Origin of the sequence: Enterobacillus tribolii (assembly GCF_003363015.1) — a bacterium.
Lineage (GTDB): Bacteria > Pseudomonadota > Gammaproteobacteria > Enterobacterales > Enterobacteriaceae > Enterobacillus > Enterobacillus tribolii.
Genome location: NZ_QRAP01000004.1, coordinates 216,505 through 428,000, shown reverse-complemented (window position 1 = coordinate 428,000; position 211,496 = coordinate 216,505). Strand labels below are relative to the sequence as shown.

The following is a 211,496-nucleotide window of genomic DNA, read 5'->3' as shown; positions in this document are numbered from 1 at the left end:
GTCGGGTGTGTAAGCGCAGCGATGCGTTGAGCTAACCGATACTAATGAACCGAGAGGCTTAACCTTACAACACCGAAGGTGTTTTGGTGAGAGACACAAGAGAGAGAATATTTTTAGCTTGTTTTGGGATTGGTTCTGGTGGCTGCCTGATGGTTAGCGGCTGGAATAACAGAATATGCCTGGCGGCGATAGCGCGGTGGTCCCACCTGACCCCATGCCGAACTCAGAAGTGAAACGCCGTAGCGCCGATGGTAGTGTGGGGCTTCCCCATGTGAGAGTAGGGAACTGCCAGGCTTTTATCAGTGGAAACCCCGGTCGGAAGGCCGGGGTTTTTGCATTTGTGCAATTTAGACACCTTTTCCAGAGGGACGTGAAACGCCTTTCCCACCAAGTCTCTCCCTCAATATCACTTCTTCAATGCATCAGCCTGAATCGCAGGCACAAAAAAGCCCCCGTTACGGAGGCTTGAGATAACTCAGAGAATACGGCTGATAAGCCGGTCGATACGAATGCGCCGTAACCGCCGGATTAGTTTCCTGACCTTCAGCGGGTACTGCTGAATGCTCTCCAGCTCCATATAGCTTTGTACAACGTGCGTATGCTTACGGATGCACTCAAGCTCATGCTGGCGCTGCTCGCGCAGTTCTCCTTTGGGATCGTGGATCAAAATGGCGTTCTCCAAATCCAGGCGCCAGGCGCGTGGATTCAGGTTATTGCCGGTGATCAACTGCCACTCATCATCAACCCACATGCCTTTCAGGTGGTAGGTGTTATCCTCATCCTTCCACAAACGCACCTCAAGCTGCCCATTATCAACAAAACGCTGCAACCTGTTAAGGAAGCGGCGCAGGTTGATTTCATACAGATAAGGCAGTGCGCCGATAATCTTGAATGGCTCGCTTTCCGGAATGAAGAAGTCGTTCGCCGTTTTGTCGCCGACGATAATCTCAACATGTTTACCCTGGCGCAGCAATGACATGATATTACGTACCAGCAGCGCCGGCAGGTTGAAATAGGGCGTGCACAGCGTCAGCTTTTCATTGGTGCTGCACATCAGGTGATGAATGGTTTTGTTCAGGATGCTTTGTTTACCCAGCCCGGCGAGTGGTGCGACCGAGAGCTCGTCCTCACTGGCAGAACCCTGAACATCGTAGGCGCAGCCGCGTAATAAATGACGGAACTGGCGGGTTTCATTCCTGATTTCCGGGCTTTTTGGCCGTTCACAGCTATCCAGGCGCTGTACGGCCGGATCGGTCAGCAACTTATTGCGGATATAGTCGACCATGATATCCGCAAGCTGTGGGTTGCGGATGAACTGATAGCGATCGTAACGGTATTTTTCATGCCGGTGCAGGTAAACATCATTCAGGCTGGCGCCGCTGTAGATCACCGTATCATCAACGATAAATCCTTTCAGGTGCAATACGCCAAGCGCTTCGCGCGTGTTAACCGGAACGCCATAAACAGGAACGGAAACGTCAGGATGCTGCTGGGCAACGCTGCAATACCAGTCAGCGTTGGTATTGCCCTCGGCGGCGCCGATACGTCCGCGCTGAGCGCGGTGCCAGTCAACCAGAATGCAGACTTCCAGTTCCGGATGCCGTTGTCTGGCCTGATAGATCGCGGAAAGTACGTCCTTGCCACCGTCATCTTTTTCCAGATATAACGCCGCGATAAAGATACGGTGAGTTGCATTGGCAATGGCATCAATCAATGCCAGACGGAATGCTTCTGGTGAGTACAGGGTCTGCACATCCCCGGCAATCTGGGGGAGTTTGGGCAGTTGAGCAAGGTGTTGTTGATGTTTGGTACGTTTAAATTTTGACAACATCACAGTGCGCTTCTTCTCTCATCATTGCATGGCTATCACGCTGCCATGTCTGGTAAATCAGTCCCATAGATCGAGCGATAATAACACTACTTTGCATCTATGTACGTATGTTTTGCCGTTAATTGTCGGCGTGACCTCAACGTTTTCCCCTGGGTTATCCTATAACCGGAAGCGGCAATTCAAGGTTTACAATGCCATCTTCCAACTGGACGTCAACGGCGAAATTCAGTCGCTTCGCCAACCCGATCATCCCCTGGTTATTCGGCATGGTGATGCCGGTAAGCTTTTGCAGGCCATGGTGGGAGGCATAGCGGATCATCTTCTCCAGCAGCAGCCGGCCAAGCCCCAGCCCTTTCAAGTCGGAACGTACTAACACGGCGAATTCCGCTTCCACGCCGTCCGGGTCGGTCATGGCGCGCGTAACGCCGATAATCTCTGTGATGCCGCCAGACTCACGCACCGCGACGAAGGCCATCTCTCTGTCATAGTCAATCTGGGTCATCTTTGCCAAGTCTTCATGACTGAACTCGTTAATCTCGCTGAAATAGCGATAGTAGAGATCTTCTTTGGTTACCTTGGCGATGAATTGCTGCAACAGAGGCTCGTCTTCCGGCAGAATAGGGCGGAACAAACACGTTTGATCGTTTTTGAGCGTAACCGTTTCTTCCAGGTAAGAAGGGTACGGCCGGATTGCCAGGCGTGACTGAGATTCCGCATCGAAGGGCGCGAGCTGTAGTGAAACATCCAGCAGCGTGAACTCATCACCCGATGCCAATACCGGATGAATATCCAGGCGCGTAATCTCCGGGCAGTCAACGATCAGGTTAGATACCTGTACCAGCAGCTGGCTCAGCCCGGCGACGTTAAGCGGCTGCAGCGGACTGCGGCTGCGGATTTTCCCGCTCTTAATCGCCTGCATCACCAGATAGCGCGCCAGCGTCATATTCAGCGGCGGCAATGCCACTGCGGCATCCCGATCCGGCTGCCACTCTCCGCCGCCTTCGCCCAGGCAGATCAGCGGGCCGAACACCGGGTCCGGCTCTACGGAAACCCGCAGTTCCTGAGCGCCGGCGCGGTTAGCCATGCTTTGCACCAGCAGTCCGTGAATCCGGGCCTGCGGGTAGGTTTGCCTGACCCGGTCTAAAATAGCGTTGGCGGCCTGTTGCACTTCGGCGGCGGTACGCAGGTAGAGCATGACGCCCTGCACTTCGGATTTATGCGGAATATCCGGCGAACGCAGCTTCAGCGCGACGGGATAGCCGATCTGCTCCGCAATATGCACCGCCTCGATGCTGTCGTTGGCGATCCAGGTCGGCAATGTTTCCAGGCCATAGGCGGCAAGAATGGCGCGTACTTCATGAGTATCAAGCCGTTTGGCGCCTTCATCCAAAAACGTCTGGATAAGCTGGTGCGCGTCGCTGGCGTTTGCCGCCAGGCCCGTAGGCAACGACGGCGTTTCCATCAGTTGGCGCTGGTTACGGCGATACTCCACCATATGCATAAAGGCCGTGACCGCGCCTTCCGGCGTACGATAGGTGGGGATGCCCGCTTCGCTGAACTGATGCCTGGCCTCGACGGATGAATATTCGCCGCTCCAGTTGGTCAGTATCGGAACGAATTTCCCCCGGCCATGCTGCCGCAAAGTTTGAATCAGGATTTCCGCCGTTTTCCCCGCCGGAGCCGCAGCGCTGGGCGCATGGATCAGAAGTATGGCGTCGTAACAGTGGCTGTCCAGCAGCGCTTCCAGCGCTTTCTGATAACGGGCGGGCGTGGCGTCGTCACGCAGGTTCAGCGGATTTTCTACGATGATGTCCGGCGTAAGTTGCTTTTGCAGCACTTCGCGTATGTCATCATCCAGTTTGGCCAATTTACCGTTGCGGCGCAGCAGCTCATCCAGCGCCATCGCGGCCGGTGCCGCGCCGTTACTGACGATCAGTAATTTTTCCCCGTACAAAGGGCGCATATGGCTGAGGGTTTCTACCGCGGAAAACAGCTCATGCGTATCCTGCACCCGCAGCAGGCCCGCGCGCTGGATAGCAGCGTCATACGCGGAATCCAGTCCCTGCACGCTGTTCAGCAAACGCTGCGCCTGAGGGCTGCGTCCGCTTTTGATGACCAGTATCGGCTTGTTACGCGATGCGCTGCGTGCGGCGGAGAGAAAGCGCCGCGCGCTGTTCAGATGCTCAAGGTAAAGCAGGATGGCGCTGGTTTTGCCGTCACGCGCCAGATAATCGAGCAGGTCGTCCATATCGATATCCATGCTGTCGCCTAAAGCGATAAAGCAGGAGAAACCGATTTTGCGCTGCTGCGCCCAGTCGAGAATGGTATTGGCGACGGCGGCAGACTGGGAAACGAACGCCAGCTTACCCGGCAGGATAGGAACGGGCGAGAAACTGGCGTTGAGCTTCTGCCACGGAGCCAGTAGCCCGAGGCTGTTCGGCCCCAGCAGGCGTACGTTATGCCGCAGCGCGCACTGGCGCAGCTCTTCCGTCTGGTTAAGCGGCGAAGAAAGAACGATAGCCGCCTTGCATCCTTTTGCCGCCAGCTCGGCGATCAGTGCGGGATTGCGTCTGGCATTGGTACACAGGATGGCTAAATCGGGAACCCGCGGCAAGGAGGCGATATCCGGATAGGCCATCACGCCGCAGACGGCCTGATAAGACGGATTTACCGGCATCACCGGGCCAAGAAATCCGCCGTCGAGCAGATTGCGCATGATGAGATGACCGTTGCGTCCGACTTTGTTCGACGCACCGATCACCGCGATCGATTTAGGACGCAGCAGGGCTTCCAGACTTCGTTGACTCATAACAGGCTCCTTGCGCAGACAAGTTCCCTGAGTTTATGCGCTCCCGGCGCTTTCTGCTGTGACGTCGCCGCGATGATGCGGTTTTCCTAATAAGTATTGCCGGCGGAAGCGGGTAAAGTGCTGATGCAGCGCCTGCGACGCAGCCTGATCGCCGGCCAGCATCAGCAGGGTGGCCGCAACTTCAGCCGTGCAATGTTGTTCCGGGCGCTGTGCTTCACGTAACAGATAGGATTGCGCGACGATATCATCGTCAAGGGAAAAAACCGGGAAACGATCCAGATAGGGACTCTTTCTGAACATTTTGCGTGCTTCGGGCCAGGTGCCGTCGAGCAGGATGAATAACGGGGTTTTCGGTTCTTCCTCCACCGGCAGACGGCTCGTAACCCGCTCCGGCGCGGCGTAAGCAGCGGGAAAAACGACGTAAGGCTGATAAGCCGGATCGGCAAGTAGCCGCTGCAGTTCCTCATCCTCTTCGGTGCGTGACCACTGAAATGCGGCAGTATCCGGCAGAATGTCGGCAATCAGGCGCCCGGTGTTGCTGGGCTTCATCGGCTCGGTGTCGTACATCATCAGGCAGAAACGGCTGCGCGCCGCCTGTGGCGAGATGGTTTCACACAAACACTGTGGCTGGGGCAGAAGGCAACGCTGACAGCGTCGCACCCGGCATCCGCGGGCGAGAAAAGGGCGCGTCGCGCGGGAAAGACGTTCTTCGCGCAGGCGCAGTACGGCATTGGGCAGCATCAAACTTCCGGGAATTAACGGGAATAAAGGCGCTATTCTAAACAAGGCGGGGCAGGGCGGTAAAGCCGGTCCTGCATCAGCAAGACCGGCGAAACGGCATCAGGCTTTGGCGGTCAGAACTTCGTCCAGCCAGTTGTCGAACGGCGCTTTCGGTACTGCGCCATTCAGCATGTCCACCAGTTTGCCATTGTGGTAGAGCATGATGGTCGGAATACTGCGGATACGGAAACGGGCGCTCAGTTCCGGCTCGGCTTCAGTGTTGACTTTGACGCAGCGGATTTTGCCCGCGCGTTCCTGGGCCACGTCTTCAAAAATCGGAGCAAAGCTGCGGCAGGGGCCGCACCACGGCGCCCAGAAGTCGATCAATACCGGTGCGTCGTCCTGTAATATTTTATCCAATGTTTGTGCTGTGGCATTGATAACTTCACCGTCAAACAGTTCATGTCCGCAGCGTCCGCATTTAGCCTGCTCTGTGATACGCTCTTCCGGCAGGCGATTGGTGGTTTGGCAGGATGGACAGACGGTATTCATAATTAACCTCAATTGGTTGTGTTGCTGTTCGTCAGTATCGGACATCTCGTTAACCGTGAGATGTTGGATAATTGTTAATCATTATCATTCTTGGTGATGCTAACTACAACGTGATTTTTTCGATGATTACAATAGATATTGTCTTTTGTATTATGCCTGTGGCGTAGTTGGGTGACATCAGGTAATCTTCGCGCCCTGCGCATTGGTGGAGAGGGTGTCATGAGCGATTCGTTAAACGGCAAAAACGGTAAAGTAAAAGTAATGTACGTCCGTGGCGAGGACGAGAAAAAAAGCGATAAAAAGGGCGGCAAGCCGCGACAGGGGCGTGATAACCGCTCCGGAGACCGCAAAGGCGGCGGCCGCGATCGCGGGAATGACCGTCCGCGCAAAGAATATGATTCTCCCTGGAAAACCGTTTCCCGGGGGCCTTCTGAAGAAGAGAAGCCCGATCACGGCGGTATCTCCGGTAAAAGTTTTATCGATCCGGAGCAGTTACGCCGTCAGCGTAACGAAGAAACCCGCGTCTATGGCGAAAACGCCTGTCAGGCATTGTTTGCCAGCCGACCTGACTCCATCGTGCGCGCCTGGTTCGTTCAGTCGGTAACACCCCGTTTTCGTGAAGCGCTGCGCTGGATGGCGGCGAACCGTAAAGCTTACCACGTGGTGGATGACGCTGAGCTGGCAAAAGCTTCAGGCACCGAGCACCATGGCGGGGTGTGCTTCCTGATTAAAAAGCGTAACGGACTGGACGTTTCAGCATACTTGCAGAACGCCGGCGACACGGATTGCGTTCTGGCGCTGGAAGACGTCGGCAACCCGCATAACCTGGGCGGCATCATGCGTACCTGCGCGCACTTCGGCGTGCGCGGCGTCATCGTTCAGGATGCGGCGCTGCTGGAGTCCGGCGCTGCGGTACGTACCGCGGAAGGCGGGGCCGAGCATATTCAGGCGATCAATGCGGACGGCTTCGATTCCGTGCTGGAGTCTTTCCGTAATGCCGGTTATCGCATCGTTACTACCTCAAGCCACAAGGGTACGCCGCTGGCAAAAGCCGAGCTGCCGCGCAAGATGGTGCTGGTGTTAGGTCAGGAAGGCGACGGGTTGTCCGACAGCCTGTGGCGTCAGGGCGATCTTAACCTGTCAATTGACGGCACCGGGAAAGTGGAAAGCCTGAACGTTTCCGTTGCGACCGGTATTTTGCTGTCGGAGTGGTGGCGGCAGAACGCGTAGCGTTTATTCAGGCGTGCAAAAAAGGCGGACATGGTTCCGCCTTTTTTATGCGTCAAATTTTATCGGCGTGGTGCAGCAGGACGAATTTATCCCACAAGGCTTCATTACTTTCCGGGTGAGCGGGATCGCGAATGATGGTGTTGTCGATCGGGCAGACCTTCATGCAGGTAGGTTCGTCGTAATGACCGATACATTCGGTGCAACGCGCCGGGTCGATTTCATAAATGCTGTCGCCCATGGTGATGGCCTGGTTCGGGCACTCAGGTTCGCACATATCGCAATTGATACATTTCTTGGTAATCAGTAAGGACATATCAGCAGGCTAAATTTATTCTCAGTATAAAACGCCGGCGTAAGATAGCATAAATCAGCCGTGAACCCAATATGGGGTGTCGTGCGGTAAGGTTAATGGAGAGTAAATGGTGTGAATGAGAAATACACGGCGAAGAACGAATATGAAAACAGCAAGCTGTTATTCATATTATTATCCGCATTCCCTCCCCGGAAATTCCGGGAAGGGAATAATATGGCAACTATTTTTTATAAACGTCGATGCTAATATTTTTATGATTACTTTCATGCCCGTTAATATCGATAATACGGTATACGGTAGAAGCATTGGTCCTGAGGAATGCCTCCGGCCTCCTGACACTTTAATCAGGTATCTGACAGAGGGGAAAACTGAGAATCCGTATCAAAGTGTAGTGTGCGGATATCATACGAGCCAGCGCTGGCAGGAAGCTGCACATATTACTGTTTGTTTTTCTGTCGAAAATAAAATGTCTTGTTTAGTCTGTAACGCCGCTTATTCATTTACTGCCCATTAACAATAATCCCGGCAATGTCCGTGAGCTTCATATTTTCATCATGATCTGGCGTTCACCGGCGGTATATTTTAAATTACGGAATATTCAGGCAATTCATAGCGATTGGCGCATAAGGGGAAAACGTTGACGGAACCACAGCCAAAAAGAGTGATTTTCTTTGATTTAGACGGCACGTTGCATCAGCAGGATCTGTTCGGCAGTTTTCTGCGCTATCTGCTGCGACGTATGCCGCAAAATGGGGTGCTGGTGGTGCCGTTATTGCCGGTTATCGGCCTGGGGCTGCTGTTCAGGGGGCGGGCCGCGCGCTGGCCGATGAGCCTGCTGCTGTGGGCGATAACGTTCGGTCACCGGGAAGCGAGCCTGAGGGCGCTGGAGTTACAGTTCGTCAAAGCATTCCGCCGGCAGCGGACGCCGTTTCCCGTGGTGCAGGCCCGTTTGCGTGAATATCTTGCCAGCAATACCGCCGAAGTCTGGTTGATCACCGGTTCGCCGCAGCATTTAGTGGAGCAGGTTTATGACGATACACCCTTTATCCATCAGGTACGCCTGATTGGCAGCCGCGTTGCGCGGCGTAACGGCGGCTGGGTATTACCGTTGCGTTGTCTGGGGAAGGAAAAAGTGGTGCAGTTGGAGCAACGCCTGGGCAAACCACTGCGTTTGTTCAGCGGCTACAGCGACAGCAAGCAGGATAACCCGCTGCTGGCCTACTGCGAGCACCGTTTCCGCGTCAGTAAAAGCGGCGGATTACAGCAACTGGAGTAAAAAGAGCGGGTAACGTCCCGCCCTTCCGATACCCTGGTCGTTATTGCCTGACCAGCGTCTGGGTTTTCTCGACGTCTTTCAGGCCGCCTTCATTTACGGCGTGCTGATATCCCATCTGCTGTAATAACTTCTCTGCCTTGCCGGACTGATTACCGCTGTTGCAGTACAGGTGCAGCGTATCGTCTTTATTTTGGGTGACTTCACCAATACGTTGTTCCAACTGTTTCAGCGGAATGTTGACGGCGCCCTGTACATGGGCTTCCTGATACTGCTCCGGTACGCGCACGTCAATCCAGTGTTCAGCGGCCAATACCGAAAGAGAGGAAAACAGCAGCGAAGCGGCGAGTAAGGCTTTTCTTACCATGGGATAAATTCTCCTGTTGATGTCATACACGATGAACGGCGAACAGCATAAGGGTAAATCATCCGCGGAAATATGATCTGGCTCAGAAGCCGGAGACACGCCCGGCAACCCATGTATAATGCCGGGCGATAAAAATGCAGAGGTGAACAGGCGTGAGTGAATTTGATGATGCTTACTGGATGAAACAGGCGCTGACGCTGGCGCACAAAGCCCGTGAGCAGGGAGAAGTGCCGGTCGGCGCGCTGCTGGTGTTAGATAATCAGATTATCGGCCAGGGCTGGAACCGTCCTATCGGCCGCCATGATCCGACCGCGCATGCGGAAATTATGGCTCTCCAGCAGGGCGGGCAGGTGCTGCAAAACTACCGTCTGATCAACGCCACCCTGTACGTGACGCTGGAACCTTGCGTGATGTGCGCCGGGGCGATGGTTCACAGCCGGATCAAACGCCTGGTGTATGGCGCGAACGATCTGAAAACCGGCGCGGCGGGGTCGCTGGTGGACATTCTGCGCCATCCCGGTATGAATCATCAGATTGAAATCACCAGCGGCGTGCTGGCGGAAGAGTGTGCTCAGGTGCTGAGTGATTTTTTCCGCTGGCGGCGCGAACAGAAGAGGGAACAACGGCGGATCATGAAACTGGCGGGAGAAGAAGGGAACGACTGAGGCGTCAGTTGCGCAACACGTTGTCAACGGCGACGACCGGATAGCCTCTCCCCAGGGCTTCCTGATGGGCAATCTCCGCCGCTGCCTGTTTCTCTTTCTCCAGCAGGTAGCCTTCCAGGCTGAGCATATAGCGGCGGATATTCTCAACGTACTTGTAAGCTTCATGCCCGCGGGCATAGCCGTACGTCGTTTGCGTGTAATAGCGTTTCTGGCTGAGCATGGGCAGGCGCTGTTTAACATCGACCCAACTGTCCGGATCGCCGCCCTGTTTCTGCGTAAGCTGACGAACGTCCAGCATATGACCATAGCCCATGTTGTATGCCGCCAGCGCGAACCATATTTTTTCATCTTCCGGCACGCTGTCCGGCACTTTCTCCATCAGGCGCTCCAGGTACAGCGAGCCGCCGGCCACGCTTTGCTCCGGATCAAGGCGATCCCTGACGCCGACGCCTTCGGCGGTGGCTTTGGTCAGCATCATCAGGCCGCGTACCCCGGTGGGGGAGGTGGCCTGCGGGTTCCAGTGTGATTCCTGATAGGAAATGGCCGCCAGCAGGCGCCAGTCAATTTTGTCGGCGTATTTATCAAAGATGCCCTTCAGCGACGGCAGCACGTTATCAATGGCGTTAAGGAAGGTGCGCGTGTCAACGTAGTCGAAGCTGCCGACGTGGCCCAGGTACTTCTCTTCCAGACGCGCCAGCGTGCCGTCCTCCACGATATTGCTGAAAAAGTCGAGCATCGCGGCGTACAGGCTGTCGTCAACGGAACGGCTGAGGTACCACATCACCGGTTCTTCATCGCTGACGTCAAAGGCGACGGCAAGTTGCGGATGAATGCGCTGGAAAATGGCGATCGACACGGAATCGGCGATGGTGTAATTCAGTTTCCCCGACACCACCTCGCTCATCAGCTCGTTGGCTGACAGATCGCTGGATGAGTTCCACGTTAAGTCCGGGTATTTAAGCTGCTTAAGTTGGTTAAGCGTGGTGATGTGCGCGGAGCCGGACTGTACCACCAAATCGCCTTTCAGGTCCTTCAGGTTGCGCGGGCGTACGCTGCCCTGACGGTAAACCAACTGCTGAGAGACGGAATAATAAGCCGGCCCGGTGCGGAAACGGCTGAGGCGGGCGGTGTTGTACAGCAGACCGGCAGCGACCATGTCTGTTTTGCCGCTGTCCAGGTCGTCAAACAGCTCCGGCAGCGTCGGGCGCACGGTGACGTGCAGCTTCACGTTGAGGTAGTCGGCGAAGCGGCGGGCCAGTTCATAATCCAGCCCCGCCGGATTTTTGTCATTTCCGTTGTAGGTGATGGCCGATGTGATCGTACTTATGCGTAACTCTCCGCGGCTGCGGATTTGCTGAAGCTGGCTTTCGCCGCTGCCGTGCCAGGAGATGTTAGGCCAGAGGGCCAACGCCAGCAGCGCAGAGACAATACCGATAAGATAATAATTTAATTTTATGCGTTTCAAATAGTTATCTCTCAGCGACGCATCGTGAGGCGGTAGGCATTCCGTGGGTAATATATGGTTAAATCATCAGGCAAGCGGCATTTTGCTTAACAAAACGTCAGTGTGCAACTCAAATAACACAGAAAGTTAATCGGGTAATGAAATCAAGCGATCGAAAGAAAGACTACGCAAACGGTTTCGTCGGACGGACAGATTCTCTATAATGACGCGCGTTTTCCCCTGTTGCGCCCACTGAAGCGCTGTTGTCAGCGCTTCGAAGACAAGAGAACCTCAAAGATGATGGAAATACTGCGTGGCTCGCCGGCGTTATCCGCCTTCCGTATCACCAAACTGCTGTCCGCCTGTCAGGACGCTTCCCTTCCGGTTAATGACATCTATGCGGAATTCGTCCATTTCGCCGATGTCAGCACGCCGCTGTCCGGGGAAGAAACCGCCACGCTGCAGCGCTTGCTGCAATACGGCCCTTCGCTGGCGGAGCATGAGTCCAAAGGCCGCCTGTTGCTGGTCACGCCGCGCCCCGGCACCATTTCTCCCTGGTCTTCCAAGGCTACGGACATCGCCCACAACTGCGGCTTACAGAGCGTGCTGCGTCTGGAGCGCGGGCTGGCGTATTACGTCGACGCTGCGGAAATGAGTGCGGCGCAATGGCAGACGCTGGAAGGGCTGCTACACGATCGCATGATGGAGCGCGTGTTCCGCGAGCTTCAGCAGGCGGAAAGCCTGTTCGCCCATCACTCTCCGGCGCCGTTACAGAGCGTGGACGTGCTGGGAACGGGGCGCAGCGCGCTGGAAAGCGCCAACGTGCGTCTGGGCCTGGCGCTGGCTGAAGATGAGATCGACTACCTGCTGGCGGCGTTTAAGGAACTGGGGCGCAACCCCAACGACATTGAGCTTTACATGTTTGCACAGGCAAACTCGGAGCACTGTCGCCACAAGATTTTCAATGCGGACTGGGTGATTGACGGCCAGACGCAGCCGAAGTCGCTGTTCAAAATGATCAAAAATACGTTTGAGCAGACGCCGGACTACGTTTTGTCCGCCTATAAAGACAACGCCGCCGTGATGGAAGGCTCACAGGTCGGGCGCTTCTTCGCCGATCCTGACAGCGGCGTATACGATTATCATCAGGAAGAGGCGCACATCCTGATGAAAGTGGAAACCCATAACCACCCGACGGCGATCTCGCCGTGGCCGGGCGCAGCAACCGGGTCAGGCGGTGAAATCCGCGATGAAGGCGCTACGGGGCGCGGCGCCAAGCCGAAGGCAGGGCTGGTCGGCTTTTCCGTTTCCAACCTGCGTATTCCGGGCTTTGAACAGCCGTGGGAGCAGGATTTCGGCAAGCCGGAACGTATCGTTTCCGCACTCGATATCATGACCGAAGGACCGCTGGGCGGCGCTGCGTTCAACAACGAATTCGGCCGTCCGGCGTTGCTGGGCTATTTCCGCACCTATGAAGAGCAGGTCAGCAGCCATAACGGCACCGAGCTGCGCGGCTACCATAAGCCCATCATGCTGGCGGGCGGCATCGGCAACATCCGCGCCGAACACGTGCAGAAAGGTGAAATCAGCGTCGGCGCCAAGCTGATCGTGCTGGGCGGGCCGGCGATGAATATCGGCCTGGGCGGCGGTGCGGCCTCGTCGATGGCCTCCGGCCAGTCAGACGCCGATCTCGACTTCGCCTCCGTGCAGCGCGATAACCCGGAAATGGAGCGCCGCTGCCAGGAGGTTATCGACCGTTGCTGGCAGCTGGGCGACAAAAACCCCATTCTGTTTATCCACGACGTCGGTGCCGGCGGGTTGTCGAACGCGATGCCTGAGCTGGTGAGCGACGGCGGTCGCGGCGGCCGTTTCGAACTGCGCGATATTCTCAACGATGAACCCGGCATGAGCCCGCTGGAAGTGTGGTGTAACGAATCCCAGGAGCGTTACGTGATGGCCGTGGCGCCGGAACAACTGGCGCTGTTTGATGAAATCTGCCGCCGCGAGCGCGCGCCTTATGCGGTTATCGGCGAGGCGACCGAAGAACGTCACCTGACGCTGAATGACCGCCATTTCGGCAACAAACCCATCGACATGCCGCTGGACGTGCTGCTGGGCAAAACGCCGAAGATGACGCGTGACGTGAAGACGCAACAGGCGCACGGCGCGGCGCTGCAACGGGAAAATATCTCCCTGGCGGATGCGGTGCATCGTGTCCTGCATCTGCCCGCGGTGGCGGAGAAAACGTTCCTGATCACCATCGGCGACCGTACCGTCACCGGCATGGTGTCGCGCGACCAGATGGTCGGCCCCTGGCAGATTCCGGTAGCGGACTGCGCGGTGACCACCGCCAGTCTCGACAGCTATTACGGCGAAGCCATGTCTATCGGCGAGCGTGCGCCGGTTGCGCTGCTGGACTTCGCCGCCTCCGCCCGCATGGCGGTCGGCGAAGCGCTGACCAATATTGCCGCCGCCGATATCGGCGAACTGAAGCGCGTGAAGCTTTCCGCTAACTGGATGGCCGCAGCCGGGCATCCCGGTGAAGATGCCGGCCTGTATGCCGCAGTAAAAGCGGTGGGTGAGGAGTTGTGCCCGGCGCTGGGGCTGACGATTCCGGTCGGTAAAGATTCGATGTCGATGAAAACCCGCTGGCAGGAGGGGAAAGAATCCCGTGAGATGACGTCGCCGCTGTCGCTGGTGATTACCGCCTTCGCCCGTGTGGAAGATGTGCGCCGTACCGTAACGCCGCAGTTGCGCCTCGATCGCGGCGACAACCGTCTACTGCTGATCGATCTCGGCGCCGGTCATCAGACGTTGGGGGCGACGGCGCTGGCGCAGGTTTACCGCCAGCTCGGCGACCAGCCGGCCGACGTGCGTAGCGTTGATCAACTGGCCGGCTTCTTTGCCGCTATGCAGACGCTGGTGCACAAAGACAAACTGCTGGCCTACCACGACCGTTCCGACGGCGGCCTGCTGGTTACGCTGGCGGAAATGGCGTTTGCCGGCCATTGCGGCATCAATGCGGACATCAGCGCGCTGGGCGACGACCATCTGGCAAGCTTGTTTAACGAAGAACTCGGGGCGGTGATTCAGATTCGCGCGCAGGACGGCGATGACGTCACGCGTATTTTTGCCGAACATGGCCTCAGCGATTGTGTATACCTGCTCGGCGAAGCGACAGCGGGAGATGATTTCCTGTTACGCGCCGGAGAACAGGAAATTTACCGCGAAAGCCGCGCCCGCCTGCGTCTGTGGTGGGCGGAAACGACCTGGCAAATGCAGCGCATGCGCGATAACCCGGCGTGTGCCGATCAGGAACATCAGGCCAAACAGGTGGAGAGCGATCCCGGCCTGAACGTGGTGCTGGGCTTTGATCCGCGTGAAGATATCGCCGCGCCTTATATTGCCCGTGGGCACCGTCCCAAGCTGGCGGTGCTGCGTGAACAGGGCGTTAACTCACACGTTGAAATGGCGGCGGCGTTCCATCGCGCCGGTTTTGATGCGGTTGACGTGCATATGAGCGACATCCTTTCCGGACGTACAGGGCTGGATGATTTCCACGCACTGGTGGCGTGCGGCGGTTTCTCCTACGGTGACGTGTTGGGCGCCGGGGAAGGCTGGGCCAAGTCGATTCTGTTCAACCCACGTGCGCGTGATCGGTTTGAAGCGTTCTTCCACCGCCCGCAGACGCTGGCGCTGGGGGTATGTAACGGCTGCCAGATGATGTCGAACCTGCGTGAACTGATTCCGGGCGCGGAACACTGGCCGCGTTTCGTACGCAACCTGTCGGAGCGTTTTGAGGCGCGTTTCAGCCTGGTCGAAGTGGCAGACAGCCCGTCGCTGTTGTTGGCAGGCATGGCCGGTTCACGTATTCCGATTGCGGTTTCCCACGGTGAAGGGCGTGTTGAGGTGCGTGATGAGGCGCATCTGGCGGCGCTGGAACAGCATAATCTGGTCGCCATGCGCTTTGTGGACAACAGCGGCAAGGTAACGGAAGCGTATCCGGCCAACCCAAACGGTTCGCCTAATGGTATTACCGCTGTAACCAGCGCCAGCGGCCGGGCAACGGTGATGATGCCGCACCCGGAGCGGGTTTTCCGCACCGTCAGCAACTCCTGGCACCCGGACGGCTGGGGAGAGGACGGCCCCTGGATGCGGATGTTCCGTAACGCCCGCAAGCAGTTGGGATAAACAGAGGCGTTGTAACAAGGGCAGCCTGAGGCTGCCCTTTTTCTTTGAAAAAAAAGGGAAAATAACGATTGTCGTAATTTGGCTACAAAGCGGGGATCGTGATGTCTCTAATTGGAGACATCTAAGTGATTGATTTATTTGAGCCAAAAAAGGAGGTCTGGCGAGTGTCGGGGATCAGCGACAAAAAAACGCCACCGGCGCGGATAACCGGCGCACCCGGCGTTGTTACATAGATACGCAAAAATTATTTAATCATTTAAATCAATTAATTGAATCTTTATTTATAAACCTGGCACGGCTTGTGCAATATTCATGTCAGTTGCTCATTCACCTCCTTATGTCAGCCAATTGCGCTACATAAAACATCGAATGACGCCAGAAGTAAGGTGCCTATCGTCCAGCTTAACCGATAACAGTCGCGCAAGCGCTTTATCAAACATCGGGCGACACGTTGAGTGAGGCACCGCCTTTGTGTCTTGTTGTGATGATTGGTTCATCAGGTGTAGACACTTCCGGATGCTATTCGTCCAGAATACAGATGACGGCTTGCCTCATCGCCACAGGACGAGAATCGCAGGGCATCCGCCTCTTTCAGCAAACGGGGACACTTAGTGTCCCCGTTTTGCGTTCTGCCGCCGCTGTTCCCGACCGCAGAAATCTGACGAATATCTGCCCGTTATCCGGATTTTCAGACTGCGATGACGGCTGCAACCCGGGCGACTTTGGGTATAATGCGTGGACGTTTTGCCTGAGGTAACGAGATGATCTCCCTGAAAAGATGGCGCTTATTTCCCCGCTCGCTGCGGCAACTGGTTTTGCTGGCTTTCCTGCTGGTACTGTTGCCGTTGCTGGTGCTGGCCTATCAGGCGTATCAGAGTCTGGACAATCTCAGTTCTCAGGCTGCCGATATAAATCGCACCACGTTGTCCGACGCGCGCCGCAGCGAAGCGATGGCCGGCGTGGCGCTGGAAATGGAGCGCAGCTACCGCCAATACTGCGTGTTGGACGATCCCACCCTGGCGAAGCTTTACCAAAACCAGCGCAAGCAGTACGCGCAGATGCTCGACAGCCATGCCGCGGTTTTGCCCGATGCCCGTTATTACCAGGATTTACGCGGGCTGCTGACTCAACTGACGGCGCTGCAATGTGAAAAAAGCTCCCCCGATCCGCAGGCTTCCACGCTGCTGACGCAATTTTCCGCCGCCAATACCCGTATGGTTCAGGCCACGCGCGAGGTGCTTTTTACCCGCGGCCAGCAGCTGCAACAGGCCATCGCCGAGCGCGGGCACTTTTTCGGCTGGCAGTCGCTGGTGCTGTTTTTGGTCAGCGTTTTGCTGGTGTTCCTGTTTACCCGCATGATTATCGGGCCGGTGAAGGGCGTTGAGCGTATGATTAACCGGCTGGGAGAGGGGCGGGCGATCGGCAACATCGACGCATTTCGCGGGCCGCGTGAAATCCGCTCTCTGGCGCAGCGCATCGTTTGGCTGAGCGAGCGCCTGGCCTGGCTGGAGTCGCAGCGTCACGAATTCTTGCGCCATATTTCCCATGAGCTGAAAACCCCGTTGGCCAGTATGCGCGAAGGGACCGAGCTGCTGGCCGATCAGGTTGCCGGGCCGCTGACCGCCGATCAAAAAGAAGTCGTCTCTATTCTGGACAGCAGCAGCCGTCATTTACAGCAACTCATTGAACAGCTTTTGGATTACAATCGTAAGTTGGCCGACGGCCCGCTGGAAAAAGAGTCCGTGGCGCTTCCTGAGCTGGTGGATATGGTGGTGGCTTCTCACAGCCTGCCGGCGCGGGCGAAATCTATCCGTACGGAGTGTCACCTGGATGAAGAGCACTGCTGGGCGGAGCCGACGTTGTTGATGCGCGTGATTGATAATCTCTACTCCAATGCGGTGCACTACGGCGCGGAATCCGGTACCATCTGGATAACCAGCCGCCGGGCCGGGCAGAAAGTTCAGATTGACGTCGCCAATACCGGAACGCCGATTCCGGACTCCGAAAAAACCATGATTTTCGAGCCGTTTTTCCAGGGCAGTCATCAGCGCAAAGGCGCAGTGAAAGGAAGCGGTCTGGGGCTGAGCATCGCCCGTGACTGTATCCGCCGGATGCGGGGAGAGTTATGCCTGGTGAGCGTGGATGACGCCGACGTGTGTTTCCGCATTGAATTACCCTTAACCGCCGAGACAGTTTAACGAATGAAAATGTGGCCAGCACAACGGCTTTTGACTACAGCATATACAGCATTGCGCACGTTACGTACCGGCGTGGTTCCCGGTATGGCGGCCGCTTTCGGCCTGATTCTGCTTAGCGGCTGCCATGAACGGATGACGACGGAAAATGCGTCTGCCTCGGTACAGCCGGTCGTTCCCGATACCAAGGTGCTGGATTACCGCACTGCGTCCTGCGATACCATTTGGCTCAATGACGCCGGAGAAGCGCTGTCCAACGCGCTGTACTGGCTGCGGGCGATGGACTGCGCCGATCGTCTTACCGGCACGCAGGCCCGGGTTCAGGCCCGCGATCTGAGCGCCGACGGCTGGGCGAACGTATTTAAGCAAAGCCTGCTGATTGGCAGCGCCGAACCTTCGGCCGGTGAGCGGCGCCAGATGCTGGCGCGGCTGGATGGCTACCGCGGCGTATGGCCCAGCGCCCTGCGCCCGCTGCTGCAGCTGTGGCGCGAAAAGCAAATGCTGACGATTTCCCTGCTGGAAGAGAAAGGGCGCTATCAGCGTTTGCAGGAATCTACCGATACACAGCTGGACGCCATGCGTGAAAACCAGAGCCGGCTGCAATACCGGCTGGATGACACCACGCGCAAGCTGGAAAACCTGACGGATATTGAACGTCAGCTCTCTTCCCGCAAGCAGGAAATGCAGGACAACGGCCAGGGGCAGAAAAGCGATGAGCCCGCTGCCGTAAAACCCGAAACGGGCAAAGACGACGCGCCCGCCGCGGCAGAACCTCCTGCACCAGAAACCGCACCGAACGAAAGCAAGGAGCACTAAGCGTATGACACAGCGCAAGCCGGCCAACCTGCTGTTGGTTGATGACGATCCCAGCCTGCTGAAACTGCTGGGGATGCGATTGACCAGCGAAGGCTTCAGCGTCACCACGGCGGAAAGCGGTCAGGAAGCGCTGCGCGTGCTGGGGCGCGATCGCATCGATCTGGTGATCAGCGACTTGCGTATGGACGAGATGGACGGGCTGGCGTTATTTGCCGAAATCCAGAAACGCCAGCCGGGGCTGCCGGTGATTATTCTGACGGCGCACGGCTCCATTCCCGATGCGGTCGCGGCGACCCAACAGGGCGTTTTTGGTTTTCTGACCAAGCCGGTGGACCGTGATGCGTTATACAAAGCCATTGATGAGGCGCTGGCCCAGTCCGCGCCTGCCGCCGATGAAAGCTGGCGTGAGAGCATCGTGACCCGCAGCCCGCTGATGATGCGTTTGCTGGAGCAGGCCAAAATGGTCGCGCAGTCTGACGTCAGCGTGCTGATTAACGGGCAGAGCGGTACCGGGAAAGAGGTGCTGGCCCGGGCGATCCACGCCGCCAGCCCGCGCGGCAACAAAGCGTTCATCGCCATTAACTGTGGGGCGCTGCCGGAGCAGTTGCTGGAGTCCGAGCTGTTTGGTCACGCCAAGGGCGCATTTACCGGAGCGGTCAGCAGCCGGGAAGGACTGTTTCAGGCCGCGACCGGCGGCACCCTGTTCCTGGATGAAATCGGCGACATGCCGCTGGCGTTGCAGGTAAAACTGCTGCGTGTGTTACAGGAGCGTAAGGTGCGCCCGCTGGGCAGCAACCGCGACATCGACGTTAACGTGCGCATTATCTCCGCGACCCACCGTGATTTACCCAAAGCGATGGAAAAAAACGAATTCCGTGAGGATCTCTACTATCGTCTTAATGTGGTGAACCTGAAAATTCCGGCGCTGAACGAGCGTGCCGAAGATATTCCGCTGTTGGCGAATCATCTGTTGCGCGAAGCGGCGGAGCGCCACAAGCCGTTCGTGCGCAGTTTTTCTACCGACGCCATGCACCGCCTGGTGGCGGCGAGCTGGCCGGGCAACGTTCGTCAGTTGGTCAACGTGATTGAGCAGTGTGTGGCGCTGACGACGGCGCCGGTGATCAGCGAGGCGCTGGTTGAGCAGGCGCTGGAAGGCGAGAACACCGCGCTGCCGACCTTCGTGGAGGCCAGGAACCACTTCGAACTGCACTATCTGCGCAAGCTGTTGCAGATGACGAAGGGGAACGTGACGCATGCAGCGCGCATGGCGGGCCGTAACCGCACCGAGTTTTACAAGCTGCTTTCCCGGCATGAGCTTGATCCCAACGATTTTAAAGAATAACGGCCGCTTGGGCGTGTTCAACGACGCCCGGCGAATCATTGACACCGGCCGCTGGCGTTTCGCTGCTTTGGCGAAACGATACGGCCGGGTGATACGACAGACAGTGAATAACCTATGAGCAGATCTCTTTCCATCGCGTTGGCGCAGCTTAACTGGCTGGTCGGCGACATTGAAGGCAACACGGAACGCATGTTGCAGACCCTGCATGAACAGCAGGAGGCGGGCGCCGATCTGGTCATGTTCTCCGAACTGGCGCTGTCCGGCTACCCGCCGGAGGATCTGCTTTATCGTGACGATTTCTACCAGCGCTGCAACGCGCAGCTGGAACGCCTGTGCCGGGCTTCCGGCGATGTGGCGGTGATGGTGGGCCATCCCTGGCGCGATAACGGCCAACTGTATAACGCACTGTCTCTGTTCGATCAGGGCAAACTGGTGGTGCGTTATTACAAACAACAACTGCCCAACTACGGCGTGTTCGACGAAAAACGCTATTTCTCCGCCGGCGGGCAGAGTTGCGTGGTTGATCTGAAAGGCTATCGCCTCGGATTGCTGATTTGCGAAGATCTGTGGTTTAACGAGCCGGTCGACGCCCTGAAGGCCGCCGGCGCTGAAGTCCTGCTTTCCATCAACGCTTCGCCGTATAACCGTGAAAAGCCCTACGTGCGTAATGCGCTGCTGGCTGAACACTGCCGCCGCACCGGGTTGCCGCTGGCTTACCTGAATCAGGTCGGCGGGCAGGATGAGCTGATTTTCGACGGTTGCTCAAAGGTGTTTGATGCTGCGGGCAATATGACCCACCGTCTGGCGGCGTTTGCCGAGCAAACCGCGCTGTTCCGGCTGAACGATCTGCAGGTTGAACCGATGATCGCCCCGGCGGCGGAGCTGCCTCCGCTGGCGCAGGTGTATGAGGCGCTGGTTATGGCGGTGCGCGACTACATCAACAAGAATGGTTTTGCCGGCGCAGTGCTGGGGCTGTCCGGCGGTATCGACTCCGCGCTGACGCTGGCGATTGCGGTCGATGCGCTGGGCAAAGACCGGGTGCAGGCGGTGATGATGCCGTTTCGCTATACCGCCGATATCAGCATTGCCGACGCGAAGGAAGAAGCGGAAATTCTCGGCGTTGAATTTGACGTGCTCTCCATTGAACCGATGTTCGATGCGTTTATGGCGCAGCTCTCCCCGATGTTCGCCGGTACGGCGCGCGATACGACTGAAGAGAACCTTCAGGCGCGCTGCCGCGGCGTGGTGTTGATGGCCCTGTCCAATAAACGCCGCCGCCTGGTGCTGACGACTGGCAACAAAAGTGAAATGGCGGTGGGTTATGCCACACTGTATGGTGACATGGCCGGTGGTTTCGATGTGCTGAAAGACGTGCCGAAAACCCTGGTGTTCAAGCTCTCCGAATATCGCAACACGGTATCTTACGTGATTCCGCAGCGGGTGATCGATCGCCCGCCGTCAGCGGAGCTGGCGCCGGATCAGCTCGATCAGGACAGCCTGCCGCCGTACGATATTCTGGATGCCATTCTGGAAGGGTATGTTGAACATGATAAATCCGTGGCCGATCTGGTGGCGGAAGGATTTGACGAGGCGGTGGTACGCAAAGTGATCCGCCTGGTGGATATCAATGAATATAAGCGGCGTCAGGCCGCCGTGGGGCCGCGCATTACGGCGCGTAACTTCGGCAAAGACCGCCGTTACCCGATTACGTCCGGCTTTGGCCGCAAAAACTGGTGATCACTAAGGAAACGTAATGAAGAAGATTGACGCGATTATTAAGCCGTTCAAGCTGGACGACGTGCGTGAAGCACTGGCTGAAGTCGGCATTACCGGGATGACCGTGACGGAAGTAAAAGGCTTTGGCCGTCAAAAGGGGCATACCGAGCTGTATCGCGGCGCGGAGTACATGGTAGATTTTCTGCCGAAGGTGAAAATCGAAATCGTGGTGCCGGATGACATTGTGGATACCTGCGTGGAAACCATCATGCAGACGGCGCAGACCGGGAAGATCGGCGACGGAAAAATTTTCGTCTTTGACGTGGCGCGCGTGGTGCGTATCCGTACCGGCGAGCAGGACGAAGAAGCGATCTGACGTTTGCCTTTTCCGTGACGTGAAAACGCCTTTCCGCATAACAGGGGAAAGGCGTTTTTATTTGGATTTCGTTGGTAAAAGAAAAGGGCGGTGCATCACCGCCCTTTCAGTTTTATGCGACGATTTAAGCCGCTTCCGTGTGTGGCCCGGCGCGCCGGGGTTCAGGCTTTCCCGCCGCCAGTGCCTCCGGTTCAAACTCGTCTACGTTAATCGAACGCAGCCGGCTCTCTTCGGCTTTGACCAACACGGCCAGTTCTTCCTGGCTGATCAGCCCGTTATCCAGCGCTTGCCTTCCCAGTTTGTCCAGACGGGTGAAAGGCAGGTTTTTGTTGAGCGCTTTGCAGATCTTGCGGTGGATCGGATCGGCGGCGATGGCGTCGGTCAGAGCGACTTCCATCAGGCCAAACGGGTTATATTTGCTCGGCGTCAGGTACTGGCCGCGACCGATACGGCTGCGGGTTGCCGAAGGTTCCTGCAAAATTTTCGCCAGTTGATGATCCAGATAATCCGACGGCGCTTTCTGGCTGCGGCCCAGCGGGAAGATCACCAGGTTCAGCATGGCGGCGATAGCCCGGTTGGGGAAGTTGCGCAGCAGATCGTCGATCGCCTGTTCCGCCTGATACAGAGCATCCTGAACGCCCCAGTGCACCAGCGGCAGATCGCTCTCGTTACGGCCTTCGTCTTCATAGCGCTTCAGCGTGGCGCTCGCCAGATAAAGCTGGCTGAGCACGTCGCCCAGGCGCGCCGAGATGCGTTCGCGACGTTTGAGCGAACCGCCCAGTACGGCCATGGAAACGTCGGACAGGTAGGCCAGGTTGGCGCTCAGCCGGTTCATTTGCTGGTAATAACGACGGGTGGCGTCTTTGGTCGGCGTGGCGCTGGTGCGTCCGCCGGTCAGGCCCAGCCACAGGCTGCGCATTTTGTTGCTGCCGACGTGGCCGATATGGCGGAACAGCAGCTTGTCGAAGCGGGTCGCGTTATTGTCCTGTGCGGCCGCCATTTCATCCAGTACGTAGGGATGGCAGCGGATGGCGCCCTGACCGAAGATCATCATGCTGCGGGTCAGGATATTGGCGCCTTCAACGGTAATGGCGATAGGCGCACCCTGATAGGCACGGGCCAGGAAGTTCGACTCACCCAGCATGATTCCCTTGCCGCCGGTGATGTCCATCGCATCGCTGACGGCGCGTTGCCCGCGGTGCGTACAGTGGTATTTGATGATGGCCGACAGCACCGCCGGTTTTTCCCCCTGCATGATGCCATAGGTGACCAGGGTAGCCGCGGCATCCATTACGTAAGCGTTACCGGCAATACGCGCCAGCGGCTCTTCGATGCCTTCCATCTTGCCGATAGGAATCTTGAACTGGCGGCGGATATGCGCATAGGCGCCGGTGGCGAGGGCAATGCTTTTCAGGCTGCCGGTGGAGTTGGAGGGCAGGGTAATGCCGCGCCCCACGGAGAGGCATTCAACCAGCATACGCCAGCCCTGACCGGCCATTTGCTGCCCGCCGATGATGTAGTCGATCGGAACGAAAACGTCTTTGCCCCGCGTCGGGCCGTTCTGGAACGGGACGTTGAGCGGGAAGTGGCGGGTGCCGATTTCCACGCCCGGGGTGTTGGTGGGAATCAATGCGCAGGTAATGCCCAGTTCGGCTTCACCGCCCAGCAACCGATCCGGATCGGAAAGTTTAAACGCCAGCCCCAGCACGGTGGCGATCGGCGCCAGCGTAATGTAGCGCTTGTTCCAGGTCAGGCGCATCCCTAACGTTTGTTTACCCTGCCATTCGCCCATGCAAACGACGCCGGTATCAGGAATGGCGCCGGCATCGGAGCCGGCTTCCGGGCTGGTCAGGGCAAAGCAGGGGATCTCCTGACCACGCGCCAGGCGCGGCAGGTAATGATTCTTCTGATCTTCGGTGCCGTAGTGTTGCAAGAGTTCGCCCGGCCCGAGTGAGTTAGGCACGCCGACGGTAATAGCCAAAATGCCTGAGATACCGGCCAGCTTTTGCAGCACGCGTGACTGCGCATACGCCGAGAACTCCAGACCGCCGTACTCTTTCTTAATGATCATGGCGAAGAAGCGGTGCTCTTTCAGATACGCCCACAGCTCCGGCGGCAGGTCCGCCAGCTCATGGGTGATTTCGAAGTCATTCGCCATGCGGCAGGCTTCTTCTACCGGGCCGTCGAGGAACGCCTGTTCTTCTTCCGTCAGCACCGGCTTCGGGTAGTTATGCAGCTTCTGCCAGTCAGGATTGCCCTGAAACAGCTCGCCTTCCCACCAGGTAGTGCCTGCTTCAATCGCCTCTTTTTCCGTACGCGACATCGGCGGCATCACTTTGCGGAAGGCGCTCAGCGCCGGCGCGGAGATCAACGAACGGCGCAGCGGAGAAAACAGCAATGGCAGCAAAATAATCGCCAGCGGCAGCAGCGCCCAGTAAGACCAAAGGCCGATAGCCCCCATCGCTGCGGTGTAAAGCAGCAGTATGGCGCCGCCGGTATAGAGGCTGAGGCGGTGGTAAAACAGCGCGCCCAGCACCGCGATAAACAGAATAATACTGACAACCATCATAATAGGCTCCCGAGCATCCCGAATGCTAAGTTGTAAGAGGTCTGACCTGTTTGTATGTACTTAGGTTGTAGTTGATGAATTTGGATTTATCAATAATTTTACAATTGAATTACAATTTAGATCACAAATCAGAACCAAATTTGTAAAAAACAGCCGGTGCGGCAAGGTTTCGGTACACAGTCGGTTCCTGGGGGAAAGAAGACATTCTGTTAGCAAAATTGCGCTTAGCTACGGGAATACTTCTCGCTCCGTAGCCAATCCGTTACACTGCCGGAGATTGATTTATCAAACCTAAGAGGCAGCCATGTACCACGATCTGATTCGTAGCGAACTGAATGAAGCGGCGGATACGCTGCAAAACTTTCTGAGCGACGATGCCAATATCGACGCCATCCAGCGTGCCGCCGTGCTGTTGGCGGATGCGTTTAAGGCCGGCGGGAAGGTGCTTTCCTGCGGCAACGGCGGCTCCCACTGCGACGCCATGCACTTTGCCGAAGAGCTGACCGGGCGTTATCGCGAAAACCGTCCGGGTTATCCGGCCATCGCTATTTCCGATCCGAGCCACCTTTCCTGCGTCAGTAATGACTTCGGTTACGACTACGTGTTCTCCCGCTACGTCGAGGCGGTAGGGCGTGAAGGCGACGTATTGCTGGGCATTTCTACGTCGGGCAACTCCGGCAACATCATTAAGGCCATCGAAGCAGCCCGCGCCAAAGGGATGAAGGTTATTACCCTGACCGGTAAAGACGGCGGTAAGATGGCGGGCAGCGCCGATGTGGAAATCCGCGTGCCGCACTTCGGCTATGCCGACCGGATTCAGGAGATCCACATCAAAGCCATCCATATCCTGATTCAGTTGATTGAAAAGGAAATGGTCAAAGGCTGATCGTGATGGCGAACAGGGACGTTCCGTTAATTTCCCTTTGTGCGATCCTCCGCGATTGCCGTTGTTAAGGAGAGCGGTCATGTGTGAGTTGTTGGGAATGAGCGCCAATGTTCCCACGGATATTTGCTTCAGTTTCACCGGTCTGGTGCAACGCGGCGGGCGCACCGGGCCGCACAAGGATGGCTGGGGAATTACGTTCTATGAGGGCAACGGTTGCCGGACCTTTAAGGACCCCCTGCCGAGCTTCAATTCGCCCATTGCCAGGCTGGTGCAGGAGTATCCGATAAAATCCTGCGCGGTCATTTCCCATATCCGCCAGGCCAACCGTGGTGTGGTGGCGCTGGAGAATACTCATCCTTTTACCCGCGAGCTGTGGGGGCGCAACTGGACGTTTGCCCATAACGGGCAACTGAAGGGCTACAAACGGCTGGATACCGGGAATTTCCGTCCGGTGGGGCAGACCGACAGCGAATACGCCTTTTGCTGGCTGCTGAATCAGCTGGTAAAACGCTACCCCAGAACGCCGGGTAACTGGCCGGCGGTGTTCCGTTTCATTTCTCGCTGCGCGGATCAACTGCGGGCAATGGGCGTGTTCAATATGCTGTTATCAGACGGGCGTTTCGTGATGGCGTACTGCTCGACCAATCTGTGCTGGATAACCCGCAGAGCGCCGTTCGGTAAGGCGACCCTGCTGGATGAAGACGTGGAAATCGATTTTCAGCGCCAGACGACGCCGGATGACGTGGTGACCGTGATCGCCACCCGGCCGCTGACCGGGGACGAACACTGGAACACGATAATGCCGGGTGATTATGCGTTATTCCTGTTTGGCGAACGCCAGCTGTGAGGGACTCTGTCCGCTGAGCATCGGCGGACGGTTAACCACATATTGCCCGTTAAATACGTCTACCTGCGGCGCCTGCCGGTATTCATTAAAATAGGCGTAAGCCGGCTGTAACTGTTTCCAGAATGAATAATAGGAAGAGTTACGATGGCGTTGCATATTTTTTTCCGTCATGCGGAAAGGATAAATGCTGATATTTACTGCCGGTTGTCCGTTGATTAATGCGCTGTTAACGTAACGATAAATTTCGGCAATATAAGCATCGGTCATTGCGTAACAGCCGACGGAAACACAATCGCCGTGAATCATCAAATATTTCCCGGAATAACCGTGGGCCCGATCGAACTCATTAGGGAAGCCAATGTTTATAGCCTGATAATATCGGCTGTCCGGCTTCAACTGGCTCATCGTGGCCTGATAAAAACCTTCCGGGCTTTTTAAATCGCCTTCGGTGCGCTTGGGGCCAAGTCCGCCGGAGAACTTGCAGATGCGGTAACTGTCAACCAGCTGATATTTCCCTTGTAGCTTCGCGTACAATTCCAGCGTACGTTCTTCTTTAAAGACCTGAATATATACCGGCTGCCCCAGCGCCTGCTGTTTAACCACGGGCACCGGGTTCGCCGCCACGGACTGCTCGCTGGCCGAAGAAGAGCACGAAATTAACGGCAGCGCCAATACCGCCACCAGAAAGGCTGAAAGTTTGCCCATTTATGTTCCTGCAAATAACGAAAATCTAACGGCGTCTTCAGACTTCGCCTGTTGACATTACCCCAAACTGCGCCAGTGTAAAGCAGGAACGGGCCAAAGGGGGAGCACTTTTTCATAAAAAATAGATGTAATGTGAATAAATAATAGAAATAGGAATTACCCCCGCAAAAAACCTCGCTATTTCTGCGTTTAAGTTCACTTTCCTGCGGCATTATTACTGGTGCCGGAGCGACAAAATGATAGAATTTACCAATGAATGGCTAATCATAAAGTTTGCTGGTGAATGGCTGATGCCATGCACAACCGCCATCATATTGAACCAAACCGGGTTGAATTCCCTGCCGGAATGCGTGTTTTCCGTGTAGCCCGGGCAATTTCATGCTCCGTCCAGGCAAGCAAATGCTTACTTCCTGTCTCTCTGAACGGGGCGCATCACGCATCATGACGACAACGACAGACAACACCATGATTAAAATAAGAAAAGGACTTAACCTCCCTATTGCGGGCGCACCTTCTCCCGTGATTGAAGAGGGGGGCGTTATCCGGTATGTAGCCGTGTTGGGCGGAGACTATATCGGTATGCGTCCTGCTATGGCGATAAAAGAGGGTGACCGGGTTCTCAAAGGGCAATTGCTGTTTGAAGACAAGAAAACGCCGGGAGTACGTTTTACCGCCCCCGCCAGCGGCGTGATTGCCGCGGTTAACCGCGGGGAAAAACGGGTGCTGGAATCGGTGGTGATTGATACCGCCGGCGCCGACGACGCGGAATCGTTGCGTTTTGACCAGTATGCGCCGGATGAGCTGGCGACGCTGGATCGCGGGCTGGTGGAGCGTAATTTGCTGGCCTCCGGCCTCTGGACCGCACTGCGCACCCGCCCGTTCAGTAAAACGCCTGCGCCGGGCAGCATTCCCGCCGCGATTTTCGTCAGCGTGATGGATACGCAGCCGCTGGCCGGCGATCCCCAGATCGTCATCGCGGCGGAAAAAGAAGCGTTCTTCCAGGGCCTGACCGTGCTGAGCCGCCTGACGGCGGGCAAGCTGTACGTGTGCCAACAGGCCGGCGCCGGGCTGCAGGGGCGTTGCGCGGATAACGTGACGTTCAATGAGTTCAGCGGCCCGCATCCCGCGGGATTAGTCGGTACTCACATTCACTTCCTGGAACCGGTCAGCGAGAAAAAGACGGTATGGCACATTGGCTATCAGGACGTGATCGCCGTAGGTAAGCTGTTTACCACCGGTGAGCTGTACACCGATCGGGTCATCGCCCTTGGCGGCCCGCAGGTGAATCATCCCGTACTGCTGCGTACCCGCCTGGGAGCAAGCACTGACGAACTGACAGCCGGTCGCCTGAAAGAAGGCGAAAACCGCATCATTTCCGGTTCGGTGCTGAGCGGCGTGCGTGCCGTGGGCAGCCTGGCGTTTCTCGGTCGTTTTCACCATCAGGTTTCGGTGGTGAAAGAAGGGCGGGAAAAAGAGCTGTTTGGCTGGATGATGCCGGGAAGCGACAAGTTTTCCGTTACGCGCACCACGCTCGGACACTTTCTGCGTCATAAACTGTTCTCATTCACTACAGATACCAACGGCGGCGCGCGTGCGATGGTGCCGATTGGCAACTATGAACGGGTAATGCCCCTCGATATTCTTCCTACCATGTTATTGCGCGACCTGCTGTCCGGCGATGCCGACGGCGCGCAAACGCTGGGCTGCCTGGAGCTGGATGAAGAAGATCTGGCGCTGTGCACCTTCGTCTGCCCCGGAAAGTATGAATATGGCCCGGTGTTGCGCGACATTCTGACCACCATCGAGCAGGAAGGATAATCCATGGGACTGAAACGTTTTATTGAAAACATGGGGCATCACTTCGAAGATGGCGGCAAGCTGCAGCGCTACTATCCGCTGTATGAGGCGGTGGCCACCATCATGTATACCCCCGGTCATGTTACGCGCGGGGCTTCCCACGTCCGCGACGCCATTGACCTCAAACGCATGATGATTTTGGTTTGGCTGGCGGTATTCCCGGCCATGTTCTGGGGCATGTATAACGTCGGGCACCAGACCATTGCCGCGCTGAATCATCTGTATCAGGGCGAGGCGCTGATGCAGGTTATCGCCGGCGACTGGCATTACCGGCTGGCGGAAATGCTGGGCGCCGGTCTGCACCCTGATGCCGGATGGCTCAGTATGATGACGCTGGGCGCCATCTACTTCCTGCCGATTTACGCTGTAGCGTTCGTGGTGGGCGGATTCTGGGAAGTCTTGTTTGCGATTATCCGCAAGCACGAAATTAACGAAGGCTTTTTCGTTACCTCGATCCTTTTCGCCCTGATCGTCCCGCCGACGCTGCCGCTGTGGCAGGCTGCGCTGGGGATCTCGTTCGGCGTGGTGATCGCGAAAGAAATTTTTGGCGGAACGGGACGTAACTTCCTGAACCCGGCGCTGGCAGGCAGGGCTTTCCTGTTTTTTGCTTACCCGGCGCAGATTTCCGGCGATCTGGTGTGGACCGCCGCCGATGGCTTTTCCGGCGCGACGCCGCTGGCGCAGTGGAGTGCGGCGGGGCAGAGCGGCATGGTCAATACCCTGACCGGTCAGTCCATCAGTTGGATGGATGCGTTCCTCGGCAATATTCCCGGCTCCATCGGTGAAACCTCAACCCTGATGCTGTTGATCGGCGGCCTGATTATCATCTTCGGCCGCGTAGCGTCATGGCGCATTGTGGCCGGCGTGATGATTGGCATGGTGCTCAGCGCCACGCTGTTTAACGTTGCGGGTTCCGATTCCAACCCGATGTTCGCCATGCCCTGGTATTGGCATCTGGTACTGGGCGGTTTCGCCTTCGGTATGTTTTTTATGGCGACCGACCCGGTGTCCGCCGCGTTTACCAACAAAGGAAAGTGGTGGTACGGCATTCTGATCGGCGTGATGTGCGTGCTGGTGCGGGTGATGAACCCGGCCTATCCGGAGGGCATGATGCTGGCCATCCTGTTCGCCAACCTGTTTGCGCCTCTGTTCGACTACCTGGTGGTGCGGGCCAACATCAAGCGGAGGAAAGCGCGTGGCTAAGGAAATCGTGAAGCAAAACGACAGCATCGGCAGGACGCTGGCCGTGGTGGTGATCCTGTGCCTGGTGTGCTCGGTGATCGTGGCCGGCGCCGCCGTCGGGCTGAAACCGCGCCAGGAAGTGCAAAAGCTGCTGGATAAGCAGCGCAATATTTTGGTGGTGGCGGATTTGGCGCAGGGCAAGCTCGATCAGGAACAGGTACAGAGCCTGTTTGAATCACGTATCGAACCACGCCTGCTTGATTTGCACAGCGGCGAGTTCGTTGCCGGCGACGTCGCGGCGTTCGACGCCGCACACGCCGCCAAAGATCCGGAAACCAGCATTGCGCTGACGCCGGAGCAGGACGTCGCCAACATCCGCCGGCGCAGTAATCTGGCGGAAGTTTATCTGGTCAAAAATGAGCAGGGCGGGATCAGTCAGATCGTGCTGCCGGTTTACGGCAACGGCTTGTGGTCGGTGATGTACGCGTTTGTCGCAGTCGGCGTCGACGGCGATACCATCAAGGGCCTGACGTTCTATGAGCACGGCGAAACGCCGGGGCTGGGCGGTGAGATTGAAAACCCGCTGTGGCGCGCCAAGTGGGTGGGCAAGCAGTTGTTTAACGAGCAGGGCAAACCCGCTATGCGCGTGGTGAAAGGCAGCGCGAACCCGAACGATCCCCATGCGGTTGACGGGCTGTCGGGGGCGACCCTGACGGCGAATGGCGTGCAGCACATCTTTGATTTCTGGATGGGGGAGAACGGTTACGGTCCTTTCCTGCAACGTGTGCGCGAAGGAGCTTTAAACAATGGCTGATAGCAAAGAGATAAAAAAAGTCCTGCTGGGGCCGCTGCTGGATAATAACCCGATTGCATTACAGGTATTGGGCGTGTGTTCCGCGCTGGCGGTGACGACCAAGCTGGAAACCGCGCTGGTGATGACCATTGCGGTAACGCTGGTGACGGCGTTCTCCAACTTCTTCATTTCGTTGATTCGTCACCATATTCCCAACAGCGTACGTATCATTGTGCAGATGACGATTATCGCGTCGCTGGTGATCGTGGTGGATCAGATTCTGCGCGCCTATGCCTATGAGATCTCCAAGCAGCTTTCGGTATTCGTTGGCCTGATTATCACCAACTGTATCGTGATGGGGCGCGCTGAGGCGTACGCGATGAAAGCGCCGCCGCTGGAGAGTTTTATGGACGGTATCGGCAACGGCCTGGGCTACGGCGTGATCCTGATTCTGGTCGGCTTCCTGCGTGAACTGTTCGGCTCCGGCAAGCTGTTTGGCGTCACCGTGCTGGAGAGCGTGCAGAACGGCGGCTGGTATCAGCCTAATGGCCTGTTCCTGCTGGCGCCCAGCGCTTTCTTTATCATCGGCATGCTGATTTGGGTTTTGCGGACCCTGAAGCCTGACCAGGTCGAGAAGGAGTAAGCGATGGAACATTATATCAGCTTGTTCGTGCGCGCCGTGTTCGTGGAAAACATGGCGCTGGCCTTCTTCCTCGGCATGTGTACCTTCCTGGCCGTGTCCAAGAAAGTCTCCACCTCGTTCGGCCTGGGTATTGCGGTAACGGTGGTGCTGGGCATTTCAGTACCGGCCAATAACCTGGTCTACCACTACGTGCTGCGTGAAGGCGCTATCGCGGAAGGTGTGGATCTGAGCTTCCTCAGCTTTATTACCTTTATCGGGGTTATTGCGGCGCTGGTACAGATTCTGGAGATGATCCTCGACCGTTTCTTCCCGGCGCTTTACAACGCGTTAGGCATCTTTTTGCCGCTAATCACCGTTAACTGCGCCATTTTCGGCGGCGTTTCGTTTATGGTTCAGCGTGATTATAGCTTTCCGGAATCCATCGTTTACGGCGTGGGCTCCGGCGTTGGCTGGACGCTGGCGATTGTGGCGATGGCGGGGATCCGCGAGCGGATGAAGTACGCCGAGGTGCCGGCCGGGTTGCGCGGGCTGGGCATTACATTTGTTACTACGGGGTTGATGGCGCTGGGCTTTATGTCCTTCTCTGGCGTACACCTATAGACAGGACGGAAGGAACCTATGCAAGCAATTATTCTTGGCGTGGTGATGTTCACCCTGATCGTGCTGGCGCTGGCCATCATGATTTTGTTCGCCAAATCAAAGCTGGTTAATACCGGCGATATTCATGTTGATGTTAATGGCGACCCGGAAAAAGGGTTTGATACGCCGGCAGGAGACAAACTGCTTAACGTGCTGTCGTCCCAGGGGATTTTCGTTTCCTCCGCCTGTGGCGGCGGCGGTTCCTGCGGCCAGTGCCGGGTAACGGTGAAAGAGGGCGGCGGCGACATTCTGCCGACCGAGCTGGCGCATATCAATAAGCGTGAGGCGAAAGAAGGTTGTCGCCTGGCCTGCCAGGTCAACGTGAAGCAGGATATGAAAATCGAACTGCCGGAAGAGATTTTCGGGGTGAAGAAGTGGGAGTGCGAGGTCATCTCCAATGACAACGTCGCCACCTTCATCAAGGAACTGCGTCTGCGCGTGCCGGAAGGGGAAGAAGTGCCTTTCCGCGCCGGCGGCTATATTCAGATTGAGTGCGAACCTCACCGGGTGTGTTACAGCGATTTCGACGTGCCGCAGGAATATCGCGGCGACTGGGAGAAGTTTAACCTTTTCCGCTTTGAGTCTGTGGTCAGCGAGCCGACGGTGCGCGCTTATTCCATGGCGAACTATCCGGAAGAAAAAGGGTTAATCATGCTCAACGTGCGTATCGCTACGCCGCCTCCCGGCGTGCCGGATGCACCGCCGGGCATTATGTCTTCGTACATCTGGTCGCTGAAGCCGGGTGATAAAGTGACCATTTCCGGACCGTTCGGTGAATTTTTCGCCAAAGACACCGAGGCTGAGATGGTATTCATCGGTGGCGGCGCGGGCATGGCGCCGATGCGTTCTCATATTTTCGACCAACTGCGCCGCCTGAACAGCAAGCGTAAGATCAGCTTCTGGTACGGTGCGCGCTCGGTGCGCGAAATGTTCTATGTGGACGATTTCAACCAGCTTCAGGCGGAGAACCCGAACTTCACCTGGAACGTGGCGCTTTCCGATCCGATGCCTGAGGATAACTGGGACGGTTATACCGGGTTCATTCATAATGTATTGTTCGAACACTATCTGCGCGACCACCCGGCGCCGGAGGACTGCGAGTTTTACATGTGCGGTCCGCCGGTGATGAATGCTGCGGTAATTAAGATGCTGCGCGAGCTGGGGGTTGAAGAGGAAAACATTATGCTGGATGATTTCGGCGGCTAAACCATCTTATTACTACTGAGTCTGAATACGAACATGCTGAATTATGCCGGGCGGCTCGCCGCCTTCTCCCGTAGCGCGCGTTTACTGGCGTGGTGTTTACCCCTGCTGCTGCTGGCCGGTTGCGACGGGCCGGAACAGGTGAATATCGACGGAAAAACGATGGGAACGTATTACTCCGTGAAATACGTTCCGGGGGAAGGCGCGCCGTCTCCGCAGGTATTGCAGGCCGAGATCGACAAACGTCTGGAGCAGGTGAATAACCAGATGTCGACCTATCGCTCGAATTCGGAGATTAGCCGCTTCAACCAGAGCGATGCGGTAAATACGCCTTTCGCCGTCTCGCCTGAAACGGCGAAGGTGGTGCGCGAGGCGATCCGTATTCATGGCGTCACCGACGGCGCGCTGGATATTACCGTCGGACCGCTGGTGAACCTGTGGGGTTTTGGGCCGGAAGGCCGGCTGGAACGGGTTCCGACCGATGCGGAAATTGCGCAGCGTCGCGCCTGGGTGGGCATCGAAAACCTGTCCGTAGAAGGCGATACGCTGATTAAGCGTATTCCCCAGCTTTATCTGGATCTGTCATCGATCGCCAAAGGGTATGGCGTGGATGTGATCGCCGATTATCTGGCCTCGCAGAAGATCGTTAACTACATGGTGGATATCGGGGGCGAAATCCGTACCCGCGGCGTGAACGGTAACGATACAGCCTGGCGTATCGCCATCGAAAAACCGCAGGCGGGCATGAACCAGAGCGTGCAGGAGATTATTCAGCCCGGCGAGATGGCGGTGGCGACGTCGGGGGACTACCGCAATTATTTCGAGGTGGACGGAACGCGCTTCTCCCACGAAATTGACCCGAAAACCGGCCGTCCGGTGACGCATCATCTGGTGTCCATTACGGTGATCAGCCCGAGCTGCATGACGGCGGACGGTTTGTCCACCGGGCTGGACGTTATGGGACCGGAGCGCGGTATGGCGCTGGCTAACCTGCTGGGTATCCCGGTATTTATGATCGTAAAAACGGATAAGGGTTTTGAGGAGCGCTATTCCGATGCGTTTAAACCCTATCTGGCGAAAAAATCCTGAGGCGACGAGATGAAAGTTTTCATAATTACGTTTGCCGTGTTTTTGCTGATGATTTTCCTGATGTCGATTGGATATATCGTGAAACGCAGGAGCATACACGGCAGCTGCGGCGGTATCGCCGGGCTGGGGCTGGATAAAGTGTGTGACTGCCCCGAACCGTGCGAAGCGCGTAAAAAGCGTATGGCGCGCGAAAAGAACCGTATCCTGTAACTCCTTCACTCGACCCGGCCGTAACACGCGGCCGGGCCTGCATTGCTCAAACCCTCTTCACCAACGGCAAAATGCGTGTATACTTATACAGTGTTTTCTATCGTCATTTTGACCTATGCGCAAAATCATTCACGTTGATATGGACTGCTTCTATGCCGCCGTTGAAATGCGCGACTTTCCCGAGTTGCGTGATATTCCGTTGGCTATCGGCGGCAGCCGTGACCGGCGCGGAGTGATTAGCACCGCCAATTATCCGGCCCGGAAGTTCGGCGTTCGCAGCGCTATGCCGACGGCGCAGGCATTCAAACTTTGCCCGCATCTCACGCTGATCCCCGGCAGAATGGCGCTGTACAAAGACGTTTCCCTGCAAATCCGCGAAATCTTTGCGCGTTACACGCCGCTGATTGAGCCGCTCTCCCTGGATGAAGCCTATCTCGACGTAACGGACTGCACGCTGCTGCACGGTTCCGCCACGCTTATCGCCCGCCAAATCAGGCAGGACATTGAGCGGGAACTGAATCTGACCGCTTCCGCCGGCGTGGCGCCGGTGAAATTTCTGGCTAAGATTGCCTCCGACATCAATAAGCCCAACGGGATGTTCGTGATTACGCCGGAACAGATGCCGGAGTTTATCCGCCAGTTGCCGCTGTCTAAAATTCCCGGCGTGGGGAAAGTGACCGCCGCAAAGCTAAGCGAGCTGGGGCTGAATACCTGTGAAGACCTCCAGCGCTATCCGCTGGCGGATTTGCTGCACCGCTTCGGCAAGTTCGGGCGGGTGCTGTGGGAGCGTTGCCAGGGTCGGGATGAGCGCGAGGTTTCCCCGGACCGGCTGCGTAAATCGGTCGGCGTTGAGCATACGCTGGCCGAGGACATTCATGACTGGGAAAGCTGCGAGGTGTTGCTGGAGCGGCTTTATTCCGAGCTGGAGGGGCGTCTGCGCCGGGTTCAGCCCGATTTGCACATTGCCCGTCAGGGGGTGAAGCTGAAGTTTCATGACTTCCAGCAAACCACGCAGGAACACATATGGCCGGTGCTGGATAAGCGGGATTTGTTTGCGGTGGCGCGTCAGGCCTGGGACAGCCGCCGGTTGGGGCGCGGCGTGCGGCTGGTGGGATTACATGTTTCCCTGCTGGACCCGCAGGTGGAGAAGCAACTGAGCCTGGATATCGACGGTTAAGCGCCTGAATCAGGCGTTCCGCACCTGAAGCGCGGAACGCCTGGGCAGATTAGTCTTTCTCCGGGATCGCTTTCAGCAAGGCGGTCAGCAGCTGCCAGTACTGGCCTACGCTGCCGATGTGCACCTGCTCATCCGGGGAGTGAGGTCCGGTGATGGTCGGCCCGATAGAAACCATGTCCATGTCCGGATAGGGTTTCTTAAACAGCCCGCACTCCAGGCCGGCATGGATAACCATGATGTTCGGCGTTGCGTCGAACAGCTTCTGGTAGGTTTCGCGCACCAGATGCATCACCGGGGAGCTGGCGTCCGGCTTCCAGCCCGGATAGCTGCCCTTGGCTTCGACTTTGGCGCCGGCTAACTGGCCGAGCGCGTTCAGGGTGCTGACTACGCTGTCTTTACCGCTGTCGATCAGAGAGCGAATCAGGCAGATAATCTGCGCTTCCTGATCGTTGGTGGTGACTACGCCGACGTTCAGCGACGTTTCCACTACGCCCTTAACTTCGTCGCTCATGCGGATCACGCCGTTCGGCGTACCGTTCAGCAGGGCGATAAAGCGTTTCTGGCTGTCGGCGCTCAGGGCTTTGGCATCGCTGTGGCCCGGCTCTGTCAGGATGGTCAGGTTTTTCTCGACGGCGGCCAGCTCGCTTTTCAGGATCGCCTGATATTCTTGCGCCAGAGACTGCAATTTGCCGACGTTAGCCGCCGGAACCGCCAGCGTGGCGAACGCTTCGCGCGGAATGGCGTTGCGCAGGGTGCCGCCGTTCAGGTCCAGCACGCGCAGGCCAAGCTCTTGCGCATGGCCGAACAGGAAACGGGCCAGCAGCTTGTTGGCGTTGCCCAGTCCCAGATGAATATCACCGCCGGAGTGGCCGCCTTTCAGGCCTTTCAGGGTCAGCCTGATGATCTCATGACCCGCCGGTACGGCTTCGCGGCTGAGCGGCAGGGTGGTGATGAAGTCGATCCCGCCGGCGCAGCCCATATAGATTTCGCCTTCTTCTTCGGAATCGGTGTTGATCAGGATATCTCCCTGCAACCAGCCGGGTTGCAGGCCGAAAGCGCCTTCCATACCGGCTTCTTCCGTCATGGTCAGCAGCACTTCCAGCGGGCCGTGGGTTACGCTGTCGTCGGCCAGCACCGCCAGCGCGGAAGCCATCCCGATGCCGTTATCAGCGCCCAGCGTGGTGCCGCGCGCTTTTACCCAATCGCCGTCTACGTAGGCCTGAATCGGGTCTTTGGTGAAGTCATGATCGGTGTCGTTATTTTTTTGCGGCACCATGTCCAGGTGCGCCTGCAACACCACCGGCTTACGGTTTTCGAAGCCGCGGCTGGCTTTTTTACGTATCAGTACGTTGCCGACGGCGTCGCGTTCAACGTGAAGGCCTTTTTCTTTGGCCCAGGCCACAAGGTGATTCGCCAGCGCTTCTTCATGATATGAGGGGTGGGGAATCGCGCAGATGTCGGCAAAAATTTGCCACAACGGCTGCGGCGAAAGTTGAGACAGTTCAGACACGTTAAGTCTCCTGATATTGGTTGATCAGCATAAGAAAAAGTTGCTGAGCGTTAGGGTAAGCGGAATTCTTCTCACTATTGCAGAGAATACCACCATATCCCGCTCCTTGGGCAGACTATGGTGCTAAATCGTTGTCATAGTTTTTGCTTATTGGTGACAAGTGCTGGTTTTTGTGGCGTTGGCTCTCTATAATCTCGCGCAACCTTTTTTCCCCTGTCTAAATTTTGTAAGCCGTTTTCGCATCGGCTGGGATACTTTGTATGAGTGAAAAATACGTTGTTACTTGGGACATGTTGCAAATGCAAGCGCGCAAGCTGGCTCACCGCCTGTTGCCGGCAGACCAGTGGAAAGGCATCATTGCAGTAAGCCGCGGCGGTCTGGTTCCCTCCGCCCTGCTGGCTCGTGAACTGGGTATCCGTCACGTGGACACCGTCTGTATCTCCAGCTATGACCACAACAATCAGCGCGAACTGAAGGTGCTTAAACGCGCCGAAGGCGACGGCGAAGGTTTTATCGTCGTTGACGATCTGGTGGATACTGGCGGCACCGCGAAGGCGATCCGCGATATGTATCCCAAAGCGCACTTCGTGACGATTTTCGCCAAGCCGGCCGGGCGTCCGCTGGTGGATGACTACGTGGTTGATATCCCGCAGGATACCTGGATTGAACAGCCCTGGGATATGGCCGTTACCTTCGTTGAGCCTATCGGCGGCCGGTAAGTCAAAGCGAGACATTATCTAAATGTGCGCCCGGCTTGTGCCGGGCGTTTGTTTTTGGGCCGCACTCTCTTATACACTAATCCCCCCGGCGTCTTTGTGTATTACCGGGCGTAATTATTGTGTAACGGAGGCAATACCCATCCATGTCCCAGGCCAATCTTTCTGAAACCCTGTTTAAACCTTCTGTTAAGGATCGTGAAACGTCGACGCTGGTCAATCTCAGCGGCCATACGGAGCCGTTGCACGTGGCTGACTCCGCGCTGGAAGGGGTAAAACAGGCGAATTGGTATCGTACAATCAACGTTCTGATGTGGACATGGCGCGGTATCGATCCGATTGAAATTGAACATGTGTTGTCGCGTATCGCGGCATCCGACGCCCGGCGCAGCGACGATCGGTTGCTGGACACCGTAATCGGCTATCGCAGCGGCAACTGGGCGTATGAGTGGTCCCATCAGGCGATGGAGTGGCAGCGCAAGGCCGGCACGGAAGCGGATGCCCAGCGTGCCGGTGAGCACTGGCTGAAAGCCGCCACGTTATACAGCATCGCCGGCTATCCGCATCTGAAAGGCGATGATTTGGCCGAGCAGGCCGGCGCGCTCTCTAACCGGGCCTATGAAGAAGCGGCCAAACGCCTTTCCTACGAGCTGAAAGAGCTCTCTTTCCCCGTTGAGGGCGGGCGCAGCATCACCGGTTTTTTGCACATGCCCTCTGCCGAAGGCGGGCCTTTCCCCACGGTGATCATCTGCAACAGCCTGGACATGCTGCAAAGCGATAATCACCGTTTGTTCCGCGACTACCTGGCGCCAAGGGGGATCGCGATGCTGACCGTCGATATGCCGTCCGTCGGGTTCTCCTCCGCGTTTAAGCTCACCCAGGATTCCAGCCGCCTGCATCAGGCCGTGCTCAATGCGCTGCCGGACGTTCCCTGGATAGACCATACGCAGGTTTCCGCTTTCGGCCTGCGCTTCGGCGCCAACGTGGCGATGCGTCTGGCTTATCTGGAGTCCAGACGCCTGCGCAGCGTGGCCTGCCTGGGACCGATCGTACACAGCCTGCTGTGCGACCAGCGTTGTCAGGACAGCGTTCCGGGAATGTACATTGACGTGCTGGCCAGCCGGATGGGGATGGACAGCGCAACGGCGACGGCGCTGCGTACCGAGCTGAACTGCTATTCCCTGAAAACACAGGGATTGCTGGGGCGGCGCTGTGCGACGCCGGTGCTGGCCGGCTTCTGGAAAAAGGATCCGTTCAGCCCGGAAGACGAGGCGAAGCGGATCGTTAGCTCGTCCGCAGACGGCAAGCTTCTGGCAATTCCGTCAACGCCGGTGTACGAAAGTTTTGATCGCGCTTTACACCAGATATGTGACTGGATACAAAATAAAATGCGTTAAGCGGATTGCTAATTTTTGATTATTTGTTAAAAAAGAGTAACCATTAATGGAGGATGCTGTATGACATTACCCAGTGGTTACCCTAAAGGCCGCTTAGTGAAGAAATTCACTGCATTAGGTCCTTATCTGCGCGAAACGCAGTGTCAGGAAAACCGTTTCTTTTTCGATTGCCTTGCCGTATGCGTTAATGTGAAACCCAGCCCGGAGAAGCGGGAATTCTGGGGCTGGTGGATGGAGCTTGATGCCGATGAGACAGGATTCTCCTACAGCTATACATTGGGGCTGTATGACAAACTGGGTATTTGGCGTGAGCAGGACATCAAAGACGCTGATGTTTTGCAACGGGTGGAGCAAACGCTGCGCGATTTTCATGCCAACCTGCACACGTTGATCGCTTCGCTGCCGCTGGAATTTCGTCCTGCTGCTGATTTTTCCGGTGATTTGCTGCGTTTACGCGCCTGAATGACCTCTCCGCGCTAAGGCGCTAAAATTTATCCCCGTATTTCGCGTCGTGCTGGTTGGCATGACGCAGCTCTCCTGATACAAAGACAGTTTGCGCTTTCAACATCACCGACGTCCCGGATGGGGCGTTTCAACGTAACGGCAGAAAGATTATGAGTGGCAGCCAAACATTGGTTGTGAAGCTGGGCACCAGCGTGTTAACCGGGGGATCCCGTCGTTTGAACCGTGCCCATATCGTAGAGTTGGTCCGTCAGTGTGCGCAGCAGCACGCCGCCGGTCATCGTATCGTTATTGTCACTTCCGGGGCGATTGCCGCGGGCAGGGAGCATTTGGGGTATCCGGAACTGCCGGCGACCATTGCCTCTAAGCAACTGCTGGCGGCAGTTGGGCAAAGCCGCCTGATTCAGCTTTGGGAGCAACTGTTTTCCATTTATGGCATTCACATCGGTCAGATGCTGCTGACCAGGGCCGATCTGGAAGATCGCGAGCGCTTCCTGAACGCGCGCGATACTCTGCACGCCCTGATGGACAACCGCATCGTGCCGGTGATCAATGAGAATGACGCCGTCGCCACGGCGGAAATCAAGGTCGGCGACAATGACAACTTATCGGCGTTGGCGGCGATTCTGGGCGGCGCAGACAAGCTGTTGCTGTTAACCGATCAGGCTGGTCTGTATACCGCCGATCCGCGTAATAATCCGCAGGCGGAGCTGATCCGCGAAGTCACCAGCATCGACGACGCGCTGCGCGGCATTGCCGGCGACAGCGTTTCCGGGTTAGGCACCGGCGGAATGGCGACCAAGCTGCAGGCCGCCGACATTGCCTGTCGCGCGGGGATCGACGTGATTATTGCCGCAGGCAGTAAGCCGGGCGTTATCGCCGACGTGATCAACGATGTTTCCACCGGCACGCGTTTCCATGCATTGGAAACGCCGCTGGAAAACCGTAAGCGCTGGATCTTCGGCGCGCCGCCGGCCGGGGAGATTACCGTGGATGATGGTGCGGTTTCCGCCATTCTGGAACGCGGCAGTTCGTTGCTGCCCAAAGGGATTCGCAACGTCAGCGGCAACTTTTCGCGCGGTGAGGTGGTGCGTATCCGCAACCTCGCCGGACGCGATCTGGCGCACGGCGTCAGCCGCTATAACAGCGATGCGTTGCGCCTGATTGCGGGGCGTCATTCGCAGGAAATCAGCGGCATACTGGGCTATGAATATGGTCCGGTATCCGTTCACCGCGACGATATGATCGTTATCTGAGGAGAGCGGAATGTTAGAGGAAATGGGGAAAGCCGCCAAACGGGCATCTTACCGGCTTGCCGTATTGAGCACGGCGCAGAAAGATCGGGCGTTGGCAATGATCGCTGATTTTCTGGAGCAGGAGTGCGAATCTATTTTGATGGCTAACCGCCTGGACGTGGACAATGCACGCCAGGGCGGGATGAGCGAAGCATTGCTCGATCGCCTGGCGTTGAATGAAACGCGCCTGGCGGCGATTGCCAGCGATGTGCGTCAGGTGTGCCGCCTGAGCGATCCGGTTGGCCGGGTGATTGACGGCAGCGTATTGGATAACGGGCTGACGCTGGAGCGGCGCCGGGTGCCGCTCGGCGTGGTCGGCGTGATTTACGAAGCGCGGCCGAACGTGACCATCGACGTGGCGACGCTGTGCCTTAAAACCGGCAACGCGGTGATTTTGCGCGGCGGCAAAGAAACGCATCACACCAATCAAGCGATGGTGAAGGTGGTGCAGCGTGCGCTGGAGCAGGCCGGGCTGCCGGGCGATGCGATACAGGCGATTGAAAATCCTGACCGGGCGCTGGTGGCGGAGATGCTGAAGCTGGATCGCTATATCGACATGCTGATCCCGCGCGGCGGGGCCGGTTTACACAAGCTGTGCCGTGAAAATTCTACGATCCCGGTGATTACCGGCGGCATCGGGGTTTGCCATATTTATGTCGATGCCGATATTCATTTCGACAGCGCCCTGAACGTGATTGAGAATGCCAAAACGCAGCGCCCCAGTACCTGTAATACGGTGGAGACGTTGCTGGTTAGTCAGGCCGTTGCCGCTTCGTTTCTGCCTGCGCTCAGCGTAAAAATGCAGGAGGCCGGAGTCACGTTGCATGCCTGCCCTCGCTGCCTGCCGTTGTTGCAGTCTGGCCCGGCGGCGGTGTTGCCTTTGCAGGGCGCGGAATTGGATGACGAATGGCTGTCGCTCGATCTGAACGTGGTAATGGTGGGGGATCTCGACGGCGCGATAGAGCATATCCGTGAGCACGGCACCGGGCACTCCGACGCGATTCTGACGCAGACCATGGCGCATGCCGATCGCTTTGTGCGTGAGGTGGATTCCGCTGCGGTTTACGTGAACGCGAGTACGCGTTTCACCGACGGTGGTCAGTTTGGGTTGGGGGCGGAGGTTGCCGTCAGTACCCAGAAACTTCACGCCCGCGGCCCGATGGGGCTGGAGGCGCTGACTACCTATAAATGGATTGGCCGCGGCGATAATTTAGTGCGGCGCTGAGGATTGCGGGCCTGCGGGAAAACGGCAGGCCCTTCATTTTTACTCCGCTACTTTTACGATAAGCTTCCCGAAGTTTTTCCCTTCCAGCAGTCCGCAAAAGGCGTCCAGCGCATTTTCCAGGCCTTCTACCACGTCTTCGCGGAAGGTGATTTTCCCCTGTTGCAGCCAGCCGCTCATCGCCTGGTAAAATTCAGGATAGCGTGGGCCATAGTCCATTCCGATAATAAACCCCTGCACGCGCATGCGTTTCTTTAAGATGGTGCCCATCAGCAGCGGCAGGCGATCCTGCATCTGGGTGTCGCGTGCGCCGTTATACTGGCTAATCATGCCGCATACCGGAATACGGGCACTGGTGTTCAGCAGCGGAAAAACGGCGTCAAAGACCGCGCCGCCGACGTTTTCGTAATAGACGTCGATACCCTGCGGACAGGCCGCCTGTAACAGGACGGGAAAGTTTGCCGCGCGGTGGTCGATAGCGGCATCAAACCCCAGCTCCTCCTTGATATAGCGGCATTTTTCCTCTCCGCCGGCAATGCCGACCACCCGACATCCCTGCAATTTTGCTACCTGACCAACCACGGAACCCACTGCACCGCTTGCGGCGGCCACGACGACGGTTTCACCGGCCTTGGGCTGGCCGATGTCCATCAGCCCCATGTAGCCGGTGAAACCCGGCATCCCGAGTACGCCGAGCGCCATCGAAGGGCGCGGCATGGCGGGGTCCAGCTTTTGCAGACCGCTGCCGTCGGACAGGGCATAGTCCTGCCAACCGCCGTAGGCGAGCACGAGGTCGCCTTCCCGGAATTTATCATGGTGGGATTTCTCGACCCGGCAAACGGTGCCGCCGACAATCACGTCGCCCAGCGCCAGCGGCGGGGAGTAAGACGGCGTGTCGTCCATACGACCGCGCATGTAAGGGTCGAGGGATAAATACAGGGTGCGCAGCAGAACCTGGCCCTGAGAGGGGGAGGGGACGGCGCTTTGTACCAGTTTAACGTCCTCATGCGTTGGCATGCCCTGCGGGCGCCTGGCGAGGATAAACTGACGGTTAACGGTGTTTAGCTGAGGCATGGAAACTCCTTAACGCAACGCGGTGCCGGATACACCGCAGAATAGGAAGAGACTAGCGCAAAGCGATGCAAAGAGGTGATGTTTACGTGCGCCTGGTGCTGATAAAATCGCCATATAAACGGCATCCTCTTGACGCTGCCAGCGATTTTCACTATGTTAGGCACCGCACTTCTCAGTAAGTCCTGAACGCCCCCAGTGCCGGTATAGCTCAGTTGGTAGAGCAGCGCATTCGTAATGCGAAGGTCGTAGGTTCGACTCCTATTACCGGCACCACTTCATGAAGTTTCATAAAAAAACAACACGTTATAAAGATTACAACGTCGTTTTTGTCTGCTCTTTTGTAGGTAATTCTGTCTACCAAACTGTCTCCGTGAGTTGATGGTTATCATGTATGTTAACACATAAACTTTTTCCTTAGATGTTTCTCTATAGACTGCTTGAAGCATCACCACTATGATTAGGTTTGCTTATCATACAAGGAGGTGGAACTTGGATACGGTTGAGGAGTTGAAAGGGACTTATTTCTACGGCGGATTAACAAATTTATCCGCTGGAGAGTTGTTCTTCTGGGTGATGGTGGATAGTACGGCTGAACACTTTACAGGCTCAACTGTAGCAAAGGATGTTGCGGCGGCGGCGGCTATTTACCTTGGTCAAAACAACATACGTGTATCCGGTAAACTGGCTGGAGCAACACCGGGAACATCCAGAGCCTCCCAAATAGCAAGACAACAGCTTAAAGGTATCTATATGCCGATGCGCTTGCCTACGATTGTTGGAGGGCCTTCGAATATGAAGATCATAATGACCAAAAAACTATCCACATTTGTTGGTCGTGCGGTTCCTGTCATTGGCTGGTTTGTCATTGCTGCCGATGTTGCTCAAATAGCGTGGAATACAACCTCTGCATATAATCGTATTGCTCGTGCTGGGGATAAGTTATGGTAATGGATGACGAGATAGAAAAAGCAGTGTTTGCTTTAGTTGAAGAATATAATGGGGTAAGCCTGTTTACCTTTAAAAGGTACAAGCTAACGAAGGATACTGATTTAAACAAAGATTTTAAGATGGCTCCTGAGGATGCCTATGAACTTCTGACGCGATATACGGAGCTGTTTTCTATAGACCCTCAGGCTGTTTTTTTTGATAAATACTTTCCTGAAAAAAAACGATATGGTTTACCGCTTACTATAGGGATGCTAATAGAGTCAGCCAAAGCGGGACAGTGGTTATATTAAGAATAACTTAAAAATGGCAGTAATCTTGTCTGGTACGGAAACAGAGGTGAGCAGCATAGATAAGGCAGTTGGGATTACTAAACAGCCCTTTGGTGAGAGCGATGAACTTGATAAAGCGATACTTACAGTTTCAAATGAGCCAGGGGGCTTTCTGCCTGTTTATCTCAGGGAGAATATGAGTAGCTATTGCCGTAGTTGTTAATAGTGATAATGAATAGAATTTGCCGGTCAAAGGAAAGTACGCTTTTTAGGTGTCAGTGATAAAAATACTTTTGCGTTGTATGAATATACGCTTTCTGATTTTTTAAAACAGCGGGGCTGATAAGGATGAAAAAGATTTTGTCTGTTAGTATATTGGCTTTTTCACTTTCTGGTTGTGGAATACACTATAATAATCCCGATCCGCCACAGTTCAGAGCCTCAGTTACTGCAGTTGATAATAAAGTTTGTTTTATAGTTAAACCTGAAAAAAATGAACGTATAAACGCTATTACTATTGGCGAGGCAGGCAATGATGAAAATGTTCTATATAAGAGCAACTTAAATATGCCTGTTTCTGAGGGGCAATGTGTTGATGATTTTGGCTATAAATTTGAAGTTGGCAAATCCTATCATTTCACAGCACGATTAGATTCTCCTCCAAAACAAGGAATTTCGCCAGATATTCGTATCTTCAATGCTGACTTTATTTTGAAAGATAATAACGGAAAGATTGAGGTGACAAGATTTAACTCTTATTAATCAATATATTGAGTTTTCATAAAAACCGGGCTAGTCCCGGTTTTTATGAAAACGTTCTGCTATTTCCGCCAGAGCCTGAACCACTGGTTCACACACCGTCTTTCCAACTGCAATATGAAGCCTCATATATTCGCGCGTCGCGGCGGTAATGACGCTGTAGAACGTTTAACATGATCCAGAATTCTGAACACTCTCCGTTTTCCTGATAAAAAACAGGATGTCATCCTGCAGGGCTACAATCTGCAGCCTTCAAAAGAGAAATAATACCCTCATATTTGCTGTAACGTTTATTGCCACAACAATACAAATGAAACGCTGTCTATGTTGTGAACTTCCCAATCCACGGACTGTTTACGTCCTGAGACCAAAGCTGCAAGAGCATCTCTCTGAACTTTTCGGCCGCCGGGCTCAGGGCTGTTTCCCTGCGCTGAACAAGTCCCAACGTTCGACGAATGACAGGTTCAACTAACGGGCGACTTACAAGGATGTGATGCTCATCGGTCGGCATCGCCAGACTGGGTACTACCGCAACGCCAAGGCCGGCCTCCACCATGCCGAGCGATGTTGACAGATGCCTGACTTCGTAAAACCAATTGGGCTTCCACTCCATACCTTCAAGCGCCCGGTCTATCAACGACCGGTTACCGCTTGAACGTCTTACGCCGATGAGTCTTAAACCGGCCAGATCTTTCCACATAACCAACTGTTTTTGCGCTAACTCGTGGTCGCGCCGACAGGCCAAAACGAAGGGTTCATTCACGAGCGGTGTGAAATCGATATTAGGATGTGTGATGTTTATCATGTTTATACCGAAATCCGCATCGCCATTTAATACTGCTTCAAGGCAGTCGCTTGCGCTGTGCTCCAGGATTCGAATACGGATATTGGGATAGTGATTGTTATAATCTCTGATAACCGAAGGAAGGAAATAGAACGCAGCAGTGGGCAGGCAGGATAGCGTAATAACACCGATCTGGTGCGTAGCCATTTCCTTAATGCTCAGGATCGAGCTTTCATAGAAATCGATTAAATTCTTTGCCTTAGGTAAAAATTCCCTCCCTACCGCCGTGAGCTTAACATTCCTGGTCGACCGTTCAAATAACGTCGCTCCCAGACTATCCTCAAGCTTTTTAAGTCTGCGTGTTAATGCAGGCTGTGAAATATGAAGGAAATGTGATGCTCTTGTGAAGCATCCAATTTCTGCAATCTTAACAAAAGCTTGTATGCCTTGTAGCTCATGCTGCATGTGATTTCACTCCCTATACTCACCGTATGGCAACCACACTAACCTAACGTCTATTTATGCGCAAAGCGTATTAATGGTTTGTTTTTTGACATTAGAGTTCTTTATTTGATTATGGAATCCTGACGTTGCTCTTACCAATATGTGAAATGAGAAGACAAAAATGTTGAAGATTCCTTGCGTGCTGATGCGTGGTGGTACTTCCAAAGGTCCGGTTATCCTGGCCAGCGATTTACCGACAAAAATTGAGGAAAGGGATGCTGTGCTGCTTGGTTTGATGGGTGCCGGTCATGAACTCGAAATTGATGGTATTGGTGGGGGAAGCCCCCAAACCAGCAAGGTTGCTATCGTTAGTCCGTCGGACAGTCCTGATGCGGATGTCGACTATTTGTTCGTACAGGTTATGGTTAACGAACGCCGCGTCGATACGACGCCCAACTGCGGTAACATGCTGTGTGCCGTTGGTCCTTTTGCGATTGAAAAAGGCCTTGTTAAAGCAAAAAATCCCGTCACGACAGTGCGTATCCGTAATCTCAATACCGGAACGCTGGTTGATGCAGAAGTACAGACGCCGGACTTTTATGTCAATTACGAAGGCGATACGCACATTGACGGCGTACCTGGCACTGCGGCACCTGTTGGTCTGACATTTCTGAACTCAGCGGGTTGTAAGACGGGTAAGCTACTGCCAACCGGTAATGTGATTGATGTGATCGATGGTGTGGAAGTGACCTGTATCGATATGGCCATGCCGATGGTGTTGATTAATGCCGAACTGATGGGAAAAACGGGTGGCGAAACCCCGGCGGAACTTGATAACGATCGTGTGTTCATGGCGCGGCTTGAAAAAATTCGCCGTCAGGCCGGCATAGCAATGGGATTTGGCGATGTCTCTGATAAAGTCATTCCCAAGCCTGTGCTTTTGAGTAAACCGAGCGCGGGGGGGACAATCAAAGTGCGTTACTTTATGCCCCACACATGCCATAAATCTCTGGCTATTACAGGGTCAATCGGTATTTCAACGGCAACCATTATTGAAAATTCCGTCGCTCATAAAATTGTTTCAGGTCATCCCAAGGTACCTTATACCAATATCATTAATATCGAACATCCCAGTGGAAAGATTTGCGTCTCGTTACTCAAAGAGGGAAGTGAGATAGAGAAAACTCGCGCGGCAGTTATTCGTACTTCCCGCAAGCTTTTCGAAGGTACCGTTTGCGTTCCGGAATATGTTGTATCAGAAGCTAGCTAATATTTTTAATCATTGAAACAAACAATGCCTCTTAGCTCCCGGGAGCTACAGTACCCTGCACCAAAAATATAATATTGAGGATGTTATGTCTGTAATGAATGCTAAAAATAGCCTGAATGTTCCCGATTCGGCTAAAGTGAGTACCTATATACGTGTCATATTGGCGCTGGCTTTATCCGGGTTGGCTGAATTAGCCTCTCTTTTCTTTATTCAGCCGCTATTACCGATTCTGGCCATTGAATATGATGTGCCGGTCAGTCAGGTGAGTATTATTCTCTCCGCGGAAACGGCGCTTCTGGCAATCGGCCTCTTATTTACCGGAACATTATCCGATCACTATGGCAGAAAAAAGCTGATCATTGTTTCCCTGTTGTTAGGTGGTTTTCTGACGCTGCTGTGCCCGTTGGTTGAGTCATGGGCGATGCTGGTTGCCCTGCGTGCCGTTATTGGGCTGGCGCTCAGTGGTATTGCTGCCGCTGCAACGGCCTATATCAGTGAAGAAGTCGCTCCCGTTGTTGCAGGGATTGTCACAGGCTACTTCGTCTTTGGTAATTCAATGGGAGGGATGTCCGGACGTATTATTGCCAGCCAACTGATTGAACATATTTCGATAAATACGATCTTCTATGGTTTTGCTGTCAGCTTGATTGTGGTGGCGGTTCTGGTCAACTTCCTGCTGCCGGCCTCTAAAAACTTTACACCAACGCAAAATCTGAACGTTTTGCGTGTCGTGAAAGGCGGTGCTGCGCATTTTAAAAATAAAAAACTGGCTCTGGCGTTTGTTATCAGCTTCATCATATTTGGTGTGTTTACTTCTCTTTATAACTATCTGGCTTTCTTCCTTAAAGGCGAACCGTTCCATATTTCGCCGGCAAATGCAGGTCTGCTTTCATTTAGCTTCGCATTAAGTTTCTTCACCGCACCTCAGGCGGGTCGTTTTGCCGCAAAATATGGCAGCATGAACGTTCTGCGCGTGCTGTTTATGATTATGGCTCTGGGAATGCTGCTGACGCTGACGTCTAATGTTGTCACATTTATTATTGGCTCAGTAATTTTCACTGGCTGTTTCTTTGGCTGTCACTCCATTGGTCTGAGCTGGGTCAGTAAGAATGCAACGCAGGCGCGTGGTCAGGCCGTTGCCCTGTATCTGTTCTTTTACTATATGGGAGGATCGGTTATCGGTTTTGTGAACGGTTTCGTCTTCCACTCCATGGGTTGGCAAGGTATGACGGCTTTCATTATTGCATTACTCGGTGTGGGGGCCGTTGTCGCGACATATTTATCCTCCAGCGAAAGAAAAGCCCTGGTACCGGCAGAGTCTTTAAAATAACGCATTAACCATTCACGCCACATTTGCGTGGCGTGAACAAAGACAGTATTTGGAATAGATAAACAGGTTTCATTATGAAATTAGCAAGCTATCGCCATCATGACCGTAAAAGCTATGGGATTGTTACTGACAATGGCATTATTGATCTTGGTGATAAAATTGGTCATCAGTACAGTACACTGAAAGACTTACTTCAGTGGAATGCCATTGATGTCGCAAGGCAATATGTCGATTACCCAGCAAATATAATGGCTGATGACATTACTTTCCTGCCTGTTATTGAAGCACCAGGAAAAATATTCTGTGTTGGCATGAATTATGCCGACAAGCGTAAAGAGTTTGCTGAAACCAACGACGCACCAACCCTTTTTGTCCGCTTCCCTGATTCACAGACGGGTCATGCGACCCCCGTTATCAAGCCGGCATTATCAAACGAGTTTGATTATGAAGGCGAGCTGGCCGTCATTATTGGCAAGCCGGGAACGCATATCGACATGTGCGACGCGCTGAACCACGTAGCCGGCTACAGTTGCTATATGGATGGGTCTGTCCGTGACTGGCAGCATGCCTGGTTTACTGCGGGTAAGAACTGGCCGCAGACAGGGGCATTCGGCCCTTATATGACCACAGTTGATGAAATCCCCGACCCGAATGCCTTATTTATCCAGACCTATCTGAATGGCATGTTGGTTCAGAATGATTCGACGGCCAGTATGATCCATAAAGTGGCTGACCTGATTCGTTATATCAGTACATTCACCTCACTCAGCGCAGGTGATGTCATTATTACCGGCTCCCCTGGCGGCGTAGGGAAGAAGCGTGTTCCTCCCCTCTTTATGCGTGAAGGCGACCGTGTAGAAGTGGTTATTGAAAATATCGGACGTTTAATGAATACGATTGTGGAATCTCAGCCTCAGCATGACTTACTGGCATCGTAATACCCGGCAGGCCGAACACAATATTCAACAACCAAAAAGATATTTTCAGGAGAAATAAGATGCATACCGACCAGGCGCTGGAGTTCGAAACAGTTGAAGCTAGCAACGGTACTCACAGAGAGGAAATTGTCTTCTTTCTGAAGAGCAATGGATTGGGCATCGATGAAGATATTGAACAGTTCGTTATTGCGCGTTGTAACCGGCATGTGGTCGCCTGCGCGGGTCTCGCGGGTAGTACATTAAAGTGTATTGCAGTCGGGAGGGAGTGGCGTGGAACATCCCTGTGTCTGAAGATTGTTTATGAAGCGGAACTGCAGGCGATCCAGAACGGTGAGCATCAGCTTTTTCTCCTGACCAGCCCGGATAATGTTAAGTCGTTTCAGGGATGCGGGTTTTATCCTCTGGTTACCCTTGAGAACCGGGCAACCCTTATGGAGAATACGCCCGTCGGCATCCACCGTTACTGCCGGCAGCTGCGTAGCCGCCATCTGGTGACAACCGCGAATGTTGGCGGGATTGTCATGAATGCCAATCCATTCACGTTAGGGCACCAGTATCTGATTGAGCAGGCCGCTAAAGCCTGCGATTGGCTTCATGTTTTTGTCGTTGAAGAAGATCTGTCTGCGTTTTCCTTTCGGGAACGCTTTGCCATGGTTCAGGACGGTTCACGACACATCTCGAATATTACGGTTCACCCCGGCTCAAAATATATCATTTCCCGTGGGACATTCCCGGGCTATTTTCTAAAAGATAAGCAGATTGTTAATGAAGTGTATGCTGCCATTGATCTAATGATATTCCGTCGCTACATTGCGCCGGCGTTGAATATTAATCAGCGCTTTGTTGGTACAGAACCATTCTGTAAGGTAACTGCGCACTATAATTGCGCGATGCATTACTGGCTGGAGGGCGAATTTGCAATTCCGACCGCCAGCATCAAAGTTAACGAGATCAAGAGAATGACCGATGATAATAATTTTCCAATATCTGCTTCCGCAGTCAGGAAATTATTAAACAAAGGAGATATTCAGACTGTTAACAGCATGGTGCCGGCAAGCACGATGCCTTATCTGTACAAATGGCTATCAGCAACTAAATCTGATCAGCTGGATTTAGACTTGGCAGACGCTTAATGAACAATCATTCAGGATATGAATATGAAAATATTAAATGCGGCAATTTCCGGAACGCTTGAATCAAGCGATCTGGTTGTCAAAGTAAGCCCATATGAAGATGGTCTGGATGTCACGATTAACAGTGAAGTCTACAAGCAATTTGGCGAGCAGATTACTGCGGTGGTCTATGAAACGCTTTCCGCATTTAACATCACCCAGGGCCAAATTATTGTTGAGGATAAAGGTGCGCTGGATTGTGTTATCCGCGCCAGAATGCAGGCTGCGATCCTCCGCAGTACGGATAGCAAAGACATTGAGTGGGAAAAACTATAATGAAAAAATTACGCCGCAGTATGCTTTTTTTGCCAGGTTCAAGCGCCGCCATGCTCTCAACTGCCTTTATTTATAAACCAGACTCAATCATGTTTGATCTGGAGGATGCGGTATCGTTGAAAGAGAAAGACAGCGCACGGCTGTTGGTTTTTCATGCATTGCAGCATCCCATGTATAAAGATATTGAAACGGTTGTCAGGATTAATCCCCTGAATACGCCCTTCGGTTTAAAGGATCTTGAAGCGGCGGTGCGGGCTGGCGCCGATGTTATCCGTTTACCTAAAACGGATACGCCGGAAGATATTTATCAGCTTGAGCGTGAAATTGTCCGCATTGAAGAAAGCTGCGGTCGTCCGGTAGGGTCTACACAATTAATGGCGGCGATTGAATCTGCGGTAGGGGTAATTAATGCCGTCGCTATCGCCAGATCCTCTCAACGCTTAATGGGGATTGCGCTGGCGGCTTTTGATTACGTAATGGATATGCAAACGGAACGCGGAGACGGCACCGAGTTGTTTTATGCACGCTGCGCGGTATTACACGCAGCCCGTGGCGCCGGTATTGATGCATTTGATGTTGTTTATGCCGACATAAATGATGAAGCCGGTTTCTTAAAAGAAGTGGATCTGATTAAGCGAATGGGCTTTAACGGTAAATCCCTGATTAATCCACGGCAGATAGAAATTCTGCACAATGCGTATGCGCCGACTCAGGAAGAAGTTGATTATGCAGAGCGTGTTATAGCGGCGGCCGAGGAAGGTGAACGTAATGGATTTGGCGTGATTTCACTGAACGGAAAAATGATAGATGCGCCGATCATCAACCACGCCCGTGTGGTTATTGAACGTAAAAATGCATCTGGTATTCGCCAGTAATCTCCATTCAGCCTATAGCAACAGGATTTAAGATGAATAATTTAACGGAAGAACTTCAGAAAATACCTGGCACTCCTCATAAATATGAGGCTTTTTCCGGCGCCAACACGCATACGCCTTATCTTGCGGATACCTGTCAAAAATATCAGCGGAAACTTTTCGACACGTTAGACGAGGTTTTAGCCCGCTGCGATTTACATGATGGTATGACCGTTTCATTTCATCACGCCTTTCGCGAGGGCGATAAAGTTATTAATTACGTGATGTCTAAGTTGGCGGAAAAAGGCTTACAAGGATTGACGCTGGCATCAAGTTCTCTGATGACCTGCAACACGCCGCTGATTGAGCATATTAAAAAAGGCGTTATTTCCAGGATTTATACTTCAGGGATGCGTGGTGAATTAGCCGATGCTATTTCACATGGGCTGATGGAGGAGCCTGTGCAGATCCACTCGCATGGCGGCAGGGTGAATCTGATTGAAAAGGGTGAAATTAATATTGATGTCGCCTTTTTAGCGGTGTCCTGTTGCGATGAGTATGGCAATGCCAGCGGCAGCGGCGGCAAATCCCGATGTGGTTCGCTTGGCTATGCCATGGTTGATGCAAAATACGCCAAAAAGGTGGTTTTGCTGACAGAAAGCATTGAGCCGTTTCCGTATATGCCAGCCAGCATTATTCAGGACCAGGTTGATTATATTGTCAAAATCGACAGCGTTGGCGACCCGGCAAAAATCAGCGTGGGTGCCGCCCGCGTGACCAGCAATCCGCGAGAGTTAATGATTGCACGCTCTGCCGCGGACGTGATTGAGCATTCCGGTTATTTCCGTGATGGTTTTTCGCTGCAAACGGGATCGGGCGCCGCGTCTACGGCCTGCACCCGGTTTTTGGAATCGCGCATGAGGAAGCACAATATTGTCGCAAGATTTGCCTTGGGCGGCATTACCGGCAGCATTGTGGATCTGCATGAAAAAGGACTTATTACCAAACTGCTGGATACACAAAGCTTTGATGGTGTCGCCGGGGATTCACTGGCGAAAAATCCGAACCATATTGAAATCTCAACCAGTGTTTATGCTAATCCTGCCGCTAAAGCCGCCTGCTGCGATCGCGTAGATATTGTCATCTTAAGCGCGCTGGAAATTGACACGGATTTCAATGTGAACGTTCTGACCGGTTCTGATGGCGTGATGCGCGGCGCATCCGGTGGTCACTGCGATGTTGCCGCCGCCGCGAATTTAACCATCGTGGTCGCCCCTTTGATCCGCAGCCGCATTCCCACCGTTGTCAGGCACGTTACGACTCGCGTTACCCCGGGCGAAAGCATTGACGTGCTGGTTACAGACCATGGCATTTCCGTTAATCCCGCCCGTCCGGAGGTTAAAGAGAGACTGATTGCCGCCGGCTTACCCGTTGTTGATATTGAGGCGCTTTATCAGAAATCGCTGGTGATTTCCGGCAACCCGAAACCGATTGAATTTACTTCCCGCATTGTGGGTGTTGTGCGCTACCGCGATGGCAGCGTCATTGATGTTGTAAGGCAGGTAAAAGAATGATCAGCGAAACGACAGAAGCTTCATGCGTGGCCATCACCCTTGAGGATGTCCTTAAAGCCAGAGACGCGCGTGCAAAGTTGCAGCAAGAGTGGCTGTTCCGGTTTGAGCAGCCGATGATTTCAACCACGCTCGTCTGGCCCGGTGCGGTGAAAGATACCCTCCTTGCCCGGCAGGTTATGGCGGAGGCGAAGGAAGCCCTTGGCCAGTTGCTGCGTAAACACCGCTGGGAAATATCCAGGCAGGAAATGCGTTTCCAGCCTACAGGACCGGAGGCGTTCTGGTCCGTATCGGTGCCTGCCTGGATGATCAAACATGTCACGGTGCATCTTGAAGATAGTCATCCTCTCGGACGTTTGTGGGACATCGATGTATTTTGCCCAAAATCCGGATTAATCAAGCGTAGCAAGATACGTCAGCCCATGCGCCAGTGCTTCATTTGTGATGAACCTGCTCACGTCTGCTCCCGTATGCGCCGCCATTCTCAGAGCGAACTTGCGCAAGTTATTGAGGATTTAACCTATGACTATTTTAGCCGTCGACGTTAACCGGGTTGAGTCTGTACGAAACATCGCCTGGCTGTCCACTGAAGCGATGTATCGGGAGGTGACATTAACGCCCAAACCGGGGCTGGTTGATGGCGAAAATAACGGGGCGCATCGTGATATGAATATCACGCTGTTTATGGACAGTATTACCGCCGTCTCTCCCTGGTTTATACGCTTTTTTGAGCAAGGGAAAGCCACGGCGGATTCCCCCGCCTCTCAGACACTATTGGCGATAAGGCCCATTGGTCTGGCATGCGAACAGGCGATGTTCAACGCTACGGGTGGCGTAAATACGCATAAAGGCGGCGTTTTTTCACTTGGTCTTTTGTGTGCTGCTGCGGGGCGCCTTGTTAAAGGTAATAAGTTACTCAGCCAGCGTAACCTGTGCCGGGAAATCAGCGCGATGTGCGCAGGCCTGGTTGACAATGAACTTAACAGGATCGGACAAGCAAAAACAAAAGGTGAGCATATTTTTCAGTCCTTTGGTTTTACCGGTGCGCGGGGTGAGGCTGAGAATGGCTTTGTTACCGTCAGACGCTACGGACTGCCGCAGTGGGAAAAGTCGTTACGGGAGGGATTGTCTGAGCAGGATGCGCTACTGAAGATGCTCCTTGCTTTAATGGCAGCCAATCCCGATACCAACGTGCTTTCCCGGGGGGGGCTAAAAGGCCTGAAATATGTGCAGCGCTACGCCAAAAGAGTTCTGAGCATAAAAAATCTGTCAGGAGAAAAACTCAGAAAAGCGTTGATAAAAATGGATAACGCATTGATTGAGAAAAATATTAGCCCTGGCGGCAGTGCGGATCTCCTTGCCGTTGGCTGGGTGCTTTCCCATTATCCGGCCTGATAAGTGGTTTTGAACATGGAGAGGAGGGCGCTATGACTACGCAACGTCTGGAACAGTTGAGTGAGAAGTTCACGATTATTCTGGTACCGGGCCTGAGAGACAGTGATGAGCATCACTGGCAAAGTTGCTGGAGTCGTCGCTTTCCTTTTTGGAAACGGATAAGTCAACGAAACTGGCTGGATCCTGATATTGACGCCTGGTTATCCGCTATCCGCCGGGAGTTGGTCACCTGTCAGCTCCCGGCCATTCTGGTCGGGCATAGTTTTGGGGCGCTTGCGTCATGTCGTCTGGTTCAGACGCAAAAAATGAATATTGCGGGCATCGTCATGGTCGCTCCGGCGGAGCCATCATTCTTCGAACTGGAGGACGCGGTCCTTCCCGAGCAATTGCAAACATCCAGCCTCATGTTTGTGAGTCGAAACGACCCATTAATGCCTTTTAAACGCGCGCAGTTTTGGGCGGAATGCTGGGGCGCTCGTGTAATCGATATTGGCGAAGCCGGACATATCAATACCGAGTCAGGATTCGGGGAATGGAATTATGGATTGGAGCAGCTGGCAGAATTTGGTGAAAGCCTTCAGCGCTATTTTTAAAAAATAGGTTTTACAAAAAATACTCTATTACATGACTAACATTCAGGTAACTAATATCTGATCCGGAGAGCATATGTTAGAAGCTTATAATCAGCACGTACAAGAACGGGCTTTGAAAAACCTTCCGCCTAAACCATTAACTGCAGAACAAACGGAAGAATTAATTACGTCTCTGGTTAGCGGGGGGCGTGATGATAAAAACACGCTTATTCAACTGCTGACTCATTGCGTATTGCCAGGTGTAGATCCCGCGGCAAAGCTCAAAGCAGAATTCCTTTATCGCCTGATTAAAGATGAGAACCCGGCGAGTGTCATTACACCTCAGCAGGCAATTAAACTGCTGGGAACTATGCAGGGTGGTTATAATATTCAGCCGCTTATTGATTTATTGGATAAACCTGAATGGGCCGGGAGTGCGGCGGAACAATTAAGTACAACAATTCTTATTTTTGAAAAATTTAAGAATATTGAAGAAAAGGCTGAACAAGGAAATGTTTGGGCACAAAAAGTAATTCAATCATGGGCAAATGCCGAATGGTTTATTCGCCGTCCGGAGTTGCCTGAAAAAATTACGCTTAACGTCTTTAAAGTCACAGGGGAAACGAACACGGATGATTTATCACCTGCGCCGGAAGCATGGTCACGTCCGGATATTCCTCTGCATGCGCTGTCCATGTTGAGTAATCTGCGTGATGGTGTGCAACCCGATGAGCCCGGATGCCGGGGCCCGATACAGCAGTTGGCGCAGTTGAAGAAAGAGGGTTACCCGCTGGTGTATGTCGGTGATGTTGTGGGGACTGGCTCTTCACGAAAATCAGCAACTAACTCCATTTTATGGCATATCGGCAATGATATTCCCTGGGTGCCGAATAAGCGAAGCGGTGGATTTGTTTTTGGGAGAAACATTGCCCCTATCTTTTTCAACACGCTTGAAGATTCCGGCGCGTTTCCGGTCGAAATGGATGTTTCCGGGCTGGAAACAGGGATGCTTATCGATCTCTATCCTTATCAGGGGGAGGTTCGCGAATCCGCCAGCCAACGGTTAATCACCTCATTTACATTGAAAACGGATGTGTTGCTTGATGAAGTCCGCGCCGGAGGGCGTATTCCGTTAATCATTGGCAGAAGCCTGACGGCAAAAGCACGTGAATCCCTGAAGCTTGCGCCTTCCAATGTTTTCCGGCAGCCAAAAGCGCCGGCACCTTCTGCAGCCGGCTTTACCTTGGCGCAGAAAATCGTGGGGAGAGCATGCGGCGTTGAGGGGATTCGCCCGGGGCAATACTGCGAACCTAAAGTGTCAACGGTTGGCTCTCAGGACACCACCGGGGGAATGACGCGCGATGAGCTAACGGATCTGGCCTGCCTGAGCTTTTCGGCCGATTTGGTTATGCAGTCTTTTTGCCATACATCGGCTTACCCTAAACCGGTAGATGTGAAGCTGCATGAAACGCTGCCTGATTTTATCAGCCGCCGGAATGGTATTGCGCTGAAACCGGGCGATGGCATCATCCATTCTTGGCTTAACCGTATGCTTATCCCTGATACGGTAGGCACCGGGGCTGATTCTCATACGCGTTTCCCATTGGGGATCTCTTTCCCGGGGGGCTCCGGACTGGTGGCTTTTGCTGCCGCAACGGGCATTATGCCACTGGATATGCCGGAGTCGGTATTGGTCCGCTTTTCCGGGGAGATGCAAAAAGGGATTACCTTGCGCGATCTGGTCCATGCCATTCCATTTTATGCCATCAGGCAAGGTTTACTGACGGTTGAGAAAAAAAATAAGATCAATGTTTTCTCCGGTCGTATCCTGGAAATTGAGGGGCTTGGCATGCTGAAAGCGGAACAGGCTTTCGAGCTGGCCGATGCTTCCGCCGAACGTTCAGCTGCTGCATGTGTACTGCGCCTTGAAGAAGAAAACGTAGCAGAATATTTGCGCTCCAATGCCGCTCTGCTGCGTTGGATGATTCGCCAGGGTTACGAAAATTCAGCGACGCTGGAGCGGCGTATTGCTGAAATAGAAGCCTGGCTGGCTAATCCGTCGCTTATGGTTGCCGACAAAAATGCGGAGTATGCCGCAGTAATTGACATCGACTTAGCAGAGATTACTGAACCCATCGTGTGCGCGCCTAATGATCCGGATGATGCCCGTCTGTTGTCTGAGGTAGCGAATTCGCCGGTAGATGAAGTGTTTATTGGTTCCTGCATGACGAATATCGGTCATTTCCGCGCCGCCGGCAAAATAATTGCAGATGCCAGTGAAATACCCACAAGGCTTTGGCTGGCTCCGCCGACAAAAATGGATGCGCAGCAGCTTTCCAAAGAAGGATATTTTAATCAGTTTATTAAATCCGGTGCCCGAATCGAACCTGCCGGGTGTTCGCTGTGTATGGGAAACCAGGCGCGGGTACGGCAGGGAAGCCATGTTGTTTCCACATCCACCCGTAATTTCCCAAATCGTCTGGGGACCAATGCTAACGTATTTCTGGCATCGGCTGAACTTAGCGCCGTGGCGGCTATTTTAGGGAAGATGCCGACTGTCGAACAATATTTCTGGTATATGGATAAAATCAACAGCACTCGTGATGATACCTATCGCTATTTAAATTTTGATCGGCTTCCAGAATATCAGTCAACGCTTAATGAAGCGGGTGTTATTAAAAGATTCCCTGATCAGGTCTTTTAATATGTCACATTGAGAAATCAATAGTATATAGCACCATTGTACAGCAGAAGCTTCTTTTTCTCTGAAGTTTCTGCTGCCAACGGAATGGCCTGTGATAGGGGTGACGTATGTTTAAATCGAAAAACGCAAAACTAGCTCTTCTTATATTGATAATATTATTATCGATAGTAATTCCTCCGCCAGAAGGATTAACAAAAGAAGCATGGGTACTGGCGGGCATTTATCTCGCATCCATTGTCGGACTGGTGAGTAAGCCTTATCCTGAACCTGTTATCATGCTTTCAGCGGTGGGGTTGTCATGCCTGGCGATAGCAAATTTTGCCGATTCGCCCGTAAAGTCGATAGATATTCTGAGCGGTTATGCGTCAGGGACGACATGGCTTGTTTTTAGTGCATTTACATTAAGTGCCGCTTTTGTGACCACCGGATTGGGGAAACGGCTGGCGTACTGGTTTATTTTAAAGTTCGGCGGTACGACCCTGCGGCTGGGATATATTACGGCGCTGTTAGATTTAATTCTGTCGCCGGCTACCCCCTCTAATACGGCCCGTGCGGGTGGAGTGGTGTTCCCAATTATCAACAGCATTGCCCTGGTGTTAGGTTCAACGCCGAATGAGAGCCCGTGTAAGGCTGGTCGTTACCTTATGGTAAATGTGTATATGGTGACGAAAACCACCAGTTATATGTTTTTAACTGCCTTTGCGGGTAATGCCCTGGCGCTACAGTTGATTTCTGATATTTTTCATACCCAGATAAGCTGGGTTGGTTGGGCGTTGGCGGCTGTGCCAGTAGGGCTTTTAATGTTGGCTGTTATTCCCTACATTGGTTATAAAGTAACGCGTCCAGAATTAAAAGCGATAGACAATATCAAAATCGGTACAGACGGCCTGAATGCGCTCGGGCCGATGAGCGGAAAAGAGAAAGGCCTGATTGTTGTCTTTATCTCCGCTTTATTGGGATGGATTTTCTCCCGCTACCTGGGGCTTAATGAATCCTCTATTGCAGTGATCGCGATGGTCGGTGCCCTTGTCTTTGGGATCATTTGCTGGAATGATGTCCTGCAAAACAAAGGCGGCTGGAATACCTTAATCTGGTATGGCGGAATTATCGGACTCAGTGCGACCTTAAGCAAGGTAGGATTTTTTAAATGGCTGGCGGCCTTTATGTCCGAGCACCTGGATTTTCTGGGACCGGGTAACAGTACCGTCATGATGATCGTCTTTTTAAGTATCGTTGTGCGCTACCTGTTCGCTTCAGGCGGAGCTTATGTAGCAGCCATGGTTCCTGTATTTGCAACGGTGGGCCTGGTGACCGGTACCGCCCCTGTACTCCTTGCGTTGGCTATTCTGTTTTCTAACTCTTACGGTGGCTGTATTACGCACTATGGCGGCGCGGCCGGGCCAATTATCTTTGCTGCAGGTTATAACGATATTAAATCATGGTGGATAGTTGGAACCATAGTTGCTTTGTTGACTTTTATTGTGCACATGGCGATTGGTATCCCATGGTGGAACTTCTTAATGCAAAATAACTTGCTCTGAAGAAATTGCTTTCAGATTACAGTATATATTGAGCCCGACATTTTTCCGCTGTCAGGAACCCTATGTTATGTTCAGTCCATGCGGGTTCATCCAGAGATGACGGGCTGTAATGTCAGCCCGTTTGTCATGAATAAACGACCTCATCATAACGCGTTGTACTGACATGAAGCAGCGTTGCCTCAGGGACGAGGCCAGTTCACAGATAACGTTATTCTGATACCTGGCGCCACTTCAGGCTTTGAGAATAGGCCATGAGGATATAGACGAGAAACCAGGTAGCACACTGAATAAAAATGAGTCTGTTTAAAAGGGCGTGAATATATATATGTTTTAATATATATCCTGGGAATTAAATACAGATTGAATTATTAGTGATGGAAATATTGATTGTTGGTTTTTATTTGGTTTGGATGCGTGAGGTGAATTACATTTTTGCATTGGTATTCGTACCACTATCCTGAGATTCATGTTTTTTAACATCCTTCCTATTATTGCTGAAAAGTTTTTCCAAAAATTGTATCCTTTTCATAACACATCTTTGTTAAGTGAATTTTCGGTGATTGGTTTCATTCTTTAATTGGGTGGGTTCTTAGGCGAGGTTTTTGTTGTTTATTGCCTTTTTGCTTCATTTAACTGATTGAATTTAATATTCTTTTACGATGCCATAAAGTTTGTTTTTGTGTTTTCATCTATCTCTTCCTAGGAATAGTCTATAGGATGATCTTGCCCTCACAATAAAAACCTAAATCATTAAAGGGATCGTCTATGGCTAAAAGAAAATACCTTCTTGAAAGCGAGGTTAAGGCAATAATAGATGCCATTCCTTTGGGGACAAACTATTATCGTGATCGTTGTCTCATTATGGTGTGTTATTTTCATGGGTTAAGAGTGAGTGAGCTTCGCCAGCTTAAAATTGATGATATCCATGATGAACATATCTTTATTACTCGTTTGAAGAAAGGGTTATCAACAACGCATCCATTGCAAAAATGTGAAAAAGAAGCAATCCGCTTATGGCTGGAAGAGCGTAAGACATGGCTCAATAGCGATACGCCCTGGCTGTTCCTTTCCCAGCATGGAAAGCCGCTCTCCCGCCAGCAGATTTATGAGTTAATGAAGAAGTATGGTGCAGTGGCGAAACTCGATGTCAAGGTTCACCCGCATATGTTGCGTCATGCATGTGGATTTGCTTTGGCAAATAAAGGTAAAGATACAAGACTGATTCAGGATTACCTTGGACATCGAAATATTCAACATACGGTAATTTATACCGCGACCAACTCGGCCAGGTTTAAGACCATCAATTTTGATGTGGGTGCGAATAGTAGTGACTCAAGCGGTATGTTAGAAGATTACACAGACCGCTAACGCAATTGAGTGACAACTAATCGCTGTTGTGATGATAGTGTTAAGTTATATTTAACTATATTAGTAATTACGAGGCATGCTTGCTTGGCGGTATATAGTGGCCCAGTCCAGATAAATATTCAATTATTTTCATGATTATCGGATTATTCTTGTTTGAATGGTGTGTGTGCGCAAATAGCTGGGTAGAGTGAACAATAGGAAAATCAGGGGTTAATACTTTAAGGTCAAACCGTTGGCATGCCCACTTAGAAATCGCAGCAGGCAGTAAAGTGATAAGATCTGTTTGTGATACATGAATAAATATAGAAGCACTTGTTGAGCAGCGATAGTTTCTATAAAGCAATGCATCATCGACGAACTGGAATTTGTGTATTTTTTTACCTATTTGTTCATAGGAAGGGATTAATCCCAAAACCTTTTCTTGCTTGTACTGTTCCAGGGTGATTGTTTTATCGAGGCGGGAGTGATTTTTTCGACACAGTATGTCGAGTCCGCTATGAAAAATGGGGGAGTAAATTAACGTTCTGTTGTTAGGGAGTTCCTGGCCGATATCCAGATCAACAAGAAAATTCCTCAGGCGATCGGTACGCAGCGTATGATCACCAGGGTTCAAAAAAATGTCCCAATGCATGTCCTGATGATCTTTTGTTAAATCAAGAAGCACGTCAGTTAACATTAATTCTAGTGATGGTGCCGCTGCGATACGCAATCGTATCGGTACGTTACGTTGTGCTGCAATGCTTTCCAGTTTGGCGGCTTTATCAAAGAGGTTAAGCGCAGGGCGGTATAGTTGGTAAAGTTCTATCGCCAGGGCCGTTGGTACCATGCCGTTTCCCTGTCGGAAAAATAACGGGTTGTGATAATACTTACGTAATTTATTCAAGTTGGTACTAACCGAGGAAATGCTTACCTGCAACCGGGTTGCCGTCGCGGAAACTGATCCTGTTTCAATGATTTCGCAGAGAACAGTGGCAAGATTAAGATCGAGCTTATTTTTCAAATTATCTACCTTTGGAATAATTGCAATTTAAATAAATACATATAACCGAGCTGTTCGCTATATACACATTACGGTAAAAACACAGCATGAATCATGAAGTTAAAACCGTGGAGGGTAAGATCTCTGAAGCATGATGAAGAGTAACGTGTATTACTAAATGGCCACTATTCCGTGTCGCAATTCAGAGTTTAGTTTAGCTGATTATTTTTTTAAATACTTTTACGCTTTTGGGGGATAGAAATTGTCGCATTTATCCATTACCTGGCGTTGGAGGCGTGATGGAATTGATGGTAATAATTCTTCTTTGGGCGGGATATTCCCTGATACTGGAGTAGGAAAATATTTATAAAAATCCTAATTAAGGGATCGACATATTCACGGGTAATTGGGATACGGTTGCTTGCATCACCGATGACGGCAGGCTCTAGAGCATCGGCCACGGGCAACGTATTCCGGCAGAGTGATAATGAACTTTACCTATCCTTAGGAGGTGATGTATGGCACGGGGTGTTTCTGTGCCCGACCTTGTGCAGTTCGGTTACTGTTCGCGCCGTATTTTGGTGCAGGAGTCGGCTGATATCACCTGGCTGGGTTTGTACAGCCTGGTGGAGCAGTCGGGGATGAGGGGGCTTTCGCTGATGCGGGTGCCGGAGCTTGATAAACTGACAGAAATGGTGAACTCCCATTCCCCTGACGTGCTGCTGCTGAGCTCCGTCGGGCGCAAGGTGGAGATTTTACCGTTGCTGCATCAACTGTCCGATATCATGACGTACCATCCGTTGTTACACATCGTGGTATTGCTGAAGCAAGAGATGCCGCATTTGTCGTCATTATTGTATGGTTTCGGCGTGGCGACGATTTTCAGCCAACCCCCTTCAATGAAAGCGCTGACCGATCAACTGGGCGCTTCACCGTCACGTTTAGTTCGGAAGAAAGCGAGGCCGCTAACGCCGCAGGAGCGTAATGTGGCTAAGTCACTGCTCATGGGTTACAGCGTTAGTCGCCTGGCCAGGGTATCGGGCAAGAACGTGCGTACCGTCAGCACTCAGAAACAATCGGTGATTCAAAAACTGAACATGAATAATCCCGGTGAACTTCAGGTGCTGGGTGGCCGGCTTATGGCAACGGAATAAGGAGGCGCTCATGAACATACTCTCTGCATACACGGGGAAGGTCGTGGTCATGCATCCTTGCCCACTGACGCTGGCGGGGATGCAGCGTTTTCTCGGCGAGTTGCTGCCGCAGGCAAATGTCCGTTATACCCGCTCGCTGGAGGCTCTGCGTAACGATCCGCTGGTGCCGCAGGCGGACTTCATCATCAGCGAACTGTACGATGTAAAAGAGGGGGCTAAAAGCGCGATTATCTGGTTCGCCGGATTACAGTTGATGCGTAACGGCCGTCCGCTGCTGGTGTTGACCGATGATGAGGAAATCCCTGAGCTTACGCTGTTGCTGGAAAGCCCCGGAGCCTCATTAGCCTCGTTACGTGAACAACAAGACGCTCTGGGCAAGCTTATCGGTGATGTGCTGGCCGGTTCCCGCGTCGTTAACCAACGGATCCGGCGGCCCCTGCGCCGGGAGCCGCGGGAAGCTCTGACGGCGGCGGAGCTGCAGGTATATGCGTTGTTGCAAAAAGGCTACGGAGTATCCCAGATTGCCGCCCGGCTATGCCGTAGCGTAAAGACGGTAAGTACCCATAAACGGCGTGTTATGGCTAAACTGAATGTGCGTTCGGAGGTGGAACTGTTTTCATATCGCTGATGGAAACAAGGCTGTGTGTTAATCAACAAGAGTCACTTCCTTCCTGGTGAAAAGGGAGAAGGTTTTTTATGGTTATTTCTTCTCCCCTTTTTTGAGTATTCTTTTTAAATAAGCAATGTCCAATAAATTTACTGTCTCAAATTTTCCCTGATAAAAAACACCATAGTTATTGAAAACACAGGGCAGCGCTTTTGCTTTTTGCAGCGTATCTATTTGGATTAAAGAGGCGGGGATGTTGTTTTCCTCGCAGTATTTTTTAATTATATCAATGCTTTGAATGACATAAGGACACTGCATATCATAATAAACAGTGAGTTCTTTGCTCCCGATTTTTTCTTGTTTAGCATTTTGCGCAAACACGGGTGTTGTCCCATCAAAGGAAAGCGCCAGTAACTCATATCCATTATCTGTCGTATCAACGACCTCGAAACCAACGCTTTTTGCAAACAACTGATCTGAAAGCCAGGCCTTCTGTTTTTTTGAACCGAGCATGCAAATGCCTGATTTTCCATTTTCTTTGGCATCATTCAGGCAGTATTCCATCAGTTGCTTTCCATAGCCTTTCCCTTTGTGGGCGCCGGAAACCCATAAGCAATAGATGTAGTAATAGTTGTCGCCATTTATGGGAACCCAGGCTTTTTCAAGGGGAGCATACTCGATGAAAACCGTCGCTTTTTCATTAAGTTTTCTAAAGACGTGGCCTTCATTCAGCCGCGCGGAAAGCCATTGCCGCTTGGCGTCAATGCCTTGATGAGGCTTGTGACTGCGGATAATGCAACATATGTGTTCACTCGCGAGGTTCTCTGTTGTCAGGTTGATGAACTCACTCTTCATGTAAGCCTCTTATGAGCGCTGGGATATGCTCTCTATATTGCGCTGTTTTAATGACATATTACACCTGTTTAAGGAAAGCGCTAAAATAGTGTCATTACATAAAATTTGAGAAATTGATTTGGAGTACGCCCCTTGTGCATGACTGCCCGGGCCGTTGTACCGTACATCGGTAGCTGCGTTAAGTATTGGAGTTGCTAACCGGCTTAGTAGTGTAAAAGGTTCAAAATCTGATTGGTGTTAAAATGGATCTTATTACAGAGGAGACCTATACTGAAAGTCAGTATAAACAATGCGTGGTTCATCAAAGGGCAATAATGCCAGAGTATTTCAGGGGTTATTAACTTGCAGATTAAAGTTTGTCGGCATACCCGGCGACCATTTAGGCAGTCCCAAAAGGGTAGCCGACAACCCTAAGAATATGATGGGTGTTTAAGGGGACAACGCTATTTGTGCTTTGCTTCCCTCTATTTTTGAGAAAAATAACGACAGAGATAGTAAAGGAAAAATGATGTTATCCTTTTCAACTCCCTCGATTATCGTTAAAGGCTACAATGAATAACTAAAGCATAATGTTTCTATATGGACTTTTATGCATTCAAAGATGATAGCTAAATAAGGGGATTCAGAATCACCCGTTGATAAACTTGCCTGTTCTGCTGTTTTTTTATGCAGCCAGTCCCGGTATACCTGCATTATCAGGGAACACACCGAAAACTAATAATGTCACAAGCGAATGGACAAAGAAAAAGTATTAACGTTTATCTATTATTGATTAACGGACATACTGCCATACTTCAGCCGGGATCTTGTCGTAAAGCTTATTCATCGTCAACTCAGCCAGGCGGTGGTCTGCGGCTGAATAAAAAATCTCTAACTCATCGTCAGAGAGTTCATACTTGTTCTTCTCGATGACGCGCTCCAGGGTATCCAGCGTAGTACATTTACGCAGACGCATAAGGTAATCAACTTTTGTCATTGATATGTCTCCGGATATTCAAATTCAACTCAATTCGGAAGCAGACTGCTGCTCCCCGGCCAGATAACGCAGGATCCTGCCCTTGGCCTTAAACCATTTCTTTAATGCTTGTTCATTAATACTATAATTACTGAACAAATCATAAGTTTCGTCAAGATATGCATCAAGTAATTCGGTTAATTCCGAATCATGAGGATGTTTCAGGCGAAATGTCAAGCCGAATGTAGATATATGCTCAAGCAGTTCATTTAACTGAAGGCTAACAGCCGAGGTGGGATCGTTTACCCAGCCGTGGTTGCTGTCATCCAGGGCGGCCATCCCCTGATTAAACAATATACTGCAGAGATATTTTAACTCGGCTAAATCATGACGATGTAACGTATATTCATCCATATTATGCCTCCGTCAAGCTAACATCCTGTGAGCAAAGAAAACTCGATGATTAATCTGAATAATGACAATCAGGACAATACGAGACGAAAAACAACATAATGGCTGACAAAGCACTATGCACCTAAACATACCACAATTACGGCACGATCATAACAAATATTAACTCAAACGCCTAAGCGTTTTGTGTCAGCGGAGATGATATCAGACGATTCATGGTTTTTCCGCGCCGGTGACTTTTATATCATCGTCACAGCCTTCCTGAGGTTATAGCTTAGCGTATGCAAAACAACAACCTATTATATAGGAAAAGGCGTGATTCTGTTTAAACAATTCATCTACGTATTTAATTATTACACATCCTCTTCATTTTTCCCGTCCCCCGTGTTTAGGAATAATTAAATCATCAGATTTCAACATTTTCATAAGGTTACGTTAATGTAAATCCAATGGTTTTATTATGGTAATGGTTTTTGTTCTTTTTGTTACATTTTATTGTATTCAGACGGCTTGTGGATTACGGCAAAATGCACTTCAATAATTGTTATGTTATAACATATTGGATTTCGCTGTGCTCAATCAATATTCAGTTCTCTGTCGCAGCCTGTTTGCAACCTCCGTGCTCGTGAGAGGCCTGCTGGCCGGCGTTTTGCTGGTGCTTCTGTGGAGCGGCATCCTATGGGCGATATCGCTGCCATGATTGCTCTGGATGCGTTGGTCACCGGGTACGGCAAACACCCCGGTAAAACAGGACGCCTTAGCGGCGTATTTCATTCAGGAACAATGACGGCCGTTATCGGCGCCAATGGGGCCGGCAAGTCGACGTTGTTAAAAACCCTTGCCGGCTTATTACCGCCGCTATCCGGACAAATTGTATTTGATGCCGGAGGCCGGATGAACCCGGGATATTTACCCCAGATATCGGAGTTTGATCGTCACTTCCCGTTATGCGCAGAGGACCTGGTACTTATGGGATTTATGCGCAGCTGCGGCATGCTGCGCGAAATCTCCCGCCAACAGCGATATCAGGCGCAAGCCATTATGGAAAGCGTCGGCATGTTGCCTTTCCGTCGTACCGTAATTGGGGCGTTATCCGGCGGTCAGTTGCAGCGCCTGCTTTTTGCCCGTCTGCTGCTTGAGCAATCTTCCGTGGTTTTGCTGGATGAGCCATTCACCGGCGTTGATGCGCCAACGGTCAGCGTGTTGCTGAACATCATGACGGAGCTACAACGCAATGGCGTGACGCTGATTTGTGTTCTGCATGATTTAGCGTGCGTGCAAAGCCGCTTCAGCGATGTGCTGTGGCTGCGGGAAGGCGGCTTTTTGTGGGGAAAGGCGGAAAGCGTGCTGTCTTGCCTTCAGATGGAAGGCGTCCGCGGCGGGAGCGTGCAGTGATGTTGTATGAGCTATTGATGCCTTTTGCCGATTTCGGTTTTATGCGCCGCGCGTTGATGGGATGCATCGCTATTTCCCTGAGTGCGGCGCCGTTGGGTGTTTTTATGTTGCTCCGGCGCATGACGTTAGTGGGTGATGCGCTGTCTCATGCCATTCTCCCCGGCGTTGCGGTGGGTTACCTGCTGTCGGGCATGTCGCTGGTAGCCATGGGCGCAGGGGGATTTATTGCCGGCCTGGCCGTTGCTCTGCTCTCCGGCCTTGTCAGCCAGCGTACGGCGCTAAAAGAAGATGCCAGCTTTGCCGGATTTTATCTGGGCTCGCTGGCGCTGGGCGTCACGCTGGTTTCCGTACGCGGTTCTAACGCCGATCTGCTGCATGTGTTATTTGGCTCTGTTTTGGCGATCGACGGCGCTTCCCTGCTGCAAATTGGCGCGATCTGCTCATTCTCCCTGTTGGCTCTGGCGGTAATTTTTCGTGCCCTGGTCATTGCTTCTTTCGACATAACGTTTTTGCGCGTCGGCGCCGGGCGCTGGCAACTGCCGGTGCATGTTTTGTTTCTTGGCTTGGTGGTTCTGAACCTCGTTGCCGGATTTCAGGTGCTGGGAACCCTGATGTCCGTCGGGCTGCTGGTGTTACCGGCGACCTGCGCGCGTTTTTGGAGCAACAGCCTGTCCGGCTTGATCGCCATCGCGGTGATAACCGGCATCCTGTCCAGCCTTATCGGCCTGGAATGGTCGTTTTATGCCCACCTTCCAGCCGGGCCAGCCATCGTACTTACCGCGGCGCTGGCATTCTGTTTTTCCGTTTGTTTCGGCCGTTGCGGCGGCATTTTCAGAGCGTAATAACCTAAAACACACAGAGGAAATACTATGCATTTATTAAAAACGGGGCTGCTGGTGGGAGGCATGCTATTTAGCACCGCACTGCTGGCGCGCCCGATTAACGTTGTCGCCAGCTTTTCCGTGTTAGGGGACATGGTGCATCAGATTGGCGGCGAAGAGGTCAGGGTGACGGAGCTGGTCGGCCCCGGCGGCGATCCGCATGAATTTGAACCTGCGCCGAAAGACAGCGTACTCCTGGCTCACGCGGATATTGTTTTCATCAACGGCCTCGGGCTGGAAGGATGGATGGAACGCCTGATTATGGCTTCCGGCTATCGGGGAGAGGTGGTGGTGACTTCAACCGGCGTGAAAGCCAGGCAAATGCAGGAGGAGGGGAAAATGCTGACCGATCCGCATGCCTGGAACAGCCTCAGTAACGGCGTTATCTATGCGCAAAACATTACCCGTGCGCTGGCGGAAAAAGAGCCGGGGAAAGCCGCCTATTTTCAACAACGGGAGAAGGCGTATATCCGGCAGCTTGAACAACTGGATCACGAAACCCTGGCGCAATTTGCCCACGTTCCGCCGGCTCAGCGCAAGGTGTTGACCAGCCACGATGCCTTCGGCTACTTCGGGCAGGCGTACGGCGTGACGTTTCTTTCTCCCCTCGGCTACTCCACCGACACGCAGGCCAGTGCCGGTAAAGTGGCTGATTTAATCAGGCAGATTAAACAGGAGCATGTTTCCCGTTATTTCATTGAAAGCCAGACCGATCCGCGCTTGGTGAAACAGATCGCCGGCGCGACGGGCGCGCAGCCGGGAGGCGAACTTTATCCGGAGGCATTAACCGCAGACGAAGAACCGGCGGGCACCTACCTGAAAGCGTTCAAACATAACGTCAGGACGCTGATTAACAGCATGCTGGGTAAAGAGTAAAAAAAGCCCCGCGTGTGCGGGGCTAATTAAAACAACGAGAGGCAGGAATTAACGTTTTTTCTTCCTTCCCTGAACCGCTTTAAACCGCGGGTTTGACTTGCATATCACGTAAATACGCCCATGTCGTTTGACGACTTTACAATCAGGATGGCGCTGTTTCGCGGCGCGCAATGAGCTTAATACCTGCATGAATAACCCCGGTGTAGCTTATTTGTTGATAAAACGCCCGAAGCGCTGTTGGAAGCGGGCTGCACTGCCTTCTTTGGCATATTCCTTCTGCTTACCCGTGTAATACGGGTGAGACGCGGCAGAGACGTCCAGCGTGACGTAGGGATAGGTTTTCCCTTCCAGTTCAATGGTGCGATCGGTCTGGATCGTCGAACCGATTTTGTAGAATTCGTCGGCCGTTGTGTCATGGAAAACAACAGTGCGGTAGTCAGGATGAATACGTGGTTTCATAACGCCCTCATTGATTGTTATGTTATAACATATCTATATTATGAGTGCTGAAACCGGGAAATGCAAGGGGAGGGGAGAGTGTGGTGGAAGAGAATAAAACAAAGGCCACCCGAAGGTGGCCTTGATCGTAAGACGTTATCGACGATTACTTATGATGTTCAACGGGATGTGAGTGCTCAATATCTTCGCCGCGCTTACTGAAGCGACGACGAACCACCACGAAGAATACCGGTACGAAGAAAATCGCCAGTACGGTCGCGGAAATCATCCCGCCCATAACGCCGGTACCTACGGCGTTCTGCGCGCCGGAACCTGCGCCGGAGCTGATTGCCAGCGGCAATACCCCCAGGATAAAGGCCAGTGAGGTCATCAGGATCGGACGCAGACGCATACGCACCGCTTCCAACGTCGCCTCGATGAGCCCTTTGCCTTCTTTATCCATCAGGTCTTTGGCGAATTCGACAATCAATATCGCGTTCTTGGCCGAAAGCCCGATGGTGGTTAGCAAGCCCACCTGGAAGTACACGTCGTTCTCCATACCGCGCAGCGTTGCCGCTACCAGGGCGCCGAGTACGCCGAGCGGAACGACCAGCATAACGGAGAACGGTATTGACCAGCTTTCGTACAGCGCCGCCAGACACAGGAACACCACGATTAACGAAATGGCGTACAGTGCAGGCGCCTGGTTACCGGACAAACGTTCCTGATAAGACATGCCGGTCCAGTCGAAGCCGATACCTAACGGCAGCTTGGAAGCCAGCTCCTCCATCATGTTCATCGCTTCACCGGTACTCTTGCCCGGTGCGGCTTCACCCAGGATTTCCATTGAAGGCAAACCGTTGTAACGCTCCAGTCGCGGTGAACCGTATTCCCAGCGTGAGCTGGAGAACGCGGAGAAAGGCACCATCTGACCGCCGCTGCCGCGCACGTACCAGTTGTTGATATCGGTCGGCAACATACGGTACTTCGCTTCCGCCTGTACGTACACCTTCTTCACACGACCACGATCGATAAAGTCGTTGACGTAGGTGCCGCCGAGGGCGGTCGACAGTGTCTGGTTGATGTCGGAAATCGACACGCCCAGCGCCTGCGCTTTTTCCTGATCGATTTCGATCTTGAACTGCGGCGTATCTTCCAGGCCGTTAGGACGCACGCCCACCAGGACATCCGGATGCTGAGCCACCATACCCAACAGTTGGTTACGGGCCTCAGTTAACTTCTCATGACCAAGGTTCGCCTGGTCAATCAGCTCGAAGTCAAAGCCGGTAGCGGTACCCAGTTCCACGATGGCCGGGACGTTAAAGGCGAAGACCATACCGTCCTTAATCTTGGAGAACGCCTGAGTTGCGCGCCCGGCGATGGCCGAGACCTTGTTTTCTTTCCCCGGACGCTCATCCCAGGGCTTCATGCTGACGAACACCAGGCCGTTGTTCTGGCCCTGACCGCTGAAGCCGAAGCCGCTTACGGTAAAGACCGAGGCAATGTTGTCCTTCTCATTCTTCTGGTAGTAGTCGTTGACCGTCTCCAGCACCTTGTTGGTACGCTCCTGCGTCGCACCGGCAGGCAGCTGCACCATGGTCAGCAACACGCCCTGGTCTTCTTCCGGCAGGAAGGAGCTGGGCAGTCGCAGGAACAGCAGACCCATGCCGACGACGATCAACAGGTAGATCACCAAGTAACGACCGGTTCCGCGCAGAATGTTGCCCACGCTGTCGGTATAGTGGTGCGTGCTTTGGTCGAACTTCTCGTTAAACCAGGCAAAGAAGCCGGACTTCTTCTCGTGGTGATCTTTGTCGAGCGGTTTGAGCATGGTGGCGCACAGCGCCGGCGTCAGGATCATGGCGACCAGTACCGACAACACCATGGCGGAAACGATGGTGATGGAGAACTGACGGTAGATTGCACCGGTTGAACCGCCGAAGAACGCCATCGGGATAAATACCGCCGACAGCACCATCGCGATACCGACCAGCGCGCCCTGAATCTGCCCCATGGACTTACGCGTGGCTTCTTTGGGCGGCAGGCCGTCCTCCACCATCACACGCTCGACGTTTTCCACCACCACGATGGCGTCATCCACCAACAAGCCTATCGCCAGCACCATACCAAACATGGTCAGGGTGTTAATCGAGAAGCCGAAGGCCGCGAGTATGGCGAATGTTCCCAACAGCACCACCGGCACCGCGATGGTCGGAATCAGCGTAGCGCGCAGATTCTGCAGGAACAGATACATAACGATGAACACCAGCACGATCGCTTCCAACAGGGTTTTCACCACTTCGTTGATAGAGATCTGTACGAACGGCGTGGTGTCGTACGGGTAAACCACTTTCAGGCCATGCGGGAAAAACGGCTCCAGCTTGGTCAGTTCGGCTTTCACCGACGAGGCGGTATCCAGCGCGTTGGCGCCGGTTGCCAGCTTAATCCCCAAACCGCCGGAAGGCTGCCCGTTATAACGGGCGACGACGTTATAGCTTTCACCGCCCAGCTCTATGTGCGACACATCTTTGAGCAGAACGCGTGAACCGTCAGGCATCACCTTCATCAGAATCTGACCGAACTGCTCCGGGGTATTCAGACGGGTTTGCGCAATGATAGAGGCGTTCAACTGCTGGCCGGGTACCGGCGGGGTTCCCCCCAACTGACCGGCGGCGATCTGCGCGTTCTGCACCTTGATTTGGCTCAGTACGTCCAGCGGCGTCAGCTGGTAGTTGTTCAGCTTGTTCGGGTCGAGCCAGACACGCATGGCGTACTGCGCGCCGAACAACTGAACGTCACCCACCCCTTCGGTACGGCTGATCGGGTCTTTGATGTTGGAAGCGACGTAGTCCGCGATATCGTCCTGCGTCATGCTGCCGTCTTCAGACACGAAGCCCGCTACCATCAGGAAGCTGCTGCTGGACTTCTTAACGCTGATGCCCTGCTGCTGCACTTCCTGCGGCAGCAACGGCATTGCCAGTTGCAGTTTGTTCTGCACCTGTACCTGTGCAATGTCCGGATCGGTACCAGAGGTAAAGGTCAGCGTAATGGTCACGCTGCCGGATGAGTCGCTGGTGGAGGACATGTACATCAGGTTATCGATACCGTTCATATTCTGTTCGATAACCTGCGTGACGGTATCCTGCACCGTTTGCGCATCCGCGCCCGGATAGTTAGCAGAAACCGCAACCGCCGGCGGGGCGATCGTCGGATACTGCGCTACCGGGAGCTTCAGGATTGCCAGACCGCCTGCCAACATCAAAATGATGGCCAGAACCCAGGCAAAAATCGGGCGATCTATAAAGAATTTAGCCATGAAATACTGGCTCCTTAGTTCTTAATTTTGTGTTCCGCATTAATGCCGCGAAAGATTACTTCTTCTCGCCATCGGCCGCCGCGTTAGCCGGCGCATTGGTATCCACTTCCTCGGCTTTTACCTGAACGCCGGGACGGATCCGCTGCAAACCGGTGATAATAACCTTATCGCCTGCCTGCAAGCCTTTGGTGACCAACCACTTATCGCCGATAGCCTGTGCCGCCTCGATGGTCCGCGTTTCCACTTTGTTGTCGGCGCCGACCACCATGGCCGTAGCATCGCCGCGTGGGTTACGCGTCACACCCTGTTGCGGAACCAGCAGGGCATCGTTGTTTACGCCTTCGTCCAGACGGGCGCGCACGAACATGCCGGGCAGCAGGTTATCCTGCGGGTTAGGGAAGACCGCGCGGATCGTGATGGAGCCGGTGCTTTCATCAACGGTGACGTCAGAGAACTCAAGCGTTCCCTTATGGGCGTAAACCTGCCCGTTGTCCATCACCAGTTCGACGCTGGCTTTACCGTCTTTCTGCTGAAGCTTGCCGGAGGCCAGCTCCTGCTTCAGGCGCAGGTAGTCAGTGCTGGACTGGGTAACGTCAACGTAAATCGGGTCAAGCTGCTGCACGGTGGTCATCGCGTTGGCCTGGTTAGCATTCACCAGGGCGCCTTCGGTGACCGTCGACAGACCGACGCGGCCGGTGATCGGCGACGTGACCTTAGTGTAGGCCAGGTTGATGCGCGCGGTTTCCACCGCCGCTTTGGCTGCTACGACGCTGGCGTCCGCCTGACGCTGGGTGGCGACCGCGTTGTCATAATCCTGCTGACTTATGTATTTGGTGCCAAGCAACGGGGTATAGCGTTTAACCGTCAGCCGGGCGAGGTGCGCCGACGCTTCGGCTTTGGCGAGATCGCCGCGCGCGCTGTCGTAAGTCGCCTGGTAGGTAGCCGGGTCGATTTGATACAGGGAAGAACCTGCCTGCACGTCGCTGCCTTCCGTAAAGTTACGCTTCAGGATGATACCGCTGACCTGGGGGCGAATCTCCGCCACACGATAGGGTGACGTACGGCCCGGGAGTTCGGTGATAACGTTCAGCGGCGCTGTCTTCAGTGTAACGACGCCAACTTCCGGTGCGGCCCGCTGAGGTTGCTGGGCTTTTTCGTCATTACATCCTGTAAGGAGCAATACACTGCCAGAAAACATTAGCACGGCCGCCAGAGGCGTTAACCCTCTGCTTTTTTTCATAGGAAAACCTCAAGAGTCCGAACACATACATGGGCAATACATCTAAAAGCGTGAAACCCATTACTGCGCTAATTAAAACTGCGTGATATGTTACATACATGCAAGAATGTATGTAAATCACGACTCCCCAAAAAACACAGCGCCATGGCACGAAAAACCAAACAGCAAGCCCAGGAAACACGGGGTAAAATCCTTGAAACTGCGATAAGCGTATTTTCCGCACAGGGCGTGTCAGCCACCTCCCTGGCGGATATTGCAAATGCCGCAGGGGTGACGCGCGGTGCCATCTACTGGCACTTTAAAAACAAGGCTGATTTACTGAATGAAATCTGGGCCTCCACAGAACCTGAAATCACCACACTGGAAACAGAGTATCAATCAATCTTTCCCGATAATCCACTTCAGATTCTCCGGGAGATATTGATTTACATTTTGGTTACGACAGTGGACGACCCCCGACGCAAGGCATTGATGGAAATTATATTTCATAAATGTGAATTTGTAGGGGAGATGTTGTTACTGCGTGATATTCACCAAAGTATTTGTATTGAAGGTTACGACAAGATTGAAATCGTCCTGCACGAATGTATCGAAAAGCAACAATTACCGCGTGGGTTGAATATTCACCGGGCGGCGGTGGCGTTGCGTTCGTTTATGACGGGTATCATGGAAAACTGGCTGTTTACGCCGGAACATTTTGATTTAAAAGCGGAGGCAGCGTTGCTGATCGATGGTTTTCTCGACATGCTGCGCCTTAGCCCGGCAATGTGCGCCGCGCCTGTTCACGGCGGGAAGCCGGATGCCGTGACGCGGCCGTGACGCAATAGTAATCGGTTTGAGATGAGGAGAGGCAGAACGTGCAAAAAATTGTATTAATCGCCAACGGCGCCGGCTACGGCAACGAGTCGCTGTTCAACGCCCTGCGTCTGGCGCTGGCGATGCAGGAACAGCAGGGCGGGAACATGTCGCTGCGGCTGTTTCTGATGTCAGACGCGGTTACTGCCGGCCTGAAGGGGCAGAAGCCGGGCGAAGGCTATAATCTGCAACAAATGATTGAAATTCTGACCGCGCAGTCGGTTCCCGTAAAACTGTGTAAAACCTGCGCAGATGCCCGCGGCATCAGCCAGTTACCGCTGATCGGGGGAGTCGAAATCGGTACGCTGGTCGAATTGGCGGAATGGACGCTGGATGCGGATAAAGTGTTAACGTTTTGATCATTATCGGGTTACGGCGTTTTACCGCCAAAGCGCCGTAATCCGTCCTGTTTTATTGTACGTTTCATTACCGATTGCCCCTTCATCGCCGCGCCCGCTTCATGGTACGCTGGCTTCCCTTTTTGACCATGCGATCCTTGTTTATGTCCGACGGTCTCTTTTTCAGACGCGCCCGTACCGTGCTATGTCTGTTCTTCTCTGCCGCCTTATTTTTCACGCTGGCGACGGAAACGGCCACCGCGGCCCCGCAACTGAATTCTGACGTACCTTCCCGCGCCGACGTTCAGTCGCAGCTCGATCTGCTTAACAAGCAAAAGGTGCTGACGCCGCAGGAAAAGTTATCTCAACGTGACTTACTGCGCGTGCTTGAATTCCTGGACGCGACGGAGCGCGTGAAGCAAGAGAGCAAGCAGCTGGAACAGCAGATCCGCCAGGCGCCGGTGAAGCAGCAGCAGGCCATCGACGGCCTGGAGGCGCTGCGCAACGGCGAGACGGACGAACAGATCCTGGCGTCGCTGCAAAAGCTGTCGCTGAGGCAGCTTGAACAGCGTATCAGCGACGCCATGGACGCGGTACAGGACGATCAGCTCAACCTCTCTGCCTTCAACAGCCAGCTTATCGCGCTACAGACGCAGCCGGAGCGGGTGCAGGGCACGATGCTGAACGCCGCGCAGCAGATCCAGCAAATCCGTAATCAACTGTCGGACCCTTCCACCCTGCGCCTGACCGAGCAGAGTATGCTGAATACTCAACTGGCGCTGCTGAACCAGACGCTGGATTTTCAGCGCCACAGCCTCGAGGCCAACACGGCGTTGCAGGACTCCCTGCAAAAACAGCGGGACTACACCACGGCGCATCTCGCGCAGCTAGAACACATGTTGCAGCTTGCCCGGCGGCTGGCCAGCGATAAACGTCTGACGATCTCTGAAAATACGGCGAAAGAGGTCCAGGAGACGGGGACCGATGTTGTGGATATCCAGCAGGACCCCCTGGTCAAACGGGAGCTGGAAACCAACCGGGAACTCAGCAAGCGCCTGATTGAGGCGACAGAAGGGCTGAATGAACTGTCGCAGGAAAACTTCCGGGTCAAGAACTGGCTGGATCGTTCACTTCAGTCCGAGCGAAACCTTAAAGAGCAAATCTCGGTGCTGAAGGGCAGTTTGCTGCTGTCACGCATTCTTTACCAGCAACAGCAAAGCTTGCCGACGGAAAAACTGACGCTGGACGTTGCTTCGCGCATCGCCGATTTACGTCTGGAACAGTTTGCCGTGAATGAACAGCGCGACGCGCTGTTTAAAAGCAACGATGAATATATCGCCGGGCTGCTTGCCGAAAGCAAAGAGAAGTCCACGGAGGACATTACGGACGCGCTGGGGCAAATCATCGACGCGCGCCGCGACCTGCTGGACCAACTGAACCGGCAACTGGGGAACCAGCTGGCGGCCGCGATCAGCCTGCAAATCAACCAAAAACAGCTGACGAACGTAAACGACTATCTGCAAAAAACCCTGACGCAGCAAATTTTCTGGGTCAGCAGTAACCGGCCGATTAACCTGACGTGGTTTAAGGAACTGCCGGGTGCGCTGAAAGCGCAGTTCAGCGACATGCACTTCAGCGTTAAAACGCAGGATCTGGTTCAGGGCGCGCTGAAGGTGCTGATTGTACTGCTTCCGTTGCTGCTGGTTCTCGGGGTGCTGCGCTGGCGTTACCGCAAGATCGACGAGTCACTGCAAACGCTGGCGGATGAAGTCGGGCAGTTAAAGCGCGATACGCAGTTGCATACGCCGAAGGCCATTGCGCTGACGCTGCTGAAGGTACTTCCCGGCGCGTCGGTGATTCTGACGCTCGGTTTCTGGATGTACCGCTCCGATTTCAGCATCAGCGCCTTTTTGTGGGAACTGTCGTGGCAGTTCGCTCTGTTCTGGGTCGTTATCGGGCTGACATACAACATGCTGGCGCCGGGCAGCGTGTTTGAACGGCACTTCAATATTTCCGCCGCCATGTGCGCCCACTACCGGCGGCAAACCCGCCGCCTGGGGCTGGCTTTGCTGCCGCTGATCTTTTGGTCGGTACTGGGCGAAAAAGCGCCGCTGCGGCTGAGTACGGACGTGTTCGGCCAGATCGTTATCTTCTTTACGCTTGCGACGCTGAGCGTGCTGGTTTTCCCCATGTGCCGCGACGCCTGGCGGGAGAAGGGAGCGCATACCGTCCGGCTGGTGCTGGTGACGGCATTGGCGCTGGCCCCGGTGGTGCTGATCGTCCTGACCGCCTGCGGCTACTTCTACACGGCGCTGCGCCTGGCCGGGCGCTGGATTGACAGCATGTATCTGCTGATCGTCTGGAATATCATTTACTACACGGCGCTGCGCGGATTAAGCGTTGCCGCACGGCGGTTGGCTTACCGGCGGGCGCTGGCGCGGCGGCAGAGTAACGCCGTGGTGCGTGAAGGGGCTGAAGGGAATGACGTGGTGGAAGAACCGCCCCTGGCGATGGATCAAATCAATGAGCAGTCCCTGCGGTTAACCACCATGGTCCTGTTTCTGGCCTTTGCCAGCATACTGTACTGGATCTGGGCGGATCTGGTGACCGTGATCGCCTATCTCGACAGCGTCAGCCTGTGGAACTACAGCAGCACGAGCGGGGGAAGCGCCGTGGTGCAGGCGGTAACGCTGGGCAACGTTCTCTTTGCCCTGATCACCGCGGTGGTGGTGTATATCCTGATGCGCAACCTGCCGGGCTTGCTGGAGGTCGTGATTCTGTCGCGCCTGAACATGCGGCAGGGCTCATCGTATGCCATTACCACGGTGCTGACCTACGTCATCATGGTGATTGGCGTGGTGATCTTCTTCGGTTCGCTGGGAATATCGTGGGACAAACTGCAATGGCTGGCGGCGGCGCTGTCGGTCGGGCTGGGGTTCGGATTGCAGGAGATTTTCGGTAACTTCATCTCCGGCCTGATTATTTTGTTTGAGCGCCCGGTACGCATTGGCGACACCATAACCATCGGCAACTTTTCCGGTTCGGTCAGCAGAATCCGTATCCGCGCCACCACCATCACCGACTTCGATCGCAAAGAGGTCATCATTCCCAATAAGGCATTCGTGACGGAACGGCTGATCAACTGGTCGCTCAGCGACACCGTGACCCGCGTGCTGATCAAGGTCGGCGTGGCGTACGGCTCCGATCTGGAGAAGGTGAAGCAGGTATTGTTGCAGGCGGCGAAAGAAAACCCGCGGGTGATGACCGATCCCGAGCCGATGGTGTTTTTCCTGGCGTTCGGGGCCAGCACGCTGGATCACGAACTGCGTCTGTACGTGCGGGAACTGCGTGATCGCAGCTATGTGGTGGATGAGCTGAACCGCCGGATTGATCAGCTGTGCCGTGAAAACGGGATCAACATTGCGTTTAACCAACTGGAGGTTTACCTGCATGACCAGCAGGGGAACGAAGTCAAAGAAGTCAGCCTGACGAAGAAGGACGCCGACGCCGGAGATTGCGCGCCTTAAGGCCATAAAAAATGCCAGTCGGCAACGCGCTGACTGGCATGATATATGTTCGTTATGTTAAGCCGTTATCTCAGGAAGCAACGTCGCGCTGCCGCAGTTTGGCTTCATAGTCTTTCCTGATGAGATCCAACGCGGCCAGAACAACCTCAGGCTCGACCTCATTGCTTTCCAGCAGATAAATCAAATCCACGGCAAGCTGAACTTCAGCGGGAGCTTGTTCCAGAGACATGGCTGACTATCAGCTTTTGATCTTACGGTAGATAAACAGCACCAGCATGGAGCCGAGAATCGCGATAATCAGGCTTTTGAAATTAAACCCGGTGACGGTGCCAAGACCGAAGAATGAACTGATATAGCCGCCGACCAGTGCGCCCACAACCCCAAGAATCACCGTCATAATGAAGCCACCGCCGTCTTTGCCGGGCATAAACCACTTGGCCAGAATACCGACGATCAAACCCAGGATGATCCATGAAATCAGACCCATATGTACATCTCCCACAAATGAAGCAATTATCAATCCCCCGTACGTGCTTTAAACGGAGTCAGGATAATTATAGTTGAAAAAAATCCCTTTATTAATGCGGAAGAAAGCCTAACACTTAAATGGCGCGATAACGTACTGAAATAAGTTTCAAACCCATAACCTAAACGTGGTTATTGTCGTCAAAATCCCCGTTCATAGCGCTCTATTTGTTTTTCTATCTTGCCCAGCGCCTGGCGACATCTTGCCAAACGTCCTTCCTGCGCCACGATTTCCCGCTGTAAATTCTGCTGTTGCGCCAGCGTGGTGCACTGGGACAGGCGGCTTTCGCGGTCGGCGATCATATCTTTCAGGCGGCGTTCATAGTCCTGATGCTGCGCCAGCTTTTGATAAAGATCTCCGCTGTCGCGGGCGGGCGTAACCGGCTCCGCCCGGCGCAGCGCCTGCGTTGCTTCTTCCCGCCGCAATGCGGCGATTTGCGCGACGATGCGTTCTGCCAGGAAACGCGTCTGCGCCATATGTTTCCCCTCCACGGCGCGCGCCAGCTGTTCCAGATTGGCGCGGGTTTCCGCCAGATAATCGCGCAGGCGCGTGCCGTGCGCGCTGAACAGCGCGCGGTCAAAGCGTGCTTTCGCCGCAGGCTGGTCGGCAATGCTTTCCAGGGCGTGAGCCAGTTGGGCGAACTGTTGCTCCAGCGTTTGAATCAGCGGATGGCTCGACACAAAGGCTCCTTAGCGGTTATAAACGTGGCAGAGAATGGGGCGGAGACAAGGTTAACACAGATGCGGCGCATAGGACTGATAATCGCAGGATGGCTGGCCTTTGCTCTGGCTTGTCTGGGCGCTCTTTTGCCGGTGCTGCCTACCACGCCGTTTTTACTGCTGGCCGCCTGGTGTTTTGCCCGTTCGTCGCCCCGTTTTCACCACTGGTTGCTGTATCGGTCATGGTTCGGCCCCTGGCTGCGTCACTGGCAGAAACACCGGGCGTTGCCACGGGGTGCTAAAACCAAGGCCGTCATTGTGATTATTATCACCTTTTCCGTCTCCCTGTGGCTGATTAAGCTTTGGTGGGTACGGCTGCTGCTGCTGGCCATTTTGCTGATTTTACTCAGCGTGATGTGGCGTCTGCCGGTTCTTGATGCAGAGCAAGAAAAAATGCGCTGAGCTGTTGTCTTTAGTTGCATTTGCGTGTCAGTTTGAATAGATTTGAGCGTTTTCGTGCGCGGCTTGCCTCCTTTTTCATCATCCCTGTATCACCCGAGGGTGAAGGGATTCCGGCGGTTCGCGTTTAGTCCGCACCCGGTGTTTTTCAGGCAACAATCTATGACCGTTACATCCCAACAACGTGAATTTTTGAAAGAAAGCATTAAGACCATTCCCGACTATCCTAAGCCGGGAATTCTGTTCCGCGACGTTACCAGTCTGCTGGAGGCGCCGGAGGCTTATGCGCTGAGCATCCAGCTGCTGACCGATCGCTACCGAGACAGCGGCGTAACCAAGGTGGTCGGCACCGAAGCCCGTGGTTTCCTGTTCGGCGCGCCGGTCGCCCTGGCCCTGAACGTCGGATTCGTGCCGGTACGTAAGCCGGGCAAACTGCCGCGCGCTACCCTGAGCGAGTCTTATGAGCTGGAGTACGGTACGGACAAACTGGAGATCCACGCGGACGCGATTCATCCCGGCGATAAAGTGCTGGTGATCGACGATCTGCTGGCAACCGGCGGGACCATCGAGGCCACGGTGAAACTGGTGCGCCGTCTGGGTGGTGAAGTGACCGACGCCGCGTTCGTCATTGATTTGCCGGCGCTGGGCGGCGAAGCGCGCCTGGAAGCGCAGGGTGTACATTGCTTCAGTCTGGTTTCTTTCGACGGTCATTAATGACGGCGCAATAAAATGCCGGCGTTATACCGCTTCCGGAGCGAGAGATTATTTCCGCTCCGGATGATTTATTAATACGGTGTTTCTTTTCAGCGATATTTTCCTCTGTCCTGGATATTTATTTCAGACAATCGCCCGAACTGATTGGATGATGCTGAGTTATTCGCAGTAAGGCGATAATGGATAATTCCGTTTACCGAACTCCCTGATTGATCTATGCGATATGTTTCCTTATTCTATTGGCGTATTCATTTCCCCCTATTTTAGCTAAGGAATCGCTTACCAATGAAAGGACTCGCGCTTCTGGGTGCCGCTACCGGCCTCCTTCTGTGCAGCAGCTCTCCGGCTCTGGCCTCAGCGTATGAACCGGGCCATCACACCCTGACGTTCGGTTATGCGCAAAGTAAAGTTCAGGATTTTAAAAATATTTATGGCGCTAACGTCAAATATCGTTATGAATGGGAAAATAGCCCGTTTGGCGTTCTGGGTTCGTTAACTTATATGGCGGGAAGCGACGGCAGAAATGAATCCGGCGCGGACTACTATTTTAAAGAACACACCAAGCTTAAGTATCATTCGCTTGCTGTCGGGCCGACATATCGCATTAATGATTTATTCAGTTTATACGGCATGGTCGGCGTAAACCTGAATAAGGTCGATTACTCTTCTTCGCGTACTAATTATCAAAACGGCGGCTACGTCGGTTCGTCAAATTCTAGTAACAACAAGACGAAGGCTTCCTTTATGTATGGCGCCGGTATCCAGATCAACCCGTGGGAAAACCTGGCGATTGATATCGGTTATGAAGGCTCACGCGTAGACATTAACGGTAAGGAACGTTCCATCAACGGATTTAACATCGGCATCCTGGCTATCGTTTTCTGATCCGCCTCCGTGCTTTACCCCGTTATCCTGCGCCGGTGCATTTCGCACCGGCGTTTTTTTGCGCTTCACGTCCGTGTCTCCTAAAGTGAGGACGGAACACGCGCATGCTGGTACACTAATAAACCTGAGTTCCCGTGGGTACGCGCGGGCCGGCATTCGGGCATGAAAGATGAACAAAAACAAACTATTGCCCTGGTTTGACGGCGCAGCGGATATACCCGGCTTTCCCATATTTTTACCAGTGACAAAACATTCATGAGCTATCAGGTACTTGCCCGTAAATGGCGTCCACAAACCTTCGCTGACGTTGTGGGTCAGGAACACGTTCTGACCGCGCTGGCGAACGGTCTTTCCCTCGGCCGAATCCATCACGCTTACCTGTTCTCCGGCACCCGGGGCGTGGGGAAAACCACCATTGCGCGCCTGCTGGCCAAGGGGCTGAATTGTGAAAGCGGAATTACGGCGACGCCCTGCGGCAAATGCGATAACTGCCGCGAAATTGAAGAAGGGCGTTTCGTCGATCTGCTGGAAATTGACGCGGCCTCGCGCACCAAGGTCGAGGATACCCGCGATCTGCTGGACAACGTGCAGTACGCGCCGGCGCGCGGACGTTTCAAAGTCTACCTGATTGACGAAGTCCACATGTTGTCGCGCCACAGCTTCAACGCGCTGCTGAAAACGCTGGAGGAGCCGCCCCCGCACGTGAAGTTCCTGCTGGCGACCACCGATCCGCAGAAGCTGCCGGTAACGATTCTTTCGCGCTGCCTGCAGTTTCATCTCAAAGCGCTGGACGTCGAACAAATCCGCGCGCAGCTGGAGAAAGTAACCCAGGCCGAAGGGCTGGCTTCAGAACCCCGTGCGCTGCAACTGATTGCCCGCGCGGCGGAGGGCAGCATGCGCGACGCCCTCAGCCTGACCGACCAGGCTATCGCCATGGGGCAGGGCGCGGTATCGACCGAAGCCGTCAGCCAAATGTTGGGAACGCTGGACGATGAACAACCGCTCGCCATTATCGAAGCGCTGGTTAACGCCGATGGCGCGCAGGTGATGGCGCGGGTGCAGCAGGCGGCGGAGCGCGGCGTGGACTGGGAAAACCTGCTGGTGGAGATCCTGACGCTGCTGCACCGCATTGCCATGCTGCAACTGCTGCCGACGGCGCTGGACAACCATTACATGGCGGTGGAACAGCGCCTGCGCGAGCTGGCGCGTACGATTCCGCCGGCGGATTTACAGTTGTTTTATCAGGTGTTGCTGACGGGGCGCAAAGAGCTGGCGTACGCGCCGGATCGGCGTATGGGCGCCGAGATGACGCTGCTGCGCGCGCTGGCGTTCCACCCGAAAGCGGTGATTGCGGAGTCGGCGCCGGTTCCGCAGCTGGCGCAGGCGCCACAGCAACCGCAAACAGCGGCGCCCGTTGCCGCTGCGCCGTCGCCGCGCCCGGTGCCGGCGGTCGCACAGAACGTTCCGCCGCCGCCCGCGCCGTCCGACTATGACATGACGCACTATGCGCCGCATGATGAGGCGCCGCGGGAAGCCGCTCCCGCGCCCCAGCCTGAGGCCGCACCGCCGCCGGGCGTTTCGGGGGCCACGGCCCAGCTATTGCAGGCGCGCAGCCGCCTGCGTCGCCAGGGCGGTACGGAACCAAAAAAGAATGAGCCGGCCGCGCCTTCAGCCGCGCGTCCGGCGAACTCTGCGCTTGAACGTCTGGCTTCGGTAACGGAACGCGGTAAACAACGCCAGGAGGCCGGAAAAGAGAGCCAAACGCCGGCCAAAAAAGAGGCTTATCGCTGGAAAGCGCAGGGGAAACCGACCGAACAAACGCCGAAAGAAGTCACTACGCCCAAGGCGTTGCGTGCGGCGCTGGAGTACGAGAAAACCCCGGAGCTGGCGGCACGCCTGGCGGAAGAAGCCACGCAGCGCGACCCCTGGGCGGAGGAAATTAACCGTCTGCCGCTGCCCAAACTGGTGCAGCAGCTGGCGCTGAACGCCTGGCGCACGGAGGAGGCCGACGGAAACGTATGTTTGCATTTACGCCCGGCGCAACGTCATTTAAACTCCGCCTCTGCGCAGCAAACGCTGGCTGCCGCGTTGAGCGAGCACCACGGGCGCCCCGTCGGGGTAACCGTCGTGGAGGATGAGGACGCCTCGCACCTGACGCCGCTGGAGTGGCGGCAGGCGATCTACGAAGAGAAACTGGCGCAGGCGCGTCAGTCGATAGTCGCGGACAGCAATATTCAGTCCCTGCGGCGTCTGTTCGACGCCGAGCTGGACGAAGAGAGCATTCGCCCCGTTTAACCCGTCGCGCGACGTCGATCGTGCGGCCCACGTCAAAGAGAGAGCACTATGTTTGGTAAAGGCGGATTGGGCAACCTGATGAAGCAGGCCCAGCAAATGCAGGACAAAATGCAGAAAATGCAGGAAGAGATCGCTCAACTGGAAGTGACCGGCGAATCCGGCGCGGGCCTGGTGAAGGTCACCATCAACGGCGCGCATAACTGCCGCCGCGTTGAGATCGACCCAAGCCTGCTGGAAGACGACAAAGACATGCTGGAAGATTTGGTCGCTGCGGCGTTCAACGACGCGGCCCGCCGCATCGAAGAGACGCAGAAAGAGAAAATGGCGTCGGTTTCCAGCGGTATGCAACTGCCGCCCGGCTTCAAGATGCCGTTCTGATGCAGACCAGCCCGCTTCTTGAGTCACTGATGGAGGCGTTGCGCTGCTTGCCCGGCGTCGGCCCGAAATCCGCACAGCGCATGGCGTTCCATCTGCTGCAACGCGATCGCAGCGGCGGGATGCGCCTGGCGCAGGCGCTGACCCGCGCAATGTCGGAAATCGGCCACTGCCGCGACTGCCGCACGTTCACCGAGCAGGATGTCTGTACGATCTGTACCAACACGCGCCGGGCGCAGAACGGTCAGATCTGCGTGGTGGAAAGCCCGGCGGACATTCACGCCATCGAGCAGACCGGGCAGTTTGCCGGACGTTACTTCGTCCTGATGGGGCATCTCTCCCCGCTGGACGGCATCGGCCCGCAGGATATCGGCTTGGATCGGCTGGAAGAGCGGCTGGCAGTCGAATCGATCAGCGAAGTCATTCTGGCGACCAACCCGACGGTAGAGGGCGACGCGACCGCCAACTACATCGCGGAAATGTGTGCCGCGCATGGCGTTATGGCCAGCCGCATCGCCCACGGCGTGCCGGTTGGCGGCGAGCTGGAGATGGTGGACGGTACGACGCTTTCTCATTCGCTGGCCGGGCGTCATCCGGTAAAATTCTGAACGTCGGCGCCGGAAATCAGGCGCCGCAGTAAACTTTTCCTCTTTTTCCTCTTGAAATACAACGCAGCACCCCCATTCTTCTACCGTTAACCCATTTTGTTTTGAGCGCAAACCTGCAAGAGGTAGACGATACGCTATGAAAGGCCAAGAAACCCGTGGTTTTCAGTCCGAAGTCAAACAGCTTCTGCATCTGATGATCCACTCACTCTATTCAAATAAAGAAATCTTCCTGCGTGAATTGATCTCCAACGCCTCCGATGCCGCAGACAAACTGCGTTTCCGCGCCCTGTCCGAGCCCTCTCTGTATGAGGGAGACGGCGAGCTGCGCGTGCGCATCTCCGTCGATCGTGAAAATCGTACCCTGACGCTGAGCGACAACGGCATCGGTATGACCCGCGACGAAGTAATCGACAACCTGGGTACCATCGCCAAATCCGGTACCAAGGCATTTCTGGAGTCGATCGGCTCCGATCAGGCGAAAGACAGCCAGCTTATCGGTCAGTTCGGCGTCGGTTTCTATTCCGCGTTTATCGTGGCGGACAAAGTCACCGTCCGTACCCGCGCCGCCGGCGCGCAGGCCGACCAGGGCGTGTTCTGGGAATCTGCCGGCGAAGGGGAATACACCGTTGCCGACGTCGAGAAAATTGAGCGTGGCACCGAAATTACCCTGCACCTGCGCGAAGGGGAAGATGAGTTTCTGGATGACTGGCGCCTGCGCAATATCATCGGTAAATACTCCGACCATATTGCATTGCCGGTAGAAATCCTGACGAATGAAGGCGAAGAAGAAGGCCAGAAGTGGGAAAAAATCAACAAGGCGCAAGCCCTGTGGACCCGTTCCAAAGCCGACGTCAGTGACGAAGAATACAAAGAGTTTTATAAGCACATCGCGCATGATTTCAGCGATCCGTTGATCTGGAGCCACAATCGGGTGGAAGGCAAGCAGGAATACACCAGCCTGCTGTACATTCCTTCGCAGGCGCCGTGGGATCTGTTCAACCGCGACCATAAACACGGCCTGAAGCTGTACGTTCAGCGCGTCTTCATCATGGACGACGCCGAGCAGTTCATGCCGAACTACCTGCGCTTCGTGCGCGGCCTGGTCGATTCTAACGATCTGCCGCTGAACGTCTCCCGTGAGATCCTGCAAGACAGCCGCGTAACCCAGAACCTGCGTTCCGCGCTGAGCAAACGTGCGTTGCAGATGCTGGAAAAACTGGCGAAAGATGAGCCGGAGCAGTATCAAAAATTCTGGCAGCAGTTCGGCCTGGTGCTGAAAGAAGGCCCGGCGGAAGACGGCGCCAACCGCGAAGCCATCGCCAAATTGCTGCGTTTCGCCTCCACCCACGGTGACAGCGACGCTCAGAACGTGTCGCTGGAGGACTACATCAGCCGCATGGTGGAAGGGCAGGAGAAGATCTACTACATCACCGCCGACAGCTACGCCGCGGCGAAGAGCAGCCCGCACCTGGAACTGCTGCGCAAGAAAGGCATTGAAGTGCTGCTGATGTCCGATCGCATCGACGAGTGGATGATGAGCTACCTGACGGAGTTCGACGGCAAGCCGTTCCAGTCGGTGAGCAAGAAAGATGAGTCGCTGGACAAGCTGGCCGATGAGGAAAGCGCAGAGCAGAAAGACGCTGAAAAAGCGCTGGAGCCGTTCGTTGAGCGGGTGAAAACCCTGCTGGGCGAGCGCGTGAAGGACGTGCGTCTGACGCACCGCCTGACCGACACGCCGGCGGTGGTAACCACGGATGCCGACGAGATGACCACCCAGATGGCGAAGCTGTTCGCCGCTGCGGGGCAGAGCGCGCCGGAGGTCAAATATATTTTTGAACTGAACCCGGACCATCCGCTGGTGAAACGCACCGCTGACACAACCGACGACGCCCGCTTCGGCGAGTGGGTTGAAGTGCTGCTGGATCAGGCGCTGCTGGCCGAGCGCGGCAGCCTGGAAGATCCCAACCTGTTTATCCGTCGCATGAACCAACTGCTGACGGCATAACCCGAAATCAGCCCGGCCCTGTCGCCGGGCTGATTTTTTTCCTTCCGTTACACGCCGTTAGTTTCGTAAACGTACGACCGCCAGGGGCAGTTTTCTCCGGTTTCACGTTTCAGCAAAGTCCCCTTCCTTGAGCCGGGACGGCATCTGATGGTAATGTTTACCGTTTGGTAGTTTATAAAAATGACATTTAAGGGGATTTACGCGATGCGTATCATTCTGCTTGGCGCTCCAGGCGCGGGTAAAGGCACTCAGGCTCAATTCATCATGGAGAAATACGGCATTCCGCAAATCTCCACGGGTGACATGCTGCGTGCTGCGGTAAAAGCAGGGACTGAACTGGGCAAGAAAGCAAAAGAAATCATGGATGCGGGCAAGCTGGTGACTGACGAGCTGGTTATTGCCCTGGTTAAAGAGCGCATCGCGCAGGACGACTGCCGCAACGGCTTCCTGCTGGACGGCTTCCCGCGCACCATCCCGCAGGCGGACGCCATGAAAGAAGCTGGCATCAACGTAGACTTCGTGCTGGAGTTCGATGTGCCGGACGAGCTGATCGTTGAACGCATCATTGGCCGCCGCCAGCACCCGGCCTCCGGCCGCGTATACCACATCAAATTCAACCCGCCGAAGGTCGAAGGTAAAGACGACGCCACCGGTGAAGACCTGGTGATCCGTAAAGACGACCAGGAAGACGTCGTGCGCAAGCGTCTGGTGGAATACCATGACCTGACCGAACCGTTGATCGGCTACTACAGTAAAGAAGCCGCTCAGGGCAACACCCGTTATGTCAAGCTGGACGGCACCCGCAGCGTAGCGGAAGTGCGCGGCGAGCTTGAAAAAATTCTGGGCTAATTCCCGCTGATACAGCGTTTGCCGGCGTTACGGCCCGCTGACGGATTCGTCAGGCGGGAAGGACGCCGGCAGCCTCCGTGCTGCGCGGAGGCGTTGGCGCTTATGCCGGCATGTCGGGCGTACGGCATTTATGATAAGCCTGAACACCTGCCGTCCTTATCGCGGCCATTTCCTGAATAATAATAAAAACACGCTATAAGCCTATTAAAAAAGTAAGAAACTTTTTAGACACCCGAGGCAACCGCAGTGCAAATAAAAACCGGCGTTTTACTGGTCAATCTGGGCACCCCCGAAGCTCCTACGTCCGCGGCGGTTAAACGTTATCTGGCCGAATTTCTCAGCGACCCGCGCGTGGTAGACGTTTCCCGCGCGCTCTGGCTTCCGTTGCTGCATGGCGTGATTCTGCCCCTGCGTTCTCCGCGCGTGGCAAAACTCTATCAGGCTATCTGGACGGACGAAGGCTCGCCGCTGATGGTGTACAGCCGCCGGCAACAGGCCGGCCTGCAGGCGCGTCTTCCGCACCTGCCGGTAGAACTGGCGATGAGCTACGGCAAACCCGCGCTGGCGCAGGCCGTTCAGCGTCTTTACGACGCCGGTATCGGTAATATTCTGGTGCTGCCGCTGTATCCTCAGTATTCCTGCTCCACGTCCGCCGCGGTGTTTGACGCCGTCGCCGCTTTTTTTGCCAACCGGCGCGATGTGCCGTCGCTGAGCTTTCGCCGCGATTACGCCGGTCACCCGGCCTACATCAGCGCTCTGTGCCAAAGCATCCGCCGCAGCTTTACGCAGCACGGAGAACCGGATCGGCTGCTGTTCTCCTTCCACGGCATTCCCCAGCGTTATGCCGACGAAGGGGACGATTACCCCCAGCGCTGCCGCCTGACCACCCAGGCCGTGGCAATTGCGCTTGGTTTAAGCAACGATCGCTACCTGATGACCTACCAGTCGCGTTTCGGCCGCGAGCCGTGGCTGACGCCGTACACCGACAAAACCATTGCATCGCTGCCTGCGCAGGGCGTCAAACACCTGCAGGTTGTTTGTCCGGGCTTTGCGTCGGATTGCCTGGAGACGCTGGAAGAGATTCAGGTGCAAAACCGGGATATCTTTCTGGAGGCGGGCGGCGAGCGCTTTGAATATATCCCGGCGCTGAATGATGATGAGGCGCATATCGAAATGCTGGCTCAACTGGTGCTGGAAATGTTGCCGCCGGCGTAAGGCGGGATGGTAACGCAGCGAAAAGGAGTGTGCTAAAATTGCCCGCTCCTTTTTCGTATTCTGATGGTCGCCATGAAATTCCCCGGTCAGCGCAAATCCAAACACTACTTTCCCGTTAACGCCCGCGATCCCCTGCTGCAAATGGCGCAGCCGGGCGACATTGATACCGCCTACATTGTCGGTATCGACCAGACGCTGGTGGACATCGAGGCCAGCGTTGATGCCTCCTTTATCGACCGCTACGGCCTCAGCCTGGGCCACTCGCTGGTGATTGAGGACGACGTTGCCGAAGCGCTGTACCGTGAGCTGACGGACAAAAAGCTGATCACCCACGAGTTTGCCGGCGGCACTATCGGCAATACCCTGCATAACTACTCGGTGCTGGCAGACGACCGTTCCGTGCTGCTGGGCGTGATGTGTCGCGACGTCAGGATCGGCAGCTATGCCTACCGCTATTTGTGCAATACTTCCAGCCGTACCGATCTCAACTATTTGCAGGGCGTGGACGGGCCGATTGGTCGCTGTTTCACCCTGATCAGCGATAACGGCGAGCGCACTTTCGCCATCAGCCCCGGCATGATGAATCAACTGCGTCCGGAAAGTATTCCTGAAGATGTGATCGCCGGCGCTTCCGCTCTGGTGCTGACCGCCTATCTGGTGCGTTGTAAGCCGGGCGAACCCATGCGCGAGGCGACGATGCAGGCTATCGAATACGCCAAAAAGCACAATGTGCCGGTAGTGCTGACGCTGGGCACCCGCTATGTGATTGCCGACGATCCGCAATGGTGGCGTGACTTCCTGCGCGACCACATCAGCATCGTGGCGATGAATGAAGAAGAAGGGCAGGCGCTGACCGGTTTTGCCGATCCGCTGGCGGCGGCGGATAAAGCGCTGGAATGGGTAGACCTGGTATTGTGCACCGCCGGGCCGGTAGGGCTGTACATGGCAAGCTATACCGAAGAGAACGGGAAGCGCAAAACCCAGCATCCGCTGCTGCCGGGCGTTATTCCGGAATTCAACCTGTACGAATTCAGCCGCGCCATGCGCCGCGCGGACTGCCAGACGCCGGTGAAGATCTACTCCCACATCGCGCCTTATATGGGCGGCCCGGAGCGCATCATGAACACCAACGGCGCCGGTGACGGCGCGCTGTCAGCCCTGTTGCATGATATCGCCGCCAACGGCTACCACCGCACCAACGTGCCGAACTCCAGCAAGCATCAGCGTATTTACCTGACCTATTCTTCGCTGGCGCAGGTCTGCAAATATGCCAACCGCGTCAGTTATCAGGTGCTGAACCAACACTCGCCGCGTTTAACCCGCGGTCTGCCGGAACGGGAAGACAGTCTGGAAGAGTCGTACTGGGAACGGTAGGAAAGAGCGGGACGGCTTACCGTCCCGCTTAAATATCAGATAGGGCACTCGCGCGGTTCTTCTTCCAGAACGCGCTCGACGTGCAGCAAGTTCAGCATGCTGTTGGCGATTTCCCGCTCGCCCATTATCACCTGGTTAGCGCCGCGCTCAGAAATATAAGCGACTTCGTCGTCGTAGTGCGCGCGGGCGATGATTTCGATGTCGGTGCGTTTTTCACGCGCCGAGGCGACGATCTCACCGGCTTCATAGCCGTTGGGAATGGTCAGCAGCAGCCAGCGTGCGCAATCCAGGCGCGCCAGGTCCATCACCTCATGATTCGCCGCGTTGCCCAGCACCGCGTGGATACCTTGCTCCCTCAGCGCCTCTACCCGCGTACGCGAATTCTCAATCACCACCAGCGGAATACCCACATCGTTCAGCTTGGCGCCGAGCAGGCTGCCGACGCGGCCATAACCGACCAGCAGCGCGTGGTTGCACAAATCGACGGGGATTTGCTTCTCTTCCTCTTCCACCTCTTCCATGATCTGCTCTTCCATGGTTTCGCTGCTTTCCAGATAACGCTCCAGCAAGGCGAACACCAGCGGGTTAAGCATGATGGACAGAATGGCGCCAGCCAGCACCAGGTTACGGCCGTGTTCGGACATCATGCCCAGCGTGATGCCCAGCCCGGCGAGAATAAAGGCGAATTCGCCGATTTGCGCCAGGCTGGCGGAAATGGTCAGCGCGGTGCGCTTGGAGTGGCCGAACATGCGCACCAGCACGAAGGCGGCGACGGATTTGCCCAGCACGATGATAGCCAGCGTGGCGACCACCGCCAGCGGCTCGCGTATCAGGATCGTCGGGTCGAACAGCATGCCGACGGAAACGAAGAACAGTACCGCGAACGCGTCGCGCAGCGGCAGGGTATCGTGAGCGGCGCGGTGGCTCAGCTCCGACTCATTGAGCACCATGCCGGCGAAGAATGCGCCCAGGGCGAAGGAGACGCCGAAGATGGCGACGGCGCCGTAGGCGATGCCCAGCGCCAGCGCCAGCACGGCAAGGGTAAACAGTTCACGGGAACCGGTGCTGGCGCTTCTTGCCAGAATCCAGGGCACCACGCGCCGGCCGCCGACGATCATCAGGGCGATGAAGGCCACCACTTTGCCCAGCGTCAGGGAAAGCTCAATCAGCAGGTCGCCGATCCGGGCGTTTCCGTCGCCCATGATCCCGCCTACCGCCGGCAGCAGAACCAGCGTCAGCACCATCGCCAGGTCTTCCACGATCAGCCAGCCGATGGCGATCTGCCCGCGCTGGCTGTCGATAAGCTGGCGCTCTTCCAGTGCGCGCAGCAGCACCACGGTACTGGCAGTGGAGAGACACAGGCCGAATACCAGGCCGGTCACCAGCGTCCAGCCCATAAACCAGGAAAGCCCCATGCCGAGCAGCGTCGCCACCGCAATCTGGGCGATAGCGCCGGGGATGGCGATATTCTTTACCGCCATTAAATCTTTCAGGGAGAAATGCAGACCTACGCCGAACATCAGAAGGATAACGCCGATTTCCGCCAGTTCAGGCGCCAGGGACGTATCCGCGACGAAACCGGGAGTAAACGGGCCGGCCAGAACGCCTGCGAGCAAATAACCAACCAACGGGGAGATGCGCAGGCGGTTAGCCAGCGTTCCCAGAAGGAAGGCGAGAACCAGGCCTCCGACAATCGTAGTGATGAGCGGGGTAGAGTGGGGCATCCGTATTTCTTCTCCTTAAAAAAACGAACCAACGAAAAATATAATCCATGGCAATGGAGTAAGTTTATTGCATTTATGGCATTTCTGCTTGGGTAATTTGAGCAAATTGTGAAAAAAGTGAATGAGAGCGCTATAAATGAGAATTTGTTCTATTTTTAGCGGCATCCTGCGGGAATACAACGAGAAATTCCCCTGCCGTAACGCGTCTTACAGCAGGGAAAACCGCGCTTAATGCGCGGGTTTATGTTCGATATTCGGGAGTAATGCGGTAAGGATGCCGAGTAACGGCAGAAACGCGCAGATTTGATAAACCAGCTCGATGCTGGTCTGATCGGCGACATAGCCCAGAACGGCAGCGCCCAGCCCTCCCATACCGAAGGAGAAACCGAAGAATAACCCAGACACCATGCCGACTTTGCCGGGGATAAGCTCCTGGGCGTATACCAGGATCGCCGAAAACGCCGAGGCCAGGATGATGCCGATGATCACCGTCAGTATCCCCGTCCAATAGAGGGAAGCGTAGGGTAATGCCAGGGTAAAGGGCGCAACCCCCAGAATTGAGCCCCAAATCACATATTTCCTGCCGATCTTATCCCCGAGAGGCCCGCCGATTATGGTTCCGGCGGCTACGGCGAACAGGAAGGCAAACAAGTGAAGTTGGGCGTTTTGAACCGAAACACCGAACTTATGGATCAAATAGAAGGTGTAATAGCTGCTGATGCTCGCCAAATAGAAGTATTTGGAGAAAATCAGGATGAGCAGGATGGAAATCGAGAACACCACCTTATTGCGCGGCAGCGGGCGCACCACGCTGGCAACGGATTTCCCCTTGCTCTGACGGTTTTGCTGCCCGTACCACTTGCTGACCTGAAGCAGCACCACGATAGCCAGCAGCGCGGCGAGCGAGAACCAGGCGATGTTTCCCTGCCCGTACGGCGCGATAACCGCCGCGGCCAGCAACGGCCCCAGGGAGCTGCCGAAGTTGCCTCCGACCTGAAACAGCGACTGCGCCAGCCCGTGACGTCCGCCCGAGGCCATACGCGCCACCCGCGACGATTCCGGATGGAAGACCGAGGAACCGGTGCCGACCAGCGCCGCGGCCAGCAGAACCATGCCGAAGCTGCCGGCGACGGAGAGCAGCAGCAGGCCCGACAGGGTGAACCCCATTCCTATGGGCAGAGAGTACGGTTTGGGATGCTTGTCGGTGTACAGGCCGATTAACGGCTGAAGCATGGAAGCCGTCATCTGATAGGTCAGCGTGATCAGGCCAATCTGGGCGAAACTGAGGTTGAACTCGCCGCGCAGAATTGGGTAAATGGCCAGGATCAGCGACTGGATCATGTCGTTGAGCAAATGGGAGACGCTGATGGCGCCCAGGATAGAAAAGGCAGTTTTGGGCACGGCTTTTGGCACCGGTGCCGGATCGATTCTGTCGGTCATAGTGGTTTTTATCGTGTTAGTGGTGTAGCGCCGCCAGGCAGGTACAGACGGCGGGGTCGTTATCAACCTAACAATGACAAAGTTTACCGTTGCAGGTCAATGGGGGAATCAAGAATGTTTCGGGGAATCCGGTTATTTTCGGCCGGCGCCCTGGCGCGCCGGCTGCGGGTCAAATATAGGGCTTGGCGGCCAGCATGGCGCGCCGGGCGAACGAAACGATATGGTCAGCGTCGTTATGGCGGGTATACGTCAGATAATGCCTCTCAAACGTTTTGCGTATCGCGACAATGGCTTTGTTCTCGCCCGGCGTCGGATTGGCCGGCAGCTCAAGCGGCAAAAGCACGTTGCCCGGACGCAGAATTTTTTCTTCCGCGGCGCGGGTGATCTTGGTTACCCACTTGTCACAGTGTTCAATCATCCGCGCCGGCGTTTTACGCAGGAACGTCAGCGGTTTGATTACGCACAGAATTTCATGGTCGATACGGGCGACGAAGGGAACGCTAAAGCGGGTCAGCTCTTTGCCGAGCGTATCCGGGTGGAAAACGCCGCTCAGATCGTCATGCTCCTGAAACGTCTCGCGTAACGCCCGGTTCAGCTCCTCCTCCCGGCGCACCTTGGCGACGGTGGGGCGGCTGACGCAGCGGGTAAACAGGGTTTTCAGCGCCTCCTGCGGATCGTCGCTCATCACCACGCCGACCGGGCTGTAGGACAGCACCGACTCACGCAGTGCGGTCAGCGAGCGGAAAAAGTCACCGATGGCTTCCGGCCCGGCCAGCGTGCGGATATGTCGCTGCGCCTGCTTCAGCGTGTTTTCCGTCACGGCTTTGACGGCGGGAAAGAGCGGGTCATTGCTGAAAAAGGTATTAATGCGCGAATCGTTTTTCTTGGCGAGCATAAACAGGAACAGGCGCTGCTGGGGGGCGCATATCACCACGCCCGCGTTGACGAACTCCCCGGTATCCGTATTCGGGGCGTAGCGCAGGATGCTGTACAGGCAGGGAGTTTTCATGAAAGCGAGCTCCAGAATTCATTATCATCGGCGCGCATCAGCACGCGCCGGACTTGCCCGATAAACGCCTCGTGGCCGGTTGACCAGGCGGCGGGAATGCCGGCGAGGATCTCATCTAGCGCGTTGATGACCATGGCGACGCGCTGCTCGCCTTCGTTGCGGTCCACCAGATCGAAATCCCAGGTTCTTTCGCCGGGCGCATAGACGTGCGGGCCATGCTCAGCCTGTTCTCCGGGCAGCGAAAATGCCCGATCGTGGCCGACCAGGTAGTACCTGCCGCTGCTGAAATCATAAATCATGTTAGCGCTGCGGCCGGCGAAGGTACGGTCGGTATGGTTGATCCAGCGATCGAAAAGGTAGATCAGCTTCTGGCTTTGCGTATTCACGGCCTCATGCGCCTGCGGCTGGCTGAGGGGCGCGCTGTTTTCAATGTACAGCGACGCGAACGCCTCGTCCTGTTGCAGGCTGTAACGCCACTGCGGCATGAAGGCCGTCAGCGCATCGGGAACGGCGACGATGTGAAACGGAGGAACGGACAGGCCGAAGCGTTTCGCCAGGTTGGCGGCCACCCACTCCGCGATGAGTTCCTCACAGGACGTTCCGGCATAACCTTTCACGACATAGCGGCGGCCATCGCTGCATTTGCAGAGTAAAGGCTCGGTGGTGTCGCCGGGAATATTGCGGATGATTTCAACTACGCTGAGGGTTTCATTGGTGCCAGGCATCAGAAATTCCCGCTTCCTTTTGGTAAGTTGATAGGCGTGCCATCACGATAACATTTGTCAGGCGCAAGATTAATCCTGATGGATGACCCGTATTCTACGTTTATCCGCCGATTATCTGAAGAAGATAAGCGGATAAACCCATTACGGTGAGGAATATCAAACTCTCCGTTTCTATTTTCACGGTTTTTTCGCATCTTGCGCCATTGCGGTGAAAAAGAGGGTGTTATGATTGCCCGTCGATAATGCGAAGTATACCTAATCAATGATGAACTCAGAGGAATCCCGATGACATTACGCGTGAAATACACGGCCTGCGCCGTGGCGTTGTCTCTGGCGCTGCTGTCCGGCGGGGCGGCGGCGTGGGAAAAAGACAAGACCTATAACCTCACCATTCTGCATACCAATGACCACCACGGTCATTTCTGGCGGAACGACTACGGCGAGTACGGGCTGGCCGCGCAGAAAACGCTGGTGGACGACATCCGCCGGGAAGTGGCGGCGCAGGGCGGCAGTGTACTGCTGTTGTCCGGCGGGGATATCAACACCGGCGTACCGGAGTCCGACCTGCAGGACGCCGAGCCTGATTTTCGCGGCATGAATCTGGTGGGGTACGACGCGATGGCTATCGGCAACCATGAGTTCGACAATCCGCTCTCCGTGCTGCGCCAGCAGGAAAAGTGGGCGACCTTTCCGCTGCTCTCCGCCAACATCTACCAGCAGGGCACGCAGCAGCGCCTGTTCAAGCCTTACGCCATGTTCGACCGGCAGGGCGTGCGCATTGCGGTGATTGGCCTGACGACCGATGACACGGCGAAAATCGGCAACCCGGAGTACCTGAACGGCATTGAGTTCCGCAACCCGGCGGCAGAGGCCAAAACGCTGGTGGAGCAACTGCGTAAGGACGAGAAGCCGGATGTGATTATCGCTGCTACCCACATGGGGCACTACGAAAACGGCGACCACGGCTCCAACGCGCCCGGCGACGTCGAGATGGCGCGCAGCCTGCCCGCAGGGTATCTGGATATGATCGTTGGCGGGCACTCGCAAAACCCGGTGTGTATGGCGGCGGAGAACAAACGTCAGCAAAACTATGTGCCCGGCACGCCCTGCGCCCCGGACCGCCAGAACGGCACCTGGATCGTGCAGGCCCATGAGTGGGGCAAGTACGTTGGCCGCGCTGATTTTACCTTCCGCAACGGGGAACTGACCCTGCGTCACTACCAGCTGATTCCGGTGAACCTGAAGAAGAAGGTCACGAAGGAAGACGGCACCTCCGAGCGCGTCAACTACACGCGTGAAATCGCCGAAGATCCTGCGATGCTCAAGCTGCTGACGCCGTTCGAAAATCAGGGCAAGGCGCGGCTGGACGTGAAGATCGGCAGCGTTGACGCGCGTCTGGAGGGCGACCGTAATAAAGTCCGCTTCGGGCAAACCAATCTGGCGCGAATGATTCTGACGGCACAAATGGAACGTACCAAGGCCGACTTCGCCGTGATGAGCGGCGGCGGGGTACGTGATTCCATCGAACCGGGGGATATCAGCTACAAGGACGTCCTAAAGGTACAACCGTTCGGCAATATTGTGGTGTATGCGGACATGCGTGGCGAACAGGTCGCTGATTACCTGCGCGTGGTTGCCAACAAGAAAACCGACTCCGGCGCTTATGCTCAGTTTGCCAATGTCAGCCTGACGGCGGACGGCAACGGGGTCAGCGATATCCGGATCAAAGGCGAACCGTTGCGCAAGGACAAGATGTATCGCATGGCGACGCTCAGCTTTAACGCCAGCGGCGGCGATGACTACCCTGTCATCACCGGCTTACCGGGCTATGTAAATACCGGCTTTATTGACGCCGAGGTATTGAAGCAATTTATTGAAACGCACTCTCCGGTGAAAGCGGCAGACTACGCGCCGCAGGGCGAGATCGTCTACCGCTGAGTCAGCGCCCGGCGGCGCGTTCAGTCGCGTTTGGCGATTTCGGCAAACGCGGCGTTGAGCAAGTGGCTCAGGTCGCCGGGCGCCAGTTCGAGATCCAGCCCGCGCTTGCCGCCGGAAATATAAATAGTGGGAAAAGATTGCGCCCCGGCGTCGATAACCGTCGGCAGGCGTTTTTTCTGCCCCAGCGGGCTGATGCCGCCGACCAGATAGCCAGTTACTTTTTGTGCTATCTGGGGATCGGCCATCTCGGCTTTTTTGGCCGAAAATGCTTTTGCCACTTTCTTTAAATCCAGCTGAAAAGAGACCGGCGTCACGGCGACTCCCAGGTTCTTTCCGTCGCCGTTCAGGGAAACCAGCAGTGTTTTGTATACCCGATCGGCGTCCAGCCCCAATTTCCGAACGGCTTCGTCACCGAAATTAGTTTCGTTGCTATCATGTTGATAAGCATGAAGATTGAACGTAATTTTTTGCTTTTCCAGTAGTTTTACCGCCGGTGTCATATCAGATAGTCTCGCTGTTTTCCGTCCTCTGCCCCATTTATTCCGCTAAAGGGGCGAAAGTTGATATGTATTATGAATAGGGTAGCGGCAGTCAGGTAAAATGTTAACAGTGATGAAAGTAATACCTGTTGCCCCCTGACGGTGCGGTTGTTACCCTATACATCAGCTACTGCGATTTATCGTACTGTAGCAATAACGATAATCAATGAATTCCTCTTTGACTGACCAATAGCGATATTGGTCATTTTTTTGCGCGGCGTTCAGCGCTGACGGGCGGCATGATTATCCGGCCCCCTGATTCAACAACAGTTCAGGCAGGTTATCGGTGCCGAAGAGGTGCAGCGCGCCGACCGCGACCACGTAATTCCCCTGCGGCAGGGCGCATAAAATATCGCGCCATTGCTGATTTCTGTGCTCCATCAATATCTGATACAGACCGGCGCTGAACGTCGCCGGCAGCGCGATTTTTTCCTGTTCCGCGCCGGGCGAAAGCCACCAGCCCAGCATGGTCTGTAGCAGCCGGGCGTTGGTATGCCAGTGGGTCAGCGTATCGCGCAACAGCGCGATCCCGCCTTCCGGCAGATTTTCCAGCAGCGCCATTTGGGTTGCCGCGCCTTCCAGCTCAATAATCTTTAGCCCTTGCTGATGTGCCTGACGCAGCATCTGATAATCAATGCCATAGTCCGGACGCAGCCCCAACTGATGGGCCTGCTGGGCCTGTAACATCAGCGCCGCGCGCCAGGGGGCGAAGCCGTCGATATTTTCGGGCGCAATCCCGGTTTCGGCGCCGCGCTGGCAGAGCTGCTCCCATTCATCATCGTTCAGAACTTCACGCAGGGAAACGGCATCCTGGGTCATCTCGAAGGGGGAAGCGGCGCAGGTAATGTCGGCTTCGACGATCAACGCATCTGCCCGGCTCAGACGTTCGGTCAGTGCGGCGGGCAGGGGAGCCATCTCCGGCGAGCCCATGTGAATGCTGCCGACCAAATGCAGGCGCGGCCCGCGCGGCAGGGCCAAATCGATGGCGGGATAAGCAGGCGCTTTAGCCGGAATAAATCCCAGTAATGCGCCCAGTCGGCGGAGATGTTTTAGCATGTACAGGTCCGGGAACGTTTTTAATCATGCTACGCGGCGGTGGCGGGGATAGCAAAGGTAAAAATGTAAGAAACGGAGAAGATTCAAGGCGTTCACCACCCGAAAATAAAACAGGGAACGGCATGGGCCGCTCCCTGTTTTGCCGCGTATAACGGCGTTAGCTTTTCGGTTTAAACCGCAATAACCGGTTGGCGTTGCTGACCACGGTAATTGACGAAAGCGCCATTGCCGCGCCGGCGATCACCGGGCTGAGCAGTGTGCCGGTCAACGGATACAGCACGCCCGCCGCCACCGGGATACCCAGCGAGTTGTAGATAAAGGCGCCCAGCAGGTTCTGTTTCATGTTGCGCAGGGTGGCGACTGAAAGCTCCACCGCGTCAGCCACGCCGTGCAGGCTGTGGCGCATCAGGGTAATCGCGGCGGTTTCGATGGCGATGTCGCTGCCGCCGCCCATCGCGATACCAACATCCGCCTGCGCCAGCGCCGGCGCATCGTTGATGCCGTCGCCGACCATGGCGACCTTATGGCCCTGAGACTGCAACCGGCGAATAGCGTCCGCTTTACCTTCCGGCAAGACGCCGGCAATTACCCGGTCGATACCGGCTTCTTTGGCGATGGCGTTGGCGGTCACCGGGTTGTCGCCGGTCAGCATCACCAGCCGGTACCCCAGGTTATGCATACGTTTCAGCGCGGACACGCTGTCTTCACGCAGCGGATCGCGGATGGATAGCAGCGCCGCCGCTTTGCCGTCCACCGCCAGCAGAACCGGCGTCACGCCGGACTGCGCCTGCTGCTGCAACAGATCGCCGGCTTCGCTCAGATCGATGTTCTGCTGTTTCAGAAAGGTGTCATTACCCAACAGCAGGGTATGTCCCTCGCACTCGCCGCTGACGCCCAGCCCTTTAAGCGTACGGAATCCGCTGACCGCCGGGGCGATGATGTTCTGCGCCTTTTCCAGCACCGCGCGCGCCAGCGGGTGGTTGGAACCTGTCTCCAGCGCGGCGGCCCAGCGCAGCGCATCGCTTTCGCTGACGCCGCCGAAGGTGTGGATCGCCACAACTTTCGGCTGCCCCTCGGTCAGTGTCCCGGTTTTGTCGAACACCAGCGTGTCCAGTTCGCTGGCCCGTTGCAGGGCATCGGCGTCGCGCACCAGCACGCCCAGCTCGGCGGCGCGGCCGACCCCGGAAATGATCGACATCGGCGTCGCCAGCCCCAGCGCACAGGGGCAGGCGATGATCAACACCGTGGTCGCCACCACCAGCGTATACACCAACTGAGGCTGCGGCCCGAAGAAATACCAGATTAAGCCGCTGATGACGGCAATCGCCACCACCGCCGGTACGAACACGGCGGAAATACGGTCGGCCAGCTGGCCGATCTCCGGCTTACTGCTCTGCGCCTGGCGCACCAGCTTGATGATGCGCGCCAGCGTGGTCTGCGTGCCGATGGCGTCGGCGCGGAACAGCACGCTGCCATCCTGCGCCACCGTACCGGCGTGAATGCGCTCGCCGGCGGATTTTTGCTGCGGAATCGGCTCGCCGGTGAGCATGGCCTCATCCATCCAGACTTCACCGGAGACGATTTCGCCGTCTACCGGCACCCGATCGCCGGTGGTCAGGCGCAGCGTCATACCCAGTTGGACTTCCGCCAGCGGGATCTCTTTCTCCCCGCCGGGCGTGACGACGCGGGCGGTGGGCGGCGTGAGATCCAGCAGGCGTTCCAGCGCTTTCGACGAACGCTGGCGGGCGCGGGCCTCCATCGCATGCCCCAGGTTGATCAAACCGATGATCATGGCGCTGGCTTCATAATAAAGGTGGCGCGCCTGTTCGGGGAATACGTCGGGCCAGAGCGTAACGCTGATGGAATACAACCAGGCGGCGCCGGTGCCCAGGGCAACCAGCGTGTCCATGGTGGCGCTGCGGTTCATCAGGCTGCGCCAGGCGCTGCGGTAAAAATGCCCGCCCGCCAGCACCATAACCGCCAGCGTGACGATGCCCACCGCCAGCCAGGGCATCCGGGTTTCCGGCGTCAGCATCATGGAACCGCCCAGCAGCCCCCACAACATCAGCGGGATCCCCAGCGCCAGGCCAAGGATGGCCTGCCAGCGGAATCTGCGTACCGATTTCTCAGCGCTTTCGTGCTGGCGGGCGCGGCGTTTTGCTTCATCCTGAATGATTTCCGCGCCGTACCCCGCCTTTTCGACCGCCTGAATCAGCGCCTGCGGATCGCCGCGGCCGGTGACCAGCGCGCTGCGCTCCGCCAGGTTGACTCTGGCCTGCGTCACGCCGGGCACCCCTTGCAGCGCCTTCTGCACTTTTAACACGCAGCTGGCGCAGCTCATGCCTTCCAGCAAAAGCTGCGTACTGTCATCATCATCGGCGGCGGCAGTTGCTGCCGTTTCGGTTGCCGGAGAATTCGCCGCTGCCAGGGATTCCGGCAGTGCAGGTGACACAGGTGCTGTCAGCGGCTCAGTTTTTGGGTGCGCGGTTTCTCCCGCCAGCGCGGCGTGATACCCGGCTGCTTCGACGGCGGCGATCAGCGCCGTTGCCGCCGCATTACCGACGATGGTGGCATGATCCTGTGTGACGTCGGCTTTTTCGACGCCCTCAACCTGCTGCAGCGCCTTGCTGACGCTAGCGACGCAGTGTCCGCAGCTCAGCCCTTCAAGCGCCAGCTCAACGTTGCCGGCGGCGGGGAGGCTGGCCTGATACCCGGCCTGAACCACGGCGTCGATCAGCGCCTGCGCATCGGCGTTACCATAAACGTTGGCCTGGGTTTGGCTGACGTCGGCGATTTCCACACCGGGAACCGCCGCAAGCGCTTTGGTGACGCTGGCGACGCAATGGCCGCAGCTCAGCCCCTCCAGGGCCAGCACGGTATCCGCCGCACCGGCGGGCGTGGCCTGATAACCGGCGTCCTGCACGCTTTGGATCAGTTGCTCAGCGTCTGCGGCGCCGGTGACTTTGGCGTAGTGAACGCTTACCTGTGCGTCTTGCACATCGTCACGCGCTTCCAGCGCGGTTTTGACCTTTTTCGCACAGTTCATGCAGGACAAACCTTGCAGTGCGAGCAGGGTGGTATGTGACATGATGATTCCCTCTTCGTTCAGGAGACGCAGCCCGGTAATGCCGGGATTGCGCCGTATCTGTTATCGATTGAAGGGAAGCTTAAACTTTCCAGCAAGGGGAAGGTCAAGCAATTATTTTTGGCTTCGCCAGGTCTATACCTGAAGTAGCATAATCAGCTGATAATAATAAATACTTACTTTGATATTTATGTTGGCCGGACTCTCTCAGGCTGACAACGAACGAAAGGAGGCCATACATGATGTAAGCCTGGGTTAAAATTCCGGAAATTATGGGGAAATGTTAAAATCGTCTTCCTAACGGTTTGTGTACTCAAGCAATGTGACAGTCAGTTTTGTTTTGTCGTTATAGGCCGTTACGGTGAGATCGTTCACTTCTGTGTCCAGTTTTTCTCTTTGATTTATGACGTAATTATTCAGAGTATCGATTGCTTGCTGATAGTCTTCCACATGTTCAAAATAAATAGCATATCTTTCATAGCCATAGTTATCATCTGGCGTGTAGGAGAAAAAATAACTATGAGTTACTCTTGGAACATTAGCGATAACGGAAGGCGTTATCAGATGGTATTTTAGCCGGTTATCCTCTTTATACTCTCCCTCTTGTAACAAAAAAATATAGGAGCAGAATAACGCGATGGTAACCGCGCTTAAAATGCTCAATACTAATCTTTTAATGGTCATTTTAATAAAATATCTCCCTAACAAATCGTTTGTCTGATATAGGTTTAATGCGGCTTAGAAAGTCAGGTAACGGTATTTTATATGGCTCGTGAGGTACCGTATCATCTTCGGGGTCGGGAAATAACATCGGCTTTAATTCATTGTTTTTATAACCACCTACAGGGCCATAGAAATCCCATATTTTAAACGCATAGCTTGATTCTTTTATTTTTAATTTTTCTAAGTAATTTGTACTATGCACAGCAGAATGAAATCCAATAATATTAGAGATCAAATCCTCAACACTAAATCCGCTATCAGTAATCATGTTAAACGGAAAACGATTTTGCAGTGATTCAAAATCATATGACGTGTTTAGAAATATTGCATAGGCAATCCCCATCAATTGATCAATATGTAACCCTCTTTTTACATAATACTCTTTAGATACTGAAGTTGTTAGTTTGGTAAGACCGAACCCTCGAATCAGTTTTCTGGACATAGATTGCCTGTATGCCACACGAAAGAAATCTCCTTCCGTATAGTGAGGGTTAATCATTTGTCTCCACAATGACAATGCACCCTCGGGATTTGCATGCCCTAAGTCTATCCATCCTAAGTTATCTGTATACACAAGACCATATTTAATGAATTCATTTATATCTATTACCTGATCTGGCCCTGTAATATCTCTTCGCGAAGACATGGTTAATATACTCTTTCATTATCAATACTATAGGCTGACGTACCGGCCTTATTATGAGTCCATGTTATACTTTTATAATTAATTGACACTATTTCTTCTGGTTGACGATCCTCATGTGTTAAAGAGTGGGGATAATTAATGTTTATACCACATAATGTTGCCCCGGAAAGATTTATTGTATAATACTTCTCTTGGCCTCCTGATGGGGCTGTTTGGTAAAGTTCTAACTGAATATCTAATTCTTCATTGTCAGAAATTGCGGCACCGAGAAGAGGTGATGATTTATCAATAGGTTTAACTACTGTAAAGGGATGATGATTAGCATTTTGCTCTCTGGTTATGTTGTGGTTCGCAGAGTATATTAATATGTAATCAGAGTGTGCTTTCTGATATCGATTTCCTATAGAGTCGAAGGTTCCACAACCAGCAGAAATTAAGCCCTGCTTCTTTCCTTCGATTTTCATATAAATAAGATTGGCCATTTTTATCCTCCTTCTCCTGATGAAGGCGTCATTATAGTTTTCCATAAGATAAGCTTAAGTGACGATTCTCACAATAAAATAGACTAAGGGCGATCTGAACCGTTGCCAGATACCAATATTACATGACGTCTGAAGCAGAAAAAATCACGCAACGCGTGACAGAAACCATACCTGCAAGCTGACTGCCATACTGATACTGTACCGGGGGGAGTGTGTCAGCACTGTTGCCCGTTTTGCCACCGGTCGATGTTTGTATAGCAGCGCAAAAGGCCTGATACCCTGCGCCAGCAAAAGATGAAAAAAGAGCATGGCGCAGCGGCGCTGACAAAGTCGGTTGCAGGGCGGGACTGACAGGCTTGTTCAAATGTTCAAAGCGGAGTAGCCGCAGGGATACTTGTTTAGTCTATAAATGCTTTATTAATAAAAACCATTGGATGCCTGCGCTAACTTTATTGGCCGAATATATCGTAATTTTTACAAAACCAAGCACAAATATTTTTTAATTTTGTATAAGACTATGCTGAATGAGAGCCGGCTAATTATTTGTTACCCTTCGCGTTTAATAAAAATGTACGCTCTATTCTGTTCTTATTCTGAGAAGTTCTTCCGAAGACGTTATTGTACAAAGTTATTCTGAAAACGGACCAGGCAGGGTATATGGCATGATGCTGGAGTTATCTCATGGGAAAAAAAATTGTTCTGGCCGTTAACGGCGCGGCGGGAAAAGTTCAGCTTTTAACGGCGGATGCCGACAAAGCGGTGCGGGTTAAGCTCGTTCAGGGGAACAAATATTTACTGAAAGGCGTTGATGATAACTTCGCGCCGGAAAACGTTGTGCTGAAGCGGGCGGGTTCGGAGCTGCATGTGATTCAGCAGGGAGACGCCCGGCCCAGCATCATTATTGAAGATTACTTTAACGGCTCTGCCGTTCCGCCGTCCCTGACGGGCATGGGAGCGGACGGGCAGATCTATGCTTACGCTCCGCTGACCGGCAGCGCGGCTTACGAAACCGGCTATCTGGGAGCCGACGGCGACAGCACGGCCGTGTTCCTGGGCGGAACCCCGCTGGGTTCCGGCAGTGATGCCACCCTCTCTTCCGGCAGCGAGGCATCCACCTCTTCCAGCGGCGTCGGCTATACGATGTTCGGCATTCTGGGCGGACTGGGGGCGATAGCCGGTATCGCGATTGCCGCCTCTGACAGCGACGATGACGACAGCAGTATCAGCCACAATGAGGGTAACAGCGACGCCGGTGGTAACGGAAACAGCAGCGAGGCCGTAAGCAGCACGCCGCCGGAGCAGCCTGCCATCGGCGACGTTCAGGACAATACGGGCGCGCAGACGGGAACGCTCGCGAACGGCGACGTCACGGATGAGGCGCGCCCGGTATTCAGCGGGCAAAGCGAAGCGGGTAATACCCTGACGATCTACGACAACGGCAATGCGCTTGGCTCCGTTGTGGCGGATCAGGACGGAAACTGGACGTTTACGCCTGATAACGCCCTCAGCGACGGCGAGCACGCGTTCACCGTTATCGCCCGGGACGCCTCCGGTAACGCCAGCGATCCTTCGGATCCGATCACTATCACGATCGACACCGCCGCCGCGGAGCCGCAACCGGACGACGTCGGTGCGCCAGGGGCGCTGAGCGAGTTGCTGGTGGCGGGTGACGATACGCTGGCCGCGTTCTTCCCGGAGGATGACGGAAATACGCCGGATTACGCCGTCGAGGGCAATACCACCGGGCAGGAATACGGCGCTCAGGAAGCGCAATACGGCCTCGCGCCGGCTGCGACGCTGGCGGATATGCACGCCGGACTGGCCGATCTGTTGCAAAGCGATCCGACCGTGATGTAAAGCCCGCTCTCCGGCACGGCAGAAATAAGGTTTTCCCCTGGCGGGAAGGCCTTATTTTTTATCTGCATGACGGGAGAGCGCCTTATTCCGCCCCGGCGGTATCCGTCCTACAGGGCTATCCGTATAAGACAAATCTTCGTAAGATACAGACCGGCCTCAGCCATTGCTAAACGAGGAACGCCATGAATATCAGCGAAATCGCCAAAAAGACCGGATTAACCAGCAAAGCTATTCGTTTCTATGAAGAAAAGGGGCTGGTGACGGCGCCGGGGCGCAGCGATAACGGCTACCGCTTCTACGGCGACAAGCACGTTGAAGAGTTAACGCTGCTGCGTCAGGCGCGCCAGGTAGGGTTTACGCTCGACGAATGCCGTGAACTGCTGGCGCTGTTTCACGATCCGTCACGTCACAGCGCCGACGTGAAGCAGCGTACGCTGCAAAAGGTAGCGGATATCGAGCGGCATATTCAGGAATTGCAGGCGATGCGCCAACGCCTGTTGGCGCTGGCGGAGGAATGTCCCGGCGATGACAGCGCCGATTGCCCCATCATCAATACGCTGGCGGGGTGCTGCCATCACCGTTAACGGCGTTAAACCGCTTTGACGATCAGCGTAATGCCCTGAACGTCGGTGATCTCCACATGCGTGCCGGCGGGCAAATCCTGATCGCACTGCACGCGCCAACTGCCGTCGCCCAGTTCGATGCGCCCGCTGCCGTTTTCTATCGGCGCGTTGAGCGTCGCTCTCCTGCCGATAAGCTGGCGGCTGCGCTGGTTCAGATGCTCGTCGCCGCGGCTGTCCGGCTGTTGCTGACGGCGGCGCAGCCAGTACCACCATATCACGGCGGTAACGATGGTCAGCACGGCGAACAGCATGCAGCGCCACTCCCATGACATCGGGAATATCCAGCTCAGCAGCCCTACCAGCAGGGCGGAAATGCCGCTCCACAGCAGGTATCCGCCCGCGCCCAGCAGCTCGGCGACCAACAGCACGCCGCCGAGGGAAAGCCAGAAGCTGTGCGGATTTTCCGTAATCAGGGCAATGATCATCAGGATTGGCCTTTTGCGTTACCCGTTTCTTTCAGCAGCTCGGCAACGCCGCCGATGGCGCCGATCAGGTTGCTGGCATCCAGCGGCATCATAATCACCTTGCTGTTGTTCGCGGAACCTATGTTTTGCAGGGCGTCGGTGTATTTCTGCGCCACGAAGTAGTTGATGGCCTGAATGTTACCGCCCGCGATGGCGTCGGAAACCATTTGGGTGGCCCGCGCTTCCGCTTCCGCGGCACGTTCGCGCGCTTCAGCTTCCAGAAACGCCGACTGACGCTCACCTTCCGCCTTCAGGATTTGCGACTGCTTTTCCCCTTCTGCGCGCAGGATGGCGGCCTGACGCACGCCTTCCGCTTCCAGAATGTCGGCACGCTTGGTACGTTCGGCCTTCATCTGTGCGTTCATCGCGGAGATCAGCTCCTGCGGCGGGCGCACGTCGCGGATTTCGATACGGGTGACCTTAATGCCCCACGGATTGGTGGCCTCATCGACGATGCGCAACAGGCGGCCGTTGATGTGATCGCGCTGGGACAGCATTTCGTCCAGCTCCATCGCGCCCAGTACGGTACGGATGTTGGTCATGGTCAGATTCAGGATCGCGACCTCCAGGTTGCTGACCTCATAGGCCGCGCGCGCGGCATCGACCACCTGAATAAAGCACACGGCGTCGATGGTGACGTTGGCGTTATCTTTAGAGATGACTTCCTGGGAGGGAACGTCCAGCACCTGTTCCATCATGTTGATCTTGCGGCCGACGCGATCCATGAACGGAATCACAATGTTCAGGCCGGGCATCAGGGTGCGGGTATAGCGTCCGAAACGTTCAACGGTCCATTGAAAACCCTGGGGAACAATCTTGATCCCGGCATAAACGATGATCAGTGCGACAACCACCATGACGGGGATAACGGTATACATCGGGTAACCTCCTGTTAATCGGGCGGTGAATACCGCACCAGTTTCCATTAAGTCTAACTAATTTCCTGACGGAACCACGAGCGAATTTATGAAAAAATGGGCGCATCAGAACAATAACCGTTTTCTGCGCCGTGGTCACTGAAAGGCGGTCAGTTCGAATACGCCCACATGCCCCCCGCCGAGCAGCGTTACGCTGTGGGTTTGCGGGTTCGGGGTGACCAGCACCGCGCTGTCGCCGGCGTGCAGCGTCAGGGCTTCCTGTGAACCGAGCGGAATCAACGTGACTTCGCCCAGAGCGCAAAACAGAATGATGGTGCTGGCGTGGCAGCGGACCGGCGGCGCGTCCGGACGGATGGTGCTCCATTGCAGGCGGGCGCCGTAATGGCGCGGATCGTAACACAGGCTCAGACCGCGCACGGGGCCGTCAGCGGGATGGCAGGCGACCCGGCTGTCGCCGGAAAAGCGGCCGATTTCCCAGGGCGCCAGCGGCGCGGCTTCCCGCTCGTCGATGGTCAGCGCGATCCGGCCTTCCAGCGCCGACAAAATATGCTGGCAGCCGCCGCGCGTCGGAAAAACGAATGGCATGGCGATATCCACCCGCGCCAGCCGCCAGCGCAGATTACGGCTGGTGGGCGACTCCGTACGCAGGATTTCATAGACATTCTCCACGCCCGGAACGCCGGGTTCAACGGAGTAGGTGTCCTGTCGTTTGATCTGCCATTGACTCATCGTTTGAATATCCTTTCAGACGGGCGCGGCCCGAAAATCAATCTGTGGCGGAGAAGCCTCCGCCGTGGCGAAATTAGTGTTCCCGTCTTCTGGGTTTAGACCATATTGCCGTGCCGTTCAAACAGACACCATCCGGCCGGCGTATTATACTTACCCTCCTTTATCTCATCCTTATATGTTTTACACGAGAACTTCATGCAGTATCCGATTAATGAACTGTTTCAGACCCTGCAAGGGGAAGGCTATTTCACCGGCGTACCGGCCATTTTCATTCGTTTGCAGGGGTGCCCGGTCGGGTGTAGCTGGTGTGATACCAAACATACCTGGGAACGGCTGGCAGAGAAGGAAACCGGCATGGAGGCGATTCTGACGAAAAGCGCGGAGAGCGACGCCTGGGGCGCCGCGTCGCCGGCGGAGCTGGCAGACATCATCCGGCGTCAGGGCTACATGGCGCGGCATGTGGTGATCACCGGCGGGGAGCCGGCGCTGTATGATCTGCTTGCGCTGACGTTACAGCTGGAAAGCCAGGGCTTTCGCTGCCAGATAGAAACCAGCGGCACCCATGAGATCCGCTGTTCCGACGGCACCTGGGTTACGGTGTCGCCGAAAGTGAACATGCGCGGCGGGCTGAAGGTGCTGGCGCAGGCGCTGGAACGCGCCGACGAAATCAAGCATCCGGTGGCGCGCCAGCGTGACATCGACGATCTGGACGCGTTGTTGGCGACGCTGAATGACGACAAGGGGCGCGTGATTGCCCTGCAACCCGTCAGCCAGAAGGAGAGCGCGACCCGCCTGTGTATTGAAACCTGTATTGCGCGTAACTGGCGCCTGTCGATGCAGACGCACAAATACCTGAACATTGCCTGAGAAAAGGAGAGGGCGGATGCGGACGAAGGGAAGCGTTAAGCGGCAACGCGGCATATTGTTGCTGGTGGCGGTGATGCTGCTGACCGGATGCGCCCGCTCCGACGCCCTGTGGGGCGTGGTAGACAAGCTGTGCGTGGTGAATTACCAGCAAAAACGCGACCCCGCGCCCTGCCGTCAGGTTTATATGGCGCAGGGTAAAGAACGGGGATTCAGCGTGATCCAGAATCCCCGTTATCCGTACCACTTCATCCTGGTTCCCACCGCGCCGCTTGCCGGCATAGAAAGCGCGCAACTGCTGGCGCCCGGACAGACCGACTACTTCGGCTATGCCTGGACCATGCGTAACTTCCTGAAAAGCCAGTTCACCGCGCCGGTGCCTGACGACATGCTCGGCATGGCGTTGAATTCAGCCTACGGCCGCAGTCAGAATCAATTACATATCCATCTGACCTGTCTGCGTGAAGACGTGCGCCGTCAACTGCTGGCGGAACGGCCTTATATTTCAGCGCAGTGGCGTCCGTTACCGGATAAATTATTAAAACATACGTATTATGCCCGCCGTGTTATTCAGCCGACAGCCATGGGTATTTATCCGATTCCGTTGATTGCGCAGCAATTTCATCTTACGCCATCAGACCTTTCTTATTATGGTGTAGCCTTGATCCCCACAACCTTTGACGGTCAGGCGGGTTTCATTATTCTGACGACGCGTAAAGATCTGGACCCCGGCAACCGGGCATCGGTCGAATCATTACTGGATAAGCGCTGTGAACTGCTGACCGGTCAGGCGACATCCGGGGTGTCGGCATCGTCCTGACTGAGGGTGAAGCCCATGTTCTCGGCCTGAAGATCGAACTCAATCATAAACAATTCATGGGTAATTTCGGCCTTTATTATGTCGATAAGAATATCTTTAACTGGTGTGTTTTTCATAGTCTGGTGTTATTAAAAAAAGAGAATTATCTGAGAGGGTATCGTTACGTGTTTTAATTCACCTTCCTATCCTTAACGAATAAAAATCAGATCATCCTCCCATAAATAGTGTACGTGCTTCCTATTATATTTACCGTTACTGAACAAACCGGAAACAACTATTCCTGATGTGTGTGTCATTATTTCACAGGGAATTATATAGCGAGTTATTGTGACGCTTGTCACAACTGTGCGTTTTGCTGATGAAGTAAAAAACTTTTTTATGTGAACCAGATTCAAGTTAGTGATTGTTTGCCTGCGCTGCCTCTGTCAAAGTAACGCCTCTACATAAAGGGGGTATCATGTTGCCGTCTGCGGGCTGGTTGGGCCTGAGCTATTTCACCTACTTCTTTTCTTTCGGTATTTTTCTGCCGTTCTGGAGCCTGTGGCTGCAAGGGGAAGGGATTTCACCGGAATCTATCGGCGTATTGCTGGGCGCAGGTATGGTGGCCCGTTTTCTCGGCAGCCTGTTCATTGCGCCGTCGGTCAGTAAAACCTCTTCGCTGATTAACGCGCTGCGTCTGTTGGCGCTGCTGGCGTTAATCGGCGCCGCAGCGTTTACCCTGGGTAATGCCTGGGCCTGGCTACTGGCAGTCATCTTTATCTTCTGCCTGTTTTACGGGCCGCTGATCCCGCTTTCAGACGCGCTGGCGGCCACCTGGCAACGGCAGATCGGCCTTGACTACGGCAAAGTGCGCCTGTGGGGATCGCTGGCCTTCGTGATTGGTTCCGCCGTCACCGGCGAACTGGTGAACGCCTTCGGCCACCGGGCGATTCTGTATACTTTCTGCATTTCCCTGGCCGCCATGCTGGCCGGTATGATGCTGCGCCCGCGGGATATGCCGCGCGATGAACAGCGTCCGGGCAAAGCGGATCAGACCACGCCGTGGATGACGTTGCTGCGCGAGCCGGCCGTATGGCGCTTCATGCTGTGCGCGGCGTTGTTGCAGGGCGCGCACGCGGGGTACTACGGCTTCAGCGCCATTTACTGGAAGGCGTCCGGCTATTCCGCTTCCGCCGTTGGTTACCTGTGGTCGCTTGGCGTGGTGGCGGAGGTCGTGGTGTTCGCCCTCAGCAACCGCGTTTTCCGCCGCTGGTCGGTGCGTAACCTGCTGCTGCTGTCCGCCGTTTGCAGCCTGGTGCGCTGGGGGTTGATGGGCTGGAGCACGGAACTGAGCTGGCTGCTGCTGATTCAGATCCTGCACGCCGGTTCCTTTACCGTTTGCCACCTGGCGGCGATGCGGTTTATTTCTGCGCGGCAGGGCGGCGACGTGATCCGTTTGCAGGCGGTCTATTCCGCGCTGGGCATGGGCGGAAGTGTAGCGCTGATGACGGTATTGGCAGGCTTTCTGTTTGAAAACTACGGCAGCGCCATGTTTTTCGCCATGGCTGTGGTGGTGGTGCCGGTGTTGTTCTTCCGCCCCCGTCCGGCATAAAGGAGAAATGCGCGCCCGTTTTGCCGGGCGCGCCGCAGGGCGTTATTACGCTTTGGGCTTGATCAGCCCGTCGTGGCGGAACATGGCCTTAATGCCGCGCACGGCTTGGCGAATGCGGTCCTGATTTTCGATCAGGGCGAAACGCACATGGTCGTCGCCGTAATCGCCGAACCCGATACCGGGGGAGACGGACACCTTCGCGTCGGCCAACAGCTTTTTGGCAAACTCCAGCGATCCCAGATGCGCGTAAGGTTCGGGGATTTTGGCCCAGACGTACATCGACGCCTTCGGCATTTCTACCATCCAGCCCGCCTCATGCAGCCCCTTCACCAGCACGTTGCGCCGCTGGCGGTACTGTTCCGCGATGTCACGCACCGGTTGCTGATCGCCCTCCAGCGCGGCGATGGCGGCCACCTGCAACGGCGTAAATGTGCCGTAATCGTGATAGCTTTTGATACGCGCCAGCGCAGCCACCAGCCCGGCGTTGCCGACCATAAAGCCGATGCGCCAGCCCGCCATGTTGTAGCTCTTGGACAGCGTGAAAAACTCTACCGCGATATCCTTGGCGCCGGGCACCTGCATGATGGAAGGCGCTTTCCAGCCGTCGTACACGATGTCCGCATAGGCCAGATCGTGCACCACCAACATATCATACTGCTTCGCCAGGGCGATAACCCGCTCGAAGAAATCCAGCTCGACGCACTGGGCCGTCGGGTTGGACGGAAAGCCGAGAATCATCATTTTCGGCTTGGGAATGCTTTCCCGGATGGCGCGCTCCAGCTCCGCGAAAAAATCGCAGCCCTGAATCAGCGGCACCGAGCGCACCTGCGCTCCGGCGATGACCGCGCCGTAAATATGAATCGGGTAGCTGGGGTTGGGCACCAGCACGGTGTCGCCGTGGTCGAGGGTCGCCAGCATCAGGTGCGCCAGCCCCTCTTTGGAGCCGATGGTGACGATGGCTTCGCTGTCGGGATCGATCTCCACCTGATAGCGGTCGGCGTACCAGCGGGAGATTGCGCGCCGCAGGCGCGGAATGCCACGTGAAGTGGAGTAACCGTGGGTATCTTCACGCTGCGCCACGGTACATAATTTTTCCACGATGTGCGGCGGGGTCGGGCCGTCCGGGTTGCCCATGCTGAGATCGATGATGTCCTCGCCACGCCGGCGCGCCGCCATTTTCAGCTCGGAAGTGATGTTGAATACGTAAGGGGGAAGGCGATCAATGCGCGTGAAACGACGCGGATTACGGGAATCGGTCATGGTGTCCTCTGTAAACGTTAGCGCCCGGAACCGTCCGAGCGACGCTGGCCCATGCGGGGCCTTTACAGAAAATAGGGGAACGCCGCCGTTCTGTCGAGCAGAATTTTTCACCGCGTTACGGGCAGTTACCTTCTTTGCGCCGGATACGCCTTTTGCCGGGTTACTCTCCCCGGTAGGTGCATCCCGCCGTACAGGTTTCCTTCACCATTATCGCGCTGAGCAACGGCAGGGCGGGTTTCAGCATCTGCCAGATCCACTGCGCCAGCACTTCGCTGGTCGGGTTTTCCAGCCCCGGGATGTCATTCAGGTAGTAATGATCGAGACGGTCAAGAATGGGCTTGAATGCCGCTTTAATCTCGGCGAAATCGATCACCCATCCGGTATGCGGATCGACCTCCCCGGTCACTTCGACCCTGACCAGAAAGGAGTGCCCGTGCAGCCTGCCGCATTTGTGCCCTGAGGGAACGTGAGGAAGGTGATGGGCGGCTTCGAATTGAAAATCTTTGAACAGGGTGGTGGTCATAACGGCAATCTCGGTAAGGAAAAAAGCTCACGCATACTACCGGAAAGCCGTAATGGGCGGAAGTCGGGCAGAGGCAGTAATTGAAAACGACGGCTTGCCGGTTAATTTCTTAATGCCATTCGACGCTCCGGTATTATTAAGAATTTTAGCCGGAATTTTATCGTTAATTAAAGTTTATTTTTTTATTAATGAATTATATAACTAGAAAAATCCTACCTAAAAATAGTAATTTTTATTGAGCGTAAATTTGAACTTTATTAACAAAGGGCGCAGAATACGTCCGCTGATGTAACCAAAGTTGTCATATTATTCTTTCATGTAAATAGTAAGGGACTGGCGCACGTTAAAATCAAAGAGAAAAGTCCTAATGAGATTTTTCTCTTTATTATCAATCATAAGTTTGTTTCTGACTATGCCGGGAAATTCTGGTTAGCGTGCTTTCTAATTAACCGGGAAGAGCGGCGTAATTATTATTATCAACATCAAAGCCTGTCAGGCTTAATGTCTTTAGCGCGGCGGTATTCATAAATTCGCCGGGAACAGATATTGCCTGAAAACGGGTATGACGTTGTTAATCAATATGCACGAAATTATCGTGCTAATGAACTGCATAAGATAAGTGGAGTAAACAATGCATAAAGTATTTGTTCCTGTTGTTGCGGCTATTTTGTCTGCAACCAGCTACCAGGTCATGGCCGCCAACGGCACGGTGACTTTCAATGGCGAAATTATTCAATCTACCTGCCAGGTGAGCAGCGGCGACCAGGATAAAACCGTTGAGCTGGGCAAATACCCGGTCACTGCGTTCCCGAAAGCGGAATCTACCAGCGGCTCCAAAGCCTTCACCATTTCACTGGAAAAATGCGAAGCCGGTGATTACACCCTGCGCTTTGACGGCAATACCGTAGCCGGCCGTCCGGATCTGTTGTCCGTCACCGGCGGCGCTACCGGCGTAGGTATCGAAATTCTGGATAACAACGGCAGCCACTTCCCGATTGCCAACGATCCGTCTGACACTGCCTACGTTACCGTTGCCGCCGACGGCGACAACCCGGGTAAAGCCACCTTTAACCTGCAGGCCCGCTACCGTTCCTTCCAGGACACCGTAACGCCGGGTCAGGCTAACGCCACCAGTCAGTTCACCATTCAGTACAAATAATCGCCTTACGGATATCAACCGGCCACGGACGGCCCGCGGCGTTATTGAGAGATGACAATGAAAAAGATTTTTTTCGCCTTAACCATGCTGTTTTCGTGCAGCGGCATTGCGGGCATTCAGGTTGACGCCACCCGCGTTATTTACAATTCAACGGAAAAATCCTCCTCATTGTCCATCCACAATGACGGAACGGACGCCTACATGGTGCAAACCTGGCTGGACACCGGCGACAAAAGCCAGATGCCGAAGGGGCTGCCGGTGGTCGTCGTGCCGCCGATTTTGAAACTGGACGGCGGGAAAAACGCCATCTTACGGTTCATCTACTCCGGCAACGGCCTGCCACGGGATCGGGAATCCATTTTCTGGATCAACGTGCAGGAAATTCCGCCGGCCCCGAAGAAAGAAAACGTACTGCAAATCGCGGTCCGTACCCGCATCAAACTTTTTTACCGCCCGTCAGAAATGAAAACCACCCTGGATGAACAGGCGAAGGCGCTGACCTGGCAACGTCAGGGCAACGACCTGGTGGCGGCCAATAACGGGCCGATGTTCGTCACGCTGGGCACGGTGTACTTCAGGAACAGCCAGGGCAAAAGGCTGAACGTTACGTCAGATATGGTCGCCCCCGGCGAACGCATACGCGTTGCCATTCCTGCCGGCGCGGTGGTCGGCGGCACGATTTCCTTCAGCTATATCAACGACTACGGCGGTCACACGGATGTTAACGATGCGCCAATAAAATAACGGACGGGAATATCATGGCATATCGTTGCGCACGCAGACCAAGAAAAACCCAACTCAGCCGCATCATTCAGGCGGCCATTCTCTCCTCCTGCGCCTCTTCACTGTATTGCGGGGCGGCACGGGCGGATGACTTCAACATGTCGTTCATTCACGGCAGTGACAACATGAACGCGGCACAGGCGGTGGCGCAGGGCGACGCCGTCCAGCCCGGCACTTACCCGTTCGACATCTATCTGAACGGCACGCTGACAGAGCACCGTGACGTCACGTTCCGCCGGCAGAGCGCGGACAAGCCGGTCATTCCCTGCTTCAGCCGGGAATCGCTGGCGGGTTACGGCATCCGCCTGCCCGCGCCGCTGGCGGCCAACGAACAGTGCCTGGCGCTGGATAAGGCCATCAGCGGGGCGACAATCAGCTATGATGTCAGCGTGCAGCGCGTGGATATCTCGGTGCCGCAGGCGTTTATGGACGTCAGTGCGCAGGGGGCGATCTCTCCCCGGTTGTATGACAACGGCATCAACGCGCTCTACGCCAACTATAACTTCAGCTACAACCGCAACGACTATAAATCCGGCGATTACAACGACTCCGAATTCTCCTTTCTGTCGCTGAACAGCGGCCTGAACCTGGGGCGCTGGCGGTTGCGTAACAACGCGACCATGAGCAAGCAGAGCGGCTACGGCGCCCGCTGGAAAAACATCTCCTCGTGGGCTGAAACGGATCTGGTTTCCCTGCGCAGCCGCTTGCAGGCCGGGCAGGTAAGCACGGATAACCGGGTGTTCGACAGCTTTCAGTTCCGCGGGGTGCAGCTCTCCAGCGTGGACCAGATGCTGCCGGAAAGCCTGCGCGGCTATGCGCCGGTGATCCGCGGCGTGGCGCTGACTAACGCGCGGGTGGAAGTGCGCCAGAACGGCTATGTGATTTACAGTACCAACGTCGCGCCCGGCGCATTCAGCATTCATGATATCTATCCCAGCACCAACAGCGGCGATCTGAGCGTCACCGTCAACGAAGCCGATGGCACGAAAAAATCGTTCACCGTGCCGTTCTCCTCCGTGGCGAACATGCTGCGCGAAGGGATCTGGAACTACCAACTGACCGCCGGGAAATACCACGACGGCACCAGCCAGTACCAGCCGACGTTTCTGCAGGCGACGGTGGCGCGCGGGGTGGGGCACGACTTCACGCCTTACGGCGGGGTGATCATGGCGGAACACTACCGTTCCGCCGTGGCCGGGGTGGGGAAAAGCCTGGGCGGCTGGGGCGCGGTGTCGGTTGACGCTTCGGTGTCCGACACCGAGCTGGCCAGCGGCGGCAACAAACGCGGCCAGAGCTACCGTTTCCTTTATTCCAAATCGCTTAACAGCATGGGCACCGATTTCCGCCTGGCCGGTTACCGCTACGCGACGTCGGGCTATTACGACTTCTCCGACGCCGTGGCGGAACGCGACCGCTGGCGCAACGGCTACTACAGCAACGAATACCAGAATCCGAACGACGGCCAGCAGGGCATTCCCGACTGGGCGGACTCACGCAAGCATTACTACTACTCCAACCGTTACAACAACAAACGGGAACGCGTTGAACTGGCGATTACCCAGAACCTGTGGCCGGGCGCGCGGCTGTACGCCAACGTCAGCCGCCAGACCTACTGGGGCTACGGCGGAAACGACCGCACCGTGCAGCTCGGCTTCAGCGACACGGTGAAGCGCATCAGCTACGGCCTGTACGTTCAGGACACGCGCAGCCAGTACGGCTACTCGGATCGCAGCGTTAACTTCACGCTCTCCGTGCCGTTTAACTTCGGCGATCACGACCAGGAGCAGATCACCGTCAACACCAGCGCGATGCATTCACGCCAGAGCGGCGACAGCTACAACACCGGCCTCAGCGGCTCGCTGCTGGACGACCGGCGCCTGAGCTATTCGCTGTACACCGGCCATACCCATTCCGCCGGGCAGACCAGCGGCCTGAACGCCGACTATCGCGGCAGCATGGGCAACGTCAGCGGCGGCTACAGCTACAGCAACCGCTATCAACAGGAAAACATCGGACTGGCCGGCGGCGTACTGGTGCACAGCGGCGGCGTCACGCTTTCCCAGCCGCTGCAAAACACCTTCATGCTGGTGGAGGCCAAAAACGCGCGCGGCGTGCGGCTGGAAAATCAGCCCGGCGTGGCGATTGACCGCTTCGGCTACGCGGTGCTGCCGTCGGCGACGCCGTACCGCTACAACCGCGTGGCGCTGCGCACGCAGGACATCGGCGCAGGGCTGGATGTCCCCATCGCCAGCCAGGATGTGGTGCCGACGGAAAAAGCCATCGTGCGGGTGGCATTCGACACCTACACCGGCCACAGCCTGTTGATTCACACCCGCATGGCGAACGGCGACACGCTGCCGATTGGCGCGGTGGTGTTTAACGAAGCGGGGCGCAACAGCGGCACCGTCGGGCTGAACGGCGACGTTTATGTTTCCGGCATCAAACCCGGTGAAAAACTGAAGGTGGTCTGGGGCGAACATCACTGCCGCCTGACCATGCCGGGCGACCTCGGCGATGACGCCGCCACGACCGGCTACCGCGAAATTTCATTAACCTGCAACCGATAGGAACCGTGATGCGCTTTTTACCGTCTTTCCGCAATCTGCCGCGGATTCTGGCAGCCTTCGCCGTCTGCCTCAGCGCGCATGCGCTGGCGCTTTCCTGTAGCTCAGATACCTGGGGTACCGTTCAGACCATCCAGCTGGATCAGCCGATCAACGTTTCCACCGGGAACCTGCAGACCGGCACGGTGCTGTGGCGCTCGCCGGTTTTCACCTCCCAGTTTACCTGCAGAGATACCGACGGATACCCTCAGGGGGAGGACGCCTACTTCTACTGGGACCCCAAAAAAGACATGCAGAAAATCGACCCGTCTTTGTCGATCGGCATTACGTATCAGGGTGTCGATTACGATCCGAAGTCATCGCCCAAGCTGAAAATCGGGCCGGGGACGATCCGGGACCCGGGCTGTCCGAACGGGAAAAGATGTACGGCAAAACCTCAGACCCTGACGGTATCCTACTCGGTGTTTATCAAAGCGACCGGCGTGAAGCCGCCCGCCAGCGGGCAGATTGATTCGACCGGTTCTTACTCGATGTTTCAGGTTGACGGCGTCGGCGGTCTGAATACCAGCACGCCCAACGCCAACTTTAACGCCTACATTTCCGGGCTGGGATTGATCCGCTTTATCGCCTGCAACCCGACCATCAGCGTTGAAGCGAACCAGGGCAATATCGTGGACTTCGGCCGCATTCCCGCCTCAAACGCCAACCCCGGCGCGCTGGAGAAAAGCGTCCCCTTCAGCGTGGTCGCCAACCTGAGCGGCGAGGGCGTCGGCGGCGACTGTCAGGGCCAGACCCTGCAGGCCAGCTTCAGCACCACCTATTCGCTGGACGGCGCCACCACGATTCTGCCGTCGCCGGACGCCGGCTTCGGTATCTACCTCTCACAGCCGGAAAGCACCGCCAGGCCGATCGAGATGAAAACGGCGGTAGATATCGGCCTGATCACCGGCGACGCCACGCGCCTGGAGAAAGGGTTTATGGCGAACCTGAAGTGGCTGAGCGACAAGCCGAAAATCGGTCCGTTCACCGCCACGGCCAACGTAGACGTGACCTTCAAGTAATTTCCCTTCCATTGCGGGCCACCCGGCCCGCATCGCTTAACCACTTTTTCCGTTAACGATTAACGCTAAACCTGCTTAGTGCATTTCGCTATTTGTTATTTCCATCACTTATTTAATTGTTACTATGCCTGCCGATACTCTGTCATAAAAATTCGCCCTTTCCATACCGATAACGCATAAAGGAACCACGACCGCCATGACGACCCAGGCACCTCCCGGTTTTCCGCTTCCCCTGACGCCGGAGCAACTGACGCGGCTGCAAAGCGCGACGGCAGACTTCTCGCCCACGCAGCTGGCGTGGCTTTCCGGCTATTTTTGGGGGCTTGTCAATCAACAGCCGGGAACGTCGTCACCGGCGGCACCGCCTGCGCCCGCTGCGGCGATCACCGTGATTTCCGCTTCGCAGACCGGCAATGCCCGGCGGGTGGCGGAGCAACTGCGGGACGATCTGAGCGGCGCAGGGCTGAGCGTTACGCTGTTCAGCGCCGGCGACTACAAATTCAAACAGATCGACAAAGAAAGCCTGCTGCTGATTGTCGCTTCCACCCAGGGGGAAGGGGAGCCGCCGGAAGAAGCCGTGGCGCTGCATAAATTCCTGTTCTCCAAAAAGGCGCCGCGCCTTGATGGTACGGCGTTTGCCGTGCTGGGGCTGGGGGATACCTCGTATGAAAACTTCTGCCAGACCGGGAAAGACTTCGACAACCGCTTGGCGGAACTGGGCGCGGAGCGTTTGCTGGATCGCGCCGACGCTGATGTGGACTATCAGGAAACCGCCGCCGGCTGGCGTCAAAGCGTGGTGGCGTTGCTGAAACAGCGGGTGCCGCAGGCCACGCCGTCCCAGCTTTCCGGCAGCCTCAGCGGCAGCGTTGACGTGCTCGACAGCTCGCCTTACAGCAAAGAAGCGCCGTTCGTCGCGACGCTGGCGGCGCGGCAGAAAATTACCGGCCGCGCCTCGGACAAAGACGTGCGCCATCTGGAGATCGACCTCGGCGATTCCGGCCTGCGCTACCAGCCGGGCGACGCGCTGGGCGTGTGGTATCGCAACGACGGGGAACTGGTGGCCGAGCTGCTGGGATTGCTGTGGCGCAAGGGCGACGAGCCGGTGACGGTGAAGGGCCAGAGCATGACGCTGGCGCAGGCGCTGACCGACCACTTCGAGCTGACGCAAAACACCGCCGCCATCGTCGAGAAATATGCCGGTCTGTCGCGCGACGCCGCGCTGATCGAGCTGCTGGCGGATAAACATCAGCTGCAGCAATATGCGCAAACCACGCCGCTGGTGGACATGGTGCGCCAGGCCCCGGCGGAGCTGGACGCAGAACAAATTACCGGCCTGTTGCGCCCGCTGACGCCGCGCCTGTACTCCATCGCCTCATCGCAGGAAGAAGCGGGCAGCGAAGTGCATATTACCGTCGGCGTCGTGCGCTACGAGATTGACGGACGTGCGCGCAGCGGCGGCGCGTCGGGCTTTCTGGCCGACCGGCTGGAAGAAGACGGCGAAGTGCGGGTGTTCATTGAACATAACGACAACTTCCGCCTGCCGGCCAACCCGGAAACGCCGGTCATCATGATCGGGCCGGGCACCGGCATCGCGCCGTTCCGCGCCTTTATGCAGCATCGTGAAGCGCAGGGCGCGACGGGGAAAAACTGGCTGTTTTTCGGCAATCCGCACTTTACCGAAGACTTCCTCTACCAGGTCGAGTGGCAGCGCTACGTGAAAGAGGGGCTGCTGTCGCGTATCGATCTGGCCTGGTCGCGCGATCAGGATCATAAAATCTACGTCCAGGACAAGATCCGGGCGCAGGGCGCCGACGTCTGGCGCTGGTTGCAGGACGGCGCGCACATTTATGTTTGCGGCGACGCCAACCGCATGGCGAAGGACGTTGAACAGGCATTACTGGACGTGGTGGCCCAGCACGGCGCAATGGACGCCGGGCAGGCCGATGAATATTTAAGTGAGCTGCGCGTTGAGCGCCGTTATCAGCGGGATGTGTATTGATGAACGATAAAACTGCAACCCCCCGTTACGCCGGTCCGCTGGTGGTCGAGGGCGCGCTGGCTGACGCCGAGCGCATGAAGCGGGAAAGTAACTACCTGCGCGGCACCATTGCCGAAGATTTGAATGACGGCCTGACCGGCGGATTCAACGGCGACAACTTTTTGCTGATCCGCTTTCACGGCATGTATCAGCAGGACGATCGCGACATCCGCGCCGAGCGTACCGAACAGAAGCTGGAGCCGCGTCACGCCATGATGCTGCGCTGCCGCCTGCCGGGCGGCGTCATGACGCCGGCGCAGTGGCTGGGGATCGACAAATTCGCGGCGGAGAAAACGCTGTACGGCAGCATCCGCCTGACCAACCGCCAGACGTTTCAGTTTCACGGCATTCTGAAGCCGAACGTCAAGCCCGTGCACCAGATGCTGCATGAGCTAGGGCTGGACGCACTGGCGACGGCCAACGACGTTAACCGTAACGTCCTGTGCACCTCCAACCCGGTTGAATCGGCGCTGCACGTACAGGCGTGGGAGTGGGCGAAGAAGATTTCGGAGCATCTGCTGCCGCGCACCCGCGCCTATGCGGAGATCTGGCTGGATCAGGAAAAGGTGGCGACGACCGATGAAGAACCGATCCTCGGCCCGACGTATCTGCCGCGTAAATTTAAGACCACGGTGGTGATCCCACCGCAAAACGACGTCGATCTGCACGCCAACGATCTGAACTTTGTCGCTATCGCCGAAAAAGGCAACCTGATCGGTTTTAACGTGCTGGTGGGCGGCGGGCTGTCTATCGCCCATGGCGATAAGTCCACCTACGCCCGCACCGCCAGCGAATTGGGTTTTATTCCGTTGCAGAGCACGCTGGCGGTTGCCGAAGCGGTGGTGACCACCCAGCGTGACTGGGGCAACCGCACCAACCGTAAAAACGCCAAGACCAAATATACGCTGGAGCGGGTGGGCGTTGACCGCTTCCGCGCCGAGGTGGAAAAACGGGCCGGCATCACCTTCGAAGAGATTCGGCCCTATGAATTTACCGGCCGCGGCGATCGCATCGGCTGGGTGAAGGGCGTGGATAATAAATGGCATCTGACGTTGTTTATCGAAAACGGCCGCATTCTCGATTATCCGGGCAAGCCGCTCAAGAGCGGTCTGGCAGCGATAGCGAGCATTCACAAGGGCGATTTTCGCCTGACGGCGAACCAGAACCTGATCGTGGCGGGCGTGGCGCAGGCCGACAAGGCTGAAATCGAACGCCTGGCGCGCGAGCACGGCCTGATTGACGATAGCGTCAGTGAACAGCGCAAAAATTCCATGGCCTGCGTCTCGTTCCCGACCTGCCCGCTGGCGATGGCGGAAGCCGAGCGTTTCCTGCCGGAGTTCGTCACCAACGTGGAAGAGATCATGCAGCGTCACGGCGTTGCAGAAGAGCATATTGTGCTGCGCGTTACCGGCTGCCCGAACGGGTGCGGACGGGCGTTGCTGGCGGAGGTTGGGTTGGTCGGCAAAGCGATGGGCCGCTATAACCTCCACCTGGGCGGAAACCGGATCGGCACGCGCATCCCTCGTATGTACCGGGAAAACATCACCGAAGCGGAGATTCTGACGCTGCTGGACGACCTGATCGGCCGCTGGAGCCAGGAGCGCCAGGACGGCGAAGGCTTCGGCGATTTCACCATCCGCGCCGGGATCATCCGGCCGGTGATGGACCCGGCGGTGGACTTCTACGATTGACCGCGCAGCGCGGGTTCCGGCCATACCGTTGGCCGGAACCCGGCGAAACCCACGAAAACCGTAACCGGAGCTACCCATGTCAACGCTGAATCTCACTGAGCTGGCGGCTCTCCCCAAGCCGGAGCAGACGGCAGCGCTTTCCGGCGTGAATGCCGAACTGGAAAAACTTTCCGCCGAGTCCCGTATCGCCTGGGCGCTGGAGAACCTGCCCGGCAACTTTGCCGTCTCCTCCAGCTTCGGCATTCAGGCCGCGCTGACCCTGCATATGGTTAGCCGCCAGTCCGCCGGCATCCCGGTGATCCTCACCGATACCGGCTATTTGTTTGCGGAAACCTACCGTTTCATCGACGAACTGACCGAACGCCTGAACCTGAACCTGAAAATCTACCGCGCCGTGATCTCCCCGGCCTGGCAGGAAGCCCGCTACGGCAAGCTGTGGGAGCAGGGCGTGGAAGGGATCGAACGTTACAACGACATCAACAAAGTCGAGCCGATGAACCGCGCCCTGCGTGAGCTGGAGGTGCAAACCTGGTTTGCCGGCCTGCGCCGTGAACAGTCCGGCAGCCGGGCCGCGCTGCCGGTGCTGGCGATACAGCGCGGCGTCTTTAAGTTTCTCCCGGTTATCGACTGGGACAATCGCCAGGTTTATCGTTACCTGCAACAGCATGGCCTGAGTTACCATCCGCTGTGGGAGCAGGGGTATCTTTCCGTCGGCGACACGCATACCACCCGTAAATGGGAGCCGGGGATGGCGGAAGAGGAAACCCGCTTCTTCGGCCTGAAGCGAGAATGCGGTCTGCACGAATAAGTTTTTTAAGGGCCATTGCGGCCCTTATCCTTCCTTTCTTCCCCGTTAGTTAGTCTGCGCATTTATTTCACTAATGTGAGTTGTTTTTCTGAATTGTTTAATTGATTAAATTTAAGTAAATGCATTGATATCCAATTGTATGTGGCGGACAGGTATTAATATTGTCTGATGCTTTGGTGCAGGGGCTTATTACACTTTTATGCCTTAGTTATTTTGTCTTTTCCCTCTTTTTCGCATTACATTTTCTAATTCGAAATAAATAAAATGTCGACTGTGTAGCAAATTGATAATTAACCCCGAAGAGTTAAAAACGATCGCGTGTTTTTTGACGGGCTGGTCACATTATTAGCAGAACATCTTCCCTACCATGCCGCCAACTGAAAGACAGATATCCTGTGTTAGCTGACTGTTACAAAGGATTTGCGATGAAAACCTACGATAACCTACCACTAACTATCCATGACGTTACTGATGCAAGGAAGAGGCTGAACGGACGCGTATATAAAACCGGACAACCGCGCTCAAACTATTTAAGTGAGCGTTGTAAAGGCGAGATTTATCTTAAGTTTGAGAATATGCAACGCACCGGCTCTTTTAAAATACGCGGTGCCTTCAACAAATTAAGTTCATTAAGCGAAGAAGAGAAAAGACAAGGGGTTGTCGCATGCTCTGCGGGTAATCACGCACAAGGAGTATCACTCTCCTGCGCGATGCTGGGAATTAATGGTAAGGTCGTGATGCCGAGCGGTGCGCCAAAGTCTAAAGTCGCGGCAACCACCGATTATTCGGCCCAGGTTATCCTGCATGGAAATAACTTTAACGATACCATTTCCAAGGTCAGCGAAATAGTTGAAACAGAAGGAAGAATCTTTATCCCGCCCTATGACGACGAAAAGGTTATTGCCGGTCAGGGAACAATTGGCCTTGAAATCATTGAAGATTTATACGATGTCGATAACGTCATCGTGCCAATCGGCGGCGGCGGCCTGATCGCCGGTGTGGCGGTGGCAATTAAATCCATAAATCCGACGATTAATATTATCGGGGTGCAATCTGAAAACGTTCATGGTATGGCGGCATCTTATTATGCTGGAAAAATAACCAATCATCGTCATTGCGGTACATTAGCCGACGGATGTGACGTTGCCAGACCGGGAAATTTAACCTTTGAAATTGTCAGGGAATTAGTGACCGACATTGTTTTGGTCAGCGAAGACGAAATCAGGAACAGCATGGTTGATCTTATTCAGCGCAATAAGATCATCACGGAAGGCGCAGGCGCTCTAGCATCTGCTGCTTTATTAAGCGGAAAACTTAAAAAGTATATTGAAGGTAAGAAAACCGTAAGTATCATTTCCGGAGGAAATATTGACCTCTCGCGCGTATCACAAATTACCGGCCCGGACAATATTCACTAAAATATTTTTTTAAGGAATCATACAAATGAGTTTGGATAATGCGATTGCTTCCAGTCAGAGCAAAGGATTAGCCTGGCGCAAGTCGGATACGACGTGGACTCTGGGGTTATTCGGCACCGCTATCGGCGCCGGGGTGCTCTTTTTCCCGATACGCGCAGGTTTTGGCGGGCTGATCCCTATCTTAATCATGTTGGTCCTGGCTTATCCGATAGCCTTCCTGTGCCACCGCGCGCTGGCCCGTCTGTGCTTATCCGGCAGTAATCCGTCCGGTAACATTACGGAAACGGTGGAGGAGCACTTCGGCAAAACCGGCGGCGTGGTCATCACGTTCCTGTATTTCTTCGCGATTTTACCGCTACTGTGGATTTATGGCGTCACTATCACCAACACCTTCATGGCTTTCTGGGAAAACCAGCTGCAACTGCCGGCGCTGAACCGCGGCTTCGTCTCGCTGTTCCTGCTGCTGCTGATGGCGTTCGTCATTTTCTTCGGTAAGAACCTGATGGTGAAGGTGATGAGTTACCTGGTATGGCCGTTTATCGCCAGCCTGGTGCTGATCTCGCTGTCGCTGATCCCTTACTGGAACGCCTCCGCCATTAACCAGGTTGACCTGAGTGCGATCACCCTGGGCGGCAGCGACGGTATCCTGGTCACCGTATGGCTGGGTATCTCCATCATGGTGTTCTCCTTCAACTTCTCGCCGATCGTCTCTTCTTTCGTGGTGTCTAAGCGCGAAGAGTACGAAGGGGATTACGGCCGGGAATTCACCGAGAAGAAATGTTCTCAGATTATCTCCCGCGCCAGCATGCTGATGGTGGCGGTGGTGATGTTCTTCGCCTTTAGCTGCCTGTTTACCCTTTCTCCGGCGAACATGGCCGAAGCCAAAGCGCAGAACATTCCGGTGCTTTCTTATCTGGCTAACCACTTCTCCTCCATGGCCGGCTCGAAGTCTACCTTCGCCACCACGCTGGAGTATGCGGCTTCCCTGATTGCGCTGGTCGCCATCTTCAAATCTTTCTTCGGCCACTATCTGGGCACGCTGGAAGGTCTGAACGGCCTGATCCTGAAGTTCAAATACCACGGGGACAAAACCAAAGTTTCCGAAGGCAAACTGAACTCGGTCAGCATGCTCTTCATCATGGGCTCCACCTGGCTGGTCGCCTACGTTAACCCGAACATCCTGGACCTGATTGAAGCCATGGGCGCGCCGATCATCGCCTCCCTGCTGTGCCTGCTGCCGATGTATGCGATTCACAAGGTCCCGGCGCTGAAGCCCTTCAAAGGTAAAGCGGAGAACATCTTCGTTACCGCCATCGGTCTGCTGACTATCCTGAACATCGTTTACAAACTGTTCTAATCCGGGCCGCGTAATACACCGGGCCGCGCCATCACAGCGCAGCCCGGAACCATTCATCCATCCTGACATTCATTCCTCTACCCTGACGCCGTGCGGCGCCGGGGGGGAGCGGAGCAATTCGATGAAAGAGAATCCTGTTGTATTGGTGATTAACTGCGGCTCTTCTTCCGTTAAGTTTTCCGTGCTGGACGCCATGAACGGCGACGATTTGCTGTCCGGCACCGCCGACAGCATCGGCAGCGACAATGCCTTTCTGGAGGTGAATAAAAACACCCGGCTGGCGCTGTGCGAAGGCACTTATGACGCCGCGTTGCAGGCCATCGCCGCCGAGTTGGAAAAACGTCACCTGATGGAATCCGTTGCATTAATCGGCCACCGGATCGCCCACGGCGGCAGCCTGTTCAGCGAAGCAGTGCTGCTGGACGATGAGGTGGTGGAGAAAATCCGCGAAATTTCCCCGCTCGCGCCGCTGCACAACTACGCCAACCTGAACGGCGTGGAGGCGGCGCGGCATCTGTTCCCCAGTCTGCCGCAGGTGGCGGTGTTCGACACCGCCTTTCATCAGACGCTGACGCCGGAAGCATACGTTTATGCGCTGCCGAAGCGCTATCTGGATGAACTGGGTGTGCGCCGCTACGGTTTCCACGGTACGTCCCACCGTTACGTGTCACAGCAGGCGCTGTCCATGCCGGGAATGCCCCACGGCGATGTGGGGCTGATCGTGGCCCACCTCGGCAACGGCGCGTCCATTTGCGCGGTGCAAAACGGCAAAAGCGTGGACACCTCAATGGGCATGACGCCGCTGGAAGGGCTGATCATGGGCACCCGCAGCGGCGACGTCGATTTCGGCGCACTGGCCTACATTGCCGGCAAAACCGGCCAGTCGATGACGGACATCGAACGCATGCTGAATAAAGAATCCGGGCTGCTGGGCCTGTCCGGGCTGTCGGCGGATCTGCGTGAACTGGAAAAGGCCTATCACGCCGGGCATGAAGGCGCCCGCCTGGCGATCCACGCTTTTGTGCACCGCATTGCCCGTCATATCGGCGGCCACGCCGCGTCGCTGAAGCAGCTGAACGCCATCGTGTTTACCGGCGGCATCGGTGAAAACTCCGTGTTGATCCGCCGCCTGGTGCTGGAACATCTGCGGGTGTTCGGCGTGAGGGTCGATGAGACGAAAAACGCGCTGCCGAACAGCCACGGCGAGCGGATTATCAGCCAGGCGTCATCGCCGGTGATGGCCGCCGTGATCCCGACCAACGAAGAAAAAATGATTGCGCTGGACGCCATTCGCGTCAGCAACGCGGTTCCGCACGTGGAATTCGCCTGAACCCGATACTGAAGTAAAAACTGAAGTAAAAGATAAAAACCTTACCGAGGGAGTTTTTGCAATGAAGCTCGATCTGGATATTACCGACACGAATTACGCTGAAGCCTGGGAAGGATTTAAAGGCGCTGACTGGAAGCAAAGCATCAACGTCAGAGACTTTATCCAGCACAACTACACGCCGTATGAAGGCGATGAAAGCTTCCTGGCCGACGCGACGCCGGCGACCGCGCAGCTGTGGGAAAAGGTGATGGAAGGCATTCGTATCGAAAACGCCACCCATGCGCCGGTGGATTTCGACACCAACGTCGCCACCACCATCACCGCCCATGCGCCGGGTTATATCGAGAAAGCGCTGGAAAAGATCGTCGGGCTGCAAACCGACAAGCCGCTCAAACGCGCGCTGCACCCCTTCGGCGGTGTGAATATGATCCGCAGTTCGTTCGAGGCGTATGGCCGCGAAATGGACCCGGAGTTTGAGTATTTCTTTACCGATCTGCGCAAAACCCACAACCAGGGCGTGTTCGACGTCTACTCACCGGAAATGCTGCGCTGCCGCAAATCCGGCGTACTGACCGGCTTACCGGACGGTTACGGCCGCGGACGCATCATCGGCGACTACCGCCGCGTGGCGCTGTACGGTATCAGCTACCTGATCCGCGAAAGAGAGCTTCAGTTCGCCGATCTGCAACCGAAGTTGGAAAGGGGCGAAGATCTGGAGAACGTGATCCGCCTGCGCGAAGAACTGGCGGAGCACCGCCGCGCGCTGCAGCAGATCCAGCGCATGGCGGCCAGCTATGGCTGCGACATTTCCCGCCCGGCGAAAACCGCGCAGGAAGCGGTACAGTGGACCTACTTCGCGTATCTGGCGGCGGTGAAATCGCAGAACGGCGGCGCCATGTCGCTGGGCCGCACCGCGACGTTCCTGGATATTTACGTTGAACGCGATCTGAAGGCCGGGCGGATCGACGAAGTGCAGGCGCAGGAGCTGATCGATCACTTCATCATGAAGATCCGCATGGTGCGCTTCCTGCGTACCCCGGAGTTCGACTCCCTGTTCTCCGGCGATCCGATCTGGGCAACCGAAGTGATTGGCGGTATGGGGCTGGACGGCCGCACGCTGATCACCAAAAACTGCTTCCGCTATCTGCATACGCTGCAAACCATGGGGCCGGCGCCGGAGCCGAACCTGACGATTCTGTGGTCCGAAGCGCTGCCGCGCGCGTTCAAAGCCTATGCGGCCAAGGTGTCTATCGCCACGTCTTCCCTGCAATATGAAAACGATGACCTGATGCGCCCGGACTTCAACAGCGACGATTATGCTATCGCCTGCTGCGTCAGCCCGATGGTGATCGGCAAACAGATGCAGTTCTTCGGCGCGCGCGCCAACCTGGCGAAAACGCTGCTTTACTGCATCAACGGCGGGGTGGATGAGAAACTGAAGATTCAGGTCGGCCCGAAAACCGCACCGATGCTGGACGACGTGCTGGATTACGACAAGGTGATGGCCAGCCTGGACGGCTTTATGGACTGGCTGGCTGTGCAGTACGTCAGCGCCCTGAACCTGATCCACTACATGCACGACAAGTACAGTTACGAAGCGTCGCTGATGGCGCTGCACGATCGCGATGTGTACCGCACCATGGCCTGCGGCATCGCCGGGCTGTCGGTGGCGGCGGACTCGCTGTCGGCGATTAAGTACGCCGAAGTGAAGCCGGTGCGCGACGCCGACGGGCTGGCGGTGGATTTCGTGATCAGCGGCGACTACCCGCAGTACGGCAACAACGACGATCGCGTGGACAGCATCGCCTGCGATCTGGTCGAACGTTTTATGAAGAAGATTCAGGCGCTGCCGACCTACCGTAACGCGGTGCCGACCCAGTCGATCCTGACGATCACCTCCAACGTAGTGTACGGGCAGAAAACCGGAAATACCCCGGACGGCCGCCGCGGCGGCACGCCGTTCGCACCGGGCGCCAACCCGATGCACGGCCGCGACCGCAAGGGCGCGGTGGCGTCGCTCTCTTCGGTGGCGAAACTGCCCTTCAAATATGCGAAAGACGGGATCTCCTATACCTTCTCCATCGTGCCCGCCGCGCTGGGCAAAGAAGAGCAGGCGCGGAAGAATAACCTGGTCGGATTGCTAGACGGTTATTTCCACCATGAAGAAGAGCGGGTAGAGGGCGGCCAGCACCTGAACGTCAACGTGATGAACCGGGAAATGCTGATGGATGCGGTAGCGCATCCGGAGAAATACCCGAACCTGACGATCAGGGTTTCGGGGTATGCGGTGCGCTTTAACGCGCTGACGCGGGAGCAGCAGCAGGACGTGATTGCCAGAACGTTTACCAGCGCGCTCTGAGTTCGCCCGTCGCGCAAGCCGGAGGGGGCGTGATGCAGCTTTCTCCGGTATGCCGTTTACCCTATGACGGCGGCAGCCTTACCTCAGGCTGACGCCGTTTTCTTTGGCCCATGCCCGCAGCCTTGCGCAGGCATTGGCATAAGGGGCCACGGTGTTGAATGAAATCATCCTTCCCAGGGGCCACTTGCCGTACCAGGACATGCCATAGAGTTCTTCGTCGCTGCGTTCCTCAATCAGGCTGACGATTGTTTTTTTGGCCGCCCCGAGGTTACTGATGAGGATGCCGAATTCCATATCCTCATAGTCCGCGTAAAATTTTTGCGCGAGCAGCCCGAGCTGGCTCCAGGTATAGCCGGTTTCCGGAAAATCGACGGGCTCCATCTCTTCGTCCAGATATATCCACTTGGCGAGCAACGTATTCCAGCCCAGCAGGTAAGCAACCAGATTGTGCACGCTCATCGTGGTGCCCCTGACATGCCCTGCCATTGATTTGGCGCTGGTAAGTCCGGGAGGAACAGCATTGAGATAGCCAGACAGTTTGTTGAAGTTCTTGTCGATGGCAAGGAGTAACTCTGATTTGGTTTGCGGCACGCCCATTATCGATCCCTCTCTGTAAAGTGAGCCATCCGGACGGTGTTATGCGTCGGCTACAGTGATGCTCCGCTAAAAAATAACCGATAAACGCCCGTCGCCACAACAAATACCGCGATGATTTTCGATTCATCACTCGCCTTTATGGTAGCTGGTAGAATAATAAGCTATAAAATAACATTTCCTTCCATGGCGAAAGTCTTTTATCTATGTAATTACGCTTTGTTAAGAAGAGATTCTTAATAAGAAAGTAGCATTGGTTATATTAATGTCTTTATGTCTGGATGCGAATCAGAATATTGCCCGGTGTTAATCTTTTTCCTTAAAAAGGTAGGGGTAATCTGTATTTGTTGTTAGCGACTCACAATGAATAATCCTATTTTTTTTATATTTCCAGAGGCAAGATGCGTTGTTCGCAGAGTATTTCAGAAAGAATGATATGTCCTGCCTGTTTCAGATGGTTGCTGACTTTCGCCCACTATTCCGGGGTTTTAATTCTTCAGGATTGTATGAGCTCTGCCGTGAAGTCAGTGGCTAATATAGCGGCAACAGTGTATCGGGAATAACCCTTAACCATTTTTCATAATGAAAGGGGATAAACACCCTATGATTAAAGATTATTCTTATTTTCGGGGGCCAAATTTAATATTTATAGGAGTTTATCAATCTGTTGGCAGTCTTGACCGTAGGTTGTTTGCGGTGATATTTTCTAAAATAAAAATTAGTAATGCCTTTAATACACAGCATTGACAGTGTCGATTGTTTATACGGTGACTATTATAGACGGTATTTTTTGTTCGTATTTATAACGACCTGAATAAAAAGATTTATTATAAAAAGGAATAAGAATAAAAATGTGGGCAGTAGAAATGCAGGATGTCTGCAAAACATATTTGTTAGGGCAGGTCAGGGTAGACGCGCTCAAGGATATAAATATTAACGTCACCCCACAGCGTTTTACCGTGTTATCCGGGCAATCCGGCAGCGGAAAGACCACGTTGCTCAACCTTATCGGCGGTATCGACAGCCCTGACAGCGGGCGGCTGGTGATTGCCGATCAGGAAATGAGCCGCCTTAATGACGACCAGCGCAGCGCTTTCCGCGCCCGCCACCTTGGTTTTATCTTCCAGAACTTCAATTTAATCCCGGTGCTGACTGCGCGTGAGAATATTGAAATCCCCCTGATCCTGCAACGCAGCAGCATCGCCCAGCGTAAACGCGCCGTAATGGAAATGCTGGAAAGCGTCGGGCTGGAGGATAAAGCGGATGCGTTGCCGGGGCAGCTCTCCGGCGGTCAGCGGCAGCGGGTCGCCATCGCGCGGGCGCTGGTTCACCGCCCTGCGCTGGTGCTGGCCGACGAGCCAACCGCCAACCTCGACAGCAAAACCGGCCGCGCGATTCTGCAACTGCTGCGCCGCTTACAGCGTGAACAGGCGGTGACGGTGGTCTTTTCTTCTCACGATCCGCAGGTTATCGCGGAGGCCGACGACCTTTATCAGGTACACGACGGCAGCGTCAGCCGTCCGGATGCGGGGTAAGAAAAGTGATGCAAACATTCAAACTTGCTCTGCGCAACCTGCTGCGTAATCGCCGCCGTACGCTTTCCACGCTGTGCGCCATCGTGGTCGGCGCGGTCGGGATTCTGCTGTTCGGCGGCTATAACCGCTCCATTGAGTACAGCCTGCAAACCACCTTTATTCGCGATACCGGGCACCTGCAAATCCAGCACCGCGACTACTTGTTACATGGTACGGGCAACCCGGCGGAGTACAGCATCCGCAATTACCAAAAAATCATGGATACCCTTGCCGATGATCCGGTACTGAAGCCGATGCTGGTGGTTACTACGCCGGTGCTGCTGCTGACCGGCATCGCCGGGCATTACGCCGTCGGCACTTCCAGGCCCGCCCTGATTTACGGCAGCGAGGCCATCGGACAGGCGCAACTGAACGACTGGGATGAGTATCACTTTGGCGCAAACCTGCATGCCCGGCAGACGCTCAGCGCCGGAATGCCGGATGCGGCGATGATTGGCGGCGGGCTGGCGCGCTTGCTGCAACTGTGCGAGTTCGTGCATGACCAGCCCTGCGGCGCGCCGCCTGCCGCGGGCGATAAGCCGGCGGAGGCATTGCCCGACGACCTGCTGCAACTGGCGCAGGACACACACGGCGCGCGGGAGTCTGGTACGGGGTCGCACATCGAACTGCTGGCTGCGTCAACCGGCGGAGCGCCGAACATCATCCGGGTGCAGGTCACGAAAACGCAGCCCCAGGCCGCGCGCGAACTGGATGACAGCTTCGTCGGCATTCATCTGCAGCAGGCCCAGCAACTGCTGTTCGGCCCGGAGCGTCCGGGCGTGACGGCCATTATTCTGCAACTGCACAGCACGACCCAGCTGGACGCGGCGCGGGCGCGCCTGCACCAGCTTTTCGGCACCACGCTGGCGGCCGAACCGCTGACGGTGTACGACTTCGCCGAGCTGCAGCCGTTGTATAACCAAATTCTTGAAATGTTCGGCAAAATCTTCAACTTTCTGCTGGCGCTGATCCTGTGTATCGCGTTGTTCACCGTCGGCAATACCATGGGGATGGCCGTACTGGAACGAACGGTAGAGATCGGCACGCTGCGCGCGGTGGGGCTGAAACGGCGCGACATTCAGCGCCTGTTCCTCAGCGAAGGCATGCTGCTGGGCGCCATCGGTTCGTTGATCGGTGTGAGTACCGCGTTGGTGCTGGCCTACATCATCAACCGCTCCGGGCTGACCTGGCAGCCGCCGGGCGTGATTGCCCCCATTCCCATCCGCGTCAGTGTCTGGGGGGAGTGGACGATGGTGATGAGCGTGATGGGGATTTTACTGGTAGCGACCGTCTTTTCGTCATGGTGGCCGGCGCGGCGCGCGGCGAACGTGTATATCGTGCAGGCGCTGCGCCATACCTGATCCCGCACGGCAGGCAATGAAATGCCAGCCCTTACTTACAAGGAAGATAAAAGTATGCGATTTCGTTTCAGACACCTGGCTCCGTTTGGGCTTATGTGCGCGCTGTTGGGCGCGGCACCGGCGTGGGCCAGCCCCGATGCGCAGGAGATCCTGCAAAAAAGCGATGCGGTACGTAATCCGGACCGCTCGTTCAGCCTGATTACCACGCTCATCAGCTATAAAAACGGCAAACAGCATGAAACCAGCCAACTGGTGCTCTATTCCCGCGCGGCGCCGGACGGCGGCCAGTTCCGCAGCCTGCTGCGTTTTATCAGCCCGCAGCGTGACGCCGGAAAGCTGACGCTGAAAAGCGGGCGCGACCTGTGGCTTTACGATCCGGCCAGCCGCGCCAGCGTGCCGATTTCCCCGCAGCAGCGCCTGCTGGGGCAGGCGTCTAACGGCGACGTGGTGACGGCCAACTGGGCGGCGGACTACCGGGCGGCGCTGGTGGGAGAAGAACAGATCCAGGACGGAGACCGGCAAACGCGCGACTGTTATCGTCTGCACCTGACGGCGAGCAACCCGGACGCGGCTTACCCGTCGATGGAGCTGTGGGTGGACAAAGCGGATTTCAAAAGCCGCAAGGCCGAGTTTTACGCGGTTAACGGCAATTTGCTGAAAACGACCTATTACCGCCGCTACGAACAGGCGTTGAACGGCATTCGTCCGACCGAGGCGGTGATCATCGACGGAGTGAACGCCAAACTGGTCACGGTGATCCGCCATCAGGATTTCGCCTGGCGCGACGTGCCGGAAGCCTGGTTGCAGCGCGACTTCCTGCCGCACTTTAAGGACAACTGACGCATGGCGGCGCAGCGATTTGCTTTTCGTCTTACCCGGCTGGCCTGCCTGACGGCGGTTGCCGTGCTGTATGCCGCGCCCGCGCTGAGCGGGACGGATGCGTCCCTCGACGCCCTTGATCTGGCGGACAACACCGAATTCAGCGACGTAAAGGATAAGACGCTGAACGTGATGGCCGAAGCGGCTTCGGCCATCAATGAGAACAGCGGCAACGTGCAGCGCGTCTCGCTGGATATGCGCTGGGACACCCCGCTGATGGGGCGGCTCTCCCAGGACTGGCGGCTGGTGCTATCCAACCGGATCGACAGCCGTTTTTACCGCGGGCTGAGCCGCAACCGCAACGTTAATTCGCTGCGCGAAGCCTACCTGACTTACCGCCTGACGCCGCGCACCCTGATCGATGCCGGGCGCGTCAACACCCGCTACGGCGTGGCGCTGGGCTACAACCCCACCGATTTCCTCGGACGCGGCACCGTGCGCTCGGTGATTTCCGCCGATCCGGAAACCCTGCGCACCAATCGTCTGGGTAACGCGATGGTGCGCCTGCAACAGTTTTGGGACAAGGCGGCGCTAACGGCCATCGTGTCGCCGAAGCTCGCCGGGCAGCCCAGCGACGACAGCGCCAGCCTCGACTGGGGAGCCAGCAACCCGCGCGATCGTCTGCTGCTGGTGGGCAGTTACCGTTTCGCCGAAAACCTGAATCCGCAGTTGCTGTATTTCCAGGAGTCGCACCGCTCGCCGCAGATCGGCCTGAACCTGGCGCGGGTGCTGTCGCGTTCTACGCTGGCTTACCTCGAATGGGCGGGAGGGCGGCAGCCGTTTGCCTGGCAAACCTCACTGCCCGAAAGCCAGTGGGACGTCGCCTGGCGTAACCGCGCTTCCGCCGGTATCACCTGGACCGGCGAAAACCGGCTGACCCTGCGTTTGGAAGGGCACTACGACGGCAGCGCCGACAACGAACGCGCGATGTCGGCGTTTTCCACCGCCTCGCGCTATGGCCTGGTGCAGGGCGGCGCGTCTTACGGCAATTCCGCCCGGCAGGCGCTGGATCTGATGTCGCCGCGCCGCTCCGCGCTGGTGCAGGCCTACTGGAAGGACGTGGTGGATCAGTACGATCTCAACATCATTGTGCAGCGGGATTTACAGCGCCAGAAGAATTTGGGCTTTGCCGAGCTGAGGCGCCATATCGGGCCGGTGGACGTGGCGTTGCAGTGGCAGAAAATCTACCGGATGGACGCGGAAACGACATACCAAATCCGCCCCGACCGGCGCTGGCAGATCTCGGTCAGTTACTATTTTTGATCGGTTATTCTTTTGGCAATGACGTGTTCTGAAATGACTTGCCGCGGCGAACATCCGCTTCGCCGCGGCAAGGGTTAATGGCTATCCGCTGACGCAGTCGGCGAAATAAACCCCCAACTGACGTGCGAACGCGGCGACGTCCTGCGGCCGGTTCGTCACGCTCACCGCCAGCGCATGGTCAATGGCCCGCAAAAAACCGTCTGAATAGCCTTCCACGTGCTGCGTCGCCAGCGGGCGGTAATTATCCTCAATACAGCGCGTCAGGCTGACCGGCGGCAGACGTCCGGTAATCAGGGTGTAGATCAGCGCGCCGACCGAATAAATATCCGACCACGGCCCGTGCGCCTCGCCGCCTTTGCTGCAATACAGCTCCGCCGGGGAGAAGCCGGGTTTCAGCACGATATCGGTGCGGCTGCGGCAGTCGCCGTTGTCGAAGCAGGCGGAGCCGAAGTCCAGCAGCACGGGGCGCTCGTCGTCCAGGATCTGGACGTTATCCCACGAAATATCCCGGTGCAGGCAGCCCTGCCGGTGTACTGCGCCGAGCGTGTTCAGCAATGGAACGAGCAGCGTTTTGAGCCACGTTTCGTTGACCATCGCCGGATTTTCCGCATAGCGTTTCTTCAGGTTCTGCCCGTTAAATAACGGCGTGCTGATATAGGCGGTGCCGTTTCCGCGCCAGTAGCCGAGCAGGCGCGGGATGCGTGGATGAGACAGCGACCCGAGAATCTGCGCCTCCTGATGAAAATAGCACTGCCCGGCATCAAAGGTGGGCTGTAAAAACGCGTTGCGCGGCATCACCCACCCTTTGCCATCCCTGGCTGCTATGGCGGTCGGAAAATATTCTTTGACGGCGACGGTATGTTTGCGCCGGTGGTCGAATGCCTGGTAGACGATGCTGAATCCGCCTTCGCCGATCACCCGCTGAATCTCCACCTGCGCAAAACGATAACCCGGCGGCAACGCGTGCATGTCGCAGCCGAACGATTCCGTGACTTCTTGTTTTCGTTGCGTCAGCACAGTCTGTCCTCCATGTCGTTACAGATAAACGTTATGGCCGAAAATCATAGGTAAATGCTTTATCGGCATAGCCGATATGCAGATGCCGGTAATGCTCCCCCTGCGTGCCGGCGGTCAGCAAACGGTGGCTGATCTGAGGCAGCAGGGTGTTGGTGAGAATGGTGTCCACCATGCGCCCGCCGGACTCCACCTCCGTGCAGCGGCTGACGATCTGCCCGATCACCTCGTCGTCGAACGAACAGGTCATCTGATGGCTTTCCTGCAACCGGTTACGGATGCGCGACAGTTGCAGCCTGACGATATCCCCCAGCACTGCGTCGCTGAGCGGATAATAGGGAATCACGATCAGGCGGCCGAGCAGGGCGGCAGGAAACGCGCGCAGCAGAGGTTCGCGCAGCGCGGCGGTAAACTGTTCCGGCTCCGGCAGCAGCGCGGGATCGGCACACAGCGTGCTCACCACGTCGCTGCCGACGTTGGAGGTGAGGATGATGATGGTATTGCGGAAATCGATGCGCAGCCCTTCACCGTCCTCCATCCAGCCTTTGTCGAACACCTGGTAGAAAATCTCGTGTACGTCGGTGTGCGCTTTCTCTACTTCGTCGAGCAGGATCACGCTGTAAGGCCGGCGGCGTACCGCTTCGGTCAGCACGCCGCCCTCGCCGTAACCGACATAGCCCGGCGGTGCGCCTTTCAGCGTCGATACCGTGTGGGACTCCTGGAATTCGCTCATGTTGATGGTGATGACGTTGCGTTCGCCGCCGTAGAAGCTTTCCGCCAGCGCGTGGGCGGTTTCGGTTTTCCCCACGCCGGACGGGCCGCACAGCATAAACACCCCGATGGGTTTATTGGGATCGTCGAGGCTGGCGCGCGACGTAATCAGGCGGCGCGCGATCAGCTCCAGCCCGTGCTTCTGGCCGATGACCCGCTTGTTCAGGGTATCCGCCAGCGCCAGCACCGCCTCCACCTCGTTTTTCATCATGCGGCCCAGCGGAATGCCGGTCCAGTCGGAGACCACCGAGGCGATGGTGTTGGCGTCCACGGAAGGAAAGATCAGCGGATCTTCCCCCTGCAACACGGCAAGCTGCTGCAACCGCTCATCCAGCTGTGCGCGTACCGCTGCCTCGTCGGGCGCTTTGCCGCCTTCCTCCGTGGCGTCAGGGGTGTAAAGCCGGGCGCGCAGTTCAATAATCTGGCTGACCAGCCCCACTTCGTCGTGCCAGCGGGCGTTGAGCGTTTCCAGCAGGCGGCGTTCCTGTTCCAGTTCAGCCTCAATTGCGGCGGGGCGCGCCGCGTCGCCGGCGCCGATGCGGGCATCGCGCGTGGCGACGTCCAGCTCGGTTTCCAGCGCTTCGATGCGGCGGCGGCAGTGCTCCACCTTGCCCGGCTCCGCATGCTGACTGACCGCGACCCGCGCGCAGGCGGTATCGAGCAGGCTGATGGCTTTATCCGGCAACTGGCGGTCGGGAATGTAACGGTGCGAGAGGCGCACCGCGGCCTCCACCGCCTCGTCCAGCAGAATGATCTGGTGATGTTGCTCCAGCGTGTGGCGCAGATGGCGCAGCATCAGCACCGCCCGTTTCTCGTCCGGCTCAAGTACCTGCACAACCTGGAAACGGCGGGTCAGCGCCGGATCCTTCTCGATGTATTTTTTATATTCCGACCAGGTCGTCGCGCCGATAGTGCGCAGCTGGCCGCGCGCCAGCGCCGGCTTCATCAGGTTGGCGGCGTCGCCGGTGCCCTGGGTGCCGCCGGCGCCGATCAGGGTGTGCACTTCGTCAACGAACAGAATGATCGGCGACGGGCTGGACTGCACTTCGTCAATCACCGCGCGCAGACGTTGCTCGAATTCGCCGCGCACGCCGGAACCGGCCTGCAACATGCCCATGTCGAGCTGGTACAGCGTCACGTCGCGCAGTTTGGGCGGCACGTCGCCGGCGGCGATACGCGCGGCCAGGCCTTCCACCACGGCGGTTTTGCCCACGCCCGCCTCGCCGGTGAGCAGCGGGTTGTTCTGGCGGCGGCGCATCAGGATATCGACGATTTGCCGGATTTCATCATCGCGCCCGGTCACCGGATCAAGCTCGCCGCGCCGCGCTTTTTCCGTCAGGTTGCTGCCGTACTGCTCCAGCATGCTGCCGCCTTCGGGCGCGGCGACGCCTTCCGCAGCGGCGCCGGCCTCTTTCTCGCTGGAGCGGGCGAGGATCGGCTCAAACTGTTGTTGCAGGGTGGCGGCGTTGATCTGCGCGAAGCCGGGCGAAATGGCGCGCAGCTGGTTGTTCAGGTTGTTGGTGTTCAGCATGGCCAGCATCAGATGGCCGCCGCGGATCTTCTGCGCGCCGAAGGTCAGCGAGCTGAAGCCCCAGGCGCGTTCGACGGCGCTGTCGATATGTTCCGACAGATCCGATACCGAACTGGCGCCGCGCGGCAGGCGATCGATGGCCGCCACCACGTCCTCGCCGAGCTTACCGGCGTCGATGCTGAAATGGCGCAGGATATGCTGCCAGTCGCCTTCGGGATGCTGCAACAGCTGGTGGATCCAGTGCGCCAGCTCCACGTAGGGGTTGCCCCGCAGCTTGCAGAAGGCCGTGGCGTTTTCCAGGCTGCCGATCAGCAGGCCGTTTAACTTACCGAACAGAACCGCACGACTGATTTCGCTCATGTTTATCCCTTAACGTGATGTTTTATGTGTTGTTCCTGAAAGATCTGACCTTCCAGCGGCTCGGGCGAAAAAATCAGATCGCCGGCGTGCTCGTCTGCATCCGGGTTACGCATCCAACTGCTCAGGCCGAGCCGCTGGCCGCCGCCCGGCGTCGTGCGCCGGACTTCGTCTTTGCGCAGGATCAGGCGCACGTCCCAGATGTATTCGATGCCCGTGTAATGGCGCACCCAGTCACGCAGGGCGATGGCCTGTGGTTCGCCCGGCAGGAAGCGCTGATACTCCTCAAACGTCATCGGCCCCAGTTCGATGCGGAACTTGTGCTGAACGTCGCGCACCGCCCGGCCGAGAAAGATATCTTTGCCCAACTGCTGCGCCAGCCCGACCTTCAGACGCACCTGCTGGTGCGGCGCAATCGACAGCCAGACCGGGATGTTTTCGATGATGCGCACCGGCACCTGAAAGTAGTAACGCAGGATCTTCGCCAGCCCTTCGGCGTCGCGCCCCTGGCGCACCAGATGGCCCGCCATGAAATATTTGCAGTGGGTGGGCAGGCTGTCGCGCGCGCGCAGCGAGTCAACGCCCATCCCCACCAGGGCGGAAAGGTAGCGGGTAAAGGCCTGATCGTCGTCGCGGTCGAGCGACACGGTCGGCTGGCTGTTAGCCCAGGCGCGGTAAAACAGCAGGATCAACCGGTGATGAAACAGGTTGAGGAAGTCGAGCAGCGTCCGGTCCTGGTTATGCAGAAAACGTTCGCGCACGTATTCGGTAAAGTGCAGCGGCAGCGGGCCGTTGGGGCCGAACAAGCCGAAGCTGTAGATCATCAGGCGCTGAAACGGCGTATCGGCGAGCGGGCCGGCAGCGGCCAGCGTGGAGGGCGCGAACGACAGCGACGGCTGCTGGCCCAGCCGCAGCGGCTCCTGGCGCGGATGCGGCGCGCGCCCCAGTTGCCATTCCAGCCCGGCCTGCGCGTCAATGCGCCGCAGCACCTGAAACAGATCGTGGGCGTAAGGATGTTCCTCCAGCGCCAGCCAGAAATCATCGGGCAGGGGCTGGCGGTGGCGGGGCGTGGCGTCCTGGTTCATATCAGGGTTCTCCTGCCGATGCGCGCGCCCCACTGGGCGATTTTGCCCCGCTGCGGGGTGCTCAGCGAGGTGGTGACGAAGGTGTTCATCGTGACCAGGCGGCTGAACAGGCGCTCCAGTACGCAGCCCAGCAGATAGGGCGTGGAGCCGGCGAACGCCTGCTCGTCGATGGTCAGATCGATGGCGATGCCGCGGGAAAACACCATCGGGCCGGGGGCCGGCGCGCGGTGATAGCAGGGCGTCAGGCGGCAGTGCTGCACGCCTTTAATCTCCTTGGTGATCTGCGGCTCATCGAGCTTGGCGTACAGCGTGAGCAACTCCCGCAGTGCGCTGGCGCCCTGTTCGTCGTCGCCTTCCATCAGGCTGAGGTAATCCAGCTGCAGCTGGCTGATCAGCCCCCAGGAGATGCGCCCCTCCGCCAGCGCTTCACGGGGCGGGGTGGGCGGTTTCTTCAGCGTGATCTGACGCAGCGGGATCGAGTCGGAGACCGAAAAGGTAAAGTGCTCCTGCTGGCGCAGCATCAGCGGCAGGTCGCGGTTGGTCACCAGGGTTTCCGCCGTGATGTAGTCCAGGTCGTTGTGCCAGGGCGCGTTGTGGACGTCAACCAGCGACAAAAACACCTCCGAGCCCAGATAACCGCTGCGGGTGCCGTAGCGGCGGCTGTGGCCGGAAGGCGGGCGCGGCGAGCGGCGCAGGGAGAAGTAGGCGCCGTAGTTCTGGCCGTCGCGCCCGTGGGTGCAGTAAAACGGCCGGAACTCCTGTTCCTCCTGGTTATCGTCGGAGGTGCCCCACAGGCGCTGAACGGAAAACACTTCGTAGTCCAGCGGCTGAACGTTATCGACCACCAGATGGTATTCGTTGGTTTTATCCAGCAGCGTGATGCGTTCCGCCACCTTGGGAAACAGGTTGATCACCGGGGTGCAGTGCAGCGAAAGGTGGCTGGCGTCGATGCGCTTTGCCAGTAACGGCGCTTCCCGGTTGAGCAGAATGATCAGCTCGAACTCCCGGATACCGGCATTCTGCCCTTTGTTCTGACGAAACAGCGGCGTCAGCCCGGCGATGCTGAAAAAGCGGAAACGGGCGGGGAAGGCAAAGTATTCCTGCAACAGGCGATAACCGTCGAAGTTACGCAGATCGTCGGGCAACAGCGCCTGATCGGCGGTGAACCCTTCGTGCACCAGACGTTCGCGCGGCAGGTAGTGGCGCCGGCGCGGCTGGCCCGCGGGCTGGCAGATAACGCCCTCGGTGTGCTGCATCAGCAGTTCCAGTAACTGCATGGCCTCCAGATCCGGGCCGCTGAGGTAGAAGGTCAGCTTGTCGAGGTTCAGGCTGTCGAAGGTGATGTTATCGTCCAGCCGCAGGGTGACGTACAGCGCGTCGCGGCAGGCATGGCGGTTGATGCCGGTATGCCCGGCGATATCGGGCGGCGACGCGCCGAGCGCCACCTGGCTGATGCTGAGCGGGTACAGCATTACGTCGTGGGCGGTGCGGTACTTGCAGGTGACGCCGCTTTTGCGCAACGCCTCGCAGGTCATCAGGGTGCCGCGCGGCACTCTGAAGCCGGTGTTGATGTTGCCCTTACGGCCGTCGGGATGCAGTTCGGCAATCGCCATCGACGGCGTGGGCGACAGGTAGTTGGGGTAAATCACCTCCAGCATGCGCTGGGAAAAGCGCGGGAATTCCGCGTCCATCTTCAGCTGAATACGCGAGGTCAGAAAGGCGAACCCCTCCATCAGCCGCTCGACGTAAGGATCGCTGACGTCGATGCCCTGCATACCGAGGCGACCGGCGACTTTCGGGTAACGATCGGCGAATTCGCTCCCCATCTCCCGCAGGTAGTTCAGCTCCCGGTTGTAATACTCCAGCAGTTTACGATCCATGTGTTTACCCTATGTCTCTGAGATTGAAATAGCCGTTTTCCAGATCGATGTCGGAACGGAAACAAAACTCCAGCGGGTGAGGGTTGCACCACAGCAGCCCGCGGATTTCTATCGACAGCACGTTATGCGAGTCCAGATCGTCGCTTTCGGAGACGCAGCGCAGTTTCAGCTCTTCCGGAATGATGCGCGGCTCGAAGGTCAGAATGGCCATACGCAGGTTTTTCTGAATATCCGACCATTCAATGTCCGACATCCGCTTCCCGGCCAGCGGGGTGATGCCGTAATTCACGGTGGAGCGCCTCACGGCGGGAAAAGCCTGTACGTCGATCAGCGACTCGTTGTTGTTGCAGTTGAACAACCACTGAAGGTCGCGCAGGATAATTTTGCGCAACTCGTTGTGCGAAATGGTTTTACTGCGCTCCGATTCCCGTTTGTTCTGCGGCTCGTAGTCGGTCAGCCGATCGAACAGCGCGGGCATCAGTTTGTCGCGGGCGGAAACCCGATCGCCGTTTTTGCCGCGCGGGCGCCCTTTGTCGTTATCGTTGCCATAGCGCGCCATAACGTTATTCACCCACAGCCGTGAACGTGACGCGGCGCAGGGTCAGCAGGGCATGCTCGTCTTCGTCCGTGATCCAGGTTTTCTGACCCTGCCCGGTGTAATGGCCGTTGTCGTTCAGGGGAAGCCAGTCGGTTTTACGGCCGAGGCGGTGGGCATCGTCGGTGCCTTCCGTCACCGGGTAGCGCGCGGGGATCTGGCAGACTTTTTGTTTGCCGTTGCGCCACGTCACCATCGCCTGCGCCCAGATCAGATGCACGACGTTCTGCGGCGGCTGAAATGCCACGGAGGCGAGTTCCTGAAACGGCACCCAGCAGTAACGGTTGTCGAGAAACAGTTCGCACACCGGCCCGAGGCGGCTGTCGGCATCGGCCAGCCAGCTGAAGGCGGCGCTCTTTTCTTCTCCGCCGTCGCCTTTCAGCGTCAGCGTGCCGGCGCTTTCCGGCGCCTGAGTGAACGCCCGGTCGCGCAGCGTGTTGGCGCGCTGGGGCGCGGCGCGCAGCGACTCCGCCAAATCGGTAAGCCAGTCCGGCGGCGGCGTCACGTAGGCCGGCTCGCTTTCGCCGCGCAGCACCAGGTCGCGCTGAATCTCCGCTTCAAGCGCTTCGGCAAGCTGGGTCGTGGTGGGGGTGGAAAGCGGAGCCAGCGCCTGCCAGGCCTGAAGCTGCGCGTCGGCGCCCAGCCAGTCGCCGTATAACAGCAGCAGTTGTACCCATTCGGCCCGTTTGTCTGCGTCGGAAGGGGCGTTGCGGACCGCGGACTCGGCCTGAGCGAGCGCGACAGATAGCGGATTTCCTTTCAGTACAGAAAGCAGCGATTTCACGGTTTATCTCCTTATCTCCGGGGAAGCGACGGTTTCGTCCTGGAAAATGTCGTCCAGGGGAAGCATTTGCAGCAGCGTGGTTTCCTGCGGCGAGCCGATCCAGACCGCGGTAGCGCTGTAGTTATCCTGCTGCGGTTGCGGCGGCGACAGATCTTCAATCAGCGTCAGCCACTCCGCGGGGGTATGGGCCAGGCGCAGGGTGTATTCCAGCAGCGCCTGGTTGTAGCGCTGCCAGAAGCCGTCGCTGCACAGCAGAAAAGCGTCGCCGTCGTACAGGGCGAGCGACGGGCTGTAGCTGGCGGCGTGGTTTTCACCGGCGCCGAGGGCGGTATAGAGCAGGTTGTCGGGCACGCCGCCGGTCTGGTAGCCGGCGTCCTTCATTTTTTGCGTCAGGCTGTGATCGCGGGTGGAACAGTACAGGTAGCCATTGCGGAACAGGTAGAGCCGGCTGTCGCCGGCGTGCACCCAGTGCGCGCGCAGGTCGTCGCGATCGATGAACAGGGAAACCAGGGTGGTGCGCATGCGGCTGCGGGTGCTGTCTTCCTGCTGCGCCTGTGTGATAACGCGCTGTAACTGGCCGATCAGCGGCGGCAGCGCGTCGGGCGGGCAGGGGATGTCCTGCTGCGCGTGCTCCAGCAGAAACTGACAGGCCAGCGCGGCAGCCTGTTCGCCGCCCGCGTCGCCCGCCACGCCGTCGCACAGCACGAAGCAGGCCGAGCGTTCGCCGAGGTACTGCGCGGTCTTGTCCTGGTTCTGGCGGCGTCCGCCGCGGTTAGAGCACGAAACGGCTTCGATTTTCATCATGCCCCCTTCGGTCCCTGAGAGGCCTTGTACTGGCGGATTTCAAGATCGTAGGCATGCAGGAATGCTTCGCCGAACAGGGTGTGGAAATCGTCCTCCACCTCGTTGGCGACCCGCTGATAGTGAATCTTCAGCATGTCCCACAGCATGGCTTTGCGGTTGCCGGAAAACAGCCCCTTGTTGGGTAAGTCGCCCCGTTCCGCCGCCATTTTTTCCAGCTCGTCGGGGTGGAAGGTTTGCAGCATGGCGGCGATGATGGCGCGCACCCCGGCGATCATGCCGAGCTGGTGGGCCTGAAGATCGATCAACGCATTGCGCACCGCGCTTTCCGGCGGAATAAAGCCCGGCATCGGGGTGCTGAAAATCTGCATCAGGACGGTTTTTCCCGACGGCAGCATCTTGAACGGGTTGTTTTCTTCTTCGAGGATCACGGTCATTTCCGCTTTCAGCCCGCGTTTGAGAATACTGCGCGACGACAGCAGCGCCACCGTGCCCTGAGAAAACAGGCTGAGCAGTTTGCCCGCCAGAAACAGCTGTTCCGGGGAGAACACCGGCTGTACCGGGGCGTCGTCCAGCCCCAGGCCGGCGACGAAGGCGTTGAATAATTCCCCGTTGAGATGTTCACCGGAAGCCGATTCGGGCGGCTTATACGGCTGATGCTTCACCGGATCGATCCCCAGGCGCATGGCCGCCGCCGCGGACGTTTCTTCCTGCGGGGCGACGGGAGCGCCGAACGGCATGTCCTCAAACGATGTCAGCGGGTCGAGGGGCGAGGGTTCCGCGCGGGGCGGTTCCGTCCAGGCGATATCGACCGGCGACGTTTCAGGGAGCGGCGGCGGCGGGGGAGGCGGCGGAGGCACTACCGCCGCCGGAGGGCGTTTCGCTGCGGGCGACGGCGCTGCGGCCGGCGGCGGTATCTCCGGCTCCGGCGGAAGGAAGGCGACATCATCCATCGACGACGCCAGCGGCACCGCGTTGTCTAAAAACAGGCCGAGGGGATCGTCGTCGTCGTCATCGCCGCCTATTTTCAGCTCCGGTTCCTGCACCGTGCTTAACACCTCCGCCGGGTTGAACTGCTGACCATGATTTTCCGCGCCGTGCGGGATGAGGCCGGGGCTCATTTCCTCTTCCTCCGCTTCCGCCTCCGGTGCGGCGTCGGGCCGGGTAAACAGCACGGTCGGGGTGGTGTCTTTCATGATCGTCTGCCGGGCGAAAGGATCTTCCTGACTGAACAGGTGCTCCGGATCGGTACTGCTGTTGTTCAGGGAATCCAGGTCAGCCTCCTGCTCCATCGCCAGGGGGTCGTTCCTCTGCCGGTTGTCCTGCAAGGCGGAAAACAGCGGATGCTCCGGATCGTGCAGCGATGGCCGGTGGCGCGGGGAGACGCGGGGCGGAAACTCCGCTTCCAGGTCGGCCCAGACCGCGTCGTCGATCCCGGCGCCGTCGGTTTTTATCTCCGCCACGGGCATGGCGGCGGCCAGATCGGGCGAAATGTTCATGTCTACTTTGAAGCGGTAGCCCGCGATGTCGAGAATGTCGCCCTCCGCGAGCGGCTGCTGCACGTCATGCGCCAGCTCCTTGCCGTTGAGGATCAGCGGCGTGGTGCTGCCCCGGTGGGTGATGAAGGCTTCTCCGCCCTGCGAAAGATGGATGATGGCCTGCAACCGGGAAATGGCCCGCGTTTGGTCAGGAAGAATCAGCGTATTGTCGGTGCCGCGCCCGATGGTGCCGCCCGGCGCCGTAAAGTCGCAGTAACTCTGGGGTATCCGCTCATTGTCCCTGTTCCTGATCATCGTTAACCGCATAGAACACCTGCCCCGTTATATCGTCCATTAATCATCGCTCCGTGCGCTCCCGGTTCACCGGCATGAACCGGGAGCGCACGGTAATGCGGGTAACAATTTCCCCGGAACCCGGGGAAATTGTTTTTATTGCTGACTACTTATGCTTCACAGTTTTGTTTGATATCCCAGCCGGCGCTGCTTTCGGCGCCTTTGCCTCCTTGCTCGGTTTGCTCCCAGTACTGCTGCTGGACTTTCGCTGCCTGGAAAGAGTACACGATGCCCACGGTGTCTTCGTCGCCGGCGCCGGTGTACTGGATGTTGGTGACCAGCACTTCATCCAGCGTGATTTTGCAGTATTCCACCTGGCTGCCGCCGGCCTTACAGACCGAAACCTCAACCTTGCCCAGGTGTTTACCGCTGGCGCAGTGCTTCAGCAGGGCCGGGGTGGATTTATCGATCAGGGCTTTAATGTGCAGATCGTTAAAGCACACCTTCCCCGAACCGCCGCCGCCGCCTACACCCATATTCCCCGGCTGGGATGCGCCCCAGGTGAAGGAAATGATGTCGGTCCAGCCTTTGTGGTTGGCGTCCTGTGATTCACCATTGGCGCCTTCAACCTTCATGAACATATCAATTGCCATAACTAAAGCCTCTTGGGTTTGTCAGTTGAAACAAAATCCGTTTTTATAAAGCAACGGTGGTTTACAACAGCGGGAACCGTCCCTGCGCCGCGGCGCAAAGTCCGGCCTCCGTGCTGTTCTTTGCCCCTTTCACCATCAGCCCTGCTTCAGTGAAGGGAGTTTGGAAACCAACCGTAACGACACGGTCAGTCCCTCAAGCTGGTAATGCGGACGCAGGAAAAACTTGGCGCTGTAATAACCGGGGTTATCCTCGATTTCCGCCACCTGTACCTCGGCGGCGGCCAGCGGTTTACGTGCCTTGGTGTCCTGCGACGAGTTCGCCGGATCGCCGTCCACGTAGTTCATGATCCAGTTGTTCAGCCACTGCTCCATGTCGTCGCGCTCGCGGAAGGAGCCGATTTTGTCGCGCACGATGCACTTCAGGTAATGCGCGAAGCGGCAGCAGGCGAACAGGTAGGGCAGACGGGCTGAGAGCTGGGCGTTGGCCGAGGCGTCCGCGTCGTAATACTCCGCCGGCTTTTGCAGCGACTGGGCGCCGATGAACGCGGCGAAGTCGGAGTTTTTGCGGTGGATCAGCGGCATAAAGCCGTTTTTCGCCAGTTCGGCCTCGCGCCGGTCGCTGATGGCGATTTCGGTCGGACACTTCATATCCACGCCGCCGTCGTCGCTCGGAAAGGTGTGGCAGGGTAAATCCGCCACCGCCCCGCCGGACTCCACGCCGCGAATCGAGGTACACCAGCCGTATTCTTTGAACGAACGGTTGATGTTGGTCGCCATCGCGTAGGCGGCGTTGGTCCAGGTGTACTTGTCGTGGTTGGTGCCGTCGGTGTCTTCCTCGAAGTTGAATTCATCCACCGGATTGGTGCGGATGCCGTACGGCAGGCGCGACAGGAAACGCGGCATCGCCAGCCCGATGTAGCGGGAGTCCTCGGCTTCACGCAGGCTGCGCCAGGGCGCGTATTCGGTGTTCTGGAAAATTTTGGTCAGGTCGCGCGGGTTGCCCAGCTCTTGCCAGGATTCCATCTGCATCACGCTCGGCGACGCGCCGGTGATGAACGGGCAGTGCGATGCGGCGCTGATTTTCGCCATTTCGCCCAGCAGTTCGACATCCGGCGGGCTGTGGTCGAAGTAGTAGTCGCCCACCAGGCAGCCGAACGGCTCGCCGCCGAACTGACCGTATTCCTGCTCATAAATGCTCTTGAACAGCGGGCTTTGGTCCCAGCCGACGCCCTTGTAGCGCTTGAGGGTGCGGCCCAGCTCCTTCTTGGAGATGCTCATAAAGCGGATCTTCAGCATCTCGTCGGTTTCGGTGTTGTTGACCAGGTAGTGCAGCCCCTGCCAGGCGCCTTCCAGCTTCTGGAATTGCTCGTGGTGGATGATTTCGTTGATCTGGCGCGACAGCTTGCCGTCGATCTCGGCGATCAACGCCTGAATGGTGCGGTAGGCGTCGGCGGAAACGGTGACGGTGTTTTCCAGCGCCTGCTGCGCCAGGGTTTTCACCGCGTGCTGTACTGCTTCACGCGCCTGATCGGTTTTCGGCCTGAACTCTTTTTGCAGCAGTGAGGTGAGTTCTTCGCCGGTAAACGTGGTGGCCGCCGTGGCCGTTTGCTGCTGAAGTTGCTGGCTCATGGGTTACTCCTCCGCCGCCGGTTCAACGCCGGAGGCGTCGTCGGCCTCCGGGTTGGGCGCCATCGTCAGCGAGCGCAGCAGCTCAGGATTACTGAGCACCTTGGCGATCAACTCCTCGGCGCCGTTTTTCCCGTCCATGTACGACAGCAGGTTCGACAATTGGGTACGGGCTTCCAGCAGGTGGCTCAGCGGCTCGACGTTGCGGGCGATGGCGGCCGGGGAGAAGTCGTCCATGCTGCCGAAGGTCAGCTCGACGTTGAGTTTGCCTTCGTTGCTCAGCGTGTTGTTCACCTGATACGCGACCCTGGGTTTGAGCGATTTCATGCGCTCGTCGAAGTTGTCGATGTCGATTTCGAGGAACTTGCGCTCGCCCAGATCCGGCTGCGCATCCAGCGGTTTACCGACCAGATCGGCCATGACGCCCATGACGAACGGTAACTGGATCTTGCGCTCCGATCCGTAGATCTCGACGTCGTACTCAATTTGCACGCGGGGCGCGCGGTTACGGGCGATAAACTTTTGCCCGCTGCGGGATTTCATCGTTGTCGTTGTCATGTGCTTCTCCGTGATGACTTGCAGTTATGCCCGTTAATGGCTGACCTTAGGTTGTTGCTTCAGCACTGTTGTTTCAGCGTTGTTGTTTCAGGACTGCGGTTTCAGCGTTATCGCCTCAGCTCTCGCCGTTCTTTTTTTCCTCCACCCCGAGAATGACCTCGAGCTGGCGCAACCCGTCCGGCGCCAAATCACCGACGATTTGCAGAAAATTGAAATTAATCAGCCGTTGCAGACGCTCGATCATCAGCGGCGCCGGGTGGCTGGGTTCGTAACGCACAAAGTAGTCTTTGATTTTTTCCAGCAGGTGCAGGGCGTCGGCCCGCGACTGTACCTGGCCGAAACCGAACTCGACCGGCGCCATCGGCAGAATGTCGCCGAGCGGGTTCAGCGCCTCCGGGGTCAGAATCACGTCCGGGTCGGCCTCGCGCGGCCCGTTGTTTTCCGGGGCGCGGATCGCCTGCACGATGACGTCCAGGGTGCGCTGCAACTGCGACATCTCCGGCAGGGCGCTTTCGCCGAGGTGGAGATGGATTGCGTGGCGCAGCATCGCCAGCGTTTCGGCGGCTGACAGCAGCGCCTGAATGTTGGCCTGCTGCTGATTGCTCAGTTCGTTACGCAGGCGCGGCAGGCCGCCGGGGAACTGGGGGACTTCGTCCTTGCTGCCGTCGAGCAGCGCCTGAGCGTCGCGCAGCGACAGCTCGGCGCCGCCGCCTTTGATCAGAAATGCGGAACGCGCCGCCTGCGCCAGCGGCGTGCCGTCGCCAATGGCGGCCAGCGCGTTGATGCGGAACATCGGGTCTTGCTCGCCGTCGCTTTCCAGCCGTGGGTGTAACTGGTGCCAGTAGCGTTCAATCGCCAGGTACACCAGTTGCAGGCCGTCGGCGTAACCCTGCAAGCCGCGCAGCTGGGTCCAGGCGAGGGTGAGCAGCAGCATCACGCGTAAGTCCTTGGTGTGGCGCAGCAGGCCGGTCGCCAGGCGTTCTACGGCCGCCCAGTCGGGCGCTTCCGCCGGAATGATGGTGTCGCCGAACTGTTGCTCCGTTTTGCCGGACGCGCTCTTCTCCATCGTCATGAAGTCGGCTTCGTATTCCAGGTTTTCACCGCAGCTGTTTTCCGGGGAGACCGGCGCCAGCAGGGATTCAATGGTCATGTCGTCACTCCCTTAATCAAACATTTGTCCGTAAGGCCCGCGGCGGGCGGGCCTGATACCGCCGACGGGCGTAAACAGCTGGTGGAAAAGCTGTACCGTCAGGTTGCCGCTGTGCGCCCAGCTCTCCTGCGGCCGGCCGTCGCGGGCGTCGCTCCACCAGAAACTGCCGTAGCGCTGCGGATCGAAATCCAGCTCGGCCACCGGCCGGTCGGGCACGGCATCGCCGCCGGGGGTATCGCCGGGCGCTTGCGGCAACGGCGGCAGGGCCAGCAGTGCCCGGTCGATGCGTTCCGCCGAATGGCGCTGATGCACGCCGTGGTTAAGGATCTGCCCGATGCGGTGGTAGCGCTCCGCCGCCTGCGTCAGCAGCCCGTTGTGCCAGTCGCCGGGCGCCACCAGCCACAGGGCGAACAACGGGTAGTGCCGCCCCACGCGATCCCGCGACGGCAGCAGGTAGCCCAACTGGACGAACGGCGTGCCGAGGGTGGCGGGCAGGATGAAGTTCCACATCGGCGCGCCGGCCAGCGAATAGCGCCGGTCGTCGGGCACGGAAAGCTGCAACGCCGCCAGACCGGACTGAAACCAGTGCGCCCAGCGGTTAACCAGCGGCGCGGGCAGGCGGCGCTGCACGAAATCGCCGCAGCCGGGGATCTTGCCGTACCAACCAATGCCGTTGTCATGGGGGACGGGTTCAAACGTCTCTTGCCGGTTCATGCGCGCCTCCTAAGGACAGTTGAAGGCGATGGGCTGAAAGGGGTTACGAACGCTGTCGGGGGTGAATTCCAGCACCACCCGGTGCCCTTCCAGGGTAAACGTCGCGGTTTGCGACAACGAATTGCGGTTGCCCGTCAGCATGCCTTTGTCCATCAGACGGTTCAGCGCCCAGTCGCCGGAAGTGACCAGCGTGGTGGTCTGGCCGTTGGCAAGGCCGAGCTGAAGCGTGACCTGACGGCTGTTTCCGGTGCCGGGCCAGCTCACGACCAGGGGCACCAGCGGGCCGTGGCTGTAGCGGAAAATCTGCCCATCGATGTCCAGCGTCATGTTGAGGATGTCGCTGTCCATGCTGACCGGTTTGATGGTCAGGTGGTACGTCGGCTTCTGATTCTGGCCGCTGAACCAGGTGTCGCGGATGTTGCGCGCCTGCTGGAAGGAACGCAGCATGCCTGCGCCGCCGGCGAGGGTTTTGCCGTCAACGCCGGGGTTGAAGCGCCAGGCCGGGCGCGAGGTGTCGATTTTGCCCTCCAGATTCTGGCGGAAAAAGCTGTCCATCATGCCGGTATTGGGAGCGAACATGCGGGCGAAGTCGTGGCTGGCGATTTCGTTTTGCGCATTGCGCACCAGCGGGTAGCGCCCGGCGATAGCCTGGCGGCAAAAGTTGCCGACTTCGTAGCCGACGCGCTTTTGCAGCCCTTCCAGTTCTTTCATCTGGGAGTCGCTGCTGGCGCCGATCGCCAGCGACAGCATCATGTTTTTAAACGGCTGCGGCAGCCGTCCGGACTCCGCCTGCAACGCCAGAATGATGTCGCCCGGCGGTGCGGGCATGCCGCTGTTCGCCGCACTTTGTACCGCGATCAGGTAGTTGTACAGGCCGTCGGCCTGCTTGAGCACGGTGTCGAACGGAATGGTTTTGCTGCCTTCCTCGCCGCTTTCCGCCAGTTCGATGATCGGGGCGAAGTGTTTCACCACCACCTGTTCGGGCTGGGTAGAGATGTCGCCGCTCCCTTCGGGCTGACGGTGGGTGAACAGGTTGTCCAGAAAGTGGCTGGGGCCGGAGGCGGGTTTCTCCACGCTGCTCAGGCCCACGCCTTTGCCCTGGCGCCCCTGGTCTTCGGTCAGCTTGATGTTCTTCGCCACGTTGACCAGCAGGTTGCGCAGCGGGGAGTCGCCGGCGGAGAGCAGGCGCGCGGTGCTGATGCGCTGGCTCAGGTTGGCGATGTTTTTCAGTTCAATGTCATCCAGCAGGGCTTCCCAGGCGCTGATGAAATCCTGCATGTACAGCAGGCGCACCGTTTTTTGCAGGTCGGCGCGGCTGCCTTTTTCCAGCGCGGTGTCGGTGACGTTCATCACCCAGCCGTCTTCGTTGAGCAGCGTTTGGGTGACGTCGTCGATGCGCTTGTTAAAGGCCAGCCAGTAGCCCTGCGGGGTGTAGAGCCCGGCGATGCCGTCGTTGGCGGAGCGGCCGCTTTTACGCCGGAACGCCAGTTCGGCCTGCGCGCCGGCCAGGTCGGTGAGCGACACGGCTTTCAGCGACGCTTCTTTAAGCAGGATGCGCTTGAGCCGGCCGTAAATACGGATTGAGAGCGGCGCCTGCGCCAGGCGTTGTTGGGCCGTTTGCTCCAGCATCACGTCGCGTACGTACGGCGAGGACTGAATGCGCTCGTCCAGCAACTGTTGCAGGTGGCCGTCGAGGGCGATCCACGCGGATTTTGCAGTGCCGGGCGCGGAAATCCGTTGCAGGTTGAACATCACCCAGGCGCGCAGGAACTTGCCGTCGTAGTGCTCCGGTTCGTACAGCATGCGGTAGGCTTTCAGCGCTTCGAAGCTGAAGTCGGGGTCGGCGCCCATGTCGGTGCGCAGCACCGCGGCCACCTGCCAGGCGACGTAGGGCAGCAGTACGTTCTTGAGCGCTTTCTGGTACAGCGCCTGACCGGCGGTTTCCACCTGCGCGCCGCGGTACAGCCCCAGACGGTAGTTGAGCGGCGGTTTGTCGAGCGCGAAGCGCTCGCTGGCCGCCACCCGTTGCAGGCGGTCGAGGTAGGGCAGCAGGGCGAAGATGTCCTGGTGGTTGTACAGCTCCATTTCGCTGCTTTGGCGCTCCAGCGGCGGTACGTGGGTGCTGACTTCCTGAAGGTAAGCCTGGTTGTTGCTGTAGCTGGCGTACCAGAACAGCCCCAGTACGGTGAACAGCGCGCCGAGTACGATATAACCGGCCCAGTGCAGCGCGGTGTTGCGGTAGATCCACCACCGGTTGTTGCTGGCCAGCCCCGATTCGCGGAAGACCACGTCCTCCAGAAAACGCTTGAGGAAGTAGCTCTTGCCGTGCGTCTGCTTGTCCTCCTCCTCCTGCGCGTCGCCCTCTGCGGCGGCCTGCGGCGTCAGGTGCAGCGAGCCGCCCATCTCCGCCATCATGCGGTCGAAGGGCATGCGGTCCTGGGTGCCGCTGGTGAAGTAAACGCCGCGCGGTGAGAAGGTGGCTTCGAAGCTGGAGGTGGCGAACAACGTGTTCAGGTAGTCGCCCAGCACTTTGCGCAGGCGGGCGAACGCCTGCGGGAACAGGTAGCTTTCCGCCCGTATCTGCTGATCCTGTTCGGCCAGCATGGTATCGGCCAGCCCGAGGTTCAGGCGCTGCAACAGCAGGGTAAAGTGATGTTCAAAGGCCGTCAGCAGCTCGAAACCGGGTTTCTGCGTGTCGCTGTGCGCGAAGGTGAATCCCCAGATTTGGCTGCGTTGTTCTTTGTCATACTGGCCGAAATAGGCGACGAAGCCGCGCAGCAGGTCGACCTTGCTGACCATGATGTAGACCGGGAAATCGATTTTCAGCGATTCGCGCAGTTCGACTAAACGTTTGTGCTGGGCCTGCGCCTGTTCGTGGCGCTCTTCGGGCGTGCAGCTCATCAGGTCGCTGACGCTGACGGTGACGATCACGCCGTTGATCGGCTGGCGCGGACGGTATTTTTTCAGCAGGCCGAGGAAGCTGCCCCACTCCTGTGCATCGTGGGTCGGATGGCTTTCCTGCGTGGTGTAGCGGCCGGCGGTGTCCAGCAGCACCGCGTCTTCGGTAAACCACCAGTCGCAGTGACGGGTGCCGCCGATGCCGCGCAGCGCCGTTTTGCCGAAGCGATCGGCCAGCGGGAAATTGATGCCCGAGTTGACCAGCGCGGTGGTTTTACCGGCGCCGGGCGCGCCGAGCAGTACGTACCAGGGAAGCTGGTAGAGGTATTTGCGCCCGAAACGGTTCATCCAGGCCGGCAGAAAACGCGACTGACCGTGATTAAAACGGGCCTTTTTCAGCAGGCGGGTGGCTTCTTCGAAACGTTCGATCAGCTTGGGATCGTCGCGTTCGCCCTCTTTCCCGGCGTTTTCCGCCGGGGTCTCCGCCATCTGCGACAGCATCTTGCGGTTGCGCCGGCCGCGCCAGGCGGCGGCGATCAGCCGCATCAGCAGCCAGATGCCGCACAGTACGGCGATGGCGATCTGGCGGTTGACTGAGGACTCCAGCGGGCGGTAATCCCCCACCGCCACGTAGGGGCCGATGAACCAGATGATCATCGAAATGGAGCCGACGCCCACCATGCCCCATAAGAGACGGCTGGTGATAATGGAAATCAGTGAACTCATCATCAGAGGCCTCCCGCCCGGACTGGGTTTATCGTGGGCTGGACGACGCCGGGCGCCAGATGCAGCGTGATTTCCACCCGGCGGTTCAGCGCCTTGTTGGCCCGGCTGTTATTGGGCGCGATCGGATCCTGTTCGCCTTTTCCTTCGATTTGAATGCGGCTGGGTTGCACCAGGTGTTTTTGCAGCAGGTTGCTGACCGATTCGGCGCGGGCCAGGGAAAGGTCGTAGTTAGAGGCGAAGCGGGCTTTGCGGATGGCATCGCTGTCGGTGTAGCCGGTGACCATCACTTTGCCGTCGATGTCGTTGAGGGCTTCCGCCACCCGGACCAGAACGGGGCGGTAGACGTCGCGCACCGTGGTGGACGCCGAGTCGAACAGGCCGTCGCCGCGCAGGATCACGATGCTCTTCTGATCTTCATCGCGCACGGTCAGCAGGCCGTCGCGGATTTCCGGCTCCAGAAACGTTTTCAGGCTGACGATGCTCGGCACGGGCGGGGCGGGTACTTCAACCGCGCGCACCGTGGGCAGTTCGAGCTGATAGATGGCGGCAACCACCGGCGTGGTGGCTTCGCCGAGCTTCCAGTCCAGCGAGATATACCACAGGCAGGAGAGCAGCCCGAGGAAGGCCGCGCAGGCCCACAGCGGCAGCATCGGACGCCATTTTTTCTGGCTGACCGGCACGTCGGTGGGGTAGCCGGACAGCGGCGCGGGGTAAGCGCCGCGTACCGAATGGATAATCTGCGACAGGCGCTGGCGCAGCGTTTCCAACTGCGAGAAGCCGTTTTCGATAATGTGATAGCGCCCTTCGAACCCGAGCAGCAGGCAGTAGTTGATAAGTTCCAGCAGCAGGATGTTTTTACGCGGCTGTTTGGACAAGCGGGCCAGGAGCTGAAAGAATTTTTCCCCGCCCCAGGTTTCGTTATGAAACGTGACCAGCAGGCCGCTGGCGGACCATACGGTATTTTTCCCCCAGGGCGTCAGCATCGCGGCCTCGTCCAGCGCGGTGCACAGGCAATAGCGGGCGCCGACGAGGACGTCATACGGTAATCCTTCCTGCTGGCCCCGCACTTCGAAGCGGCGGACGTCATCGATCAGGGTCTGGCGCAGCTGCGCCGGATCGGGCCGGGTTGCCAGGCTGCGGATGGCCGGGATCATGTTCAGCAGCGGGTTTGCCGCCATGACCAGGGGATTGTCGGAGGCTTTTACCGCCTCCGTCGGCGCTAAAAGCGGCTCGCTGATCGTTTTAGTGAGAGTATTCTGCATGGAACATTCCTGTTTCCCGAACGTTATCCCCCCTCAGCGCCAGCGCCCGAGGGGATATGACGACTGATTACGCGTTGCGAATCGCCCAAAACTCCATGTTCAGCCCGGGGAATTCCCCGGCCAGATGCAGCGCGAAGGCGCTGGACTTGTGCATCAACTTCCACATCTCGCCGCTGTTCTCCAGCTCGAAGTAGGTATACCCGGCGTGATAGGGCAACTGACGCGGCGCGGCAGGCATGCTGCGCAGGCCGATGCCCGGCAGCTGCAACTGGACCAGATCGCGGATGCTGTTGACCGGCGCGATCTTGAGGTGCGCCGGCAGGTGGCTGCGCAGCATTTCCGCCGGCATGTCGGCGTTGACGGCGATAACGAAGCCAAATTCGTTGATCATGTTGGCGTACGGGATTGTGGCGATATTCAGGCCGTGCGAGCGTTCTACCAGCGGCAGCTGAATTGCGTTTTCCTCGAAGACGATGGACAGACCCTGACGCAGCCAGTTCATCAGCGCGCCGAAGCAGAACGCCAGGTCGTCATGGTCGTAAACCGGCAGCGCGTCGCCGGTGGTGCGCGCCGGGGAGAACGTCATCAGTTCGCAGGCCAGCGTCAGCCATTCGGCGAACAGCCGCTCCGGGTGGTACTGGTTGCAGCGGTAGGCGTGGTGGGTCATGCCGATATTGCGGTTGATTAACTGCATCATCATGAAGTCTGACGTTTCCGAAATGCCGCCGCGCCCGGTCTGGCCGAGGCGTTGCCCCATCTGCTGGCTGCGCTGTTGCAGCAGGCCGAGAATGTCGGTGATGAAGCTGTTGAGCAGCGGGTTTTCCTGGCAGGAAAGCATCGGCGGAATATAGTTCGCGTCGATTTTCAGGCTGTTGTCCGTGCTCTTTTCCAGCACCCGGATAACGCCGATGGCGCACCAGTCGGCGGTCAGTTCGCTTTCCGGGATCAGCTGCAGCCGCAGCTGGCCGAACTGCAATTCCGCGCTGCCGACCGACATGGTGTTCATGTCTTCGACTTCCGTTTCATAGGCGGTGTAGCGGGCCAGCGAATCATGGCCGTCGGAAAACGCGACCTCGCGGCTGCTGGCGCGGTGCACGGGCAGGGCCAGCATGACGTTGGTGGTGTTTTTGCCGTCCGGAATATTCAGCGGAGGCGGGGCTTCTTCCGCGCCGTAAAAGGAGAAAAACGTCCCGTCGGGCATGATGCCGCTGGCGGCGTTCAGCGCGATGGTGCCCAGCCGCAGGGCGCTTTCGTCGATTTCCAGCGAAATAAAGCCCCAGTAATGCTCCCGCTGGGCCATTCCCCATGAGCGGATATAATGTTCCAGGTAATTCTCTGACTGCTGGAAGTGATGCGGACGCAAAAACATCCCTTCCGTCCAGACGACTTTATGTACTTGTTTCATTGCCATAATCCTTGGAAGTAAAGGTTGTTTTAATTTTTCCCTTTTTCGCCTTCGCTTATGCCGGCGGGTATTTCTTCAGAACTCTTTTCTTCTGCGTTCTTTTCCGGGGCTTTCTTTTCGGCAGTTTTCTTTTCTTCGGCGCTGTTTTCCTCAATGCGTAATCCCTGCCGGTCGGCGATGATTTTTATCACCTGGGCCGGAGGCGTTCGGTTCCAGAATTTGTAAAACGGCGGCCGTTTGGCGTTTTCAATGGGAAGCACTAGGCGCCAGGTTTTATTATTTAAATCCTGAAACTCGCCGGTTACGCCGACGTAATAACGTCCGGCGGGTTTTTCGCCGGAAACATTAATTTCCTCGCCGCCCGGTAATAAAAAGAATTGCTCGCTGCCCATTAATTTGTCGGTCAGGACAGTGGCCGCCTGGTTTTGCAGACTGAAAAAATCCGCGTTTTTAAAACTGGTATCCGAGCGCAAATTAAATACGGTGATCTTCACCGGCACGGAGACATTTTCCTGATTAATGTTGGCCTCGCGGGTGGCGGAAAACGTGATGTTGTAATTCGCCGTTACCGGTTCGGCCGGTTTTATTTCGGGGACGGAGGAACCCAGCCCCAGCATCGAGCAGCCACACAACAGCAGGCCGGCTGCGATGCACAGCGCCCGGTTAGCATGCTGAAACTGAAAACAGATTCTTTTTTCCATTTTTTCTCCCGTCATCCATTACGCCCGAAAATCGTTTTGCGCTATCCGCCCGCCAGAATAATGGTGGACTGACTGGGCAAAATGCGCACGCCAACGATATTGGTCAGGTTTTGCAGCGTGAGATCGGTCAGCCGCGTTGCCGGCTGGCCCGACAGCAAAAACGACGATACGCCGGTGATGTGCTGGGATATGCACATCACGGTGCCCGACGCCACGCCGCCCACCACGCCCGGTTCGTCGCCGAAGGTGACGGGAATGATGGTCGCCATGTTGTGTGCCGGCGCGGCGGCGAACAGGATGTGCAGCACGTTCGGGATCGCCAGCGGCCCCAGCGCGATATTGACGTACGGGATCGGGATCGGCACCGGCGGCGTCAGGCAGACATCGGGGGCGGCGAGATCCAGCCCGCCGGCCTGGCAGTTTGCAAACATCGGCAAATTCCTTCTGGTTAGTTAGCGTTAACCCACATGGATTTGTTCGGAGTCGATTTTGGTTATTGTGTCCGCGGTAATCAGCGTGCTGCGGGCATGCAGGCGCGCATAATCCTCTGCCTGATAATCCAGCTGGCCGGCGCGGACGTGCTCGGTCTGTTTCACCTGACGGAACGACAGCTGGCTGATCTGGGTCAGGGTGTGCCAGACGGATTCGCAGCGGTCGCCGAGCCAGCGGCCGATTCTGACGCGGGCGCTGACTTCGTCGCTCTGGAATGCCAGATGACGGATGGCGCATTCGCCGTCGTCGGCGGTGACGCGCAGCGTCTGGCTGTCCAGCGCCAGCTGGCGCTCGCCGCTCAGGGTGAGGCCGCCGCGCGCCGAAATCGCCAGATCGCCGTTAACGCTGAGCTGCGCGGTAAGCTCCGGCTGCGCCCGCTCCAGCACCGCCAGCAGCCAGAGTTTGTCATCGTCGGAGCGGGCGAGCAGAACGACGTCGCCGCTTTCCGGCGTCAGCAGGCAGCTTGCCGCGCGGCGGCAGTGCCAGCCACGTCCGGCGCTTTCTACGATGAGGCTGCCGTCGGACAGGATATCCGCCACCCGGCCGCTGGTTTGCAGCGGCAAATTGAGCGGTAAAGTCGGTGATAGTAATGCGTTGGTCATGGGCTGTTCCTCTCTCAATTCTTATCGGGGTTCCGGTTGATACGGCTGTTCGTTCCACTCTTCCGCGGCGTAAAGCTCGGGGTCGTTATCCAGGACGCCGCTTTTGTTTCCCCACCGCGTTTCCTGCTGCGTGGCGCGGTGGAACTGGGTACGGTTGAAGCGCGCGCCGCTGAAGTCAGCGTGGCTGACGTCGGCGTAAGAGAAGTCGGCGTGTTCCAGTTCGGCGTCGGTGAACAGCGCGCCTTCCGCCCGGCTTTTGGTGAACCGCGCCAGGCTCAGCTGGGCACGGTCGAAATCCGCTGACGTCAGCAGCGCGTTGATCCACATGGACTGGTTGAGCCGGCCGGCACGGCAGTTGGCGTGCGACAGGTTGGCGTCGATGAACTGGGCCTGTTCGGCCTGCACGTTGCTCAGGTTCACTTTTTGCATTGACGAGCCGTGGAACAGGCAGCGGGTAAGCTCCGCGCTGGTAAAATCGGCGCGCTCAAGCTGGTTGCGGGTGAACTGGCATTGGCTAAAGATCAGGCCGCGGTAGTCCAGCCCCTGTTGTTTGCATTCGAAAAAGTTAACCTGCGTGAAGCCGGCGCCGGTGGGGATGTAGCGGCGCAGATCCGATTTATGGAACGTGGTTTTTTGCAGCCTGGCGCAGGTGAAATCGCTTTCTTCGAGCGTGCACTCGGAGATGGCGCTTTTGTTCAACAGCGCATGCCGGAAGCGGGTGTGATCCAGCCGGCAGCCGTTGAACTGGAGGTTTTCGCATTCAGAACGGCTGAAGTCCGTGTGTTGCAGGTTGCACTCGTTGAAAATCAGGCCGGGCAGGGCGGTACCCTGGAAACTGGCGAAGCTCAGGGTGCTTTCGCTGAAGCTGCAATGCTTCAGTTGTGCGCCGGTAAAGACGCTTTCCGTCAGGGTGCAGCCGATAAACAGGCTTTGTTCCAGGTTGCAGCCGGCAAAGTCGGCTTCGGTAAAGTCAACGTGGCGGAAAATCCCGCCGGAGAGGTCGTACTGCGCCAGGCTGATGCCGCGCAGCGTTTCCCCTTCCACGATTTCGCCCTGTTTGACTTTCTGCTGGATTTGCGCGGCATTCATCATCCTGTGACTCCTTTACGCGAAGGGGAAACTTTCATCTGCTTTATCCAGGCATCGCGCATGATCGTGGTGTCATCCGTTTCCGCCTGCGAGAGATCCGCGCGGAACAGGTTTGCCGCGGTGAAATCACAGCCGGTAAGGCGCGCTTTATGCAGCAGGCTGCCCATCAGGCGGGCCTGGCTCAGGTCGGCGCCGGTCAGATCGGTGCGGATAAAACGCGCGCCGTTGGCCTGCGCGCAGCGCAGGGTGGCGCAGACCAGCGACGCCTCCGAGAAGTCGCAGCCTTCCAGCGCGGCGAAGTTAAAGTTGGCCGCCATGAGCGGGGTTTGGCGCAGGTTGCACTGCGACAGCGCGGCATGGACGAAACACGCTTTTTCCAGCCGCGTGCCGGCGGCGAACGCGCAGTTCTCCAGCCGGGCGCGGGTGAAATCGATCTCCTCCGTCCGGCAGTTGGTCATGGCGCAGCGGCGCAGGGTGGTTTCACCGAAGACGGCCTGGCGCAGGTGGCTGTCGATAAAACTGACCTTGTGCAGGCAGGCGCTGGTGAAGCGGGTTTTTTCTAGCGTGAGGCCGTTAAAAATGGCGTTGTCCAGCGATGCGTTGCTGAAGTCGCAGTCGATCAGTTCGATGTCCTCGAACATTTGCTGCGACAGCGCCACGATACTGAAGTTGCAGCGCTTGAAACGGGCGCCTTCCAATATCAGGTTATGCAGGGTGGCGCCGGTGAAATCGCAGTCGGCGCAGTCGGCCAGCGCCAGCGTGGCTTCGGTCAGCGTGGCTTTGCGCAGCGAGGTGTGATCCATTTTGGTACGCGCCAGCAGGGTTTGCACCAGCGTGGCTTCGTCCAGAATGGCGTGGCTCAGATCCGCGCTCTCCAGCATCGCGCGGGTGAAGTTGGCGCCGCTGAGATCGAGATGCGAGAGATCCGCGCCGGTCAGGTCGCAGCCGGTGAAGTTGCGATCCTGCGCCAGCTTGCCGATGATCCATTCCCGCCGTTGTATCGCTTCGTTGCCGGTCAGGCGTGGCGCGGGGTTCTGGGCGGGCACGCCCAGGCGGTAGAGCTGATACATCTGCTCTTCCTGACCGGGCAGTAATTCTCCCTGCTGCTGGCGCAATGCGTCGCAGATTTTATAAAAAGATTCCGGGCCGGTCAGCCGGCGCGCATCGTATTCTGCGGTGTCGGGAATCCGCTTTTCTTTTTCCTGCATCGCCTCTTCTTTGGCTTTCCGGGCTTTTTCTTCCATCTGGGCCATAAAGGCGGGAAGCTGGGAAAGCGTCGGCTGTTCGATCTCCGGGGCGTCTTTCACGCCTTCCGGCAGGGTGCTGTTGACGGCCTGAAGGCGTTGTTCCGTTTCCTGATGCACGCCCTGCCGGCGCGCGTTGATGTTCTGCTCCAGCGGGCCGGGTTCGACCGGCGGCATCTCGGTGTCCAGCCAGGGGCCGATGGCGTCTTCCGGCACCAGATCGGCGTCCTGAAAGGCATAGGCGCTGCCTTTTTCTTTGTCGCTGCGCTTGACCCATACGTCCCGGTAATGGGCCGCCGGGCGCGGCGCATCCGCGGCGTCCAGCACCGGCATCAGCATGTGTACGTCGTGCGCGTCGTCGTCTTCCAGCGGCATCTTGCCGTGATACACCAGAATCATTTTTTCCTGATGCGGCAGAAACCAGACCGTGGTGTGTTGCAGGGCGATCTCGGAAAAGCATTCCTCGCCGTTGTGGGTGTGATGGACGAAGCAACGCGCCAGCCACGACGGCAGCATACCTTCCAGCCGCGCTTTTTCGGGGTGCATGTTTTCAATGCGGTAGGCCAGGCCGGGCGGCAGGGCGGGCGCATTCCACTGCTGATCCGCCGGCGCCATATTGAACAGGCGCGGATCCATGTCATCGGCAAAACCGACCGAGCCGCGCTGTACCCACGCGTCGTCGTATTGGGTGCCGATGAAGGCCTGCCTGGCGGGCCAGCCGAGGTCGAGCGGGCCGAAGCCGGCCGGCACGTCGGGCCGGCCGGGGTAGCTGACGTTGGGCAACGGGCGGGGCGTTTCGTCGCTGTCCGTCTCCGGCGCTCCCATGCCGAGCGGATTGTCCGGAAAGTGCGGACCGCCGTATGTCCGGGACCAATCCAGCGGCATAGCGCTGAAGGGACGGGGCGCGCTAAAAGAATTGCCCCGACGCTCGCGATCGCCGGAGACGAGCAGCGACTTCTGTTTTTCTCCCAGGGTAATGCTGACACGGCAGGTATTTTCAGACTGGCAGGTATGCGGCCAGGCGTAACCGGCGGCCAGAAATTCCGCGTAATGTTTGGGATAAGCCAGGTCAACGATTCCGCCGTAGCGGGATAATTCACTTTGTGCCAGTTGCCATAATTCCGGCTCCGGACGTAATTGTGGTTTTTCCCCCATTTCCGCCAGCGCCAAAACGGCGATGCCTAAATGCGGCGCGCGCGCATCGTAATACGGGCGGCTCATTATTCCCAGACGCAAAGGTTTGACGATTTTCATCTTCAGCGGCCTTTCAGTAGCAATCCATTCCTGACAAGATAAGCGGAGATATTTCACCGGATGGAAAAACGTATCGCCTTGTTTCCGGTGAATAAAATCCCGTTAAAAACCCACAGCAAACACCCGTGTATTTTTATTGTCGTGTATGTTTGGGAAACATACTCTTCCGCTTATTTCGCGCCGCGGTGTTATTGGCCGCGACGCAAAAATACGGGAGAGTATTTCCTTGTCGTTCTGATAACGCTTAGAGATAAACCACCAGGTCTTTGGCGTTTAATTCCAGTTTGCCGATGTTGATTTGTTGCTTAAAGATTTTCAGAACCGTGCTGTCGACCAATATCTTGGCGGTGGTTACCCACAGGAATGCCGGGTTGATTTTGGCCTCGAACTGGGTTGAGTCGATGTGCGCTCCCCGCGCCCGGATGTCCGCGCCGATGGCCTGTACCCGTGCGCCGGCGGCGAAAACCTTTATCAGCGTGGCTTCCAGGCTGTCCGGCGTGATGGATATCATGTTGGTGGTCGGCTGGATCATCATCGTCGGGGCGATCATGGTAAGCACGGTCGCGACGGTAGTGGTCAGCGTACTGTTAAATAACTGCGTCGCCGGACCCTGAACCGTACTGGTCAGCGTGCTGTTCATTACCTGTGTCACAGGGCCGTTCGTCGTGGAGGTGTTGGTTCCCTCAATCATCCGGGTACGGTTGCCCTGTACCAGAATGTCGAAGTTGTCTTCGATCGAGATATTCATGTCCTTTTCGGCATGCATATCGAAGCTTTCGATGCCCGGCGAATCTTCCAGGAACAGGCTGTTGGCGTTGGCGATGTTGCCGTCCTTGGTACGGCTCATGATCCCCATACGGGTAGCGTTGGCCGGAAGATCCCACGGCGGCATGTTGTCTTCGTTATAGACGCGGCCGGTGATCATCGGGCGGTCGGGGTCGCCGTTGATAAAATCGACCACCACTTCTTCGCCGACGCGGGGAACCTGAACGCCGCCGTACTGCCAGCCGGCCCAGTTACTGGACACCCTGACCCAGCACGAGCTGGTTTCGTCACCCCGGCTGTAGCGATCCCAGCGGAATTTGAGTTTTACCCGTCCGTATTTGTCGGTCCAGATACTTTCTCCATCCGGGCCGACGACTTCTGCCGTCTGCGGTCCGTTGGTTTTCGGCCAGCTGGTTTTGCGCGCCGGGCGCCATTGGGTGTCGGCCGGCACGACCTCGAAGGCAATGTTGTGCTCAGTTTCAATTTCATCGCCGCTGGAGTAGCTGTTTTCCTGGAAGAAATAGCGGGCGGCGACGGTCATGTATTCACGGGCGTCTTCCGCGCGCGGGGCGTTGTCCAGCATAAAGCGGTAGCCTGGCGCCACGCCGAGGGAGGTTGCCTGCCCCTGCATGGTTTCGTGATTGGATTCGAATTCCTGTTGGCGCACGCGGGCGTAAAACTGGCCGTGCCCCTGATCGGTATAGCATCCGGGCCAGTCGAAGATTTCCGCTTTTTCCTTGGCGAAGGAGAGCGGGTTGCGGCGGTTTTCCAGCAGGTTGGCGCGCGGCTTACGGAAGTCGTAATCGTCCAGGCTGTAGAGGCTGGGCGTGATGACGTCGGAGACTTTCCACTCGTAAATCGTGGTAATGTCTTCTGTCAGACCGCCCCGCGTCAGGCGGTAAACGATGCTGTCGTAACCGCTCATCGTGTCGTGCCCCTGCGGGGCGTCGGCGAGAACCATGGTGTGGCCGTCGGCCTGATGAGTGAAGTAGAAGTAGATACCTTCATGTTCCATCAGACGGCTAATAAAATCGTAGTCGCTTTCCTGATATTGGACGCAATAGCCCCACGGCCGATAATTATAGCTCAGGCGATTATCGACATTGATTTTGTATTCACTCAGCACGCTTAAGATTATTTCCGGAACGGTTTGTTCCTGAAAAATACGGCAATCCTGATTCTGCGTTAAATACCAAAGCGTGGGACGCAGAGTGGCATTATAAATGTAGTATCTTTCGCCGCTTTCTTCCTGACCCGATAATGTCATCCCCGTGATATTACCATTCAGATAACGTGTCGGCGCGGCCTGATCGTTGATTTCAACAGTAAAAGACTTACTGAGCAATGACTTAAGATCGAGGGTGTTTTGGGGACATAATAACCCGACGTTAAGTTCATATAACTCAGATAAACGTTCCTCTCCGATCAGATTACGGAAAAGAAGCGGTTCAGATGGCGCGGTTATCTGTTGAGCAACGAAAATACGGTTTGATATAAGCATTGTTTTGTCTCGCTCGTTGAGTAAATAACGCCGTATCAAGATAACCGTGCAGCTACGACGGTTATTTCCATTGTTGGATTTGAATTTTTTATTTACGAAAGCTAAGTGGCTAATATTCGTATCCAATAATTAATTTCTTGTCAAATAAATCTAATGGATGGAAATAAAATAGGAGAGGCAGATTTATTTTTTAATGCGTTCCTAGTTTTCTAGGAATTTATAAGAATTTAAATTGTTTTTTAATTTTTGTCGTTACTTCCTGGCACGATAAGGTGTTTTTACTTAACTTACTGCTTTTATTGTATTTTAAAATATGCTGCATGCGCGAATTTCTTGGATTGATGAACTTGATTAACTTTTTTAATTATTGACATGGAATTATCTGTAAATTGCAGGAATTACATGTAAGATTAAGTCTTGGGTTTAATGTCAGAAAAATAAGTATTTGACTATATTCTAAAGGAGAGGGTGCAGATATTTCTCTTGGTGCCGATCGAAGTAAGGGGAATAACGTCTTTTTTTATTATTTTACTCATATAACTCTAAAGAGTTATTTTCGTTTTTTATCTGATGGTTACGGTCGCGCCAGACGAATCTTAATTAACCGGATGCTATTCTTATGTGATTGTTTTTTATTTCAGGTGAATAAACTTTTGTTATTGTTTTGCGTTCATTATTCATTGATTGAAAAGATGTTTTTTGTAAATTCATTGTTGGTGTTTATGTGTTGATGATTCGCTCTTTATACAGGTTTAGCAGATGGGTGAATAAAGGCGGGTTTCGCCGTTTAAGGTAAAGAATATGCTTATTAATTGCGTTTTACTCTTGTCAGAGCGCCATGGAATTCCATTTTCCACATAAAAAAAGAGTGTAATAATTGCGGGGCTATTTTAACTCTGTGCAATGATTGAGATTAATCTGTATCGATAAGCTAAGGAGCTTCTTTACTAATTATCCTGTTATTAAAGCGTTTACTTTTTATTTTGGTGAAAACTAACGTGCTATTTTTATCTGTTTCACGACATAAGATAAAACAATGAGTGAGTCATTATCCGGGAATTTTGGGGTATTATCCGACGTAATGAGGTAAATAACGGTGAGACATTCGGCCGCGTTACTCGATTGCAGAGAGCATCATCCCTGCGGCCATCGTTTCTTGCATTACTCAGCCGCTTCCCCTAATCTTGCGCACAGTATTAACGACTCGGGGTGCCCCGCTTTACCGCGCAAGGGCTGAGATACACCCGCCGACCTGATCTGGATAATGCCAGCGTAGGGAAGTTCGTGATGCCCAACCGGTATCCGCTTCTTATATGCCGGTTGGGAGGAATATGTCTGTTCAACCTGCCTTGTTGCCCGGCGATCTTGCCGCGGCGTCATTTTCCCGCTTTCGTTCTGCCGCACCGCTGGTGCATTGCCTGACCAATGAAGTCGTGCAAAGTTTTACCGCCAACGTTCTGCTGGCGCTGGGCGCGTCTCCGGCGATGGTGGTAGAAGCGGAGGAAGCGGCGCAGTTTGCCGCCTTGGCCGATGCGCTGCTCATCAATATCGGCACCCTGCATGCCGACCGCGCCCGCGCTATGCTGGCCGCCGCCGAAACGGCCAACGGCGCCGGGCGCCCCTGGGTGCTGGACCCGGTGGCCGTCGGCGGTTTGCACTACCGTACCCGCTTTGCCCGGGAGCTACTGGCGTTACGTCCCGCCGCGATCCGCGGCAATGCTTCCGAAATTATGGCGCTTGCCGGGCTGGACGCCCGGGGCCGCGGCGTGGACAGCGCCGATGATTCCGCCGCCGCGCTGCCTGCGGCGCGTGCATTGGCGCAGTGTAGCGGCGCGGTGGTGGCGGTGACCGGCGCGGTGGATTTCGTTACCGACGGCGAACGGGACTACGCCGTTTGCGGCGGCGACCCGCTGATGACCCGCGTAGTGGGAACCGGCTGCGCGCTGTCGGCGGTGGTAGCCGCGTTTGCGGTTCAGCCCGATCGCCTGGCGGCGGTCGCGACGGCCTGCCGCGTGATGTCGCTGGCCGGTGAGCGCGCCTGCGCTGCTGTGCGCGGGCCGGGCAGCTTCGTGCCCGCTTTTCTGGATGCGCTGTATGCCCTTGAAGTAACCGACCTGCAGGAGAACGTCTGTGAAACGTATTAATGCTTTGACCATTGCCGGCACCGATCCCAGCGGCGGCGCGGGAATTCAGGCCGATCTGAAGGCGTTCTCTGCGCTGGGGGCTTACGGAACCAGCGTGATTACCGCGCTGGTGGCGCAAAATACCTGCGGCGTGCAGTCGGTGTATAACGTCGATGCCGCTTTCGTCGGCGCCCAGCTGGATTCGGTGCTCAGCGATGTTCGTATCGATACCGCCAAAATCGGCATGCTGGCGAATGCCGCCGTGGTGGAGCAGGTTGCCGCTGCCCTGGACCGTTACCGCGTGCCGTTCGTGGTGCTGGACACCGTGATGGTGGCGAAAAGCGGCGATCCCCTGCTGGAGCCGCAGGCGGTGCAGGCCATCCGGGAGCGGCTGCTGCCCGTTGTGTCGCTGATTACGCCCAACCTGCCGGAGGCCGCGGCGCTGCTGGCCTGCCCGGTGGCGGACAGCGAAGAGGAAATGCGTCGTCAGGGGCGTGAGCTGCTGGCGTTGGGATGCCCGGCGGTGTTGATGAAAGGCGGCCACCTGAAGGATACGGAGAGCCCCGACTGGCTGATTAGCGCGCAGGGCGAGCAGCGTTTCACTGCCGAACGCGTTAACACCCGCCATACGCACGGCACCGGATGCACGCTGTCCGCCGCGCTGGCGGCGCTGCGCCCGCGCTATGAGAACTGGCCGGATACGGTCGCCGCCGCGAAAGATTACCTGCAACAGGCATTGCAGGCGGCGGACTCACTGGACGTCGGGCACGGTATCGGCCCCGTTCACCATTTCCACCGCTGGTGGTAATGCAAAGCCGCTTACGCCCGCCCCGCAACGGGGCGGGCGAGGGCGTCAGGCCTGCGCCGTATTGGCGGAGATGACGCTTTCAAGCAGCGCCAGCGCTTTTTGCAGATGCCTGGCGTCAAAGCGGTTCAGCGTGAAAAAGGCTTCCTCTTTTTGCGGGCGGTAGGCCATCGCCAGCGTTTGCCCGCCTTCGTTATCGTCCAGCCAGCCATACAAATAGCTGCGCAACGCGTCTTCTTCCTGCCAACTGATAATCAAAGACGGCAGCGGCGAGCTGTCGCCGGCGGGACGGATGGCGACAAAAATATCGCCCTGCCACAGGCCGGAAAATTCGCCGTCCTGCTGCAGCGCCCGGCTCCCATCGTGCAGCGCGGCGGACAACGCATTCAGCCGGCGCTCATCCGCCGTGCTTTCCAGGCGTTGCCACAGCGGATAGTGGCGTTCTTTCTGCCAGCAGGCTTCGCCCAGGTAATCGTTGATGTCCCGCCACTGTTGATCCAGCTCGGCTTTAACCGCGGCATCAGGAATGTTGCGGTACTGCACCATCTTGGCCCGTTCGCCCAGCGGCTGCCAGGCAACCAGCGTCATCGTGCGTGGTTTGAGGCGAAACGTGGCCCACAACAAGATTTTGGGTATGCGGAAGGTGATGGCCTGAACGCTGAAACGGTAGCGCCCCGGCACGGTCAGAACAAATCCGCTCGATGTGCCGCGGTTATCCTGATAGTTGCGGATCATGACTAAAGACCGCGACCCCATCCAGCCAGTGAGGTAATGCTCCTTTTCCGAACCGGTAATATCCAGATCTGCAACCAACTGGGCAATTTTGCCTGATTCCAGCGTATTCAGGGGATGAGCCTGCTCCGCACTGTGCTGGCTTTTTTCCGGTGCGGGCAGGGAAGGTAAGGCGCTCATGATCAGGTTCCTTTGGTGATGGCGGCAAGGGGCAAAGAAATAGGAAATAGCTTAGCGTAATCAGTTAAACTTGAGGAAAATTCCGCTATCATTCATGTGGTCGATCAATTTTATTTTATGTTTTGATCTATAAGCATAAATAATAAATTTAAAAGTAATTATTGTTGCTATTCTTTAATCAATAAATCTGAACGTGTTGAAAGCATGACATATTCACTCACTGGAGTCAGGCATGGCAGGCAGGCATGGTTTACCCGATTTTAATAAAATTAAAGGGCTGGATCTCAATTTACTCACCGTATTTGAGACTGTTTTCGCGCACAGCAGCGTCAGCCGGGCGGCATCGGAACTGGGGATGACGCCTTCTGCTGTCAGCCAGGCATTGCAGCGTCTGCGGCTTCATTTTTCCGATCCTCTGTTTCTGCGTGAAGGAAAAGGCATTGCACCGACGTTGTTCGGCGTCAATCTGCATGAGGTGATTTCGTCCGGGCTGGGTGAACTGATTACCGGCATCAGTAATTTGAACGGTGACGCCCGGCGTCAGAAATATGTGGTGTATTGCTCTGCTTTGCTGGCGATGCGGTTGATGCCGCCGTTGGTGACGTGCCTGCTGGAGGAAAAAGAAGAAACGATTCTGGTACAACACAACAATGAGGACATCACGAGCAGCACCGAGGAACTGTTAACCTACCGCAAAAGCGACATTATCTTTGACATCGAGGCTTATCACAGTGCGTCTACGGGATGTGAAGAGCTTTTTGGCGAGACGGCGGTTTTTATCGCGAAGAACGATCATCCGCGGCTGGGGGAGGTGTTTACCAAAGACGATGTTGCTCGGGAACACTTCGTGTATTACAACACCTCGAATCAGATGACTGAATCGCGCCGGGCTGAGGTTGACAAAATAATGGGCGAACGCCATTTCTCTTTTGGCGCACAGTCGATCATGGCGTTGTTGGCCGTCGTTGAGGCCACTGAACTGGTGGGTTTGATCCCGCAGGCGGCGCTGAAACGTCTGCAACCTGCGTTTCAGGTCAAAGTGTTAAAGGCGGACTTCCCGATCCCGAACGTGCCGGTATACATGATGTATAACAAGACATCAGCCAGGGAGCGGCATTTTGCTCACCTGCTGAACGTCATCAGAAAGGTTGCGGAACAGATCTGAACCCTGATGCGCGGCCCCGTGAGAGCCGCGCTTTTCCCCGTCAGGCGATAGTGACTTTCTTGTCGAGATAAACATCCTGAACGGCGTTAATCAGCGCCACGCCATCCTTCATCGATTTCTTAAACGCCTTCCTTCCCAGAATCAGCCCCATCCCTCCGGCGCGCTTGTTGATCACCGCGGTACGGACGGATTCGGACAGATCATTCTCTCCGGCTGCGCCGCCGGAGTTGATTAATCCTGCGCGCCCCATATAGCAGTTGGCTAACTGGTAGCGCACCAGGTCGATCGGGTTATCGCTGGTCAGCTTGCTGTAAACGCGTTCGTCGGTATAGCCGAAGTTGATCGCCTTATAGCCGCCGTTATTTTCGGCCATTTTCTGCTTCACGATATCCGCGCCGATGGTGGCGGCGAGATGGTTGGCCTGCCCGGTCAGATCGGCGCTGGCGTGGTAGTCAACGCCGTCCTTTTTGAAGGCGGCGTTGCGCAGGTAGGCCCACAGCACCGTGACCATGCCCAGTTCGTGAGCGCGCTCGAAGGCGGCGGAGATCTCCTCGATCTGGCGGCGCGACTGCTCGGAGCCGAAGTAGATGGTGGCGCCGACCGCCTGTGCGCCCAGGTTGAATGCCTGTTCCACGCTGGCATACAGCGTCTGATCGTACTGCGTCGGGTAACTCAGCGTCTCATTGTGGTTGAGCTTCACCAGGAACGGAATTTTATGCGCATAGCGGCGCGACACTGCGGCCAGCACGCCATAGGTGGATGCGACGCAGTTACAGCCGGCTTCCAGCGCCAGCTCCACGATGTTTTTCGGATCGAAATAGAGCGGGTTGGCGGCGAAGGAGGCACCGGCAGAGTGTTCAACGCCCTGATCGACGGGCAGAATGGAAAGGTAGCCCGTTTTCGCCAGGCGGCCGGTGTTGAACAGGGTTTGCATGGCGGCGAGTACGCGCGGCGAACGGTTATTGTCGATCATCACGCGATCGGCGAAATCCGGTCCGGGCAGATAGAGCTGGTCTGCCGGGATGGTGGAACAGCGGTGTTGCAGGAGTTGGTCGGCCTCGTTACCCAACAGCTTTGCGATATCAGTCATAATTACTCCCATCAATGCCCGGTTTGCCGGTTATCCGCCGGCGGGGCGAGAAATGAAATTTATTAACAAGACATTAGCGCTTCAGTTACAGCCGGGAACTACAATACATGCTTTTGTATCAGGAAACCACGGCGCGGGGCATGGGAGAAAAGCCGGGGCCGTCACCGGAAGTGGACAGCAGCGTGAATTACTGCCCTTCCGGTTCGAACCAATCCTGATTTTGCCGCTCGATGGGGGTGATGGTGTAGATCATTTCCTGCAGGTGCGCGTTGATGGCGGCTTCCGCCGCGCCGGGATCGCGCCGGGTGAGGGCGTCAAAAATGCGGTAGTGCTGGGCGATCAGGCTGTCCGGCGGCGACACTTCGCTCAGGGTGAGGAAACGCACCCGATCCATCGTGGCCTTGATGTTTTCTATGGTTTCCCACGCCAGCGGGCAGTCGGCGATCCCGGTCAGCATCTGGTGGAACTGATCGTCCAACGCCAGAAATTCCGAGGTCTGGTTGTTTTTCGAGGCCAGCGTCTGGCGGTTAAGGTTGTGTTCCAGCTCCAGCAATTGCGCCGGCGTGACCAGCAGCGCCGCCCGGCGCACGATGGAACACTCGATGGCGCAGCGGATAAAGCGCCCGTCGGCAACGCGCTTGGCGGAGATTTTACGCACGAAGGTGCCGCGCTGGGGAAGGATCTGTACCAGCCCGTTCTCCGCCAGCTTGATGAATGCTTCCCGCACCGGCTGGCGCGACACGCTGAAGCGGCTGGAGATCTCTTTTTCCGACAGCAGCGTCCCCGGCGGGATGGTGCACTCGACGATTTCTTTGCGCAGCAAACGGTAAACCTGCTGATTGACGGGCAGGGTACCGCTGAGCTCGTAGCTGGGTGAAATAATCTGCGTAGACATAAGTCGTTATGACAGTACGGGAATGGAGGGGATGTTAACACATTTTTTGTTTTAAAGGGGGATAAGGCGGCGGGGGAACATGAACGGATAAATTGAAGCGGCGCCGCGAATGCGGCGCCGTGAGGATCAGAAGGTTTTTTTCAGGTTGAACATCAGCCCTTTGTCGCTGATGCCGTCCTCCTTCCACTGGAATGCATCGAGTTGCAGCGCGCCTGCTTTGCCGTTGTATTTCACGCCGAGGGTGGCCTGGCCGTTGAAACCGCCGCCTTTCTCGCCGGAATTGACGTTGAACGACTGACCCGCCGCGCCTTGCAGGCTGGCTTTGCGCTGGCTCTGGGCATAGCTCAGGTTCGGGCCGCCTTCCAGTGAGGCGGTGACCGCCCAGCCATCTTTGCCGGCATAGCTCAGTTTCACGCCTGCGATTGAATCCAGCGCGGTTTCGCTGCCGTTGCTCATCTTCAGGTTGAAGTCGCCCGCGCCGTGTTCGCCGTAGCCGTCGCTCAGGGTGTGGCGCAGCTTCAGCCCGGCATATGGGGTGACGTCCAGCCCTTCCTGCCATTGCAGCGTTTTCCCGGCGGTGCTGCGCAGCTCAAGATACTGCTCGCGGTTGCCGGACTTCGCCGTGGCGTTGACGTCGCCGTAGCTGATGCTGCGGCGGGTGTCGAGGTTGTGGATGTCGTAACGCAGGCTGTTGTTGAGCATCAGCCCTTCGTCGCCCAGCGGCAGGGCGTGGTCGAAGCCGAGGAACTGACTGTAGCCGCCGGTCAGGCCGTTGTCGCCCGCGTTGCGCGCGCCGTTGCCGTCCAGACGCGCCATACCGTATTGCACGCTGAGGGTCTGGTTGCCGCCGAGGGCGAACTTTTGGCCCAGCGCCATCATGTCGTACCGGGTGTTGTTGCTCAGTTCGGCACGCTGGTCGCCTTTGGCGACGACGTTGAAGCTCAGGCCGTTGGGCATCTGCGGAGCGCTGTCGGCCAGCATGGTGAAGCGGTTGCTCAGGATGCGGGCATCGCGTCCGGCAGAGGACGCGCCGGCTCCGCTGATTTGCTTCAGGGCGCTGCTGAGTTCGGCAGAGGTGCCGACGTTGAGGCTGTTGAACAGCGCATTGTTGGTATAGGCGGCGTCCAGGGCGCCGGCGACGCCGGCAACGCTGCTGTCGCCCGCGGCGTCGGCGTAGGCCTTTTTGGTCATGGTGACATCGACGTTGCCGGCGGCATCGGTGCTGCCTTTGGCGTTCCAGACCACCGAGGTGGACTGAATGGCGGTGGCATCGGTGAGGTTGTTGCCCTGCACCACGTCGTTGAAGGTCACGGAGGTGGCGTCCGTGCCGGAGGTAAAGCCGGTGTTGACGGAAACGCCCTGCATGCTGGCGTTGCTGACCATCAGCTTACCGGCAGAGCCGTCGGTGTTGGTGCCGACGACATAGCCTTGCAGGTTATTGGCGCCGGCGGGCGCGTCCGGCTGGGTGCGGGACGCATTGTTCGCTTCCGCGTTATTGTCCGTGGGCCCCTGGCACGTTCCGTCGATGCAGACCTGGCCGTAGTTGATAATGGTGCCGGAGCCGTTGTTATAGAACGCCTGGCCGACATTGCCCTGGATATTGATTACGCCGGTTTTATCGTTAATGGCGGTGCCGCCGATAACACCGATGCCGACCAACTGGTTATCCGTCGTTCTTTCAACGCCTTCGTCCGAGGTGAGGTTGATGGTGCCCTGGTTGGTGACGGTGCCGCCGTTCAGGGCCAGCATGCCGAAGCCTTCGTTGTTGACGTTGATGGTGCCGGTGTTGGTAGCGGAGGCGCTGGCCCCGCCTATCTCGTCGGACCCGGTAACGATGCCCGCCCCACGGGCTGCAATGTAACCCGTCCAGACCTCTTTATCAGTGACGTTGCCTTCATCATCGAAGGTTGGGGTAAAGCCATCAAGGTTAATGGTGCCAGCATTGGTGCCTGTGCCTTTAGTGAGGCCCATACCATACAGCCCTGCCCCTTGCAGGTTGATTTCACCGCCTTCTGCGTTAAGCAGCGTACTGGAAGTAGAGGAGAAGCCCGACAGCATGGCATAACTTGTTCTGAGATGTCCCCTGATAGGGAGGTCGGTTAAGGCTGTTCCATACTCCGGCGTATAACTATTGGTCAGGTTGATGCTTCCGCCGCTTGCATTGATTGCAGCACTGCCTGCATAGCTCTCCACGATGCCCCATGAGCCGCCCTGTGCGCTGACCTTGCCAGTGATCGTGCCGTGATTTGTCACTACTGCGCCGGATGCGGCTTGCAACAGGGTTGTATCAGCGGCATTGCTGTTTATGATGCCATAGTTATCGGCGGAGGAACCTTCGCCCGTGGCGCTAATAACGCTTTGGTGGCCACTGTCATTCCTGTAGACACTGGTAAAGGAGACGCCCAGCGTGGAGTCTTTTTCCAATATCAAATGCCCGCCGCCGGAGACTTGCGCAAATGTTGCCTTATCGCCAGGCATCCCTTGCATGGTAAAGGAGGAATTACCTTTAATCTTCAGGGTATTATCTCCATTGACCTTAACACCGGCGAGCAGGCCATCGTTTTCCCCGTTTCTATCACTGGATCTGCCATCGGCATAATTCATATTGAGGCCACCAGCGATTGTTACCGTATTATTGCCTCCATCAACGGTAATACCCGCAGCTTGCGCATTTATAGAGTCTGGTGTTGTATAGTCAAGGGAGATATTTACACTGCCGCCGATATCAACGGCATTATTGTCCCCGGAAACGGAGACGCCAAGCAGCGACAGGGGGAGCCCGCTGCTGTTATTCAATGATCCTGCAATTGCCACGTCTCCCTTCATCGTGACTTTCGCGCTGTTACCGGAAATACTGAGTCCCGTCGCTCCCTGAGGAATTCCGTCGCCGTTGGCGACGAGATTTACATTCAGTGCTCCGTTCAGATCGACTTGAGCGTTATCCCCGGTAATTGCCATTCCGGTGCCATTCAGGCTGGAATTAATCGTGCCCTTATTGCTGAATACGGTGTGGTCGCCTGCAATCAACACCCCAACGGAGCCGCTGTCTGTCACCGTGATGTTGCCGCCGTTGCTGAGCAACGTGTCCGCACCTTTTACCGCAATGCCGGTTGCGCCACCGCTGACGTTCAGATCGCCGTCCGCCTGCACTTTCGCACGGTCGCCGGAGATATCTACCCCGGTTGAGCCGGCGCCGCCCACGGTGAAATCCGCGCCATCGCTGAGGGTGAGCGCAGCATCATCGCCTTCTACTTTGACGCCGGTGCCGCCGTTGCTGACGTTGGCGCCAGCGTTGATTTGCGTTGTGGTGACGTCGCCCAAAATCAGCACGCCGGCCTGGCCCCGCTGATCAACGTCGATCCCGCTGGTGATGGTTGTGTTGTTGTTGTCTCCTGTACGGCTCAGGCTGTCTGCATTGCCCCAGGTGAAATCTCCTGCGCGATCGTAGATCCAGCCCAGCTGTTTGTCTCCCTGGGTACCGAACAACGTCAGCGCGTTGCCGTTCGTTACCTGCCAGTCGGTGACGGTCAGCGTGCGGCCATCCTCCGCCGTCAGCAGCCAGCCGCCGTCGATTTGCTGATAAGTGAATTTCACGTTGTTGTAAGTGGCGTCGCCGGTATTGACTGTGGCGATCGTCAGCGTTCCTGCATCCCGGTCCAGGACGGCGCCGTTGCTGTAGGTGGTGATCCCGGTCTTACCGCCGTCACCACCGCTGCCATCGCCGCCGTCACCACCACTGCCATCGCCGCCGTCACCACCACTGCCATCGCCGCCGTCACCACCGCTGCCATCGCCGCCGTCCCCACCGCTGCCATCGCCACCGTCACCACCACTACCGTCGCCGCCACCATTGCCGCTGCCGCCGTCATCGCCGCTTGCCGCCACTGCAATGCCGATAGCCGCCGCCACGGCGGCTGCGCCACCGATTACCCAGGCTTTCGTGTTGTCGTCCTCCCGGCAGGAAGCAGGAAGCAGGAAGTTTGGCCTTTTGCTCTTCCGTAAGTTCATCGGTATCTGCCGGGCAGGTTTCTGCGGCACTGAGCGGCGTGGTATTTCCGTGAGGAGCGGCAAATACCGGGTTATTTAATGCCATCGCCACACAGACGGAAATAAACGTTCTTTTATACATAATGAATTCCCTTTATTAGCTTCATCAAATTGTTATGGGTATAAGCTGAGTAATTCCCACAGCTTATTGCGAGTGCTGGTATTGCATCATTGACTGGCACGAATAGGCGCCTTACGTCAGCGCTTATGTTTTTCTCTGGTTATTGTTTGATAAATATGATGAAAATATAAATTACCGTCCGGCAAAACAGCAGGCGATGATATTATTGAATTCAATGCCGGTGTGAGCGGCGACATTGGATTTATCAAGATACTAAGCGGGAATTAACTGAAATAAAAATAAATAATAAGTACGCGCTGAGGTTTTTGGTGTGTGGAATTAATAAAATATGTAACGTGAATGAAACATCAAATAAGTGGCGTTGTGGCATAAGCCGGAGCTATTTGGTAAACAGAAAATCAGGAAGGAATAATAAATAAAAAATAAGCGTGGAGAGAGGGTTATCCCGGCGACCACCGCGAACTGAGTCTGGTAAGCCGCCGGGGTATTATCAGGTATCGCTATTGTTCTTCAGACAGCGTATTCATATATCGTTTCAAATACGGTCTTTTTCGCACCTTGCGTCGCTAATTTCTGGTAGGCGTGCGCCACCGCCCGCGTGAAATCCGCCTGATGCGGCAGGTCTTCGCCGAAGATCGCTTTCAGGCCAAGCAGAGCGGAAACGCGCTCCCCGCCGTCGCGGCTGCTTTGTACGCAGGCGGTTATCTGCGGCAGCAGCGGATCGCTGACTTCAATCGTATTCCCCTGCTCGTCAACGCCGCCGACGTAACGCATCCAGCCGGCCACGCCCAGCGCCAGCAGTTCATAGCTCCCGCCATGCGCCAGGTGCCAGCGCACGGAGTCCAGCATGCGCTGCGGCAGTTTTTGGCTGCCGTCCATGGCGATTTGCCAGGTGCGGTGTTTAAGCGCCGGGTTGGCGTAGCGTTCGAGCAGGGAATCGGCATATTTTTCCAAATCCACGCCCTGCACGCTGAGGGTGGGCGCTTGCTCATCGAGCATCAGCGCGCGGGCGGCGTGGCGGAATGCATCATCCTGCATGCAGTCGCTGATGTGCTGATAGCCCGCGAGATAACCAAGGTAGGCCAGGAAGGAGTGGCTGCCGTTCAGCATACGCAGCTTCATTTCTTCAAACGGCAGGACGTTGCCGACCAGTTCGGCTCCCGCGCGTTCCCAGGCCGGGCGCCCGGCGACGAAGTTATCTTCGATCACCCACTGGCGGAAAGGCTCGCAGGCAACGGCGGCCGGGTCGCGTACGCCGGTCAGCTGTTCAACGTGGCTGAGGGTTTCCTCCGTGACGGCCGGAACGATGCGGTCAACCATGGTGGAGGGGAAGGTGACGCGGGTTTCAATCCATTCGGCCAGTCCGGCGTCCAGCGCCCGCGCATAGGCGAGGATCACGTTGCGGGTGACGTGGCCGTTTTCCGGCATGTTGTCGCACGACATTACGCTGAACGCCGGTAAACCGGCCGAGCGGCGACGGGCCAGGGCTTCGACGATCACGCCTGGCGCGGACTGAGGGCGGTGCGGGTTTTGCAGATCCGCGACAATCAGCGGGTGATCGGCGATCAGTTGGCCGGTCGCCGGTGAATGGCAGTAGCCTTTTTCGGTCACGGTCAGGGAGACGATCGCCACGTCCGGCACGGTCAGCGCGGCGAGCACGGCCTCAATGCCGTCCGTCTGCGCATGCAGCGCCTGCTTCACCACGCCGACGACCCGCGCCCGCCAGGCATCGGCGGACATTTCCGCCACGGTGAACAGGTTGTCCTGCTGTTTCAGATCGGCGATTTGCTGCTCGCCGCCGATCAGGTTGATTTCGGTATAGCCCCAGTTGCTGCCGTGCTCCGCGGCAAGAATGTCGGCGTAGACCGCCTGATGAGCGCGGTGAAAAGCGCCGAAACCCAAATGAACGATGCGTGCGGCGAGCTTATGGCGATCGTAGGCGGGAAGCGTAGCCCGGGCGGATAAAAGCGTATTTTCCATGATAAACGTCCTGATAAAAGCAGTGGGAGGATCACCGCAGGACCAGCCTGCGGCGTCACTCCTGTTACATCAGATGAGGGAAACGGGCGGATTTAAACGTAGCTGCTGCGCACTGCGTTTTCTTTGCGTTTCGTTACGGCTTCCGCTGCGTCCTCCGGCTCGTTCAGATCGCGATCTTTGACTTCCGGCATCATAAAGGCGGAGAGCAGGCCGATCAGCGAGTAGCAAACCAGCATGACGACGATGGGCATCCAGGAGCCGGTCATGTTGCAGAAGATACCGGCCAGCACCGGGCCGAACCCGACGGCGACCAGGCCGCCGGCCTCTTTGGAAATCGCCATGCGGGTGAAGCGGTTACGCGAACCGAAGATTTCCGCCATGGTGATGTTTTCCAGCGCGAACAGCCCCAGTACGGCGAAGTTATGGATGATGATGATGCAGGCCATGATGACGTTCGGCTCGTTGCCTTTATCCACGATCATCGAAAGCATCGGGTAGGCCAGAATAATGGCGCACACGTTGAGGATGATGTAGGGAATACGGCGGCCGATTTTGTCGGAAATCCAGCCCAGCAGCGGAATGGTCAGGAAGCCGATGATCGAGCTGAGCATCAGGGCATCGGTCGGGATGCGTTTTTCGAACAGCAGGGTCTGCACCAGATAACCGGCGAGGAAGGTCTGAATCAGGCCGGAGTTGCCCGCCTGACCAAAACGCAGGCCGGTCGCCAGCCAGAAGGATTTGCTGCGGAACATCGCGCCGAGGCTGGTTTCCGCTTTTGCTGCGGCCGCCGCTGCGGGTTTACGGGTTTCCGCCTCGTTCACCTGTTCGAATACCGGGCTTTCTTTCAGGTTCATGCGCAGCCAGATAGCGAAGATCATCACCACCACGCTGGCGAGGAAGGGAATACGCCAGCCCCAGGCCAGCAGTTGTTCGCGGTCAAGCAGGAAGAACATCACGGCCCAGATGGCGGTGGCGCTGAGGGTGCCGCAGTTGGTGCCCATGGCGACCAGCGAGGAAATAATGCCGCGTTTACCGCGCGGCGCATACTCCGCCAGCATGGTGCCCGCGCCGGAAATTTCCGCGCCGGCGCCCAGCCCCTGGATGATGCGCAGCGTCACCAGCATCAGCGGCGCCATAATGCCGACCTGCGCGTAGGTCGGCAGCACGCCGATCAGCGTAGTGCAGATCCCCATCATGGTAATGGTGATAAACAGCACTTTTTTCCTGCCGATGGTATCGCCCATGCGGCCGAAGAAAAACGCGCCGACGATACGGGCGATGTAGCCCGCGCCGTAGGTGCCCATCGCCAGGATCAGCGCCATGGCCGCGGACTGTTCGGGGAAGAATATTTCGTGGAACACCAGCGCGGCGCCCAGCGAGTAAAGCTGAAAATCCATGAATTCCAGTGCGGTGCCGAGCCATCCGGAGACGGCCGCTTTAACTAAGTCAGAGGTGCTGCGTTCCGGCTTATCGGTAGGTTGCTGGTTCATCTTGTATATCCCTGTGATGTCTTGATTTTATATAGGCAACAGAGCGGGGAGTACAGGCTCTGCGTCAAAATTCGAGCAGGACTTTGCAACAACTTTTCTGATCCTGTTCGAACAGCTCAAGGGCGTTGACGACGTGCGTGTAGTGAAATTTGTGGGTGATCAGTTTCTCCGGGTGAATTTTCCGTTCCGCCATCCAGCCGATCACCGTCGGGAAGCGATTGCTGTTGAGACGTGAACTGTAAATGGTGAGTTCCTTGCTGGTGATGCCCTGCTGGCTGATGACGCAGGGATCGGCGGAGAAGCCCATAATGCCGATGCGCGCCGCCGGGGAGGCCAGGCCGATCGCTTCCGGCAGAATGGCGGGGTGGCAGGCCGCGTCGATGATCAGCGTCGGGCGGGTGCCGGTTTTTTCCAGCTCGGTGCGCAAGTCAGCTGTGCCGTTGTTGATGATGCGGTCGGCGCCGTTCTCCCGCGCCATAGCCAGGCGTTCGTCGAGGCGGTCGGCGACGATGATTTCCTTCACGCCGTATACGCCGCGCAGCGCCTGAATGGTGGTCAGCCCCATCGGCCCGGCGCCGTAAATCAGCGCGGTATCCAGCGGGCCGGGGTTCATCTGGGCGCAGATGTTGGCGGCGATGGTGAAGGGCTCGATCATGGTGGCTTCGGCGTCGGGAATGGCGTCCGGCACCGCGTGGGCGTTACGCGCCGGCAGCGTGACGTATTCGCTGAAGCCGCCGTCGCGGTGCACGCCGATCACCTGCAAGGCGGCGCACACGTTCGGGCGCCCGACCGAGCAGGGGTAGCAGTGCCCGCAACTGACCACCGGGTCGCCCACCGCGCGCTCGCCGATGCGCGCCGGGGAGACGCCTTCGCCGACGGCGTCGATGCGGCCGAAAAATTCATGGCCGATTACGCGCGGGTATTTGGCGAACGGGTTATGACCGCGGTAAATGTGGACGTCCGAGCCGCAGATGCCGGCGCTTTCCACCCTGATGCGCACTTCGCCCGGCTGCGGTTGCGGCAGCGGACGCTCTTCGATCACTAAGCTGCCCGGTTGTTGAATCACGACGCTTTTCATTTTCTTCTCCTGTTGAGTATCCGCGCTTACCAGTTCCACAGCGTGCCGTCTTCCAGGCGCGCCACCGGCAGGTAGGCCGGATCGTAGGGGTACTTCGCTGCCAGTTTTTCGTCGAACTCAATGCCGATGCCGGGTTTATCGCCGGGGTGCATGTAGCCGTCGCTGAACGTCCAGTTGTGGGGGAACACTTCCAGCATTTGCTCGGAGTAGCCCATGTATTCCTGCACGCCGAAGTTGGGCACCCACAGGTCGAAATGCAGTGCGGCGGCCATGCAGACCGGCGAGAGATCGGACGGGCCGTGCGATCCGGTGCGTACCTGATACAGCGAGGCGAAGTCCGCGATGCGGCGCATGCCGGTGATGCCGCCGGCGTGGGTCAGGGTGGTGCGGATGTAGTCGATCAGTTGTTCTTCGATCAGCTGCTTGCAGTCCCAGATGCTGTTGAACACTTCGCCCACGGCGATTGGCGTGACGGTGTGCTGGCGGATCAGGCGGAAGCACTCCTGGTTTTCCGCCGGCGTCGGATCTTCCATCCAGAACAGGCGGTAATCTTCAATGCTTTTGCCGAAGCGTGCGGCTTCGATCGGCGTCAGGCGGTGGTGCATGTCGTGCAGCAGGTGTTCGTTGAAGCCGAAGCGGTTGCGTACCGCCTCGAACAGCTTGGGGGTGAAGTCGAGGTATTTTTCCGTCGACCACAGTTGTTCCTCCGGCCAGTTGCCTTTGGTGGCCGGTTCATAGGCCAGCCCTTTGCCTTTGGACATGCCGTAGGTGGTTTTCATGCCCGGCACGCCGCACTGTACGCGGATCGCCCTGAAGCCCATTTCCTGGTGTTTGGCGTAGTCTTCCAGCACGTCGTCGACGGTGTGGCCGGTGGTGTGGCAGTACACCATAACGCCGGTGCGCGAGGCGCCGCCCAGCAACTGGTACAGCGGCATGCCGGCGGCTTTGGCCTTGATGTCCCACAGCGCCATGTCCACGGCGGAAATCGCCGACATGGTGACCGGGCCGCGCCGCCAGTAGGCGCCTTTGTAGAAGAATTGCCAGATGTCTTCGATCTGATGGGCGTCGCGGCCGATCAACTGCGGGCAGAGATGATCCTTCAGATAAGAGGCGACGGAAAGCTCGCGGCCGTTGAGCGTGGCGTCGCCGAGGCCGGTGATTCCCTGATCGGTGGTAATTTTCAAAGTGACAAAGTTTCTGCCGGGGCAGGTGACAAAGACTTCGGCGTTAACAATTTTCATCATCGTAATCCTGTGATGGCGGGGTGTATGGCGCGACTTTAGATCTGACTTAACTACCATACAAGTATGATTGTGAAAGTTTGCCTGTGAAGATCACGCTTTATGATGCAAAGCGATGAAACGCGGGGGAGGATAGGGGAAGAGGGCTGGCGGGGAGAAAATAACGCCGGCGTAAGCCGGCGCAGGGATCAGGCCAGCAGCGGGCAGTCGGGCGGTAAACGGCAGGTAATGGCGCCAGGCTCGACGTCAAAGCGGAAGTGCGAGCCGCTGAGCGGTTCGCCGTCGAGGTTAAGCATGACGTCGTGCGGCGTTTCGATTTCCAGCCACGGCAGTTCGGCATTGATGATGTTTTTGCTCTGCTCGCCGTTGAGCAAGCCTTCGAGCAGCGATGGCAACAGTTCATCGGCGGCGAGGATGCGCAACTGTATCCGGCCGTCATTGAGCAGGGCGTCGGGACACATCGGCTGGCCGCCGCCCGCCTGCCTGCCGTTGCCCACGCCGACGACCAGCGCGTTGCCCTGCCAGGTGAAATCCGGGCCGGAGACTTTGCAGAAGTCCGGCTTCAGGGTGTCCAGGCGCAGCAGGCCGTGCAGAAAGTAAGACGCGCCGCCGAGCGCGGCTTTCAGTTTCTCCGGCGTTTCGGTGGTAATGCGGGTGCCGAAGCCGCCGGTCGCCATGTTGATGAAAAAGTGGGTGCGGTTTACGCGCACCAGATCGACAGGCACCGCCCGCGCATGCAAAGCCAGGTTCAGCGCGACGTCGGGCGCGGCGGGGATCCGGCAGGCCGTGGCGAAGTCATTGGCTGTGCCCAGGGGAATGATGCCGAGCGTGGGTTTGTCGTGGCCGCTGTGGTTGAACAGGGCGCCGCTGACTTCGTTTACCGTGCCGTCGCCGCCGGCGGCGATCACCGTCCCCACGCCGAGGGAAATGGCTTCGGCGACGTAGCGCGCGGCGTCGCCATGCTCCCAGGTCACGCGTACATGCAGCGTTTCGCCGGCGTTGCGTGACGCCGTGATTGCGTCGCGTACGCTTTCATTACCGGCGCTTTTGCCGTTGAGGATAATCAGTGCCGGATGGCGTTGTGTCATGGCGGGCCTCTTTTATTATCATGAACGGATATCAGCTACGGTTAAAAATATATTGTATTACGTAAGGACGCTAAGCTATGCGGGTTATTTTATTAAGCTGAATGGGTTCAGTCAGGGAAATAAATAAAAGAATAGTTAATAAATAAGAATTTATCTATTTTTCGGGTAGCTAATATCAAGAAATGTCTTATTATTCATGAGGTGGGGCGTTTTTTCTGGCAGGTATAAAAAAGAAAACCAGCCCAAGGGAGATTGGGCTGGCAAGGAGGTGGTTCCTAGTATTGCTTGATTTTCGTTCTATATTTTCAGCGAGATAATAACGTTATTAAGGGGAGATGATTGTGATCTCTCTCGTATAATCGCCAAAAACTGCGCAGCCTGATGGAAATAGACTACGCAGCGTTGTGGTTTATTTGGCGTGAGGGTTACGGGTGCTGGTGCCCGATAAATTTCTCATCAATAAGGCATATTTAAGTTCAATATCATCGGGGACAGGAATATATACGATGTGCCCATTGCCCGGAGCAACCTCAACGGCCTGCCCTTTCTGGTTTTTCATCGCTTCCAGCGTGAAGGTAATATTTCCCTTCGGCGTCATCATTTCTACGCTGTCACCTAAAGAAAACTTATTTTTTACCGCAATTTCGGCATAGCCATCGCGGCGTTCGCCGGTGAATTCCCCGACGAACTGCTGACGTTCGGAAACAGAGTAACCGTAGTCATAGTTTTGATGTTCGTCGTGAACGTGGCGGCGCAGAAAGCCTTCGGTGTAACCGCGGTGCGCCAGTGATTCCAGCGTGGTGAGCAGGGTGGGATCGAACGGCCTGCCGGCGGCGGCGTCATCAATGGCGCGGCGGTAAACCTGCGCGGTGCGGGCGCAGTAGTAGAACGATTTGGTGCGGCCTTCAATTTTCAGCGAATGTACGCCCTGCGCGGTGAGCTGTTCAACGTGCTGAATGGCGCGCAGATCCTTGGAGTTCATGATGTAGGTGCCGTGCTCGTCTTCGAACGCGGTCATGTACTCGCCGGGGCGCTGGGTTTCTTCGATCATGAATACGCTGTCGGTCGGCGCGCCGATGCCGAGGGTCGGTTCTACCTGTTTAACCGGGATCGGCTCGTGGACATGCACGATATTGCCGACGTCGTCTTCTTTGCCTTCCTGCACCTTATATTCCCAGCGGCAGGCGTTGGTGCAGGTGCCCTGGTTCGGGTCGCGCTTGTTGATGTAGCCGGAAAGCAGGCAGCGGCCGGAGTAGGCCATACATAATGCGCCGTGAACGAATACTTCGATCTCCATGTCCGGCACTTCGCGGCGGATTTCCGCGATCTCTTCCAGCGACAGTTCGCGCGACAGGATCACGCGCGTCAGGCCCATCTGTTTCCAGAATTTCACCGTAGCCCAGTTGACCGCGTTGGCCTGTACCGACAGGTGAATCGGCATCTGCGGAAACGCTTCGCGCACCATCATGATCAGGCCGGGGTCGGACATGATCAGGGCGTCTGGCCCCATATCGATCACCGGTTGCAGGTCACGCAGGAAGGTTTTCAGCTTGGCGTTGTGGGGCGCGATGTTCACCACCACGTAGAACTTTTTGCCCAGGGCATGGGCTTCGTTAATGCCCAGCGCCAGGTTTTCGTGGTTGAACTCGTTATTGCGCACGCGCAGGCTGTAGCGCGGCTGACCGGCATAAACGGCGTCCGCGCCATAGGCGAACGCGTAACGCATATTCTTCAGCGTACCGGCCGGAGAGAGTAATTCCGGAGTAAACATAAACGTATTTTTCTCTTTCAGGGTCTGATCACAAGTCAGTTCACGCCGCAGGGGCGTGAAGAAGGGCGGCATTGTAGCGCTTCAGCGGGGAAAAAGCAGTAATCCCGTTGACTCGGTGCGGAGAAAAGGGCGGCCCGCCGGTCAGTCTCTCTTTTTTAGCAATTCGCTTTTTTATTAAACCGGAGGAAAAGTAAGCCCATATGGTAAACACGCTGCCCGTACGCAGGCAGCCTGGGTTCGTAATTTTTGCATCACTGTTTGGGCTGAGGAGAACGATATGGATGTATCTGGTGAGAACTGGGGAAACAAAGTAGGGACGACAGAGCGTGATTGTTCATGCGGTTCGTGGATGAATCACTGGGTCAAGATGACCGGTAAAGCATGGCCGATGGCGTGCTCTGTGGAAGGGTGCGATGAGAAAGCAACGCTGGGTGCGCATGTCTATCATGCCAACGTCGAGGGCGAGCGGATCGTACCGATGTGCGCTGGCTGCAACAAAAAAGGGGAGAAATTCAACCTGAAAGGCGGCACTTCGGTGCCTTCCGCACGCAGGGATGAGTGTGCCAGATAAGCGGTGAGGCCCGGAGATTAAAACAGGGTGCGGTGTCACCCTGTTTTAATCGTTCAGTTCAGCTCACGATCCGGCAGGGCGCGCCTTCCCAGCGGTAGCCGATGCCATACACCGAGCGGATGAACGGCTCGCCTTCCTCAAGCTGTTCCAGCTTGCGGCGCAGGTTCTTGATGTGGCTGTCGACCGTGCGGTCGGTAACGACGCGGTAGTCGTCGTACAGATGATTGAGTAGTTGTTCGCGCGACAGCACGATGCCGGGCTGCGTCGCCAGGGTTTTCAGCAGGCGGAACTCCGCCGGGGTCAGTTCCAGCGACTGGTTCTTGAAGCTGGCCTGAAAACGTCCTTCATCCACCACCAGATGGGCCTGATCGGCCTGTGGCGCGCTGTTGCGGTGGCAACGGCGCAGGATGGTTTTTACCCGGGCGACCACTTCCCGCGGGCTGTAGGGTTTGCAGATGTAGTCGTCAGCGCCGATCTCCAGGCCGAGCAGGCGGTCGATCTCTTCGATTTTGGCGGTCACCATGACGATGGGGACTTCGGAAAAGCGGCGGATCTCTTTGCACAGCGTCAGGCCGTCTTTGCCGGGGAGCATCAGGTCGAGGAGGATCAGGTCTGGGTTGTGCTGCTCCACGTAGGGGATGACGTCGTTGCCGTTAGCCAGCAGGTGCGGGCGATAGCCGCCGGCGATGAGATAGTCGATCAGCAACTGCCCGAGTTTGGGTTCGTCTTCGACGATCAGGATGTGTTGGCCGTCGGGGTTGAGGAGCGGGGGTGATGCGGGGATGTTCATGGGGGCTCCGCTTGGGGGAATAAGTTGGGGGTAGTATAGCGCAGGGGGGAGTGGGGGGAAGGGGGGGATTTCTTAATATGGTGGGGGGATTGAGTGGGGGTGGGGTTCCGTACGCAAAGGCTCCGGAGTTACATGGGATTCCTCTGCGGCGTACGGGCAAAGGGTGGCTGGGCGGCCACCCTCTGCACTCCCGCGCCCTGGGTGCGGGCCGCCTTTCCCGCCCGCTTCGCGGGTGCCTTCCTCTCCCTTCGGGCCTCATGGCACCGGCTGCGGAAGGGCATCCTGCCCATCCTCGCCTCTCGCCGCATCCCTGCGGCGAGTGCCGGCCAGAAGAGTTCGTCAGCGGTTCAGGAGGCCGGAGGCTTTAGTATTGTTTGTGTTTTTTCTGGGTTACTCCAAATCCAGTATTAGGGTGATAGCCAGGCCGCCCAGGGGGGAGTGGGCGGCGCTGATTTTGCCGCCGTGGGCTTCTACGATGTTGTGTACGATGGAGAGCCCCAGCCCGGAGCCGCCGCTGGCGCGGTTGCGTGATCCTTCCGCGCGGTAGAAGCGTTCGAATATCAGGGTTAGTTGTTCGTCGCTGACGCCCGGCGCGCTGTCCTGCCAGCACAGGAGCAGACGGCCGTTTTCCGTGTAGCCGTTGACCTCCAGCTGGCCGCCGGCGTCGGTGTAGCGCAGGCTGTTTTCGAACAGGTTGTTGAATAGCTGTAACAGGCGGTCCGGGTCGCCGAAGACCCTCGCTTCGTCCGGCAGTTTGGTTACGAGGCGGATGTCTTTGTACTGGAAACGTTCATGGAATGCGCCGGCGGTCAGTTGCAGCAGGTTTACCACGTCGATGCTCTGTTTGCGGTAGGCCAGCGCCCCGGCATCGGAGAGGGAGAGCTGATGCAGGTCGTCCACCAGTTTGGTCAGGGTGCTGACTTCCGCCTGCAGCGAAAGCAGCGAGTCCGGCGTCATTTGGCGAACGCCGTCCTGCAATGCTTCCAGTTCGCCGCGCAGCACCGCCAGCGGCGTGCGCAATTCGTGGGAGACGTCCGCCATCAGGGCGCGGCGTATCTGTTCGTTTTTCTCCAGGGTGATCGCTAACTGATTGAAATCCTGCGCCAGCCGGCCCAGTTCGTCGCGGGCGGAGGCGTCAACGCGGGTGGTGAAATCCCCGGCGCTCAGACGGTGCATGGCGTCAACCAGCCGCTTGACCGGCGCCAGCATGCTGCGCGACAGAAACAGCGTGACGCACGCCGCCAGCAGCGTGGCAAGAGCGACGATAAACCAACTGGTGCGCCGTTGCTGGTGGTCGAAGTTGATGTCGGCGTTGCGGGTCAGGCGCTCCGGCGGCGTCGATACCACCCAGCCGACGATTTGTTCCTGATAGCGGATCGGCTGGCGCACGCCTTCCCGCGGCGGCATACCGGGCGGCCCGACCAGCTTGCGGCCGTTGCCGTCCACCACCCAGAACTGGGTACGCCAGCCGTGCGGCGGCATGGTGCCGTGATGTTCGCTGTTTTGCTCGATGGCGCGCAGGATCTGAAACAGCACGCGATCGTTAGACTTAATGAACCGCCAACTGCCGTGAAGCTGATATTGATCCTCCAGCGCGCTGGCCAGCAGCGAAACGCGCTGCTCATTACCGTGCTTGATATAGTCAATGAATCCCCGCTCAAAGCTGACGCGCACGCCCCAGTGCATGGTGATCAACACCAGGATGCAGGTGGACAGAATGGCCAGAAAAAGCTTTCCGGTGATACCCAGTTTCATGACTGCTCCTTGGAACGGCGGCGGGAAGACTTCTCCAGCAGGCTGTTTTTTAACATGTCGTCGGGCACGCGCATAAAAATCAGCGCAGGCAGCGCGATACAGACGGAAACGCAGAGATAGGTGTACAAAAACGCCTGATGAATTTCCGGGCTGTCGGCGACAATCTGGTGATGCGCGAACATGCCCAGCAGAATACCGGCGATGCTGACGCCCAGGCTCATCGAAAGCTGCATCACCATCGACAGCAGGCTGTTGCCGCTGCTGGCGAGGTTATCGGGCAGGTCTTTCAGCGTCAGGGTGTTCATGCTGGAAAAACGCAGCGAGTTCACCATTCCGAGCACAAACAGCACCGGCACAATCAGGTATTTGCTGACGAACAGCGCCGAAACGGGGAGGGCGAGCGTGACCACGGCCAGCATCAGCGTGGCGCCGACCAGCGCCCGGCGGTAGCCGAAGCGGTTGACCACGCGCACCACGATGCGCTTCATGCTCATGCTGCCGATGATCATCGGGATCATCATCATCCCGGCATGAAATGGGCTGAACCCCAACCCCACCTGCAAAAATATCGGCGCCATAAACGGCAGCATACCGCTGCCGATGCGGCCGAGCAGGCTCCCCGAAAGGCCCAGCGTGTAGGTTGGCGTTTTAAACAGCTCCAGGCTGAACAGCGGCAGCTTCCCGTAACGTGCGTGCAGATAATACAGCAACAGCGCTACCGCGCCCGTCCCGGCCAACAAAGCGGTCGCTAACGGCGTCAGCCCCAGCCCTTTCTGCCCGTCGAGCGCCAGGGTCAGCGTCGCCATCCCCAGCGCCAGCATAATAAAGCCGCTGATATCGAACTTACGGGTCTGCGTAGTGTAATTCGGCATCAACCACAATGTAGCGATGGCACCGACGATACCGACCGGCAGATTAATCAGGAAAATCCAGTGCCAACTGGCGTACTGCACCAGAAAACCGCCCAGGGTCGGCCCGACCAACGGCCCGATCTGCCCGGGCAACGTCACAAAGGTCATGGCGGCCATATACTGATCGCGCGGCACGATTTTCATCACGGTCAAGCGCCCGACGGGCACCATCATTGCCCCGCCGACGCCCTGCAACACACGCGCCATAATCAACTGATCGAGCGTCTCTGCCCGCGCGCAAAACAACGACCCGAGGGTAAACAACACGATGGCGCTAAAAAACACCCGCTTCACGCCAAACCGATCGGCCAGCCACCCGCTGGCGGGCAACATCACCGCCACGGTCAACACATAAGAAACGATGACCGACTGCATATGCAACGGACTCTCGTTCAAACTGGCCGCCATCGACGGCAAGGCCGTATTCACGATAGTGGTATCCAGCGTCTGCATAAAAAAGCCGAAAGCTACGATCCACAACTGCCACCGAACCGAAGCCGCGTGCTCACGCATAACTCACCCCGATACAAATCTTAAAAGGAGACAAACAATACAAACCACTCCGAAACCACAAACAAAAAACCACAAACCACTCAAAAGCCTCCGGCCTCCTGAACCGCTGACGAACCCTTCGGGCCGGCACTCGCCGCAGGGATGCGGCGAGAGGCGAGGATGGGCAGGATGCCCTTCCGCAGCCGGTGCCACGAGGCCCGAAGGGAGAGGAAGGCACCCGCGAAGCGGGCGGGAAAGGCGGCCCGCACCCAAGGCGCGGGAGTGCAGAGGGTGGCCGCCCAGCCACCCTCTGCCCGTACGCCGCAGAGGAACCTCATATAACCCCGGAGCCTTCGCGTACGGAACCCCTCCCACAAAAAAACCTCTCCCCAAAGCCCCCGGCCTCCTGAACCGCTGACGAACCCTTCGGGCCGGCACTCGCCGCAGGGAAGCGGCGAGAGGCGAGGATGGGCAGGATGCCCTTCCGCAGCCGGTGCCATGAGGCCCGAAGGGAGAGGAAGGCACCCGCGAAGCGGGCGGGAAAGGTGGCCCGCACCCGAGGCGCGGGAGTGCAGAGGGTGGCCGCCCAGCCACCCTCTGCCCGTACGCCGCAGAGGAACCTCATATAACCCCGGAGCCTTCGCGTACGGAACCCCACCTTCCTCCCAAAGATCCCCCTTCACCGAGGAATCCCCTCCAACCCCTTCCCTCGACTAAACCTCCCCCTCAACCGATCAAAATACAAATACACCACCGGCGTGGTATACAACGTCAACAACTGACTCACCACCAACCCTCCGGCAATGGTAATCCCCAACGGCTGCCGCAACTCTGCCCCATCCCCGCTGCTGAACGCCAGCGGCAGCGCCCCGAACAACGCGGCCAGCGTGGTCATCATAATCGGGCGAAAACGCAGTAAACATGCCTGATAGATCGCATCCCGCGGCGATATCCCGCCATTCCGCTCCGCCTCCAGGGCAAAATCCACCATCATAATGGCGTTCTTCTTCACTATCCCAATCAGCAACATAATCCCGATCAGGGCGATCAAACTGAACGGCGCGCCGAACAACTCCAGCGCCAGCAGCGCGCCCACGCCTGCCGAGGGCAGGGTGGAAAGGATGGTCAGCGGATGCACATAGTTTTCATACAAAATCCCCAGCACGATATACACCGTGGCGATCGCGGTCAGGATCAAAATGATTTGTGACTTCAGTGTTTCCTGAAACACCTGGGCGGTGCCGGCAAACACCCCGCGCACCGTCGGCGGCACGCCGAGCGCGGTCATGGTGCGGGTGATGGCGTCCGCGGCGTCCGACAGCGCCCCGCCTTCCGGCAGGTTGAACGACACGGTGGTCGCGGCCGACAGCCCCTGGTGGCTGACCTGCAACGGCGCGTTGGCCGGGCGCCAGCTGGCGAACCAGGAAAGCGGGACCGGCTTGCCGTCTTTGTTGATGACGAACATCTTGTCGAGCGAGCTTTCGTCCTGGGTATAGGGCGGCGCGACTTCCATCACCACGTGATACTGGTTCATGGCCTGATAAATGGTAGAAACCTGCCGCTGGCCGAAGGCGTTATTCAGCAGGCTGTTGGCCTCGCTGACGTTGATCCCCAACCGTGACATGCTTTCGCGGTCATACACCAGATCCAGCTCGGAACCTTTGTCCTGCTGATCGGAACTGACGTCCTCGACCTCCGGGATCTTCGACAGCGCCTGCACGATCTTCGGCGTCCAGGCGCGTAAATCCGCCAGGTCGTCCGACAGCAGCGTGTACTGATAGCTGGCGTTGCCCTGACGCCCGCCGACGCGGATGTCCTGCACCGCCATCAGGAACAGGCTGGCCCCCGGCTCTTTGGCGAGCTTGGCGCGCAGGCGCGCGATGACCGCCTGGGCGTTGTCTTTACGTTCGCCCAGCGGTTTGAGCGAAATAAACATGTTGCCGCTGTTGGTACGCATGCCGCCGGTAAAGCCGGTGACGTTATCCACGTCCGGATCGTCGCGCACGATCTTCATGAAATCCTGCAATTTACCGCGCATCGCCTGGAAGGAGATGCTCTGGTCGGCCTGAATAAAGCCCATCAGGCGGCCGGTATCCTGCTCGGGGAAGAAGGTTTTGGGAATGATGACGTACATCCAGACGTTAAGCCCGATGGTGGCGACCAGCACCAGCAGCACCCACGGCGAATGGTTCAGCGTCCAGTTCAGGCTGCGGCCGTAGCTTTGCTGCAAACGCAGCAGCACTTTGCCGAAGCCACGGATGCGCTCCTGATGGCGGGCAGGGCGCTGTTTGAGCAAGTGGGCGCACATCATCGGCGTCAGCGTCAGCGAAATCACCAGCGAAATGCCGATCGCCACCGAAAGCGTCACGGCGAATTCGCGGAACAGGCGGCCGGGCAGGCCTTCCATCAACAGCAGCGGAATAAATACCGCCACCAGCGACAGGCTCATCGACACCACGGTAAAGCCGACCTCGCGCGTGCCGATCAGCGCCGCTTTGTGCGGCTTCATCCCGGCTTCGACGTGGCGTGAAATATTCTCCAGCACCACGATGGCGTCATCCACAACGAAGCCGGTGGCGATGGTCAGTGCCATCAGCGACAGGTTGTTAAGGCTGAAACCGCAAAAGTACATGGCGCTGAATGTCCCGATCAACGACACCGGCACCGCGACTGCCGGGATCAGCGTGGCGCGGCCGGAACGCAGGAACAGGAACACCACCATGATCACCAGGGCGACGGCGATAGCCAGCGAATTCTCCACCTCCGCCAGCGAGGCGCGGATGGTCGGGGAGCGATCCTGCGCGACATTCAGCGCGACGGAGGCCGGGATGGTGCTCTGCAATTCAGGGATTTCTGCACGAATGCGGTCAACGGTTTCGATGATGTTGGCGTCGGCGCTGCGGCGGATCATGATCAGGATGGCCGGTTTGGCGTTGGTCATCCCCGCGTTGCGCAGGTTCTCCACCGAATCCTTCACCTCGGCGACCTCGCTGAGGCGCACCGGCGAGCCGTTGTTGTAGTGGATGATCAGCGGCTGGTAGTCGGCGGCGGTTTTGATTTCGTCATTGGCCTGTACCTGCCAGCGGGCGGCGTCGGTTTCAATTGCGCCCTGCGGACGGCGGACGTTGGCGTTGGAAATGGCCTGCCGCACCGCGTCGAGCGAAACGCCCTGATTAAACAGCGCGCCGGGGTTAAGCTCTACACGCACCGCGGGCAGCGAGCTGCCGCCGATGGAGACGTCGCCCACGCCGTCGATCTGGGCGATTTTCTGCGACAGTTGGGTGGAGGCCAAATCGTACAGTTCGCCCTGACTGTAGGTGTCGGAAGTCAGGGTCAGGATCATGATCGGCGCGTCGGACGGGTTGGCCTTGCGGTAGGTCGGACGGCTCGGCATGCCGGAAGGCAACAGGCTCTGGGCGGCGTTGATCGCCGCCTGCACGTCGCGGGCGGCGCCGTTGATGTCGCGGTCGAGGTTGAACTGAAGGATCACGCGCGTGCTGCCCAGCGAACTGGTCGAGGTCATTTCGTTCACCCCGGCGATGCGGCTCAGCGCGCGCTCCAGCGGCATCGCCACCGAAGACGCCATGGTTTCCGGCGAGGCGCCGGGCAGGCTGGCGCTGACTGAAATCACCGGGAAATCCACCTGCGGCAGCGGCGAAACCGGCAGCAGGCGGAAGCCGATGATGCCGCATACCGCGATGGCGAGCGTCAGCAGCGTGGTGGCTACCGGCCGGTTGATGAACAGGGAGAAGAATTTCACCCGGCGTCCTCCTGTTCCCCGCTTTGCAATGAATGGCGCGTGTTATGGGCGAAACGGTCGAACAGCAGGTAGATCACCGGCGTGGTGAACAGGGTCAGGATCTGGCTCATGATCAGGCCGCCGACCATACAGATCCCCAGCGGCTGGCGCAGTTCGGCGCCGACGCCCTGGCTGAGCATCAGCGGCAGCGCGCCCAGCAGCGCCGCCAGGGTGGTCATCAGTATCGGACGGAAACGCAGCAGGCAGGCCTGATAAATCGCCTCGCGCGGCGGCAGCCCCTGCTCGCGTTCGGCGGCCAGCGCGAAGTCGATCATCATGATGGCGTTCTTCTTCACGATGCCGATCAGCAGAATAATGCCGATGATGGCGATGATATCCAGCTCGTTGCCGGCCATAAGCAGCGCCAGCAATGCCCCCACGCCCGCGCTGGGCAGGGTGGAGAGAATGGTGACCGGGTGAATGAAGCTTTCGTACAGGACGCCCAGCACGATGTACATGGCGAAAATCGCCGCCAGAATCAGCCACAGGGTGCTGGTCAGCGCCGACTGGAAGGCCAGCGTCGCGCCCTGGAAGTGGGTGATGATGTCGCCGGGCATCGACAGTTGCTGTTCCGCCGTGGTGATGGCGCTCATCGCCTGCTCCAGCGAATAGCCGTCGCTGACGTTAAAAGAGATGGTGGTGGAGGGGAACTGATCAACATGGTTGATGGCGAGCGGGCCGAAGCGTTCCTCGATTTTGGCGATGGCGTTGAGCGGCACGTTTTTGCCGTCGCTGCCCGCCAGGTAGATATCGTTGAACGCATCCAGCCCCTGCTTGTTGTCCTGAATATGCTCCATCACTACCCGGTATTGGTTGGACTGGGTATAAATGGTGGAGATCAGCCGCTGGCCGAAGGCGTTATACAGCGCGTTATCGACGTCCGACATCTGAATGCCCAGCCGGCTGGCGGTGTCGCGGTTGACGTTAACGAACGCCACCAGGCCCTTGTCCTGCCAGTCGCTGCTGACGTCGCCCAGCGCCGGCGACTGCTCCAGCTCCGCCATCAGCTTAGGCACCCAGGTGCTGAGCTGCTCCAGCGACATCGCCTGCAGGGTGAACTGATACTGGGTGCGGCTGGACTGGGTTTCGATGGTCAGGTCCTGCGCGGGTTGCAGATAAAGCTGCACGCCCGGCTGGCCCAGGGAAAGTTTTTGCAGGCGCTCGATGATGGCCGGTACGCGGTCGTCACGCTGGTCCAGCGGCTTCAGGTTGATCTGGAAGCGGCCGACGTTGAGCGTGGCGTTGGTGCCATCCACCCCGATAAACGAGGTCAGGCTTTCCACATCCTTGTCCTTCAGGATTTCCTGCGCCAGCTGTTGCTGGCGGCGCGCCATATCGGCGAAGGAGACCGACTGCGGCGCCTGAAGCGTGCCCTGAATCAGGCCGTTATCCTGCAACGGGAAGAAGCCCTTGGGAATGAAAATGTACAGCAGCACCGTCAGCACCAGCGTGCTGAACGCCACGCCGAGGGTCAGTATCGGGTGGTTGAGCACCACCTTCAGCCACTCGCCGTATTTCTCGATCACACGCTCGAAGAAACGTTCACTGGCGCGCGAAAAACGGTTCTGACGGCGCAGCGATTCATGGCTGAGCAGGCGGGCGCACATCATCGGCGTCAGGGTAAGCGACACCACGGCGGAAATCAGGATCGCCACTGCCAGCGTGATGGCGAACTCGCGGAACAGTCGGCCGATGATGTCGCCCATAAACAGCAGCGGGATCAGCACGGCGATCAGCGAAAAGGTAAGCGAGATGATGGTGAAGCCGATTTCGCCCGCGCCCTTCAGCGCCGCGTTGAGCGGGGATTCACCCTTTTCGATGTAACGCGAAATGTTTTCGATCACCACGATGGCGTCATCCACCACGAAGCCGGTGGCGATGGTCAGCGCCATCAGCGTCAGGTTGTTGATGGAGAAGCCGAGGAAATACATCACGGCGAAGGTGCCGACCAGTGACAGCGGCACCGCCACGCTGGGAATCAGGGTGGCGGGAATATTGCGCAGGAACAGGTAAATCACCATGACCACCAGGGCAATAGCCAGCAGCAGCTCAGCCTGAACGTCGCTGACCGACGCGCGGATGGTGGTGGTGCGGTCGGTCAATACCGACATCTTGACCGACTTGGGCAGGCTCTGCGTCAGCTGCGGCAGCAGCGCCTTAATGCTGTCGGCGGTGGTGATGACGTTCGCGCCCGGCTGGCGCTGTACGTTCAGGATGATGGCCTGCTGGTTGTTGGCCCAGGCGGCCAGCTTGGTGTTCTCCGCGCCCTGTTCGACGCTGGCGATGTCGCGCAGGCGCACCGGCGCGCCGTTGGCGTAAGCGACGATCAGGTTGCGGTAATCCTCGGCGGACTTCATCTGATCGTTGGCGGAAAGGGTAACGGCGCGCGTCGGGCCGTCGAGGCTGCCCTTGGCGGAGTTTACGTTGGCATTGGCGATCGCGGTGCGGACGGTTTCGCTGTCCAGCCCGTAGGCCGCAACGGCCGGGGCGTTCAGCCGCACCCGCACCGCCGGGCGCTGGCCGCCGGAGATCGTTACTAGGCCCACGCCGCTGACCTGCGAAATTTTCTGCGCCAGACGGGTTTCCACCATGTCTTCCACCTGGGTCATCGCCACCGCGTCGGAGGTGACCGCCAGCGTCATGATCGGCGGGTCCGCCGGGTTCACCTTGCTGTAAATGGGCGGATAGGGCAGGTCGTTGGGCAACAGGTTGGTGGCGGCGTTGATCGCTGCCTGCACTTCCTGCTCCGCCACGTCGAGATCGAGCGTAAGCTGGAATTGCAGCGTGATGACCGACGCGCCGCCGGAGCTTTGCGACGCCATCTGCTTCAGGCCGGACATCTGACCGAACTGGCGTTCCAGCGGCGCGGTAATGGCGGACGTGGTGACATCCGGGCTGGCGCCGGGGTAGAGGGTGATCACCTGAATGGTGGGGTAGTCAACTTCCGGCAGCGCGGAAACGGAAAGTGCGCGATAACCCACGATCCCCGCCAGCATAATGGCGACCATCAGCAGAGTGGTCGCTACCGGGCGCAGGATAAACAGGCGGGAAGGGCCGCCTCCGTGTTCGGGAACCGTTTCACTCATCGGTTACTTCTCCTGCCGTGCGGGGCGGGCGCCTTCTGCGCGTGCGGGTTTGGCTTCGCCGCCGGCGGAAGCGGACACGGGCTGAACCACCTCGACCTGCATGCCTTCGGTCAACTGGTCGATGCCGTCGGTCACCACGCGTTCGCCGGCGCTCAGTCCGCCGGTGATCACCACGTTTTCCGCGGTGCGGGTGCCGGTGGTCACCAGATGTTTGCTGACTTTGTTCCCTTCGCCCAATACCCAGACGAAGCTGCCTTCATTGCCCATCTGCACCGCGGCGGCCGGCGCGACGACGGCGTTATCCTGGGTGGACACTTTCAGCCGGGCGTTCACGAACTGGTTGGGGAACAGGATGTCGTCCTGATTATCGAAGCGCGCCTTGATTTTGATGGTGCCGGTGGTGGCGTCGATCTGGTTGTCCAGGCTCAGCAGCGTACCGGTGGTCAGCAGGTTCTGATTGGCGCGGTCCCAGGCTTCCACGGTTAACGGGCCGGATTTTTGCGCCAGCTGAATGCTGCGGATATCGCTTTCCGGCAGGGTAAACAGCACGTCGATAGGATGGGTTTGGGTGATCACCACCAGGCCGGTGCTGCCGCCGCTGGTGATGTAGTTGCCTTCGTCTACCAGTTTCAACCCGACGCGTCCGTCGATCGGCGCGGTAATGCGGCTGTAGGTTAACTGAAGCTTGGCGCTGTCGACGGCGCCTTTATCCGCTTCGATGCTGGCCTGGGTTTGGGTGACCAGCGATGCCTGGGTATCCAGCTCCTGGCGCGACACCATGTTGGTTTTCGCCAGCGACTGATAGCGGGCCAGATCGCGTTTGGCGTTCGCCAGAATCGCCTGATCTTTGGCAAGCTGCCCCTGTGCCTGCGTCAGCTGTACCTCGAACGGGCGCGGATCGATTTCGGCCAGCAAATCGCCGGCCTTCACCTGTTGCCCTTCGGTGAAATGGATTTTCATCAGTTGCCCGTCGACGCGGCTCAGCACAGTAACGGTATTGGCGGCGGTAACGGTGCCCAGCCCGCTCAGATAGTTGGGGACATTTTCGCTGCGGGTTTCCGCAACCTGTACCGGAGAACGCCTCATCGCCCGCCGCCCGCCCCCTTGCCCGCCGCCGGGCTTTTGCGCCTGCGCGCCTGCGCCGCCCTGCGCCGGTGATTCGGCGGCATCGCCGCCGCTGAAATAACGCCAGGCGAAAACGGCGCAGACCACCACCACGCCGGCGATCAGCCATGGGCGTACACGGGATGAACTTTTGGGTTTGGCATTCATTGTGCTTCGCATCTCCGGTATATCCCAATCTGACGACGGTCAGCGGGAATAAAATCAATAATCGTCGGGCCAGGGCTTGCCCCCGTACGCCGGCAGCGAAGCCGCATGTTGCCGGCGCTTCCTGCCTGTGAAACCCGCCGCTTTCGGGGCGGATTCCAGCTATTTATTCCATTTACGCATTCTAAATACCCTCATTGAGATAAAAATGAAGGAAATATGGAAATTCTGTCAGACGGCGTAAGGCCGGAACGCCCCGGCTGCACCCGTGTTGCCGCCGCTTATCACTGCGTCCTTATAACAGATTGTTATCTCCCGACGATAAAATTTCTGTTAATAATACACTCCGTAACTTTCTATTTCCCTTTACGTAACAGGAGTCTCCCATGAATAAACGCGAACTCGGTCGTTCCGGTATTCTGGTCCCGTCGCTGACCTTCGGCGGTAACGTTTTCGGATGGACCATTGATGAAGCCGCATCGTTCAGCATTTTAGACGCTTTGCTGGAGCATCAGCTGAACTTCATCGACACCGCTGACGTTTACTCTGCCTGGGTTACGGGAAATCACGGCGGCGAATCGGAAACGATCATCGGTAACTGGCTGAAAAAGAGCGGCAAACGCCAGCAGATTATCCTGGCGACGAAGGTCGGCAAGCCGATGGGCGAAGATAAGAAGGGGCTTTCCGCTCGCTATATCCGCCGGGCGGTAGAGGATTCCCTGCGCCGGTTACAGACTGACTACATCGATTTCTATCAGTCCCATGAGGACGACCAAAGCGTGCCGCTGGAAGAGACGCTGGTTGCGTTTGATGCGCTGATTAAAGAAGGAAAGGTGCGCGCCATCGGCGCCTCCAACTACAGCGCGGCGCGGCTGACGGAGGCGCTGCGCGTCAGCGACGAACTGGGCGTGGCCCGCTACGAAACCCTGCAACCGGAATACAACCTGTACGACCGCGCGGGTTACGAAGCGGAGCTGGAAGACGTGGTGCTCGACGAAGGCGTGGGCGTCATTAACTACTATGCGCTGGCCAGCGGGTTCCTTTCCGGCAAATACCGTACGCCCGCTGACGCCGATAAAAGCGCGCGCGGCGCCAGCGTGGTGGCGAAATACCTTAACCCGCGCGGCGAACGCATCCTGAAAGCGCTGGATGAAACGGCGGCTGAGCTGCGGGCGCAGCCGGCCCAGGTGGCGCTGGCCTGGCAAATCGCCCGCCCCGGCATTACCGCGCCCATCGTCAGCGCCACCTCGCTGCAACAGCTGGACGAAGTGGCCGGCGCGGCGCGCCTGACGCTTTCCGCCGCGCAAATTGAGCGCCTGAATCAGGCCAGTGCTTATTAAAGCACCAACGGGCCGTGAAGCGTGAGGTTCGTCAGTGACACGGCCTGTTTTTTCCCGCAATATCAGGAAGCACGCAACCTGAAAGTCTCCTAATCAAGAGGTGTACAACATGCTGAATGTCAATGAGTATTTTGCAGGGAAAGTGAAGTCCATCGGGTTTGACAGCGGCAGCATCGGCCGGGCCAGCGTTGGGGTAATGGAGGCGGGTGAATACACCTTCAGCACGGACAAGCCGGAGGAGATGACGGTAATAACCGGCGCTTTGCGGGTGTTGATTCCCGGCGCGCCGGACTGGCAGGTCTTTATGCCGGGAGAAACCTTTTTTATTCCGGGACACAGCGAGTTTAATTTACAGGTAGCTGAAGCAACCTCGTATCTGTGCAAATATCTGAATAAATAACGGTCTGATTAAATCGTCCGGGGCCGGTTTTCCGGCCCTTTCTGTTTTCCAGTCCGCTGGAATGAAATCCCGCTGATCTCCGTCCTTGAAGGCCTGTTTTTTCCTGCCTGTTGGAATCAATGTACTTTCTGCTGGAAAACGCGTCCTCACGCCATATTTTGAGAGATGGCTAGCGATTTTTCTTCCTGAGTCATGCTATTAACGCAACATTGAAATTATAAAACGTCGTTTCATGTATTGACTGAAGGAGAATCCCGCTATGACGCATTCATCCCGCTTCGCTGGTGTCTGGTGCCCCTCAGTGACGCCTTTCGACGAGAACGGACGACCGGATTTGGCGGCGCTGGAGAAACATCTGCAACGGCTGGAACAGGCGGGCACCGATGTCGTGTTACTGATGGGCAGCATCGGCGAATTTCCGTCCCTGACGCTGGACGAACGCCTGGCCCTGATCCGCGCGGCGAAAACGATGACCGGGGTGCCGATGGTCGCCAACGTGTCCGCCACCTGTGTACCGGACATGCTGCGGTTGGCTGACGCCGCGTATGAAAACGGTTACGATGCCGTGATGGCGCTGCCGCATTACTACTTTCACCAAACGCCGCGTCAGTTGCTGGGCTATTACCGCGCGCTCGGTGAAAAGCTGGCCGGCAAGTGGTTCGCCTACAACTTTCCGGCGCGTACCGGCTGCGATCTCGACGCGCCGCTGGTGGCGCAACTGGCGCAGGAATTTCCGGATTTTGCCGGTATCAAGGACACGGTAGACTGCCAGTCGCACACCCGTGCGCTCATTCTGGCGACGCAGGCGGTGCGCCCTGATTTCGCCGTGCTGTCCGGTTATGACGAATACCTGATTCCCAACCTGCTGGCCGGCGGCGCCGGCGTGATTTCCGGGCTGAATAATATCGTTCCCGCGTTGTTCGTCCGGGCGGTGCAGGCCTGGCGTGACGGCGATCTGGCGTGCCTGCGCCAGATTCAGCGCGATATTGGCAGGCTGTCGGCGATTTACACGATCGGCGATGATTTCGTGACCACCATTAAAACCGCGGTGGCGCGCAAATTCGGCTATATGGGAGCGGCATCAAGGAATTACGGCGGCGCGCTGACGCAGCAGGAGTGCGCGGCGATCGACGCGTTGTTTACGGATTTTGAACAATAAAGGGAGGCCATATGGTCCAGAGAATGATCTTGAATGAAACCGCGTACTTCGGTGCGGGCGCGATAGGCAGCATCGTTGACGAAGTGAAGCGGCGCGGATTCCGCAAGGCGCTGGTGGTGACAGACGCGGATCTGATGAAGTTTCGCGTGGCGACGAAGGTGACGGACGTGCTCGATTCGGCCGGCCTGGCCTACGAAATTTTCGACCGGGTGTTGCCGAACCCGACCATTGAGATGGTGCAGGACGGGGTTGAGGCGTTCCGGCAGGCCGGGGCGGATTACCTGATCGCCATCGGCGGCGGTTCTCCGCAGGATACCTGCAAAGCCGTCGGCATTATCATCGCCAACCCGGAATTTGCCGACGTACGCAGCCTGGAAGGCGGCGCCGCCACCAAAAATCCGGCGGTGCCGATGATTGCGGTGCCGACTACGGCAGGCACCGCGGCGGAAGTGACCATTAACTACGTGATTACCGACGTCCAAAACCGCCGTAAATTCGTGTGCTATGACCCGCACGACATCCCGGTGGTGGCGATTATCGATTCGGACATGATGGCCAGCATGCCCGCATCTCTGAAGGCCGCGACGGGCGTGGATGCCCTGACGCACGCCATTGAGGGCTATATCACCCGCGGCGCGTGGGAGCTGACCGATATGATGCACCTGAAGGCGATTGAAATTATCGGCCGTTCGCTGCGCAAGTCGGTGCAGGGCGACAGTGAAGGCGCGGAGGGGATGGCGCTGGGGCAGTATATTGCCGGAATGGGCTTCTCCAACGTCGGGCTGGGGCTGGTGCACGGCATGGCGCATCCGCTGGGCGCGTTCTACGGCACGCCGCACGGCGTGGCGAACGCGGTGCTGCTGCCGCATATCATGGCGTGGAACTCGCCGCACACCGGAGAGAAATACCGGGATATCGCGGTAGCGCTGGGCGTGAAAGAGGCTGCAAATATGCCGCTGGAGAACGCCCGCAGAGCTGCGGTGGACGCGGTATTGCGCCTGAATAACGACGTCGGCATTCCCGCGCGCCTGCGGGACGTGGGGATGCAGCAAGCGGATATCGATGCGCTGGCGCAGGCTGCGCTGGAGGATGTGTGCACCGGGGGCAACCCGCGTGACGTCACGCTGGAGGATATTAAGGCGCTGTACCGGGCATTGTATTAAGGCGGGTGCCGGAAGCCCGGATTACGGGCTTCCAACTGGCGTGATTAACGCTGGGCTTCGCCGCCGAGAGCTTCGATCAGGTTTTTGATTAACGCGGCCAATTCTCCCGTCATCAGGATAAAATCGGCGTCGAAGCGCTGGGCGTAGTCGTCGCGGTCGATATCTTCGTTTTGCTCACGGATCACGTCGGCAAACTTCAGGCGCTTAAGCGAGCCGTCATCCGCCAGCACCAGCGAGATCCGCTCCTGCCAGTCGAGCGCCAGCTTGGTGACCAGCTTACCGGCCTCAATGTGCACGGCGATTTCATCGCTTCGCAAATCCTGTTTCTTGCAGCGGATCACGCCGCCGTCTTCCAGCAGCGCTTTCAGCTCGGCTTCATCCTGCAGGGCGAACCCGGCGGGAATGTCGCCGGAGCGTACCCATTCCGTCAGCGTCAGCTCGATCGGGCTTTCCATCGTCAGCGGCACTACCGGCAGCGAACCAAGGCTTTTACGCAGCAGCGCCAGCGTATCTTCGGCGCGCTTGGCGCTGGCGGCGTCCACCATAATCAGGCCGTTAACGGTGTCGATCCACATCCAGGTCTGGCTGAAACGGCTGAAGGCGCGCGGCAGCAGGCTGTGCAGCACTTCGTCTTTCAGCGCGTCCTTCTCGGTTTTTTTCAGCTTGCGGTGTTGCTCGCCTTCCAGCTTCTCGATCTTGGCCTGCAGGGCCTGCTTGAGTACCGGAGACGGCAGGATTTTTTCTTCCTTGCGCGCGCAGACGATGATCTGACCGTTGGCGGTGTGGGTCAGGGCGTCGGAGCCTGAACCCATCGGGGAAACCCAGCCGGTTTTCGCCATGTCCTGACTGCCGCAGGGGGTGAACGAGAGTGAATCCATCTGCTTTTCCATCTCGTCCGCCACCAGATGTACGTCGCGGCTCAGGCGGTAAATAAGTAAGTTTTTAAACCATAACATAGCGTTGCCCCCGATCCGGGCAACGGGTGCCCGGGTTGATAATATTTCGTCAGTCCGGGCGGCATGATAGCGAATTCGCCGTGCCGGCTGTAGTGTTTCGTTGCCGCCCGGCCTAAAATCCCTGAGAGACGATTGAATGAAAAGGGGAACGGCGTGCGTATCGGTATTGATTTAGGCGGCACCAAAACGGAAGTGATTGCGCTGGGTGACGGCGGCGGCGAACTGTTCCGGCAGCGCGTGGCGACGCCGCGCGGCGATTATGCGGGAACCGTTGAAACGATTGCTGGGCTGGTAGAGCAGGCCGAGCGTCACACCGGGCGCAAAGGCAGCGTGGGCGTTGGCATTCCGGGCACGCTTTCGCCGTTTACCGGGCTGGTGAAAAACGCCAACTCGGTGTGGCTGAACGGTAAGGCGCTGGATAAAGATCTCGCCGCGCGCCTGCAACGCGAGGTACGTCTGGCAAACGACGCCAACTGCCTGGCGGTGTCGGAAGCCACCGATGGTGCGGCTGCCGGGGAACATTTGGTATTTGCGGTGATCGTCGGCACCGGCTGCGGTTCCGGCATCGCCATTGACGGCAGGGTGCATGCGGGCGGTAACGGCATTGCCGGCGAATGGGGGCATAACCCGCTGCCGTGGCTGGATCGGGAGGAGGAATCGTTCCGGGATGACGTTCCCTGTTATTGCGGTAAACCCGGCTGTATCGAAACCTTCATTTCCGGCACCGGCTTTGAAACGGACTACGCGCGCCTGAGCGGGCAGAAGCGCAAGGGAGCGGAAATTATCGCGCTGGCGCAGCAGGGCGACGGCATGGCAGAGCAGGCGATGGCGAATTATGAGCGGCGGATGGCGAAAGCGCTGGCCCACGTCATCAACATCATTGATCCGGACGTGGTGGTGCTCGGCGGCGGCATGAGCAACGTGGAGCGGCTGTATCAGACGGTGCCGGGGCTGATTGCGCCCTGGACCTTCGGCGGTGAGTGTCGCACGCCGTTGCGTAAGGCGTTGCACGGGGACTCCAGCGGCGTACGCGGTGCGGCGTGGCTGTGGCCGGCATAAGGCTTTGCCCGCGCCCGTAACACGGCGCGGGCACCATCGCGGGAACAGAGATAAGAAAACCATCGCAAGAGTGCGCCTTGATTGAGCCAATAATGTGTTAATGTGATGCAAAATACTTATTTGCTTGGTTTCTTCTTATGCTGTGGATACTGCTGGCGTTATCGCTTCTGCTTTTGCAATGGAATAAACGTTTATCGTTAGTCTCATTATTATTAGCCGTCATTTTTGCTATTCGCAGCGGCGTGCTGGCATGGCCCGCGTGGTCATTTATTTTATTGCTTTTCCTGGCTGCGGTTTATTCCCGTCGTATTCCCCGCGGGCGATATCGGCAGGTGATGATTGAGGGTGTGATGCTTATCAGCGCGGTCGCGCTGATGCTGCATGTGATACCGGGATTTAATAATCTCAGGGTGCTTCACCTTGTTCAGCCCGGGCCGGAAAGTATGGCCTTTTCGATGTATTTCAATTTTGATAAGGCATTGGTTCCGTTCGTTTTATTGGTCGGCTTGCGGACTCTTTTCGTCAGCGAGCCGCAGTATCGGCCTTCCGTGTGGCTGTGGGGCTTATTAGTTCTTGCCGTTCCGGCGCTGTTGCTTATTGCGGTGGTTGCGGGAGGACTGAAATTTGAACCGCATCAGCCGTCCTGGCTATTACAGTTCATGCTGGCAAATATCTTTTTTGTCTCTCTGGCGGAAGAGGCATTATTTCGCGGTTATTTGCAGCAGCGGCTCGGGAAAATTATGCCACCCGTCGCTGCGCTGATTATTTCTGCCGGACTTTTCGGTGCCGTTCATTATGCCGGCGGCACTTTGTTGATGATATTTGCGACGCTGGCCGGCGTGATATACGGCCTGGCATGGATGTGGAGCGGGCGGCTGTGGGTGGCGGTGCTTTTTCATTTCGGACTGAATCTTTGTCATTTACTCTTTTTCACTTATCCGGTGATGCTAAAAGCGGCCGGTTAAGCGCCTGTTTGGCGCAGCGTGATCGGGATTCCATGCACAGGAATTTTGTCTTGCCAACAATAAAAATACTGTTTATAAAAACAGTAAATCACTATCATGGAGAGACGGCATGGAACTGAAAATTGAAACCCGCGCTGCACGTACGTTTGCTGGCATTCGTAAAGTCGGCCCGCTGGATAAGACGGTATATGAAGGGTTTAACGAGCTGATGGCGTGGGTCGAACGCCATAATGTCACCTGCGGCGAGTGGATCGCGGTGTATTACGACAACCCGCATGATGTCCCGCCGGAAAAGATGCGGGTGGATACCGTGCTGACCGTGGCGGATGACTTTGTGCTGCCGCCGGGCAGCGAAGGGTTGCGCATTGATACGCTGGAAGGTGGGTTGTATGCCGTGGCGCGCGCCCATATTACCGACGGTGATTTTGGCAAGCCCTGGGCTGCTTTCTTCAATGAACTGTTGCCGGGCAGCGGCTATGTGCCCAGCGGCGGATCCTACTATGAGGAGTATCTGAACGACGGTTCAGAAAGCGGGATATGGGACTTCGATATGTGCGTCCCGGTGAAAAAAATATAATGCGGCAGAGGAGGGAGGCGGCCTCCCTCCTGATAATTACTTGTTTCTGAAGTCGATGACCATCCGGCCCTGAATTTTTCCCTGTTCCATTTCAGTGAAAATGGTATTGATGTCTTCAACCGGGCGCATAAAGACCTTCGGCACCACTTTGCCTTCCGCCGCGAACTGGAAGGCTTCGGTCAGATCCTGACGGGTGCCGACCAATGAACCGACGACCTGGATGCCGTCCAGCACCAGGCGGGGAATATCCAGGCTCATTGATTCCGGCGGCAACCCGACGGCAACGACACGGGCGCCGGCGCGAACCGCATCCACCGCAGAGTTGAATGCGGATTTTGCAACGGCCGTTACCACCGCCGCATGCGCGCCGCCAACCTTCTCCTGAATGATCTTCGCCGCGTCTTCGCTGCGTGAGTTGATGATGAGATCGGCGCCGGTTTCTGCGGCAAATTTCAGCTGTTCATCGTTGACGTCAATGGCGATCACTTTGGCGTTAAAGACGTTTTTGGCATATTGCAGCGCGAGGTTGCCGAGGCCGCCCAGCCCGTAAATGGCAATCCACTGGCCCGGTTTGATGAGGGAAAGCTTAACCGCTTTGTAGGTCGTTACACCGGCGCAGGTGATGCTGCTGGCTTCGGCGGAGCCCAGGCCGTCCGGCACTTTCACCGCATAGTCGGCCACGACGATGCATTGTTCGGCCATTCCGCCGTCGACGCTGTACCCCGCGTTTTTTACTGTACGGCACAGGGTTTCATTGCCGCTGTTACAATATTCACAATGCCCGCAACCCTCATAAAACCACGCCACGCTGGCACGATCGCCGACTTTCAGGGAGGTGACGCCGGGGCCGACTTCGGTGACAACGCCAACGCCTTCGTGGCCCAGCGTTACGCCGGTTTTGTCTCCGAAGTCGCCGTTCTTCACATGCAGGTCGGTATGGCAAACACCACAGCAATCCATTTTGAGCAGAGCTTCACCGTGTTGCAGGGGACGTAGTTTTTTGTCCTTGATTTCGACGCGATGATCCTGGGTTACTACAGCTGCTTTCATGATTGGTTCCTCATTTTGGCGCAAAATAATTGAGTTTTGTGATAATCCATCTTTTATAATTTAAATGAATTAATGTGTTACCTTTTTAACTTTGCATGCGAGTTTTCAATAATTCAACAAAATACTTTTCTTTTTGTGAGGGATTGCGGAGGAAATTATGGCGTCAGAGGAATGAAAAGGCGTTGTTGCGCAAAAATTGTGCCTATGGCAGGATGTGCGCGTTTTATGTTTCCGTCTCATCATCAATAAGGAGGTTTATCATGACTTTTACATCATCCCCGTTTTACGGATCGGTACAGGCTTAAGAGTCTATCCCGGCAGTTTGCCTTTTCCCGCACGTCAGCCTGGCGGGATAGACTCTTCATAACTTACGGCCATTTTTGATGACAGTGTGCCGTCCCCTCCTGCTCCGATCCTGATCCGCTATTTTTTGTAACGATCACACAGGATTGATCTATGGGCACAGATTTTTGCTCGGTTCCGGCATGCGTCAATATTATCGCGACGGAACACACCTGGATTGAAGGAAAAGCAATCCAACAACTCGAAACAACCGCCCGCCTGCCGGGAATGGTGCGCGTGGCCGGCATGCCCGATCTGCATCCGGGGCGCGGGTATCCGGTTGGCGCGGCGTTTTTTTCCCGCTCCCGCTTTTATCCGGCCCTGGTCGGCAACGATATTGGTTGCGGTATGGCGCTGTGGCGTACGGGGCTGACCGCCGGCAAGCTGTCGGCGGATAAGCTGGAAAAACGCCTCGGCAGCATTGATATGCCGTTAGCGGAGGATGAACTGCCGCAGGATGCGCCGGCGCATTTTCGTTATGCGTTAGGCACCATTGGCGGCGGTAATCACTTTGCGGAACTGCAGCAACTGGATGAGGTTTATCAGCCGGAATGGCTGGAACAGCGGCAGCTTTCAACCAAAGAACTGCTTTTGCTGGTACACAGCGGTTCACGCGGCCTGGGGCAGGCCATTCTGGAACAGCACGTGCGTGCGTTCGGCCACCAGGGGCTGGAGGAAGAAACCCCGGCGGCGCAGAACTATTTGTTGCAGCATCAGCAGGCATTGGCGTTTGCTGAACTGAACCGCCGCCTGATTGCTCAGCGTATGCTGGCTCGCTGGCGCGGAGAAGGCAGCTGTTTGCTGGACGTGAATCATAATCTGGTTTCGCGCTGTGAGATTGACGGCGTGACGGGCTGGCTGCATCGCAAGGGGGCGACGCCTGCGGACGGCGGGCCGGTGATGATCCCCGGTTCACGCGGTGACTACAGCTATCTGGTGCAGCCGGTTCCCGCCGCGGACAGCCTGTATTCTCTGGCGCACGGCGCGGGGCGTAAGTGGATGCGCGGTGAATGCCGCGACCGGCTTTCGTCCCGCTATAACGTGCAGCAACTGACGCGCACCCGTTTTGGCAGCCGGGTGGTGTGTCAGGATAAGCAACTTATTTTTCAGGAGGCGCCGGAGGCCTACAAGCCGATTGACAGCATCATTGAGGCGCTGCAACAGGCCGGGCTGATCGTACTGATTGCCCGTCTGACGCCGGTTCTGACTTACAAAGTGCGCGGGGAGGAAGCATGATTTTATTACAGCTTTCCGCCGCGCAGGGGCCGGATGAGTGCATGATGGCCGTTGCCAAAGCCCTGGCGCGGCTTACCCGTGAGGCGGCGGAGGCCGGCGTCACGCTGGATCTGCTGGAGGCGGAAACGGGGCGGCGCGAGGGAACACTGCGTTCGGCGCTGGTGGCGTTGAGCGGCGGGCAGGAGGCGCAGGTGGCCGACGCCTGGAGCGGGACACTGCTGTGGATTTGCGACAGCCCATGGCGCGGCGGCGGCAGCCGGAAAAACTGGTACATCGGCGCCGCCCGCGTTGCCATGCCGGAAACGTTGCCGGATGAGGGGATTCGTTTCGACACCCTGCGGGCATCGGGGCCGGGCGGGCAACACGTGAATAAAACCGAGTCTGCGGTACGGGCCACGCACCTCGCCAGCGGAATCAGCGTAAAGGTGCAGAGCGAACGCAGCCAGCATGCCAATAAGCGTCTGGCGCGCTGGCTGCTGGAACACAAGCTGAAGCAGGTGCAACAGCAGCAGCAAGCCGGAATAAAGGCTGAGCGGCGGATGTTTCATCATCAGCTGGAACGGGGAAACCCGACGCGGGTGTTTAAAGGCAAGGCATTCAGCGGATAACAGATTGTCAGCCGCCGCAATGCGGCTGACATCAAAACAGCGGCGTCTGTCGTTCCGGCGCCTGCAGTAACTGAACGGGGATCGCTTGCGCAGGCCCGAACAGAAACAGGCTTTGCGGATCGTGTTTCTTGTAGTTCGCCGCCGCCAGCGCATGATTGAAGGTGGCGTAGCAATAGGTGCAGCCATGCAGGCAGGTATTGTACGCGCCGATGTCGATGCTTTTTACACAACCGCAGGCTTCCCGCTGCCCTGCATCCTTAGCGTGGCTGACGTCAATGCCGAACACTTGTTTGATCAGTCTGTCGTCAATGCATTTGCCGGGCTGGATGCCGTATTGCGCCAGCCGGACGTTTTCGGCGCAGGTGAAGATTTCCATTCCGCAGCGCGCGGCGATTTCCGCCAGCGCCTGAGCCAGCGTCGTGTAGGCGCTTTCATCCTGCAAAATATCCCGGTAGCTGAGGCCGTTCACGGCGTTCAGGTTTTTTTCCGTCTTCTTATAAAAGTCAACGAAGCTGATGACGACCCGGTGAGTGTAACCGCGCAGGCTCTGCGCCAGCTTGGTGAAAAGCCGGATGTGTTCATGCAATGGCAGCAGGTTGGAAAGCAAAATGGGATCGTAACGCCAGACAATGCTGTCACTGCCGACTGCCTGCGATAATGCCCTGAATGTCTCTATCGACTTATAGGGACTGACGTTTTTTTCCTCCAGAACGCGCGGATAGCCGGTGAGGGTGTACTGGAAATAAAAGCGATGCCCCAGTTGCCGGAGCTCCGGTAAATAAGGCATAAGTTTTCGCGGGTTGCGTGTCCAGAAGACGATAACCTCTGTTTCCTCCGGCAGCAGCGACACCCGGCTGATTTGCCGGTAGTTGAACGGATTGCGCGTCAGCAAAAAGCCCGCCCGAATGCGGTTGATAAACCATTCGGCGTAAAACGCGGGAATGTCCGTTCTGCGACTGGCGCTGATAATCATGGTGCATAGCCCGGTGGTAGATTAACGTGAGGTTGCTTTTGAGTGATAAGTATACATATCACAAATTGTTAAAACTAAGGATCGTCCCAAAAAGAAACGCAGTAAGGTGATAGTTCACGTAATCACATCACGAAAACTTGCTAAAGGAAATGGCTGATGACAATCGTACTGAGTGCCAGCGTTGGTTTGGGAGGAGCGAATAAGCCGGAAGAGGTCAGGCTGGTACGCCAGCAACTGAACGCGCATTTCGCCAGGGTGAAAACATTACCGCAGATCGCGCAGGGTACAATGGCAGATGAAGAGCTGTATAAAGCGATTCGTATTTTGCAGTTTGCCATGGGGATAAAGGCGCCGGACAGCGTCATCAGTCCGGGCGGAAGAACGTTAAAAACGCTGAATACCGCGCCGGAGGTTTATAAAATGGAAGGCCGGACGATTCGGGGCCATCAGGAAGGACTGCCCGGCAACGTGCAAAAGCGCAATCTGGTGAATACCAAAGCCGTCAGCCACGATCAGAGTACGGCGTGGGCATACGACGTCGCGAAGGATGACTTCCCGGTCAACTCAAATAAGTGCAATAAATTCGTTTATGACGTGATAAAAGAAGCCGGGCTGGATGCCTATGTGACTATCCGCGGAGCCAAGCGCGCACCGCTGGCGGCGGAATGGGCGGATAAAAATACCTATATTCCTAACTGGCGGGTATTATCTACGGATGAGAAACCGGCTAAAGGGGATGTGGCTGCTTATCCTTTATCCTCCGGTGGCAGCAGTTATTCCGGACATACCGGATTTATTGTGTTCCTCAATGGTACGTTGACCAACATCAGCGCGCATGGTACTTCTGTTTATTCGACCGTTGGGCAATTTGAAAATAACATCGACACGCGTTACAGACGATATATCGGAGCATAATGATGATAAGGAAATATTTTATCGGGATGTTACTGTTGCTGTTCCCCCTTATATCCGGCGCAGCACGTACCATTATTATTGATATGCCGGCAGGGAAAAATGGCGTGGTGGAGTACCGGGTCGATGGTAGAGCGCTGAGTTTTGAACAGTTGGGCGACACGCTGAATAAATGGTTGCTTGCTGAGCCGGGTAAGGTCAATGAGTCACATGTTGCCGTATTAACGAATGGTAAAGCGCCGTTAGCCGCATTGTATAATATTAATGGATTGCTCCTGCAGGTGGGATTTAGTCATCCGCGTTTTTTCTATACGTCTGAGGGAACATCTAAGCTGTCTGAAATTCAGATTAATTATCGTCCGTTGATTATGAAGAATGAGTTACAGAGTGAATTGACGGCCAAATAATAATTCAGCATGGTTATTTGCGGCAAAGAGGAATAAAAGGGCGCCTGAGCCGCTGAACCTGACACCCAGAAGCGCGGGGAAAATTCCCCGCGCCGGGCCCTTACCTGGATTCGTAAGCCGTGAAGGCAGCGACCTCAGTTTGCCCGCTTCGGATGCGGATTT

Annotated in this window: 176 protein-coding genes, 1 tRNA gene, 1 rRNA gene, 2 pseudogenes, 1 riboswitch and 1 other annotated feature; of the genes and pseudogenes, 97 read left to right on the top strand and 83 right to left on the bottom strand. The window is 56.7% G+C overall.

Going from position 1 to position 211,496, the window contains the following annotated elements:
* Window positions 1–178 precede the first annotated feature (178 nt).
* Window positions 179–294, top strand: a 5S ribosomal RNA gene (rrf, locus tag C8D90_RS11280).
* Between the two features lie 181 nt (window positions 295–475).
* Here rrf and pssA read toward each other — a convergent pair.
* The 4 genes from pssA to trxC form a co-directional block, all read right to left on the bottom strand.
* Entirely contained in the window at window positions 476–1,831 is a 1,356-nt protein-coding gene (gene pssA, locus C8D90_RS11275) for a CDP-diacylglycerol--serine O-phosphatidyltransferase (RefSeq protein WP_162844392.1), read from the bottom strand.
* A gap of 154 nt (window positions 1,832–1,985) precedes the next feature.
* Window positions 1,986–4,640 carry a bifunctional acetate--CoA ligase family protein/GNAT family N-acetyltransferase gene (locus C8D90_RS11270; RefSeq protein ID WP_115458539.1) on the bottom strand — a complete coding sequence of 885 codons (2,655 nt, stop codon included), beginning with the start codon at window positions 4,638–4,640 and terminating at the stop codon, window positions 1,986–1,988.
* Between the two features lie 33 nt (window positions 4,641–4,673).
* Window positions 4,674–5,381, bottom strand: a complete 708-nt coding sequence (locus tag C8D90_RS11265) for a tRNA-uridine aminocarboxypropyltransferase (protein ID WP_115458538.1) — start codon at window positions 5,379–5,381, stop codon at window positions 4,674–4,676.
* 99 nt (window positions 5,382–5,480) lie between these two features.
* Window positions 5,481–5,912, bottom strand: coding sequence for a thioredoxin TrxC (gene trxC, locus C8D90_RS11260; RefSeq protein WP_115458537.1), 432 nt, complete (start codon window positions 5,910–5,912; stop codon window positions 5,481–5,483).
* A 219-nt stretch (window positions 5,913–6,131) separates the two neighbouring features.
* Between trxC and C8D90_RS11255 the strand changes: the two genes are divergently transcribed.
* The gene (locus C8D90_RS11255) at window positions 6,132–7,142 is read left to right on the top strand and encodes a tRNA/rRNA methyltransferase (protein ID WP_115458536.1); all 1,011 of its coding nucleotides are present in this window, start codon (window positions 6,132–6,134) and stop codon (window positions 7,140–7,142) included.
* 52 nt (window positions 7,143–7,194) lie between these two features.
* On the opposite strand, the gene C8D90_RS11250 is transcribed toward C8D90_RS11255, so the two are convergent.
* Window positions 7,195–7,455, bottom strand: coding sequence for a YfhL family 4Fe-4S dicluster ferredoxin (locus tag C8D90_RS11250; protein WP_115458535.1), 261 nt, complete (start codon window positions 7,453–7,455; stop codon window positions 7,195–7,197).
* Between the two features lie 637 nt (window positions 7,456–8,092).
* Between C8D90_RS11250 and yfhb the strand changes: the two genes are divergently transcribed.
* Entirely contained in the window at window positions 8,093–8,731 is a 639-nt protein-coding gene (gene yfhb, locus C8D90_RS11245; protein ID WP_230473006.1) for a phosphatidylglycerophosphatase C, read from the top strand.
* Window positions 8,732–8,771: 40 nt separating this feature from the next.
* Here yfhb and pspE read toward each other — a convergent pair whose 3' ends face one another.
* Window positions 8,772–9,095 (bottom strand): thiosulfate sulfurtransferase PspE, encoded by a 324-nt coding sequence (gene pspE / locus C8D90_RS11240; protein ID WP_115458533.1) that lies wholly within the window; start codon window positions 9,093–9,095, stop codon window positions 8,772–8,774.
* A 152-nt stretch (window positions 9,096–9,247) separates the two neighbouring features.
* On the opposite strand from pspE, the gene tadA reads away from it, so the two are divergent.
* Window positions 9,248–9,760, top strand: coding sequence for a tRNA adenosine(34) deaminase TadA (tadA, locus tag C8D90_RS11235; RefSeq protein ID WP_115458532.1), 513 nt, complete (start codon window positions 9,248–9,250; stop codon window positions 9,758–9,760).
* A gap of 4 nt (window positions 9,761–9,764) precedes the next feature.
* Here the strand turns inward: tadA and mltF are convergent, their stop codons facing one another.
* Window positions 9,765–11,225: a membrane-bound lytic murein transglycosylase MltF gene (mltF, locus tag C8D90_RS11230; protein ID WP_115458531.1), complete on the bottom strand. Its 1,461-nt coding sequence runs from the start codon at window positions 11,223–11,225 to the stop codon at window positions 9,765–9,767.
* 276 nt (window positions 11,226–11,501) lie between these two features.
* On the opposite strand from mltF, the gene purL reads away from it, so the two are divergent.
* The 6 genes from purL (at window position 11,502) to glnB (ending at window position 21,840) form a co-directional block, all read left to right on the top strand.
* The gene (gene purL, locus C8D90_RS11225; RefSeq protein WP_170143777.1) at window positions 11,502–15,395 is read left to right on the top strand and encodes a phosphoribosylformylglycinamidine synthase; all 3,894 of its coding nucleotides are present in this window, start codon (window positions 11,502–11,504) and stop codon (window positions 15,393–15,395) included.
* A gap of 761 nt (window positions 15,396–16,156) precedes the next feature.
* Window positions 16,157–17,593 (top strand): sensor histidine kinase, encoded by a 1,437-nt coding sequence (locus C8D90_RS11220; protein WP_115458530.1) that lies wholly within the window; start codon window positions 16,157–16,159, stop codon window positions 17,591–17,593.
* Window positions 17,594–17,644: 51 nt separating this feature from the next.
* Window positions 17,645–18,406: a two-component system QseEF-associated lipoprotein QseG gene (gene qseG / locus C8D90_RS11215; RefSeq protein WP_230473005.1), complete on the top strand. Its 762-nt coding sequence runs from the start codon at window positions 17,645–17,647 to the stop codon at window positions 18,404–18,406.
* Window positions 18,407–18,410: 4 nt separating this feature from the next.
* Entirely contained in the window at window positions 18,411–19,748 is a 1,338-nt protein-coding gene (gene glrR, locus C8D90_RS11210; RefSeq protein ID WP_115458528.1) for a two-component system response regulator GlrR, read from the top strand.
* A 114-nt stretch (window positions 19,749–19,862) separates the two neighbouring features.
* Window positions 19,863–21,485: an NAD+ synthase gene (locus tag C8D90_RS11205; protein ID WP_115458527.1), complete on the top strand. Its 1,623-nt coding sequence runs from the start codon at window positions 19,863–19,865 to the stop codon at window positions 21,483–21,485.
* A gap of 16 nt (window positions 21,486–21,501) precedes the next feature.
* Window positions 21,502–21,840, top strand: a complete 339-nt coding sequence (gene glnB, locus C8D90_RS11200; RefSeq protein ID WP_011147501.1) for a nitrogen regulatory protein P-II — start codon at window positions 21,502–21,504, stop codon at window positions 21,838–21,840.
* A gap of 124 nt (window positions 21,841–21,964) precedes the next feature.
* Here the strand turns inward: glnB and fadE are convergent, their stop codons facing one another.
* Window positions 21,965–24,409 (bottom strand): acyl-CoA dehydrogenase FadE, encoded by a 2,445-nt coding sequence (fadE, locus tag C8D90_RS11195; protein WP_115458526.1) that lies wholly within the window; start codon window positions 24,407–24,409, stop codon window positions 21,965–21,967.
* A gap of 304 nt (window positions 24,410–24,713) precedes the next feature.
* On the opposite strand from fadE, the gene lpcA reads away from it, so the two are divergent.
* Window positions 24,714–25,295: a D-sedoheptulose 7-phosphate isomerase gene (lpcA, locus tag C8D90_RS11190; protein ID WP_115458525.1), complete on the top strand. Its 582-nt coding sequence runs from the start codon at window positions 24,714–24,716 to the stop codon at window positions 25,293–25,295.
* Window positions 25,296–25,374: 79 nt separating this feature from the next.
* On the top strand, window positions 25,375–26,142 hold the full coding sequence (locus C8D90_RS11185; protein WP_115458524.1) for a class II glutamine amidotransferase: 768 nt from the start codon (window positions 25,375–25,377) through the stop codon (window positions 26,140–26,142).
* Here C8D90_RS11185 and dpaA read toward each other — a convergent pair.
* A complete protein-coding gene (gene dpaA, locus C8D90_RS11180) occupies window positions 26,113–26,847 on the bottom strand; it encodes a peptidoglycan meso-diaminopimelic acid protein amidase (RefSeq protein WP_115458523.1) in 735 nt (244 codons plus the stop codon). The two genes, C8D90_RS11185 and dpaA, sit on opposite strands and share 30 nt — an antisense overlap.
* A gap of 465 nt (window positions 26,848–27,312) precedes the next feature.
* Here dpaA and C8D90_RS11175 point away from each other — a divergent pair, with 465 nt between their 5' ends.
* The 9 genes from C8D90_RS11175 to dinB all read left to right on the top strand — a co-directional run bounded on the left by C8D90_RS11175 (window position 27,313) and on the right by dinB (window position 35,640).
* The gene (locus C8D90_RS11175) at window positions 27,313–28,665 is read left to right on the top strand and encodes a Na(+)-translocating NADH-quinone reductase subunit A (protein ID WP_115458522.1); all 1,353 of its coding nucleotides are present in this window, start codon (window positions 27,313–27,315) and stop codon (window positions 28,663–28,665) included.
* Between the two features lie 3 nt (window positions 28,666–28,668).
* The gene (locus C8D90_RS11170; RefSeq protein ID WP_115458521.1) at window positions 28,669–29,907 is read left to right on the top strand and encodes an NADH:ubiquinone reductase (Na(+)-transporting) subunit B; all 1,239 of its coding nucleotides are present in this window, start codon (window positions 28,669–28,671) and stop codon (window positions 29,905–29,907) included.
* Complete coding sequence (locus C8D90_RS11165; RefSeq protein ID WP_115458520.1) at window positions 29,900–30,700, top strand: Na(+)-translocating NADH-quinone reductase subunit C; 801 nt, start codon at window positions 29,900–29,902, stop codon at window positions 30,698–30,700. Before C8D90_RS11170 ends, C8D90_RS11165 begins: the two co-directional genes overlap by 8 nt.
* Window positions 30,693–31,322 (top strand): NADH:ubiquinone reductase (Na(+)-transporting) subunit D, encoded by a 630-nt coding sequence (locus C8D90_RS11160; RefSeq protein WP_115458519.1) that lies wholly within the window; start codon window positions 30,693–30,695, stop codon window positions 31,320–31,322. Before C8D90_RS11165 ends, C8D90_RS11160 begins: the two co-directional genes overlap by 8 nt.
* A gap of 3 nt (window positions 31,323–31,325) precedes the next feature.
* Window positions 31,326–31,922, top strand: coding sequence for an NADH:ubiquinone reductase (Na(+)-transporting) subunit E (gene nqrE / locus C8D90_RS11155; RefSeq protein ID WP_115458518.1), 597 nt, complete (start codon window positions 31,326–31,328; stop codon window positions 31,920–31,922).
* Window positions 31,923–31,940: 18 nt separating this feature from the next.
* A complete protein-coding gene (nqrF, locus tag C8D90_RS11150) occupies window positions 31,941–33,167 on the top strand; it encodes an NADH:ubiquinone reductase (Na(+)-transporting) subunit F (protein WP_115458517.1) in 1,227 nt (408 codons plus the stop codon).
* 33 nt (window positions 33,168–33,200) lie between these two features.
* Window positions 33,201–34,253 carry an FAD:protein FMN transferase gene (locus tag C8D90_RS11145; protein ID WP_115458516.1) on the top strand — a complete coding sequence of 351 codons (1,053 nt, stop codon included), beginning with the start codon at window positions 33,201–33,203 and terminating at the stop codon, window positions 34,251–34,253.
* Between the two features lie 9 nt (window positions 34,254–34,262).
* A complete protein-coding gene (gene nqrM, locus C8D90_RS11140; protein WP_115458515.1) occupies window positions 34,263–34,463 on the top strand; it encodes a (Na+)-NQR maturation NqrM in 201 nt (66 codons plus the stop codon).
* A gap of 115 nt (window positions 34,464–34,578) precedes the next feature.
* Window positions 34,579–35,640 (top strand): DNA polymerase IV, encoded by a 1,062-nt coding sequence (dinB, locus tag C8D90_RS11135; protein ID WP_115458514.1) that lies wholly within the window; start codon window positions 34,579–34,581, stop codon window positions 35,638–35,640.
* 49 nt (window positions 35,641–35,689) lie between these two features.
* Here the strand turns inward: dinB and pepD are convergent, their stop codons facing one another.
* Window positions 35,690–37,150, bottom strand: a complete 1,461-nt coding sequence (gene pepD, locus C8D90_RS11130) for a beta-Ala-His dipeptidase (protein WP_115458513.1) — start codon at window positions 37,148–37,150, stop codon at window positions 35,690–35,692.
* 260 nt (window positions 37,151–37,410) lie between these two features.
* On the opposite strand from pepD, the gene gpt reads away from it, so the two are divergent.
* From gpt to proA, 5 genes are all read left to right on the top strand, one after another.
* Window positions 37,411–37,869: a xanthine phosphoribosyltransferase gene (gene gpt, locus C8D90_RS11125; RefSeq protein ID WP_115458512.1), complete on the top strand. Its 459-nt coding sequence runs from the start codon at window positions 37,411–37,413 to the stop codon at window positions 37,867–37,869.
* 143 nt (window positions 37,870–38,012) lie between these two features.
* Window positions 38,013–39,263 (top strand): esterase FrsA, encoded by a 1,251-nt coding sequence (gene frsA, locus C8D90_RS11120; RefSeq protein WP_115458511.1) that lies wholly within the window; start codon window positions 38,013–38,015, stop codon window positions 39,261–39,263.
* A 60-nt stretch (window positions 39,264–39,323) separates the two neighbouring features.
* On the top strand, window positions 39,324–39,725 hold the full coding sequence (gene crl, locus C8D90_RS11115) for a sigma factor-binding protein Crl (protein WP_115458510.1): 402 nt from the start codon (window positions 39,324–39,326) through the stop codon (window positions 39,723–39,725).
* 152 nt (window positions 39,726–39,877) lie between these two features.
* Complete coding sequence (gene proB / locus C8D90_RS11110; RefSeq protein WP_115458509.1) at window positions 39,878–40,981, top strand: glutamate 5-kinase; 1,104 nt, start codon at window positions 39,878–39,880, stop codon at window positions 40,979–40,981.
* Between the two features lie 10 nt (window positions 40,982–40,991).
* Complete coding sequence (gene proA, locus C8D90_RS11105) at window positions 40,992–42,245, top strand: glutamate-5-semialdehyde dehydrogenase (RefSeq protein WP_115458508.1); 1,254 nt, start codon at window positions 40,992–40,994, stop codon at window positions 42,243–42,245.
* A gap of 39 nt (window positions 42,246–42,284) precedes the next feature.
* On the opposite strand, the gene C8D90_RS11100 is transcribed toward proA, so the two are convergent.
* A complete protein-coding gene (locus C8D90_RS11100; RefSeq protein ID WP_115458507.1) occupies window positions 42,285–43,316 on the bottom strand; it encodes an NADP-dependent oxidoreductase in 1,032 nt (343 codons plus the stop codon).
* Between the two features lie 197 nt (window positions 43,317–43,513).
* Between C8D90_RS11100 and C8D90_RS11095 the strand changes: the two genes are divergently transcribed.
* The 4 genes from C8D90_RS11095 to C8D90_RS21970 all read left to right on the top strand — a co-directional run bounded on the left by C8D90_RS11095 (window position 43,514) and on the right by C8D90_RS21970 (window position 45,295).
* Window positions 43,514–43,589, top strand: a tRNA-Thr gene (locus C8D90_RS11095).
* Between the two features lie 216 nt (window positions 43,590–43,805).
* On the top strand, window positions 43,806–44,264 hold the full coding sequence (locus tag C8D90_RS11090) for an STM2901 family protein (RefSeq protein WP_115458506.1): 459 nt from the start codon (window positions 43,806–43,808) through the stop codon (window positions 44,262–44,264).
* Complete coding sequence (locus C8D90_RS11085) at window positions 44,264–44,554, top strand: DUF1493 family protein (protein WP_376744986.1); 291 nt, start codon at window positions 44,264–44,266, stop codon at window positions 44,552–44,554. Before C8D90_RS11090 ends, C8D90_RS11085 begins: the two co-directional genes overlap by 1 nt.
* Window positions 44,555–44,881: 327 nt before the next feature.
* Window positions 44,882–45,295 (top strand): putative T6SS immunity periplasmic lipoprotein, encoded by a 414-nt coding sequence (locus C8D90_RS21970; RefSeq protein WP_147291354.1) that lies wholly within the window; start codon window positions 44,882–44,884, stop codon window positions 45,293–45,295.
* Between the two features lie 319 nt (window positions 45,296–45,614).
* On the opposite strand, the gene C8D90_RS11080 is transcribed toward C8D90_RS21970, so the two are convergent.
* Window positions 45,615–46,541 carry a LysR family transcriptional regulator gene (locus C8D90_RS11080; protein WP_115458504.1) on the bottom strand — a complete coding sequence of 309 codons (927 nt, stop codon included), beginning with the start codon at window positions 46,539–46,541 and terminating at the stop codon, window positions 45,615–45,617.
* Between the two features lie 160 nt (window positions 46,542–46,701).
* Between C8D90_RS11080 and C8D90_RS11075 the strand changes: the two genes are divergently transcribed.
* From C8D90_RS11075 to C8D90_RS11015, 13 genes are all read left to right on the top strand, one after another.
* Window positions 46,702–47,790: a 4-oxalomesaconate tautomerase gene (locus C8D90_RS11075; protein ID WP_115458503.1), complete on the top strand. Its 1,089-nt coding sequence runs from the start codon at window positions 46,702–46,704 to the stop codon at window positions 47,788–47,790.
* Window positions 47,791–47,875: 85 nt separating this feature from the next.
* Window positions 47,876–49,120, top strand: a complete 1,245-nt coding sequence (locus C8D90_RS11070) for an MFS transporter (protein ID WP_115458502.1) — start codon at window positions 47,876–47,878, stop codon at window positions 49,118–49,120.
* Between the two features lie 74 nt (window positions 49,121–49,194).
* Window positions 49,195–50,058 (top strand): fumarylacetoacetate hydrolase family protein, encoded by an 864-nt coding sequence (locus C8D90_RS11065; RefSeq protein ID WP_115458501.1) that lies wholly within the window; start codon window positions 49,195–49,197, stop codon window positions 50,056–50,058.
* Window positions 50,059–50,117: 59 nt separating this feature from the next.
* Window positions 50,118–51,191: a [citrate (pro-3S)-lyase] ligase gene (gene citC, locus C8D90_RS11060; protein ID WP_115458500.1), complete on the top strand. Its 1,074-nt coding sequence runs from the start codon at window positions 50,118–50,120 to the stop codon at window positions 51,189–51,191.
* 24 nt (window positions 51,192–51,215) lie between these two features.
* Window positions 51,216–51,506: a citrate lyase acyl carrier protein gene (gene citD, locus C8D90_RS11055; RefSeq protein WP_115458499.1), complete on the top strand. Its 291-nt coding sequence runs from the start codon at window positions 51,216–51,218 to the stop codon at window positions 51,504–51,506.
* A complete protein-coding gene (citE, locus tag C8D90_RS11050; protein WP_115458498.1) occupies window positions 51,506–52,381 on the top strand; it encodes a citrate (pro-3S)-lyase subunit beta in 876 nt (291 codons plus the stop codon). The genes citD and citE overlap by 1 nt, the downstream gene beginning before the upstream one ends.
* A 32-nt stretch (window positions 52,382–52,413) precedes the next feature.
* Entirely contained in the window at window positions 52,414–53,934 is a 1,521-nt protein-coding gene (gene citF, locus C8D90_RS11045) for a citrate lyase subunit alpha (RefSeq protein ID WP_115458497.1), read from the top strand.
* Window positions 53,931–54,479 (top strand): citrate lyase holo-[acyl-carrier protein] synthase, encoded by a 549-nt coding sequence (gene citX / locus C8D90_RS11040; protein WP_115458496.1) that lies wholly within the window; start codon window positions 53,931–53,933, stop codon window positions 54,477–54,479. The genes citF and citX overlap by 4 nt, the downstream gene beginning before the upstream one ends.
* A complete protein-coding gene (gene citG, locus C8D90_RS11035; protein WP_115458495.1) occupies window positions 54,454–55,326 on the top strand; it encodes a triphosphoribosyl-dephospho-CoA synthase CitG in 873 nt (290 codons plus the stop codon). The genes citX and citG overlap by 26 nt, the downstream gene beginning before the upstream one ends.
* 32 nt (window positions 55,327–55,358) lie before the next feature.
* The gene (locus C8D90_RS11030; protein ID WP_115458494.1) at window positions 55,359–55,919 is read left to right on the top strand and encodes an RBBP9/YdeN family alpha/beta hydrolase; all 561 of its coding nucleotides are present in this window, start codon (window positions 55,359–55,361) and stop codon (window positions 55,917–55,919) included.
* Between the two features lie 73 nt (window positions 55,920–55,992).
* A complete protein-coding gene (locus C8D90_RS11025) occupies window positions 55,993–58,602 on the top strand; it encodes a bifunctional aconitate hydratase 2/2-methylisocitrate dehydratase (protein WP_115458493.1) in 2,610 nt (869 codons plus the stop codon).
* 107 nt (window positions 58,603–58,709) lie between these two features.
* The gene (locus C8D90_RS11020) at window positions 58,710–60,143 is read left to right on the top strand and encodes an anion permease (RefSeq protein ID WP_115458492.1); all 1,434 of its coding nucleotides are present in this window, start codon (window positions 58,710–58,712) and stop codon (window positions 60,141–60,143) included.
* 765 nt (window positions 60,144–60,908) lie between these two features.
* The gene (locus C8D90_RS11015) at window positions 60,909–61,511 is read left to right on the top strand and encodes a tyrosine-type DNA invertase (protein WP_115458491.1); all 603 of its coding nucleotides are present in this window, start codon (window positions 60,909–60,911) and stop codon (window positions 61,509–61,511) included.
* Between the two features lie 67 nt (window positions 61,512–61,578).
* On the opposite strand, the gene C8D90_RS11010 is transcribed toward C8D90_RS11015, so the two are convergent.
* The gene (locus C8D90_RS11010; RefSeq protein WP_115458490.1) at window positions 61,579–62,511 is read right to left on the bottom strand and encodes a LysR family transcriptional regulator; all 933 of its coding nucleotides are present in this window, start codon (window positions 62,509–62,511) and stop codon (window positions 61,579–61,581) included.
* A 515-nt stretch (window positions 62,512–63,026) separates the two neighbouring features.
* Between C8D90_RS11010 and C8D90_RS11005 the strand changes: the two genes are divergently transcribed.
* On the top strand, window positions 63,027–63,644 hold the full coding sequence (locus C8D90_RS11005; RefSeq protein WP_162844391.1) for a helix-turn-helix transcriptional regulator: 618 nt from the start codon (window positions 63,027–63,029) through the stop codon (window positions 63,642–63,644).
* A 10-nt stretch (window positions 63,645–63,654) separates the two neighbouring features.
* Complete coding sequence (locus C8D90_RS11000; protein WP_115458488.1) at window positions 63,655–64,272, top strand: helix-turn-helix transcriptional regulator; 618 nt, start codon at window positions 63,655–63,657, stop codon at window positions 64,270–64,272.
* A gap of 72 nt (window positions 64,273–64,344) precedes the next feature.
* Here the strand turns inward: C8D90_RS11000 and C8D90_RS10995 are convergent, their stop codons facing one another.
* From C8D90_RS10995 to tomB, 3 genes are all read right to left on the bottom strand, one after another.
* The gene (locus C8D90_RS10995) at window positions 64,345–65,106 is read right to left on the bottom strand and encodes an N-acetyltransferase (protein ID WP_115458487.1); all 762 of its coding nucleotides are present in this window, start codon (window positions 65,104–65,106) and stop codon (window positions 64,345–64,347) included.
* A 772-nt stretch (window positions 65,107–65,878) separates the two neighbouring features.
* Window positions 65,879–66,082: an HHA domain-containing protein gene (locus C8D90_RS10990; RefSeq protein ID WP_115458486.1), complete on the bottom strand. Its 204-nt coding sequence runs from the start codon at window positions 66,080–66,082 to the stop codon at window positions 65,879–65,881.
* A 24-nt stretch (window positions 66,083–66,106) separates the two neighbouring features.
* Window positions 66,107–66,475, bottom strand: coding sequence for an Hha toxicity modulator TomB (tomB, locus tag C8D90_RS10985; RefSeq protein ID WP_115458485.1), 369 nt, complete (start codon window positions 66,473–66,475; stop codon window positions 66,107–66,109).
* Between the two features lie 675 nt (window positions 66,476–67,150).
* Here tomB and C8D90_RS10980 point away from each other — a divergent pair.
* From C8D90_RS10980 to C8D90_RS10970, 3 genes are read left to right on the top strand one after another with little or no spacing between them, the layout of a single operon-like run.
* On the top strand, window positions 67,151–67,867 hold the full coding sequence (locus C8D90_RS10980; protein WP_230473004.1) for a metal ABC transporter ATP-binding protein: 717 nt from the start codon (window positions 67,151–67,153) through the stop codon (window positions 67,865–67,867).
* Window positions 67,867–68,709 carry a metal ABC transporter permease gene (locus C8D90_RS10975; RefSeq protein WP_115458484.1) on the top strand — a complete coding sequence of 281 codons (843 nt, stop codon included), beginning with the start codon at window positions 67,867–67,869 and terminating at the stop codon, window positions 68,707–68,709. The genes C8D90_RS10980 and C8D90_RS10975 overlap by 1 nt, the downstream gene beginning before the upstream one ends.
* Window positions 68,710–68,736: 27 nt before the next feature.
* Window positions 68,737–69,624: a metal ABC transporter substrate-binding protein gene (locus C8D90_RS10970; RefSeq protein ID WP_115458483.1), complete on the top strand. Its 888-nt coding sequence runs from the start codon at window positions 68,737–68,739 to the stop codon at window positions 69,622–69,624.
* Between the two features lie 48 nt (window positions 69,625–69,672).
* Here the strand turns inward: C8D90_RS10970 and ykgO are convergent, their stop codons facing one another.
* The 4 genes from ykgO to C8D90_RS10950 all read right to left on the bottom strand — a co-directional run bounded on the left by ykgO (window position 69,673) and on the right by C8D90_RS10950 (window position 74,618).
* On the bottom strand, window positions 69,673–69,813 hold the full coding sequence (ykgO, locus tag C8D90_RS10965) for a type B 50S ribosomal protein L36 (protein WP_115458482.1): 141 nt from the start codon (window positions 69,811–69,813) through the stop codon (window positions 69,673–69,675).
* Between the two features lie 18 nt (window positions 69,814–69,831).
* Window positions 69,832–70,083 carry a type B 50S ribosomal protein L31 gene (locus C8D90_RS10960; protein ID WP_115458481.1) on the bottom strand — a complete coding sequence of 84 codons (252 nt, stop codon included), beginning with the start codon at window positions 70,081–70,083 and terminating at the stop codon, window positions 69,832–69,834.
* Between the two features lie 145 nt (window positions 70,084–70,228).
* Complete coding sequence (locus C8D90_RS10955) at window positions 70,229–73,378, bottom strand: multidrug efflux RND transporter permease subunit AcrB (protein WP_115458480.1); 3,150 nt, start codon at window positions 73,376–73,378, stop codon at window positions 70,229–70,231.
* Window positions 73,379–73,433: 55 nt separating this feature from the next.
* On the bottom strand, window positions 73,434–74,618 hold the full coding sequence (locus tag C8D90_RS10950) for an efflux RND transporter periplasmic adaptor subunit (RefSeq protein WP_115458479.1): 1,185 nt from the start codon (window positions 74,616–74,618) through the stop codon (window positions 73,434–73,436).
* A gap of 144 nt (window positions 74,619–74,762) precedes the next feature.
* On the opposite strand from C8D90_RS10950, the gene acrR reads away from it, so the two are divergent.
* The 3 genes from acrR to mscK all read left to right on the top strand — a co-directional run bounded on the left by acrR (window position 74,763) and on the right by mscK (window position 79,338).
* Window positions 74,763–75,437, top strand: a complete 675-nt coding sequence (gene acrR, locus C8D90_RS10945) for a multidrug efflux transporter transcriptional repressor AcrR (RefSeq protein ID WP_115458478.1) — start codon at window positions 74,763–74,765, stop codon at window positions 75,435–75,437.
* A gap of 38 nt (window positions 75,438–75,475) precedes the next feature.
* Window positions 75,476–75,832: a DsrE/DsrF/TusD sulfur relay family protein gene (locus tag C8D90_RS10940; RefSeq protein ID WP_115458477.1), complete on the top strand. Its 357-nt coding sequence runs from the start codon at window positions 75,476–75,478 to the stop codon at window positions 75,830–75,832.
* Window positions 75,833–75,975: 143 nt separating this feature from the next.
* Entirely contained in the window at window positions 75,976–79,338 is a 3,363-nt protein-coding gene (mscK, locus tag C8D90_RS10935; protein WP_230473003.1) for a mechanosensitive channel MscK, read from the top strand.
* Window positions 79,339–79,408: 70 nt separating this feature from the next.
* On the opposite strand, the gene rsmS is transcribed toward mscK, so the two are convergent.
* The 3 genes from rsmS to priC all read right to left on the bottom strand — a co-directional run bounded on the left by rsmS (window position 79,409) and on the right by priC (window position 80,544).
* The gene (gene rsmS / locus C8D90_RS10930; RefSeq protein WP_115458475.1) at window positions 79,409–79,567 is read right to left on the bottom strand and encodes a pleiotropic regulatory protein RsmS; all 159 of its coding nucleotides are present in this window, start codon (window positions 79,565–79,567) and stop codon (window positions 79,409–79,411) included.
* A gap of 9 nt (window positions 79,568–79,576) precedes the next feature.
* Window positions 79,577–79,825, bottom strand: a complete 249-nt coding sequence (locus tag C8D90_RS10925) for a GlsB/YeaQ/YmgE family stress response membrane protein (protein WP_115458474.1) — start codon at window positions 79,823–79,825, stop codon at window positions 79,577–79,579.
* Window positions 79,826–80,004: 179 nt separating this feature from the next.
* Window positions 80,005–80,544: a primosomal replication protein PriC gene (gene priC, locus C8D90_RS10920; protein ID WP_115458473.1), complete on the bottom strand. Its 540-nt coding sequence runs from the start codon at window positions 80,542–80,544 to the stop codon at window positions 80,005–80,007.
* Window positions 80,545–80,604: 60 nt separating this feature from the next.
* Here priC and C8D90_RS10915 point away from each other — a divergent pair, with 60 nt between their 5' ends.
* From C8D90_RS10915 to C8D90_RS10870, 10 genes are all read left to right on the top strand, one after another.
* Window positions 80,605–80,985, top strand: a complete 381-nt coding sequence (locus tag C8D90_RS10915; protein ID WP_115458472.1) for a DUF454 family protein — start codon at window positions 80,605–80,607, stop codon at window positions 80,983–80,985.
* Between the two features lie 159 nt (window positions 80,986–81,144).
* Window positions 81,145–81,696 (top strand): adenine phosphoribosyltransferase, encoded by a 552-nt coding sequence (gene apt / locus C8D90_RS10910; protein WP_115458471.1) that lies wholly within the window; start codon window positions 81,145–81,147, stop codon window positions 81,694–81,696.
* Between the two features lie 285 nt (window positions 81,697–81,981).
* Window positions 81,982–82,581: an Ail/Lom family outer membrane beta-barrel protein gene (locus tag C8D90_RS10905; RefSeq protein ID WP_230473002.1), complete on the top strand. Its 600-nt coding sequence runs from the start codon at window positions 81,982–81,984 to the stop codon at window positions 82,579–82,581.
* 255 nt (window positions 82,582–82,836) lie between these two features.
* A complete protein-coding gene (dnaX, locus tag C8D90_RS10900) occupies window positions 82,837–84,876 on the top strand; it encodes a DNA polymerase III subunit gamma/tau (RefSeq protein ID WP_115458470.1) in 2,040 nt (679 codons plus the stop codon).
* Window positions 84,206–84,270, top strand: a sequence feature (DnaX frameshifting element). It overlaps the preceding gene by 65 nt.
* 48 nt (window positions 84,877–84,924) lie before the next feature.
* On the top strand, window positions 84,925–85,254 hold the full coding sequence (locus C8D90_RS10895) for a YbaB/EbfC family nucleoid-associated protein (protein WP_115458469.1): 330 nt from the start codon (window positions 84,925–84,927) through the stop codon (window positions 85,252–85,254).
* Window positions 85,254–85,859, top strand: coding sequence for a recombination mediator RecR (gene recR, locus C8D90_RS10890; protein WP_115458468.1), 606 nt, complete (start codon window positions 85,254–85,256; stop codon window positions 85,857–85,859). Before C8D90_RS10895 ends, recR begins: the two co-directional genes overlap by 1 nt.
* A gap of 136 nt (window positions 85,860–85,995) precedes the next feature.
* Window positions 85,996–87,864, top strand: a complete 1,869-nt coding sequence (htpG, locus tag C8D90_RS10885; RefSeq protein WP_115458467.1) for a molecular chaperone HtpG — start codon at window positions 85,996–85,998, stop codon at window positions 87,862–87,864.
* Window positions 87,865–88,068: 204 nt separating this feature from the next.
* Window positions 88,069–88,713, top strand: a complete 645-nt coding sequence (gene adk / locus C8D90_RS10880) for an adenylate kinase (RefSeq protein ID WP_115458466.1) — start codon at window positions 88,069–88,071, stop codon at window positions 88,711–88,713.
* A 246-nt stretch (window positions 88,714–88,959) separates the two neighbouring features.
* Complete coding sequence (gene hemH, locus C8D90_RS10875; RefSeq protein ID WP_115458465.1) at window positions 88,960–89,928, top strand: ferrochelatase; 969 nt, start codon at window positions 88,960–88,962, stop codon at window positions 89,926–89,928.
* A 72-nt stretch (window positions 89,929–90,000) separates the two neighbouring features.
* Window positions 90,001–91,302 (top strand): inosine/guanosine kinase, encoded by a 1,302-nt coding sequence (locus tag C8D90_RS10870; protein WP_115458464.1) that lies wholly within the window; start codon window positions 90,001–90,003, stop codon window positions 91,300–91,302.
* Window positions 91,303–91,337: 35 nt separating this feature from the next.
* Here C8D90_RS10870 and ybaL read toward each other — a convergent pair whose 3' ends face one another.
* The 4 genes from ybaL to C8D90_RS10850 form a co-directional block, all read right to left on the bottom strand.
* Window positions 91,338–93,026: a YbaL family putative K(+) efflux transporter gene (gene ybaL / locus C8D90_RS10865; RefSeq protein WP_115458463.1), complete on the bottom strand. Its 1,689-nt coding sequence runs from the start codon at window positions 93,024–93,026 to the stop codon at window positions 91,338–91,340.
* Window positions 93,027–93,254: 228 nt separating this feature from the next.
* Window positions 93,255–94,466 (bottom strand): MFS transporter, encoded by a 1,212-nt coding sequence (locus C8D90_RS10860; protein WP_115458462.1) that lies wholly within the window; start codon window positions 94,464–94,466, stop codon window positions 93,255–93,257.
* Window positions 94,467–94,635: 169 nt separating this feature from the next.
* Window positions 94,636–95,475: a DUF3037 domain-containing protein gene (locus tag C8D90_RS10855; protein WP_115458461.1), complete on the bottom strand. Its 840-nt coding sequence runs from the start codon at window positions 95,473–95,475 to the stop codon at window positions 94,636–94,638.
* A complete protein-coding gene (locus C8D90_RS10850; RefSeq protein ID WP_115458460.1) occupies window positions 95,472–96,200 on the bottom strand; it encodes a HipA family kinase in 729 nt (242 codons plus the stop codon). The genes C8D90_RS10855 and C8D90_RS10850 overlap by 4 nt, the downstream gene beginning before the upstream one ends.
* A gap of 285 nt (window positions 96,201–96,485) precedes the next feature.
* Here C8D90_RS10850 and ushA point away from each other — a divergent pair, with 285 nt between their 5' ends.
* Window positions 96,486–98,138: a bifunctional UDP-sugar hydrolase/5'-nucleotidase UshA gene (gene ushA, locus C8D90_RS10845; RefSeq protein ID WP_115458459.1), complete on the top strand. Its 1,653-nt coding sequence runs from the start codon at window positions 96,486–96,488 to the stop codon at window positions 98,136–98,138.
* A gap of 20 nt (window positions 98,139–98,158) precedes the next feature.
* On the opposite strand, the gene ybaK is transcribed toward ushA, so the two are convergent.
* The 6 genes from ybaK to C8D90_RS10815 all read right to left on the bottom strand — a co-directional run bounded on the left by ybaK (window position 98,159) and on the right by C8D90_RS10815 (window position 104,669).
* Window positions 98,159–98,638, bottom strand: a complete 480-nt coding sequence (gene ybaK, locus C8D90_RS10840; protein WP_115458458.1) for a Cys-tRNA(Pro)/Cys-tRNA(Cys) deacylase YbaK — start codon at window positions 98,636–98,638, stop codon at window positions 98,159–98,161.
* 282 nt (window positions 98,639–98,920) lie between these two features.
* Window positions 98,921–99,733, bottom strand: coding sequence for a TraB/GumN family protein (locus tag C8D90_RS10835; protein ID WP_115458457.1), 813 nt, complete (start codon window positions 99,731–99,733; stop codon window positions 98,921–98,923).
* A gap of 157 nt (window positions 99,734–99,890) precedes the next feature.
* Window positions 99,891–102,821 carry a copper-exporting P-type ATPase CopA gene (gene copA / locus C8D90_RS10830; RefSeq protein WP_115458456.1) on the bottom strand — a complete coding sequence of 977 codons (2,931 nt, stop codon included), beginning with the start codon at window positions 102,819–102,821 and terminating at the stop codon, window positions 99,891–99,893.
* Window positions 102,822–103,115: 294 nt separating this feature from the next.
* On the bottom strand, window positions 103,116–103,502 hold the full coding sequence (locus C8D90_RS10825; protein WP_115458455.1) for a hypothetical protein: 387 nt from the start codon (window positions 103,500–103,502) through the stop codon (window positions 103,116–103,118).
* Between the two features lies 1 nt (window position 103,503).
* Window positions 103,504–104,187 (bottom strand): hypothetical protein, encoded by a 684-nt coding sequence (locus C8D90_RS10820; protein ID WP_115458454.1) that lies wholly within the window; start codon window positions 104,185–104,187, stop codon window positions 103,504–103,506.
* Between the two features lie 2 nt (window positions 104,188–104,189).
* The gene (locus tag C8D90_RS10815) at window positions 104,190–104,669 is read right to left on the bottom strand and encodes an Hcp family type VI secretion system effector (RefSeq protein ID WP_115458453.1); all 480 of its coding nucleotides are present in this window, start codon (window positions 104,667–104,669) and stop codon (window positions 104,190–104,192) included.
* A 681-nt stretch (window positions 104,670–105,350) separates the two neighbouring features.
* Between C8D90_RS10815 and C8D90_RS10810 the strand changes: the two genes are divergently transcribed.
* Window positions 105,351–106,526, top strand: a complete 1,176-nt coding sequence (locus C8D90_RS10810; RefSeq protein ID WP_115458452.1) for an Ig-like domain-containing protein — start codon at window positions 105,351–105,353, stop codon at window positions 106,524–106,526.
* 182 nt (window positions 106,527–106,708) lie between these two features.
* Window positions 106,709–107,110, top strand: coding sequence for a Cu(I)-responsive transcriptional regulator (cueR, locus tag C8D90_RS10805; RefSeq protein WP_115458451.1), 402 nt, complete (start codon window positions 106,709–106,711; stop codon window positions 107,108–107,110).
* A 5-nt stretch (window positions 107,111–107,115) separates the two neighbouring features.
* Here the strand turns inward: cueR and C8D90_RS10800 are convergent, their stop codons facing one another.
* The 3 genes from C8D90_RS10800 to C8D90_RS10790 all read right to left on the bottom strand — a co-directional run bounded on the left by C8D90_RS10800 (window position 107,116) and on the right by C8D90_RS10790 (window position 109,220).
* Complete coding sequence (locus tag C8D90_RS10800; RefSeq protein ID WP_230473001.1) at window positions 107,116–107,574, bottom strand: NfeD family protein; 459 nt, start codon at window positions 107,572–107,574, stop codon at window positions 107,116–107,118.
* The gene (locus C8D90_RS10795; protein WP_115458450.1) at window positions 107,574–108,491 is read right to left on the bottom strand and encodes an SPFH domain-containing protein; all 918 of its coding nucleotides are present in this window, start codon (window positions 108,489–108,491) and stop codon (window positions 107,574–107,576) included. Before C8D90_RS10795 ends, C8D90_RS10800 begins: the two co-directional genes overlap by 1 nt.
* Window positions 108,492–108,626: 135 nt before the next feature.
* Window positions 108,627–109,220: a HutD family protein gene (locus C8D90_RS10790; protein ID WP_115458449.1), complete on the bottom strand. Its 594-nt coding sequence runs from the start codon at window positions 109,218–109,220 to the stop codon at window positions 108,627–108,629.
* 195 nt (window positions 109,221–109,415) lie between these two features.
* On the opposite strand from C8D90_RS10790, the gene queE reads away from it, so the two are divergent.
* Both queE and C8D90_RS10780 read left to right on the top strand, forming a co-directional pair.
* Window positions 109,416–110,087: a 7-carboxy-7-deazaguanine synthase QueE gene (queE, locus tag C8D90_RS10785; RefSeq protein ID WP_115458448.1), complete on the top strand. Its 672-nt coding sequence runs from the start codon at window positions 109,416–109,418 to the stop codon at window positions 110,085–110,087.
* Between the two features lie 16 nt (window positions 110,088–110,103).
* Window positions 110,104–110,904 carry a CDP-diacylglycerol diphosphatase gene (locus tag C8D90_RS10780; protein ID WP_115458447.1) on the top strand — a complete coding sequence of 267 codons (801 nt, stop codon included), beginning with the start codon at window positions 110,104–110,106 and terminating at the stop codon, window positions 110,902–110,904.
* Here the strand turns inward: C8D90_RS10780 and C8D90_RS22100 are convergent.
* Window positions 110,871–111,020, bottom strand: coding sequence for a hypothetical protein (locus tag C8D90_RS22100; protein ID WP_162844390.1), 150 nt, complete (start codon window positions 111,018–111,020; stop codon window positions 110,871–110,873). The two genes, C8D90_RS10780 and C8D90_RS22100, sit on opposite strands and share 34 nt — an antisense overlap.
* A 338-nt stretch (window positions 111,021–111,358) precedes the next feature.
* On the opposite strand from C8D90_RS22100, the gene C8D90_RS10775 reads away from it, so the two are divergent.
* On the top strand, window positions 111,359–112,495 hold the full coding sequence (locus C8D90_RS10775) for a 3-phenylpropionate MFS transporter (RefSeq protein WP_196238505.1): 1,137 nt from the start codon (window positions 111,359–111,361) through the stop codon (window positions 112,493–112,495).
* 45 nt (window positions 112,496–112,540) lie between these two features.
* Here the strand turns inward: C8D90_RS10775 and alaC are convergent, their stop codons facing one another.
* Both alaC and queD read right to left on the bottom strand, forming a co-directional pair.
* On the bottom strand, window positions 112,541–113,755 hold the full coding sequence (gene alaC / locus C8D90_RS10770; RefSeq protein WP_115458445.1) for an alanine transaminase: 1,215 nt from the start codon (window positions 113,753–113,755) through the stop codon (window positions 112,541–112,543).
* Between the two features lie 160 nt (window positions 113,756–113,915).
* A complete protein-coding gene (queD, locus tag C8D90_RS10765; protein WP_115458444.1) occupies window positions 113,916–114,278 on the bottom strand; it encodes a 6-carboxytetrahydropterin synthase QueD in 363 nt (120 codons plus the stop codon).
* Window positions 114,279–114,909: 631 nt separating this feature from the next.
* On the opposite strand from queD, the gene C8D90_RS10760 reads away from it, so the two are divergent.
* The 11 genes from C8D90_RS10760 to pflB all read left to right on the top strand — a co-directional run bounded on the left by C8D90_RS10760 (window position 114,910) and on the right by pflB (window position 130,846).
* On the top strand, window positions 114,910–115,437 hold the full coding sequence (locus C8D90_RS10760) for a fimbrial protein (protein ID WP_115458443.1): 528 nt from the start codon (window positions 114,910–114,912) through the stop codon (window positions 115,435–115,437).
* Window positions 115,438–115,494: 57 nt separating this feature from the next.
* Complete coding sequence (locus tag C8D90_RS10755) at window positions 115,495–116,181, top strand: fimbrial biogenesis chaperone (RefSeq protein ID WP_115458442.1); 687 nt, start codon at window positions 115,495–115,497, stop codon at window positions 116,179–116,181.
* 14 nt (window positions 116,182–116,195) lie between these two features.
* Entirely contained in the window at window positions 116,196–118,787 is a 2,592-nt protein-coding gene (locus C8D90_RS10750; RefSeq protein ID WP_115458441.1) for a fimbria/pilus outer membrane usher protein, read from the top strand.
* An 8-nt stretch (window positions 118,788–118,795) separates the two neighbouring features.
* Window positions 118,796–119,845, top strand: coding sequence for a fimbrial protein (locus C8D90_RS10745; RefSeq protein WP_115458440.1), 1,050 nt, complete (start codon window positions 118,796–118,798; stop codon window positions 119,843–119,845).
* A 196-nt stretch (window positions 119,846–120,041) separates the two neighbouring features.
* Window positions 120,042–121,844, top strand: coding sequence for an NADPH-dependent assimilatory sulfite reductase flavoprotein subunit (gene cysJ / locus C8D90_RS10740; RefSeq protein ID WP_115458439.1), 1,803 nt, complete (start codon window positions 120,042–120,044; stop codon window positions 121,842–121,844).
* Window positions 121,844–123,574 (top strand): assimilatory sulfite reductase (NADPH) hemoprotein subunit, encoded by a 1,731-nt coding sequence (gene cysI / locus C8D90_RS10735; protein ID WP_115458438.1) that lies wholly within the window; start codon window positions 121,844–121,846, stop codon window positions 123,572–123,574. Before cysJ ends, cysI begins: the two co-directional genes overlap by 1 nt.
* 76 nt (window positions 123,575–123,650) lie before the next feature.
* Entirely contained in the window at window positions 123,651–124,382 is a 732-nt protein-coding gene (locus C8D90_RS10730; protein WP_115458437.1) for a phosphoadenylyl-sulfate reductase, read from the top strand.
* Window positions 124,383–124,807: 425 nt separating this feature from the next.
* On the top strand, window positions 124,808–125,800 hold the full coding sequence (gene tdcB / locus C8D90_RS10725; protein ID WP_115458436.1) for a bifunctional threonine ammonia-lyase/L-serine ammonia-lyase TdcB: 993 nt from the start codon (window positions 124,808–124,810) through the stop codon (window positions 125,798–125,800).
* A gap of 25 nt (window positions 125,801–125,825) precedes the next feature.
* Window positions 125,826–127,157, top strand: coding sequence for a threonine/serine transporter TdcC (gene tdcC / locus C8D90_RS10720; RefSeq protein ID WP_115458435.1), 1,332 nt, complete (start codon window positions 125,826–125,828; stop codon window positions 127,155–127,157).
* Window positions 127,158–127,278: 121 nt separating this feature from the next.
* Complete coding sequence (tdcD, locus tag C8D90_RS10715) at window positions 127,279–128,487, top strand: propionate kinase (RefSeq protein ID WP_115458434.1); 1,209 nt, start codon at window positions 127,279–127,281, stop codon at window positions 128,485–128,487.
* Window positions 128,488–128,548: 61 nt separating this feature from the next.
* A complete protein-coding gene (gene pflB, locus C8D90_RS10710) occupies window positions 128,549–130,846 on the top strand; it encodes a formate C-acetyltransferase (RefSeq protein WP_115458433.1) in 2,298 nt (765 codons plus the stop codon).
* A 78-nt stretch (window positions 130,847–130,924) separates the two neighbouring features.
* On the opposite strand, the gene C8D90_RS10705 is transcribed toward pflB, so the two are convergent.
* Window positions 130,925–131,443 carry a ClbS/DfsB family four-helix bundle protein gene (locus C8D90_RS10705; RefSeq protein ID WP_115458432.1) on the bottom strand — a complete coding sequence of 173 codons (519 nt, stop codon included), beginning with the start codon at window positions 131,441–131,443 and terminating at the stop codon, window positions 130,925–130,927.
* An 848-nt stretch (window positions 131,444–132,291) separates the two neighbouring features.
* Here C8D90_RS10705 and C8D90_RS10700 point away from each other — a divergent pair.
* Genes C8D90_RS10700 through C8D90_RS10685 form a run of 4 tightly spaced genes read left to right on the top strand, consistent with a single transcriptional unit; the run spans window position 132,292 to window position 136,517 of the window.
* Entirely contained in the window at window positions 132,292–132,975 is a 684-nt protein-coding gene (locus tag C8D90_RS10700) for an ABC transporter ATP-binding protein (protein WP_115458431.1), read from the top strand.
* An 8-nt stretch (window positions 132,976–132,983) separates the two neighbouring features.
* Window positions 132,984–134,375, top strand: a complete 1,392-nt coding sequence (locus tag C8D90_RS10695) for an ABC transporter permease (RefSeq protein ID WP_115458430.1) — start codon at window positions 132,984–132,986, stop codon at window positions 134,373–134,375.
* A 54-nt stretch (window positions 134,376–134,429) separates the two neighbouring features.
* Window positions 134,430–135,215 carry an outer membrane lipoprotein-sorting protein gene (locus C8D90_RS10690; RefSeq protein ID WP_115458429.1) on the top strand — a complete coding sequence of 262 codons (786 nt, stop codon included), beginning with the start codon at window positions 134,430–134,432 and terminating at the stop codon, window positions 135,213–135,215.
* A gap of 3 nt (window positions 135,216–135,218) precedes the next feature.
* Entirely contained in the window at window positions 135,219–136,517 is a 1,299-nt protein-coding gene (locus C8D90_RS10685; RefSeq protein WP_115458428.1) for a hypothetical protein, read from the top strand.
* A gap of 81 nt (window positions 136,518–136,598) precedes the next feature.
* On the opposite strand, the gene C8D90_RS10680 is transcribed toward C8D90_RS10685, so the two are convergent.
* The 22 genes from C8D90_RS10680 to C8D90_RS10575 form a co-directional block, all read right to left on the bottom strand.
* Window positions 136,599–137,534, bottom strand: coding sequence for a serine/threonine protein kinase (locus C8D90_RS10680; RefSeq protein ID WP_115458427.1), 936 nt, complete (start codon window positions 137,532–137,534; stop codon window positions 136,599–136,601).
* 31 nt (window positions 137,535–137,565) lie between these two features.
* On the bottom strand, window positions 137,566–140,193 hold the full coding sequence (tssH, locus tag C8D90_RS10675) for a type VI secretion system ATPase TssH (protein WP_115458426.1): 2,628 nt from the start codon (window positions 140,191–140,193) through the stop codon (window positions 137,566–137,568).
* 2 nt (window positions 140,194–140,195) lie between these two features.
* Complete coding sequence (tssG, locus tag C8D90_RS10670) at window positions 140,196–141,275, bottom strand: type VI secretion system baseplate subunit TssG (RefSeq protein WP_115458425.1); 1,080 nt, start codon at window positions 141,273–141,275, stop codon at window positions 140,196–140,198.
* Complete coding sequence (gene tssF / locus C8D90_RS10665) at window positions 141,272–143,155, bottom strand: type VI secretion system baseplate subunit TssF (RefSeq protein WP_115458424.1); 1,884 nt, start codon at window positions 143,153–143,155, stop codon at window positions 141,272–141,274. Before tssF ends, tssG begins: the two co-directional genes overlap by 4 nt.
* Window positions 143,156–143,159: 4 nt before the next feature.
* On the bottom strand, window positions 143,160–143,714 hold the full coding sequence (tssE, locus tag C8D90_RS10660) for a type VI secretion system baseplate subunit TssE (protein WP_115458558.1): 555 nt from the start codon (window positions 143,712–143,714) through the stop codon (window positions 143,160–143,162).
* A 4-nt stretch (window positions 143,715–143,718) separates the two neighbouring features.
* Complete coding sequence (locus tag C8D90_RS10655; protein ID WP_115458423.1) at window positions 143,719–144,534, bottom strand: type VI secretion system accessory protein TagJ; 816 nt, start codon at window positions 144,532–144,534, stop codon at window positions 143,719–143,721.
* 3 nt (window positions 144,535–144,537) lie between these two features.
* Window positions 144,538–145,335, bottom strand: coding sequence for a PP2C family protein-serine/threonine phosphatase (locus C8D90_RS10650; protein WP_115458422.1), 798 nt, complete (start codon window positions 145,333–145,335; stop codon window positions 144,538–144,540).
* Window positions 145,335–147,128: a type VI secretion system-associated FHA domain protein TagH gene (gene tagH / locus C8D90_RS10645; RefSeq protein WP_230473000.1), complete on the bottom strand. Its 1,794-nt coding sequence runs from the start codon at window positions 147,126–147,128 to the stop codon at window positions 145,335–145,337. The genes C8D90_RS10650 and tagH overlap by 1 nt, the downstream gene beginning before the upstream one ends.
* Before the next feature lie 149 nt (window positions 147,129–147,277).
* Window positions 147,278–147,760, bottom strand: coding sequence for an Hcp family type VI secretion system effector (locus C8D90_RS10640; protein ID WP_115458420.1), 483 nt, complete (start codon window positions 147,758–147,760; stop codon window positions 147,278–147,280).
* Window positions 147,761–147,895: 135 nt separating this feature from the next.
* Window positions 147,896–149,389 (bottom strand): type VI secretion system contractile sheath large subunit, encoded by a 1,494-nt coding sequence (tssC, locus tag C8D90_RS10635; protein ID WP_115458419.1) that lies wholly within the window; start codon window positions 149,387–149,389, stop codon window positions 147,896–147,898.
* 3 nt (window positions 149,390–149,392) lie between these two features.
* The gene (gene tssB / locus C8D90_RS10630; protein ID WP_230472999.1) at window positions 149,393–149,944 is read right to left on the bottom strand and encodes a type VI secretion system contractile sheath small subunit; all 552 of its coding nucleotides are present in this window, start codon (window positions 149,942–149,944) and stop codon (window positions 149,393–149,395) included.
* Window positions 149,945–150,059: 115 nt separating this feature from the next.
* Complete coding sequence (tssA, locus tag C8D90_RS10625; protein WP_115458417.1) at window positions 150,060–151,094, bottom strand: type VI secretion system protein TssA; 1,035 nt, start codon at window positions 151,092–151,094, stop codon at window positions 150,060–150,062.
* 12 nt (window positions 151,095–151,106) lie between these two features.
* Window positions 151,107–151,808, bottom strand: coding sequence for a type VI secretion system-associated protein TagF (gene tagF / locus C8D90_RS10620; protein WP_115458416.1), 702 nt, complete (start codon window positions 151,806–151,808; stop codon window positions 151,107–151,109).
* Window positions 151,809–151,817: 9 nt separating this feature from the next.
* Entirely contained in the window at window positions 151,818–155,435 is a 3,618-nt protein-coding gene (gene tssM / locus C8D90_RS10615; protein WP_115458415.1) for a type VI secretion system membrane subunit TssM, read from the bottom strand.
* Window positions 155,435–156,694, bottom strand: coding sequence for a DotU family type VI secretion system protein (locus C8D90_RS10610; RefSeq protein ID WP_115458414.1), 1,260 nt, complete (start codon window positions 156,692–156,694; stop codon window positions 155,435–155,437). Before C8D90_RS10610 ends, tssM begins: the two co-directional genes overlap by 1 nt.
* A gap of 67 nt (window positions 156,695–156,761) precedes the next feature.
* Entirely contained in the window at window positions 156,762–158,099 is a 1,338-nt protein-coding gene (tssK, locus tag C8D90_RS10605) for a type VI secretion system baseplate subunit TssK (protein WP_115458413.1), read from the bottom strand.
* Between the two features lie 29 nt (window positions 158,100–158,128).
* Complete coding sequence (gene tssJ / locus C8D90_RS10600; protein ID WP_162844389.1) at window positions 158,129–158,800, bottom strand: type VI secretion system lipoprotein TssJ; 672 nt, start codon at window positions 158,798–158,800, stop codon at window positions 158,129–158,131.
* Window positions 158,801–158,841: 41 nt separating this feature from the next.
* Entirely contained in the window at window positions 158,842–159,231 is a 390-nt protein-coding gene (locus tag C8D90_RS10595) for a DUF4150 domain-containing protein (RefSeq protein ID WP_115458411.1), read from the bottom strand.
* Window positions 159,232–159,258: 27 nt separating this feature from the next.
* Window positions 159,259–159,894: a DUF3540 domain-containing protein gene (locus C8D90_RS10590; protein WP_115458410.1), complete on the bottom strand. Its 636-nt coding sequence runs from the start codon at window positions 159,892–159,894 to the stop codon at window positions 159,259–159,261.
* Window positions 159,895–159,915: 21 nt separating this feature from the next.
* Window positions 159,916–160,986, bottom strand: a complete 1,071-nt coding sequence (locus tag C8D90_RS10585) for a pentapeptide repeat-containing protein (protein WP_115458409.1) — start codon at window positions 160,984–160,986, stop codon at window positions 159,916–159,918.
* The gene (locus C8D90_RS10580; RefSeq protein WP_115458408.1) at window positions 160,983–163,481 is read right to left on the bottom strand and encodes a DUF2169 family type VI secretion system accessory protein; all 2,499 of its coding nucleotides are present in this window, start codon (window positions 163,479–163,481) and stop codon (window positions 160,983–160,985) included. Before C8D90_RS10580 ends, C8D90_RS10585 begins: the two co-directional genes overlap by 4 nt.
* Window positions 163,482–163,725: 244 nt before the next feature.
* Complete coding sequence (locus tag C8D90_RS10575; RefSeq protein ID WP_115458407.1) at window positions 163,726–165,747, bottom strand: type VI secretion system Vgr family protein; 2,022 nt, start codon at window positions 165,745–165,747, stop codon at window positions 163,726–163,728.
* A 1,195-nt stretch (window positions 165,748–166,942) separates the two neighbouring features.
* A riboswitch (TPP riboswitch) is annotated at window positions 166,943–167,043 on the top strand.
* A gap of 35 nt (window positions 167,044–167,078) precedes the next feature.
* Here C8D90_RS10575 and thiM point away from each other — a divergent pair.
* Window positions 167,079–167,891, top strand: coding sequence for a hydroxyethylthiazole kinase (gene thiM, locus C8D90_RS10570; RefSeq protein ID WP_115458406.1), 813 nt, complete (start codon window positions 167,079–167,081; stop codon window positions 167,889–167,891).
* Window positions 167,878–168,678 (top strand): bifunctional hydroxymethylpyrimidine kinase/phosphomethylpyrimidine kinase, encoded by an 801-nt coding sequence (thiD, locus tag C8D90_RS10565; protein WP_115458405.1) that lies wholly within the window; start codon window positions 167,878–167,880, stop codon window positions 168,676–168,678. Before thiM ends, thiD begins: the two co-directional genes overlap by 14 nt.
* A 45-nt stretch (window positions 168,679–168,723) precedes the next feature.
* On the opposite strand, the gene C8D90_RS10560 is transcribed toward thiD, so the two are convergent.
* Complete coding sequence (locus tag C8D90_RS10560; RefSeq protein ID WP_115458404.1) at window positions 168,724–169,587, bottom strand: hypothetical protein; 864 nt, start codon at window positions 169,585–169,587, stop codon at window positions 168,724–168,726.
* Between the two features lie 232 nt (window positions 169,588–169,819).
* On the opposite strand from C8D90_RS10560, the gene C8D90_RS10555 reads away from it, so the two are divergent.
* Entirely contained in the window at window positions 169,820–170,752 is a 933-nt protein-coding gene (locus C8D90_RS10555; protein WP_115458403.1) for a LysR family transcriptional regulator, read from the top strand.
* Window positions 170,753–170,792: 40 nt separating this feature from the next.
* On the opposite strand, the gene fbaB is transcribed toward C8D90_RS10555, so the two are convergent.
* The 10 genes and pseudogenes from fbaB to trhP form a co-directional block, all read right to left on the bottom strand.
* A complete protein-coding gene (fbaB, locus tag C8D90_RS10550) occupies window positions 170,793–171,842 on the bottom strand; it encodes a class I fructose-bisphosphate aldolase (RefSeq protein ID WP_115458402.1) in 1,050 nt (349 codons plus the stop codon).
* A 187-nt stretch (window positions 171,843–172,029) separates the two neighbouring features.
* Entirely contained in the window at window positions 172,030–172,737 is a 708-nt protein-coding gene (locus C8D90_RS10545; protein ID WP_260503152.1) for a GntR family transcriptional regulator, read from the bottom strand.
* 126 nt (window positions 172,738–172,863) lie between these two features.
* A pseudogene (locus tag C8D90_RS22500) lies at window positions 172,864–174,246 on the bottom strand (autotransporter outer membrane beta-barrel domain-containing protein); the annotation flags it as partial.
* 1,923 nt (window positions 174,247–176,169) lie between these two features.
* Window positions 176,170–176,745: pseudogene (locus C8D90_RS22560) on the bottom strand (BigA/YdbA N-terminal beta-barrel domain-containing protein); the annotation flags it as partial.
* Window positions 176,746–177,376: 631 nt separating this feature from the next.
* On the bottom strand, window positions 177,377–178,846 hold the full coding sequence (locus tag C8D90_RS10535; RefSeq protein WP_115458401.1) for a mannitol dehydrogenase family protein: 1,470 nt from the start codon (window positions 178,844–178,846) through the stop codon (window positions 177,377–177,379).
* A 92-nt stretch (window positions 178,847–178,938) separates the two neighbouring features.
* Window positions 178,939–180,336, bottom strand: coding sequence for an MFS transporter (locus tag C8D90_RS10530; protein ID WP_115458400.1), 1,398 nt, complete (start codon window positions 180,334–180,336; stop codon window positions 178,939–178,941).
* Between the two features lie 64 nt (window positions 180,337–180,400).
* Entirely contained in the window at window positions 180,401–181,414 is a 1,014-nt protein-coding gene (locus C8D90_RS10525; RefSeq protein ID WP_115458399.1) for a Zn-dependent oxidoreductase, read from the bottom strand.
* A gap of 26 nt (window positions 181,415–181,440) precedes the next feature.
* Window positions 181,441–182,655 carry a D-mannonate dehydratase ManD gene (manD, locus tag C8D90_RS10520; RefSeq protein ID WP_115458398.1) on the bottom strand — a complete coding sequence of 405 codons (1,215 nt, stop codon included), beginning with the start codon at window positions 182,653–182,655 and terminating at the stop codon, window positions 181,441–181,443.
* A gap of 188 nt (window positions 182,656–182,843) precedes the next feature.
* Window positions 182,844–183,743 carry a lipid kinase YegS gene (yegS, locus tag C8D90_RS10515; RefSeq protein ID WP_115458397.1) on the bottom strand — a complete coding sequence of 300 codons (900 nt, stop codon included), beginning with the start codon at window positions 183,741–183,743 and terminating at the stop codon, window positions 182,844–182,846.
* Window positions 183,744–184,152: 409 nt separating this feature from the next.
* Window positions 184,153–185,514 carry a prephenate-dependent tRNA uridine(34) hydroxylase TrhP gene (gene trhP, locus C8D90_RS10510; RefSeq protein ID WP_115458555.1) on the bottom strand — a complete coding sequence of 454 codons (1,362 nt, stop codon included), beginning with the start codon at window positions 185,512–185,514 and terminating at the stop codon, window positions 184,153–184,155.
* Window positions 185,515–185,791: 277 nt separating this feature from the next.
* On the opposite strand from trhP, the gene C8D90_RS10505 reads away from it, so the two are divergent.
* Entirely contained in the window at window positions 185,792–186,085 is a 294-nt protein-coding gene (locus tag C8D90_RS10505) for a hypothetical protein (protein ID WP_147291353.1), read from the top strand.
* Window positions 186,086–186,143: 58 nt separating this feature from the next.
* Here C8D90_RS10505 and baeR read toward each other — a convergent pair whose 3' ends face one another.
* The 6 genes from baeR to C8D90_RS10460 all read right to left on the bottom strand — a co-directional run bounded on the left by baeR (window position 186,144) and on the right by C8D90_RS10460 (window position 198,190).
* Window positions 186,144–186,875 (bottom strand): envelope stress response regulator BaeR, encoded by a 732-nt coding sequence (gene baeR / locus C8D90_RS10500; protein ID WP_115458395.1) that lies wholly within the window; start codon window positions 186,873–186,875, stop codon window positions 186,144–186,146.
* 390 nt (window positions 186,876–187,265) lie between these two features.
* On the bottom strand, window positions 187,266–188,630 hold the full coding sequence (baeS, locus tag C8D90_RS10490) for an envelope stress sensor histidine kinase BaeS (protein WP_115458393.1): 1,365 nt from the start codon (window positions 188,628–188,630) through the stop codon (window positions 187,266–187,268).
* A complete protein-coding gene (gene mdtD, locus C8D90_RS10485) occupies window positions 188,627–190,054 on the bottom strand; it encodes a multidrug transporter subunit MdtD (RefSeq protein ID WP_115458392.1) in 1,428 nt (475 codons plus the stop codon). The genes baeS and mdtD overlap by 4 nt, the downstream gene beginning before the upstream one ends.
* A gap of 658 nt (window positions 190,055–190,712) precedes the next feature.
* The gene (mdtC, locus tag C8D90_RS10470; protein ID WP_115458389.1) at window positions 190,713–193,793 is read right to left on the bottom strand and encodes a multidrug efflux RND transporter permease subunit MdtC; all 3,081 of its coding nucleotides are present in this window, start codon (window positions 193,791–193,793) and stop codon (window positions 190,713–190,715) included.
* Window positions 193,790–196,918 carry an MdtB/MuxB family multidrug efflux RND transporter permease subunit gene (locus C8D90_RS10465; protein WP_115458388.1) on the bottom strand — a complete coding sequence of 1,043 codons (3,129 nt, stop codon included), beginning with the start codon at window positions 196,916–196,918 and terminating at the stop codon, window positions 193,790–193,792. The genes mdtC and C8D90_RS10465 overlap by 4 nt, the downstream gene beginning before the upstream one ends.
* 3 nt (window positions 196,919–196,921) lie before the next feature.
* Window positions 196,922–198,190 (bottom strand): MdtA/MuxA family multidrug efflux RND transporter periplasmic adaptor subunit, encoded by a 1,269-nt coding sequence (locus tag C8D90_RS10460; protein WP_115458387.1) that lies wholly within the window; start codon window positions 198,188–198,190, stop codon window positions 196,922–196,924.
* A gap of 383 nt (window positions 198,191–198,573) precedes the next feature.
* Between C8D90_RS10460 and C8D90_RS10455 the strand changes: the two genes are divergently transcribed.
* The 4 genes from C8D90_RS10455 (at window position 198,574) to fucO (ending at window position 202,249) form a co-directional block, all read left to right on the top strand.
* Window positions 198,574–199,527 carry an aldo/keto reductase gene (locus tag C8D90_RS10455; RefSeq protein WP_115458386.1) on the top strand — a complete coding sequence of 318 codons (954 nt, stop codon included), beginning with the start codon at window positions 198,574–198,576 and terminating at the stop codon, window positions 199,525–199,527.
* 109 nt (window positions 199,528–199,636) lie between these two features.
* Window positions 199,637–199,927, top strand: a complete 291-nt coding sequence (ppnP, locus tag C8D90_RS10450; RefSeq protein ID WP_115458554.1) for a pyrimidine/purine nucleoside phosphorylase — start codon at window positions 199,637–199,639, stop codon at window positions 199,925–199,927.
* A gap of 259 nt (window positions 199,928–200,186) precedes the next feature.
* Window positions 200,187–201,086: a dihydrodipicolinate synthase family protein gene (locus C8D90_RS10445; RefSeq protein ID WP_115458385.1), complete on the top strand. Its 900-nt coding sequence runs from the start codon at window positions 200,187–200,189 to the stop codon at window positions 201,084–201,086.
* A gap of 11 nt (window positions 201,087–201,097) precedes the next feature.
* Window positions 201,098–202,249, top strand: coding sequence for a lactaldehyde reductase (gene fucO, locus C8D90_RS10440; RefSeq protein WP_115458384.1), 1,152 nt, complete (start codon window positions 201,098–201,100; stop codon window positions 202,247–202,249).
* Window positions 202,250–202,293: 44 nt separating this feature from the next.
* On the opposite strand, the gene rdgC is transcribed toward fucO, so the two are convergent.
* Window positions 202,294–203,205 carry a recombination-associated protein RdgC gene (gene rdgC / locus C8D90_RS10435; RefSeq protein ID WP_115458383.1) on the bottom strand — a complete coding sequence of 304 codons (912 nt, stop codon included), beginning with the start codon at window positions 203,203–203,205 and terminating at the stop codon, window positions 202,294–202,296.
* A gap of 153 nt (window positions 203,206–203,358) precedes the next feature.
* Here rdgC and mak point away from each other — a divergent pair, with 153 nt between their 5' ends.
* The 3 genes from mak to sbmC all read left to right on the top strand — a co-directional run bounded on the left by mak (window position 203,359) and on the right by sbmC (window position 205,806).
* Window positions 203,359–204,264, top strand: coding sequence for a fructokinase (mak, locus tag C8D90_RS10430; protein ID WP_115458553.1), 906 nt, complete (start codon window positions 203,359–203,361; stop codon window positions 204,262–204,264).
* A 140-nt stretch (window positions 204,265–204,404) separates the two neighbouring features.
* Window positions 204,405–205,229 (top strand): CPBP family intramembrane glutamic endopeptidase, encoded by an 825-nt coding sequence (locus C8D90_RS10425; protein WP_115458552.1) that lies wholly within the window; start codon window positions 204,405–204,407, stop codon window positions 205,227–205,229.
* Between the two features lie 109 nt (window positions 205,230–205,338).
* Window positions 205,339–205,806, top strand: a complete 468-nt coding sequence (gene sbmC, locus C8D90_RS10420; RefSeq protein WP_115458382.1) for a DNA gyrase inhibitor SbmC — start codon at window positions 205,339–205,341, stop codon at window positions 205,804–205,806.
* Between the two features lie 36 nt (window positions 205,807–205,842).
* Here the strand turns inward: sbmC and adhP are convergent, their stop codons facing one another.
* The gene (gene adhP, locus C8D90_RS10415) at window positions 205,843–206,856 is read right to left on the bottom strand and encodes an alcohol dehydrogenase AdhP (RefSeq protein WP_115458381.1); all 1,014 of its coding nucleotides are present in this window, start codon (window positions 206,854–206,856) and stop codon (window positions 205,843–205,845) included.
* Window positions 206,857–207,312: 456 nt separating this feature from the next.
* Between adhP and C8D90_RS10410 the strand changes: the two genes are divergently transcribed.
* Window positions 207,313–208,434, top strand: a complete 1,122-nt coding sequence (locus C8D90_RS10410; RefSeq protein WP_115458380.1) for an RNA ligase RtcB family protein — start codon at window positions 207,313–207,315, stop codon at window positions 208,432–208,434.
* On the top strand, window positions 208,431–209,042 hold the full coding sequence (gene prfH, locus C8D90_RS10405) for a peptide chain release factor H (RefSeq protein WP_115458379.1): 612 nt from the start codon (window positions 208,431–208,433) through the stop codon (window positions 209,040–209,042). The genes C8D90_RS10410 and prfH overlap by 4 nt, the downstream gene beginning before the upstream one ends.
* Window positions 209,043–209,073: 31 nt before the next feature.
* Here the strand turns inward: prfH and C8D90_RS10400 are convergent, their stop codons facing one another.
* The gene (locus C8D90_RS10400) at window positions 209,074–210,015 is read right to left on the bottom strand and encodes a DUF1848 domain-containing protein (protein WP_115458378.1); all 942 of its coding nucleotides are present in this window, start codon (window positions 210,013–210,015) and stop codon (window positions 209,074–209,076) included.
* A 156-nt stretch (window positions 210,016–210,171) separates the two neighbouring features.
* Between C8D90_RS10400 and C8D90_RS10395 the strand changes: the two genes are divergently transcribed.
* Together C8D90_RS10395 and C8D90_RS10390 are read left to right on the top strand one after the other, a co-directional pair.
* Window positions 210,172–210,930 (top strand): CHAP domain-containing protein, encoded by a 759-nt coding sequence (locus C8D90_RS10395; protein ID WP_115458377.1) that lies wholly within the window; start codon window positions 210,172–210,174, stop codon window positions 210,928–210,930.
* 26 nt (window positions 210,931–210,956) lie between these two features.
* Window positions 210,957–211,334 (top strand): hypothetical protein, encoded by a 378-nt coding sequence (locus tag C8D90_RS10390; protein ID WP_147291352.1) that lies wholly within the window; start codon window positions 210,957–210,959, stop codon window positions 211,332–211,334.
* Window positions 211,335–211,434: 100 nt separating this feature from the next.
* Here C8D90_RS10390 and C8D90_RS22495 read toward each other — a convergent pair whose 3' ends face one another.
* Window positions 211,435–211,494: a Hok/Gef family protein gene (locus tag C8D90_RS22495; protein WP_407920638.1), complete on the bottom strand. Its 60-nt coding sequence runs from the start codon at window positions 211,492–211,494 to the stop codon at window positions 211,435–211,437.
* Between the last annotated feature and the right edge of the window lie 2 nt (window positions 211,495–211,496).

Coding starts and splice junctions, on each gene's coding strand:
- pssA (WP_162844392.1), bottom strand. CDS start 1,831: ATGTTGTCAAAATTTAAACGTACCAAACATCAACAACACCTTGCTCAA.
- C8D90_RS11270 (WP_115458539.1), bottom strand. CDS start 4,640: ATGAGTCAACGAAGTCTGGAAGCCCTGCTGCGTCCTAAATCGATCGCG.
- C8D90_RS11265 (WP_115458538.1), bottom strand. CDS start 5,381: ATGCTGCCCAATGCCGTACTGCGCCTGCGCGAAGAACGTCTTTCCCGC.
- trxC (WP_115458537.1), bottom strand. CDS start 5,912: ATGAATACCGTCTGTCCATCCTGCCAAACCACCAATCGCCTGCCGGAA.
- C8D90_RS11255 (WP_115458536.1), top strand. CDS start 6,132: ATGAGCGATTCGTTAAACGGCAAAAACGGTAAAGTAAAAGTAATGTAC.
- C8D90_RS11250 (WP_115458535.1), bottom strand. CDS start 7,455: ATGTCCTTACTGATTACCAAGAAATGTATCAATTGCGATATGTGCGAA.
- pspE (WP_115458533.1), bottom strand. CDS start 9,095: ATGGTAAGAAAAGCCTTACTCGCCGCTTCGCTGCTGTTTTCCTCTCTT.
- purL (WP_170143777.1), top strand. CDS start 11,502: ATGATGGAAATACTGCGTGGCTCGCCGGCGTTATCCGCCTTCCGTATC.
- C8D90_RS11220 (WP_115458530.1), top strand. CDS start 16,157: ATGATCTCCCTGAAAAGATGGCGCTTATTTCCCCGCTCGCTGCGGCAA.
- glrR (WP_115458528.1), top strand. CDS start 18,411: ATGACACAGCGCAAGCCGGCCAACCTGCTGTTGGTTGATGACGATCCC.
- C8D90_RS11205 (WP_115458527.1), top strand. CDS start 19,863: ATGAGCAGATCTCTTTCCATCGCGTTGGCGCAGCTTAACTGGCTGGTC.
- glnB (WP_011147501.1), top strand. CDS start 21,502: ATGAAGAAGATTGACGCGATTATTAAGCCGTTCAAGCTGGACGACGTG.
- fadE (WP_115458526.1), bottom strand. CDS start 24,409: ATGATGGTTGTCAGTATTATTCTGTTTATCGCGGTGCTGGGCGCGCTG.
- lpcA (WP_115458525.1), top strand. CDS start 24,714: ATGTACCACGATCTGATTCGTAGCGAACTGAATGAAGCGGCGGATACG.
- C8D90_RS11185 (WP_115458524.1), top strand. CDS start 25,375: ATGTGTGAGTTGTTGGGAATGAGCGCCAATGTTCCCACGGATATTTGC.
- dpaA (WP_115458523.1), bottom strand. CDS start 26,847: ATGGGCAAACTTTCAGCCTTTCTGGTGGCGGTATTGGCGCTGCCGTTA.
- C8D90_RS11175 (WP_115458522.1), top strand. CDS start 27,313: ATGATTAAAATAAGAAAAGGACTTAACCTCCCTATTGCGGGCGCACCT.
- C8D90_RS11170 (WP_115458521.1), top strand. CDS start 28,669: ATGGGACTGAAACGTTTTATTGAAAACATGGGGCATCACTTCGAAGAT.
- C8D90_RS11160 (WP_115458519.1), top strand. CDS start 30,693: ATGGCTGATAGCAAAGAGATAAAAAAAGTCCTGCTGGGGCCGCTGCTG.
- nqrE (WP_115458518.1), top strand. CDS start 31,326: ATGGAACATTATATCAGCTTGTTCGTGCGCGCCGTGTTCGTGGAAAAC.
- nqrF (WP_115458517.1), top strand. CDS start 31,941: ATGCAAGCAATTATTCTTGGCGTGGTGATGTTCACCCTGATCGTGCTG.
- C8D90_RS11145 (WP_115458516.1), top strand. CDS start 33,201: ATGCTGAATTATGCCGGGCGGCTCGCCGCCTTCTCCCGTAGCGCGCGT.
- nqrM (WP_115458515.1), top strand. CDS start 34,263: ATGAAAGTTTTCATAATTACGTTTGCCGTGTTTTTGCTGATGATTTTC.
- dinB (WP_115458514.1), top strand. CDS start 34,579: ATGCGCAAAATCATTCACGTTGATATGGACTGCTTCTATGCCGCCGTT.
- gpt (WP_115458512.1), top strand. CDS start 37,411: ATGAGTGAAAAATACGTTGTTACTTGGGACATGTTGCAAATGCAAGCG.
- frsA (WP_115458511.1), top strand. CDS start 38,013: ATGTCCCAGGCCAATCTTTCTGAAACCCTGTTTAAACCTTCTGTTAAG.
- crl (WP_115458510.1), top strand. CDS start 39,324: ATGACATTACCCAGTGGTTACCCTAAAGGCCGCTTAGTGAAGAAATTC.
- proB (WP_115458509.1), top strand. CDS start 39,878: ATGAGTGGCAGCCAAACATTGGTTGTGAAGCTGGGCACCAGCGTGTTA.
- proA (WP_115458508.1), top strand. CDS start 40,992: ATGTTAGAGGAAATGGGGAAAGCCGCCAAACGGGCATCTTACCGGCTT.
- C8D90_RS11100 (WP_115458507.1), bottom strand. CDS start 43,316: ATGCCTCAGCTAAACACCGTTAACCGTCAGTTTATCCTCGCCAGGCGC.
- C8D90_RS11085 (WP_376744986.1), top strand. CDS start 44,264: ATGGATGACGAGATAGAAAAAGCAGTGTTTGCTTTAGTTGAAGAATAT.
- C8D90_RS21970 (WP_147291354.1), top strand. CDS start 44,882: ATGAAAAAGATTTTGTCTGTTAGTATATTGGCTTTTTCACTTTCTGGT.
- C8D90_RS11080 (WP_115458504.1), bottom strand. CDS start 46,541: ATGCAGCATGAGCTACAAGGCATACAAGCTTTTGTTAAGATTGCAGAA.
- C8D90_RS11075 (WP_115458503.1), top strand. CDS start 46,702: ATGTTGAAGATTCCTTGCGTGCTGATGCGTGGTGGTACTTCCAAAGGT.
- C8D90_RS11070 (WP_115458502.1), top strand. CDS start 47,876: ATGTCTGTAATGAATGCTAAAAATAGCCTGAATGTTCCCGATTCGGCT.
- C8D90_RS11065 (WP_115458501.1), top strand. CDS start 49,195: ATGAAATTAGCAAGCTATCGCCATCATGACCGTAAAAGCTATGGGATT.
- citC (WP_115458500.1), top strand. CDS start 50,118: ATGCATACCGACCAGGCGCTGGAGTTCGAAACAGTTGAAGCTAGCAAC.
- citD (WP_115458499.1), top strand. CDS start 51,216: ATGAAAATATTAAATGCGGCAATTTCCGGAACGCTTGAATCAAGCGAT.
- citE (WP_115458498.1), top strand. CDS start 51,506: ATGAAAAAATTACGCCGCAGTATGCTTTTTTTGCCAGGTTCAAGCGCC.
- citF (WP_115458497.1), top strand. CDS start 52,414: ATGAATAATTTAACGGAAGAACTTCAGAAAATACCTGGCACTCCTCAT.
- citX (WP_115458496.1), top strand. CDS start 53,931: ATGATCAGCGAAACGACAGAAGCTTCATGCGTGGCCATCACCCTTGAG.
- citG (WP_115458495.1), top strand. CDS start 54,454: ATGACTATTTTAGCCGTCGACGTTAACCGGGTTGAGTCTGTACGAAAC.
- C8D90_RS11030 (WP_115458494.1), top strand. CDS start 55,359: ATGACTACGCAACGTCTGGAACAGTTGAGTGAGAAGTTCACGATTATT.
- C8D90_RS11025 (WP_115458493.1), top strand. CDS start 55,993: ATGTTAGAAGCTTATAATCAGCACGTACAAGAACGGGCTTTGAAAAAC.
- C8D90_RS11020 (WP_115458492.1), top strand. CDS start 58,710: ATGTTTAAATCGAAAAACGCAAAACTAGCTCTTCTTATATTGATAATA.
- C8D90_RS11015 (WP_115458491.1), top strand. CDS start 60,909: ATGGCTAAAAGAAAATACCTTCTTGAAAGCGAGGTTAAGGCAATAATA.
- C8D90_RS11000 (WP_115458488.1), top strand. CDS start 63,655: ATGAACATACTCTCTGCATACACGGGGAAGGTCGTGGTCATGCATCCT.
- C8D90_RS10995 (WP_115458487.1), bottom strand. CDS start 65,106: ATGAAGAGTGAGTTCATCAACCTGACAACAGAGAACCTCGCGAGTGAA.
- C8D90_RS10990 (WP_115458486.1), bottom strand. CDS start 66,082: ATGACAAAAGTTGATTACCTTATGCGTCTGCGTAAATGTACTACGCTG.
- tomB (WP_115458485.1), bottom strand. CDS start 66,475: ATGGATGAATATACGTTACATCGTCATGATTTAGCCGAGTTAAAATAT.
- C8D90_RS10980 (WP_230473004.1), top strand. CDS start 67,151: ATGGGCGATATCGCTGCCATGATTGCTCTGGATGCGTTGGTCACCGGG.
- C8D90_RS10975 (WP_115458484.1), top strand. CDS start 67,867: ATGTTGTATGAGCTATTGATGCCTTTTGCCGATTTCGGTTTTATGCGC.
- C8D90_RS10970 (WP_115458483.1), top strand. CDS start 68,737: ATGCATTTATTAAAAACGGGGCTGCTGGTGGGAGGCATGCTATTTAGC.
- ykgO (WP_115458482.1), bottom strand. CDS start 69,813: ATGCAGGTATTAAGCTCATTGCGCGCCGCGAAACAGCGCCATCCTGAT.
- C8D90_RS10960 (WP_115458481.1), bottom strand. CDS start 70,083: ATGAAACCACGTATTCATCCTGACTACCGCACTGTTGTTTTCCATGAC.
- C8D90_RS10955 (WP_115458480.1), bottom strand. CDS start 73,378: ATGGCTAAATTCTTTATAGATCGCCCGATTTTTGCCTGGGTTCTGGCC.
- C8D90_RS10950 (WP_115458479.1), bottom strand. CDS start 74,618: ATGAAAAAAAGCAGAGGGTTAACGCCTCTGGCGGCCGTGCTAATGTTT.
- acrR (WP_115458478.1), top strand. CDS start 74,763: ATGGCACGAAAAACCAAACAGCAAGCCCAGGAAACACGGGGTAAAATC.
- mscK (WP_230473003.1), top strand. CDS start 75,976: ATGTCCGACGGTCTCTTTTTCAGACGCGCCCGTACCGTGCTATGTCTG.
- rsmS (WP_115458475.1), bottom strand. CDS start 79,567: ATGTCTCTGGAACAAGCTCCCGCTGAAGTTCAGCTTGCCGTGGATTTG.
- C8D90_RS10925 (WP_115458474.1), bottom strand. CDS start 79,825: ATGGGTCTGATTTCATGGATCATCCTGGGTTTGATCGTCGGTATTCTG.
- C8D90_RS10915 (WP_115458472.1), top strand. CDS start 80,605: ATGCGGCGCATAGGACTGATAATCGCAGGATGGCTGGCCTTTGCTCTG.
- apt (WP_115458471.1), top strand. CDS start 81,145: ATGACCGTTACATCCCAACAACGTGAATTTTTGAAAGAAAGCATTAAG.
- C8D90_RS10905 (WP_230473002.1), top strand. CDS start 81,982: ATGAAAGGACTCGCGCTTCTGGGTGCCGCTACCGGCCTCCTTCTGTGC.
- dnaX (WP_115458470.1), top strand. CDS start 82,837: ATGAGCTATCAGGTACTTGCCCGTAAATGGCGTCCACAAACCTTCGCT.
- C8D90_RS10895 (WP_115458469.1), top strand. CDS start 84,925: ATGTTTGGTAAAGGCGGATTGGGCAACCTGATGAAGCAGGCCCAGCAA.
- recR (WP_115458468.1), top strand. CDS start 85,254: ATGCAGACCAGCCCGCTTCTTGAGTCACTGATGGAGGCGTTGCGCTGC.
- htpG (WP_115458467.1), top strand. CDS start 85,996: ATGAAAGGCCAAGAAACCCGTGGTTTTCAGTCCGAAGTCAAACAGCTT.
- adk (WP_115458466.1), top strand. CDS start 88,069: ATGCGTATCATTCTGCTTGGCGCTCCAGGCGCGGGTAAAGGCACTCAG.
- C8D90_RS10870 (WP_115458464.1), top strand. CDS start 90,001: ATGAAATTCCCCGGTCAGCGCAAATCCAAACACTACTTTCCCGTTAAC.
- ybaL (WP_115458463.1), bottom strand. CDS start 93,026: ATGCCCCACTCTACCCCGCTCATCACTACGATTGTCGGAGGCCTGGTT.
- C8D90_RS10860 (WP_115458462.1), bottom strand. CDS start 94,466: ATGACCGACAGAATCGATCCGGCACCGGTGCCAAAAGCCGTGCCCAAA.
- C8D90_RS10855 (WP_115458461.1), bottom strand. CDS start 95,475: ATGAAAACTCCCTGCCTGTACAGCATCCTGCGCTACGCCCCGAATACG.
- C8D90_RS10850 (WP_115458460.1), bottom strand. CDS start 96,200: ATGCCTGGCACCAATGAAACCCTCAGCGTAGTTGAAATCATCCGCAAT.
- ushA (WP_115458459.1), top strand. CDS start 96,486: ATGACATTACGCGTGAAATACACGGCCTGCGCCGTGGCGTTGTCTCTG.
- ybaK (WP_115458458.1), bottom strand. CDS start 98,638: ATGACACCGGCGGTAAAACTACTGGAAAAGCAAAAAATTACGTTCAAT.
- C8D90_RS10835 (WP_115458457.1), bottom strand. CDS start 99,733: ATGCTAAAACATCTCCGCCGACTGGGCGCATTACTGGGATTTATTCCG.
- copA (WP_115458456.1), bottom strand. CDS start 102,821: ATGTCACATACCACCCTGCTCGCACTGCAAGGTTTGTCCTGCATGAAC.
- C8D90_RS10825 (WP_115458455.1), bottom strand. CDS start 103,502: ATGACCATTAAAAGATTAGTATTGAGCATTTTAAGCGCGGTTACCATC.
- C8D90_RS10820 (WP_115458454.1), bottom strand. CDS start 104,187: ATGTCTTCGCGAAGAGATATTACAGGGCCAGATCAGGTAATAGATATA.
- C8D90_RS10815 (WP_115458453.1), bottom strand. CDS start 104,669: ATGGCCAATCTTATTTATATGAAAATCGAAGGAAAGAAGCAGGGCTTA.
- C8D90_RS10810 (WP_115458452.1), top strand. CDS start 105,351: ATGGGAAAAAAAATTGTTCTGGCCGTTAACGGCGCGGCGGGAAAAGTT.
- cueR (WP_115458451.1), top strand. CDS start 106,709: ATGAATATCAGCGAAATCGCCAAAAAGACCGGATTAACCAGCAAAGCT.
- C8D90_RS10800 (WP_230473001.1), bottom strand. CDS start 107,574: ATGATCATTGCCCTGATTACGGAAAATCCGCACAGCTTCTGGCTTTCC.
- C8D90_RS10795 (WP_115458450.1), bottom strand. CDS start 108,491: ATGTATACCGTTATCCCCGTCATGGTGGTTGTCGCACTGATCATCGTT.
- C8D90_RS10790 (WP_115458449.1), bottom strand. CDS start 109,220: ATGAGTCAATGGCAGATCAAACGACAGGACACCTACTCCGTTGAACCC.
- queE (WP_115458448.1), top strand. CDS start 109,416: ATGCAGTATCCGATTAATGAACTGTTTCAGACCCTGCAAGGGGAAGGC.
- C8D90_RS10780 (WP_115458447.1), top strand. CDS start 110,104: ATGCGGACGAAGGGAAGCGTTAAGCGGCAACGCGGCATATTGTTGCTG.
- C8D90_RS22100 (WP_162844390.1), bottom strand. CDS start 111,020: ATGAAAAACACACCAGTTAAAGATATTCTTATCGACATAATAAAGGCC.
- alaC (WP_115458445.1), bottom strand. CDS start 113,755: ATGACCGATTCCCGTAATCCGCGTCGTTTCACGCGCATTGATCGCCTT.
- queD (WP_115458444.1), bottom strand. CDS start 114,278: ATGACCACCACCCTGTTCAAAGATTTTCAATTCGAAGCCGCCCATCAC.
- C8D90_RS10760 (WP_115458443.1), top strand. CDS start 114,910: ATGCATAAAGTATTTGTTCCTGTTGTTGCGGCTATTTTGTCTGCAACC.
- C8D90_RS10755 (WP_115458442.1), top strand. CDS start 115,495: ATGAAAAAGATTTTTTTCGCCTTAACCATGCTGTTTTCGTGCAGCGGC.
- C8D90_RS10750 (WP_115458441.1), top strand. CDS start 116,196: ATGGCATATCGTTGCGCACGCAGACCAAGAAAAACCCAACTCAGCCGC.
- C8D90_RS10745 (WP_115458440.1), top strand. CDS start 118,796: ATGCGCTTTTTACCGTCTTTCCGCAATCTGCCGCGGATTCTGGCAGCC.
- cysJ (WP_115458439.1), top strand. CDS start 120,042: ATGACGACCCAGGCACCTCCCGGTTTTCCGCTTCCCCTGACGCCGGAG.
- cysI (WP_115458438.1), top strand. CDS start 121,844: ATGAACGATAAAACTGCAACCCCCCGTTACGCCGGTCCGCTGGTGGTC.
- C8D90_RS10730 (WP_115458437.1), top strand. CDS start 123,651: ATGTCAACGCTGAATCTCACTGAGCTGGCGGCTCTCCCCAAGCCGGAG.
- tdcB (WP_115458436.1), top strand. CDS start 124,808: ATGAAAACCTACGATAACCTACCACTAACTATCCATGACGTTACTGAT.
- tdcC (WP_115458435.1), top strand. CDS start 125,826: ATGAGTTTGGATAATGCGATTGCTTCCAGTCAGAGCAAAGGATTAGCC.
- tdcD (WP_115458434.1), top strand. CDS start 127,279: ATGAAAGAGAATCCTGTTGTATTGGTGATTAACTGCGGCTCTTCTTCC.
- pflB (WP_115458433.1), top strand. CDS start 128,549: ATGAAGCTCGATCTGGATATTACCGACACGAATTACGCTGAAGCCTGG.
- C8D90_RS10705 (WP_115458432.1), bottom strand. CDS start 131,443: ATGGGCGTGCCGCAAACCAAATCAGAGTTACTCCTTGCCATCGACAAG.
- C8D90_RS10700 (WP_115458431.1), top strand. CDS start 132,292: ATGTGGGCAGTAGAAATGCAGGATGTCTGCAAAACATATTTGTTAGGG.
- C8D90_RS10695 (WP_115458430.1), top strand. CDS start 132,984: ATGCAAACATTCAAACTTGCTCTGCGCAACCTGCTGCGTAATCGCCGC.
- C8D90_RS10690 (WP_115458429.1), top strand. CDS start 134,430: ATGCGATTTCGTTTCAGACACCTGGCTCCGTTTGGGCTTATGTGCGCG.
- C8D90_RS10685 (WP_115458428.1), top strand. CDS start 135,219: ATGGCGGCGCAGCGATTTGCTTTTCGTCTTACCCGGCTGGCCTGCCTG.
- tssH (WP_115458426.1), bottom strand. CDS start 140,193: ATGAGCGAAATCAGTCGTGCGGTTCTGTTCGGTAAGTTAAACGGCCTG.
- tssG (WP_115458425.1), bottom strand. CDS start 141,275: ATGAACCAGGACGCCACGCCCCGCCACCGCCAGCCCCTGCCCGATGAT.
- tssF (WP_115458424.1), bottom strand. CDS start 143,155: ATGGATCGTAAACTGCTGGAGTATTACAACCGGGAGCTGAACTACCTG.
- tssE (WP_115458558.1), bottom strand. CDS start 143,714: ATGGCGCGCTATGGCAACGATAACGACAAAGGGCGCCCGCGCGGCAAA.
- C8D90_RS10650 (WP_115458422.1), bottom strand. CDS start 145,335: ATGAAAATCGAAGCCGTTTCGTGCTCTAACCGCGGCGGACGCCGCCAG.
- tagH (WP_230473000.1), bottom strand. CDS start 147,128: ATGATCAGGAACAGGGACAATGAGCGGATACCCCAGAGTTACTGCGAC.
- C8D90_RS10640 (WP_115458420.1), bottom strand. CDS start 147,760: ATGGCAATTGATATGTTCATGAAGGTTGAAGGCGCCAATGGTGAATCA.
- tssC (WP_115458419.1), bottom strand. CDS start 149,389: ATGAGCCAGCAACTTCAGCAGCAAACGGCCACGGCGGCCACCACGTTT.
- tssB (WP_230472999.1), bottom strand. CDS start 149,944: ATGACAACGACAACGATGAAATCCCGCAGCGGGCAAAAGTTTATCGCC.
- tssA (WP_115458417.1), bottom strand. CDS start 151,094: ATGACCATTGAATCCCTGCTGGCGCCGGTCTCCCCGGAAAACAGCTGC.
- tagF (WP_115458416.1), bottom strand. CDS start 151,808: ATGAACCGGCAAGAGACGTTTGAACCCGTCCCCCATGACAACGGCATT.
- tssM (WP_115458415.1), bottom strand. CDS start 155,435: ATGATGAGTTCACTGATTTCCATTATCACCAGCCGTCTCTTATGGGGC.
- C8D90_RS10610 (WP_115458414.1), bottom strand. CDS start 156,694: ATGCAGAATACTCTCACTAAAACGATCAGCGAGCCGCTTTTAGCGCCG.
- tssK (WP_115458413.1), bottom strand. CDS start 158,099: ATGAAACAAGTACATAAAGTCGTCTGGACGGAAGGGATGTTTTTGCGT.
- tssJ (WP_162844389.1), bottom strand. CDS start 158,800: ATGGAAAAAAGAATCTGTTTTCAGTTTCAGCATGCTAACCGGGCGCTG.
- C8D90_RS10595 (WP_115458411.1), bottom strand. CDS start 159,231: ATGTTTGCAAACTGCCAGGCCGGCGGGCTGGATCTCGCCGCCCCCGAT.
- C8D90_RS10590 (WP_115458410.1), bottom strand. CDS start 159,894: ATGACCAACGCATTACTATCACCGACTTTACCGCTCAATTTGCCGCTG.
- C8D90_RS10585 (WP_115458409.1), bottom strand. CDS start 160,986: ATGATGAATGCCGCGCAAATCCAGCAGAAAGTCAAACAGGGCGAAATC.
- C8D90_RS10580 (WP_115458408.1), bottom strand. CDS start 163,481: ATGAAAATCGTCAAACCTTTGCGTCTGGGAATAATGAGCCGCCCGTAT.
- C8D90_RS10575 (WP_115458407.1), bottom strand. CDS start 165,747: ATGCTTATATCAAACCGTATTTTCGTTGCTCAACAGATAACCGCGCCA.
- thiM (WP_115458406.1), top strand. CDS start 167,079: ATGTCTGTTCAACCTGCCTTGTTGCCCGGCGATCTTGCCGCGGCGTCA.
- C8D90_RS10560 (WP_115458404.1), bottom strand. CDS start 169,587: ATGAGCGCCTTACCTTCCCTGCCCGCACCGGAAAAAAGCCAGCACAGT.
- C8D90_RS10555 (WP_115458403.1), top strand. CDS start 169,820: ATGGCAGGCAGGCATGGTTTACCCGATTTTAATAAAATTAAAGGGCTG.
- fbaB (WP_115458402.1), bottom strand. CDS start 171,842: ATGACTGATATCGCAAAGCTGTTGGGTAACGAGGCCGACCAACTCCTG.
- C8D90_RS10545 (WP_260503152.1), bottom strand. CDS start 172,737: ATGTCTACGCAGATTATTTCACCCAGCTACGAGCTCAGCGGTACCCTG.
- C8D90_RS10535 (WP_115458401.1), bottom strand. CDS start 178,846: ATGGAAAATACGCTTTTATCCGCCCGGGCTACGCTTCCCGCCTACGAT.
- C8D90_RS10530 (WP_115458400.1), bottom strand. CDS start 180,336: ATGAACCAGCAACCTACCGATAAGCCGGAACGCAGCACCTCTGACTTA.
- C8D90_RS10525 (WP_115458399.1), bottom strand. CDS start 181,414: ATGAAAAGCGTCGTGATTCAACAACCGGGCAGCTTAGTGATCGAAGAG.
- manD (WP_115458398.1), bottom strand. CDS start 182,655: ATGAAAATTGTTAACGCCGAAGTCTTTGTCACCTGCCCCGGCAGAAAC.
- yegS (WP_115458397.1), bottom strand. CDS start 183,743: ATGACACAACGCCATCCGGCACTGATTATCCTCAACGGCAAAAGCGCC.
- trhP (WP_115458555.1), bottom strand. CDS start 185,514: ATGTTTACTCCGGAATTACTCTCTCCGGCCGGTACGCTGAAGAATATG.
- C8D90_RS10505 (WP_147291353.1), top strand. CDS start 185,792: ATGGATGTATCTGGTGAGAACTGGGGAAACAAAGTAGGGACGACAGAG.
- baeR (WP_115458395.1), bottom strand. CDS start 186,875: ATGAACATCCCCGCATCACCCCCGCTCCTCAACCCCGACGGCCAACAC.
- baeS (WP_115458393.1), bottom strand. CDS start 188,630: ATGAAACTGGGTATCACCGGAAAGCTTTTTCTGGCCATTCTGTCCACC.
- mdtD (WP_115458392.1), bottom strand. CDS start 190,054: ATGCGTGAGCACGCGGCTTCGGTTCGGTGGCAGTTGTGGATCGTAGCT.
- C8D90_RS10465 (WP_115458388.1), bottom strand. CDS start 196,918: ATGAGTGAAACGGTTCCCGAACACGGAGGCGGCCCTTCCCGCCTGTTT.
- C8D90_RS10460 (WP_115458387.1), bottom strand. CDS start 198,190: ATGAATGCCAAACCCAAAAGTTCATCCCGTGTACGCCCATGGCTGATC.
- C8D90_RS10455 (WP_115458386.1), top strand. CDS start 198,574: ATGAATAAACGCGAACTCGGTCGTTCCGGTATTCTGGTCCCGTCGCTG.
- ppnP (WP_115458554.1), top strand. CDS start 199,637: ATGCTGAATGTCAATGAGTATTTTGCAGGGAAAGTGAAGTCCATCGGG.
- C8D90_RS10445 (WP_115458385.1), top strand. CDS start 200,187: ATGACGCATTCATCCCGCTTCGCTGGTGTCTGGTGCCCCTCAGTGACG.
- fucO (WP_115458384.1), top strand. CDS start 201,098: ATGGTCCAGAGAATGATCTTGAATGAAACCGCGTACTTCGGTGCGGGC.
- rdgC (WP_115458383.1), bottom strand. CDS start 203,205: ATGTTATGGTTTAAAAACTTACTTATTTACCGCCTGAGCCGCGACGTA.
- sbmC (WP_115458382.1), top strand. CDS start 205,339: ATGGAACTGAAAATTGAAACCCGCGCTGCACGTACGTTTGCTGGCATT.
- adhP (WP_115458381.1), bottom strand. CDS start 206,856: ATGAAAGCAGCTGTAGTAACCCAGGATCATCGCGTCGAAATCAAGGAC.
- C8D90_RS10410 (WP_115458380.1), top strand. CDS start 207,313: ATGGGCACAGATTTTTGCTCGGTTCCGGCATGCGTCAATATTATCGCG.
- prfH (WP_115458379.1), top strand. CDS start 208,431: ATGATTTTATTACAGCTTTCCGCCGCGCAGGGGCCGGATGAGTGCATG.
- C8D90_RS10400 (WP_115458378.1), bottom strand. CDS start 210,015: ATGATTATCAGCGCCAGTCGCAGAACGGACATTCCCGCGTTTTACGCC.
- C8D90_RS10395 (WP_115458377.1), top strand. CDS start 210,172: ATGACAATCGTACTGAGTGCCAGCGTTGGTTTGGGAGGAGCGAATAAG.
- C8D90_RS10390 (WP_147291352.1), top strand. CDS start 210,957: ATGTTACTGTTGCTGTTCCCCCTTATATCCGGCGCAGCACGTACCATT.